We start from the raw sequence: 230,686 nt of genomic DNA, 5'->3' as shown, positions 1-230,686 counted from the left end.
GGATCTGATAGAGAATGGATACAGGGTCTGCTGAAGGGAAAAATCGGGGGGAATTTGGATTAGATCGGGATTTACCAGTTTAACTTGTGCTTTTATTAGTTTGTTATTATTAAGCGCAGCTACCTGTACCGGTTCGGCACAGGATGACGGGACAACCACCATACTGGACTTGATAGGTGAAAATGGAAATTTCACTATCATCTCAGGTTTCTTCAATAACAGCAGCCTCAATACTACCCTTGCCGGGGAAGAACCTTATACGGTGTTTGTTCCGACGGACGCCGCTTTTGAGAATGTGTCGAAAACCACACTTGAGGGCCTAAAAGAAGACCCTGACGCCCTTGAAAAGGTGCTTCTTTATCACGTCACAAACGGGACTCTGATGGCAGAAGACCTGGTTAACGTAAGCAACGTCACAACCCTTCAGGGAAGCGACCTACCTGTCAATGCAACTGAAGAAGGGGTATTCGTAGGAGATGCACAGGTCATAGTTCCGGAAATTAATGCCAGCAACGGAGTAGTTCATGCAATAGATGCAGTACTTATCCCGCCTGAAGAAAAGGAACAAAACCTGACAGTAATCTATAATGATACTGTAAACCTGACTGAAAGAAATGTCGTGTTCAGGCCGGATACTGTCAATAATTATACAATAGACAATCTCACAGACTTCGGAGCTCTATATGCAACGGGACTCAACTTTAACGCTGCCTTAGCACAGAACATGACCGGAAATGTGACTAACATGACCAACGTGTCATTTGTGCTTAAGAGCATGGAGGGGGTCGAGAACAACAACACTACCGGAGAGAGGTGGTTTATCTACATCAACGGCGAACCGGCTGAAGAAAACTTAGGACTGAACCCTGTAAGTGCCGGGGATAAACTCAGCTTCTGGTATACAACAGAAGATGGTGGAGAAGCCAGTGCAACCTATGTAGCTAACATTACCATCGCTGTAGACGAAGGGATGGGACCTGAGCCGGAACAAAACTTTACAGTACTCTATAATGATACCGTGAACCTGGCCGAAGGAAACTTCACCTTCATGCCGGCAAATGCCACTCAGTCCTATACAATAGGCAACCTCACGGACTTCGGAGCTCTATATGCAACGGGACTCGATTTGAACGTGTCTTTAATGCAGAACATGGCCGACGGAAATGCAACCGAAAACATGACTGATGGAAACATGACCGGAAATGCAACCGAAAACATGACTGATGGAAACATGACCGGAAATGTAACCGAAAACATGACTGAAAACATGACTAACGTGTCATTTGTGCTTGAGGGCATAGAGGGAATCGAGAACAATAATACTACCGGAGAGATGTGGTTCCTCTGCATCAACGGAGAGCCGGCTGAAGCAGACTTCGGAATGAACCCTGTAAGTGCCGGGGACAATCTCAGCTTCTGGTACACAACAGAAGAAGGTGGAGAAGCCGCAATCGAGAATGCAACCTACGTGGTTAACATCACTGTTAACGAAATGATGGCAAGAGAAACCATCATCCAGGCAGCACAGAACCAGACGGGATTAACGACGTTTGTAAACGCAACGAAGGCTGCAAACCTGACGCAGGCCCTTAACGAAACAGGTCCGTTTACTGTCTTTGTTCCGAGCAACGAAGCCTTCGATCAGCTGCCTGCACAAACACGTGATCAGCTTATGAACAATACCACCCTGCTAAGGAAAGTTCTTTCCTATCACGTGGCCAGGGGGAAGTATACCCGCGAACAGCTTGCCAGCATGAATGCCGTTGATAATATTCAAGGCGACACGCTCGACATCAAGATGGTAGGGGACAATATCACAATACAAAACGCAACTGTCACGCAGCTAATCATTGTGAACAATGGAGTTATCTGCATAATCGATAAAGTGCTCATCCCTCCGGATATCGGGATTCCTTCCGATGGAAACCAGACTGATGGAAATCAGACTGACGGAAATCAGACTGACGGAAATCAGACTGACGGAAATCAGACTGACGGAAATCAGACTGAAGACCTGGGAGGAGACTGGTACTTCTTCTCGATTCCCTTCGAAGCCAACAATACAAGCGTTGATTATCTGCTTTCGGATGTGAACTATAGCTCACTGATTTACTACAACGCTTCAACCAAACTCTTCGAAGACGTCTCAAACATTGAACCTCTGAAGGGCTACTGGATTAATATCCCCAACGGAACCGAGTTCAATGCTGAAGAGCAGTTTGCTTCCGTTGAAAAGAAGCTGGTTACCGTTCCGCCGAGCCTGCAGGCCTATCCGGGCTGGAACGCGCTGGGTTCACCTGTAAACGAGACTGTCTCTGCACAAACTGCGTTTGCATCCATTAACGACACGTATGCAAAAGTTGTCGGGCCCTGGGTGCCGGGCAATAACACTACGGGTTACCACCAGTATGTCGGTTACAACAGCCTTAACGGGACCCTGGAAGAAAACCAGTTAGGTGCGGACGAATTTGAAGTCGAACCCTATCGGGGTTACTGGGTTTTTGTGAAAGAGGAAAGCCTGTATGCCTGAGGGAGTAACCTGAAATAAGTGTACGAGAAACTTAAAATATCCGTAAAAACCACGAAAAAAGAGTGAAAATTAGTAAAAACCGGAGAATACAAGAAAGCCAAAAAAACAGGAAAAAATCTTTAGGAAAAAAGTCCTTACAAGAGAAAAAGGAAGCTTCCATTTATGGAACTTCTTTTTTACTCAAATCTCTTTTTACTCAAATTTACTTCTTATTTTAATTATTTTTCCCTTGTCCAGCTGACTTTTTATTCGTTCCTGAGACTTCAATTCACTTTTAGATAACTTTCTTTGAACTTCTTTAATTACTTAGTTTTTAAAATCAATATTTATATAAAGCTTCCTGCCAATGGTTGAGCGCATGCCAACCCTGGATACTTTGAACAATACTTCGAATACAACTCTTGGAGCAAACCTTTCTAACTTTGACAGATTATTAGGTGATACAGTCACCTGGTTCTCGAATAACCTCGGTACATTGATATTTATAGTGTTCATAGGCATGGGAACCATCCTTGTCGCAAGGACTGTAAACCACCTTATGGAAAGTTACTTCAAAAGGGCAAGCAGCAAGTTGCGGATGGATATAACTGCTTTCCGGATGTTCAGACACATCACGGTTGCAGCGATCTACTTTATCGGGCTGGTTGTTATAATATTTGTCATTCCTGGCCTGCACACTCTTTCTGTAGCTCTCTTTTCCGGAGCAGGGCTTGCTGCTATAGTTATCGGTTTTGCAGCCCAGAGCACGCTGAGCAACATTATTGCAGGCATTTCTCTTACCCTTTTTCAACCTTTCAGGGTTGGAGACCGGCTGAACATTATGAATGAATACGGAAAGGTTACGGATCTTAACCTCAGACATACAGTAATCATAACCTGGGATAACAGGCGTCTTATTATCCCGAACTCGGTAATCAGCAACGAGGCGATCATTAACTGGACCATAGAAGACCCTGCCATTATCTGGCCTATAGATATCGGAATAAGCTATGACTCCGATATCAGCCTGGCAAGAAAAATCATGATTGAAGAGGCCCGAAAGCATCCCCTGGTAATGCCTCCACAGACCCTCGAGTACAGCATTGTAAAGCCCAGTTTCCTGAAACCCGAGACTCTTGCAAACGGGCTTATGGATCTGTCCATACTTCATACCGTAGACCCGGATTTCAAGGAAAGAGGGGAGGTTAAGGTACAACTCACAGAGCTTGGGGATTTTGCCGTAAATCTCCGCCTCTATGTCTGGTTTAAGGACAGAGGCGATGCATACAGCTCGGGCTGTGAATTAAGGGAAGCAATTAAAAGGCGCTTTGACAGCGAAGGCATCGAAATTCCATTCCCCTACAGGACTATCGTGTACAAGACCGATATCGAGAAAGAGAAGGCTTCAGGAAGAGCTGCTACGGCGGGAGATAGTAAAGTTTCATATGCTCAACGAAGCAGGTTAACTGATATTGGTGATAAATTCGAAAATGAAAATGGTCAATAAGACCGAACCGGTCCAATAAAACTGAAACAGATCCGGGGCCAGTATCACAGAGTAGAGATAGGATTAAAAAGGCAGCGGCAGGGTAAAAAAGAGGTCTGTCAAAAGCCGATCAAAGGTTGATTTAAGGAAATTAAGTGATGAAAGGGTTTAAAGTTCCCTTTCATCGATCACCCTTTTTGTCTTTTTCATGCTTCGTGGAAGTTCCCCGATTTTTACGCCCGCAATATCCACAGTTACCCCGATAAAGTCCTTGAAGGCTTTTCCCAGAGCTTTTTCGGTTTTTGCTTTTATTGCCAGGTCTTCAGCTCCTTCGATTTCAACCCTGAAGGTCATGCTGTCCCTGCCATCTTTGCGGGTAAGGAGAATCTGGTACTCACTGCTGACACCGGGGACCCTGTGGGTGATGTCCTCGATCTGGCCGGGATAGATATTTACGGCCTTGAACTTAATACGGTCGTCCGATCGTCCTAAAATCCGGTCAATTCTCGGGAAGGGGCAGCCGCATTTGCAGAGCCCGGGAATTATTCTGGTCAGGTCTCTTGTCCTGTAGCGGATCAGGGGAGCTCCTTCCTTTGTGAGGGTGGTAATTACAAGCTCGCCCAGGGTGCCGTCAGGAAGCTGCTCGCCGGTGATTGGGTCGATGATCTCAAAAAGCAGGTAGTCGGACCAGTAATGCATCCCTTCGTGATAGGAGCAGTCAAGAGCAATTCCGGGCCCGTAAATTTCGGTCAGCCCGTAGATGTCAAAGGTTTCGATCCCGAGTTCGGTCTCGATCCGGCTGCGCATCTTTTCGCTCCAGCGCTCGGAACCGATAATCCCTACCTTGAGGTGGATTTTGTCCTTTAAGCCTCTTTTTTCGATCTCTTCGGCAAGTAAAAGCGCGTATGAAGAGGTGCTTGCAAGGGCTGTGGACTTGATGTCGACAAACATTTCAAGTTGTTTTTCGGTATTTCCGGGACCTGTAGGGATTGCCATTGCTCCTAGGCGCTCGGCTCCGAGCTGGAACCCTATTCCTGCGGTCCAGAGTCCGTATCCGGGAGTTATCTGGATCCTGTCCTGGTTGGTAAGCCCCGCCAGCATGTAGCAGCGCATCATCTGCTCGGCCCAGGCATCAACGTCTTTCCTGGTATAGGGAATAATGACAGGCTTGCCGGTTGTCCCCGAAGACGAGTGGATTCTTACGACTTCGGAATCCTGTACTGCCTGAAGTCCGAGGGGATAGGCGTCTCTCAGTTCCTCTTTGTGGGTGAAAGGCAGGAGTTTGAGATCCTCAAGGGACAGGATTTTCTCGATGTCCACTTTTGCTTCTTTGAACTTCTTCCGGTAAAAGGGACTGCCTTCAACCGCTCGTTTAAGCAGGTTCTTCAGTTTTGCAAGGGTATCTTCTTCAGAGATTTTGGGGTGGTAGAGCTGGACTTCCGGGTCGAGCTCAGCCTCCAAAGATGCTTCATACATTTTATTTCACCTTCTGTTCCCTGTCAGGGTGACTGGCTTAATTTCTTTGATTGCACCTTCAAACGCAGCCCTGTTTACAGCCCTGTGTTTTTCAGGAATTTCGGTTTCAATTACTGAAAGAATGGTTTCCTTTGAAAAAGGCAGCATTTCCGCACCTGCAGCCGCTCCCAGCATTGCAACATTGGCTGCCCTGTACGTTCCTGCCTCTTCTGCAAGTCGGGTAAAATCAAGGCAGAGAATATCAGGAAAGCGGGCTTTCAGAAAGGTCAGCAAAGCTCCGGGGGTATATTCGGGACTTCCCGGAGGCTTTGATGCAGGAGCTATGGCATGAGAGTTCAGCAGGATTTTTCCGCCTTTTTTCAGGAAAGGCAGGTTTCTTACGGTTTCTGCAGGTTCGAACCCTATGAGAAGGTCGGCCTGCCCTGCAGGTATAAGGGAGCCCGATATCTCATCTCCGATTCTTATATGGCTGCTTACCGATCCCTCCCTCTGGGACATGCCTATGGTTTCGGCAGTGCTCACCCGGAACCCGGCTTTCATTGCAGCAAGTGCGAGCATGCGGGAAGCAAGCACAACACCCTGCCCTCCGACACCCGCAACCAGAACATCATATTTCATTTCTTCACACCACCTTCGCTTATGGCTCCCGAAGGACAGATCTGTGAACAGAGCCCGCAGCCGCTGCAGCTGTCCAGAATTACGGGTTTTTCGTCTCCCGAAGGGAGGAATATTGCAGGGCAGCCAAGCTGCTTTACGCAGAACCCGCAGCCTGTGCAGCTTTCAGGATCGATTGTAAGTTTTATCCCGGATTTTGTAATCCCGACACAGTTACCTTTAAACACGATTGCAGAAGGTCCTTTGAATTCCATGGCTTCCTTTGCTGCCTCGATGCAGCCTTCAAGACTGACTGTTTCCACAGTCCTTACAGAGTCAACCCCACAGCTCCTGATCACACCGGCAATATCGATGGCTTTAGAAGGGTTCCCGAGGACAGTAACCCCTATTCCGGGATGGGGCTGGTGTCCTGTCATGGCAGTCGTGCGGTTGTCAAGGACTGCAAGGGTTACATCGGCTCCGTTGTATACCGCATTTACCACAGCCGGGATACCTGAGTGGAAAAAGGTTGAGTCCCCGATAAAAGCCACCTGCTTAACCTCCGGGTTCGTGCGGGAAAGCCCGCCGGCAATGCTCATCCCTGCCCCCATGCAGAGGCAGGTCTCAACCATGTTGAGAGGAAAAGCATTTCCAAGGGTATAACAGCCGATATCCCCGGAAAAAATAGTTTCGATCTGAGAGTCTTTTTTAAGCTGCTTTGCAGCCTGCTTGAAAGCGTAAAAAACAGTCCTGTGCATGCAACCCGCACAGAGGGTCGGAGCCCGAACCGGCAGGGGTGGAAGCTCTTCCCTTAAAACGGAAGGAGAAGCATGGGAAAGGCTGGAAGGCTCTCCGAGCTCGGCAAGCACTTTATTAACGCCATCAATAACAATATCCACATTGTATTCCCCGCTCACCGGGAAAAATCCGTTCTTTTTCCCGTAAACATCAACTGGCAGATGAGCCTTTCCTATAAGCTGGAGGGCCTGTTCTTCAAGGTAAGGATCAAGTTCTTCGACCACGATCAGTTTTTCGACCCCTTTTAAGAAGGAAAGAGCTACCTGTTCGGGAAACGGATGCACCGTCCCGACCCGGAAGAGAGTGAAAAGCCCGTCAGAACCCTTTACAGCCTCCTTTACATAGAGGGCTGAAACCCCCGAGGCTATAATCCCGATTTTTCCGCTTCCTGAAACGGAATTGTACGGAAGCTCCGAAAAACGCCCGGAAAGCTGTACCTGCACATTTTCAAGCCAGGGATGCCTCTCCGCAGTAAGTCTCGGGAAAATTGTCCAGCGCCTGTCCTTTACAAAGCCCTCGCATGAAGCTTCAACCCGGGCAGGTTCCGGGACTGCAAGCTCAACATCTCCACAACTGTGTGAGACCCTTGTGGTGGTCCTGAGGATGACAGGAACTTCGAATTCATGCGAAAGCTCAAAAGCCAGCTTTGTAAGCTCATACGCTTCCTGCGGGTTTGCAGGGTCAAGGACAGGGATGTTTGCAAAATGCCCGAAAACTCTTGTATCCTGCTCGGTCTGCGAGGAATGAGGCCCCGGATCGTCTGCAACAAGCAGGACAAGAGCCCCCTTTACCCCGATGTAGCTCAGGCTCATCAGGGGGTCGGATGCGACATTTAGCCCGACCTGCTTCATAGTCACAAGCGCCTTTGCCCCGGAATAAGCCGCTCCCACAGCCGTTTCAAGCGCAACCTTTTCGTTGTTCGACCACTCGGTATAAATCCCGCACCTGTCCGCATACCGGACAACCGTCTCCAGAGCTTCGGTCGAAGGCGTCCCCGGATACCCCGTAACCACCTGTACGCTGGCTTCTATCGCTCCAAGTGCAATGGCTTCATTACCCATTAACAGTCTTTTCTCAGTCAAATAAACTCATCTCGGATAGCGGGTAATACATTATTAATCAACTGGATAAAGTTTGACAAGCCTCAACAGAAATAAAATGAGGTTGAAAACGAACCTGAATTCCCAAAGAATCTTACAAAATCATTGAGAATCAGAGAAAACACATCAGGATATTTCGCCGCATTTTTACGTTATTGATATGCGACGCACATCTATGTACAATGTTGCCCGGAAGAAGAACGTAAAATTTGAATATAAAGTTTTTGTTTTTGGGGAGTGCGTGTAGAATTAAGGGAACTTGTAGATTAAGGAAACTTGATCTATAAAAAGACAAAGATTAATGCAAAATTCGAACCTGAAGATCACACACTAAAAAGAACCCTGAATTGCAATTCTCAGAGAGTTCTGGGGAAGTTACGAAGATAGTGTCGTAAAAGCACATGACTGTTAAGTTTATAATAAAATGTTGCAGATTTCGTTTAGGAATACTCTGAATATAACTTCAAGTTTTCACTTGGGGGAATGGCTCTATAATTCCATTTCCCCAAATAATCATCAAAGACAATTTTCATGTTTTGCTTGAAGTTTTCACTTACTTTTCTTCCTGTGGCATAAACTTTATTTTTGATAGTTGAAAACACTTTCAGTCCTTTTGATGTAGAAGTCTTATCAATAAGACTCTTAACCACATCAAGACTGGTAAAAACAGCACCTTTGCAGGCACTTGTAACATGGCAGAATAATCTGTATTCTATTGGATTGTATTTCGAAGTATATGGTGGATAGTGAGCCATTCTGATTTCAATCCCAATTTCATTAACCAGTTTTTGTAAGTCTTGCTTGAAAATATAATGCCTACTTGAGTTACTTCCGCCACCATCAGCTAATATTAAGATGCTATATGCCTTGCGGTAATCTTTTTACCGTAGTTTTCCCACAAGTATTTAATGCAGTCACAACAAAACTCGCTTGTATATCCTTACTGGTTCCCAGGGTGATGTACCCTTTTTTACGTTTGAGGTCGTATATCCCATGTGGAATTACAATACCATCTGAAAACGTATTGAAATCGTGATCATAAACCTTTAACGTCTCCGTACAATAAATTATCCCATCCCTGTAGAAATTGCCTAAGAATTCCTTTTTTCACATCTATACTGATAATCGGATTTTCGCTTTCAGAGTACTCTTCTTTCAACTCTTTAATTCTCTCAAATTGCTCGTTTCTGTCTTTGCAGTCTTTCATAGTTACTGTTTTTTGCATTTTTCTCTTTACAAAACCATGTTTCTCCAAAAGCTGCTTTACTACATAGGGAGATATATTCATACCTCTGGAGTTAAAAGCCTTTGAAATTTCGGTACGATTCAGGTTTGTCCATTTTATTCCTTCATCCATAGGCTGGAAGCCCTATGGCCTTTTAAGATCTCAAAGAAAACTTCATCAATATTATCAACCATATCGATGATTTTCTTCTTACCCCCCTCCAGGCTTTCGAATCCGACCTTCAGGTGTTTCGGTACCATTAGTAATTTCATGAATTCCAGCCATAACAGTTTGAAAATGACAGCCCAGAACATCACTTATGTATTTTTGTCCCCCATAACCTAATTTAATTGCTTCTATTGCTGCATATCTTCTTCTGTTTTTCTCATTCAAAGAAGCATAAAATGCTTTCATTTGCTTTTCAATTTCTTCTGAATATTTTTTGCATGCCATTAAATTCAGTTCCGTTTTTGTCCTTAATTGCACATTTCGGACCCCTGCCATTATAGGCAAATAATGCATGATTTCAGGTTATTTTGTTGACTTTATGTCAGCAAAATAATCCTTTTATACAGTAACTTAACACAAGAGTGCCAGGGTTCGAAATGTGCATTTAATCGAATATTATCGGAATTATAGATTGAGAACAGAAATACTTGAAGTTATATATTTATTATTCCTAAACTTTGAATTGTATTGAGAAAACAGAAGCATAAAGCCCATTTAAACATTATACAATGTGTGCTTCTGTCAAATATGGGGTTCCAGCAAAAAAATTGTGAAAAATCGATTTCAGAAGTGATTAAGATTCCCCCAAATGAGAATAAATTTAAAATTATATAAAGTTAAGTCAATGATTTAAGGACACTACCCACAAACGAAGCCAGAAGATAACGGAAAATCACTCATCTTTGAAAGGTGAGTCAAAATATACAATCCCTTATTTATTGAATTTACGTATATAACTCAACTGGTATTCGATATATGTTAAACAAAATAAATAAAAAATATAGAAGTATAACAGTGGCATTTATTTCGTTGAACATTCTACCTTTTTGATTCTTTAAATCAATGATAGATCCAGAAAGAACGAATAAAGAAATATAGCCAAAACTTTGGAACCGCGAAGCAAAAGCTACACTTTCGGTCCTAAGCACCATTCCTTTCAATGATAGAATTGACATTATACCCATTAATGCGGCCCAAAAGATAAGTGTCAAATTGATTCTCATCCTATTATTGCACAAAGTGATTGAATAAATTGAAAAAAATGCAAAAGCAGATGCAAAAATATATTCTCCATTTACAAGTACAATGAATTTAAGGTTATTTGGGACGATCATTCCATGACCTGGATCAAGATATGCACTTTCTTCAAAAGCGTAAGCAATTATATTCAATGGGGAATATCTCAAATAGATCCAATATCCTATTACTAAAACAAGAATATAAGCAAGAATATTAAATCCTCTACTATCAGGGATGAAATACAATTTTTCTGGAGCTATTGTTTCGAGTATTTTACATACACTATTAACCAATATATGTAAAAATACAAACAAAAAAATAAGGAATGAGGTAAGATGATGAGACAAAGTTATCATTACTATGAATAATAGTGCAAGTATGGTAAATAATACACTAGGTTTTTTTTCTTTAAAATAAACATATAAAAATGCGACGAAAAAAATAAACGCAATACTTTCTCTTATTGGCAATGTATGAAACATCATAGATTGATATAACATAGATGCACCAAATACTGACAGTAGAGACGATTTATCAGAATTAAACAAATGATTTGAGAACAAATAGATGAATAATAGTGATGAGGTGTTATATAATAATGGAAACCAACGAGCCACAGAAAATACACTCGTGCCTAAAACTTGAGAACCCATTATAATTAATTCATATAGGATCGGGTAACTATATTGATATCTATAACTTGAGAAAATGTCCGAGTCCAAATCCCAACCATTATTAAGAATGACATTTACAACTTCCATCTCTTTATAAGGATCGTGACCAAAAAACCCTGTATTTGGAATAAAAATTGTGCGCATTATCCATGAAAAAACGATTATCTGAAATAGAATCATATATTTATTCGAATTGCGGTTGAACGATGTGATTTGTATACAAATTATACAGGTAATTGCAACTACTAAGATCCAAAATACACAGATAGGCGAATGAATATTAAACCTCTGGCTTAAAAGGAATATAATCAAAATTACTGTCAGTTGTACATACAATAAATACATAATTTTATTCGACATTGATCTATGAAACAATCTATCAACTCATAGAGTATATTTGAATCATTTTTGAAATAATTGTACGTACATCAAATTTGAGAGTAAGTTACCTTTATTTAATGGAGCTCATCCCAAAACCCAGTTTTAATCCCAATTATCAGAATTATTCAGGATTGTTTGCATAATTAAAGGCTCGATTTGCCACCCAAATATGAGATCCAAAGAAACAAATTTTGAGCTTTGGGATCAGCTCACGGATAAAAATTACTTAGATCTAGACCAGTAGCTAAAGTTACAATTTTATCATTTGTATGAGGATAAAACAGGTTGATAAAACAGGTTATATGTTTTGTTCACATCTTCATTTATTGCAATAATGTAATCTGTTTTTTAAACAAGATGATTCTATTTTCCTGTAGATAAAATTAATGGTCGTGTCCTCAAATTATTGAACATGAACTCTAAAATTGAATTAAAGTCAAAACACTGTATTGATTTGGTATTACAACCTCTCACATCTCATGTAACTATCAATATCAATGGTTCACTTACAAATGAAGACATAATTCGTACTGTTGTTAGTTTGGCAGTCGATAAGAATTCCGTCCATTCTGTCACAAAACAGTATTCTGCTGTTGCTTGTGAAACTTCTCTACGCTACCATCTTAAGAAACTAAACATGGACGAATTGATCCTATCCAATGAAAATATTCTCCTTCAAGAGCCTCTAAAAACGCTAAAAGCCGGTAAGTACTACGAATTCGCTGTTGATCTTACCAACGATCCTTATTATGGAAAAACAGATCTGTCTAACGAGAAATATGTAATCCGTAGCCAGGCAAAAAAATCAACAAACTCTTTTTACTCATACATTTCCCTTTACATCACTAACAAGAATGAACGGTTTACTGTGTCTGTTCTTCCTGTAGAAAAAGACAAAACAATGGTTGAATACCTCTCCTATTTTGTTGATCTCATCAAGAGACTGAATTTTAAAATCAAGGTTCTCTGCCTTGATAGAGAGTTTTATTCCATAGACGTGTTTGAGTTCCTGCAAAATAATGGTATTCCTCACATAGTTCCCGTTGTTAAGAAGGGAGAGAAGATGAAGCAGATTCTGAAGGGGAATAAGGCCCGGAGTGCGCAATATGTCATGAAGAACTCTACGAAAAAGATTCTTCTGGACATTATCATTGATGTCAAGTATCTGAAAGGAAAAAGAGATAAAAAGGGATGTGAAATACAGGATGGGGAATGTGGTGAAACCAAAGACATCATCTAAAAACACAACGATCAGGTACTTTTATGCACTTATATCTTTCCTGCTAAAAAATATTTGGTTATACATTCAGAAAAAACATTTTACAATCGTTAAGAGAGGACCTCAAGTTATAGACGAGGATAAGTTCAGATTTGAAATATTTGTACTTCTAATTGAGGAATGGATGAGACAAAAGTTAAGAGTTAGGACAGTAGTTGAGTGTCTGAAATAAATGAAAGGAGAGTAAAAGGGGAGGAAAGATTTTAGCGAACTACTGAATTTAACAGAACTCTAAAATGTGATGTTGGTGTCCAATAATCAGAAATTTTGAACGAGGGTCAGGAGTGCGAAATCAGAGATATTTTCATGCCAAATTACATAGAAGTTACACCGGCCAATGTCAAGAAAAACAGCACTTAAAAAGGGCATCTGTTCATTTGCTTTGTTTCTTTGGTCATTAGAATGAAGCTGATGAAGGAAATGAAAGAGGCAAAACTCAACAAGAAGTTCTCTGTTGAAAGCTTGATCGTGCAACTTGAAAAGAACAAAATTCTCCTTCTGTCAGAAGGAGAACAAATTGTCATGGAAAGGACAAAAAAGCAAAAAGAAATATTAGATGCGCTTGGAATATGTGCCTAACTCAATGGGGAGTCAGGTTTTCAATCATTTTTCAATCATTTCTTAATCATATTTTTATCACTTATTTGTTCTCTTCAATTTTCTTCGACCTCTTTCAGAATCCCTTCTGCAGCCATGATCCCGGTTGCAGCGGCATTGACTATGTCCCTTGATAGCCCTGCTCCGTCTCCTGCTGCAAAGAGGTTTTTGATACTGGTTTCCATCTGGCGGTTGACTTTCAGGTGCATGGCGTAGAATTTGACTTCAGGGGCGTAAAGCAGGGTTGAGTCCGAGGCAACACCCGGAACTATCTCGTTTAAGGTCTCAAGGCCTTCTATTATGTCCATAACAATCCTGTGCGGGAGAGCCATCGAGATATCGCCGGGGGTGACGTCTTTTAAGGTGTTTATGACCAGATTTTTGGCAAGGCGCTCTTTTGTAGAGCGTCTTCCGCGCCTGAGGTCGCCCATGCGCTGGAGGACAGGCTTTCCTCCGCCGATTGTTGTTGCAAGTTTTGCTATTGAGCGGGCATATTTGGTTGTGTTTTCCATGGGTTCGGTCAATTCGATATGGACAAGAAAAGCAAAATTGGTGTTTTCGGACTCTTTATTTGTCATTGAATGCCCATTAGTTGCAATAAAGTCATTATATTCTTCCTTTACGACAAAACCGCGCCGGTTAGTACAGAAAGTCCTGACAAAGTCATCATAGCGGCTACTCTGGATATGGAACTTGGGATCGCGGTTAATTTTCGTTACAGGGTCCATAATGATTGCAGGGACTTCCACCCTGACTCCTATGTCAATTCCTCCGTAACGGGCTTCTATGTCATGCTTTTCAATCATTTCCGAGACCCAATTACAGCCCCTTCTTCCCGGAGACAGGACCACGTAACGTGCACGGATAACCTTTCCTCCCGAGAGTATGACCCCTTTACACGTCTCTTCCTCGATAAGCAGCTCACGGACCTCGGTCTCTATCAGGAAGTATACACCTTTATCAACAAGATCCTGTTTGAAGTGTCCGATGACCGATGGGGCGTTGTCCGAACCTATATGCCTCTGCTTGATTTCGATAAACCGGGCTCCGACCGAAGCTGCCCTGCGTTTTAGATCCTCTATCTCCGGGCCTTCGGTCAGAAGAGCTCCCTGAGGCGCCCCGTATTTAAGGAAAACTTTATCAACCCTGTCCACCAGCTCCCAGGCCTCGGTCTGGTCTCCGGTCAAGGCTGCAAGGTCTCCTCCGATGTCAGGCCGAAGGTTAAGGGTCCCGTCCGAAAAAGTCCCGCAGCCCCCTACCCCGCACATGATCTCACAGGGAGTACAGTGTGTGCAGTAGCTCTGGTTTTTCATAGGGCAGAGGCGTTTGTCAATGTCCCTGCCCATATCAATAACTAGAATTTTCAGCTTCCTGGCTGCAAGCTCGTAAGCTGCAAACATCCCCGCAGGCCCTGCCCCTACAATTATTACATCATATGCAGAGCCTATCTTTTCTTCCCCGTCAGTCTGGTTTCCTTTACCTATGAGCAATTCCCCCGGAATTTTCAACGTTAAGCACCAAATAACCTGTGAATTTCTTTAAGCCATCAAGGTGAACTTTTTGATACTCTTTGAGAAATCTCTACAGTCCCTGACATATTATTACCCTGCTTATATTTACAACCACCTCAATGCTGCCCCTGCATTCGCGGGATCTGATATATCCGGCAAAAAAACCTTCACTCAGGAATGGAAATATATACAAAAAGTCAATAAATTTCTAAAATTTCCTGGGAAGACGCCACATATCCAAAGAAATTTTAGAATACTGTCCCTATCCCCAAAAACAAAACAAAATTCAATGTTTACATCATTTATTTTGTTCAAGATATCGGGATTTGGCTTCCTTGAGCATATCGATTGCTGCTTCGAGGCCTTCCCAACCAATAACCATCACGTGTTTGCCCTCTAAGTTTTTATAAGTTTCAAAGAAGTGGATGATTTCCTTTAACAGGTGAGGAGGAACCTGTTCAAGTGTTTCGATATAATTCCACAATGGGTCGGTCTCCGGAACACAGAGTATCTTTTCATCTCTTCCCTTATCATCTTTCATATCAAGCAATGCAACAGGATGTACGTCTATAACACAACCCGGAAATGTAGGTTCCCATGTTAAAACCATGGCGTCCAGAGGATCACCGTCGAGGGCTAAGGTATCGGGAAAAAAACCATAATCACAGGGATATACCATTGAAGAAAAAAGCATTCTATCGAATTTGATAACTTTCTTTTCCTTATCGTATTCGTATTTGTTTCGACTACCTTTCGGAATTTCGATAAGCACACTTTCAACCTGTCTTTCAGTCATATCAACACTTCCTGTTTGTCGGGCTTCCCCAAAACCTGTTTAATTCATTATTCCTGCTAACATCAACTTTCAGGCATGATATTCTTTGATTTCATAGCGCGAGAATAAATTCATGCACTAATCTGTCAGCTAAAGACCCTTTAATTCAAAAGTTCATTAAAGGTTCCCTGATTAAAGATTCTCTGATAAATACCTGCTCACCCAGCTAAAGACAGAACTGTTAACTGTTGGCTTGGAGCCGGGGTGACGGAGAATACCTCTCCATGCACCCCCTGCTATAGCTACATGGAAAGACACGGTCCTAGATTTATAATTTAATTATAATATCAGTTTCTATATGTGCTTAAAAATATAAAAATGCTGGCTTGAAATTCGGAGGTTTGAGACCTGTAAAACCGGAAATCAGCTCTGGATTTAAGAAGTATTATTTAGGGGCCGGGCAGAGTTATTTCCGCATAGTATCTGACTACAGGGAAAGCAGAGGCCCGCGCGGCACAAGACGAGAAAGCGGGAAATTCACTAAGGGGTATTTTTGGATACCTTGTCTATTTTGAATGATATATCGGTTAAACAGGAAGCCTGCCAAAACTGCAAATCCGAATATTATTTCCCTTCGTCAGCTCATTTTTCGAATAACCAGTTTTCTCACAGCCTTTTTCGGTTCACCCGGATCAAGCCCGTTTTCCGTGCTTTCGAAAAGTTCGGTCCAGGCCTTGAAGTGGTAATCACTGCCTGCCCCAAGGTCCCGGATCCGGATCTCAACGGGCTTTTCTCTCGTAGCTTCCTTTTTTCCTGCAAATTTCTGGTGGAATGTCTTTGATGCAGCTTTTTCCGGAGAAAGAGCCGAGACGACTCCGATCATTCCCCCGTTTTCATCCGTGGCAATGAAGGTCTTTTCCTTTTTCTCCTGCTTAGCCTGAGCTTCCTGTTTTATGGTCTCCCGCCTGAGCTGCCTCCTGACCCTGTCAAGGGCGTCTCCGGTATCCTGTTTTTGCGAGCTCTGCTTCAGGGCTCTGGCTTCGGAAAGATGCTTTTCTTTTTTCTCGGGCGGGATGTAGGGAGCTTTTCCCAGGAGTTCGTGCAGGAGCATGATTGCCGCATGTTTGTCGAGGGGCTCGTTGTTGTTCCCGCACTTGGGGGACTGGATACAGCCAGGACAGCCGCTTTCGCAGGGGCAGCTCTCAATAGCTTTTAAGGTGCCATCAAGGACCTCCTCGATCAGGTCGTAGCCTTTTTCGGCATACCCGACTCCTCCCCTGTGCCCGTCGTAGATGAAAATTCCGCTCTTACCTCCGAGGTCGGGATGGGAAAGAGTTGAAACCCCTCCAACATCGCTCCGGTCCACAAGCAGGTGCAAAGGGTACATGGAAATCATCGCATGTTCAACGGCATGGATTCCTCCCGCAAAGTCAAGTTTATGCGCTTCAATCAGTTCCTGCAGCCTGTTAGGGAGCTTAAGCCAGAGGGCAACTGTCTGAAGGGTTATCGGAGGCATCTCAAGGTCATGGGCACTCATGGTCTCGTCACTGCGGGTCCGGATTTTCCTGTACCCTATGATCGTGTCCGTGACCTCCACGTCCCCAAGCCCCACTTCCACGTCTGGGGCGTGCTCTAGAGGCTTTACTGCATAGGTCTCCCGCACCAGGACCGAGGAATCTATCATGGGTTTCGTATAGTAGCTGTCGTGCGTTTTTACGGCATGTATTTCCTTTTTTTCGTGGTCGATCCTATTTATATAGAAGGGCTCTCCCCTGTGCATATAGACCGCACCCGGATGGCATTCCCGGAAAGCCAGGGTCTCTTCAATGTTTTTTTCGAGAGGAAAGCTCCTTTCCCCTTCAAAGGCGAGCAGAGAGTAGGTATTATTATCTATCCCCCGGAGGGAGACGTGTTTGTAAGGAAAAGAGTCGACGGAATACTTCAGGTCGCTCCCTGCAAGCAGCCCTTCGGCTTCCAGAAGCTCAACAACTCTTGAATACCCTTTGCCGAAGTACTTTTCATCGGATGCCCTGAGCGGAATTTCCTTTGCTGCACAGAGCAGGTGCCCTGCCAGGATATAGGGGTTTTTAGGGTTGAGCACGGCATTTTCACTGCTTCTTGTAAAAAAGTCGTTCGGGTTTCTCATATAATACTGGTCAAGGGCATTTGTGCCGGCTACCATAAGGACAAGGCTTTCGTTCCCGCTCCTGCCTGCTCTCCCCGCCTGTTGTCTTGCACTCATGACCGTGCCGGGATAGCCGTCAAGAATACAGGCATCAAGCCCACCTATATCAATCCCGAGTTCGAGGGCGTTTGTGGAAATGACACCTCTGAGTTCTCCGGAATTCATTTTCTTTTCGATCTCTTCCCTTTCCCGGTCAAAATAACCGCTCCTGTAAGAGCAGATCGCAGAAGAGAGCTTGCATTCCCTCAAAAGTTCCCTGCAGCTCTTGTACATGCGCTCCACTCCCTGCCTGGACCGCGTAAAGGCAAGGGTCTGAAGTCCTGCCCGGACTGCCCGGGTAAAAAGGGTCGAGCTTTCGGAAAAGCTGCTTCTTCGGATTGTGAACCCCTTTCCGTTCAGGTAAAGCGGAGGGTTCCAGAACACAAATTTCTGGGCTCCATGTGAAGAGCCGTTATTCTCAACCACCTCAGCTTTCCTTCCCAGCAGGGTTTCAGTATGTTCTTTCGGGTTTCCTATGGTTGCCGAACAGCAGATAAACTGAGGCGATGCACCATAATACTCCGCAACCCGCAGGAGCCTTCTGAGCACGTTTGCCATATTGCTCCCTATAACTCCCCGGTAGTAATGGCTCTCGTCAACAACAATGAATTTGAGGTTTGAGAAAAAGCGCCTCCAGAGATGATGCCAGGCAAGGAAACTCATGTGCACCATCTCAGGGTTTGTAAATACAACATTTGCCTGCCCTTCCCTGATTTCCCTCTTCTGGGCTGCGTTCAGGGCGCCGGTATAACGGGCTATGCCTGCTCCGGACCCCAGTGCCCCTTCAAATTCCAGGAAAGCCTTTAGCTGGTCGTTTACAAGGGCATTTAGAGGAGAAATATAAAGAGCGGTAGCTTCAGGGTCCTTCAGGATAGCTTCAAAAATAGGGATCATGTAAGTAAGGGACTTCCCGCTTGCCGTGCTTGTGCAGAGCACAAGGTCTTTTCCTTCCCTGATCTTTTCGACTGCTTCCGCCTGATGAGAATATAAGGATTCGATTCCGATGCCTGCAAGAGCAGCTTTTACCTTTGCTTCCAGCTCAAGAGGGGTATAAATGGCATCTTTTGCCGGGATCTCCTCTACATGGACTATCTGGTTTTCATAGCGGCTGGAAGCTCTTATTTCATTCAGCAGGCGGGAAATTTCCATTTTTGGCGCTCCGTTTTATTTTGTTCAGATCCCAGGTCCGGTCGTCCCCTCGATGGACGTGAGGTTTTGATACCTCTTTTTTCCAGGTGCGAATGAAGCTTACGCTTCATTCTGCGGGTCTCGCAGGCTCAAAGGGGGCGGCAAAGAACAGAAGAGGTGAAGGTTCACATTCAGCTTGCTGTGGAATAATATTAATCTATTGACTGGTTACAACCCACACTCTTAAGATTCTTTTTTCTTCTTTATCCAAACTTTTGAATAAGAAGCTGACAGATTAAAATACGAGAAGTTGAGAAGAAAAAATGAAAAAAAATGTACGCAAAAACTGAAAATTGATAACTGGTTCAGTAACTTGAACCGGTGTAAGTTATCAGAATTCAACCTTCGGGACTTCCCTTTCGGCCTGTGCAGCTTCAAACAACTCTTTTTTCCGGAATCCCAGCATGGATGCGACAATATTTTTAGGGATTGTCTGGACGCTGATATTGTATTTCATTACGGTATCGTTATAAAACTGCCTTGAGTAAGCGATTTTATTTTCGGTCTCCATGAGGTCTTTCTGGAGCTGCATAAAGTTCTGGTTGGCTTTAAGGTCGGGATAGTTTTCTGCAACTGCGAAAAGGGATTTCAGGGTCGAGGAGAGGTAATTGGATGCTTCTGCCGTTTCATTTACCGTATTTGCAAACATTACCGCAGCCCTGGCTTTAGTAATATTTTCAAAAAGGGTTTTTTCGTGGGCTGCATACCCTTTCACGGTTTCTATCAGGTTGGGGATAAGATCATAACGCCGTTTAAGCTGGACTTCGATCTGAGCCCAGGCATTTTCCACCCTGTTTCGCTGCTTTATAAGATCATTATAAATTATAACTAAGAGTAAACCCAGAACCATTAGCAATATTATCAGAATTTCGACTACCAAGATAGATCACCATCCATTGTATCAAAAGTGCCTGATCTTACTTTCCCGACATTACCTGGCTCCTCCGCCGCCTCCGCCTAAGCCTCCACCCACGCCTCCTATACCCCCGCCTCCGACACCACCGCTGGATGAAGGCGCAGATGCCGCATAGGCTCTCCCGAAACCGGCACCGAACCGGGAGTAGCTGTGGTGCACATAGTAGAAGTGGCTGTATTTCAGCTGTTCGTCGGGAACTACTAAAGCCATGTTCTTGAGGACTTCTTCTGCCACCCCAAGAGCGGTTGCATACACAAGATACGAGTCCCAGATCTTTATTGATTCCGGAGGGTGCTCTTTAAGCGCGGAAAAGTCTGTTAGATATTTTTTGAAGTTGTTCCAGCGTTTATAGTAGACTCTTCCCTCGGGAGTCCAGCGGCCCAGGGCCTTTTCGAACGTACCTGAAAATATGAGCATAATTATCCCGAATGCTACGAAAAAAATCGCAAGCCATCTAACTTTCGATGCCATGGGAAATGTATCGGAAGGGAAAGTTAGGAATACTCCATATAAAAAAACAACTGCCGCGATCATAGTTGCCACACTGAAAATAACTACATATTTGTTCCCTGTGGAGCGAAAAAGTTTCTCAACTACTATATTGCGTTCAACCTTTTTATTCCAGTCAAGCACAAAATGATAGAACTCGGTCCCTTTTCCAAGTTCTTTTTTGAGCTGCTCCCAGGAGATTTTATCATCAGTAGAGTGCTTTTTTAATAAGTCAAAGACGTCTTTTTCGAAATCTGCAAGCTCCGGGAGTACTCCATCCTTCACCCCCTGTGGATCTGCGAATTTAATAAAAATATCTTCAGACTCATTTTTGAAGAGGCCGAATACTCTGCTCTCTTCTTCTTTTATGGCATGAAGAGAGATATAACCAAGGTTAGCAAGGTTCATAACCGTGGCCGTAAACCCGTCCATTGTAGGGGTTCCAATCCGCCCCTGCATAATGGCATTGACCACGGCCGGTTTTGAATCGGTAGGAGGCTCTCTTTCGTAGATTGCCTCATAATCTATTTTCGGCTCTCTCCCGTACCTGAGATAAATAATGAAGGGGAATGCAAGGAGAAAAACCGCAAATACAATTTCCAGATTATAGAGAACCTTTAAGATCCAGCCTTTCATTTCGTATTCGTTTTCAATTGACTTTATTTGCTCCAGCCCCTCCTCGCTGTCTATCTGGACAATGCTGGAATTGCGAGATTCGATTTTCGGGAAAACAACCCGGACTTCATACCACTGATTAGCGGGTATTTCGGTTGTTTTCAAATTGAGTACGTTTTGTTCCACACTTGCTGTCTGTGTATACCCGGTAGGATGAATCCAGTACTGGATTTCACTTTCGTTTTCCACAGGTAGCGTGATGCTCCCTTTCAGGTTTCCGAGAGGTTTTTCCCATTCCTCTCCCCAGAGCTTATAATGAAATTCGGAAACGTCGCTGTGGACCTTGACCGCACCATAATGGTCATATGAAATAAAAAAAGTCACTTCTTCCGGAGTCGGGGTCGGAAGCCCGCCTACCACCTCATACCCTCTGCCGGTAGGTCTTACACTGAAGGTACAGGCTTCATCCGAACAATAGCCCTGGATATTCTGTATGGATTCTCCCGAACCCGCTTCGAGGTCCCTGAAAACCTCAAAGTAAGTGCCTTCGAATGTATAGGATATCGATTCGTCAACATGGACAAGGCCGTTTGGGTCGATAGTTATATTCTTTGTAGCCTCTTCCAGCGTGTAGTCTCTGGCACTGGCTAAAGGTGTAAGAAAGAGAAGGATCAGCAGAACAACAGTTAATATAGCTATTTTCAAGTCTGCAGAATTAGTACCCGCTTTTCTGACAGGTTTAACAGAACCCCTTGTAAACCTCAAACAGACTCCTCCAACTCCATCCCATTGACTCTATCCAATTTTTTATACTTCAACTCTACATTAAGTTAAAATTATTAATATTTTCCTAATGTCGTTCCAAGATCCAGGTTCTACAAAGCTTTTGGAATTCAATGGTTAATGAAGAATCATTGTGTTCAGACTGGCTACCCGAGATCAATGCATTTTCAACCTTATTTTAAAGTCGGGGAAAATAGATGAAAAATGGTATTCGAAATTCCGGAGTTGATATTATTGGAGATGGGCCCTGGGGAACACTTTTCTGTCAATTTTACCGTACTAAAGAAGATTTGCTGGATAGAAGATTTGCTGGATATATCTATTCCCTATTTAAAAGCAGGTCTGGAAAATAACGAGTTTTGCTTATGGATTGTATCAGAACCTCTAAACATGGAGAAAGTAAAAGAAGCCCTGCAAAAAATCGAAAAAAATCCGCATAAAAGAAATTCACCACCGGATTAGGAATAACCTGCAGGTGATCTCCTCCTTATTCGACCTTCAGGCCGAAACTTTTTACAGAAATAAGGTTTGTAAAACTCCGGAAGTTGTCGAAGCTTTTATGGAAAGCCAGAGCCGCGTAATTTCCATGGCTCTCATTCATGAAGAGTTGTATGAGGGAGATATAATAGATACCCTTGATTTTACCCTTGATTTTTCAGCTTATCTCAGGAAGCTGACTGCAGACATTTTCAGGCCATACAAACCCGAAAATACAGAGATTAGTTTCAAGCCGAACCTTAAACAGGTTTTTCTTGGTATGGATACCGCAACAAAGAGCTTCAGTTAAAAGACAGAGAATGAACTTGCCCTGATTGTAAAACAAAACATGATAGAGACATAAATGCCGCTATAAATATCAAGAAATTCGCTCTCATAGATCAAAATCTAATTGGATTGTAACACCTACGGAACGTGGGGAAGAGCTTGGGGACTTGCCCCCAATAGAGGGGGGATGAACCAAGAGCCACTCAGTCTTTAACTGAGTGCCAGTTCACACCCCTACATCAAAACCTACCATTTCCCTGCTCATGTTTATTTCTTCTTTACTCTTATTTAACGAATCAAATACCTGATCAAGGTTCGAACCCATTGGTTCCTGATCGGAATTGATGACGTCAAGAGTAGAGTTTACAGCCTCAATCTCAAAACCTATCATCTGCTTGCTCATGTTTATTTCTTCTTTACTCTGGTTTATCGAATCAAATACATAGCCCAGATTCCCACTTGAGTTTGCCAATTCCGTGTTTGAATCAACAAGCCCGAGGGCCTGTTCTAAAGATTCCAGCATGGAACTCGCAAGATCCAGTAATCCGACTGCCCACTGCAAAAAATTGTTAAAAGAACTAAGAACCACATTTATTACTTCGAAAAGAGAGTTTATACTATCTGCAAGTGATTCCGGCATGTCTGATATGGATAGGTTTTCTTCTGTTTCCCATCCAGCGTCCGTTTCAGCCATCACGGGTTGAGCGGTCAGGAAGGCCGAGATAAAGAGAAAAATTATGACCCGATGTAAAATTCCTTTTTTCATAAACATCCTCACTGAAAACCAGAATTACCGATGTGAAAATTGCATACAGTGTATGAGAAATCCAACACAGTCTATAGAAATTATATACGGTATACGAAGATCACATACAGCATATGAAAATTACATAACCGTAATAGTGCCAATTATTTCCGAAATGAAGTAATTATTTCCGAAATGAAGTTTGCTGCAGCCCCCAATTAATATTACAACAAACGGTTTAATTTAAATCACTAAAATATATAAAGATTTTCACACTGAGGGTCCTCCAGATTTCAGGTAATTTGTTCTTCAGGCAAAGCTTTAAATCAGATGATTCAGTTGTATCGCATGTTTCATTTTCGGGATTAGGTCCCGTTGGAATGTGGCCCTGCAGGCAGGGCTGAACCGTGAAACAAAAGTGAAACTTGGTGTTTAAATTGGTAAAATCTTTTTACGGATACGTACGTGATGCATGGAAAAACCCTGATGAGACTTACGTGAACGAGCTCCGCTGGGAGCGTCTTCAGGTCTGGAGAAAGCAGGGTTCCGTGACCAGAATTGAAAGGCCCACTAGAATCGACAGAGCACGCTCCCTTGGATACAAAGCCAAGCAGGGTATTGTTGTCGTCAGGGTAAATGTACGCCGCGGAGGGCTTGGTCATGTAAGGCCCAACCGTGGAAGAAGGACCCAGAAGCTGGGGAAGAACAAGGTCTCAGGTGGAATGAGCATCCAGAGAATCGCTGAAGCCCGTGCTGACCGCAGATACCCGAACCTTGAGGTCCTAAACTCCTACTGGGTAGGGGAAGACGGAAAACACAAGTGGTTTGAAGTCATCCTTGTAGACCCGCACCACCCTGTAATAAAGAGCGATAAGAACCTGAACTGGGTCTGCGACCCTTCCAGCAGGGGCAGAGCCACGAGGGGAAAGACCAGTGCAGGTCGGAAAGGCAGAGGCATGGCTACACGCGGCAAGGGAACTGAAAAGACCAGGCCGAGCATCCGTGCATATAAGAGTCGAGGCAAGTGATTCATCACATAACGATGCGTGTGATCGCCCACGCAACCGAAGACGTATCCAGAGTCCGCGAGGCTCTGGACTTTTTTTTATCCGGTGCCGGTGTAAAGGAAGCAGCTGAGCTTGTAGAAGAGCTTCAAGCTGAAGGGCACCATGGAAATCCGATTACTATCCTTAGCGTGCAGCTTAAAAAAAAGGCGGAATGCCTGAACTTTGCCCGTTTTGTCCGGGAAAACTTTTCGGAAGAAGACGTGGATATGCTCAGGGAAGAGATGCCTGAAAGGCTGGACGATGATCTGGTGTTTCACCTCCGCTTTGACAAGCAGGCTGCGTACCTGCAGCAGGTAAAACTGACTAACTCTTCTGACGCCATTATTGCAAAGGTCAAGATCGAGACATATCCGAAAAACAGGGAGAAAGCCGGAGCCATAGTGGAGGAGTTGTTTGGGTAAGCCTAAATATTATGATTTTTGCGTTCATGCAGTTCCTGACGGAGATAGTACTGCCCAGGAACTGGTGTCCCTTGCCCGGCATTTCGGGTTCAGCGGGATTGCCCTTTCCAACCATTCTGACAGACCCCCTGACAGGAAACAGGTACTGCCTTCAGTTGAGGGTTTTGAAGTCTTCAGGGGAATTGAGCTTGTGGAAGAAAAAACCTCAAAACTGCACAGTTTGATCGGAAAATTCAGGAATTTAACGGATGTCCTGATTGTGCACGGAGGGTCCGAAGCCGTCAACAGGGCTGCGCTTGAAAACCCCAGAGTAGACATCCTGAACCACCCCGCTTTTGACCGGAGCAGCGGCTTAAACCAGGTACTGGCGAAAGCAGCAGCAGAAAACGGAGTGGCAATAGGCATAACCCTAAGACCCCTGCTTCATTCCCGTGGCTCAAGACGCATCCGCCTGCTCTCCGACCTCAAATCAAACCTTGACCTCGCAAGGAAATACGATGTATCCCTTGTCCTTTGCAGTGATGCCATGTCCTGCTTTGACCTGCGCTCCCCGATGGAAATGCTTGCCCTTGCAGAAGTCTGTGGGCTTGAAGAGGACGAGGCTCTTGAGGCCATAAGTACTGTTCCTGAAAAAATCATCGCAAAGAATCGCCCGGGTCCTGGATATATAAAGAAAGGGATTGAAGTGCTTGAAGGAGAGGATCTCTTTTGAAACGTCTGCTGCCTTCACTCCGCGCTAAAAAACGATATCTTGCTTTTGAGCTGATTTCAGAGGAAACTGCAAGCAGAGGGGATATTGTAAAAGAAGTAATTTCCTCGGCTTCCTCGCTGCTCGGAGATGTTACAACCAGCGACTGTGATATCAGGGTACTGGGATTTGAAGCCGGAAAGGGGATCATCCAGTGTTCACATACAAAAGTAAAGGAGACAAGAGCAGCCATGGCAACTCTGACTCGGATCAATGGAAAAAGGGCAACTCTGCATGTGCTGGGAGCTTCAGGCACCGTTAAAAGAGCCATGGAAAAGTTTCTGCAGGATTATAAGGTCTTTAAGTCTGAAGCACAGGAGAAAAAAGATTCGAAACAGACCCCAGGCAAAGTAAATTAAACTCTTTAAGCTGGAAAGATTTCTGAAAATCCCACTATCTATTTTGCTTCCCGAATTACACCCCGGGGCAAAAAAAGGAATTAAGAACGGACATATCATTCCTGACAAGGGGCTACATAGCCGGAAGATTCCGTATGCAAAGTCTCTGGAATAATACAAACCAATAATCGATCAGAAATCACTCAATTATTCGAAAATAAGTGATTGGAAAATTAAGTTTTCAGAGAAACTCAAGGCACAGACATACGTAATATTCTCTTGCAACCTTTTTTAGCCAGTTTGGGACTACGCAGTATCTGTCAACAACAAGCTCGTTCAGGTAGTAGAGGGATTCTTCGGTTTTTGATTCGCTGAGCTTCTTTACAGCGGTCCTTCTCGACCAAGCAGATCGCTCTTCATCAAGGGCTTCTAGATAAAGCTGGTATTCTTTGCTATCGTCCATTATAATAAAATTATCTACCAAAGAATATAAATATTTGTATCCGGTGTCAGAAACAGTGATGTCAAGAAGCTTTGCAAGAGATTTTCTCGGGCTCGGATGCATCTTTTGATAGAGGAATATTTTTCAGACTTATTGAGGACTATCCGGAAAATCGGTGTTGAAACCTGAGAAAGAAGAGAATAAAACGTAAGAATTTCTGATTTAAGGGATAAAGGACCGGGAATCCTTGATAAAATGCTAACTTTGTGCTACAGGTTAGAACACAAATTACATAGCATAAATTCAATTTCAGAAAATCGATTCCAAAAAAAGTGGATTCAGATAAGGAAAAAATAGGAAAAAGAATTCCCATGCAGTGATCAGTTGCTGAGAATTCGTGCACAAGGTCTTTTCGTTCGCTATTGTTCGCTATGCTTACGAAGTAAGTAATCATTCGTCAAAAAAGATATATAATTACCGGGATTGAAATTTTAATCCGGCTGACATATTGTCTCGCGTTGAAATGTTTAACGCAAACAATTATTTTAAGGCAACCACTAATTTTTTTGCTTTCAAAAATTATTTTGAATGAGGAGTTAGAAGAGCTAAAAAATCGGACACGAATTACTAAATTAGCAGCTTTTTCCCCATATATGGAAAATACATATTCAACTATTCCTATGTGCTCCGTTATACCGAACTGCGTTCATTTATACTTATATATTCCTTACTTTACATGAGTTTCCATTTTGTACTTAGATCTTACCGGCACTCTTTATTTCACCTTAGTTTTATTTCATGTCCATCCATCCCATTGTTCCACCTGAGGCCGGAAGATAAGGCTTTTTTCCTGCAGGTTATATCTCTTTTTATCCCTTCGAACATCCAGATCAGCGATCCGGAAGTTTCACCTTGTGCTTATTGATTTTACAGGATCCAACTTTGCCGCCTGCCGAGCAGGATAAACCCCGGTAATCAGGTTCAACAGAAAAACGGCTGCAATAATCAAAATAATGTCCTGGAAGCGGACAGCAATAGGGATAAAGGAAATCCCGCCGTAGACATCCGAAGAAGCTGCCGGGATTTCATACCCGCCTATAGCCAGGGATATAAGGACTCCTGCAAAGGTACCGAAAAGGGCACCCAGCAGGCCCAGAATCCCACTCTGGAGGATGAAAATCTTCTGGATACTTGAGACAGGGGCCCCCATAGCACGGAGCATGCCTATCTGACCCGTTGCCCCGATAACCGAAAGGTTCAGGGTACTGACCACTCCAAAAGAGGCGATGACAATAATAAGCCCGTAGACGACATTATTTGAAGTGCTTTCGATAGCAATGGTGCGGAGGATTGCAGGGTTTGTCTCAGTCCAGCCTTTTGCCTCATAACCGGTTTTTCCGATCTCAGCTGCAACTTCCCGATCCATGTTAAAATCCTGGAGCCGGATTGAAATGCCATTAACCACATCCGGAACATCGTAAAATTCCTGAGCAGTATCCAGAGATGTGTAAGCAAGGGATTCATCCAGAGGAGAGCCCGTATGGAAGATCCCTACAACTCTAAGCGAAAGGGAATTTGCATTCGGAAAAGACACATCTATGGAGTCCCCAATGTTGACTTCAAGTTTTTCCGCCAGCTTTGAGCCGATAACCACCGTATTTCCAGAAAATTCGAGCTCACGGAAATTACCTTCAACCATATCTTCTTCAATCGAACTGATTTCATCTTCCTTTAAAGGGATCACACCTTTGAGCTCGGCATTGAGGGAATTATCCTTGAACCTGAAAGAAGCTTGCCCGGTAAGGAAAGGAGAAACTGCAGTAACCCCATCGATAGAACTTATCTCTTCCATGAGTGTCCCGTAGAGATAGATGTAATCCTCACCTTCCTGCGGAGAGACCGAGACTTGAGGGAGTTTGTCAACGGTAGTGTCGTAAAGCTCCTCGGTAAAGCCCACCATTAGCGCCTGGGAAATCGTGAGTACCATCACAGCAAGGGCTATTGCACCTACCGAAAGAAGAGTCTGGAATTTTCTTGATCGGATTTGCCTGAAGGCAATAAAGAGTTCATAACGCATGGAGCCCACGGCTTTTGAACTTTACACGGATTGTTTCCTGTACGGATTGTTTTTCTGTCCAGATTGTTTCTTTATCTATGTATCTATGTATCTATGTTTCCACACAAAAGGATTTAATGCAGCTTTTTGAAAAGGGCTAAAGCCACTGCAAGCCCTGCAACTCCGAAAGCAACCGAAAAGCCAGGAATTCCGTTTTCATCATTTTTTCCTGAGCTTTCATTTCCTGAACCAGGAACTGCTTCACTTGCATTGGGTGCGGAAAGGTCGGATTCAATAATAGTTTCCCTGCGTTCGATAACATCTCCGTTATTTCCTACAAGTTCGATTTCAAGCCTGTAGACTCCTGCCGTAAGTCTTTCTGTCCAGGCAACCTCAACCGTCTCGTCATCATCAGTCAGCAGTACGGGAACTTTTTCCCGGACGGACTCGACAAACACGGAACTGCCATTCCCTGAGTTTTCCTGCAGTTCATATGCGGAAAAAACCAGATTTCCTTCAAAAGGCACCTGGGAACGCCCTAAAACCGTTGCACTTGCTCCGGTTTCATCTTCATAGATGTCAGTTATCTCTGCATCGTCTACGGCCGTGAAGTTCTCTGCTGATGCAATAAAGCCTCTGTCGGGAGAATAGACCTGAATCTTCACTCTTCCTGTATACTCTTTATTGTTTTCGAGGAGAGTTCCCCAGGAGACAGAAAAGGCTTCCGGAACACTTGTAAGGGATCCCTTTTCGGTTTTTGTGCTGTAAAGCACATCATGTCCGTCTACAAGCATGTATTCGATATCAAAAAGTGAAGCCTGATTGGGGGAAAGCGCAACAGTGATGCCTTCGGAATTGGGGACAAGATCATCGACCTGAAGTCTGGAAGCGGAGTTGCTGCCGTAAACAAAATCATATTCCGATTCCGAAAGTACTTTTTTCTGATCAAGAAGCCTTGCCCTTAAAGTGTAAGCCCCGCGTTCGGCATTCCTGATATTCCAGAAGCCGACTTTCATGACCCTCGTGTTCGCAGGAAAACTTCCGGTTGGAAATGTCTGTGTAGCAATGACCTCTTCATTTCCCCTGTCAGGCCTAACCAGAGATACCTCAAGGGTCAGGTCCTCTTCCGGCTGGTTTGAGTAGAGTGTCACATCATAGGACTCAAGGTCGCTGTAGAGTTCGGCTATTCGGACCTGGCGTGTTTCGTCGACCTGAGAGGTATCTGCTGCATAGGCCGGGAATACTGATACAAGAAATAAAACAAGTATGAAAAACAAGGCTTTCATGGTCTTTTTTCCCCGATTCGTTAACAAAAAGATTGTTCTGATCTTATTTAAAAGAAGTGCAGTAGGAAAAACAGTTTATTTCCTCATTCCCGACTGCAGTCAATTTCGGACAAATTGGTCAATCAACTCCGGCATCCAAATATGAAAGTTTTCAGTAATCCCTCCCGTACCACATCGGGTTTTAGCAGGCCAGCCATTCAGACATACTTTGCTTAACCCCGATGTTTTTAAATTCACAGTTAAATATGAACATCTCCACCAGCCTTTCAATGCATCTGCTACATATTGTTTTCTTGGTCCTATTATAAAGTCAATTATTAACCTGGATTCCAATTCAAAGCTTACCCACATCCATGAACCTTCATCTTCATTTTCTGTTCTCGAAGCAACTTTTTTTCAATTATTACCCATAGTTCATCCATTTCAACCGAATACTACGGGAGTACCTTTCCTTTAAGTTTTTCTGGAAAATACTGCTTTCCTGCGTTGAGAATCTAATAATTATTAAATTCCAACAAAGGTTGAGAAGATAAGGTTGAGAAGAGAAACTACTGGAGGAAATAAAGAATTTTTTGAATAAAATAAACAAAACCTGCAGTGAATCCGAAAGTATTTAACCTATAGTTGAAGTATAAGATGGCAATTATTAAATATAAACAAGTTTACTTGATTTTCCGCTCTGAGAACAAAAACCTCAGGACCGTTATCACTGAAATTTTTAGCTTTACCTCAAAACTTTCCCTGAAATATAAAAATACGTGTTCGAGCAGAAGGTATGGTAAAAATGGAGAAGAAAAGCATCTTAATCCTGGGAACCGCCTCTCATGTAGGAAAAAGTTCAGTCGTGACTGCCATATGTAGGATCCTGTCCAGAAACTACAGGGTTGCCCCCTTCAAGGCCCAGAACATGAGCCTGAATTCCTGGATCACAAAAGATGGAAAGGAAATAGGGATTGCACAGGCGATCCAGGCAAAAGCCGCAGGTACCGAGCCCACTGCAGATATGAACCCTGTCCTCCTCAAGCCCAAAGGGGACTGTGTTTCCCAGGTAATCCTGCTGGGTGAACCCTATGCTGATAAGAGTGCAGGACAGTATTACGATTCCATTGAAGAGATGCAGGCAGTCCTCAAAGGGGCTCTGGAAAGGCTCTGGAAAGAACACGACATCATTGTAATGGAAGGCGCTGGGGGAGCTGCAGAGATCAATCTCTATGAAAGGGATATCGTAAATATAGGAACTGCAAGGCTGACCCAGGCTCCCATAATTCTTGTAGGAGATATTGAAAGGGGAGGCGTGTTTGCAAGCCTTTACGGCACTATTGCCCTTCTGCCCGATGATGTAAGGAAAAATGTCAAAGGGTTTATAATCAACAAATTCAGAGGTGACCCTGAAATCCTGAAACCTGGACTCAAGCAGCTTGAGGAAAAAACCGGAATCCCTGTACTAGGAGTCCTCCCTCATTTCAAGCTCCGCATCCCTTCCGAAGATTCGGTCTCCCTTGGGGATAAAGAAGGGGCAAAGAACGAAAAAGAAATTGAAATCGCGGTAATTCGCCTGCCCAGAATCTCAAACTTTACGGATTTCGAACCCCTTGAGGGACTTGTAAAGGTTCACTATGTGGACATTGACGAAGATCTCGGAAACCCTGATGCTATCATGATTCCCGGCACGAAGAACACGATCAACGACCTTCTTGACCTCAGGGCCAGTGGGATGGACAGAAAAATCCAGGCTTTCAAAGGAAAAATCCCGATTTTCGGGATATGTGGTGGCTACCAGATGCTTGGCCGGACTATCTTTGACTCCGGTGTGGAAAACGGCGTCGAAGCCGAGTTTGAAGGCCTGGGGCTCCTGGATATAGGGACAAAGTTCGGGGAGTATAAAAAGAGGACGATCCAGGTTACAAAGAAAGTAAACGGCTACGGGCCTATTCTGGAATCCATAGACGGAGAAGAGATAAAAGGTTATGAGATTCACATGGGAGTTACGGATTCGAATAGGACTGTTTTCGGAGATGATGGCGCCATTGGTGAAGAAGGACTGGTAATCGGCACATATCTTCACGGGCTCTTTGATAACGAAAATATAAGAAATGCTCTTGTTCGGTACCTCTGTGAGAAAAAGGGACTTGAATATAAGCCTGAAGAGGTCGTAAGCGAAAACGATGCCTATGAGGAACTTGCAAATACGTTTGAGCAAAACATTGACATGGAAAAGCTCTACGAGATTGCAGAGATCTGAAAAAGAGGTTGTTAAGCGGTTATGGGGAGAGAATATGGGGAGTATTTGGGAAAGAAAATTTATACCATTTGGGGGCTAGGTATGTTTGCTCGTAGAGGGCGAATAAATCCCAGAAGGTTAACCGCTCAACATTACCTATTTTTGCTACATAGTATTTATGCCTTCTGAATTGATCTTACTGATCTAAAATCTCAAAACTCAAACTTCAAAAGTTTCTAAAATCTATATATAACTTTCATTTTCGTTGTAAAAGTATACATTTAAAAATTATGAAATGTGAATCTCAGAGGAAGCCCCTCTTTATAATAATTCTGAGCTGACAGAGACGCCTATTTTTAGCTGGAATTAAAAATTGGTATTCATAAATTAAAAGAAATATTCTCCTGAACAAAGGGGACATTTCCTCAGAATATTTTGTCTCTCTCATTCAGATATCACTTTGTACGTCACAGTAGAAGTGGAAATGGTAAAGAGATTTCAGAACATCCGTACCTGTCTGCCAAACCCTTCCCGTACAGCCCTCTCATAAATCATATGCGCGGTTGCTACATCCTGAATAGCAAGCCCTGTGGAGTCGAAGATAGTAATTTCCTCTTCGCTTGTCCTACCGGGCTTGAGGCCGACTATAACTTCTCCGAACTGGGCGTGAATGTCATTTTCCGAGATATAGTGCTTGGAGAGGGGTACGTTTACCTCCCCGGAATGGAGCGCCTGTACCACGTCGTCGACAATGATCTTGGAGCGGAGGAGGAGTTCGGGGTCAAGTTCTTCTTTTCCCACAGCATCTGCCCCTATTGCATTTATATGAGTCCCTTCCTTGACCCAGCTGGCTTTTACGATCGGTTTTCTGGTGGGGGTTGTCGTGACGAGGATATCGCAGTTGCAGACCTTTTCAATGCTTTCCTCATAAAGGATTTCACAGGGCACGATGTCGGACATTTCCTTGATGAATTGGTCACAGCTTTCCTTTGTTCTTGAAGTGATTCTCACAATTTCTGGCTCAAAAACCTCACAGAGGGCTTCAAGCTGGGTTCTTGCCTGATTTCCTGCACCTACAAGCCCGATAACTTTTGAGTCTTTTCTTGCAAGGTATTTTGCAGCGATCCCTCCGGCAGCTCCTGTCCGGATGTCGGTCAGATAAGTTCCGTCCATAATTGCAACAGGAGCTCCGGTTTCAGGAGATAGAAGGACAATCAGCGCCATTACTGTAGGGAGGTTGCGCATGGGGTTTCCGGGGTGGACGTTTACGATTTTTACGCCTGTAATGTCCTCTTCTTCAAGATATGCGGGCATCGTCCTCAGGTCGCCGTTGTAAGCCGTATAGTAAAGATAGGACTTGGGAGGCATCTGCACCTTGCCAAGCCCATGCTGCCTGAAAGCTCTTTCCACTACCTGCATATCAGAATGCATATCAACAACGCTCTTTACCTCCTCCTGAGCAAGCCACAACACTTCCATACTAGAATCCTCCACCGGAACCATAGACCTCTTCCTCACAGCCAAAACATAAGCTGGCTTTCAGCTGAAAACCAGGGTTAGATCGAATAAAACCGAAATAAAAACCGGCAAACAAACAGTCACATCGACTGCCGGACAGCACAAATTGCCATTTTTATTCGCGCAAATAGGTATATATAACATATATCTTCACTCATTTAAAGAACTTCCTTCCAGAAAGGGGAAATTATGCAAGAGAGGTCTCCCGCTTTTTCCGAGCCAGCCCTGAAAGAAAGATTACTGAAGCCCGCAAGAGACATCAGAAGCATTCTGCGCTGGGGCTATCCCAAGTTTGCAACCATCCGCTTTGTAGCTGACCATTCCCAGCTCAGTGTCGAAGAACGGCATATTCTCACAAGGGTAATCATGCCCCCGGATAAAGTAGTGTCAAGAGTCAAGAAAAAAATCGCCTGCGACAGCATAAGAGATAGGGACCTTCTCCTTGACGGGTACAATGTCCTCCTCAGCGTGGACAGCCTGCTGAAAAACAAGCCCATGTGGTTCTGCGACGACGGGTATATCCGGGATACCCGCTACTACTTCAGCAAAGCGAAGCAGGCTGAAGATATCGGGGAAGCTCTGGACCTGGTTCTTGAATTTTTCTCCGAAGCTCGCCCGAAGTCGGTAACCTTCCTGCTTGATACCCAGATCAGCCGGAGCGGAGAACTTGCCGGCTTCATCCGCCGCAAGCTTAAAGAGCAGGAAATCCAGGGAGATGCCCATACCTCAAAAACTGCGGACTTTGACCTGAAAACCGAAGGAGGAAAACCCGAAAAGCAGCTTGTTGTCGCAACCTCCGATGGGATTGTAATCGATTCGGTCCTTCAGGTCCTGGATATTCCGGCCTGCCTCATGGAAAAAAGAGGAGTTAAACCCGTGAGGCTGTTCTGAATCGGGCCTCTGATGACCTGAAACCGTATAAATCGGTTTCATACAGGCCCGTGGATTTACCTGAACGAACAGTAAACTCATTAGTTTATTATCAAAAATAATTTATTACCAGGCATGCCGCCTGGAGAATTCGGCCTGTCTGTAGATTTCTTCGGCTTCCGCGTACTGCCCTTTCTCTTTCAGCAGATCCCCGTATCCGCGAAGGCTCCCGAAATGCCCGGGATCGAGTTCAAGAGCTTTTTTGTACTGGACTTCAGCTTCGTGCCTGTGCCCGAACCTGGCAAGCAGCCCTGCATATTCGCAGTGGGCTTCAACATCCCCGGGATCAATTTTAAGGGCATACCTGTAGTGCACCCTTGCCCCGTGGACGATCCCGTGTTCTGCAAGCAAACGGGCATAGTACAGGTGGAGTTTGGGGTTTTCCGGATCAGCTTTAAGGGCCACTATGTAGTAGGTTTCAGCTTCGAGGGGTTCTCCCAGTTTTACAAGGAGGCGAGCATAGCGGAAATTGGACTCCACATGTTCGGGGTCAAGTTCAAGCGCCCGAGAATAATGGTATCTGGCATCATTTACTTGTCCGCGCTTGTAAAGCAAAATCCCGTACCCGCAGTGAGCTCCCACATGCCTCGAGTCAAGGAGAAGAGCTTTTTTATACGCTTCTTCGGCACCGTCCGTGTCCCTGAGCCTGTAAAGCAGGCACCCGTAATTGCATAGCGTATCAATGTGGTAAGGATGGATTTCAAGGGCTCTTTCATACTGGGCTCTTGCAGCCTCAAATTTCCCGAGCCTGGCGAGCATGACTCCGTACCTGCAGAGAGCTTCTATATTTTCCGGGTTTTCCTCGAGTACCTCTTCAAATTCCCTGGCCGCAAGATCCCCGAGCCCCAGCAGAGAAGCTGTTTTCCCTGCCTCCATATGGGCATCTTCCCGCATTTTTCCGGAGAAAAGAAAGGCACTTGCCCTTGCAAATACGTATTTTTCCCTGTACATCTTATCTTTGCCGAAAATAAAGGAAAGTTTCAGCAGGGTTTCCGGCGAAAGCGAGTGTTCATGGGAAAAAGAAATGACAAACTCAACGACTTCATCGAGGAGACATTCATCTTCTGCAACCTTTTCGATTACATGAAAAACCAGCTTGTCCACGGCATCTATCTCCATGCCCAAAAACCTCCTAAATTTTACCTTTACAGTGAATTTATTTGACAGGCTATAAATAAATATCCTTTTATATTCGCTCGGTTATTAATATTGAAGTTGTTCTTTTTTGGTTAAAAACATTATTATATTTATGAGAATACAGTATAAATAAATGTAGTCTTAATCTTTCGATCTCAAAAAGAGTAGGTTCAGGATTTTAAGATCTCTTATTTGTTCAGCATCAATTTGAACAATACATCCCATTTTGCAGCTGCTGCATAGCACACACAGCACCACCCATAATTTCACCTGTATATGATTTTTCCGCATCGTATGGCTTTTCAAGACTACACAAATTCCGCAAGTAAAGCATCAGGATTAATTAAGACATACTCATTTGCAAAAAACAATAGGTTGTGAATCAGGCAGCCGCCTCTTAAAACAGGCGACGTATCATATTAATAGTACGTTCCTTCTCCTGTAAAAAGTTGACCATTTACTGTTGTCCATCCATCCTGAGGTCCGGACAACACAATACTCATATTTTCCCAATAACTGTTATACAGCCATCCCCCGATCCACCATCCATTACTTCCGTGCAGGTAAATGGAAATGCTGACGTTTGCATTCGAGGAGGTATCATAGTGGGCATACATCTTGCTTTCATAATCAAATATCTCAGATGCCGGTGGATAAGGCCTTCTGGTGACATTCTGCGTGAGATTGTATTTGGGCATAAGAACCATTTCATTGCCCAGCGGGTTCATTGTATCTATGGTCTGGTTAGTGAATAAGGCCATACTAAAAATACTTGGATGCAGAATCTGCTTTGAATCTCTACTTCTGGTAGCGTATTTTGGCTCTATTTTCTCATTATTTATAGAAAGCATTAGTCCGTGCTCCGTATCCACAAGAGCATATTTCCACGAACGATCATAGTCATTGAAATGATTCTCTACGATATCTGCGCCTACGGATGATGTGTTGTTTATCACCGGGAGCGGAAAGTAAAGAGTAACATTGCTCAGAGTCGAATCCGTAGTCAACTCGACACGGTAATTATAACTACTCATGTGATTCCTTTCATATATCCTCTCCTTCTGCTCTTGCCACCAGATAGACAGCAACACGGCAGAAATGACCAGTAACAGTACAATTATTTTGTAACGGATCTTCATATCTCGCCACTTAATTAATCAGCAGAGTAATAATTTATATGATAATACTCATTATTCATTTTTATAAATTCAGTCCTGTTATCCCACATGATGTTAGCAAACTCCGTCATATTTTCATTATGATCAAAAGGGAGCTTAATATCTTTTCCTGGATTACTTATCGCTTCTTCGGCATAGGGGTATTTCTCGAGATCTACTAAACTGAATTCCACGTATTTTTCTGGCGTATCCTGAAGTTTATCCGCACGAACATACATGCCTGCTCCAGGATGATAAATCATCAAAAAGAAAATAAGGCATATTGCCAGAACCGCAAAAGAAATAGCTGCTAAAGTTTTTGTCCTTGCTTTCATTAAATGAGCTCTCCAAGCATACTATGAAATGAAGTGCAGGATTTAATCCTGCCTAAAATAATTTAAAAATGATTTCTGTTAGTTTCGATATTATGGTCACAGATTGTACACCAGTAATCTTCATCCATACCAGTAATCTTCATCCATCATACAGCTGCAAGTCATTATACAGGTAGGGCCAATATATTCATAATCTTGCAGGTAGGGCCAATATATTCATGATCTGGACAATCATAATTATGTAAACCCTTAATCTTAGAATCCAAATCCTGCATTACTTTTTCCTTAACTTCCATCCACCGCAAAGGCAGACAAAGCTCCCCAGCAATCCGAAGCCTGGAATAGAGTTGTTTTTATTCGATTCATTTCCACCTGAGCTACTACCGCTGCCAGAGTCGGAATTATTATTTTTTGAATTATTGAGTTCGACAACAAGTGTTTCTTTAGAGACTGATAAATTAGTTTCTTCAACTCCTATATCTTCAGTTGTTGTGGGCATTACTGTTGAGTTACATGGTGATGATACCACTTTTGAACTGGTGTTTAGTTTGTTACTTAGTTTTTTTATATTTTCTTCAGTAATTGGCGCACTGATATCAATTTCTGTATTATTTACTTCTTGTTCTAATTTTTTAGTAAACTCTTCACTCTTTTGCCAGTCTTTTAAATTCTCGTCTATTTTATCCTTTGACACCTGTTCATACATCGACCAAACTCCAAGTTCGGTTTCAGTCGCAGGTTTGTCTTGCACATCTTCAAGGGTGTATGCATCTACAAATATCCGATGTTCAACTCCAGTAGTCTGATCTTTTACTATGGTCATTGCCCCTACACTAGGATAGTCATATACAACCATATTCGTTGACACGATTTTTCCAGTTGGGTATTTTGTTCTGGCGGTTTCTATTGACTTCTCCATGACTTCAACCACGTTATAGGGTTTAGGATTAATTTTGATGAGTCGGAGTGCACTCCCCAGAGTTTTATTAGCACCGATGTCGATTCTACTTATCAGAGTACTTTCATTATATACTGAAAATTCATAATACAATTTTTGACCGTTTATATCATAAAGCTCCAATGGTTCGGGATCAATAGATGCCCCTTCCCATTTTTCAGAGTCGCTTTCGGTTGCTATTAACGTCATCATCCGCATATTTGCATGTTTAAAGGCTTCCTTAGCAGTTACAGAATAATTATCCTCTTTCTGTGCACTTACGGCCGGTATCAACGCCATACCAACCAGTATTACCAGAAAAAGTATTCCTATTCCCATTTTATTCCTAATCATTCGTTTAACTCCTAAGTTATTTATTCCTTAGGGAGCAGAATCAGGCAAGCTTAAATAGAGGCAAAGCTAACATAATTCATACCTCTTAGGGCATCTGTTATGGATTTCATGTGAACCTGGAAAGTACTTTTGAACTCCATAAATTCCTCTTATCCAATTCCTTATAAGTTTTCAGACCATACCGTCTAACAATCTACCTTTTATACCCATTTTGAGTCTGCAATTTTTCCCTGAACGTTGATTGTTAAAGACCGTGGTCAGAAACATACATATCTGAGAATCTCTCTTTTCGCATTCAAGCAATTATATAATAAAGAGAATAACACGACATTGATTCATCCTTGCTTTCCCCTATGGGCCTATAATTCACTCCACTTTACACAGTTCACAGGGCTGGCTCAAAAACAGCCCGGACTTCGTCACTTCGGATATTTTCTCTTTGTCACTTTGAGAATTATTGTACGAACTACTCTGTTTTTGACAAAGTGACGGCAAAAACGTAAACATCTTACAGAAATTAGCGAATATAAAGCAGGAAATCAGCCGACCTTATTTTTCATAAGACCGGCTGAATTCCAACCTTTGATAAAAAAGATTGTGTTTTCTATAGCACATTTTACAACAGTGATCACAAAAATCGCAAAACAATACATCTTTATACCGTTCAGAATCGACTATTTTCAAAAGACCCCCTTTTTCCCAATTTCTTCAATATACGCATGTGCATGTATAATACCGGACCGAGATAAAAGCCGCAACGAGAGAGGTATGATTTAAAAAGTACGAATATGACTGTGTGGTTATGACTGTGTGGTTTATAAACTATCCTTATTTTTCATTGACAGGCCCTTACAGATAATTATTTATATGATAGGAGGAGAACAATGTCAAAAGTATTTGACATCATAAAAAAGATAATTCATGAAATAGCTCTGATTTGGCAGTGCAATTGCATAGTATTGTTTTTAGCTATCTAAGGAGGCATATTTATGAGTAAACCGGATGAAATGGAAATGGCTATCAATTTAAAGGCGGTTAAATGGGCATGGTTTTATACTGTCTTGTTTTTATTCACATGGACAATTCATGACTATGTTAAACAAGGAACATTAAATGCCGCATTTTTCTTGCTTATTTCTCAAAATATCATTTACTTGGCAATCAGTCAGTTCCTTAAATGGAAATGGGGCAAAGATGAAAAATAATATCAAAGAACTTCGCAAGCAAATGGGATTGCGCCAAGAAGATATAGCAAAAGAGTTAGACGTTACTCGTCAAACCATTAACGCAATTGAAAATAACAAGTACAATCCAACTCTGGAATTAGCAATGAAACTTGCTAAACTATTTAAAAAGCCTGTCGAGGAAATCTTTGAACTTGAGATCTGACTACCGAAACACCCTTATATAAATCAGATTGCGTGCAGCCGCCTCGCCCAAAAGGATGGAGTGTGCTTCAGGCTGTCCGCCCGGTTACTCGGAAAGATTCACAGTGTTCTTTAACAATGTTTCCTTGATCCAAGTTATTGACACTCTGCTATCGAGCCTCTGTCCGATTTCCGATCATTTTACAAAGAAGCAACGACTAAAGCATTTAAATCGAGAACAAAAAGAGGCGAGGGATCACTTCATCCCCTACCCGAAAGGAGGGGTATTCGTTACCCTCCGCGCTCCCATCGTAATAAAAACGCAGGAATAAAAGTAATTGTAACGTACGGATATAAACAAAATGTAAATCAAATAACAGATGAAATATCCGAGTAACAATATTCGAGAAATCTGTTAAACTCTGCTCACATGTAAACTATACCTTGTTTCCACATCATACATGCCCTCAAGCTCCTCTTCTGTCAGGAAACCTTTCTCTATAAGTGTGCTGAGCGTCTTCCTGTCAACCGATTCAACCATATCCCAGAGTTCATGCTCCATGAGATAAGTCTTTAGCTTTCTGACGTGCCATAGTTTCCAGTCCACCCTGTGCCGTTTGAGCTCCACATGCCCTACCCTCAGTACATCAATTTCTTTTTCCGCAAAAGTATTCATAATGCGTGTCCTGAGTTCTTCTCGCCTCTTTTCAAGAATAGATATTGCAGAGACAAGCTCTTCATACTCAAGTGCAACATCGGCAAGATCCATCTCTTCAGGGTCCTGCTCGCTGATATCAAGTTCCATATTCCCGTACCCCCATTCAGATCCTCAAGCTTTGCATATCCAACCTATCTCACTCTTTATTCATTAACCGCTTTTTCCTGCTTTCAGTCTTTTCTTCTGAACTGACTTTTTCGCTTAAAATGTTTTCCAGTTTCAGTATATGCAGATAATAATGTTTATAGCTGCACATTCATGCAAGACTTATTTTCAAATGAAAACCGCAGACTGGCTTTTAAGTAGTTGAACTGGGCTCAGAAATGCTTATCGAGTAAAACTTCTTCTTAGTTTAGAGAAAACTTCTTTATAGAAAAACATCCAGCAGGAAGGCTTTGAAACCTCCGTACAGTCTTTGAAGCCTCTGCAGACTTTATTCAGGGAATATATAGGAGGTGGTTCCGTAACATCAGCAAATGAACTTGAGAAAGCAAAAACAAAGAAAGAACTTGACCTTCTTCTCCCGGAGATAAATGAAGTACTTGAATCCGAACCTGCCGTGCTCCGGATTGAGCCGGAGCCTACGGAGTCGATTATGCTTATTGGGGATATCCACGGAGACCTTGATGCCCTTGACTTTGTAATGGGAATGAGAGAAGAACTGGGCTGCAAACAAATGCTTTTTCTGGGAGACTATGTGGACCGCGGGGTGCAGGGGACAGAAGTCCTGATAAAGCTTTTCCGGCTGAAACTTGAAGAGCCTCAAAACATTTTCCTGCTCAGAGGAAACCACGAAACCGTGGATATGAACCTCTATTATGGCTTTTTTGAGGAAATTGACTTTGACCAGGGGGTTCTCCTGAATATCAGCAGGACATACGACAGGCTGCCGGTAGCAGCGGTGATCTCGGGACAGATCTTCTGCGTGCACGGGGGGATCAATGGTATAGAAAGTATCGATACCATTACAAAAGAAGGGGCTTTTCCCTATCTATGGAATGACCCCTCAAAACGTCCGGGGATGAGCTCTTCATCAAGAGGTTCTACTGTAAAAGAATTCGGGCCGGATATTGTTGACGGCTTTTTGGAAACAAATGATTTGAAAAGGATTGTAAGAGGACACACTGCTCTCAGGACCGGATATGAATGGTGGTTCGACGGTAAACTGCTTTCCCTATTTTCCTGTCCGGATTATGTGGGGCTCGGAAATGCTGCTGCTTTCGCCGTTATCGAGAAAGGAGAAATAAAAATTATTACCTTTATAAACCGGGACCGGTAAGACAGAGATTTCGGCCAGGAAAGAATTTCAGCAAGAAAAGGGAAAGACACAACATGATTAAAGCAAAAAAGTTGGGAAAAAGAAAAATTGCTCCAGCTGAGTCACTACTTCAAACTGGAGTCTTATATATGCCGGATTGTTATTTGTTTATTATCTGGATAATAAGAGAAGAAGTTGTAAGGTCTTCTTCATAAAAATATCCTGTTAAGTTGAAACATTTTCTTGACTGCCCTTAGTCAAGGATTATCCAGGTCTCGGTCATTTTGCTTCCAATATCCGGGTCAAGCTGCATTGCTTTTGTATACTGCACCTTGGCCTCGTCAAAGCGCCTCATTTTTCTCATGAGCAGACCGTAGTTGTAGTGGAGAGGGGGATAATAAGGGTTGAGATCAAGGGCTTTTTTGTATTCGTCCTCTGCTTCGGGGAAGCGCTCCATTTCCGAGAGAAGGTTGCCGTAGCTGTAATGTCCTTCAGCACTTTCAGGATCAAGACTGAGAGCTTTTTTGTATTCCAGTTCAGCCTCGTACCTTCTTCCGAAACGGGACAGAAGATTTGCATAATTGGAATGGACTTTTGCATCGTTCTGGTCAAGGGCAAGGGCTTCCATATATTGTTCTTCAGCTTCCGAGACTCTGCCTTCCCTTGCGAGGAGATTCCCATAGTTGAAAAGAGTTCTCCTGTGCCTGGGGTTAAGGGAAAGAACCTTCCTATACTCGACCTCGGCTTCCGAAGAGCGCCCGAGGAAAGAGAGTAAAACACCGAAGTTGTGGTGGAGGCTGGGGTCTTCGGGGTCAAGCTTCATGGCAAGCCTGTACTCTTTTTCGGCGTCTCTGAGCCTTCCAAGCTCAAAGAGCAGGTTTGCATACCCACCCCTGGCAGGGACATAGTCCGGGTTACCGGCAAGGGCTCTTAAGTAACACTCTTCTGCTTCAGTCCCATACCCGTATTCGGTAAGGAGGTAAGCGTACCCTGCGTTTGCTTTCACATTTTCAGGAGAGGCTTCAAGTACGGTTTTATACTCATTTTCTGCATCCTGAATCCTTCCGAGCTCTAAAAGAAGTTCAGCGTAAGCGCATCTTACATCGGCATTTCCGGGATTTTCGCTCAGAACTTCACAGTATCTTGCTTCGGCTTCAGGGGAAAAGCCAAGTACATGTGCTGCAGTGCCAAGCGCATAGCAGGAATCTTCACGGAGCTTCCCGGAAGCCTGCATTAAGCAAGCCTTTGCTAAAACGTATTCTTCCAAATGCATTTTTTGCTGCCTGCGTGCCCTGGAGAGGTCAAGTAAGAGTTTTGGGGAAAAAACTTTCTCTTTTGAGCTTTCCAGAGCAAAATCGACTGCATAGGGGAGATTCTTCTGATCGGATCCGATTATTCCAATTACTTCGTATACGAAATCGTCAATTGCTTCAAAGTCCATTATCCGGCACCTCAGAAAACTGAGTGTTAATTGATTTAGGGGGGTTGTCAGTGTAACATCCGGAGTATAGTTATACAATTAATTGAATATATTAGTGAGTGAGTAGTGCGTAAGACTATTTGACATAATATTAGTGTTTTAATAGTGTATATGAGAGCCAGTATAATATTACAATAATCATATAACATCTTATCCCTTTGTAACCCAAAATAAAACAGCTAATTGCATTGAACGACAGCGTTTTCCTAAAAAAATAGATTTCGCATGATAAAAAACAAGGATGCAGGACAGAGGAAAATATAAAAATACATCAAGATATATAAAAACATAAAAAGTACTACGATAAACAAAATTGAAAAATTGAAAAAGAAATAAATAAAAATACGAATGGAAAAGAAAAGCATATCAAATGATAGTATTCTCCCGAGGAAAAGGTATTTAAAAAATTTCGAATAAAGCATAAATCAAACATTGAAAAATTACTGTTTCGTATTAAACTAGAGATAGAATTCACTTTATATTCAGGTTACATTGTAAGTTGCATTGCAGGTTATATTGCAAGTTACATTGCGGATCAAAAAATCTCGAAGCTTACAGGATTAAGCTCCAAAAACAATTGGAGTTCCAAAAAAACAATATATGAGAACTATACTCTCCTTATTGCTTAGAAATTAAAAATGAAATGCTCAGTACTGAAAAAAACAAATAACCGCTTAATAACCATTTAAGGATCTCTGAAACTGACCACCATGTTTCTCAAACTCTTTTCCCTTTTTCTGATTATTCCCCTTGTGGAGATTTACCTCCTGGTCAAGATAGGCGGTATAATCGGAGCTTTTAACACCGTGCTTGTTATTTTGATTACTGCAAGCCTTGGGGCTTACCTGACCAAAATTCAGGGCTTTCGGGTATTCCGCCAGATCCAGGATGCAACAAGACAAGGGTATATGCCGGGAAACGAACTCCTGCACGGGCTTTTTGTCCTGATCGGGGGTTTTGCTCTCCTGACCCCTGGTTTTCTGACCGATGCCATAGGCTTTTCCATGTTAATTCCCCAGATCAGGGAAATCTATGTGGGAATTGCAAAAGGAATCATCAGAAAAAAGATCGAACAGGGAAACTTCCAGATGCGGATGTACACGGATTTCAGGTGACCGAGAACTGCGGGATGAAATTTTTGGTATTGTTAATTAAATAGAGGTAACTCTTTATTTCTGTGTTTCATCAATAGAAGAACAGAGTACTTTAGCATTTCAAGACTCTTCGTATAACACTTTGTCTTTCGTCTCAACCTTGCCAGAAAGTGCCTCAATATGCCATTATATCCTTCAACTGTATACGTTTCTGCTTTGGATTGAGTATGAATGGTTTCAGGAATAAACTCTGCATATGCCCTCCAGTGATCAGTCATCACTTCTCCAATCTCTTTCTTCTTTAATTTTTCCCAGAGTAGTTGTCCAGTTTTCGTTCCTCTGCTACCAAAAGAGCAGTTGATGAACTTTTTCCCAACTCTATCAACAGCAATCCAGATCCAGCAATATTTTTTTTGTTACCGATGTAAGTGTGCATCTCATCCAGTTCAACAATAGATATCTCATTTTCGCTTTTTAGCTCCTCTATCTCCTGACCAAATTTCTTTATCCATTTTTGGACAGAAACATGACTTACCCCTAAAAATCGTCCTATTGAGCGAAATCCTAATCCCTCAAGATAAAGTTGCAAAGCCTGTCTCTTAACTAGAGGAGAACTAGCAGTTGATTTTAGCTCGACTGAATAGTTATATCCACAATCGTGGCATTTGTAGCGTTGACGTCCACAAACTATACCGTTTTTTGTGTGATTGGAACTTTTGCATCTTGGGCAGTTCATGCAGAAATATAGGTTTTCATAATATATAACTATAATTAACTACCAATGCCTTAATTTTTTCCTTTCACACAGCCTTTGAACTTGTGAAACAACGTCGGGTCAGCTTTGTGAAAGACCGGGACAAAACATAATTACAAGACTTAAAATAGAATCAGGCTAAAAACTTAGGAAACAGACCGAAAGCAGCATTAGAAAAACTCTTTTATCCCGGAACTGTCTCATAACTTAAACCATCTTGTAACTTAAATAATCTCATAACCGGAAATATCTCATAACTATTGCAAAACCGGGAGGCTTGAACCTGAAAGAAACTCTTCTCGAGGTAAAATCGGAATTTACGAACTACTTCAAAGAACGCGAAGCCGAAATAAACGGTTCCCTCCTTGCTGTCCTTTCAGGCGAAAACCTGCTCTTTCTGGGCCCCCCCGGCACGGCTAAGACCCAGCTTGCCAGAGGCATCTGCCAGACAATTGAGGGCGGGAACTTTTTTAATTACCTTTTAACAAGCTTTTCAACCCCTGAAGAGATCTTCGGGCCTCTTTCTTTAAAAGCCCTTGAAGCAGACGAGTTCAGGAGAAACATCAACGGCTGCCTCCCGACAGCCCATGTTGCTTTGCTTGACGAGATCTTTAAGGCAAGCAGTGCCATCCTCAACAGCCTTCTCACCATACTGAACGAGAGAAAATACCATAACGGAAGAGAGATAGCTGATGTCCCTCTGCTCTCGGTATTCGGGGCATCTAACGAGCTTCCCGAGGAGGACGAAAGCCTGGAAGCGCTTTATGACCGTTTCCTGTTCAGGTACAGGCTCTCATATATTCAGGACGATGAAAACTTCAAAAACCTCCTTTTCAGGGAACCTGACGACTTTAAGCCTGCTGCAAGCATTCAGGTCTCAGAAATCGAAAAGCTCCGCAAGAGCTCAAACTCCCTGCCTGTCGATCCTGATGTTGAGGTAATAATCACGGAACTCCGGAAAAACCTCCAGCTCCAGGAAATTGAAATTTCGGACCGGCGCTGGAAAAGAATTGTGCAGGTCCTGAAGGTTGCAGCCTGCAGCAGCGGCTGTCCGGCTGTTGACAGGACAATGATCCTTTTGCTCCAGCACATGCTCTGGAACCTGCCTGAAGAGCGGGAAACCATCAGAAAAACAGTCTTTAAACTCGTTGTTTCCGGCGGGGTGAATACCGAAAAACTCCGCCTGGACGCAGAAGACCTGAAGACAGCCCTTAATATTGACCTGAAAAACGAGCTTCCCGTTGGAGTAATCTGCGACAGCTGCGGAGAAGAATTCCAGCTTAGAGAGAAACTGGAGCTCCATCATACTGCCTGCCCGAACCACAGCTACAAGCTGAAGCAGGAGGGAAACTCGAGGATCCATCCTTATAAGAACCTTGTAAGGGAAATCGATTATCTCCACGAACGTTCAGGAAAGAAAAATACCCTGTCTCAAGGCCAGAGAGAGGTTTTTGAAAAAGAATTCGAAACCCTGGTTGGCAGAGTAAATCGAGTAAAACAGCGGCTTGAGGAAGAAAAGGAACTGCTTAGAAACCTGATGGATGCAAATATCTGGCTTTCAACCCCTGACAGAAACGAAGCCCTGCTCCTGCATGACGCAGGAAGCACACAGCTTTCCGGAACCGAAGCCCTGATAGGTGAAATCGAAACCCTGCTAGGTTTGCAGCACAAAAAATCCAGGTCTGAAGAGTTCAGGGCTGCAAAATCAGGATACACCGATCCTTCCGATTCCCATACCTCAAAAATTGGAGCAAATGTTCAGGTACCCGATTCGGGTAACAGTGCAGGCGGTTTTATGAAAGGGATCGGATCCAGGTTCAAGCTCAGATGAGCAAATGAGGTGTTGATACGGAAGATTCGACCGGTTTTCTGACCAACCCTGACAGAGTCTCTTCCGAGTCATACTCTTTTTTTTCCAGAAACAGGCTCTGGCACGAGGCCCTCTCCGTCCAGAAACAGACGGCTTCCCTACTGGAAGGAGAACTGAGAAGCACCATTGCTTACCCCCACACGATTCCCCGCCCTCTGCGTGAGAAAATAGCCGAAGTGATAACCCTTGAAATCCTTTTCGAGCAGCCGTATGAGATAAAAGATGCTGAAAGGTTCATAGGAATTTTCGGGGCATTTTACCCGATCTTTCTTACCCTTAGAAATTCAAGGCCGTGGCCAGGGCTTCAGAAGATTGCAAAAAGAAGCAGAGGAGCAGGAATCGCATGCCTGAAACTGCTTCTGCCTCTGATCTATACCCTGATGGAACGCATTTCAGCAGCCAGAGATAGGGGCTCGGAATCGAAAAAAGACTTATTCACGGAGCTTGATGCCGAAACCGAAGCCATCCTCAGAGAGTTTGAACAAATCCTTAAACAAACCCTTCTCCTCTGGGCAGGCGGGAATCACGAGGATTCGGCAGCCCTGAATGTTCAGCGATCTGAGCAGGTTTCCGGAAAGTCCGACATTTATGAAGCTGTCCTCAATTTCATGCAAAAGGATGGGTGCCAGGATTTTCTTGACGGGATGCTGGAAGGACTCTACTCCAGAATACAGGAGTTTATCTCCGAAATGGAAGAAAACCTGGACCTTTTCGATACTCTTGCCCTTCTTTTCCCCGGAAGGAGCTGGAGTTATTCCGTAAAGGAGCTTAAAAAAGAGCCTTTTTATGTCCAGTTTAAGATGCTGAAAAATTACTCGGCTTTTTTTGAAAAAAACCCTGACCTGAGAAGAATCGTGAACTTTATAGGCAGGCGGGAATTTGACCCACCTTCCGACCGGATACGCTATTCTCCTTTCGGGAAAAACAGAATTCAGACCGTGCGCTTTTCGGACTCGATAAATAATCTCCTGCCCATGGAAGTCGCAAAGCTCCTCAACCCGGCTCTGAAGCGGAAGTTCTATGCGGATATGCTTGAAGGAAAACTCCTGAGCTACCAGCTACTCGGTAAACACTATACAGGTCCCCCCAGGATAAAACCGCGAGGACCCATGATTGTGCTGGTCGATACCTCGGGTTCCATGCACGGGACTCCCCAGACTCTTGCCAAGTCTGCCGTACTTGCCATGGCAAAGCTGATGCTCGCCCAGCAGCGGGACATGAAAGTAATTCTTTTTGCCTCCGTCAGCCAGCACCTGGAAATAGAACTCAGCCGCAGGAAAAGGATGTCTGAAAGGTTCCTGAACTTTCTGCTCTATACCTTCGGCGGCGGGACGGATTTCAATACCGCGCTTGCTTCAGGCCTCAAATCCCTCAAGGAAAAGGACTTTCAGGGTGCAGACCTGCTTTTCATTACCGACGGGAAGTCCGAAATCTCTGACGAGCTGGTCCTTGCCCGCTGGGAAGAGGCAAAAAAGAAGTATAACGCAAAGGTCTATTCTCTGATTGTTGGAGGAAGCGGAGTCGGCGGGCTTGCGGAAATCTCGGATTACACATATACCGTGGAGATGGAGCAGGATTATGAGGGCGCTGGCGGGAGAGTAAAACTGATAAAATGTGAGACAAGGGAAGCTGAGACTAACAAAACGCAAGGCAAGGTAACTGAAAAATATAAAATCTGAAACATAAAATCTGAAACCAGGAAAACTGAGAATTATAAAATAAGAAATCAGGGAAATTGAAAATTATAAAATCTGAAATCAGGGAAACTAAGTAAAAATGCAGTGATTTTCCCGCAAAGCTAATAGATTAAAATGGAAAACGCGAAGAAGTATACCTGCCTTTTTACGTGAACGGGTTTGGAGTATACTTAAAAATAATGATCAAAATCAATAAGGAAATGAGAATGGATATAGCCGCACAGATAATTTTTTTTATGTCCATTTTATTGCTCCACTGAGATTTTAAGGGCTGTAACCTATAAAAAACGTTTCATTTTATATGAGAACGTTTTGCATGTGAGATAAAATGAAACGAAGAAAGGTCATTTAAGATTCGGAAAGCTTAGAGTTCCGTTGCCCGTATTTCCTAAATTACAGGATTGAAATTCTGCTTTAGGTCCCTCCGCGGTTCCAGAACATGGTTATTAAGACAGTGAAGTCGATTTTATGTAAGGGCCCAGAATCATATCTTTATAAGAGCCCTCTGCAGGAACCTTCGGATACAGAACCTCTTCTCTGTCCGTGCAGGCTTCCAGAAAGCAGGGCCCGTCTGCATTCATAAATGCTTCCATTTTCTCTTTCAAATCGTTTCTGCTACTTACCCTCTCTGCATAACTTAAGCCAAATGACCTTGCAATCTCTGCAAAGTTCACATCTTTTGGTCTTTGTGTTCCTATGCGTATTCCTTCATAAGCTGCGTCCTGCAGGTTCTGGACCATACCATCGCTTCTGTTGTTCAGCATGAGTATCTTGATTGGAAGGTCCAGCGATGCGATGGTATGCAGTTCTCCCAGATTCATCCTCAGACTGCCGTCACCATCGATTGCTATGACTTTCGAATGCGGGTTAGCATAATGAACACCGATTGCTGTAGGCATGGAAAAGCCCATAGTTCCGAAGGAGCCGGAAGTCATGAAAGATTTTGGGCAGTTCATTGGCAGGTACTGTGCTGCGAGCATCTGGTGGTTGCCTACACCAGTGGTTATCTTTGTGTTTTCGTCAACGTGGTTTGCAAGCATTGAAATGACTTCGGCAGCCTGTATGTATTCGGATGTCCTTTTGTAATTCAGAGGCCACGACCTTTTCAGGTCTCTTGCACGCATCTGCCATTCCCGGATATCCAGACAGATATTATGTTTCCTGGCATAGTTCAGCAGGTCGCGAAGCGCTGTGGCAGCATCTCCTATGAATGTAAATTTCGGATTACGCTCGATTTTTATCTGGTGCATTTTCCTGGGATTGATATCAATGTAAGCTATGTCGGTACCTATTGCAAACCCGACCTTTTCCGCAACCCGATCATCCCATCTTACCCCGATAGCAAAGAAGAAGTCGTTCTCCTGTATGAGCATGTTGGCATACGGTGTACCGAACATTCCCAGCATTCCCAAGTTCAGGTCATCCCTTTCGTCAACGACACCTTTTGCCATGAGTGTATTGACAGAGGGTATTCCGAAAAGCTCATTGAATTCCCTGACGGCCTGACTTCCTGACTCCGAGTTAAGACCGCCTCCGAGATAGAGCAGAGGCCTTCTGGAGTTGAGCAACAGTTTAAAAAAGGCTTTGCATTGTTCTTCAGACAGGTGTTTATCATCGTGATAACTTCCCTCGAACCTTATAATGTCCATACAATGATACTCATGGTTTTTCAGCTGTTTGTCGAGAGGGAAATCTATGACTACAGGCCCGGGTTTTCCTGATTTTGCAAAGTAATAGGCATCCTTGATTATGGTTTCCATGTCATCAGCATTGGAGAGCTGGATGACTTTTTTGGCCGCATCCCTGAAAATACCTTTGACGTTAATATGCTGGAAGGAATCGGTGCCTATCTTATGCTCAGGGACCTGTCCTGCAAATACAAGCAGGGGTATGCTGTCCCCATAAGCATCGGCAACGCTGGTGAGCGTGTTAGTTATGGCAGGTCTGGACGTGACTATGGCTACACCTACCCTGTTGCTTGACCGTGAATAACCTGCTGCGCTGAATGTTGCCGATTGCTCATTGGAATTAACTATGATCTCAATATCACTATGCCTGAGGGCGTGGAATACCGGAAGTATTGCTGCTCCGGTATAGCCAAAAATGTGTTTGACACCAAGGTCCTCCAGACACTTAATCAGGACTTCTGCTCCGCTCATTTCTTTCATCTTAAAACTCCCGGAAAGAAACAAAACTGGCACAGGACGCACTATTCAGTATAATAAGCAAAAACAGCACACTTGAGCCAGAATGTTTTCTTTTTCTTGCTCAAGCGAGTACTACCACTACTACAACTACTACGGATACAGGTAAATTGAACTCCGTGTGGTTTGTGGTAGAACTTAACATTACCGAAAAAAAGGGAGAATATTATACTTAAGGGTTGTCATGGGTTTTTCTGCCAATTCAACCACGGATCGTTGGGGGCACGGAATCAAAAAAACAGTTGCAGAAGAATTATTAATTTGACTTTCCTCAGATATACACAACAATACCACCTATTTTCTCAGCAGGGCAGTAACTTAAAAGCTCATCTTGCTTTAAACGAATAAAATTGAGCAAATAGGCAAATAAATTACACATTTATGTACATCTGCAGAATGTCGGTTTAACGGCTTAATGATACCATTCTTCAGTTCAAGTGTGTAAGTTCCGTCCCAAATGCAGACTCAAATTTAATTTTAAGACATGATCTTGGATTTCTCAATTCTGGACATTCTCAATTCCGGACACATTCAAGCATATTGGTACCTGGATTTAGTCCACATGTATGAAATAGGGATTTTGTGCAGGCTTGTCTCAATGATAAAGATTCCCATATGAATCATTTTTGTTTTTTCAGCAGCTGTAGGAGATGCATAACTGAAAGTATGCCAGCGTTCTATGAACTCATCATGTGGAATATACCCTCTGTTGCCAAGTATCCATGGGTCTTCAAAGTACACATTTTTGCTGTCTATGTCTATGACTACCATGTAGTGACTGCTCGCATCCATTTCCCAGGATTGATCCGCATTCTTCCAGGCCTGGAGTCTAACTATTACCGGAATGCCTTTATTAATGGAGTCTCTCAAATCGTCCAGTGTCAGGTTCTCCCTAATCTCGGCTCTAAGCCCCATTTTTTCTACCCCTTCTACGATGCCGCTGGGGGTGGTGCCCTTGCGGTCAGTCTTTCCGAGAGTAGTGTTGACGAGCTCAATAAACTGGCCTTCTCCCATATCTTTACCTCCCAGTAGCTTACTACAGCCTGAAAGCATGAAGTTCCACACGAGTAGTTGGCGGATTGGCGCACATCAGGCACCTGTAATAACATAGTTGTGTTATTCTCAGGAACTACACTTTTAACTTCGACCTCACTGGCGCCTGCAGGCATTCCTATAGCTATTAATATTACCAAACCATCAACGCTTAGAAAAAATGCTGCTTTTCTTATATTCAAACTCTTATTATCTATTTTCATAGACGTATCCCCACAAAATTCAAATTAGGAGAAGAGACCAGGTTTTTGCTAAAGAGTATAAGCAGACCTCTTCAATTAAAGAGTCGTAGCTAAATAGCTCGAACGACTATTATTGTGATTAATATTTATTCATTTATTTATTTAGTTAGATATTATATTAAAATATAATAATTGTATTTATGAGAAACAGATTTAGAAACAAAATAGCTGATTAGATGCACAAGATAATAAAAAACTATGAAAACTGTCAAAGAAACAAAAATCTCATCCTTTTAAATTCCGTTGTGAGATCAAGTTGAATTTTAAGACACGCTCTTAGTAATTTTATATCTATTAAGCGGAAAAGATAATCCAATTTCCTGCGCATTTCTTTGTCACTGAAATTTGAAGAGGATATAGTTTCATCTTATCTGACATTGTTTTACATGTAATATTTTAAATAAAAATGAAGAGTTATCAGTTTAGTAAATTTTATAGGATTTTTCACAAACTATCTCTTTCAGGTGAATAGTATGGGAAGCCAGAAACTCATCAATGACCCCCAGCAAATCGAAGCCATCCTTTCAACCGCCAGGTTCCTCCGTCTCGCCCTTTCCGATACCGAAACCCCATACATAGTCCCCATGTCCTTCGGCTATAAGGAAAACGCTATCTACCTCCACAGCTCCCAAAAAGGCAGGAAAATAGAGATCCTTAAAAAGAACCCCAGGGTCTGTTTTGAAGCAGCTGTCGAAACCGAGCTCATCACCGCTGATGACCCCTGCAATTATAACGTCCGCTACAGGAGCGTTATCGGACACGGTCAGGCAAAGTTTCTGGAGGATTACAATGAAAAAGTCGAGGGACTTACCGTGCTTTCCGAACATTACGGAAAAAAGGGGCCTTTTGAGTTTGAGGAGTGGAAGGTTAACAGGCTGTGCGTGATTAAGATTGAGATTGAAAAGATGACCGGGAAAGAAAGTGGTTTTTAATCTGCTTTTCTCTTAAATTGTTAAAGCCTTCAATGAGGAGTTTACTGTAAAGTACTGTAAACTTGGAAATTTAACAGTGGGTCTCATGTTATTGAATTTACTGTAAAGTACTGTAAAGGCTAAAATTTAACAGTAAAACCAAGATTATAGTTTACTGTTAATTATTGGAGAGATTGAAGCTTAACAGTAATCTTCCTGTTGCCTTATTGGAGAAAATTTCCAAAATTTTTGAGTCATCATAGGTAGCTGGATTTGATTAGCGGTATATTAAATCCGGAAATAGTTTTATAATTCAGAGAGATATAAGAGGGCCTCCGCCAGCTTGTCTGGCGGCCCTACCCAAAACACAGAAAGAAAATTGAGACTAAAGAATGATTTGAAAACCAGTATTTTTAGAAAGTTTAAGTTCTATTTATATCAGGATAGATTTACATCCTGCAGGGAATTCGGCTATTTTCACTCTCATTTTTGTTTCTTCAATTTTTTGAGACGACCGCTCTCCTGCGTCGAGCGGGAAAAGAAAGGTTCTGTATAGTGAATACGGTTGTCAGGGTCAAAACTAATTCAAAATCACTTACAACCCAACGACCGGTAGCCCCGCAGGCGTAAGCGCATCAAGCACCAGATGCGAAGCATACCCGGCCCCTGCAAAAAAGATTCCGATCGTAACTTCATCTACCGTCCCGGCAGTTAGCAGACTTAAACAGGTCTGATTAAGATACAGCAGTAAAAGTGCGAGGCAAAGAAGCGAATGGAAAAACTTTCGATGGCGCCGGTTTCTGGGAGGCTCGATCAGGTCAGGCAGCACGGCTCCAAGGGCAGAGGACACTAAAGCTATCGGAAGAAGCACTGAGCTGAGAACAAGACCTTTCGGAACCATATACCAGATCAGGATAAAGGAGACTAAAACTCCTGCTGTCATGTGTGTTTTTCGACCTGTCACAATATCCCCCCTTGCTGTTCAGGAAAATCTTCTTCTTTTTTTACACTTTCTTTTTTATTTTCTTTTGTATTTCTATTTTCTGGTATATTTGGACTATAATTTTACATTTGATCGGTTTATACATTGAACATGAGAAGATAGTAAAGAGAGTATTAGGGGAATCAGTGGGGATAGTAGGAAATCATAGGAAAATCATTGGAAGAAAATATGCTTCACATCACCTGATTCTGGACACAAGCGCATAAGCAAAACCACTTAAAAGCAGCCTGATTGAAGAAAACACAACCGAAACCATTGCAAACGCCAGCATGTAGACGTTTAAGGTAAGGATTTCATTAAAAAAGTCGGAAAAGTCAGCATTGAGAAGCAGGGCAAATGTATTGGCCAGTAAAATGAAAAAGAAAATTGTAAACAGACCCCTTGCTGCTCCTTTGAGGTCTTCTTTGCTCAGGGCTATGTGAGAGGAAATCGCTATTGCAAAAGCCAAATAGACCCAGAAACCGGCTGAAGTCAGGTTTTCTGCCGAAAAAAGGCTTTTAAAAAGCTGGGCTGTCAGCACTAAAATACTAGCTAACGTCTGAGAGTCAGGCTGCCCGGCATCAAGGGCCAGATAGTTTGAAAAGGTGGCAAAAGAATCAGGCAGGAAGAGAGACATCCCGAGGATCAGGGCGAAGGTTCCGCTGAATATGGGGCCCATGCCTATGAAAAAGTTCCCTATGTTCTGGTAAAGGCTTTTCTGGTTCCAGCTGTGGTTGACGTAGCCAAGAACTCCGTCTTTAGGCCTCAGGGTAAAAAGCTTGAATTCGTTTACTTTGTGCTTGAAGAGATAACACATAAGCAGGTGGCCGGATTCGTGGATCGGGGTGCCTATCCAGGCTGTCGCCATAATTCCTTTCATGCCGAAAACACTCTGGACATAAAAATTAGCCCGATGCTCAAGTACTCCGAGAATCATGCCAGTGAGGATAAGAGCGCCTGTAACGCAGAGGGTTTCGAATAGGCTCAACCGAAAAATAGTGAGAAGTGTATCTTCCATTTTTAACCCCTGACGCAAACTTATGCTTAAAGTCTTTTAACCTTTTGTATCCGAACAGCCTCTGCAACTATAAACATTTTAAGTTTCTTCCTTCTTCCTTCCGTTAGATTGATACACATTCATTGGTTAATCTTTTCTTCGCAGAGTTCTTTCCCCTGTTTTGCAGCTTCGATTCCGGGGCTTAGTTTAAGGGCTCTCACATAGCACTTGAAAGCCTCTTTGTATTCTGAAAATTCACAGAGCAGGGCTCCTCCGCACAGGAGGGAGTTCAGGTGGTCAGGGTCGCTTTCCAGAGCCATTTTGTAGGAATTCAGGGCTTTTTCTTTTTCTCCCAGTTCCATAAACACGTTGCCTTTCCAGTGCCAGACCTCAGCATTATCAGGTCTCATGATGGGAGCTTTGTTTCGGGAAAAGAAGCTGAATCTGGGAAGTTTGCATGCCCAGTCAGATGCCTTTTTGGGTTCGGCTTCAAGGGCTTTGTCAAAGGTTTCCAGGGCTTTTTCGAGGAGCCCCATCCTGAAATAGACAACCCCTTTGTTGGTCATGATTTTGGGGGATTCGGGGTCCAGGGAAAGGGCTTTATCAAAGGCTTCAAGTGCCTCTTCATTCCTGCCCATCGCCGAAAGCACAAAACCCCGGTTGGACCACTCTGTGGAGCTTTCGGGTTTTAGTTCCAGGGCTTTGTCAACGACTTCCAGGGCTTCTTCGTACTTTCCAAGCTTGAAAAAAGCCATCCCGCAGCGGGACTCTGCTTCGAAGACCTTTCCCAGGAAGATGTTTCCACTCTCCTCTTTCCCATTTTCAAAAAGGAGGTCTGCCATTTCTTTCCAAGTCTCGGCGGCTTCCCCGTAAGCCTGCAGGGCTTCTTCATATTTGCCCATATCGAAAAAGACCCTGCCTTTACCGGTACTCTCCTCTGCGGCTTTTTCAAGGGTTTTGAGCGTTTTTGCCATTTTTGCCATTTTTTTGCCTCATATCCACGAATATAGATATTGCCGGTGTTACCGGAATTGTCGGTATTGCCATATTGCCGGAATTAACGGTATTACCGGAATCAATGTAATTATCAGAATTTGTATCGGATTTAAAACCAGTTTAGTAAACCTGTTAATTATCCAGATAAATATCTGGAGTTTTATAATATATACTATTCTGAGATTTAATAAGATTCATGGGTCCTGACTTTAATTTCCATCCCGCTTCTACAAAATATGGAGTTCATTTTCCGGCTCAGGAGGATTCCTGTCATATTGCTTGAAATATTGTTTGAAATGAATCTGATTTTTGTAAGAGGGTTTACTGCTGATTCAAATCTGGTAGTTTCCTTCCTCGTATTGATAACAGGGGGGCCTCACCATCCGCAAAGCGGGCGGCCTTTTCCGAAATTGCTGAAAAAAAGAGTTTGCAGAATAAATTGCCCTTGTCAGTTTCTACTTTTATTCGAACACTTCACATCAATATCTTGACTTTACATTTAATTCCCGACTTTATCTTTAACTTCTATAGTTTTGAAATATCTTTAATTGGTTGAGGACTTTTAAATAGCCCCAGTACTTCGCTAATTTTCATTTCCTCATAAAAACGGTTTTCCAATACCCTTATATATGATTAAAATGCCCCTCCTATGTCTCTTTTATCATATAAGCCCGGAAATAATCCTAAACTTGAATTAAAAGCAAAAGGATGTATTGATACCGTATTAAGACTTCTCACTGACCATGTGACAATCAAGATCAACGGTTCTCTTACAAGTGAAGATGTTTTTCGTACCGTTTTGAGTATGTCAGTCAACAGGAATTCTGTTCATTCTGTTGCAACACAGTATCAGAATGTTGCTTGCGAAACATCTCTACGATACCATCTTAAAAAACTAAACATGGAGAACTGATCAAATCGAATGAAAAGATTATCCTTCAAGAACTAATAAAGACCCTGAAAACAGGCAAAAGCTATGAATTAGCTGCTGATTATACCAATGATACTTATAAAAGGGATTTGATGCTTTTAATTTGATTTTAAAGTAGTAATAGTGAAATTGGCAAAGTCTCAAGTCATTAAAAACGATATTCTAAGACCTAACTGCAGAACTCCTAGTTAGATTAAAACCTGTGTGATTCCTATAATTCCTACCTCTTTTATAAATTTATCATATGTCATTCTATCACATTTTTAAAAAAATAATGACAAAAAGTAGATTTGTTGCAATTGTACAGAATCCCATATTTAAATTTCGTTCTTTTTTATTTTTAAAAAATAGTCATTAAAACTTTAAGAACATTTACACATGCATTCCCATTCCCAAAAACATTTCCTTTTACTTTAGCCCCTTCAAAATTTAAAATTGCATCCATGATTTTCTCATAATCCGCACCAACAAGTGCATTCTCTCCGTCCTCTACAGTTTCCATCCACTCAGTATTTTCCCTCATGGTTATGCAGGGCACCTCAAGTATGTATGCTTCCTTCTGAATCCCTCCGGAGTCCGTAAGGATCTTCTTTGAGTGAGCATGAGTTTTAACATCTCCAGATATCCAAGAGGAGGAATGACCTTTACTTTTTCACATAATTTGTCCCAGAGTCCATAATGTTTCAAGTATTTCTCAGTTCTTGGGTGTACCGGGAATATGATAGGAATATCAACATCACAGAAGGCATTAACTATAGATGAAAGATTCTTGAGGCTGTCAGTATTTGAAGCCCGATGGACAGTTGCAACTAAATATTCTTTTGAACTGAGTCCCATATCTTCTAGGGTCGTAGCTTTTCGTTCTGCAACTTTTATATTATATTTTAAAGAATCCAGCATCACATCTCCAACATTATAAACTCCTCTTGTAATCCCTTCTTTTTTAAGGTTTAAAACTGCAGTTTCTGTGGGACAAAAAAGAAGGTCTGAAACATGATCTGTGAGCACTCTGTTTATTTCCTCTGGCATGGTTCTGTCATAAGAGCGAAGACCTGCCTCTACATGCGCAACTTTGAGGTGTAGTTTTGAGGCTGTAAGTGCTCCTGCCAGAGTGGAATTAGTGTCTCCGTATACCAGGACAAGATCCGGTTTCTCTTTGAGAAAGATCTTTTCGATTTCAATAAGCATCTTTCCTGTTTGTTCGCCGTGGATGCTTGAACCGACACCAAGATTGTAATCAGGTTCAGGGATTTGTAATTCATTAAAAAATATGTAGGACATTTCAGGATCATAGTGCTGGCCTGTGTGCACAAGGATTTCCTCGTGCTCTTTGCGAATTGCACGGAAAAGAGGAGCACATTTTATGAATTGTGGGCGAGCGCCGATTATTGATAGAATTTTCATATTAATTCTTTTGTTATGTTGGATCTGCTGTTTTACTGATTACATAAATGATCAAAAATATTTGAAAGCCTCTTAGTTAGATTTTCTCGATTAAATTCAGACATGAATTCCGTGCGTGTAGAGTGTATCTTAAAAAGACCATTTTTCCAAGAGTTATAATATTTCTCAATAAAAAATGCAATTCTATCTTCACTTTCTGGAGTAGTACAAGAGTAAATAGAATATTTTCTTATCAATTTAGAGGCTTCTCCTTCAGGAATTATTGCTAAAATTGGTCTGTCCGATGACAGGTATTCAAATAATTTAGTAGGGGTTGCACTTGAAGGCTCTATAAATAAAAGCAAATGTGACTTGGCTAGTATTAAATAGACTTCTTTATTTTTAATAAATGGATGGCTAAATACGTATCTACTAAGGTTGTATTTATTTACAAGTTCCTCTACTAATCTACTAGAATTACCATAAAAATGTATTTCAATATCATTTGGCTTATTAGATTCTACAAATCTTTTAAGTCCTTTTAAAAAGGAATCTGGTTTTCTGATGCCATAAAAGCTCCCTGTGTATGTTATTATAAATTTATCATTTTCTGGTTCGATTAACTGTAGATCTAAAGAATCAAAACCGTTTGGTATAGTATGAATTTTATTACTTACAGTTTCCCCATATTTATCTATGTATTTATTTTCAATTACATCTGCAACCATAATAATACTATCACAATTATTAAAAACAAATCGTTCTAGCATCTCATCAAACTTACGATGTAATATAGTTGGGTAATATTCATAAGGATTAAGTGTCCAAGCATCACGTAAATCAACAACAAGTGGCTTGTTAATTATTTTTTTTGTAAGAACTCCTGATATAGCAAAACTGTATGGTGAGCATGAACAATATAATAAATCGATCTGTTCACGCCGACTTATATTGAGAACTTTTAAGAAGGTCGGTATTATAGTGTATATATGTATATCTGGCAAAAATATATATCTATAGCTCTTTAAATAACGGTCAGAAAGGATACCTATATATTCAAAAAGTTTAGATCGGAGACTACTATATCTCCTACAATTGAACATAATATCGGGACTATTAGATAAAAATTTTAATATATTTCTATTTTTTGCGTGAATTATTACTGGTATCCATTGATTTTGAGGCAAATATTTACAAAATTTTAAAGTTCTTAAAATACCAGTCCCACCTGTTGGAGAGAAATCATAACACAATACTAATACTTTATTCATATTATCACTTAAAACTAATAGATATACGTATTTTATGAGATATACAATAAATTTATAATAAATATAAAAATTAAAAACGTTAAACTTTTATAATTGGTCTTTTTTCTAGCCGAAGTATATCACATTATTTAATCTGACGACTATAAATATTGCGCACGTATTTTTTAAATTTAAGACTAGATATCATCTCAAGGGTTAAAGACAAAAAAATAAAGTTTGATATGTATAATATGTAATCCAACTTTTTAGATTTTAAAGTAGATATTGGACTTTGGTCATATTTGTTGAATTTCTCATAATATTCTTTAAAAAATGAATCACCTGTTATTTCGTACAATTGTAACATCTGGTTTATGTGTACTTTATTATAAGATATACCTGCCTTGTTACCTATTGCATCATAATGTGTCCAATCTCCTGAATCATACTTGTATAAGTTATTCTTTAAAGAAATGATCCCCTGATCAAACAAAAACTTCGCATCTTCATCCCCTGTAATTCTGTAGTATTCATAGATTCCAAATAATGAGAAGATCATTCCGTTAAGAACTCTTGGTTGCACGTCTGTACCAGTTACGTATTCTTCATACCACCAACCATTTCGATCTTTATAAGTAACGCCTCCATTCTCAACATCAATATAAAACGAATTAAGAGCCAAACGTGCAGAATTTAAATATTTATCCTCACCAGTCATATTATAAGCTTTAATTAATGCCTGTACACCTTGCCCTTGTGCCATTGCAGATACCCATGGACTTGTCAAATTATATGGTGGCCAAGGGAAATTATATTGCCATAGTGTATAATTATTATACTGAACTGCACTTTCAACTAAGTAGTTTGCATTGTTCAAAAATAATTTTTTACAACTTTCATTCCCTCTTTGGTATTCATATTCATAATAAAGAGCTTGTTGGCTGATTAGAACAGGATTAATTTGTTTACCAACATAGATTTCGTTTGAGTACCCATAATCTATCATTGGGATACCAGATTCGTTGATCACTACATTGGAAACACTGTTTCCCATAATCGGATAATAAATATTCCTAAACATTTGCTTCTCAGATTCGATAGCAACATTATAGACTAAACTTGTAAATATCAACGAAAAAAGAACTATAATGAGATGCTTATTTGATATATATTTCATAAACTGCCTCTCTGAAATAGCAAATTTTCTTTTAGATATATGTTACTTGTTTTTAAATAATGAATTTTTAATTACAATTCAAAGAGTTTATCAGGTCAATAACTTTTCTATTTTCTTGCATGGATATACCCACAAACTGCACTATTATCGTATATTTGTATAAATCCAGAACTTTTATTATCAAGAAGCATTAAGTTAGAATCTAATTGTCCTGTTAATCCTTCCGTTTTCTGATCTAAACCTTCTTTTTTAATAAGAAAGAATCCGTCTGTTTCTAGGAGTTTTTCTTTGTTTATGATAGGTTCTATTCTAGAAGAATTCATTTTAAATTTTGTATTTAGAGGTTTATATAGAAGTAAATCAGCGTAAATTGAAGTGTTTACATACGATGAAGTGAAATAAACAGAATTTAGCTCTCCTTCAGAGGATGCTGAAGGTGAAATTGTGTTTTCAAAGATTACTGGATTATCAGTATTTGCAGAAGGATTTAATATGTTTAATAAAACTATTATAAGTATAAATAGAAAATATAAAGTTTGTTTCAATTTGTTTGAAGGATTAGAAATTAGTATAAACAGTCCTGCCCCAGCGGCAAGGCTTAAAGCTATTTGAGAGATATATAGCCAACGTTCTCCCAATAAACCACCTAGTTCAGTTTGTGATAATGTCAGAGGAACTAATAAAATACAAAAACCACACAAAGTTATTGCAAAAAATTTTGGATTAGATTTTTTGGAAATAGAATATAAAAAACCAATAGTAGATAGTCCAAAGTATGCTAAAAAAGGAACCAGTTTTAAAACATATTCCTTTAAATTAAACTTATGGGGAACTGTTATTATTTGATTAGAAGGAGATACGTCAAAATGTAGTGCAGTATCCACTAAGTGAAAAAATTGAAAAAAATGGCCTGAGATATACATCCACCAAGAAAACATCAAAATAAGATATAACAATAAAAAATGTGTTCCAGTTTTTTCGCTAATCTCTATGGAGTATATATGGCTATAAATAAATTTTCCAATTAGAAAAGTGGCTAATAAAATGGTTATTGAAAGTCCTACTTGCATATGAGTAATTATTATTGAATAAGCAAGGATTAGTCTCAGAATTACATTTGTAACTTGATTACTTTTATCTCTAATTAATAAGAATATTAAAATTATAGAAATAATTAAACCAAATGTTGTGGGATGTATCCAAAATCCAAGTGAAATTAAAGTCGGTGATGTAGACAATAAGACAGCTCCAAAGAACCCGATTTTAGAATTTAAAATATACCTTCCCATAAGATATATTAATGAAAAACTAATAACTTGTAATAAAGTAATTGACGCAATTGCTGCAGATTTATAGGGAAGTGCTGTCACAATAGAAGTCATGCCGATAATAAGATGAAATGCAGGCATTCCTGAGTAATTATTCCCACTCTCTATATGGCCAAAATTGATTAAATAATTAGTATATTCTCTATGAATCCAAGGATCTATTCCTACTAGATCTGGGTACATTAGCTGAGGAGTCAATCTTAAGCTAAAATTAATAAAAACAATAGATAAAAGCGTTAACACATTATATTTATGGGAATTTGGAATGAATAACACATTCACTAAAATTAAAGATATGGAAAATGCACTAAGTAAAAAATAAGCAATGGGCCTCATATATAGAGATGACCTTACAGAAAAAAGAATTAAGCTTAATGAGATCAATAAAAACACTAACGAATAAGAAATCATTAGAACTTGGTTATCCCTTGAATATATAGTAACCATATTACTTAAAGAATCATGCTTATATAGATATAAAGTACAAAATAAAGCTAAAGTGAAAGAAACAAGAAATAGTTGTAAATTTGACTTCATTATAACCGCTAAGATACTAAATAGAAATATTCCTATTATTGAAAATTTGATATCTAAAGCCTTTAAGTCTATTTCCATGATTATTATGCTCCATTATGAAATTAACGCCAGTCTTACTAAAAATATATATGGAAGCAAACAAAGGAATCCCAGTGATCTAACAATGATTATAGATAATACTCTAATACTTTAGATATACTTTCGGACATTTTTTTTATCTCAAAATTTTCAGTAACGAATTGATTTCTATGTTCAAAAAATACCTTGTTTTTACCTTTACTTTTACACATATGTATTAGATCTCTAGCAAAAGAGTTCTCATCTTTATGTGATATTTTCCCTAAAGAGTCATTGCAGATTATAGATGAAACATCTCCTACATCAGTTGAAACAACAGGAATTCCACAGGCTAATGCCTCTTTTACTACGTTAGGGCTAGCTTCAGATTCTGAGCATAATGCAAGTACACTAGCTAAATTGTATATCTCCGGCATTTTCTCTGAAGGTTGAGATCCCATAAAGAATATTTTCGATCCTAAATGAGTAGAAATATTTTTTAAATTAGATTCTTCAACACCGTTTCCTACAATTAATAATTTAGAATTAGATACTTGTTGAGATAAAATAGTGAAAGATCTTATCAAAAAATCAATGTTTTTTATTTTTTCTAATCTCCCTACGAACATAACGATAAGGTCGTCTTCTCCAAATCCATATAGCTTCCTGATTTTATGTTTGTCCATTGGTTTATATGTAGTCAAATCTACACCTGTTGGGATAATCTCAATTCTGTTCATCATCCAAGGGTATCTGTTTTCAAAAAAGTGCTTTACATTATTGCTAACTGCAATATAAACGTCGATATTGGATAAACATAGTCTTTCAATAAAACGGAAGACAGGTTCAATTATTGGATAAAGGTAAGCATACGAAGATACCCTTATAATTTCTAAAGTAATTCCATGAAGGGTAACAATTTTTAAGTTGTTTTGCCTAAATAAAATAAACGGAAGTAAAAAGTATGAACGATGTGAGTGAATAACTGAATTTATAGGCAACTTTAAGAAAGGTGTTTTTACAAATAGAAATAGTAAATAAAGATATGAAGCATCTGATTTTTCAGTAATTGGTACAAATTTAAATCCTAAACTTTGATACTCATCAATCGTTTTGTCACTCAGTTTTACCCCTAAAAGTGTGACTTTTTTACCTTCCTTCAGCAATCCCATAATTAAATTATCAACATATCTTATTCCTCCACCCGGGTTCTTGTGTAAAGGATCATATGGATAAACCATGATAATTTCTGGAAAATCCATACTTTTATGAAAAATATCTTGGAAGAAAAAATACTCAGTATAATTTTTAACTATGTAGTTATCTGGGTCATATAATATTATTGGTGTCTCTTCTGAATTTATTTTTGAGAGACCTGAGACGTCATCAAGTATGTAAATGTCCAGTGGGAACCTATATATAAGTGCTAATAATCTTTCATGCCAAATGAATAAGAAGCATTTCAATGCGTTATTTAATCCAGATTTACGTATTATCCTTATATCTAAGTCTGATGAGTCTGTGAGTCTGTTTCTTGATAAACTACCAAAAATTACTGCTAAATAAAAAAAATTTGTTTTTTCGATCCTTCTTTTAAGAGCACTTGAATAAATAAAAAATTTGTCTTTATCAGTATTTACCCATCCAATATTCTTTAATAGTACAAAAATTTGCCCATTAAATATCCAGTTTAATGTATGTGCAATCGAAAATGAAATTATTATTGAAGTTAACTCTGAATAATAATTTTGAAATAAAAAAAATAGTATGAAAGTTGGAATTAATGTTACTAAGACTTTTAGTGTTCTTTCAGTCCTGTCCATATATAGAACACTCTGAAATACCCAGTTCATCAAAATCAACATTAATTTTCTGATTTCTTGTGGTAAAAGTTTAAAATTTAATATTCTATAGTGAATACTAGATTTATGCATAATATAACTCCAACCTTTTCAAAATTGCAGTATTTACATCTTTAACAGTCGAATTAACTGAATTGCGATTTACATTATAAATAATAGGAATACTAAATAACCTGGAGAATTTTGCATACAGTTCGTAACGTTCATCAAAAGTTGAGTCATCTTTCAACTCAGCTCTTCTTGAAAAAATAATAAGTTTATCAACACTTAACATTATAAAGTGTGCATTTTTTGGAATCAATTTAAGAAATAACCTGCCTACCGCTTTTTTATGTATTTCGTGATTTTTGGTTGCTACAGCCACATCTATCAATGTATCATATATAAAACGGTCACAAACAACACTTGTTCCAAAAAATATTGGAACATATACTTTTATAGTTGTGAATATAAAAGTATCAAAAAGCAAAATCCAGGGATATATTATCGAAATAAGTCTGGAATTATAGAACTCGTGATAGGAACATTTTTGTGAGCTTCCCAGAGTAGAGAGACGGGTATATCCTGCAATTCTACAATAAGCAAGTAGTGGATATGAGAGCAAATGATGAAAACGAAGCCATTTGTATTGGCACTTGATACCTTTTTCATGCAAATGTTCTAGGATTAAATTGACATGAGTTGTTTTTCCCACTCCATCAATCCCTGTGATACATATGAACAATGGTTTTTGGCTCACAGATTCACCTCACTTTGGGATCTTTTATCAAAGATTTTTGTAACTTCAGATAGAGCAAGTTCTGAGACTTCACTCCACTTTGGATGTGTTTGCATATGAGATGCAGCTTTCTCACCCATATTTTTTATAATATCTTGATTTTTTATAGAGAAAAAGATTTTTTCCACAAGATCTTCCTCTTTGTTTGGTTGGACAACAAAACCTCTCCCATCTTCGAGTAACTCAGGTATACCGTCGATATCTGTGGAAACAACAACTTTTCCCATAGCCATTGATTCAAGAACACTTGTCGGCACGTCAGAAGGCACTATTTTAAAAGGTAAGACTATTAAGTCGGAAAAACCGATAAATTTCTTCACCTCATCTTTGTCTAGAAAGCCGGAAATTATGTGAACGTTTTTTTCAATATCAAGCTTTAGAATTAAGTTTTGAAGATTAATCTCTTCATTATTTAATTCGTTATTTCTACGCCTAGAGAGGATTAGAAGTTTAACACAAGGATATACAGATCTAACTTTTGAAATTGATTTGATAAGATGATCTATACCTCTAATAGAAAGAGGAGATCCAAAGTAAAGAATATTAAATGATTTCTCATCAAGATGATATCTACTAATAATTGAACTGTAATCTTCATACATTTCAAACTCGTATTCATCTATACCTGCGGGAATGTGAACTACTTTTTCCCTGTTTCCACCTATTTCTATAATAATTTCTTTATTTTTACGACTCATGACAAAGATCTTATTGCAATATGGAGAGTTCACTAAATTACGAATAAAAAAAGGTGGAAGAGAAGCATAAATAACATGTGTTGACAAAAATTTTATGTTCTTGATTATTACATAAGTTCCAATTCTTGTTATGTCTGAAAGCTTGTAAATTGGACCTGTAAACATTCCAATTATAGGTATATTTATTTGTTTGAACATATTCAAATAAAGGTAATCAAGAGCTGTAACTGACCATAAAATTACATCTGGCTTTTCAGATTGAATTACAGAAATTAATTCTCTATTAAATTGAAATGGCAATTTCCTGAGCCTTTTGATATTTATTATTGGAATATGTTGGAAAATCTCTCTCTCCAAAGAGCCATCGGTAATTATTGTAACGTCAATATTTTTTTGATAAATTCCACTTGCAATTTCAGAAATGTATCTCCATGGTTGAAGTCGGATATTATACTCTCTTAGTCCATAGCATACTATACACACTTTCACCAAAACCGACTCCTTATAAAACTGAACTATAATAGCTTAAAATTCTATTTGAGACGACATCCCATGTAAATTTGTCTTCAATTGTTTTTCTTGCATTTTTACCTAGTATCTCTCTTTTACTTGAGTCATCAAGTAAATCCATAATTGCTTTAGAAATTGCAGATGAATCTTTTGGAGAAATCAAAATACCATTTCTATTATGTTCAATAAGCTCCATATTTCCAGGGACTTTAGTAGCAACAATAGGAAGCTTGCAAGCCATTGCTTCTAGAAGCGAACCGGGAAGACCTTCGTAATAAGATGGGAAAGCAAAAATTGTTGCATTTTGATACAGATCTATAATTGTGTTCCTATTTACTCGTCCTAAAAATTTGACTCGATTCTGAAGATTCATATATATGATTTTCTTCTTCAAATTAGGAAGAAGAGGGCCATCTCCAGCTAAAATAAAATTAACATCTTCTCGAATTTTGCAAACTTCTTTTGCACAATCAATTAGTTCAATTAAACCTTTTCCATAACTTATTCTTCCAGTATAAAGAATATATTTCTCTTCAGGTTTTGTGACAGATGGGAAGAAAATATTTTGATCTACTCCATTATAAATCAATTTAATATCTTCAGCTTTAAGCCCATAATCCTCTAGATTTTTTGAAACGGTACTTGAAACTGCAGTAACCGCCGAGGAATTCTTCATCAATTTTTTTTCAAGAGGATAACTGATATACTTTGCTTGAAACTTTGTAGCAAGAGAAAATAAATCTGTAATCTTTAAAACACTTGCACCACTTTTCATTGGAGAATGAATTGTAAGTAACACGGGAAGTCGAGATTTAACTAAAGGAGGCAATGGGCTGTGTACATGAATAACATCAAAATTATCTTCTATAGACTTAAAAAATTTATTTACAAAAATTCCATGAAGATGTACATGAAAGGGATATAAGAAGATAAAAGGAACTCTGTATATTTTAATCCCATCATAATTTTCTAAATTTGTTTTTTGAAAATTCCCACGAGTAATGACCGTAACAGCATGTCCTTTCTTAATAAATTCTTTGGACATATTATAGATGTAATTTCCAATGCCTTCTTCAGGTGGGAATTTTGCAGATGTAATAACGCATATCCTCATAAGCATCAAACATTTTTAAATTAGGATAAAGATAAAATGTATTTTTTTAACTGGACCTTAAGCCTATCGTCAACAAAGTCTTCAATGAAATAGAAATCAGACTTTAAACAATCATCTAGAGAATCAATATCATGAATAACTGTAACATTTCTATTTTCAGACATTGCCTTTGCAATTTCCAATTGATGGTCATTCATGTGTTCATTATATCTCTTAAGTCTGGGAACCACTATTACAGGATTTTTTTCTTTAAGTGCAGTAACGATGGAACCGGCTCCGGCATGACTTACTACAACTCGAGCTTCCCGGTTCAATCTCAGTATTTCTTCAAAGCCTTCTAAGAAACTGAAGTATTCGGCATTTACAGGTTTATAAGTTGTGTACCCGATTTGCATTATTACCGTTTCATCAGTTTTTCCTGCAATTTCATCCATTTTCTTTATTAGCCTATCAAAACCCTGATAATGGCTACCAACTGTTACAAATATCAAAGCACATTCCCCCAATATTGTGCTTTTTTTCCAAACTTAGAGAGCAACTCTTTCCACTGGACCAAAAAAACATCGGATATCGGATATACTATTTTTCCAGTAATAGAAGGCTCTTCTACTCTGCACAGGCTTTCGATGAACATGGTTTTTATCCGGAGGACTTTCGCGGCATAAAAAACAGGGATTGCAATCTCAGAACCTGTTGAAATGATAATATCAGGTTTCTCACACAGGAGAATGCCAAATACTTTTGGTACACTGAGCAGAAATCTTAAAGGCTTTTTACCCAGATTTTTCATAGTATATTTCTTTGTGAGTTCGCTGGACCTGGCTCCTTCATAGGTTATAAAAAAGATATCATTACCTTCGAATGCGTCCATAAGTTGCAGGATTTCAGTAAGATGACCACCGTGCGAGCAGGTAAGGCAGATCTTCATTTTTTCACCAGTCCAGTATTTTTAAGTAATGGAATTGATACTGTATTTAATAATTCATATTGTTTTGTTTGTTTTGGATTAGACTATTCTGCTTATCAGTTTCATATGAAATGCATAAAAAGAGTTGAAAACGATATCAACTGTTTTACTAATCATAGGGAATTTAATGACCTGTTCAAAAGGGATTTTCCAATCCAAAAATCCAAAAAACTCTCTGTCAGTAGTTGTTTTTTTACAAATAGTTTCGTGTCTTTTTGTCAAAATTTCTTTAATATTTTTTATAACCCATAAATAAGCCTGCAATTTACTGTAAATGTATCTCGGACCGTTTAAAACAGCATGACCCATTGTAACAATTTCAGTCACTATGAGTGCAGGCAATAATAATAACAATGTTCTTGAACTAAAGTTTTTCAATAAAATTAAGTAACGATTTCTTTCCAGGTAAAATTCTTTCCAGGGGGATATTGACAGTTTATACTTGTGATATATTATGGACTCAGGAACATACATTATCCTACCTCCCGCAAAACGTATTCTCCAGGAAAGATCCGCATCTTCCTGATAAAGGAAAAAATCCGAGTCAAAACCATTAAGATTTTTTAGTATATCGCGCCTTATTGCAAATGAACATCCTGAGACCGATCCTACTTCCTGGTAGCTATCAAACTCACGTGAAGGCTTATTGAAGCCCCTGCAGAAGGTAAGTCCAGTATAGTGGTTTGTATTTGCACACGTGTTTATTATTTCATTTTGGGAATATATCAAAATCTTTGAAGTCGTGGCCGCAATTTCAGGATCACTGTCAAAAGGGTTTATTAGCTTGGAAAGCCAGTTGGAGTCTACAACAGTATCTGGATTTATAACTACTATATATTCTCCTTCCGCGACCTCAAATCCGGCATTATTCCCTGCTGCATACCCGAGGTTTTTTCCTGTCTGAACTACCTTTATCTCAGGATAGTTAGTTCTCACGAATTCCTCACTACCGTCCCTAGATGCGTTATCTACTACAATTATTTCGAAACCTGGATATGTTTGAGACATTAGAGAGGGAATACACTCCATAAGATCTTCCTTGCTGTTATATGAGAGAATAACAACACTTGCAAATTTCTCTCTACCATACATCTTTTCCCTCAAACAATATCAAATAATCAAAACCCCAGTCATGCTATCATTTTAGACCTTCTATTAAAGGAAGAAAATAATATCAAGTACTGCAGAATGATAAATAGGAGAAAAATCTCGTAACTCCCAGTTTAAGTCACCTTAGCTTCCCTCATAATTGCCGACACCGAATGCAGCATTATCCCTGTCAATGCCATGAAGGTCCCTATAACAATAAACAGAACCATAAGCATGGTAGGCCCGAAAGATAAGCCTCCTCCCATAGTGAAGTTTTGCAGAAAATGGGCACCCATGTAGAGTCCTCCAACCCCAAGAGATAGTCCCGGGACCGTGAAGTAATAAAGAGGCTTGTTGAACTCGATATCTTTCAAGACCATGACAAGGACGCCTAAACCATGTTGGACCGGGCTTATGGTTGAACAGTCCACATCATACCTTACCCCGATTTCGACTTCCTTGATCCGCAGTCCGGACCTGCCTGCATCGGCAAGCATTTCGCTTTCTATTGCCATGCCCTGTGTACCGAAGCGGAACACGTTTTTAGTAGAAGCGGCAAAAGCGCGGAAACCGCTTTGTGAATCGGTGATCTTGAGACCGGAGTTCATATTTGTAGCCGTATCAAGTATTGTCTGGCCGACACGGCGGTAGATAGGAGTGTTTTTGTCTTTGTGGGAAAGGTAACGACTCCCATTGACCATTTCAGCGTAGCCGTCAATAATAGGGGTTACAAGTTTGGGAATTTCAGCGGGATTATGCTGACCGTCCGAGTCCATTGTCACTATTATATCGGCACCCAGATTGGCTGCGGCTTCAAAACCGGTTTTGAGGGCTGCTCCCTTGCCTTTATTGGCCTCATGCACAATCACGTGAGCTCCTGCTTTCCCGGAAATTTCGGCAGTGCGGTCAGAGCTTCCGTCATCGACTACGATTACGTTGTCAGAATAGAATTTAGTAAGAAGGACTATGCTGCCGATGGAGACTTCCTCGTTAAAAGCTGGAAGAATGACAGTTATATTTTGAGATGATACCTCCCTGAAATGTGGGTTCTCTATATGGACCTGGTACTGAGTATTATTACCCACAATCAGTTCGTTACTCAATTTTAAACTCCTTTTAAATTTATAATATTAAATTGAAACAATTGAAGTGGCTCAAAAGTCAATCACAAGTATTGGAGTACAACTGTTGAACCTTTGAACACATTTTAAATTTTCATAATGTATTTCATAATGACAGTATATAAATTTATTGATAGATTTTTTGAAATAAATAAAAAGTGTACAATAACATGAGCAGTAACGCTTTAGTTCGATCGATATAACATTATAGGATTGAGATACTGGCTCGCAAAAACATATGAAATACAAGAGTGAAAAAATATATGAACTCAAGATAATAAAATGAATCCGAGAAAAACGATATCATAAGAGCACAAAATATTCACAGTTACACGCCGCAGGTTCTTCCGAAGTTTAAGAAATTTATTTCAATCAGCCAGGAACTTTAAAGAAAAATTTAACTCAATATGTTATATACCGCATCTGTAGAAAAGAGAAAAATTCGAAATGGATGCTTTAGTGCCGAAGACGCTCTGGACATAAAAATTAGCCCGATGCTCAAGTACTCCGAGGGTCATTCCAGTGGGGATGAAACAGCCCTGCAGCTATAAGTTTTACTTGCTGGATTGTTTCGGACTTTTTCTCGGGCGCTTTTTCTCAGCTCTGATATTAAGATCAGGGGAATTTCCACTCAGGGTTATTACTAAAAAGCAGGGACATGTTTCCGGAACCTATTTAATTCTCTATCCCCGATACAATACAGGGTGAGATGATTAAAGATCTAAAAATTCTTGGAGTTGGAGGAAGCCCCCGGAAAAATGGGAATACTGACGTGCTGCTTGAGAGCTTTTTGAAAGGGGCGGAATCGGCAGGAGCTAAAACCGGAAAAGTCCTTTTAAGGGATTATTCGATCGAGCCCTGTATCGGCTGCGAAAGGTGTCGGAAAACCGGGACTTGCACCAGGTTCCATGATGGAATGAGCCTGCTTTATCCCGAGATCGAGGATGCAAAAGGGCTTATCCTCGGTTCTCCCACCTACAACTACAATGTAACTGCCCAGATGAAAGCCTTAATTGACCGGCTCTACCCTTACTACAATTTCACGAACGACCGCCCCAGGCGTTATTCGAGCAGGCTAGCAGGGCAGGGGAGAAAAGCAATTGTTTTTTCGGTCTGCGAACAGCTGGAAATCGAAGAAATGGGTTTTACACTCGGAGCGCTCGGAATGCCCTTTGAAGCCCTGGGCTATGAGATCGTGGAAAAGTTTCCGGTAACAGGATATTTTGAAAGGGGAGCGGTTTCAAGGGATGAAGAACTTCTGAGGAAAACGTTTGAAGCAGGCAGAAAAATGGCAGAAATTCTTCGTTGAGCCAGAAAGGAGAATTCATTTTCTCCCGCAAAACTCGTTCCTTGCTTCCACCAGGGCTTTCAAATTCCGGAGGGGAGTTTCGGGTGCAAGCCCGCAACCCGGAGCAAGGAAGTCCACTCCGCTTTCCATACAGGTGAAAGCCTCCTTTTTCACATCTTCAGGGCCGCCCCTGAAAAGGGTCCTGGAGGTTGATACGCTGCCGATTACAGCTGTGCCGGCTTCATGAGCGGTATTAACAGCGCTTTTCAGGTCTTTTATGCCTTCCTCAAGACTGAGCCCGTCAAACCCGCACTCTGTCATGTCTGTAATTATAGGATCCGCAGCCCCACAGATGTGGAGCACGCTTTTACCTCCCCCGAGAGCTTTAGGAATCCTTGCCATGCCGGGTTTTATCAAAGTCCTGAAGGCTTCCGGAGAAATCATATCAGGAGAAGAAACCGCATCTGCAATAACGACAACGTCAGCTCCACTTTTCAGGCATTCCCTGGCATACATTATACATGCGTCGGTGCAAAGATCGATGAGCCTTGTTATGATATGGGGCCTTTTGATTGTCCATTTAAGGAAGCGAGTGATTCCGCAGAGGGAGCTTGCAAGGTCAGCCGGACCTTCCATTCCCACAATTAAGGGTAGGTTCGATCCGGCTTTTTCCCGGAGGATTTCCGTGGCTTTCAGGACAGCGGGGATTCTGCCCCTTTCAAGGAGGTCTTCAGGGAGTTTGGGGACTACAGGCGAAAGTTCCATTGGACCATTCAGCACAGCAGGAGTCTTTGCTTTCGTACCCGGATCAACTCTACAGCCAAGAGCTTCCACGAGCACCACCATGTCAAAGGGATACCTGAGGGTTTCAAAAGAGGCATTTACATACTGGGAAAAAGCAAGTAATGCCATTTTTTCAGGCTGGCTGTCAGCCTCGGGTCTGGCTGCTCCGCTCAGGTCCATGAGTTCGAGCACAGGCGCGGTTGTGAAAGTGCCGACCGGTATCTGAGCGGGAGTTTTTCCTTCGAGGGTTCTGAGGATTTCTGTCCTGAAGTTCGGTTTTTCCATAAAAATAACCCCTAATTTTTTTCTGTTTTTGCTGGAGCTATTAGCTGTACTACTATTATACTGTACTACTGTATCATATTAAGTGGTTATACCTATTTACGGATGCATCCGATGATCAGGTTACTCCCGTACCTGATATTAAATCAAAGCAAAACGTGGAAACTCCTGTAAACAATACAACCTGAGCAGCCACATTAGCAGATTTCAACGCTTCTCATTATAGCCAGAACCATCATAACCCCACTGTTATGTTTTCCTTTGAAAAACCTTCATATTTCTATGTGGCTCGTTTCAATTCAACCTTTATTTCTGAAAATAATTAGTCAAAAATAACTATGGAAAGTTAAATATGTTAAATGTTGTTAATGAAGTATACATTAATATTCATAGAAGATTATATTAGAACTAAAGGGGGGAAGGAAATAAGGAATAGAACAATTTTTTTAAGAATTTTGCTTTTCATTTTTATAATATCTATTTCAGCTACTGCATCAGCAAGGGAAATTACAGTAGATGATGATTCTGGAGCTGATTTCAGATCAATTCAGGAAGCTGTGAATAATTCTGTTCCAGGGGACATAATAATCGTGAGGCCTGGAACTTATACTGAAAACGTTCTTGTCAATATAACAGGTCTAACTATCAGGTCAGAATCAAACAATGGCAATGCGCAGGTAAAACCGCTGAACGAAAGTAAAAGTACCTTTCTGATAAAAGCTGATAGTATAACGATTAGCGGTTTAAATATAACAGGGGCCAATAAGGATTATAAAAAAGGTGCAATCATTCTTTATAGCGATATGAATAATGTGACAGGTAATACCATTGAAAATGGTTATATTCTTCTGGGGCCCGAAAGGTCAGGCAATTTAATAGCCGAAAATAAAGTTTTAAACGGTGGACGTATACATATTTCCTGCTGTGGAAGAAATAACACAGTATCAGGTAATACGGTCTCAAATTCTTCCACTGGCATCTATGAATGGGACCAGGGAGCAGATATTCGTAATAACAGGATTACTGACTGTGATTATGGGATTGAGCTTGGTTTTTCAAGTTCAGGAAGAATTGACAATAATACAATATTAAACTGTGATGTAGGGATTCTTTTAGGAGAAGCTTGTGATGTTGATATAATCAACAATACAATAATGTCCTGTGCAGAATGCGGAATTTTTGATACGGAAAATAATGGCCGTAGAAGAATCTACAATAATTATTTTATGAGCCTATCCCAAAAGCTCATTTAATCTAATTATTGCTGCTACCATTACAACTCCTAAATATGATGTCTCTTTAATTTCATATCTTGGAAATACTTTCTTGCATGACTCTATCCAGCTAAAGAACCTTTCTACTATGCTTTTCTTTTTGTATTCTTCCTGATCTACCTTTATTGGTCTTCCTATCTTCTTTTTCTTCCGATTTCTTTTATTTACTGGTATATTGGACTTTATTCCTCTTCTCCTGTTATATTTTCTAATTTTAGCTGTATCATACATTGCATCAGCTGTTACTTTGGAAGGCCTGTTAACAGGCCTTCCTATAGGTCTCTTTATATTGAAATTTTTAAGTGTCGGTATATAAAGTGTAGAATCATTCTTATTTGCAGGAACAATAATAATCGAAAGAGGTAGACCTTGTAAATCTACTAAAACGCTTATTTTTATTCCTTTTATTTTTTTGTGACCATCGTAGCCGATATTCCCCCTTTTTTAGCCGGAACATCCTTTGTATCAGTAAAGCATTGAGAAAGATCTATTTTATTCAAATCGTAACCTTTGTTCAAAAGTTCATTGAAAATCTTCTGATAGATACCATGTTCACACAGATATAGATGAAATCTATGAACTGTTGACTTTGATCCATATCTCTTGGGAACGTCTTTCCACGTACAACCGGTCATAACAACGTAAAAAATACCATTCATTAACTTCCTCATATTTGCACGCGGCCTTCCTGTAAGTGGTTTCTGTGGAGGAAGATAAGGTTCTATGGAGTTCCATAGAACATCATCGATTTCACGAAATGACATAAAAGTAAATTTATAATTTCAACATAATATTACTTTTGGGATAGGCTCTAACAATAGTCTAAATGTAAGGTTTGAACCTGGCGATGGGGGAAATAACTGGAACACTTCACTTGCTTCAGGCAGTAATATTGTCTGTGGCCCTTACATTGGAGGAAACTTCTGGGCAAAGCCAGATGGGACCGGATTCTCCCAGATCTGCGTGGATCTGGATAGGAATGGGATCGGAGACCTGCCTTATATGTACATTCTGCAGAGTTTTTCCACACTCTGGATTTTTCAGAATACGATAGTTACCTCTCCTACCGAAATCGAATAGACTCGCATAGAAGAGGAGCCGAAGCTCTCCATGATCCAGAAATATTTTTTCCTGACATAAGTCAGGTAATCTTCCGGAACTGCTCTGTCGGCAAAATGCACTCCATTATATCCCCATCACACAGTGGTATTTGCTTGAATACCAAGTTTCCGTACTGTCCATTCAGTTCGGAAAACACCGGTTTGCCAACAAAGAAAGTATAAATTTCATTGGCTTTGGTTTCCGGGTCGATATCTTCAAAACGGGCCGGATAAAGTGCTTTTCCTACAAAATAAGCGTTTGCAAGCACCGATTCAAAGTTGATGCTGTAATAGTTGTAACCTTACTTCCGGCTTTTTAGGCGCATAAATTTAATTTTTCCATGATCTCTCTTTGCTTCCTTGTTAGTTCTGTAACTATTGACTCTCCATTTTCAAGCTCTATCTTTTTGATTTTTTCAAGTTCTAAGAGTAAACTCTCTACTGTATAGTCCTTGAGGATCCCCTTTTCCTTCATTATATTCAGGAGCCTCATTCTAATTATGAGTCCAATGAAACAGACAAATAAGAAGCCTTTTGTTGTCGAATCCTTCTTTGTATTGAGTGGAAGTGACTGAATGTCATTTTTCATTGTTTTGAATCCTTTTTCAACAACATCTCTTTCTCTGTATACCGTAAGGCATTCCATCCAGCCGCGTTCCCCATTGTAAAAGAGAAAAAACTTTCCCATCCTGTTTATTCTCTGCGAAACCGCATTCTTCTTGATTGTGATCTTGAAATGATCATCAATTTGTTTCCATGAATAGAAACTTGCCATATACCCTGCTCTTTCTTTGAAGACTTCTCCTGCTTTTCTCCATCCCGGAATTGCTGTTTCTTCTATTTTTTCCTTCACATCATAAATCCTTGAGTAAAATGCATTCTTCTCTTCTATTTCTCTTTTTGGATCATAGAAACAATATCCATTTATCTTGAACTCCTTTTCTTCAAGAGTCACCGGTTTTACAAATATCGGTTTCTTGTTGTACTTATGAAGGTATTCCGGACTTTCAATGTCTTTTTGTACCGAACTCATGAGCTGCTTGACACTTTTAAGTGTCATAGCAGCCGGCATAATAAACGGAACTTCTTCATGGAGCAACTCCTCAATGTTGCCTTTACTGAAAAATCCCCTGTCCATTACCAGTGTGTAATCTTCCACTCCGTAAGCTTTTATCTTCTTGATTGTGTTTTTAAGGGTTGTAACATCAACAATACTTCCAGGATAGATATCATACATCACGGGAATGCCTTTTTCTTTATCCACTATCATGGAGAGATTTATTTGAGGAAGATCTAAACCGTCTCTATTGTATCCGTATTCAAGTAAATTCATCATTTGGGAATAGCTCGAGAAACTGGTAAGGTCGTAAATTAATGTGCTTTTTGTCCCGAGATTTCTGAACATTTTACCCATAAATGTGGAAGGAATGTCGCTATCCCCTACTTTAGAAAGCAAGTTACTGATATTTTGGCTTTTCAAAGGTAACTCAGGCCACTTAAGGGAAAGAGCAGAACTCTCATACCAGGTTTTAAGGTTATACATGGCTGTAGGACGAGCTATACGGTTGAAAACCATTGAAAGAATCATATTCCTTTCTTTTCCGTTGAACAGATCTCCAAGATACTCTCCAATCTTAAGTTCATCTGTTATCCACTGTAAGGGGAGAAGCTCACCATAGTTGTAGGCTTTCAAGGGCTTGGAAACTGGGCATATGTTTTCACTGGAGTTTAAAGCATCCCGAACTCTAACAGGTTCGCCATTAACGTTTCTTCCCAGGTATTTGGATTTATGACGAATCTGTTTCTTTTCTTTATCATAGTAGGGAATGTCTTCATACCAGTATTCAATTCCATTGATCTTCTTGATACGGCGTGTGGGCATCATATGCGCTTATAATATAAGCGCATAAATACATTTAAAACTTTCGGGTTGTGTCAAAAAAGAGGGCAAACTCATGTGCATGTGCGCATGAATTGAGCGGGTCGAAGAAATAAAATTAAGATTATGCGCTTAAAATTTGGGAACTAAGGTTACACAGTCCACTTGGTCACTGTAGCCTACTTAAGGTGATGAAGACTTTACAAAACAGTATATTTGTTTCCTCATTGTGAAATTTACTTTCCAGTGATTGCCGAAGCATATGTTTTTTATATAAAATTTTATAAAAGAATTTGGCGTACTCCAAATTTTTTAGAGATATGTAAAGAATCAATGACTTTACCCTTTTTATTACCGATTTGCTTCAATATTTTTTGTTAAGAGTGCACGTCAATGGCTCTCTAATTGGGAAGCTATATTACTCACGAGAGTCTTTTTCTCTTATATGTATGCTGAGGAATGGCAGAAAATAAAAACAAAAGTACCTTTGGACCTATGGAGAAAAGTAGAGGTCCTGGGCTTTGACAGTTCTGAAAAAGCAGTTATTAATGCACTAGAAAAACTTGTAGCTGATCCAGAACTGAATATTTATGGAAAAGAACAAAAAATTAGGATACAAGAATTGAAAAATGAACTTGAAAATGAACAAAGGCATAATAAGGAATCACAGAGTAAGATTCAGGAATCACAGAGTAAGATTCAGGAATCACAGAGTAAGATATTGGAATTAGAAACGTTACTTGTGGACGAAAAAAGGTATAATCAGGAATCACAGAGTAAGATATTGGAATTAGAAACGCTACTTGAAAATGAACAAAGGCATAATCAGGAATTACAAAGAGAACTTGAAATAAGGTTGGAAGAATCACTGAAGCAAGCCAAAGACTTGCAAAAAGAGCTTGAAAAAGCGGAGAGAAGGGAATTATACTTTGAAGAAATGCATAATAATTACATGATGCAAATGCAAACTTTGATTAATCAAAGGCAGATTGCTGCACCTGGAGCAAAGAAACCATGGTGGAGATTCTGGTAATATCGAATTTTAAGGATATTATAGCTTCTTAATCAACAAATTACATTTTCTATTATTTTGTTTATTCGTTCAAGTTAAATGATTTTATCATCTTAAATCTGGGGCAACATGGAAAATTTTCTCCTATACAGTATTTAGATTTATCTTCCTTAGTTGGTTCAAAATTACAGGGTTTAATTTCACATCTATATGTTTCAGTGTCTCCTGTGCCAGTTTTATTTAAAAAGTTACATTGCATAATGTCACCTAATAAGATTGTAATATATCTATATGATTTGTTAATAAATAAATATTTTTGTAACTAATTATTTTCCTTCAAAACAGGTTATTTATTTTTCAAACTTTTCATTTATACTGCAAACTGTTTTTCTTTCAGTACAACTTTCCTGAAGATCTGGAGGAAGGCTGGAAAGAACAGATTAATCCTTTTAAGTTCTTCCTTGCAGGGTTCCAGATCGCAAAAGAGGAGAGAAATAAAAGGAAAAATATTCGAAAGGTTGTTTTCGATTGTTTTCGATTAAATGATGTTCTGCACCTTGATTATGAAGGGGCTCTTATGCCAGGTATATCTTAAAGAGTACTCTTTAGTATACTATTTAGAATATTTGCAAAAATTATATAATGAGCCTATCCCAAAAGTAATATTATGTTGAAATTATAAATTTACTTTTATGTCATTTCGTGAAATCGATGATGTTCTATGGAACTCCATAGAACCTTATCTTCCTCCACAGAAACCACTTACAGGAAGGCCGCGTGCAAATATGAGGAAGTTAATGAATGGTATTTTTTACGTTGTTATGACCGGTTGTACGTGGAAAGACGTTCCCAAGAGATATGGATCAAAGTCAACAGTTCATAGATTTCATCTATATCTGTGTGAACATGGTATCTATCAGAAGATTTTCAATGAACTTTTGAACAAAGGTTACGATTTGAATAAAATAGATCTTTCTCAATGCTTTACTGATACAAAGGATGTTCCGGCTAAAAAAGGGGGAATATCGGCCACGATGGTCACAAAAAAATAAAAGGAATAAAAATAAGCGTTTTAGTAGATTTACAAGGTCTACCTCTTTCGATTATTATTGTTCCTGCAAATAAGAATGATTCTACACTTTATATACCGACACTTAAAAATTTCAATATAAAGAGACCTATAGGAAGGCCTGTTAACAGGCCTTCCAAAGTAACAGCTGATGCAATGTATGATACAGCTAAAATTAGAAAATATAACAGGAGAAGAGGAATAAAGTCCAATGTACCAGTAAATAAAAGAAATCGGAAGAAAAAGAAGATAGGAAGACCAATAAAGGTAGATCAGGAAGAATACAAAAAGAAAAGCATAGTAGAAAGGTTCTTTAGCTGGATAGAGTCATGCAAGAAAGTATTTCCAAGATATGAAATTAAAGAGACATCATATTTAGGAATTGTAATGGTAGCAGCAATAATTAGATTAAATGAGCTTTTGGGATAGGCTCAATTATATATTGTAGGTATCGGTCAACTTCTGCTGCTTTACTATGAAAATGAATTAAGCGGCCTGGTGCATTATAAATGTTATTGGGATATTAAATTAGGAGAGCATTTAAATAAGAAGCTGTAAAGTGATTGAATCCAGAAAAAAGAGGATGGTGAGTAAATTCGATCAATACTCTTTTTTATTCAGTTACGCAATGCTTTGATATGAACATGTTAATTGCTTTTCTCACAGCTCCCTTCAAACTACCGTGGTTTCCAGCAGTCGCCAGGAGACAGATATTCTCAGTCAAGTCTTCAAATTCTGATTTCTCGAACGTACTCCACTTATCAAGAAGTTTTTTCAGTTCGGGTGATGCCGGGGCACCACCATACAGACAGTGATGAATGTCATCGTGTAGATCAAGAAGCAGTTTAATCGATTCGTTTGCACTCAATTCATCACCGAGAGATTCCAGTCGATCCGTGTTATCATCACTTACAAGTATCGATTTCATTCGCTGGCCTCCATTTTTACCCAACAAGGCATCACTTTCTCTGGTTGCTCTGTTTCGATGGCATACTTCCATATTTGTAAGCCATCGGTTAGTTTTCTTCCCAATACTTCATGAAGTCTTGTTCCATTTCGTGACACGGATTATCAGTTTCATTCTGCATTCGCCAACCTCGTTCCGTTATCCATACATTCGCACTCTATTTTCTTTTTACACTATCATAGACTTCAACGTATCAACAAACTATATAACCCACACCGAACTTTCTTCTTTTTTGCATACCATCAACAATTTTAGTGTACTCCAATCGGTGCAGGTAATCCTGGTCACATTCCTGACACAATTTTTTAAAATTTCCTTTTCTATCAAGCCTTCCTTGCTGTCTAAGCTTTGGTTTTTTGAATTTTCACTCGCCTACTATCTACATATCCTTTAGTAGTGTCGGTATGATCCAATCGTTATCGGATCTATTTAAAGGTAGTGTAATTTAAAGGTAATACATAGAAAATCAATACATACATAGATAATGCTCTAGTATATGTATATTTTTCTTATTTATCCATTTTAGTGGAACTTATGTTGGAGTGGAAATAAAGGAATAGATCCCTGACAAAATATTAAGATTAAAATTAATATTATCAGGCTATCTCATAACCATTTTACTATCTCATAACCATTTTAAATTGTACAATTGGGTAATACCCATTTCAATTTTTATTTCATTTCAACAATGAGAGATAATTTTCATAGGTCAACATAGCGTATTTGCTATTCTAGCTTTGTTATTCTAGCTCGAATTCCCACTTTATTCCAGCCTTTACCTCCTCCACAAACTATCATTTTCAGCATACTTTTCAGGTTTTTCCCTTCTCTTTTTATGAAGTCTGTTATTTTCTTTATATTGTGTACAATACACATCATAACAAATTCAATTCCTGTTTTCCTTTTTTTCCGTACCTTTTTCTGTGTTCAGTTTAGCCCCCATATCCTCCATTAAATGTTCTCGAGGATCTCTTGTACAAGAGATAGAGATTACGGGTTTCTGACTCAAATGTACGATCGGGTATAGTTTTGAGACAGCCTGTCAAGGGTAATATTACAGTTTATTTGTGAAGTTAGCAGAGAAATTGAAGTTTAAGGACAGGAAAAAAATGAGAAATCACTAAATTATGGAATTGTGTCCTTTTCCCTGCAATATCAAACATTTCCAACAGAATGTAACCTATCAACATGAACTATAATTTTTTGTTTGTTATTTCAATGAAGATTAGTATCTTTTTACAATTAATAGTTCATATTATTAAAGACAAAAGTATTACATATTCGTAAATAAACATATTTTCAGTTGAGTTATTTTTCCTGTTTTCATTGTTACTGAAGTAAAAAATCCGAGATAAAATATCAGGAATTGAAATCGTTATGATAAGCATAATTTCATAAAATTTGGAACGAATACACTACTGAAATACACATTATTTAACGTGCCAATATCTGAAATCTGGTACGCTCATAAATCATTTAGAAAAATTGATATATCTGAAAAGTTATGAATAATATATGTATCTGTATTAAATATTAAGAAAATATTGGTGAAAAAGTTTTGAGGAAACGAAACTTTAGATATGTATGTAAAAATGTCTCATCTCAAAGGTAGGGATTAACTGCCATGAAATAGGTGCATGAGATATTTTTCACAAAGAATAGTGACAATTTGTTTATTCTGATTTTCTGGCAACATTTTTGATTCCTGTCGTCTCATTGTCAGGAACTTCTTTACACAGAACTCAGGAATTTTGTCTCGAACCAGGTACAGGAGGAATATTTATGCCCAGAAAACTAATTTTTATATTGTTAACACTGATGCTGAGCAGCGGAGTCTGCCTTGCTGATAATTACGTAGGTGGAATCCCTCTCACCTCTGTTCAGAATGGAACAGTAGACGGTGGTGTCTATGTTGACAGCTACTACGGAACGGCAAATCAGGGAATAAACGATGAAAAAACAATAGGTCATACATTTACCCTTCCGGATAACGCCGAAATCGAATGGGCAATGCTGCTCACTACCGTATATTGCGGTCACATGCAAAACAATTATGAAGGAACAGCAAACGTTAGCTTCAACGGTGTGACTCTCGGAAACGAAACCCTGAATGTTCCTTTTAACTTCATTGCAAACGGGGGTAATGACGGGGAAGCATATGTCCAGGTAAATGACCACGTAAACAAGGTGACAAGTGACTATATGATGTATTACGACGTCACGAGCCTTGTAGAAGCCGGGGAAAACACAGCTGTAGTAAACACGGCACCTCTCGATGGCTCCTTTGACGGGCGGATGAAACTGATAACCCTTGTTGTGGCTTACAATGACGGCATTGGGGACAAGATCCGATATCAGATCAACCGCGGACATGACGCAGATACTTATTATGTTGAAGATTATCAGGGTGAAACTTACGTGGGAAGCACAGATTTTGAGGCAGATTTGCCGGAAGGTTCTTCCCTGGTTGATGCAGAACTCACAGTTGTGCACATGGCAAGCACGGATGGAACATACACTTTTAATGGTAACAACCTCATCTCAGGCACTCCACAGGGAACTTACTGCGGGTCCGATACATGGGATGTTAAAGACGATCTGAAACCCACTGGCAAAAATACCTTAACCTATGACCGGAATGCTGGATTCTATAAATGTGCCCTAGCCATTCTGACAACCGAATATACGACATCATCTTCTGACGACACCGGTGATGATACCGGTGACGATCCCTCTGGTAACACCAGCGAAGAAACGTCTTCATCTGACCTGGGTGTACAGACGGTGAAAGTCTCGCACAATGGGTTAGCCAAAGCCTGGGACAACCTGAACAACACCGTAAGCGTTACTGTAATAAACAACGGGCCAGAGGATGCAGGCAGTTTTGTTCTCGAACTTTATTCTGATGACGTCCCTGTCGAAAGCAGGCAGGTTACCGGACTTGCAAATGGGACTACTGAAACGGTTGATTTTTCCTGGAAGCCGGAAGAAATAAAGGATTATACTCTCAAGGCAGTTGTTGTCCCGGGTTCTATCATAAGCGATGCGGACACGACAAATAATGAACTGAGCAAGACTCAGGAGGTGCTGCATAACGGTTACGCTGGGGATAATCCTCTTGAAAGCTATGCCCACGGTACAGTAAAAGGAAACATTATTTATGATTATGGGAACAGCAGCTACAGTAATAAGGTATTTTCCGGTGATACGTACAGCGTAAGCCACTCCCTGGAGCTTCCTGAAGGAGCAACTGTGAAGTTTGCCCGCCTCTATAACTTCTGGACATGGAGTGCGACAGCCACTGTCGGAGTTATTCCTTCCATGAGCCTGCAGTTTGAAGGTAACGCTCTGACCCCTGAAGCCGAATACGACGATCAGAAAGGCTGGGGCTCAGTATATGACTACCCAACAGGGACCTGGGCTTATGATATAACAGGGCTTGTGACAGGAAGCGGAACTTATACTACAGTGGTCACAAATACTCACAGTGATACCGGAAACTTTGTCTGTTTTGACGGGATTGCCCTGCTTGTGGTATATGAAGACTCCTCTGGAAAGGAAATCGAATACTGGATCAATGAAGGCTGCGATATGGTAAGTACGATGAGTACTTCGGGTAGTCTGACTCCGGAGGAAGCTACCGTAGAAATTCCGTTCGAAGGGTCCATAGATCTCAGCAATGTAGATGAGGCTCACCTCTGGACTACAGTACAGTCCGGGGGGCATGATGGTATATGTCTGGAGTTCAATGAAATGAACACTTCAGGGATTTATGACTCGACACCTTATTCTGATCTGGATATCGATGAAGCAAGGTCTGTAGGAACCTATCTGCTGACCGAAAACAACAGGGCAAGGATAATACCTCCCTTGGTTACGGACAACAGTGGCGACTATATGGTTCCTTCAAATTCAATCCTTGTTGTCAGCTATAAGGATGGAACGTCTGCCACCCCTGCCCTTTCTCTCTCTGCAAGCACCCTTAATGTGACTGTGGGGAAGGAGACTGAGGTTGTGTATAGCGTAACAGGTGACGATTCTCCCGTTGAAGGGGCACTTGTTAACCTGAGCGGTTGTGCTACGGGTTCTGGAACTACCGATGCAAACGGAACGGTTGCACTTGCCGTAAATGCAAGCTGTGAAGGGGCCATTACTGCAACGGCTAGCAAAGACGGCTATAAAGGTACAGAGCTTACCCAGCAGGCGAGAGAAGCCTCCTCTTCGGGGTCCGATCCTGATGCAGAAGCATCCCTCAATGTGACGCTCATTCCTGCAGTTTCCCTGACTCTCTCTCCTAATTCTCTCGATTTCGGAACAGTCTCCCTGGGGACACCGAGTGAGACCCTGAACTTTACTCTCCAGAATAACGGAGACACCAGTATAAAAGTAACCGCTGAAGTGGTTGACCAGGAGGACGGTCCGTTTATAACGGGACTTCTGCTTGATCAGAGCATCTGGTCCAGCTACAGTAAGGCCATAGCTGCAGAAAGTTCGGAAACCTCAGAAGCTCAGCTTGACCTTCCGGCAAACTATCCGTCTACAGGGGAATTTCAGGGACGCCTTCTTTTCTGGGCAGAAGCAGCCTGATAAGGCTGTTTTTCTGTATTTTCCCATTTGAAATCCCGTGAAATTCAGAAAAAAGTTAAAATCCTGGCCAGGAAAAGCTTTGTTCTTTTTTTGGGTCTTCCATTTTTCTTGCGGATTTTCATTGTTAACCCTCAGGAAAAGCTTGGAAAACAGATACTGGTAACCTCTATTGACATTAAGTTCGTCTGGAAAATTTAGGCTCATGTCCCTCATCTGGATAAGTTTGGGGATCATTATTTCCTCGATTTACCACAACTGGCTTCCGGGCCAAAATTTGATTGAACCTTAAAAGGTCAAAAATACTTACAATTACTAGGGAAAATCAAAAAAATCCTCGGCAAACACCCTGGCCTATCTGAAGCATTATAGGGCAACTTTGGAAAATGAAACAAATATGACAGGTAATTTTCATGCTCATATCCAAAGGGAACAGAGCTTCTTAAGAAAATTCAGAAAATAAAAATTGTGAGGAATTCTCATTCTTAAGAAAATGTTTAATTCTTTCTTGTCTTATCAGGAGTTGTTATCCTTAGAACCCAAAAGATTCTCGATTGAATTCCATGTTATTTATGATTTATTTTCTGATAGTAATCTCTTTTAATTGAATTATATTAATTATTTTATTGTTAAATTTTGTTATTTTAATAAAATATATTAATAATTGTTAAGCAAATAATTTGATAATTGGTTTGATAAATAACCATATTAGCTACTAAATACATAAGATTCATGTTTTTTCCAATTTTTTCGCAGTAATAGGGTTGAAAATGGGCTATTGCATTTAAAAATGTGAGTATTTCTCCTGCCAGACCAATTATCCAAAAAAGATATGCTTAAAATGATCAATTCAGTAATTTCAAAGCTTTGAACACTGAGAAATTGCTACATAATCTCCATGATGAATAATTTTATATTCCTTAAAAAAGCATTTAGAAAGATTAATATATAACAAAATATGTTAATAAAATGATTATTAGTATTAATAATTAGACATAAATTGGGAAGAAGTTAGGGAGAAAATAGTTTTAGATCTAATCTGTAAAAGAGAATCCTATCAGAAAAGGGGATAATTCAGCGTTACCTGGATTAAAAATTAACTATGAGCATTTTTCCAACTCACAACAACAATAATTTGCTTTTATTTTTTTCTGAAATCAATTGGATTTCTGTTACCTCCTCTGGTGGGAGCTGATTGTACACATAGCTCTGGAATTTTTTTCTCCAACTCGTACAGGAGGAAAAGTTACGAACAGAAAATTAATTTTTATATTGTTAACGCTGATTCTGTGCAGCGGAGTAGGCCTTACTTTATTTACAGGCGCCGCAGCTGCAGATGAATGGGTTGGAGGCTTGCCGCTGACAACCGTACAGACCGGGACAGTGACCGGCGACCTCTGGTTCGATGCAACCCCAGCGCCTGACTGGGGAGAACAGGTCGTGACCAAGACTTTTACGCTGCCTGAGGCCGCAGTAGCCGAACCCGGACGGATTGCGTGGGCCAGGCTTTATATCTCTGCTTACTGCGGGCACATGCAAAGCGATTATGAGTTTTCCATCACCAACAGCTGGGATGGGGACAATGACGGCGTTTACGAGCAGGTTTGGCCCGAAACTGAGCATGGAGCATTCCAGTATTTTGTTGATGCTGATCGGAATCCGATTGGAAATGACAACAGCGAATTTACCGGGCACGGGGAACATGAACCCTATCTTATGCTCAATGACCATGAGAACCGGGTGACTAGCGACTACTTCATGTGGTATGATGTAAAGGACCTGATCTCCGATCAGACTATCAATGTCAATGTCAACACCACCGGCTCTTACGACGGGAGAATCAAAGTCATCACTCTCGTAGTCGCATACAACGACCCCTCCTCCACCACGCAGACCACTTACTGGGTGAACGAGGGGCATGACGTTTGTTCTTATTACACTGAGGACAATTTTGGAGAAACTGCTGTCGGAAGCACAAGCTTTGGCACAACTGGCCTTTCTGAGGTCACTTCAGCTACCCTGACAGTTGACTATATGGCAAGTAATAATGGGTGCTACGGGTTCCCGACCGCGGATAATAACTTTGAGTACACTGGTGGGACTCCCCCGGTTGAGGGAACGTTCACCAACCTTCAGCTAGACCGGGACCCTGATGCACAGGGTGCTTATTCAGGTATAGATTCCTGGGACGTGATTTCCTCAGTTACAGGTGGCAGTGATACCACACTCGGCTATGCCCGTTACTTCTCGGGTACCGGAACCGCAGCATTTTACAAGATCCCCCTCGCGTTCCTTGTGGTAAAAAGCCCGGGGGAAACGAGTTCCCAGCCGCCTGTGGCAAACTTTTCGGCAGATATAACGAGCGGGAATGCTCCCCTTGAGGTACAGTTTACAGATGCATCAACAGGGACGGTTTCATCCTACGCATGGGACTTTAATAATGACGGAACTATCGACAGTGAGGAAAAGAACCCATCGTATACCTACGAAACTGTGGGCACCTACACGGTCAACCTCACAGTCACGAATGAAGATGGAAGCGATTCCGAGCTGAAGACAGATTACATAACCGTAACTCAAGCGGGTCAAGTGGCAACGAACGACCTCAGCATTTCAGGAATTGTCAATGTCGTTCCGGCTTCTGCTGTCTTTGCCAGGGAAACAAATACTGTGAAAGTTCTCAATGTCCAGAACACAGGGACTGATACTCTTACCAACATTTCGATAGCCGTTTATGCAAGCGACGTTTCCAGTGGAACAGTCCCAATAAACACGACAACGATTGCTTCCCTTGCTGGCGATGCAAAGACCACCGTAACCCTGATCGACCCCACTATCCGTGACCTTGAAGGCGGCACCGTGACCTACACTGCCGTTGTTGACCCGGACAACCTTATCGCTGAAACGGACGAGACCAACAACAACAAGAGCAGTGTGGCCAAAAATGTCAGGTACAACGGGTATAAGGGCAAAGGCATCTACTGGGAAGGCGGAAGCAATATCACTACCAGGCATACCTTTGATCTCCAGGGGGACCTTCTGTATTCCACTCAGCCTGATTCTGCTTACAAGAGTGTTGGAGCATGGGGTTCCGGCAGGACCGAAACCTGGACTGCAAGCGACCTTCCGGTCCCGAGCGGTTCCACAATAGAAGAGGTTTTCCTTTATTTCGCCTACAACTGGGACCAGACGGCTGGCGGATATCCGTGGTTGAACCTCAGCTTCAACGGGAACATAATAGAGAACGGAAACCTCTCAACCGGAAACGGAAACCTCTACAGGGACTGGAGCAATTTTGGCGCCTATGCTGATTATGAATACGGGCTCTGTGTCTACAATGTAACTGACAGGTTTAGCTCTGCAGGGAACAGCTTTGTCACAACCCCCTATGATGGTGATAATAACCTCTACGGCAAAGTCGCTCTGTACCCCAGCACCCTTGTTGTGGTCTACAGGAACGCTAATGAAACCCGGAAGCAGATCTTCATCAATGAGGAATGCGACGAGCTTGGTTTATCTGCATCCAGTTACGGGACCACTCCAGAAGAGGCTACGGCATATGCTCCTTTCACCGGCATGTCAATTGACGTGGAAAAGGTCACAAACGCTATGCTTTACAGTTTCGCCGGAAGTGCGGGGCCCGATGAAGGAAACCTGCTTTTCAACGGAAACATAGTGGCAACCAATGCATGGCAGGGAAGTTCAAATTCAGGGAGTCCCTTAGTCTTTGATGCTACAAACTACATCAATGCAACAGGAAACGAGGCGGGTATACAGAGTACGACAAGCGGAGGTATGGACGCACTCCAGCAGATCCTTGTTGTCGAATATGAGGAATCGGCACCTGCTGCGCCAGTAGCCGACTTTACGGCAACCCCGAAATCTGGAGATGCACCGCTGGCAGTAAACTTTACCGATACATCAACCGGTACTATCTCTTCCTATGCCTGGGACTTTAATGATGACGGCACTATCGATAGCGAGGAAAAGAACCCATCGTATACCTACGAAACTGCAGGTAATTACTCTGTCAACCTCACTGTGGGCGGATCTGAAGGTAGTGATTCAGAGGTAAAAACCGAGTATATTGTTGTTAAGAATGGAACTTCTGTCACTCCTGCGCTTTCTCTCTCCGCAAGCCCCCTTAATGTGACCGAAGGAGAGGAAACCGATGTTACGTACACCGTAACAGGTGACGATTCCCCTGTTGAAGGAGCACTTGTTAACCTGAGCGGCTGTGCTACGGGTTCAGGAACTACCGATGAGAACGGAACTGTTGTAATTGCCGTAAATGCAAGCTGTGAAGGAACCATTACCGCAACAGCTAGCAAAGAAGGCTATACAGGTGCAGAGCTTACCCAGCAGGCGGTATCTGAAAGCGAATCCCCTGTCACTCCTGCGCTTTCTCTCTCTGCAAGCCCCCTTAATGTGACCGAAGGAGAGGAAACCGATGTTACGTATACCGTAACAGGTGACGATTCCCCTGTTGAAGGAGCACTTGTTAACCTGAGCGGTTGTGCTACGGGTTCAGGAACTACCGATGCAAACGGAACGGCTGTAATTGCCGTAAATGCAAGCTGTGAAGGAACCATTACCGCAACAGCCAGCAAAGAAGGCTATACAGGTGCAGAGCTTACCCAGCAGGCGATAGAAGCTTCCTCTTCGGAGCCCGGTTCTTCTTCAACGGTATCGCTCGAAGTGGATATCATTCCTGCAATTTCCCTGACCGTCTCTCCGAATTATCTCGATTTCGGAGAAGTCACCCCCGGAACACCAAGTGAGTCCTTGCCCCTGTCCCTTCAGAACAAAGGAGGTGCCAGTATAAAAGTGACCGCTGAAGTGGATGACCAGGAAAACGGTCCGTTTATAACGGGACTTCTGCTTGATCAGAGCATCTGGTCCAGCTACTGCAGGATCATAGCTGCAGAAAGTTCGGAAACCTCCGAAGCTCAGCTTGACCTCCCGTTAAACTACTCGTCGACAGGGCAATTCCAGGGATGCCTTATTTTCTGGGCAGAAGCAGCCTGATAAGGCTGTTTCTTTCTTTTTTATATAAAATCTATAAGCATGTTGAGGGCATTTGTCTCTTCCAATTTTTCCCCAGTACTGTTCAACAATTGACAGGCCTGGAAAGTTCAAGGGGACCAACAGTTACCCTCGAGATATCATTACATGTCGAGTGTCATAAATGCGGAATGTCAAAAAAGTTAAGTAATAAGTAGAATACCAGAATTTTTCTGTTTTTTCCTCGCACCTGGGGCTCCCCACCTGTCCGCATATCACAGGTGAGGAATTCCAAGCATTGCAGGTGCCATCCACAAATTTTGTAGATCTTTTCACTTATCCATATCTGTTCTATAGACATATGGAATTATAATAAACTTCTATTTAATACTTTTTGTTTATTTCATATTATATTATGTTATGAAAATTAATTTCAGTGCTATCAACATACTGAAAAATATATATACATATATATTTTCCAGGAATTCAGGTTGTAATCGATATTGTAGAATACTAAAAGATTCTCGATTGAGTTAACGGTTACTCACAGTTAATTTTTCAATATGAACAGCTCTTGATCCGGGTTTGACAACCATATTATTATTAAAAATTGTTATTAAAAAATCAAATATTAATAATAATTAGATAAATATGTGAATAATTTGATTATCAAATAAGTTAATCAAGAAATAAATATTAAAAATAAAAACTTTTCCAAATATTCAAAATAATCAGGTTAAAACATAAGAGTATGTTTTTGAAAAATATATTTATTAACCTGATATGTCAATTTAATTATTTTTATATTTATGTATTACAAGCAGGCATTTAATGGTGTTTTTTCTTAGAAATAAAGAATTGCTAATAAGATATGTACTTAAATAATCCGCGTTTGTTTCAAAACTTTTCATTCCTTGAAATTGTTATTTGTTATTCATAATTATATATAAATATACATATCCTAGAAACGTTTAGAAAGATTAATATATAACAAAATTTGTTAATAAAATGATTATTAGTATTAATAATTAGACATAAATTGGGAAGAAGTTGTGGAGAAAATAATTCCAGATCTGATCTGTAAAAGAGAATCCTATCAGAAAAGAGAATATTCAAAATTACTTAAGTAAAAATTAAATATAGTTTTTCCAGCTCACAACAACAATAATTTGCTTTTATTTTTTCTGAGATCAATTGGATTTCTGTTACTTCCTCTGGTGGGAGCTGATTGTGCACATGGCTCTGGGATTCATTTTCCAACTCATACAGGAGGAAAAGTTACGAACAGAAAATTAATTTTTATATTGTTAACTATGATTCTGTGCGGCGGAGTAGGCCTTACTTTATTTACAGGCGCCGCAGCTGCAGATGAATGGGTTGGAGGCTTGCCGCTGACAACCGTACAGACCGGGACAGTGACCGGCGACCTCTGGTTCGATGCAACCCCAGCGCCTGACTGGGGAGAACAGGTCGTGACCAAGACTTTTACGCTGCCTGAGGCCGCAGTAGCCGAACCCGGACGGATTGCCTGGGCCAGGCTTTATATCTCTGCTTACTGCGGGCACATGCAAAACGATTATGCTTTTTCCATCACCAACAGCTGGGATGGGGACAATGACGGCGTTTACGAGCAGGTTTGGCCCGAAACTGAGCATGGAGCATTCCAGTATATTATAGACCCGAATACATGGGAGACTTTGGGAAATGACAACAGCGAATTTGCCGGGCACGGGGAACATGAACCCTATCTTATGCTCAATGACCATGAGAACCGGGTGACTAGCGACTACTTCATGTGGTATGATGTAAAGGACCTGATCTCCGATCAGACTATCAATGTCAATGTCAACACCACCGGCTCTTACGACGGGAGAATCAAAGTCATCACTCTCGTAGTCGCATACAACGACCCCTCCTCCACCACGCAGACCACTTACTGGGTGAACGAGGGGCATGATATTTGTTCTTATTACACTGAGGACAATTTTGGAGAACCTGCTGTTGGGAACACAAGCTTTGGCACAACTGACCTTTCTGAGGTCACTTCAGCTACCCTGACAGTTGACTATATGGCAAGTAATAATGGGTGCTACGGGTTCCCGACCGCGGATAATAACTTTGAGTACACTGGTGGGACTCCCCCGGTTGAGGGAACGTTCACCAACCTTCAGCTAGACCGGGACCCTGATGCACAGGGTGCTTATTCAGGTATAGATTCCTGGGACGTGACTTCCTCAGTTACAGGTGGCAGTGATACCACACTCGGCTATGCCCGTTACTTCTCGGGTACCGGGACCGCAGCATTTTACAAGATCCCCCTCGCGTTCCTTGTGGTAAAAAGCCCGGGGGAAACGAGTTCCCAGCCGCCTGTGGCAAACTTTTCGGCAGATATAACGAGCGGGGATGCTCCCCTTGAGGTACAGTTTACCGATGAATCAACAGGAACTGTTTCATCCTATGCCTGGGACTTTAATAATGACGGCACTATCGACAGTGAGGAAAAGAACCCATCGTATACCTATTCCACTGAAGGAACCTATTCTGTCAACCTCACAGTCACGAATGAAGATGGAAGCGATTCCGAACTGAAGACAGATTACATAACCGTAACTCAAGCGGGTCAAGTGGCAACGAACGACCTTAGCATTTCAGGAATTGTCAATACAGTTCCGGCTTCTGCGGTCTTTGCCAGGGAAACAAATACTGTGAAAGTTCTCAATGTCAAGAACACCGGAACTGCCACTCTTAGCAACATTTCGATAGCCGTTTATGCAAGCGACGTTTCCAGTGGAACAGTGCCCGTAGACACAACAACGATTGCGTCCCTTGCTGGCGATGCAAAGACTACGGTAACCCTGATCGATCCGACTATCCGTGACCTTGAAGGCGGCACCGTGACCTACACTGCCGTTGTCGACCCGGACAACCTTATCGCTGAAACGGACGAGACCAACAACGACAAGAGCAGTACAGCCAAAAATGTCAGATACAACGGGTATAAGGGCAAAGGCATCTACTGGGAAGGCGGAAGCAATATTACTACCAGGCATACCTTTGATCTCCAGGGGGACCTTCTGTATTCCACTCAGCCTGATTCTGCTTACGAGAGTGTTGGAGCATGGGGTTCCGGCAGGACCGAAACCTGGACTGCAAGCGACCTTCCGGTCCCGAGCGGTTCCACAATAGAAAAGGTCTTCCTTTATTTCGCCTACAACTGGGACCAGACGGCTGGCGGATATCCGTGGTTGAACCTCAGCTTCAACGGGAATATAATAGAGAACGGAAACCTCTCAACAGGAAACGGAAACCTCTACAGGGACTGGAGCAATTTTGGCGCCTATGCTGATTATGAATATGGGCTGTGTGTCTACAATGTAACTGACAGGTTTAGCTCTGCAGGAAACAGCCTTGTCACAAACCCCTATGATGGTGATAATAACCTCTACGGCAAAGTTGCACTGTATCCAAGCACCCTCGTTGTGGTCTACAGGAACGCTAATGAAACCAGGAAGCAGATCTTCATTAATGAGGAATGCGACGAGCTTGGTTTATCTGCATCCAGTTACGGGACCACGTCTGAAGAGGCTACTGCATACGCTCCTTTCACCGGCATGTCCATTGACGTGGAAAAGGTCACAAACGCTACGCTGTACAGCTTCGCGGGAAGTGCGGGGCCCGATGAAGGAAACCTGCTCTTCAACGGAAACATAGTGGCAACCAATGCATGGCAGGGAAGTTCCAGCACCGCAAGTCCACTGGTCTTTAATGCGACGAACTACATAAGCGAAACAGGAAACGAAGCAGGCGTCCAGGCCACGACAAGCGGAGGTATGGACGCACTCCAGCAGATCCTTGTTGTCGAATATGAGGAATCGGCACCTGCTGCTCCAGTGGCCGACTTTACGGCAACCCCGACATCCGGTGATATCCCTCTGACCGTCCAGTTCACGGATGAATCTACCGGGTCTCCGACATCCTGGTCATGGGACTTCGGGGATGGATATACTTCAACTGAGCAGAATGCTTCACACACTTACACCTCAGCCGGCAGCTATAATGTGACCCTCACAGTTTCTAATGCAGGTGGTAGTGATGAAGAGCTCAAGACTGATTATGTCAAAGTAACTGAACCTTCGGTTTCAGAGCCTGATCTCTTTGTTTCTGCTCTCACTCTTAACGCCGGGGAATGCTTTGCAAACGAAGAAAATACCGTCTCGGCAAAGGTCGAAAATATTGGTACTGCAGCTGCAGGATCTTTTACGGTCAGATTTGATGTAAATGATACCTCCACAAATGTCACAGTTGACGGACTTGCAGCAGGGGCTAACACCACACTTTCAATAATCGACCCTTCCATCCGGGCTTATGGGGACAATGTTGAGATCACCGCCACCGCAGACACAGAAAACAGCATAATTGAGTCCAACGAAACTAACAATGCCCTTTCCATTACAAAAACAGTAGTCTACAACGGATACAAGGGCAAACGCTGGACCGGGGGGGACGACATTAACACGCGGGCAACGTTTGAGGGTAAATATGATGTCATCTACTCCAGTGGGGACTCTGCCTACACATCCTCAAAATGGGTATCCTTTACGGACACATGGACATCTTCCGACCTGGCCATCCCGGCCGACGCAAGTGTCGTGAGCGCCAGGCTCTATCAGCCCTACTCTTATAACAAGATGGGTGTTGATCCTTCATTCACGGCAGTCTTCAACGGTGCCACAATATCAACCGATGCAGCCTACAAGGATATCAAAGGTTTTGGCAGCTACAATTTCCCGTATGGTCTCTATGTCTACAATGTAACCGATCAGTTCAACACTGCAGGGAATACGCTCGTCCTGACCCCTGAAGGAACCGCAGGCACGACCAACGATTATGCCCTCTGGGGAGCTTACCTCATCGTTGTCTATAGTGACCAGGAAACAACCGAGAAGCAGATTATCATCAACGATGAGTTCGACATGCTGTACTCCAAGAGCAGCTATTCGGTGACCAGTGATGAGGCAACCGCCTATGCGAACTTTTCCGGGGTTGATACAGAGGATATCGGGAGTGCAGAGGTAGTTTCTATCCTTGCCAGCGCAGGTGACTCCGGGAAGAGTAAGTTCTTCTTCAACGGCGAAGAGTACCCCGGCTTCTGGGCAGATTACCATGACGATTCAAAGATAGGTTTCTCTGTCTATAATGTAACGGACGGGCTCGCAAGCGGTGCCAATGAAGCCAGGTTCCAGAGCTATGACGCGGGCACCGGCGGCGACAATATGTATGCCATGAATACCATTCTCGTAGTTGAATACTCAGAATCTGCACCGATGGCCGATTTCATGGCAAATACAACCAGTGGTACTGCCCCTCTCTCAGTCCAGTTTACCGATCTTTCTGAAAACGCAACTGAATGGTCCTGGGACTTCGGGGATGGAGCTAATTCAACTGAGCAGAACCCCTCTCATACGTACACATCAGCCGGAAATTACACTGTCAACCTTACGGTTGCCAATGCAGGTGGAAGCGATTCAGAGGTGAAGACCGATTATATCACTGTATCCGAATCATCCACACCTGCAGAACCGGTTGCTGCTTTCACTGCTGACGTAACTGGCGGGACTGTTCCTCTCAATGTGAATTTCACGGACCAGTCCGCAGGTTCCCCCACTTCATGGAACTGGGACTTCGGAGACGGAGCCAATTCAACTGAGCAAAACCCCTCGCATACGTACACATCAGCCGGAAATTACACTGTAAATCTGACTGTGGAAAATGCTGCCGGAACTGACTTTGAGTTAAAAACGGATTACATAGAAGTTTCCGAAGCTTCCGGGTCAACTGTTACTCTCTATTTCGACCCTGAAAATTCCTCAGTTTCAGAAAACGAATCCACTGAAATAAATCTCGTTGCCAGCAATTTCCCTGCAGGCCTTTCAGGCTACAACCTGACCGTTGCTCTCGACGACCCGACTGTTGCCGAGATAGTCGATATAGAGTACCCTTCCTGGGCTTTGATTACTGAAAACTCTTCCCTGCCAGCGACTTCTATCTACCTGAAAGCTGTTGACGGAGAAGATGCCGTTAAGGAAGGAGCAGCAGGTGTTGTGCTTGCAACTCTTAAGGTTTCTGGGAAGGAGAAAGGATCTACGAACATTTCCATAGGAGTTGACCGTCTGGATGACGACTCAGGAAACGTCATCGAGCCGACATTTTTTACAGGAAAAATTGAGGTGACCCTTCTTTCTCCCCTGCCGGATCAGGAATATGCTCCAAAAGATCTTGACGGAGACGGGCTCTATGAAGACCTCACCGGAAACGGGGAGTTCAGCTTCGTAGATGTAGTGGCATACTTCCACAACATGGACTGGATAGAGGAAAACATGCCGGTGGAGTATTTCGACTTCAACGGGAACGGAAGGATAGACTTCGATGATATCGTGGATATGTTTGCAATGATATGATTGGGAGAAAAAAGAATGAAAAAACAAAGGGGAATTGAGAAAAACTTTCTCATATTTCCCACAATTTTTTCCTTTCATTTATTTGAAAAACCCTTTTAATGAGGTGATTCTTTGCAAAAAAGGCCCGGAGTTTTAATTTCAATAGTTTTAGCTTTTGCGATTCTTCTTTCTATCCTGATCTGTACCGGACTTGCAGAAGCTTCTCCTTCTCTTATAATAGAGCCATCGAAGGAAATTTCCCTGGGGGCCGGAGAGATCTATGAGCTGTCTCTGAGTGCGGATAGCCTGCCTGAAGGACTTTCTGGTTATAATCTGACCGTGGAACTGAACGATCCGGATGTCGCTGAAATACAAGCCGTTAACTTTCCCGAGTGGGCGAGTTTGACTGATGTGTCCGAGCTTCCTGCTTCCTCCGTGAAGTTAAAAGCAGCCGACCTCCAGGAAGCCGTAGATGAAGAGGCTGAAGATGTAGAACTTGCAGTCCTTACCTTAAAAGGGCTCGAAGGCGGATCTACCGGAATCACCGTCACAGTAGACAGAATGGATGACGATTCTGAAAATACGATCATCCTCGAAGGAGCGGAATATCCGAAAGAAGATGACGGAGATTCGGAAGAAGATGATGGAGATTCGGAAGAAAATACATCTGCTGATGACAATGTCAAAACTTCAGATAGTGTCAAAACTTCAGACCCCCTGAGTCAATCGGACAGTAGCTCCACGTCAGTAATACAGGAAGATCCTAATGAAACCGCGGAGGAAAGGAAAAACTCCAATGATGAAAACTCCTCCTTAAAAAGGAGGTAGAAATCTCAAGTTCCGAAACTTCCGATAAACAGGATAATCTCATAAACTCTGATGAGGAGGCTGATGAAAGTAAAAATGATACAGGGAACAGTACAGGAACAGGGAACAGTACAGGAAACAGTACCCTTCCCGGGTTCGGATTCATTTATTCGATATCAGTTTTCGTTGTTTTTGTGGTAATTCACTCAAGATCAAAAAAATGAGAAGATTAAAGGCATTTTATGGGAAGATTTAACATGAAACTAACAAGAAAAAAGATTACAGGAAACTTACTGAGAAGTCTTGCAGTCCTTCTGTTGTTCAGCCTTGGGGCGTGTACGGCTGCCGGTGAAGAACTCTATTTTGAGCCCCAGGAGGCTGTTTTTTCAGATACCGTCTCCGTAGCAAATCTGAGTTTCTATCTTGATCAAGCACCTTCCGGGCTTTCGGGGTACAACCTGACTCTCAGCATAAGTGACCCTTCAGTTGCCAGGATAACGGGAGTGGAGTTTCCTTCCTGGGTAAGCTTGAATAACAGTTCGAGTCTTCCGGCGGATTCGGTCCAGATCAAAGCTGTTGATCTGACAGAAAAGATAAATGCAGGAGATTCAAATGTCTCTTTAGGTACGGTAACTGTAGAATCCCTTGCTTCCGGGGAAGCAAATCTCACTGTATCCGTTAACCGGTTGGATGATGATTCCGAAAATACGATCTCTGTCACCGTCCGGGAAGCAAAACTGACTTCCGGAACGACTTCCAAGAACCCGATTGTTTCGATTATTCCGGCGGAATCCACTCTTTCTTCGGGCGAATCCCAGGTCTTCGAGATCAGGGCGGATAATTTCCCAGACGGTCTTTCTGGCTATGACTTTAACCTCACCCTCGAGAATCCGGCTGTTGGAAATTTCACGGATGTGGAATATCCTTCCTGGGTTGGCCTTTCGGAAAACTCCAGTATGCCCAATACTTCGATAAAAGTAAAAGCGGTGGATACTACCGACGTTGTTAAGGCTGGTGATGAAAACGTTCTCCTGGCAAGTGCCACCTTTGTGGCCGAAACTCCGGGAGAAAGTGAAATATCTCTTACTTTCAACCGTCTGGATGACGATTCAGGCAGTAACATAAATGCCGTCACCGAAGCATCAAGTGTTAAAGTCCAGGGTTCTTCAACTCTGCCTGTCGCCAACTTCAGTGCGACTCCCACTTCCGGAGATTCACCCCTGACTGTCCAGTTCACTGATGAGTCTGCCGGCTCGCCTACTGCCTGGGCATGGGACTTTGACAACGACGACACAGTAGACAGCACTGAGCAGAGTCCTTCGCACACATATACTTCAGCAGGTAATTACACCGTGAATCTTACAGTTACGAATGAAGATGGAAGCGATTCCGAACTGAAGACAGATTACATAACCGTAACTCAAGCGGGTCAAGTGGCAACGAACGACCTCAGCATTTCAGGAATTGTCAATGTCGTTCCGGCTTCTGCTGTCTTTGCCAGGGAAACAAATACTGTGAAAGTTCTTAATGTCCAGAACACAGGAACTGCTACCCTTACAAACATTTCGATAGCCGTTTATGCAAGCGACGTTTCCAGTGGAACAGTCCCAATAAACACGACAACGATTGCGTCCCTTGCTGGCGATGCAAAGACCATCGTAACCCTGATCGACCCCACTATCCGTGACCTTGAAGGCGGCACCGTGACCTACACTGCCGTTGTTGACCCGGACAACCTTATCTCTGAAACGGACGAGACCAACAACAACAAGAGCAGTTCGGCTAAACCTCTCAGGTACAATGGATATAAGGGCAAAGGTATCTACTGGGAAGGCGGAAGCAATATTACTACCAGGCATACCTTTGATCTCCAGGGGGACCTTCTGTATTCCACTCAGCCTGATTCTGCTTACGAGAGTGTTGGAGCATGGGGTTCCGGCAGGACCGAAACCTGGACTGCAAGCGACCTTCCGGTCCCGAGTGGTTCCACAATAGAAGAGGTTTTCCTTTATTTCGCCTACAACTGGGACCAGACGGCTGGTGGATATCCGTGGTTGAACCTCAGCTTCAACGGGAACATAATAGAGAACGGAAACCTCTCAACAGGAAACGGAAACCTCTATAGGGACTGGAGCAATTTTGGCGCCTATGCTGATTATGAATACGGGCTCTGTGTCTACAATGTAACCGACAGGTTTAGCTCTGCAGGAAACAGCCTTGTCACAAACCCCTATGATGGTGATAATAACCTCTACGGCAAAGTCGCCCTGTATCCAAGTACCCTCGTTGTGGTCTACAAAAATTCTAACGAAACCCGGAAACAAATCTTCATTAATGAAGAATGCGACGAGCTTGGTTTATCTGCATCCAGTTACGGGACCACGTCTGAAGAGGCTACTGCATACGCTCCTTTCACTGGCATGTCCATTGACGTGGAGAAGGTCACAAACGCTATGCTGTACAGCTTCGCGGGAAGTGCGGGGCCCGATGAAGGAAACCTGCTTTTCAACGGAAACATAGTGGCAACCAATGCATGGCAGGGAAGTTCAAATTCAGGGAGTCCCCTGGTCTTTGATGCTACAAACTACATCAATGCAACAGGAAACGAGGCGGGTATACAGAGTACGACAAGCGGAGGTATGGACGCACTCCAGCAGATCCTTGTTGTCGAATATGAGGAATCGGCACCTGCTGCACCAGTAGCAGACTTTACGGCAGCCCCGACATCCGGAGATGCACCGCTGGAAGTAAACTTTACCGATATATCAACCGGCACTGTCTCTTCCTATGCCTGGGACTTTAATAATGACGGCACTATCGACAGCGAGGAAAAGAACCCATCGTATATCTATACTTCAGCCGGCAATTACACTGTCAACCTCACGGTTGCCAATGCAGAGGGAAACGATTCAGAGGTGAAGACTGACTATATTACTGTATCCGAATCTTCTACACCTACAGAACCCGTTGCTGCTTTCACTGCTGATGTAACTAACGGCACTGTACCACTCACTGTCAACTTCACAGATCAATCCACAGGTTCCCCAAGCTCCTGGACCTGGGACTTTGGAGATAACACCAGTGCAACAGAGCAAAACCCCTCGCACACATATACTTCAGCAGGTACCTACACTGTCAACCTCACGGTCATAAGTGAAAGTGGGAATAGTTCTGAGGTGAAAGCCGATTATATAACGGTATCCGAATCTTCCACACCTGTAGAACCTGAACCTGTTGCCGTTTTCACTGCGGATGTAACGAGCGGTACTGCTCCTCTAACCGTTAATTTCACGGACCAGTCTACAGGTACGCTTGCTTCATGGGCCTGGGACTTTGACAACGACGGAAACGTGGATTCCACTGAGCAAAACCCGAGCTACACTTACACTGCCGAAGGAAAGTATACTGTCAACCTAACAGTATCCAGTGCAGAAGGAAGCGACTCGGAAGTAAAGGCCGAATATATCACGGTAACCGACTCGTCGACTCCGGGGGATCAGCCTGATCTCATTGTTTCATCCATCATCCCGCCGTCCGGTATTACTGCAAATACCTCATGGAACATCGGCGCCACCATCAGCAACACGGGCGAAAGTGATGCCGGAGCCTTTAACGCGACCCTTTCCGTAAACGGCGAGGTTGTGGATACCAGCACCGTATCAGGGATTGGATCGGGTAGTAGCGCTAATGTTAATTTCTCATGGAAGCCGGTTGCTGCCGGGTATTACAGCGTTAAGGTAAGTGCAGATGCGGAGGATGCAATAGACGAATCGGACGAGACAAACAATGAGCTTGAGGATTGTATCAAGGTTGAGGAGGCTTCTTCTGGAAGCCAGAACGGTTCCTCAAGTGTGTCCCTGAATGTAACCATTGTCCCGGTGATTTCCCTTGAGGTCTCCCCTTCAGCCCTGGATTTCGGGGAACTGTACCCTGGAAAAACCAGTGAGCTCCAGTACCTAACTCTCAAAAACAGAGGAAGCTGCGACGTAAATGTTACAGCCGTAGTCTGCGACTCCTCTGATGGAGATTCGCTTTTCAGCCAGGGCTTGCTGCTGGACTCTCAGCTATGGAATAATTACTGGAAAGTAGTAGGAGGGGACAGTCAGGAAAACACTTCAGTAGCTCTAAAGGTCCCGGCTGATTATGCCGGTTCAGGGAACAAAAAAGGAACGATAACTTTCTGGGCGGAGGCAGCCGAATAAGGCTAATCTCCTTCCCTTTTTTGTGAATAAATATTTAATATTTATTCAATTTATTCTCTTTTATATATAACGGACCCTTTGTCAAATCTACTAACCCTTAAAATCCAAAACAATAGAGATATTCAGGCAACATGAAGAAAAGATTGCTATATGATTATTGAAATGGGGATACGACTTTTTACTTGCTTTGCCCTTGCATCCTGGATTCCCCACCTGCCTACTTTACAGGTGAGGGATTCCTGGAGTTGTATGCTATGCACAAATTTAGGAGGCGTGTCTATTTAGATGTTTTTTAAGTAGACATATGTATGTATGCTGAACATCTATTTAATATTTACTTTAATGAATGTATGATTAAATATTATTATATTTAAAGTTTGTATTACGTACCTATAGAAGATATGGCCATTTAGGAAAAAATCATAGATATTTATGTTGAGCTTAATCAACATCGATATCCTTTGTGAATTGCTATTTTTTGCAGTTCTAAAACCCGACTATTTGCTCATCTGTAAGATGTAAAGATGAGCAAATGTTCTTTATAGCTCCTGAAAAAACGATAATTAGATGATAATCTGCAGTTTTATTCCCAGTCCCTGTTTGCTCACATCAATTTACTAATGAGCTGATCCCAAAATTCGAAATTACTTCTCAAAATCCATACTTCTAACAATTAATCAAGTTTCTAAGCATGGAACAAGATTCCAGAAACTTTACTAATTTAAAAAAATATTATTTTTTGGATGAACTTATAAGAAATGTTGATATATAGTGTTATTAATAATCAGTAAAGTAATATATTACAATTAAATATTACTATGATTTACTGAGTTATTATGTATTAAAGAAATATAATATTGCTTGGTGATACGATGGAAGCAGAATTAATGAGAATAGGCGTTTCCATTCCTGATGCCCTTCTGAACCAATTTGATGAAATTATCAAAAAAAGAGATTCCTCCTCTCGTTCGGAAGCGATAAGAGATGCCCTCATCAGTTATATTACTTATTACGAATGGATGGAGGACATAAAAGGTCGCCGTGTAGGGACAATTGCAGTTATTTACGACCACAAAAAAAGTGGGCTTTCAAATGCTATTATTAATGTCCAGCACCATTACTCTCATCTGATAAAGTATTCCGTACATATGTACCTTGATACCGATGATTGTTTTGAATTAATAGTACTGGACGGAAGCGGCCAGGAAATTACAGATCTTGCCGGATCTATAATATCTCTCAAAGGCGTAAAATTCTCAAAACTCACAACAGTAGACCCAAATAAAAAGATCTGACTTTTTCATGAACTCAAAAATACAAAATGATTCCAAAAGAACTAACATTTTTTTACCAGACGTACCAGGGAAGATTTAATCAAGCAAAAGCTCAGGATTTTACCGGTTCTTCTCCTGTTTTGGTTCTCCTCCTTTTTTTGGACAGCTGTAGGGTCCGAGTTGCAACTGAAACTCACGCATGTATCCTTTTTTCCAAAATGAGGAAGCTTTTGGCATATAAATGCCAATAATCTCAGGAATGATCTATTCGTATTAAAAAGAAATTAGCAAGATGAGTGTTACAAATGAATTTGTTTTTGTTACATAACACATATATAAACTGCTACTATTCTTATTTTTTAGATTAATTTATATACATAGTAACCTTTTTTCATACCAAATTAACCAAGTTATGAAAACTGATCCTCTCCAGAAGATTCAGAATCCAAATTCGGATCAACTCCATAACATTGGATCAAATACTGGAAGTCTGAGAGAAGGCAGCAATACTTGAAAAGTTTCGTTCTTGACTGCATAAGTGATAACTAAATTTTACAGAGTTATTTAAATTAAATAAATTAGTCTGGTCTGAAAAACACAGTATAACGCAGATCCAGGTTTTTATTATACACAGTAAATTTTTTTATTTTTCACTATTGGGAGATTTCCCCTCAGACTAAAAGAGCTACAAAATAATTGTGATTCAACCCCGAAAACCCCCCCTCAGATCCTGCTGAAAAAGTCCACGATCACAGGATCTTCGGGTGGGAATTTTAGAAATGTGGAGTGAGTGAAAGATGAAACGAATATTTCTTATTCTCTGTATCGCTGCACTTCTGTGCATGACCGGCCTAGCGTCCGCTGCGGTGGAAACAGTTGGACCAATCGCAAACTTTACTGCTAACACCACCAGTGGCCCTGCACCCCTGACCGTGCAATTCACCGACATATCTACCAACGCAACCAGTTGGGCGTGGGACTTCGAGAATGACGGCACCATTGACAGTACCGACCAGAACCCGGTGCATACCTACTCAACTGAAGGAATTTACACGGTTAACTTTACTGTTGGCAATGCAGGTGGAAACGCTTCAGAAGTAAAGACAGGGTATATATCTGTAAGTGAACCACTGCCTTCAGCCCCTGTTGCCAACTTCTATGCAGACATTACTTCAGGAATCGGACCTTTGACCGTGCATTTCACGGACAGCTCAAGCGGATCTCCGGATACCTGGGAATGGGACTTTGACAATGACGGGGACGTGGATTCCACGGAGCAGAACCCCCAATTTATCTATACTGATGAAGGCACATACTCTGTGAAACTTACGGTTACCAGCTCAGCAGGAAACGATTCCGAGATGAAAATTGACTATATCACTGTAGTCTACCCGTCTCCGGATTTCACAGCAAATGTGACCGAAGGTACCGTTCCTCTCACCGTGGAGTTCACAGGAAACATTTCTGGTCTGGCTCCCGGCTACTGGAACATGTGGGCCTGGGATGTGGATGGTGACGGAACATACGATTACTCCCCGAATTTCAACATCACCCATACCTACACCGAACCCGGCACTTACGATGTGATTGTAAAATATGATAGCTGGACACCAAAAAAGAAAGCTGGTTACATAACAGTGTTTTCATCAATACCTGTCGCCAACTTCTCTGCAGACATTACTTCAGGCAATGCTCCGTTGACAGTCAACTTCACCGACCAATCAACAGGTACTGTTTCGTCTTATTCGTGGGACTTTGAGAACGATGGAGTGGTTGACAGTACTGAGCAGAACCCCTCTTACATCTACGCCTCAGCCGGTACATACACAGTCAACCTCACTGTCACAAACGCCGCTGGTAGCGACTCCAAAGTGAAGATAAACTATATCACCGTTGAAGGAACAGGAACCGGAGGACTTGCAAATACGCCATGGCCGAAGTTCGGGTATGATCTCAACAACACCGGACAGTCCCCCTATCTTGGCCCGCAGACCGGGAATGTAGTGTGGACATACGCAACTACGGGCTCTTTCCGGTATAACAACCCGGTTCTGGGAAGTGATGGGACCGTCTATATAGGCAGTTATGATGACAATGTACTGTATGCATTCAACCCTGATGGGACACTTAAATGGAGTTATGCCACAGATAGCGTTCGCAGCTCCCCTGCGATCGCTTCGGACGGAACCATTTACGTGGGGAGCCTTGACAAAAATCTCTATGCGCTCAACCCCAACGGCACCCTCAAATGGACATACGCTACCGGTGGGCGCATTTATGGTTCCCCTGCAATCGCTTCGGACGGGACCGTGTACATAGGAAATTATGATAATAATCTCTATGCGCTCAACGCCAACGGTACCCTCAAATGGACGTACGCTACCGGCGGCCGTATCTACTATGGTTCCCCTGCGATCGGGTCAGATGGGACCGTGTACGTGGGGAGTTACGATAACAGCGTCTATGCGCTCAACGCCAACGGCACCCTCAAATGGAGTTACGCTACCAGCGGACGCATTTATAGCTCCCCTGCGATCGGATCCGACGGAACCGTGTACGCCGGGAGTTACGATAACAGTGTCTATGCGCTCAACGCCAACGGCACCCTCAAATGGACGTACGCTACCGGTGGACGCATTTATAGCTCCCCTGCGATCGCTTCGGACGGGACCGTGTACGCTGGGAGTTTAGATGGCAGTCTCTATGCGCTCAACGCCGACGGCACCCTCAAATGGACGTACGCTACCGGGGCTCTTCGTTATGGCTCCCCTGTGATCGGGTCCGACGGGCTCGTGTACATTGGGAGTTACGATAAAAACCTCTATGCGATAAACCCTGACGGGACGCTCGCATGGACATACGCAACCGGCAACTACGCCTACTACGACACTCCAGCAATAGGTTCGGACGGCACCCTTTATTACGGGGGGTACGATAATAAACTCTATGCTTTCAGGGACGTTGCACCGGCTGCAGAATTCTCAGGCACTCCTACGGTCGGCAACACACCCTTAACCATCCGGTTCACGGATGAATCGGCCAACATCCCGACATCATGGGCATGGGACTTCGGCGACGGTAACAGCACCAATGCGATCGTCCAGAACCCGATCCATACCTACACCGCAGCCGGCACCTATAACGTAACCCTCACCTCGACAAACTGTGCCGGCAGTGATATGGAATCGAAGACCGGCTACATCACGGTATCCCCGGCCGGCGCGACGGTTGCCCAGTTCTCCGGAACTCCGACAACCGGCTTCGTACCCATGGCGGTCCAGTTCACGGATGCGTCGACCAACACCCCTACCTCCTGGGCATGGGACTTCGACAATGACGGTACCATCGACAGCACAGACCAGAACCCGAGTTATACCTACAACACGTCAGGAACGTATACGGTGAAGCTGACCGCCTCCGGGTCGGGAGGCAGCGATAATGAGATCAAGACGGATTATATCACCGTGGATCCTGCGAATTCGCTTGCCGAGACGGCATGGCCGAAGTTCCACTACGATCTCAAAAACACCGGACAATCTCCGTATAACGGTTCTCAGAACAATAATATTGTCTGGGAGTACACCGCCGACGGTTCGCTGGACTTCAATTCAGCGGTAATAGGAACGGACGGGACCATTTATATCGGGTGTTCCGGTACCAATAAATTCTACGCGCTAAACCCGGATGGAACTCTCAAATGGACGTTCAGCGTCGGCTATAGCAGTCAGAAATTTGAAGATTCACCGGCTCTCGGGATGGATGGGACCATCTATACCGGAAACCGTAACGGCAATCTATATGCGATCAACCCTGACGGCACCCTCAAATGGAGCTATGCCACCGGCTCTGACATTTACCACGCGCCGACGATCGGACCCGACGGGACGGTCTATGTTGCCAGCTTTGACCGGTACCTCTATGCAATCGACCAGGAAGGTTCACTCAAATGGAAGGCCCAATGGCAGGCTACGAGTAATACGAATTTTGCCTTCGGCTCCCCCGCTATCGGGTCCGACGGGACAATTTATGTCGGGAGTACCGATGGCGTAGTCTATGCGTTCAACCTCGACGGGACAGAAAAATGGAACTACACTACCGGGAGCACAATTTACGGTTCCTCTGCGATCGGATCAGACGGTACGGTCTATGTCGGCGACGATAGCGGCATAGTATCTGCTCTCAACGCCAACGGCACCCTCAAGTGGAATTGTTCCGTGGGTTATTACTATATCGGCGGGTTCGTAAACGAGCCGATTCGTAGCACACCTGCGATCGGATCAGACGGGACCGTGTACGTCGGTGCCCTGTATGGACACCTCTATGCGCTCGACCCCAACGGCACCATCCAATGGAGTTACGCTACCGGCAATTACCTTCATGGTTCGCCGACGATCGGGGCGGACGGGACCGTTTACGTTGTAAACAGTGCGGGTAAAGTCTGTGCGATAAATCCCGACGGCACTCTCGAATGGGATTCCACTCTCGGCGGCTCTATTGATTCTAATTCGCCTGCGATCGGATCTGATTCGACCCTCTATGTCACCGCGGGCAGTAAGATCTATGCCATCAGACCGGAGGCGCCTGTCGCAGAATTCAGTGCCGAGCCGACCTCCGGCGACGAACCCCTGACCGTCCGGTTCACCGATGAATCCACCAAGGCCCCGACATCGTGGTTATGGGACTTCGGTGACGGAGACGATACCAATGCAACGATGCAGAACCCGGTGCACACCTACAATACAGCCGGCACCTACACCGTGACCCTCACAGCGACGAACATTGCGGGCAACGGCACGGAGTCGAAGACCGGCTACATCACGGTTTTGGAGGCTGTTACACCCGTAGCGAACTTCAGTGCCGAGCCGACCTCCGGCGACGTTCCCCTAACAGTCCGGTTCACCGATGAATCCGCCAACAACCCGACATCGTGGTTATGGTACTTCGGTGACGGAGACGATACCAATGCAACGATGCAGAACCCGGTACACACCTACAATGCAGCCGGCACCTACACCGTGACCCTCACAGCGACGAACATTGCGGGCGACGGCACGGCGTCGAAGACCGGCTACGTCACCGTTGTAGACGCTGTTACGCCCATTGCGAACTTCAGTGCCGAGCCGACCTCCGGCGAAGTCCCCCTGACCGTCAATTTCACCGACGGATCAGCCAACAACCCGACATCGTGGTTATGGAATTTCGGCGACGGCTCGACCTCGGACCAACAGAACCCGAGTCATCGGTACATCTTCACCGGGAATTATACCGTTACGCTGACGGCCACGAATGCCGGCGGCTCCGGCAACGAGACGAAGACGGATTACATCACCGTAACTGCGGGAGAAACACTAGAACTGGCGGACTCGGCGTGGCCGAAGTATGGTTATGATCTCAACAACACCGGACAGTCCCCCTATACCGGCCCGCAGAGCAACAACACCGTGTGGACGTACACGGCCGGGGGTACATTCTTTATAGGCAGTTCGTCGATAGGGCCGGACGGCACGATTTACATAGGCAACGGCGACAACAATCTGTATGCGTTCTACCCGAACGGGACCCTGAAATGGACCTACTGTGCAGGCGGGAGCTTCGCTTACAGCACTCCTGCGATCGATTCGAACGGAACGGTATACATAGGGAATGACGGCGATAGTAAATTGTATGCCATCAATCCCGACGGCACCCTCAAATGGACATACTCGGCCGGTAATGGTGTCAGAGGATCGCCGACAATCGGACCCGACGGGAGAATCTATGTGGGAAGTAGAGATGGTAGTCTGCATGCATTGTATCCAGACGGTACCGTTATGTGGACCTACGCCGGCGGGAGTTATTTCTTCTACGGCTCTCCGGCTATCGGCCCGGACGGGACAATCTATGCAGGAAATTATGATCAAAAATTGTATGCAGTACACCCCAACGGGACCCTGAAATGGTCGTATGAAACCGGCGATGTAATCTATAACGCACCGGCGATCGCAACGGACGGCACCGTCTACATCGGAAGCTATGACCATAACCTGTATGCAATCAACCCCGACGGAACGCTCAGGTGGAACTACACGACCGGCGCACAAATTTATGGAGCACCGTCGATCGGAGCGGACGACACAGTCTACATCGGAAGCTATGACAAGAACCTGTATGCGATCAACCCCGATGGAACGCTCAAGTGGACCTACGAGGCCGATAACGGTTTCCGGGATTCCCAGCCGGTCATCGGAGCGGACGGCACCGTCTATATTGGGGATGAGATGGGTAAATGCTATGCAATCAGCCCCGAAGGGACGCTTAAATGGGATTATGCCATCGGCGGACGGATTTATGGTCCGGCATCGATCGGATCGGACGGAACCCTGTACGTTGGAGGTTATGACAATATCCTGTATGCATTCAGGGACGTCGCAGAGTTCAATGCCGGACCGAAAGGCGGCGGGGCCCCCCTGACCGTGCGGTTCACCGACCTCTCCACCGGAGATCCGACCTCGTGGGCATGGGACTTCGGCGACGGAGACGACACGAATGCCACCGTCCAGAACCCCGTCCACGTCTACACGGAGCCCGGGATCTATAACGTGACCCTTACGGTCGCTGATGCCTATCACAGCTATTCGACGGAAAAGATCGGCTACATCAACGTTACAAACGATAGTTCGGGCGTGACCGCACCTATCCCGAGCTTTACGACAGATGCCTCTTCAGGCCGGGTACCCTTTACCGTGCAGTTCACCGACACCACGACCGGCAACGTGAGCACCTGGTCCTGGGACTTCGGCGACGGCGAAACCTCTGACGAGCAGAACCCTGTTCACACCTATGTCACCGAAGGGACCCACACCGTCACCCTGACGACCACCGGACCGGGCGGGACCGATACTGCGACTTCCACGATGAAGGTGGCCGCACCGCTCAACACGGGTAGTTATGACGGAGGATCACCGCTGCTCACCGTGCAGGAGGGCAATGTCTCCGGCGGGCTGTGGCACGGTTCATGGCCGGGATTCTCGGGATATGGTGAACAAACATTCACACTACCTCCCCACACGGAGATCAAATGGGCGAGGCTGTATGCCGACGTCTACTGCGGGCTCATGACGGACATAAAGTCCTTTTCGATGACGATAGACATCGACGGCGACGGTGACGGGATCTATGAACTGCAAAAACACGATGCTGCAAGCATCGACTACACTAACACTCCGGCATGGGTGAACGACCACGTGGTTAGGGTGACGAGCGACTACTTCATGTGGTACGACCTGACCGACAACATAACAGGAAATGAAGTGAATATCAGGGCTACAGGTGGAGGTTCTGACGGCAGGATCAAACATGTAACCCTTGTCGTTGCATACGATGACGGGGATGACGACAAGATCCATTACTGGGTGAACCAGGGCCACGACACTGCCAACACCGGCAGTTATACGGGTTCAACCGTATTCGGCACGTCCGCACTCTCCGATCCCGATGCTGTGAACCTCTCCTCTATATACTGTGCAAGCGTCAACGGTGCATCTACGTACAACGGAGAGTCGCTCTCATCTGGAGGACCGCAGGGCGAATACTTCGGATACAACGATTGGAATGTAACTGAGTACTTCAATTCAGGAGAGGACAGCACACTTACGTATGCTCCTACCGGTTCTTATTACAAGATCCAGATTGCACTTCTGACCGCATCCGGTGCAGGTTCATCCGGCGGTGACGCCCCTGGAGCAGACTTCACCGCGAACGTTACCTCCGGTGTCATCCCCCTTACGGTCTCGTTCACCGATGAGTCGACCGGTTCACCCTCTTCGTGGCTCTGGGATTTCGGGGACGGCAACAACTCTATGGAACAGAATCCAGTATATACCTATTCCACTGAAGGAACTTATTCTATCAACCTCACAGTCACGAATGAAGATGGAAGCGATTCCGAGCTGAAAACGGATTACATAACCGTAACTCAAGCGGGTCAAGTGGCAACGAACGATCTTAGCATCTCAGGGCTTGTCAATACCGTTCCGGCTTCTGCGGTCTTTGCCAGGGAAACAAATACTGTGAAAGTTCTCAATGTCCAAAACACAGGAACTGCTACCCTTAGCAACATTTCGATAGCTGTGTATGTAAGCGACGTTTCCAGTGGAACAGTTCCCGTAAACACGACAACAATTGCGTCCCTTGCTGGCAATGCAAAGACCACCGTAACCCTGATCGACCCCACTATCCGTGACATTGAAGGCGGCACCGTGACCTACACTGCCGTTGTCGACCCGGACAACCTTATCGCTGAAACGGACGAGACCAACAACAACAAGAGCAGTGCGGCCAAAAATGTCAGATACAACGGGTATAAGGGCAAAGGCATCTACTGGGAAGGCGGAAGCAATATCACTACCAGGCATACCTTTGATCTCCAGGGGAACCTTTTGTATTCCACGCAGCCTGACTCTGCCTACCAACCTGTCGGATGGGAGAGCAGGACCGAAACCTGGAATGCAGGCGACCTTCCGGTTCCGGACGGCTCCACCATAGAAAAGGCATTCCTCTATGTCGCCTACAACTGGGACCAAACACCAGGGGGATATCCGTGGTTGAATATTAACTTCAACGGAAACACCCTTGATAACGGAAACATCTCAACAGGAAACGGAACTCTCTACAGGGACTGGAGCAATTTTGGAGCATATGCTGATTATGAATACGGGCTCTGTGTCTACGATGTAACCGACAAGTTTAGTTCTGCAGGAAACAGCCTTGTCATGACGCCTGTTGGTGAAAACAAAAACGCACTGTACCCCAGCACCCTTGTTGTGATCTACGGAAACGATAATGAAACCCGAAAGCAGATCTTTATCAACGAGGAGTGCGACGAGCTTGCTTACTCCGAAACCAGTTACGGAACCACTCCTGAAGAAGCTACTGCGTATGCTCCTTTCACAGGTATTTCAATTAACGTTAGCAATGTCCAGAACGCTACACTGCACAGTTTCGCAGGAAGTGCGGGGCCTGATGAAGGAAACCTGCTTTTCAACGGGAACATAGTGGCAAGCAATGCATGGCAGGGAAGTTCAAATTCAGGAAGCTCTCTGGTCTTTGATGCTACAAATTACATCAATGCAAGCGGAAATGAAGCGGGTATACAGAGTACGACAAGTGGAGGTATGAACGCACTCCAGCAGATCCTTGTTGTTGAATATGAGAAAGCTGCCCCTGCTGCACCAGTGGCTGACTTCTCGGCAGCTCCATCATCTGGTGATATCCCTCTGAATGTTCAGTTCACGGATGAATCCACCGGGTTTCCGACTTCATGGTTCTGGAACTTCGGGGATGGAGCAAATTCTACTGAGCAGAACCCCTCGCACACCTATACTGCAGAAGGTAACTACACCGTAAATCTGACTGTAGAAAATGCTGCTGGTTCTGACTTTGAGTCAAAATCGGAGTACATAGAAGTTTCCGAAGCTTCCGGGTCAACTGTTACTCTTTATTTCGACCCTGCAAGTTCCTCAGTTTCAGAAAACGAATCTACTGAAATAAGTATTGTTGCCAGTAATTTCCCTGCAGGTTTTTCAGGCTACAACCTGACCGTTGCTTTCGACGACCCTACTGTTGCCGAGATAGTCGATATCGAGTATCCTTCCTGGGCTCTTATTACTGAGAACTCTACCCTGCCAGGGACTTCGATCTACATGAAGACCGTTGACCTGGAAGATGCCGTTAAGGCAGATGCAGCAGATGTTGTGCTTGCTACTCTTACGGTTTCCGGAAAGGAGAAAGGATCCGCAAACCTTTCGATAGGGGTTAAACGTCTGGAAGAAGACTTCGGAAACTCTATCGAACCAGCTCTCCTGGCAGGGACAATTAAAGTGACCCTTCTGTCCCCCCTGCCAGATCAGGAATATGCACCTAAGGACCTTGACGGAGACGGGCTCTATGAAGACCTCACCGGAAACGGGGAGTTCAGTTTTGTGGATATAGTGGCTTACTTCCACAACATGGACTGGATAGAGGAAAACATGCCAGTGGAGTACTTCGACTTCAACGGGAATGGGAGGATAGACTTTGATGATGTTGTGGATATGTTTGCAATGATATGATTGAGGAGAATAAAAGAGAATGATAAAATATGAGAAAAAATGATAAAATGAACGGAAATTGAGATAAATTTTCTCAAATTTCCGCAACTTTTTCTTTTATTTTCAAATATGGTTATACGGGTCAGAGCCCAGGGAGTTTGAATCCAGGTTGTTTTTCTCAAAAAACAGCAGATGAAATTCTCCGAATTATACTTTTGGATACTATCCACAAATAGATACGGATTTCTTCTCTACCTGAAACTCCTCACCTGCATACATTTACAGGCGAGGAATTCTCAGAGTCGAATGCATCGCAGACATTTAGGAGGCGTGTCTGTTTCGGTGTCTTTTGGACATTTTTGGACAAAACTATGTATGTTAATTTGGTATTTAATACTTTTGATAATATTCATAATATTTAATGTTATCATTTTTAAAATTTGTACTACTTAGCCACAAGAAATAATTGTCCCATAAATGTGGAATTCAAATAATTTTTGAAACTATGATAAGTGTATACGAAAGTCAAGCGCTGGGCTCACATGTAAATAACAGAGAAAAGTTCAAAGAATAATAATTTGAATAAAAAATTAAACTCCCCGCCTACCTGCGCTTACAGGTGAGGAATTACAGTATTGTGTGTTCTGTTTATTGATTCAGGAGTTGTTCATGTTTTCATCCATTTGAAGGTATAATACTATGTGAAGTACTTATATTTATTATTTTTCTTTTAATTATGCCATATTAAATGTTATGATAATTAGAAATCATAATATTATATATGTAATTAGACCTGAAAAGATGCATCCACATTTTTCAGGCCCGAATTAAACGGATGTTTTTGGACTACATAGGAACAACCACAGCCAAGTCAAAGCAATCTGAATACGGATACTCCCATTCTCGTCCTTTTTTGAAATACAACGACAGGTTTAACTGAAGTTTCAAAGAAACGTGATTTTAACCTCACTTTTCTCTAAAAAACAGTATCAGCTGACCTTTTGCAAATTTTTTATTTGTAGATCCTAAGTTTTAAATTCACTTTAAAAAGTCTATTAGTATTGTTTATTTCAAAAATTTATTTATATAGGTAGATCATAATTAATACTATGGTATTTTTAAGAAAGAAACTCGTCAATGGGAAACCTTACTGGTATATAGTAGAATCTGCCAGAGTTGATGGAAAGGTAAAAACCATTTTTCAGGTTTATCTGGGTAGCGCAGAAAAAATACTTGAGATGAAAAGGCAATGTGAATCATTGCCCTATGATAAACTTAGATCCTTTGATTACGGCAAGCTTGCCGCACTTCTTCATGTGAATGAAGAACTTGGATTCATTGACATAGTTAACAAGCATACTGACAAAAAATTAATAGATGGATTGAGTGTTGGAGAATACCTCTTACTTGATGTAATCGGAAAAAGTCACGGCGTTTTAAGTGAAAACGGGATTGAAGAGTGGTTCAAAAAATCCCCTTTAGCTTTCATGTGGAAATTCCCGCACAAGTTAAATTGTCAGAATTTTCTGAACCAAATGAATTATGTCGACTTGGATACTATGAAAAAGATTGAAGACGATCTTTGCAGAGTTCTTGTAGGAAAGGGATTTACTCCATCAATAATGTTTGTGGATGAATCAAACTGGTTTACGTATGCTAACAATTATGATGACGAGAGCGAACTGCTTCATAAAGGATATAACAAAAAGCATAGGAAAGACAAAAATCAAATATGTGTTTCGCTAGCTGTAAACGAGGATAACATACCTTTTATTCATGAAACATATCCTGGAAATGTTCATGACTCTGAAGAATTTTCAGGCATAGTAGATAAAATCATAAACAGACTGACTGAATTAAATATCTGTTCTGAAGATCTTGTTCTTGTTTTCGATAAGGGTAACAACTCAAAAGATAACATTGAAAAGGTAACCTCAAAAATGAGTTTTGTAGGATCTGCAAAAACAAATCAAGCCGAGGAGCTTCTCGATGTTCCGCTTTCCAAATATGAGTGTTTATACAAGAATTCGAAAGGTAACAAAATTTTTGGATACAGAACAAAACACCAGTTTTACGGAGCAGAATATACAACCGTAATAACCTACAACGAAGGAACTTACAAGCTTCAAAAGAGCACTTATGAAACAAACAAATCAAGAATAATTGATAGTTTGGAGGATCTCCAGAGAAGATTAGAAAGCAGTAAAGGAAAAGAAAGAAACAGGAGCAGCGTAGAACGTGAGGTTGCAGGAATTATTCTGAAAAAATACAATAGCGTTATAAAATATGAAATAATTGATGCTCTGGAAGGGAAGAAAAAGCCTCAGTTAAAGTTCTGGATTGATGAAGAAAACGAAAAAAAGTGCGAAAAGACGTTTGGGAAGAACGTCCTATTTACGGATAAGCAAAAATGGCAAACTAAAAAGATAGTGAAAACATATAACAGTAAGAATCTTGTTGAAGATGATTTTAAACTGTTGAATGATCACTTGCTTGTTCCTGTAGGACCAGTATATCATCACAAGGATGAAAACATTAGAGTTCATGTGTTTTTGGCTATGGCTGGCCTACTTTTCTACAGATACCTGGCATGGGAGACCAAAATGTACGGTTTCTCTTTGAAAAAGCTCATTGAAAAACTGTCTGAGATCAAGATTGCGGTAGTTCAGGAAAAAGAGTCCAAAAAAAGCAAAATTATTGTGGAAGAAATGGACACAAAACAAGCATCGTTATTTTCTTTTCTAAACATGGAAAAATACCTGCCATATTAACAAAATCGTTATTGTCAGGATTATTCTTTTATTAGGCATACACAAACAAAGCCAGAGGATAACGGAAAATCACTCATCTTTGAAAGGTGAGTTTAAATTCGGATTCGTTGGTCACTGGTTAAGGAATTTTTCTTCCTGAAAGCTATCTATTTTGTACCCAAAGCCTATCTTAAATTTTGGCCTTATTACATAAGGTCTATGTCCTGTTCCAGTCTACAACGCGATACTCTTCAGATTCAATACAGGACCCAGACTCGAACTGAAAAAATGAAACCTTCTTTGCAAATTTTCTTTTATAAAATGAATAGGATTTTTATCGAAAGTAAGGATATGGCTAAAATACATTACCGGCAAACATATTATTACAAATCAATTCATTTTTGTTACTTAATACATATATAAGTGATTACTATTCTTATTTTTTAGATTAATTTATATACATAGTAACCTTTTTTCATACTAAATCTCCCAATTTCTGAAAACCGATCCTCTCCAGAAGATTCAGAATCCAAATTCGGATCAACTCCATTACATTGAATCAAATATTGGGAGACTGGAAGAAGGCAACAGTAATTGAAAAAACGCCATACAACGCAGATTCAAGTTTTTGAATACATATAGCAAATTTTTTTGTTTTTTATTATTGGGAGATTTCCTCTCAGGTTAGAAGAGCTACAAAATAATCGTGGTTCAATCCCGAACAACCCCCCAGATCCTGCTGAAAAAGGCCACAATCACAGGATTTGTGGATGAAAATTTTAGAAATGTGGAGTGAATGAAAGATGAAACGAATATTTCTGGTTTTATATATAGCTGCACTGATGTGCATGAGCGCGCCTTTCACCCAAACCGTTGAAGGTGCAGGAAAGCCCCTTCAGGCGGTGTGGTCCTGATGAAACAGATAAATTTGCTGAAAAAAGCTACGTTTTTGGGCTCCCGGCCCTTCTGGCTGGGCTTGCTGGTATGCATGTTCCTGATTGCCGCCCTTCCTGCCGCGGTCTGTGCGGACGAGTGGGTCGGAGGCAAAACCCTCACGACCGTCCAGACCGGGACGGTGACCGGCGATCTGTGGTTCGACGCCGATCCCGCACCGAACTGGGGGGACAATGTCGTGACCAAGACGTTTTACCTGCCGGAGACGGCGGTCGGGAATATCACATGGGCACGGTTGTATGTCTCGGCGTACTGCGGGCACATGCAAGACGATAAAGCGTTCACCGTCACCAACAAGTTCGACGGGAACGGCGACGGGATATATGAGACGACGTGGACAGAGCCTGATCACGCCGCGTTTCAGTATGTCCTGGACCCAGACACCTGGGAGGCGCTTGGCAATGACAACACCGCACTGGGCGGCGGCGAACATGACCCGTACAAGATGATCAACGACCACGAGAACCGGGTCACGAGCGACTACTTCATGTGGTACGACGTGACGGGCATGATCTCTGACGAGACGGTCAACGTCAACGTCAACACCACCGGTTCGTTCGATGGGAGGATCAAGGTCATCACGCTCGTCGTCGCCTACGACGATCCCGCCTCGATGGAGCAGACGACGTACTTCGTGAACGAGGGGCACGATGTCTGCTCGTACTATGTCGAGGATAATTACGGAGAGGCCGCAGTCGGGACTACCACGTTTGCCACAACCGGTCTATCGGGTATCACCTCCGCCACACTCACCGCCGACTACCTGGCAAGCAACAACGGGAACTATGGGTTCCCGACGGCGGACAACACCTTCTCCTACACTGGGGGGACTCCTCCCGTCGAGGGAACGTTTACAAACCTCGAACTTGACCGCGTCCCTGATGTTCAGGGCGCATATTCCGGTGTCGACTCCTGGGACGTGACTGCCTCGGTCACTGGCACAGATGATACCACCTTTGCATACTCGCGATACTTTTCAGGCACAGGTACCGCAGCGTTCTATAAGATCCCGCTCGCGTTCCTCGTCGTGAAGAGCCCGTTGCCGGCCGTCGCACCAGTCGCCGGCTTCTCTGCCGACGTAACGACCGGTACCGCCCCGCTGACCGTCACGTTCACCGATGAGTCCACCAACGACCCGACCGAATGGGTCTGGGACTTCGGCGACGGCGGCACCAACGACCAGCAGAACCCGGTCCATGAATACACTGCGGCTGGAACCTACACCATCACCCTGACCGCGACGAACTCGGCCGGGAGTGACGATGAGGTCAAGACCGGCTACGTCACGGTGACCGCTGGAGGGAACACCACCGGTCTCGCGGATACGCCCTGGCCGAAGTTCCAGTATGATCTTGCCAACACCGGCCAGTCGCCCTACAACGGGCCGCAGACCAACACCGTCCTCTGGACGTCCTCCGTCGGCGGCATGAACTATGCCGGCCAGGCAATCGCCGAAGACGGAACCATCTACACCGGGGGCGGCAGCACGTTCTATGCACTGTATCCCAACGGCACCACCAGGTGGAGTTACGGCGTGGGCAACAGCATCTACAGCACACCGGCAATTGCAGAAGACGGGACCATCTACATCGGGTGCATGGACTCCAAGGTCTATGCCTTCAACGCTGACGGCACCCTCAAGTGGAGCTACACCACCGGCAACAAACTCCAGAATTCACCTGCGATCGATGCAGACGGGACCGTCTACATCGGCAGCTACGACAAGGTGTTCTACGCGATCAACCCCGACGGCAGCCTGAAGTGGACCTACGACGGCGCCACCGGCTATTACTACTACAGCTCGGCGGCAATCGCCGACGACGGTACCATCTACGTCGGCGATTACAAGGGTGTGCTGCATGCACTGTATCCGAACGGCACCGCCCGGTGGACTTCCCAGATAGGAATGATCTTTGCCTCGCCTATAATCGGTGAAGATGGAACGATCTACCTCACGCATGGCTCCTATCTGTCCGCGGTCAATCCCGACGGTACCGTGGACTGGTCATACACTGTGGGAGGATACGGTTACGGGTCGCCGGCTGTAGGGTCCGACGGCACCGTCTACGTGGGAAGCTACGCCGGTGAAGTCTTTGCAATCAACGCCAACGGTACCCAGAAATGGTCATATCCGCTCTCATCCTCGAGCAGGTTCTACGCTGCACCTGCGATCGGTGCAGACGGCAGCGTGTATCTCGGTTCGACCGACTCCAACGTATACGCGTTCAACACCGACGGTACCCTGAAATGGAGTTATACAACCGATGGAGCCATTCGAAACGGTCCGACAATCGGTGATGACGGCACACTCTACATCGGGAACCAGGCCGGCACACTCTATGCGTTCAAGGACCCGGAAGTCACCACACAGATCGACCTGACGATCTCCGGGGTCGTGAACACGGTGCCGGGGAGTGCGGCCTTTGCGAGGGAACCGAACGCCGTCAGGGTCATGAATGTGAAGAACCAAGGTACTGATACCGCCACCAACATTTCGGTCGCCGTGTATGCCGACGATGTCAGCAGCACGGTTCCGGTCGCGACCACGATTATAGAATCGATTGTGGCCGGCGCAACGACCACTGTAACGCTCACCGACCCGACCATAAGGGACCTTGCGGGCGGCACGGTTACCTACTCCGCAGTCGTCGACCCGGACGACCTGATCGTCGAAACGGACGAGGTCAACAACAACAAAACCAGTTCTGCAAAGTCCGTGGTCTACAACGGGTACAAGGGCAAGGGCATCTACTGGGAAGGCGGCAGCAACATCACGACAAAGCATACCTTCGACCTGAATGGAAACGTCGTGTACTACACCCAGCCCGATTCGTTTTACCGGTCGGTAGACTGGACCGACCGGACCGAGACCTGGACGGCTGCTGACCTCCCGGTCCCGTCCGGTGCAACCATCGAGAAGGCATTCCTCTACATCAGCTACAACTGGGACCAGACTCCTGCCGGCGTCCCGGACATGAACGCGGTCTTCAACGGCAACAACCTGACGCTCGGCACGCCGTACATGGACTGGAGCAACTTCGGGGCCTATGCCTACTACGAGTACGGTCTCTACCCGGCGATCGACGTGACCAGCCTCTTCAACAACGGCGGCGACAACACGCTCGTCATGACTTCGAACACAGGCAACAGGGAGGCGCTGTACCCGAGCACGCTCGTGGTGATTTACTCCGACCCGGCCGAGACCCGGAAACAGATCTTCATCAACGAGGAGTGCGACGAACTTGCCGTCTCGGCCTCAAGCTACGGAACCACACTTGAGGAGGCGACCGCGTACGCCGAGTTCTCGGGCATGACCATCGACACCTCAAATGTCCAGAGCGCGACTCTGCACAGCTTTGCCGGCAGCGCAGGGCCTGATGAAGGCAACCTGATCTTCAACGGAGTCACCGTCGCTACCGGGGCATGGCAGGGGACCGCCGACACCGCATCCGCACAGTCCTTTGACGTGAAGTATTACCTTGAAGCGACCGGCAACGAAGCAGGCATCCAGGCAACCACCAGCGGAGGAATGGACGCCCTCCAGCAGATCCTAGTAGTCGAGTATGCCGCGGGAACAGCGTCGGTTGCCGGGTTCACCGCCGATCCGACTTCCGGTGATGCACCGCTGAACGTGACGTTCACCGACGCTTCCATCGGCGAGATTACATCCTATGCATGGGACTTCGAGACCGACGGCACGGTCGACAGCTACGACCAGAACCCGAGTCATGAGTACACCGATGCCGGGACATATACCGTAACGCTTACGGTCACCGGGCCGGGCGGTTCGGATGACGAGACCAGGACGGACTACATCACGGTGACAGACGGATCAGGACCGGGACCCGTGGGACTCGCAGATACAGCATGGCCGAAATACCAGTGTGATACCCGCAACACCGGCCAGTCATCAGTCAACGGGCCGCAGACAAATAACGTCCTCTGGACCGCCGCAATAGGTGGCTATATATATGGTTCAGAAGCGATCGGTGCAGACGGCACCATCTATGTCGGAAGCGCAACCGGCAATCTCTATGCCCTGAACCCTGACGGCACCGTGAAATGGTCATTTACGACCGGTGGGGCGATATATGGTACACCGGCGATCAGTGCAGACGGCACCATCTACTTTGGAAGCCGTGACAACAGGATCTACGCATTAAATCCCGACGGCACCGTGAAATGGTCATACACCACTGGATACATGGTCGACAGTTCGCCGACAATCGGATCGGACGGGACAATCTACATCGGAAGCCTTGACTGCAAACTCTATGCACTGAACCCCGATGGCACAGTAAAATGGACCTACGACACTAATTATAAAATAGGCAGTGTTGCACCTGCTATCGGCGCAGACGGTACCATCTACGTTGCAGACGATTGGGGAAGTTTCTATGCACTGAATCCTGACGGGACCCTGAAATGGTCATACGACCTTGGCAGGCGCACCTATAGAGCCGCAATTGGAGCAGACAGCACTATCTATCTCGTCGGACAGAGCGACGGTACGATGTATGCACTCAATGCCGATGGGACCCTGAAATGGTCCTATAACGCTGGCGTTAGGCTCTTCTGGTCACCGGCAATTGCATCAGACGGCACCATCTATGTCGGAAGCACTTGGGGTGGCAATAAACTGTTTGCGATAAATCCTGACGGGACCCTGAAATGGTCATATACCACCGGAGGTGGCGGTGTCCAGCGCTCAGCCGCAATCGGGGCTGACGGAACGGTCTATTTCGGAAGTAGTGATGGTAATGCATATGCCCTCAATCCCAACGGAACATTGAAATGGAAGTATGCAACAGGAGAGATTGTAAGTACTCCATCTATCGGATCCGATGGAACGCTCTACATTGGTAACAATCAGGGCATAGTGTATGCATTTAAAGATGTTGCTCCGGTCGCGAACTTCTCGGCCGACGTAACAAGCGGCGATGCCCCGCTGAACGTGACGTTCACCGACCAGTCCACGGGTTCGCCGACCTCGTGGTCCTGGGACTTCGGCGACGGAGAGACCTCCGACGAGCAGAACCCGACCCACATCTACTCCACGCCTGAGACCAATTATACCGTTACATTGACTGTCGAAAATGCGCTTGGAAACGACACGGAGACAAAAATTGATTATATCCGCGTGGGAGTGGTCACTCCCGCACCTGTCGCTGACTTCACAGCAGAAGTCACGAGCGGGGACGTCCCATTGAGAGTCCAGTTCACCGACCTGTCGACCGCTGCAACCGGATGGGCCTGGGACTTCGACAACGACGGAACAGTTGACAGCACCGAGCAGAACCCGGTGCATACTTATGGTGATGCTGGCATCTACTCGGTCAACCTCACGGTCATAAACGCTGGAGGAAGCAATTCCGAGGTGAAGATTGATTACATCACTGTATCTTCTACACCTACAGAACCTGAACCCGTTGCTGCTTTCACTGCTGATGTAACTGATGGAACTGCTCCTCTCACAGTTAATTTCACGGATCAATCCGCAGGCACACCTACCTCGTGGCTCTGGGACTTCGGGGACGGAGCTAATTCAACTGCGCAGAACCCTGTGCATGCTTATTCTGCAGCAGGCAACTACACCGTAAATCTAACCGTAGAAAATGCTGCTGGTTCTGACTTTGAGTTAAAATCGGATTACATAAAAGTTTCCGAGATTTCCGGATCAACCGTTACTCTCTATTTTGACCCTGCAAGTTCCTCGGTTTCAGAAAACGAATCTACTGAAATAAATCTCGTTGCAAGCAACTTCCCTGCAGGTCTTTCAGGCTACAACCTGACCGTTGTTATCGACGACCCGGATGTTGCCGAAATAGTCGACATAGAGTACCCGACCTGGGCTCTTATTACTGAGAACTCTACCCTGCCAGGTTCTTCCATCTACATGAAGACCGTTGACCTGGAAGATTCCGTTCAAGAAGGGGCAGCAGATGTTGTGCTTGCTACTCTCACGGTTTCCGGAAAGGAGAAAGGATCTGCGAACCTTTCCATAGGGGTTAAACGTCTGGAGGAAGATTCCGGAGACTCTATCGAACCAGCTCTTCTGGCAGGGACAATTGAAGTAACCCTTCTTTCTCCTCTTCCTGATCAGGAATATGCACCTAAGGACCTTGACGGAGACGGACTCTATGAAGACCTCACCGGAAACGGGGAGTTCAGTTTCGTGGATATAGTGGCATACTTCCATAACATGGACTGGATAGAGGAAAACATGCAGGTGGAGTATTTCGACTTCAACGGAAACGGAAGGATAGACTTTGATGATGTAGTGCGGATGTTTGCAATGATATGATTGGAGGAAAACAAAAGAGAATGAAAAAACAAAAAGGGGAATTGAGAGAAACTTTCTCAAATTTCCCACAACTTTTTTCATTTCATTTATTTGAAAAACATTTTTAATGAGGTGGTTCTCTGCAAATTGTCTGCAATGATTAAGATGTTTCAAAAATAGACAATTTATCAGCTCCAATGTGAGAACTTGGAGGCTTAAAGACGCTGCTTCGGTAGATTCGATACTGTATTTACAGTTTTTTCCGGTGAGATTTGAAGTTTGCATTTCATACAATAGGAGTATTAATTATTGATTTTGAAATCTCTACTTTTTAATCTCTACTTTTTAATAACTTAATCATAATAAATATTAGATATTTTAAATAAAATAGCAACAATTAGAAAAATTTATATAGATATAACATATAAAGTGTGATAAATATTAAAAATAGTAGGAAAAAATAACTTGATTGAGATATCCCTGAAACGGGGCAGAAAATATTTCTATAAACCAGTATCCTGCATTGTTGTATCTAACAGGAACTTAAATAACTAACACTAAAAGGGGCTGGAGAATGACATGTCGTCAGAAAGCAGGAATTTGAACAGGTTTTTCCTGTACTTTGCAGGGCTACTTATCTTTTTTATTTATATTACTCCATGCCTCGCAACTTACAATTTCGAAGGCACACCTGAACAGGATGAACTGATTGAAATTACCTCGGGCACTGTAAAAGGCGGGCTTTATGTCGATGGGGGGGAAGGGCTTAAGAAAACCCCTTATGTGCAGGAGTTCAATGTGCCTGGAGATGCCGTAACCTGGGCCCGGGTCTATGTAGGGGTGTGGGGAGGCACAGAACAAAAAACAGGTACTCTTGACCTTACTATTAACGGGGAGGAGTTCGAAAGCCTGGATCTGGAGGGTAAAAACGATAAGGGGGATGAGGAGGGTCAGAACCCCACTATCTACTGCACGGGACATGGAGTCTACTGGATTGCCTATGATGTGGGCACGAATATAAGTACCGGGCCCGTAACTGTGGAAGCCCAGACTGAAGGAGACATTGATGGTAGGGTTTACGGCATAATCCTGGCCGCAGTGTATGAAGATAAAGAGGGACAGAGCACAAGATATTGGGTTGAAGAAGGAAACATAAACCTGCACGGGAAAGGCTGGAGCGAAACTCTGGCATCAACTCATGATGAAGCGTATGCGGACTTCTCGGGCAAGGTGGATATGGACAAGTATAACACTGCAAACCTGGCCGTGGTGTATCTCTGCGGGACTCCGGGGCTTGATGATTCTCTTTATTTTAACGAAGAACAGCTCTCTGACGGGGAGAACAGTAACGACATTGCAAATTCAAAAAGTTATTTTGACTTCAAATTCTTCGATGTACTGGATTTGCTTGAAGAAGACGACAACGAACTCAAATTCCAAAGAGACGAGGAAGATTACGTGCATCCCGTACTGGCTGCTCTGAGTTTGGGAACGGGAGAAGAAGGAACTTCTGACCTTATCGTCTCCAGGCTTACCGTTCCTTTACTTTATGCAGGGAAAGACAACACCATAAAAGCAAGCATCAAAAATATTGGTAAGGATTCTGCATATGGTTTTCAGGCAGCTCTTTATGCCGATGGAGAAATTGTTTCTACTGCTCCCGTATCTTCCCTTTCTAGCGGAAAGAGTAAAACAATTGAGTTCAACTGGAAACCCGCTTGGGATGGGGAACAGGCACTGAAAGTTTATGTTGACTACACGAACAATAAAAAAGAAACCTGTGAAGTAAACAACTGGAATACTCCTTTTCTTGCTAAGATAGTGGACCTAACCCCTCCAGAACTTGAAATTGATTATCCGGAAGATGGGGCTCGGGTAGATGGCGGCTACCTTACAGTCAGCGGGACAGTTGAAGATACAAGCCAAAATCTCACAGTTGATGTTAACGGGCAAAAAGCCCTGATTTCAGGCGAGAGCTGGAGTGCCAGCGTGCCTGTAGTTTCGGGTTCCAATACAATAGTCGTATCTGCGGTAGATGGGCAAAACAACACCGGAAAGGAGCTCATTGTTGTAGAGGGAAAAGTATCTTCTCAATCCGATCTTAAAATCTCTTCAGGGCCAGATAACGAAACGAAATCTCTCGATAATGAAACGGAAACTGTTAATCAGTCTGTTTTAGCTCCCCAGTTAAGAGGATATGAAAAAAAGGCGGTTATCTCCCCAATTTACGGAGTATTCGGGTTTATTTCTGCAGTTTTATTCATAAAATATCGAAGTTGGGGGAAAAGGCTATGAACAAAAAGTTAAGCCAAAAAAGGAGCGGAAAATATCATTTCTGTGCGGTTTTAGCTCTTTTCACTGCCCTGTTTCTACTCTCAAGCTCTCTACCTGCATCGGCAAATGAAGATGACTGGGACAACCTGACCGTTACCCTGGGACTTGAAAACTCTCTCGTTTCCAAAGACGGGTACACCCTGGAAGCACTAAAATTTGACGGATACGGTATGGTCTGGATTCGGGTGTCGAAAAATGACACAATCCTTGAGGATGCGGTTCTGGAAAATAACAGCTCTGGCTGGTGCTATATGGATAACAAGAATCTAAGGCTGAAGGCATTTAATGTAACTGACCAGAGAAACCTTCCGATGTTTGGCAGCCTTTTTTCCCCAAAAGCCGAGCTCCTTTTTGAAACAAAAAAAGATATTGAAGAAAATGTGATTCTGGAACTTGATCTCGAAGAGGACAAAGATGAATACCTGCTTAATGATGAGGTAATCGTTGATATGGAACTTCGAAACACAGGGCAGGTAAAAGCCGAAAAGATAGGCCTAGATTTGGATTCGGACGGGCTCCTTGTCAGAGAGGGATGTCCGGAAAAAGTGACACTTGATAAGGGCTCGAAAAAGAAATGTGAACTGAGGTTTAAGTTTCCAGAAAAGGTAAAAGAAAATTATAACATTACTGTAAACGTGAACTGGGAAGATGGTTCCGGTGAGCATTTCTTTTCCGATGATGTAGAAATTGAGGTTGCCGAACCTCTGAATATCTACAAAAACGCGGGTTCAGAAGGTTTCCCGGGAAGTCCTGTGTATGTTACAGTGTCAGTAAAGAATATCCAGGAAAGAACAGTGAATGTCCGGCTTTTTGACCTACTGCCGGCCACTTTCACGGTAATTAATATCTCTTCTTTAGAGGATGACAGTCTGAGTTCGGACAGTTCTTCTTATTTAAACTGGGAGTTTGTGCTGGATCCGGAAGAACAAAAGACTTTTTCTTACAGTATCAGCTCCGAGCAGCTTGGAGCCCATCGGGTGCCGCAAGCCCATGCATATTCAGATTTATGCGGACAGCTCTACACCGAAAGTTCCGATTCCGAGAATATCATCACCTTATACAAAAATATTTCATACATGCCGTATAACAACAAAAACCTAACACAAGTGACCCTATCTTCAGGAGCCGACCTCTCATCTTATCTGGACAAAAATGGCTATGCTCTGCTGGATATCACGGTGGAAAACGAAGCTCTTGATGCTTTTGTATTCATTCCAAAAGGTACAAAGTTGAGTGATAACCAGAATGAACCCCTTAAAGCAATAACAATAACACAGGCAGATGAACTGGCTCTTCCAGGCTCTTTATATCTGGCAGGGAAATGTTATTGTAAACTCGGGCCTGATGGAGCGGAGTTCGATCCTTTTGTCCGGCTCGACCTGGGTCTCAACAACTCAATAGAGGGCAACTTACCATCCATCTACTGCTATGATGAGACTAATTCCACATGGACGTTGATTGACAGTACTCTCAATGAAAACAGAATTTCAGCCGAACTCACTCATTTCTCTGTGTATGCAGCTCTTGCAGAACCTCCGACAGAAGCCGAATTGCTTGTTAAACTGGTTAATTAATAAAATTAGTCATGTGAGGTTTTGCCATTTTTCACATACGCCCTTTATTGCAATGGGAGCGCTGAGGGTCACGAATACCCCGACCTTTTGAGGCTGTCCGACAATTATTGATAGTAATAAAAAAGTGTAAAAAGAAAGCAAATAAGCCCTTTAAATCAAAAAAAAGGAATTCATTTATTACTAGTGGTAATTCACGTACAGCCTGTCTAAGTTGGGGATGAAGTGAACCCTCGCCTCTTTGTTTTTCTCATTAAATATCTAAATCATCACTTTTTTTGTGAGTCTTTTTAATTTTTTCTGGTTTTTCTTCAATCTCAAGACAACCACAAAATTTTATCCCAATTTGAGCAAATCAATTCACTCATTTAAAAATGTTGATTCATTCACACAAGCATCCACCAAAATTTTCCAAATTGTGGAACTATTTTTGTGGGAATTTCCGACAGCTACAGCTATAAGCCATCAAGTTTAAGAACTAATTATTCTCCAATTCTAGCATTATCCATATTGGAATCTTGCTCTCATTAAAGGTGAGAAACCTTTCCATTTTCCAGTGCTGAAACACCGTTTGTTGAAAAAAGTAAATAGATTGTAACAAAAATTAGTTAGTCCATTATCGGTTTTGAATGACCTCGCTTTGTCTACTATATCACATATCAAAGAAAATATCTGTTCCATTGTATTATCTGTCTCAGGTGTAAAACCTTTTTTCAAGAAGCTCACATTCTTGCTGAAAATCTCTTCGGCATAAGAAATCGCTTTATGAGACGCTTCAGAAAGTTCAAGATCAGAGTTAAATTCTCGTATCTTCTGAATATGCGCAACAGCACTGATAACCGTATCAGAAAGTATCAATTGAGATATCTCATTGTAGGTAATCTTATCATTATCTGGAATCTCTTCAATAGAACTGAATTCCTCATAATACCTCTTACTAACGTTTTTTAATTGATGAAACACACAAAAAGAATGAGTCACTTCAGGAAAGACCATTTTTACGGCTCCAATGATCGCTTTATCCTCATCAGAAACAATCTTTTTGATTTTATCTTCAGGAAATCGGTTCTTTATTCGTATAAAAAGAGGCATCAGAGCCTCAATTGTTGGTAACCTCTCAGTTACTTCAAAATCTAAAATGACCTTCTCTTTGGTAGCAACAACGTAAACAGATTTATATCGCATTTTTTTCCATTCTTTCTTTGTGAGTTTCGTTCCAATAAATTCTTCAAGCTTTTTTTTCCATCCATTCTTGATCCAATTCCCATCAACATACAATGTTTCTTCAAAGCTAACTCCTTGGTTCAAAAGTTCTTGCTTTGAAAGTTTTGCTAGTTTCTGTTCATATAACCACAATGAAGTGGGACAAGGAGCTCTTCCACAGACATTAATTACTCCTTCTGTATATGTTTCCCCAATTCGCCGAGAATTGTGCAGACTGCATCGTCCATCGTATCTGACATTTATTTGTGTATCATAATATTCAGAACTGTAATTTGCAGAACCCTGAACACCAATAACCTGATCATGATAATGTTTCTTACAAGTGGGACAAAGCCAGTATGTAACATTGAGAGATATAGTGCCGTAACGTGATATAATAAAACGAGTGTGATGAGAGTTAACATGTAATTTACTTCCACAACTATCACACTGAGTAGGGGAGAATATAGAGAACATAGGATAGTATCGATTTTCAACCAAAACTTTTGGCAAAGGAATTATTATTTTGCCGTCAACTATTGTTTTTATCATTGATTTATCTATTGCAATGTTTCCTTTTCCCATAAATAGAAAAAATATATCAATATAATTAAAATTTTATTGTTTTGCACGATATAGAGGGAAAACGAAAAACCAGAAAATAATAAAAAGTCTCTTTTTTGTAAATGAGCTTTTTTTGGCATCATGGCCATAGGTGGTGCCAGCCACCTATAGCCTGGATGTGATGTTCATTGGAATTGAACAGTATTAGCCATGGCTATGGCCAGATTACCTACTATTTTGTTTTGGTGCCAAAGTATCGATACAATATATTCTACAATAAGCGAATTAAAAAGGATTGCGAGTTGATCTTCAACAATATTTGCAGCGGAGTGCGCCAGCACAATTTTGATTATCATACTCCATTATTTTGTATTCTCAGTTAAACGGAATTAAAAAAAGGCATAAGGTATGCTTCCATTCTATTTGATATTTTCGTTTATTTTTTAGTATTAAATATAAATAAAACTGATAATAATATAATTAAATATTATTAATTATAATATACATATAATCAAATATGAATATATATTTATTTACTGTTATAAACTCTCCTGATCTTCGGAATATAACCGCAAACAGTCGGTACGCCCTAACTTAATTATTATATTTATTATGAAATAATAAAATGCGACTTCCATAATTAACATTGTAGTAAACATTACAATGAAAACCCTGTAATGATATTCGGGAAAATCAATGCCGGAAACAGGATACTTTTGACATAGAGATGTAGACATGAGGCTTAAGTTAACGAAACACTGCCAACCAATATCGAATAAAAACAAAATAAATTTAAAACTTTTGATACTTTTTTATATACATTTGTAAGAAATTAGTTAAAATATTTATTATATAATATGAAAAAATTATACAAAAATACGTTAAATCTATGAAATAACTTTATATAAATGGCAAAAAATTACTACTATGTCGAAGGGAAGTGGAGTCCAAAATTTACGACAGGTAAAAAAATTCGGAACCTGACCTGCAAAGTCCACTGGCCAGTATCAGGTAAACCAGGATATAGAGAGATCTCCGACGATCAGTCATCTGAGGTATCCAGAAAAGGTGATTGAATTATTGGACAGAAAGAGTCTGGATAGAATAAGGACCGATCCAGACTCTTGCACATTACCGCCCGACAGTTCCCACTATAAAACCGTCGAGGATGACCTGGAGAAAGATGAAAATAATCCATTTCCAGGCTATTTTGTATTATTTCAGGATATCCATATAAAACTTACTGGACAGTACCTTTCAGAGAACTTCCAAAATAAAAATCAAATGATGGACCGGAAATGAAGCAACTCCACAAAAACAGAAAGGAGCTGATAGTAGTAAAACCTGCTGCCCAATTTCTGAAAAGTACCACTCCAATCTTACTTGAGCAGCAGGGCATGAAAGAAAACCAACCAAAAATTCACTCAAAATGAGAATTTTAACTAAACAAAACTCAAAAATTAACAAAATTTGGAGAAAATACTTATGTTTAAAAAAGAAAATTCAATAAAAATAGGCGCCACGATGCCGATCGCTCCCCCGCTCCTCTTAGGTGCACTGGTGCTTTTATTTGCAATCGCCTCTCCTGCCGCAGCAGACCCGTACCTCGGAGGAGTTCCCCTTACCACAGAGAACGGTACATACGGTACAGTAACCGGAGACCTGTGGTTTGATGCTTATCCCGGGTTTGATCAAGCATATAATCCAGACCTTGTGTGGAACTCCTCCACCTTACCGTGTGACCCAGATGATGTCACATGGGCAAGGCTCTATATAGACTCCTATATCGGAAATATGCAAGCAAATTATTCCCAGAAAGTCACTACGGAGTTTTACAATGGCTCCGGCTACGAAACTCTGGGCTCTGAGATCATGAACACAACCTACACGTTCCCAGCTGATGGGGGCAGTGGTCCGGTCTGGATAAATGACCACTGTAACCGTGTAACGAGCGATTTCCTGATATGGTATGACGTGACTGACATCATCAACTCATCAACTGCCTCAACAATTGTGAACGTGAGCAAGCCGGATGGCAGTGCTCCATGGGACGGCCGGGTGAAAGCGATCGTCCTGGTGGTGGCATACAACAATCAGTCCTGTAATGTAACTCATTACTGGGTGAACCAGGGCCATGATACGGACTCATATTTGACAGATTACTATCAGAGTTACACCGGGAATACTACCTTCAATACGTCAGCCGTTTATACTCCCGGGGAAGCTAACCTTACTGTCCTCCCCCTTGCGAGTTTCAACGGAAACTACACCTTCAACAATGATGATCAGTTGACCTGGGCCAACCCTCACCAGGGATCATATTTCCAATGGCAGAGCTGGAACGTCACAAGCTTAATTTCCAGTGGAATTGACAGCTATATGACATACGGCCGAAACGAAGAAGATGACAGGCCGCAATACAGCGGCTACTTCAAGATCCCGCTTGCTCTGCTGACCGTAGAGGACGAATCCCTTATCTACGACTTCAGCAATGAAACGCTGGGGAGGGCAGGGATATGTTTGTTTGCGTACAAATCTCAGACTCCTTTAAAAGCACCGAGTGCTAACGATGTTCCAAATACCGAATTTGTATATACAACGGATCCAACAGATAGTGATGAGTACCAGAAGATCAAATATGACGATGGTCAGTTCCAGGACAATCAAGCTGCTAATAATAACTATGCAGCACACCGGTTTGTGTTCAACGTTAGTTGTTGTTCCAATGCCTCCTATTTCGATGCAATCAACGTAACCTGGAATGGCAAAGGCTTGAATGATGATGGAAATGGCGTTACTCTCTACATCTGGAACTATAATACTGGTGCTTATGAACAACTGGACATCTGTTCTGATGCAGCCGAGCAGACCCTGACCGGAGAAAAAATAGCTAACCTTGGCGACTACATCAGCAATGACAAGTTAATAACTTTACTGGCGGAACAGAACAGTAAAACTGACAGATACGACAGCGAAATTTATACCGACTATGTAAAATTGGTTCTTAAACAATAAACAAAAGACTGTAGAAAAAACACACATCGGATATTGTTCCTGGATAAAGTGATACATAAAATAAGAGGTTTTGATAAGTCTCTCTTTTGTATGTAATGGCTAATGTACTTGATGTACAAGATCAAGTGCAAAAGCCTAAATTTTTTGGTGTATCACAATCGATTGAGGATTCAAGCAAACATAAAGAATACAAATTTTTTCGGGATAATACGATGAGATGGAATTATTAATGTGCATTATATAACATAATCTAATATATTTTTAATATTTGTTATGCATATAAATTATTATATTTGCATTAATTAAGAATATTTAAATAATAGTTATTACGAAATCTAATTCTTAATCATTATTTTATGAAAATTGTTAAAAAAATGTTAACTTCATTCATTGATCAAGTAGTTAGATTCCATATATTTACGGCTTCTATAGAGTAAAAGGAGAGAAGTCAATAGACATGCAGAGACTGAATTATTGAAAAAAAGACCTGCATATAACATGAATTAAATTATGAAAATCAATGCTATATCTAAAATTATCTTTTAGGTGAATATATTTTGATTTATAGGAGATAGTTTTATATGAATAAAAGAATATTTATAATTCTGTTTTCCCTTCTTTGCACGGTGTTAATAACACCTGCAGAAGCAAATACCTGGTACGTCGATGATGATGGCGGAGCAGATTTCACCAGTATCCAGTCGGCCGTCAACGCCGCTTCGTCTGGCGATACGATTTATATCAGGGCCGGAACGTATGAAGCATTTGAGGTCAGTATCCCATTCCTAAGTATCATCGGGGAAGGATCTGATCTAGTAACCGTTAATGATAGAATAGATATTCCGCAAACTGCGACTTCTGCAAATGCAACCGGAACTGTCCTTGAGGGAATGAAAATAACGACGGAACCAAACATTCGATCAGATACTGGTACGGCTTCGGATGTAATTATCAGAGATTGCTTGTTTGATGGACTAACCAGTAGTACAGGAATAAAAATGCAGGTTGAAAATCCAACGTTCGAACACAACATTGTTTCGAATAGTACTGGTAAATATGCTGCTATGTCAATAAAATCAAGCAACAATACAATAATTAGTAATAATACATTCACAGCCAACATTGGCGCAGCGTTTACTTTATACGATACTGGTAGAAACACTATCGTGACGAGAAATAATATTATTTCCAATGCTTATGCCGGCATTGAATTCTATGCAAACGCTGCCATTGGAGTAAATACGATATACCTCAACAATTTCATCGATAATGGAGTTATTGCGACAACTTCCGGAACCACCGCACCTTCATTGACATACTGGAACTCCACCGAACCTATAGCGTATACCTACAACGGTCAGACTTACACCGGTTACATGGGCAACTACTATTCTGACTACAACGGCACCGACGAAAACAACGACGGAATCGGCGATATCCCCTATGTCCTCCCTGACAGCCTAGGAACCGACAACTATCCCCTGATGCAGTCCTATGAAAACTACAACTTTGGCGGTAGCGGCCCTGTTATCCCCGTTTCTGCATTCACAGCATCACCGACATCTGGAGATGCACCTTTGACGGTCCAGTTTACCGATGAGTCTACTGGCTCTCCTACATCCTGGGCCTGGGACTTCGAAAACGATGGAATCATTGACAGTACCAACCAGAATCCTTCTTTTACATACACCTCAGCCGGGAACTACACCGTGAACCTCACAGTTGCCAATGCAGGCGGAAGTGATTCCGAGGTAAAGACTGATTACATTGTTGTCAATGAACCACTCCCGGAGCCGCCGGTAGCAGACTTTACGGCAACCCCGACATCCGGAGATGCACCGCTGACGGTCAACTTCACCGACGCATCAAACGGTACTGTCTCTTCCTATGCATGGGACTTTGACAACGATGGAAACGTTGACAGCGAAGATGAGAACCCATCGTATACCTACGAAACTGAAGGAACCTATTCTGTCAACCTCACAGTTACGAATGAAGATGGAAGCGATTCCGAGCTGAAGACAGATTACATAACCGTAACTCAAGCGGGTCAAGTGGCGACGAACGATCTTAGTATCTCAGGAATTGTCAACACCGTTCCGGCTTCTGCGGTCTTTGCCAGGGAAACAAATACTGTGAAAGTTCTCAATGTCAAAAACACAGGAACTGCTACCCTTACCAACATTTCGATAGCTGTGTATGCAAGCGACGTTTCCAGTGGAACAGTTCCCGTAGACACGACAACGATTGCGTCCCTTGCTGGCGATTCAAAGACCACCGTAACCCTGATCGACCCGACTATCCGTGACCTTGAAGGCGGCACCGTGACCTACACTGCCGTTGTCGACCCGGACAACCTTATCGCTGAAACGGACGAGACAAACAACAACAAGAGCAGTTCGGCTAAACCTCTAAGGTACAATGGGTATAAGGGCAAAGGCATCTACTGGGAAGGCGGAAGCAATATCACTACTAAGCATACCTTTGATCTTCAGGGGAACCTTCTGTATTCCACTCAGCCTGATTCTGCTTACAAGAGTGTTGGAGCATGGGGTTCCGGCAGGACCGAAACCTGGACTGCAAGCGACCTTCCGGTCCCGAGTGGTTCCACAATAGAAAAGGTCTTCCTTTATTTCGCCTACAACTGGGACCAGACCGCTGGCGGATATCCGTGGTTGAACCTCAGCTTCAACGGGAACATAATAGAGAACGGAAACCTCTCAACCGGGAACGGAAACCTCTACAGGGACTGGAGCAATTTTGGCGCCTATGCTGATTATGAATATGGGCTCTGTGTCTATGATGTAACTGACAGGTTTAGCTCGTCGGGTAACAGCTTTGTTACAACCCCCTATGATGGTGATAATACCCTCTACGGCAAAGTCGCACTGTATCCAAGCACCCTCGTTGTGGTCTACAGGAACGCTAATGAAACCAGGAAGCAGATCTTCATTAATGAGGAATGCGACGAGCTTGGTTTATCTGCATCCAGTTACGGGACCACGTCTGAAGAGGCTACTGCATACGCTCCTTTCACCGGCATGTCAATTGACGTGGAAAAGGTCACAAACGCTATGCTGTACAGCTTCGCCGGAAGTGCGGGGCCCGATGAAGGAAACCTGCTTTTCAACGGAAACATAGTGGCAACCAATGCATGGCAGGGAAGTTCCAACACTGCAAGTCCCCTGGTCTTTGATGCTACAAACTACATCAACGCAACCGGAAATGAAGCAGGTATACAGAGCACAACAAGCGGAGGTATGGATGCACTCCAGCAGATCCTTGTTATCGAATATGAGGAATCGGCACCTGCTGAGCCAGTAGCCGACTTTACGGCAACCCCGACGTCTGGAGATACACCACTGGCAGTCAACTTTACCGATACATCAACCGGGTCTCCGACTTCATGGTTCTGGGACTTCGGGGATGGAGCAAACTCAACTGAGCAGAACCCTTCCCACACGTACACATCAGCAGGTAACTACACCGTAAATCTGACTGTAGAAAATGAAGCTGGTTCTGACTTTGAGTTAAAATCGAGTTACATAGAAGTTTCCGAAGCTTCCGGGTCAACTGTTACTTTATACTTCGACCCAGAAAGTTCCTCAGTTCCGGAAAACGAATCTACTGAAATAAATCTCGTTGCCAGCAATTTCCCTGCAGGTCTTTCAGGCTACAACCTGACCGTTACTCTTGACGACCCGAATGTTGCCGAGATCGTGGACATCGAGTACCCTTCCTGGGCACTTATTACTGAGAACTCTACCCTTCCCGGAACTTCTATCTACATGAAGACTGTTGACCTGGAAGATTCCGTTAAGGAAGGGGCAGCAGATGTTGTGCTTGCTACTCTCAAAGTTTCTGGAAAGGAAAAAGGATCTGCGAACCTTTCGATCGGGGTTAAACGTCTGGAGGAAGATTCCGGAGATTCTATCGAACCAGCTCTCCTGGCAGGGACAATTGAAGTAACTCTTCTTTCTCCCCTGCCGGATCAGGAATATGCCCCTAGAGACCTTGACGGAGACGGGCTCTATGAAGACCTTACCGGAAATGGAGAGTTCAGTTTCGTGGATATTGTGGCATACTTCCACAACATGGACTGGATAGAGGAAAACATGCCGGTGGAGTATTTCGACTTCAACGGAAACGGAAGGATAGACTTTGATGATGTAGTGGATATGTTTGCAATGATATGATTGAAGAAAACAAAAAAGAATGAAAAAACAAAAAGGGGAATAGAGAAAAATTTTCTCAAATTTCCCATAACTTTTTTTCTTTCATTTATTTGAAAATACTTTTAATGATGGGACTTACGCGGTTGAAGCGTTTTCTCCGACTTTCCGCAGATGTTCTCAAAAAAATAACATTTTTCCTGCTATCGTTTTTGGAGAATCAGTCGAAAATTTGCAGTTATTATCTCAACTGAAGCTTAGGAAAATGGCTGCTGGAAGTTTTCAATGAAGGTAAAAATGTTGAAAATAGTCGGACATTTCAAAAATATTTCTTTGAACATCATGTACAGTATCCAGAAAAACGATAGCGGAAAAAATTGTGAAAATTATAAGGACATCTGCGGAAAGTGAGTTTTCTGTAAATCAGGCAAAAATATTTCGGCTCTTCGCTGTTTTATGTGGGTTGAAAATAATTGCTCAGTTAAAAAGTAGCTATGCCAAAAAGAGAAACAGCAAGCTTGAATGTGATTTTCAACCAGAAGTATTTCTAAATTTGTACGTGCTACTTCGACATTTTATAGATGAATGTAAGTTACCCACTCGAAATAGCGAAGAGCCAATATTTCTTCTATTATTAGGACTTATGAATTTGGGGTTTAAAATCAAAGGCATTAGACTTTCTTAGGGGAGCATAGTTTAGACAGTTGAAGATTTAATGCAGTTGATTTTCAGTTCAACCATTCAATTCATAATTAGCAAGGCGAGTGTTACAAATCAATTTATTTTTGTTACTTAATACATATATAAATAGATACTATTCTTATTTTTTAGATTAATTTATATACATCGTAACCATTTTTCATACTAAATTATCCAAGTTCTGAAAACTGAGCCTCTCCAGAAGATTCAGAATCCAAATTCGGATCAACTCCACAACATTGAATCGAATGTTGGAAGGATGAGAGAAGGCCGAGATACTTGAAAAGTTTGTTCTTGACTTCCGAAATGAGAAATAAATTATGTACAGTGACTTAAACTCAATAATTTGGGCTGATCTGAAAAACACAATTAACGCAGATCCAGGTTTTTTATATACGCCGCAAATTTTTTTGTTTTTTATTATTGGGAGATCCCCCCTTCAGACTAAGTGCCTATCCGAAAAGTCGGTAATGCGATCGAAAAGTTACAGCAGGTCTATAATAGCAGGGTGTCCTCTTCGGTTTTGCATATTGCTAATGGTTAGGTTACAGTAGGTCACAACACTTTTCGGATAAGCTCTAAAAGAGCTACAAAATAATTGTGATTCAATCCCGAACATCCCCTCAGATCCTGCTGAAAAGGGCTACAATCACAGGAGTTTCGGGCTAAAATTTCAGAAATGAGGAGTGAATGATAGATGAATAAAAGAATATTTATAATTCTCTTTGCGCTTATCTGCATGGTATTAACAGGACCTGCAGAAGCAAGGACATGGTATGTAGACGATAGTGGTGGAGTAGATTTTACAAGTATACGGGATGCTATCAACAGCGCTTCTTCCGGAGATACTATTTACGTTTATAATGGGACATATAGTGGTTTCTATGTAAATAAGCCATACCTGACAATTATTGGAGAGGGTAATGATCTCGTAACAGTCACTCCCAACGACGTAGGCCAATACAACGAAATAAGGCTTCCATATGGTACAGGTGATAATGCTACCGGGACTGTCCTTGAAGGAATGAACATAAGTATACAACTTCCATACTTTGGTACTTTTGGTACAGCTTCCGATGTTATTATAAAAAATTGCATATTTAATAGAGTTTTTTCTCGCATTTATATGGAGGGAGATAAATATACATTTGAAAATAATATTGTTTCAAATGCCAGTAGTTCTCAATCTATAGGTATAGATGCCACAGGTGCATCATACATAATAAGAAATAATTATTTTAATAATAATTACAATAGCTATGGTCATCTTTACATTCGAAGTGCTTGTACAGGTTCAATTATTGATGGTAATATTTTTTCAAATTCAGGTACGACCAGAAACCTCGTCTTGTCTGCTTCCGAATGCATTGTTTCCAATAATACCTTCATAAATAATACCGGAATAGGTATCCGTATATCTAATAACAATAATACCATTACCCGTAATACATTTATCAAGAACAATGAAGCGATTCAGATTTCTTCTGGAGAAAATAACAGAATTTATCTTAATACATTTAATGATACACAAGAAATCACTTATAAGACGGTTCCTTCCATCACCTACTGGTCTTCTCCAGATCAAATCACATATACCTATAACGGCACGACCTACGCCAGCTACATGGGCAATTACTGGCCCAACTACAACGGTACAGACACCAACGGTGATGGAATAGGGGACGATCCGTACGTCTTACCTGACAGCCTAGGAACCGACAACTATCCCCTGATGCAATCCTATGAAAACTACAACTTTGTTGGTAGCGGTCCTGTCGCTCTCGTTGCTGCATTCACAGCATCACCGACATCTGGAGATGCGCCTTTGACGGTCCAGTTTACCGATGAGTCTACTGGCTCCCCTACATCCTGGGCCTGGGACTTCGAAAACGATGGAATCATTGACAGTACCAACCAGAATCCTTCTTTCACATACACCTCAGCCGGGAATTACACCGTGAACCTCACGGTTGCCAATGCAGACGGAAGTGATTCCGAGGTAAAGACTGATTGCATTGTTGTCAATGAACCACTCCCTGAGCCGCCGGTAGCAGACTTTACGGCAACCCCGACATCCGGAGATGCACCGCTGATGGTCAACTTCACCGACTCATCAAACGGTACTGTCTCTTCCTATGCATGGGACTTTGACAACGATGGAAATGTTGACAGCGAAGAAGAGAACCCATCGTATACCTACGAAACTGTGGGTACCTACACTGTCAACCTCACGGTTGCCAATGCAGACGGAAGCGATTCGGAAGTAAAGACAAACTACATAACCGTAACTCAAGCGGCTCAAGAGGCGACGAACGACCTCAGCATATCCACAGTTCTTATTTCACCAAGCAATGTTGTCTTTGCCAGGGAAGCCAATAACATTGAGGTTTACGGCATCACTAACTCCGGAACAGAAACCCTTACTAATATTACTGTAGCCTTGTATGCGAGCGACGTATCCGATACAGTTCCTGTAAGCACGGCAACGATTTCTTCCCTTGCGGGTGGAGGGACAACAACTAAATTCATTACCGATCCCACCATTCGAGACCTCCAGGGAAGCACCGTAACCTACACTGCAGTTGTTGACCCGGATAATCTGATTCCTGAGACCAATGAGGCCAACAACAACAAGAGCAGGGCTGGACCGGTCAAATACAACGGGTACAAAGGAAAAGGTCTCTACTGGGAAGGCGGAAGCAATATCACTACCAGGCATACCTTTGACCTCCAGGGGAACCTTTTGTGCTCCACGATGCCTACAACTGCTTACAAGAGTGTTGGAACATGGGGTTCCGCCAGGACCGAAACCTGGACTGCAAGCGACCTTCCGGTACCGAGCGGTTCCACAATAGAAAAGGTCTTCCTTTATTTCGCCTACAACTGGGACCAGACGGCTGGCGGATATCCGTGGTTGAACCTCAGCTTCAACGGGAACATAATAGAGAACGGAAACCTCTCAACAGGAAACGGAACTCTCTATAGGGACTGGAGCAATTTTGGCGCGTATGCTGATTATGAATATGGGCTCTGTGTCTATGATGTAACTGACAGGTTTAGCTCGTCGGGTAACAGCTTTGTCACAAATCCCTATGATGGTGATAATAACCTCTACGGCAAAGTCGCACTGTACCCCAGCACCCTTGTTGTGGTCTACAAAAATTCTAACGAAACCCGGAAGCAGATCTTCATTAATGAAGAATGCGACGAGCTTGGTGTATCAGCATCCAGTTACGGGACCACTCTTGAAGAAGCGACTGCATATGCTCCTTTCACCGGGATGTCTATTGAAACAGGTAAGGTCCAGAACGCTACACTATACAGTTTCGCAGGAAGTGCGGGACCCGATGAAGGAAACCTGCTTTTCAACGGAAACATAGTGGCAACCAATGCATGGCAGGGTGATTCGAAAACCAGTAATGCACAGGTCTTTGACGTGAAGAGCTATCTCAATGAAACTGGTAACGAGGCTGGAATCCAGGGAACTACAAGCGGAGGTATGGACGCTCTTCAGCAGATCCTTGTTGTCGAATATCCGAAAGAAACTGTAGCTGGACCAATCGCAAACTTCAGTGCAAATGTAACTGAAGGTGATGCTCCTCTGACTGTTCAGTTCAGTGATGAGTCTACTGGATCTCCAACATCTTGGTTCTGGGACTTCGGGGACGGAGCCAATGCTTCCGAGCAGAACCCCTCGCATACTTATTCTGCAGAAGGTAGCTACACTGTAAATCTGACTGTAGAAAATGCTGCTGGTTCTGACTTTGAATTAAAAACGGATTACATCGAAGTTTCCGAAGCTTCCGGGTCAACTGTTACTCTCTATTTTGACCCTGAAAGTTCCTCTGTGGCAGAAAACGAATCTACTGAAATAAATCTCGTTGCCAGCAATTTCCCTGCAGGTCTTGCAGGCTACAACCTGACCGTTGCTATCGACGATCCGTCCATTGCCGAGATCGTGGACATCGAGTACCCTTCCTGGGCACTGATTACTGAGAACTCTTCCCTGCCCGGGACTTCTATCTACCTGAAGACTGTTGATGGGAACGATACTGTTAAAGCAGATGCAGAAAATGTTGTGCTTGCCATCCTCACTGTTTCTGGAAAGGAGAAAGGGTCAGCGAATCTTTCGATAGGGGTTGATAGAATGGATGACGATTCAGGAAATGCCATCGAGCCAACTTGTTTAACAGGAAAAATTGAAGTGCCCCTTCTGTCCCCACTGCCGGATCAGGAATATGCCCCTAGAGACCTTGACGGAGACGGGCTCTATGAAGACCTTACCGGAAACGGAGAGTTCAGTTTTGTGGATATAGTGGCTTATTTCCATAACATGGACTGGATAGAAACAAATATGCCGGTGGAGTACTTTGACTTCAACGGGAACGGAAGGATAGACTTTGATGATGTTGTGGATATGTTTGCAATGATATGAGTGAAGAGAATAAAAGAGAATGAAAAAACAAAAAGGGGAATAGAGAAAAATTTTCTCAAATTTCCCATAACTTTTTTTCTTTCATTTAATTGAAAAACCTATTTGATGATTTATTCGTTACCAGAAAATTACAATTTATCTCGAAGGGACGAAATAACTCTTAAACCAACCCTTAAACCGATAACAACTTTTTCCTATTCCTTGTAGTAATTTCAGATATAGGACTTACACACCTGTGGTTTAAAATCAAGAGCAATATGCATTTCTGAAAAACATATAGTTTAGGTAGTTGGAGGTTTAACGCAATTGGTTTTTAGTTCAACCATGCAATTCATAATTATCAAAATAAGTATTACAAATGAATATTTTTTTGTTACATAACACATATATAAATTACTACCGTTCTTATTTTTTAGATTAATTTATATACATAATAACCTTTTTTCATACTAAATTAACCAAGTTCTGAAAACTGATCCTCTCCAGAAGATTCAGAATCCAAATTCGGATCAAATCTCGAAGGTACTGCAACGAAATAACCTGCGAATTACTCCAATTGTACATGGTGATTTTCAGGCTCATTTGAGCCGATAGGAATTTCCAGAAAATGAGCTACAGGTTATTTCGTTACTGGCTCAAATAATGAAAAAAGCAGTAAGTCATCGAAAAATCCCCAATACCCTGGAAAGTTTCGTTCTTGACTTCATAAAAGACAACTAAATTTTACAGAATATGTGAATTTTAAAAAGTTGAATCTGACCTGAAAACCATTTGTGATGAACAGATTCAAATTTCAAATTTACGGCAAAACATTTTCAATTTTTTTGTTTTTTGGGAATTTCCCTCTCCAAACGTGAAAAGTTACACAAAAACATGGTTCTGCCTGAACAAACTCTCTTAAACCCTGTAAAATCGTGATGTAATGACAGAGTTTCGGGTGATAACATCAAAAGAAGGTGCATATAAAGATGAAAAAAATATTTCTAATTCTCTGTATCGGTGCACTTATGTGCATGAGCACGCTTTTCGTCCCTACCCCTGAAGGCATCGGAAAATCCCTTCAGAAGGGGTGGTCCTGATGAAGCAGATAAATTTGCTGAAAAGGTCCATCCCCCTGAACACTCTGACCTTTATGCTGGGCCTGCTGTTATCCCTGGCTCTGATCGCGGTGCCCGCTTCGGCAGCAACACTGACCGTGGCAGCGGACGGGAGCGGGGATTATACATCCCTGTTATCAGCGGTCGATGCCGCATCCGATGGGGATACGATCTATATCAAGGTTGGGACTTACACAGAAAGTACAGCACACATAAATGTCGATCAACCGAATGTCACCATTATGGGAGAAGATAGAGATAAGGTCATTATAAATCTAGTTGGACATAACATCAAACTTTATAGCTCTGGGGATCATATTGAAAATCTAACTCTTAAAGGTTCAACCGCCATTTCTATTAAAGCATCAAATTGTGTTATCAGGAACAATATATTGGATTTTTCTTATTGTAGTGTTTCATCATCAGCGGATCGAACCACTGTCTCAAATAACTTTATTCTTAATCCAACTGCAGCTATGGGGGGTGTCCAAATGTATAGTGATTATAATATTGTTAACGATAATATAATGTCCGGGGCAACGGGTACATATGCTGCGTTTTCTTTTATTGGCGATTCAAATGTTTTTGAAAATAATACTGCCATAAACAGTGCAGGGGCAGGGGTTTCCATTGATGGTGAAAATTGCACTGTGGCATATAATTCATTCATCAATGGTGATTATGCAGGAATCGAACTTTATAATGAGGGTAACATCGATAACAATAAAATTTATCTCAATTCTGTAATAGGGAATTCTGCAACGGCAACCACGTCAGGAACAACTGCCCCAACCATCATTTCATGGGTCACACCGGCCGATGTTAGTTATACATACAACGGAACGGCGTACTCAGGTATTCTTGGCAACTACTGGGACAGCGATTACACTGGCAGTGACACAGATGGCGACGGTATAGGGGATACTGCATATACCGTCCCCGACAGCCTTGGAAGCGACACCAGTCCGCTTATGGGTATATGGCAGGACGGGACGATCACCGGCGGGCCGGACGCCATAGCACCCCAGGGAGTATTTACCATGAACTTAGTTTCGGGTCAGACTCCCCTGACTGTTCAGTTCTATGGATATATTTCGGGCCCTGGAACGGTTGAGTCCTATGCTTGGGATTTCGACAACGATGGTGAGATCGACAGTACCGACCAGAATCCGTCTTATGAGTACACAGGCGACGGAACCTACACGGTCAACTTTACCGTCATTGGTCCTGGCGGGTCTACCAGCGAAATAAAGAAGGATCTCATCTCGGTTACAGAAGCCGCTATTGATCTCAGTATCATTTCCGTAAGCAATCCGGGCCCCAGATCGGCCAGCACGATTACTGCAACTATTGCAAATACCGGTACTGGAGATGCCGGAACATTTAACGCCACTTTTGAACTGAATGGCACAACCACCGAATTCCAGATATCCGGTCTTGCCGCCGGAAACAGCACGACCATAAGTGTGGAGGACCCGGTAACGACCCGCAAGTACGGCGACACCATCCCGGTCACAATCGTTTTAGATACAGAAGGCGACGTTGCCGAGAGTGATGAGGACAACAACGAGTACAACACGCCGTTAACAGTCGCACCAACCGAGAATTATTATTACGGCGGCAGGTTCTATACCGGTTATGACCTTGAGACCGGCTATTACGCCGAGGGTAATGTTTCGGTGGTAAACTCGCTTGGGAATTCCGGTTACCAGACCGGCGGCGGATGGTATTCCACAACTGTCAACTGGACAGAGAGCGATCTGCCGATACCTACCGGTGCGACTGTAAAGACTGTACGCCTCTACCAGTCCTATACCTGGAACGACCTGTCTACCGATCCCGGCTTCACTGTAACCTTCAATGGAAACGAAGTAACCCAGGAAGCATTCTACGGGGACGGAATCGACAACTACAACGGTCAGGTGGTCTACGATGTCACTTCCTACTTCAATACCAGCGGAAACACGGCAGTAATAGATGCAGCCAGACCGGACGGCGGATTATATGGTGCTGTACTTGTTGTTGTCTATGAAGATCCGGACGAACCCTACAGACAGATTTGGCTCGACGAAGGCTGCGATTCGCTATACAACAACGGAATGGGAACATATCCCGACATGTATATCGGCTATGCCATTTTCGATAATGTAAGTACGGAGACCTTTGGGGCGGCGAAGATCACTACGGTCCTGCCGTCAGGCAACGATAACGCCCAGGCCACAATTTTCTTCAACAACGACAGCGTCCCGATCTCCGGCAGTGACGACAGTAACGATCCCGCATTCAAGTGCTATGATGTCACCGACGCATTACAGGACGGCACCAATGAGCTTGGTGTCCAATGCGATGGTTACATGAACCTCGCGGTTGTCATTCTTGAAGTAACCGAACTGACCGCATCCGAGGCTGACTTTACCGCGGATCAGACCTCAGGTATTGCCCCCATGACAGTACAATTCACCGACACTTCGAGCGGTACCCCTGCCTCCTGGGCATGGGACTTCGGCGACGGCGGCAACTCAACTGATCGAAACCCATCTCACACGTATAACGCAACGGGTAATTACACCGTAAGCCTCACCGTTACAAACATCCTTGGAAGCGACACCGAGACAAAGACAGAATACATCAATGTCACCGGTACATCTGTATCGTTTACGTCTGATACGACAAGCGGCACCTTCCCGCTGACCATTCAGTTCACCGACCAGTCTACAGGGTCTCCCACTGCCTGGCACTGGGACTTCGGCGACGGCGAGACGTCCACCAACCAGAACCCGTCGCATACATACCTGAGTGCAGGAAAGTATGACGTCAACCTGACCGTGACAGGGTCTGAAGGAACCGATTCTCTTGTAAAGGAAGATTATATCTCAGTCGAGGCGATCACCGACTCCTCCCTTCCGCTGACGACCGAAAAGACCGGAACCGTGAGCGGAGATCTGTATGTCGGAAGTTTCCAGCCTGTTCCCTTTGCGAGCCAGCCGACAAGCGGAGTTACCGAGAGAGACTTCAGCCAGTCGTTTGAGATACCTGCCTATACTGACATCCAGTGGGCGGCTGTCTATGTGAATATCTACTCGGGTTCAGGTTCGGCCAACTGGCCGCTGCTTGCAACGACCACCCTTGATGGCGATGGTGACGGGTCTTATGAGACCACGCTTGGCGTCGAGAACATGGACATGGAGTACTATTCAGCCGACGGTACGGTATACTGGCTCAACAACCACACGAGCAGGGTATACTCCGATTACGAGGTCGAGTATAATGTTACGGACCAGATAATGTCCACGAACACGTCGGTCAATGTGAAGATCGAAAAAACGGGAACGAATTTCGACGGCCGGCTGAAGGCACTCACACTGGTTGTTGCATACAACGACGGCGACTCGGACGAGGTGAAGTACTGGGTCAACCACGGCCACGACTGGATCAATGCGGGCAGTTCCTCGACCGCGTTCGCGACCTCCGGTCTCACCACCGGCTTCACTGACGCCACGCTTTCCAACGTCGCCCTCTCCAGCTACGATGGCATCTACACGTTCAACGGCGTGACCCAGGAGAGCGCCGACCCGGTTGCGCCGATCAACTACTACGAGAACCATACCTGGTCGGTCACCGATGCGGTCACCGCCGGCTCGGACAGCACGTTCATGTATGCCCTCGGATCCGGCCCGTCGTTCAAGACCACGCTCGCAACCCTCGCGGTGAAGTACACCGGCACCGCCGTTGATGCCCCGGTCGCCTCGTTCACCGCCGACGTGACCTCCGGGACTGTTCCGCTGACCGTCAACTTCGCCGACCAATCAACCAACGGCCCAACCGAATGGCTCTGGGACTTTGGGGATGGAGCAAACTCAACTGAGCAGAACCCCTCGCACACTTATTCTGTAGCAGGTAACTATACCGTAAATCTGACTGTAGAAAATACTGCTGGTTCTGACTTTGAGTTGAAGTCGGATTACATAGAAGTTTCCGAGATTTCCGGGTCAACCGTTACTCTTTATTTCGATCCGGCAAGTTCCTCGGTTTCAGAAAACGAATCCACTGAAATAAGTGTTCTTGCCAGTAATTTCCCTGCAGGTCTTTCAGGCTACAACCTGACCGTTGCTATTGACTACCCGGCTGTTGCCGAGATAGTTGATATAGAGTACCCTTCCTGGGCTTTGATTACTGAGAACTCTACCCTGCCAGCGACTTCGATCTACATGAAGACTGTTGACCTGGAAGATTCCGTTAAGGAAGGAGCAGCAGATGTTGTGCTTGCCACTCTCACGGTTTCTGGTAAAGTATCGGGGTCAACGAACCTTTCGATAGGAGTTAAACGTCTGGAGGAAGATTCCGGAGACTCTATCGAACCAGCTCTCCTAACAGGGACAATTGAAGTAACCCTTCTGTCCCCACTGCCGGACCAGGAGTATGCTCCAAAGGATCTTGACGGAGATGGACTCTATGAAGATCTTACCGGAAACGGGGAGTTCAGTTTCGTAGATATAGTGGCTTACTTCCACAACATGGACTGGATAGAGGAAAACATGCCGGTGGAGTACTTTGACTTCAACGGAAACGGAAGGATAGACTTTGATGATGTTGTGGATATGTTTGCAATGATCTAAGAACAGGAAAAAATGAAAAAATATGGTTAAAAATGATAAAATGAAAGGGAATTGAGATAAATTTTTCTCAAATTTCCCACAACTTTTGGTACGCTGCCATAACATTTTCTTCAATTATTTTCAATATGGGTCAGAACCTATGGAGTTTGAGTCCAGGTTTTTTCTCAAAAAACGCAGATAAAATTCTCTGAATTTATACATTCGGACACTATTCACAAATATATACGGATATTTTTCTCTACCTGAAACCCCTCACCTGCATAATTTACAGGCGAGGAATTCTCAGAGTCGAATGCATCGCAGACATTTAGGAGGCGTGTCTGTTCTGTTGTCTTTCGGATATTTTTGGCAAGAACTATGTATGTTGAGCAGATATTTAATATTTTTGATAATTTTCATAATATTTAATGTTATCATATTCAAAATTTGTATTACTTAACCGCAAGAAATAATTGCCTCATGGATGTGGAATTCAAATAATTTTTGAAGCTGAGTTTTTGTCACTTTCATTAAAAGTACTTATCTTTCAATAATATCCATTAATGACCTTTATTTTGTTGAAAAAGTAATTTTAGAGAACTTTTAATTGATTTAATATGATATTATTCAATTTTTTCTAGTTTAATTCATTTTAATCCTTTTTTATTAGTGAATGGTAGGTTATAGATTTTTTAATATTTGCTGATAAATAATTCACTGATCGATTTGTAAGTTAAACTTAGAATTTTCTCATAAATAATTTATTTTCTCATAAATATTTTATTGAATCTCATATTTATTAGATCCTTAACTCTCCATCGCTTAGGGAACAAACCAATTAGATGATTTTGTCTTTTGATGCTGTTTTTCTAACAGAGTTACGCATTTTTCTTCTCTCTGTTACTTTCAATTTCACCAGAAATTTTTTATACATTTAGTATTGTCTAGTCTTTAGATGCCGAAAAATTTGTCTGACACAAACTAGGAGATCTGGAGAAAAGTTAGTCCCTCTAGGGAATAAGTTTGAGTAATTTTTACGTGTTTGCTTATTTTAAATTCTATGTCATTAGGCTCAAACATCAATGGCTCAAACATCAATTTGTCATCTCTAGCTTTTGAGGAAAATGTCTAAAAAACTTCATATTCATCTCCGAAAATTCGGAGTGAAACATGATCAAGAGCATTGTTATCGGAAAAAGTTATTCTTTAAAAGTTATTCTTTATTTGTGGCAGAGTTAGGTTTAGATATTTTAGCGTAGCTGTGCATAATAATTCATGGAGTAGTCTTTCTAAAGGTTCTTAAAGTAAATAATAAGCTAAATAAGCGTGTATAGATCTATTCTTAGCTTTTAAATCATTCTTAAAGTCTTTGAAGCCTCATATTTTATAAAATTCAGACAGTGATTTTTCCATCCTTTAGTCTTATCACCCTGTCCGCAATCCTGGCCATTTCAGGATCATGAGTAGTAACAAGAAAACTTACGCCCTGTTCTCTATTGATTTTTCTCATAAGATCCGTGATTTTGTTCCCGGTATCCGAATCAAGGTTTCCTGTAGGTTCGTCTGCCAGAATAAGTTTTGGGCTGTTTGCAAGCGCTCTTGCTACAGCAACTCTTTGCTGTTCCCCACCCGATAACTCGGAAGGCAAGTGGTGCATCCGATCTCCAAGCCCTACAAGGCCAAGAAGCTCGGTTGCCCTCTGTTTTTGCCTGGAGCGTGAGACTCCGCTAAAGTACAGGGGGTAGCAGACGTTCTCCATGGCATTCATTGTGGAGATGAGGTTAAAAGCCTGGAAAACAAACCCTATTGTCTGCCTGTGCAGGCGGACAAGACTGGAAGAATTCCTGTAGTCAACTTCGTTACCCTCGATAAAAACATCACCTGATGTCGGCTGGTCCAGACAGCCAACAATGTTAAGCAGGGTGGACTTTCCCGAACCCGAGGGACCCATAAAGGACACAAAATCCCCTTCTTCAATCTTCACATTTATTCCCCTGAGGGCTTCAACGCGCAGCCCTGAATCGAATGTGTAATACTTGGATAAGTTCCTGGTTTCAACTATATTCATTCCGTATCCCCTCCGCAAAAAGTCAGCTTTCCTCCTCCGGGGTTTCAGGCTCTTTGAATTCAAGCGCCAGTATTGCATTCGTTGCCAGAAGGTAATCTCCGTTATCCTGGATGCTGACAAAGTTTTCTACAGGTTCCAGATAAGTAACTACCTGCCTTTCGTCCAGAGCAACCTGGACAGTTTCGTTTGTCTGGTATATGTTCTTCCAGCTTTTTCCTCCACCGAACAGGATCTGTATAATATCGCCAATAACCGGAATACTCCCGGTTTTCTCGTTAAAGTAAAGCCTGTTCCGGGCTCCTGTGCCTGAACTGTAGCCACCGGAAGGAGAAACTGTTATCAAGCGTGCGGTTGCAATATTTTCGGAGTTGATATCACCCTCAAAATAAGCTGTCGTAGTGGCCATTTCGGGGTCTATCCCGTATTCTGCATACAGCATATCACAGCCTTCATTGATCCAGTACTCGATCACAGGTAGCTCCGAACCTTCATAGACAAGCAGAAGCCCTATTCCCTGCACGCAAAAGGTGCTTCCGTCTTCGGCTGAATTTACAAGTGAGATGGAGTAAGTACCGGGTTCGGAAATTTCCTCGCTCAGGTCAAAAGCGTGAGCGCCTGAAAAAAAGTCGTACCTGGATACAAAACCCTTTGTATCAGTATACATTTGCCCTCCCTGAAGAGGCAAGACCGTGCCCGAATGTACAAGAGAAGCATTAAATTTCGGATAGATGCCTTCAAGTCCTTTTTTGCTCCAGACCCAGTAAACGTAAGCCTTTGCAACCCTTACGGAACTCCCGGCCGGGGGTTCGATATCAAAGTTCACCTGATAACTTTTATTGTGTTCAAGCTCTCCGCTGTACCTGCTGTCCCCTAGAGAAAATTCAAGAGCTCCCTGGTGTTTGTCATGGAGGACCGTCTGCAGGGGTTTATCGCCCGCATATGACGCCGAAACCGGGGTAATGAGCAGCAGGAAGTTAATTAAAATAGCAGCTTTCCTCAAATCCATTGTTATCCTCGTCCGACTCAACTATGTCATTATGCTCATCTACCTTCACGCTAAGGGTATGCTCACCCTTAAGGGTCCGAACCCTGATCTGGTCCTCCATTGAAGTCTGGCCTTCAAGTTCCGGGATCTTCAGGACAGTAACACTTTCCCCATCAAGATAGAGGTTTACATCAAAATCCAGGGCTGAAGCTTCTCCACTATTTGTAATCTTTAGCGGGATAGAGTAGGTAGTTTTTTCTACTGTCTGTGTTTCATCGACACAGCCGCTAAAAGCAGCTATTATGAATACTGCAATTAAAAGCAGGAAAAGAGGTTTTTTTCTCCGGGCCCCGAAAAGAGAGAGGACAGAGAAAAAGAGCAATGACGCTGATGAAGTCTCTTCCTGAGCCTCAATTTTCAAGGGTTCTTCCAGAGAAACCGAAAGGTCGGGTTTTGATTTGACGCTGACATTTAATGCACAGACATTATTTTCCTCGTCTGACTCTTGTATTTTTGCTTCTGGGTCAACGGCAAGCTCAATCAGGTGTTCCCCTTCGACTGCCGGCCATGAAAATGAAGACTTGTATACTCCGGAAGCCTCCATCAGGGCAGAGGAAGTTAAAACCTCAGTTCCGTCAACCCTGAAGCTAACCGTACAGTTCTCTTCGCAGATCCCTCCCGGATTGTTTATTGTAAAGGAAATTTCTGCCGATTTTTCATCTACCAGTTCCTGTTCCGGGACTTCCATCTCGGGGTAGAGGTCAGGAAGCACGGAAGCGGTACTCCCGGAACTCAGGACAAGGGCTGCCAGGACCGGGTGCAGGTAATCTTCTCCTTCCTGGAGTCCGATTTCCCCATCCCCGTCCAGGTCAAGGCCTCTTACAAAAGAAACGGTATTATCGGTTTGTAAGTAATTGAGTACGTCAAAATGCTCTATATCAAAGTAACTGGAAGAAAAGCCCTTTTCTCCCGAGGCATCAAAGCTAACCTCATTGGCAATATCCATTGCCTTTCCGCCATAGCTCTCGGCCAGGTACGCAGGGGAAATACCAAGCATTTCTCCGTTGAATTCCAGATAATCAGGCAAACCTCTTGACCCTGTAAGGTATACTACAGAAAGGGTAGCAGCTTCCGGGCTGCCCGGTATCTGCGAGGAAATAAAATTGACGTCTGTCTGGTCGTTTACATTTGCGAGAGTCCCGCTCCAGCCTTTCCCATGAAGGTTTACGTTCCCGCTCAGGAGCTGGTAGGATACGAGGGGCGCTTTTGAGTCTTCACAGGCTGCGGCAAGTACTGCCCCATAGACTCTCCCGTCCAGTTTGTTCCCGGGCTCACCGCTGCTTGTAAGAACCTCTACAGTATTATTCCCGTTTTTCGTGATGTTGCTGACGTCATAGGAAACCCAGTAAACCCCATGACCTGCACAGTATACATTTTCGTTCTTATCCTCGACCCCGGCAAGCTGCAACTGTTCAAGCCGTTGCCCGTTGAACTCGGGTAGGACCCAGCCTTTATAGTTCTCCGTACCTCCCCATACACCTACATACAGGCGAGCCCAGCGGAGAGTGCCATCCGGTACGTCAAATTCCTGAGAGTATGGGGGAAATGAAAGCCCGTGTCCTCCATCTATGTAGATCTCTCCCCTGAATGTGCCCTGAGCGTCCGAGGCAAGGGGTATGCCATCATAAGAGTATACGGCTCCTGCAGGAAGGGCTGAGAGTAGAAATGAGAGCAGGAGTATACATCGTAAGGTTGTCTTTACAGGATCTGTATTCATTGCCGTTCACTTTCTTACAGAGTGAAATTTGAACCTCGGGAGAGATTCAGACTGCCTCTGTTTTTATCTTATTATAAATTCCTATTTCTGAGGCGTTATCATTGTAACAAATATCTTACCATCGGATAATTACTGTGAAGTAAAGGTTATTAAATATTACTATTTTTCTTTTTTGTATGAAATATTAAAAATCTCATTTGAACAATACCAAAGACCAAAATTTACTCCGGGACATTTCCCGGAAGGCTGCAGGGAATTTAACTGAAATAAGGCCTGAGACATTGCCCTAAAGCTCTCAGACCTCTTAACGTCCCAGCTTATTCGATCTTTCTTGAAGCTTTCTTGAGACTTTTTTCAGGTTATTCAATTATGGGATTATTTAGTTGTATCCGGGATATATAGATTGAACTAAGTGAACATAAAGGGGAAAATAGTAACAAAATATGTTATTATGTATTTACAAATACTTATTTTTTAAAAGAATTTATATATCCAGTGTACATTATTGTTTACTAATTCCAATTGTTATAAAAGAACCTCAATATCTTAGTTATTTGCTATTTTAAATTGTTACCAAAGATCTGAATTTCCAAAAGAATATCAGTAATTTTTCAGGAGGGAAGAGTAATGCAAGCGGGAAAAGTAATGCAGGATGGTAGTATAAAGCGTAAAGGGAACCGAAGGCTTCCCTGCAGAATCAGGAAGAATCCAATAATAAATGCAGGATGTAAAGCAAAAAACAGGCATTTTGACAGAACGGAAAAAAACAGGTGCAAAAACAGGTGTAGAGACAGGAAGGAAAAGTTCGGCAAGGTAGTGAATATACTACCTCTAACTGCCGGAATATGTCTTTTGATTACATTATTCTGCGGGTTGATGATTCCTCCTGCCCTGGCCCAGTCTCCTGAGAACAACGGATATGTGGCAGACAAACCTCTTGAAGTATACAGCCATGATACGGTTCAGGGAGACCTTATTTATACGGTAGGGGATAGTTATTACAGTGGGAAAGTCTATCCCGGAGATGTGTATTCTGTAATACATAATGTTAACTTGCCTGAGGGGGCGACTGTGAAATTTGCAAGGCTCTATGTCTACTGGACCTGGAGTGCCGAAGGAATCACGGGGAGGTATCCTGAGATGAACCTGAGCTTTAACGGGGAAAGCCTTGAACCTGAGAGGGAATACAGTGACAGGAAAGGCTGGGGCATTTATGATTATCCCACGGGTACCTGGGCTTATGATGTGAGTACGTACGTTCCCGGTTCTGGAACCTTTAAAACAGATATTGAAAACATAGGCTCAGGTACTCCTTATGTCTGCTTTGATGGGGTGGGGTTGCTTATAGTTTATACGGACCCGAACGGAAAGTATATGGAATACTGGATAGGAGAAGGGGCTGAAGAACTCAATTCCCAGATGGATGAAAACGGAAATCCGCTTTACTATGCCAGCCCAAACCAGACAATATGTGAAATGCTCAGGCCCACTCTGCAGTTTCCTGTCCGCAGTGCGACGCTCTGGACGATCATTCAGTCCGGGAACTGGGAAGATAATATCCTTCTGGTTAATGGGAACGAATTCCCCGGAATCTGCAATGGTAAGCCTTACCCTGACCTGGATATTGACACAAGAGAAGTAAAGGACTACCTGAAATCCGGAGAAAATTCCATCCTTTTCCAGGCTGTAGGGGACTATGCGGTGCCTTCAGGGTCCTTTCTGGTGGTTGAAAAAGACTCTCTGACAGAAGAAGCACAGGTAGATTCACAGGCAGAAGATGTGCAGGCCTCTTTAGAGGAAACCTCTGAAAACCCGGGAACTTCCGACATAGAAAATTCAGGAGATGAAACTTCAGGAGATAAAACCGAAAATACTCCGGGATTCGAATTCATTTCTACTCTTGTCATCATAACGGGCGGAAAACTGGCTGCAGGTCACCGAAAGCAAAAAACCCGAAAATGAAGAACCCCTTTTTTGGAACTGCTTTTTCCGGAGGGCATTTCAGGTCAGACCGGGACTGTCCCTCCGAACCCCGAATAACTCAGGTAAAGCCCAGCTGCCGTAATAAGGATTGTGTATGCAAGAAAAAGGTAATCATTGCTTTTCAGCCTGAGCTCGTTTACATAGGTCCTGTTCCTGTTTGCCCGAAAACCCCGGGTGTCAGCTGCGACTGCGAGTTTTCGCCCTGCCCGGAGTATATTGACCACGAGAGGGACAAGGATGTATTTCAGAGCTTTTGCTTTCGTACGGACCCCGCCTTTTAACTCAAGCCCTCTTGCCTGCATCGCATTGAGGATTATCCCGCTTTCTTCAAGCAGCGTAGGAGCGAAGCTAACTGCGGAAGATAGCATGAATGCAATTTCGTAGGGAAGGCCTACCCTGTAATTATTTCCTCCTATTCTTATTTCGAAAAATCTGACTAGCCCGGAGATAAGCCCCGAGGGGTGACTTGTTGCCAACACCAGCATTGCAGCGCTCAGAGATGTCATAAAACGGAAAGACTGGTACAGCCCGTAAACGGCCCCGTCAGCATAGAAATAGATCCCTCCCGTAAGGGGACCCAGCAAAGGAAAAGAAGAAGGGATGAGGGTAAACAGCGGGTCTTTTGCCCAGTAATAGAAAAGGGCCTGTGAGAGAATAAAACCCAGCCCGATACTCCCAAAGACGATGAGCATTGCCTTTACCTTGCTTTTTGAGGGCCTCAGGATGAACCAGAAAGGCAGGGTTGAAGCGAAAAGGGCCACCAGCGAATAGGGAGTCCCGAGGACAACACTCAGTACTGAGACCCCGAAAAGCCAGAGAAGTTTCACTCTCGGGTCCAGCCTGTGCAGCAGGCTGTCTTTTTGTTCATAACGAAAGAGCCACTTCAAGGCACAATTCCTCCATCGGGGAAGTTCATACAAAATTGAATAACAATAAAACTATTTCTTACTTTTCATAAGGATTTTAAACTCCAAGGTGTAAAAAGCTGAATGATAGTATGGAACCCTCGAAAGCAACCTCTCCGCAAATCAGACTTGAAAAAATTACATACAACTATCCATATTCGGATTCCGCTGCTCTTTCGGATGTGGATCTTGAGCTTAAAAAAGGGGAGTTCGTGCTCCTTGCAGGCCCCAGCGGCTGTGGAAAAAGTACTCTGGTACGCTGCCTTAACAGGCTGGTACCTGAGGTTTCGGGGGGAAGCTTTTCAGGGAGCGTCCTGCTCCGGGGAAAAGACCTGAAACATGAAAAAGTCCACAGCCTGGCCCTTGAAGTAGGGATGGTTTTCCAGAACCCTGAAACTCAGCTGTTCTCCCTGACCGTGGCCGAAGATCTTGCTTTCGGGCCTGAAAATCTCGGGTTGCCCAGGGAAGAAATCCGAACCCGTGTGAAAAAAGCGCTGAAAGAAGTAGGGCTGGAAGGTCTGGAAGACCACTTTATCTTCACACTTTCGGGAGGGGAAAAACAGAGGACCGCAATCGGAGGAAACCTGGCAATGCAGCCTGAAATCCTGGTCCTTGACGAACCAACCTCGGACCTGGACCCTGCAGGTACCGGAGAGGTGCTTGAACTGCTCAAACGTCTTAATGCGGAAAACAGAACCACTCTCATCCTGATAGAACATAAACTCGATGATGTTTTTGAAATGGCAGACCGCATGCTTGTTATGGATGAAGGAAAAGTCATTCTGGATGGAAAACCTTTTGAGATCCTGTGCCGCGAGGAAGAAAAACTCCGAAAGCTCGGGATTCATCCTCCCCAGCTCACGGAAATTGCCCGCTTCCTGGGTTTTTCCCCGGAGAACTCAAGTATTCCTGCTTATATTCCTGATTATGACACTCTCCTGAAACGACTGAAAGAACTTCTTCAGGCATCTGAGGTAGAAATCCATCCAGAAGGTCATGAGAAAAGATTATCTGAAGTTCCGGATCCCGCACCGCAACCCCGAAATAGCCATTCTCATGTCCTGATTGAGCAGCTTTGCTATAGGCATGAGGACGGTTCGGAAACTTTTGAAAACCTCAACTTTGAAATAAAACGTGGGGAATTTCTTGCTCTGCTCGGGCACAATGGGGCAGGAAAGACAACCCTTGCAGGCCATCTTATAGGATTTTACAGGCCTTCCTCAGGAAGAATCCTCCTCGATGGAAAAGACATAAGAGGGTATTCCACTGCCCGGCTCTCAAAGAAAGTAGGTTACCTTTTCCAGAACCCGGACTCGCAGATCTTTACCAACAGCGTTTTTGAAGAAGTCTGTTTCGGGCTTGAGAACCTGGGAATACCTGAAGAGAAAATCAAAAAACTGGCGGGTTCTGCCCTGGAAATGATGGAACTTTCGGCTTACAGGAACAGACATCCTCACGCACTCTCAAGAGGGCAGCGCCAGCGCCTGGCAGTAGCTTCCATTCTTGCCCTTGAACCGGACCTGCTGGTCCTGGACGAACCTACAACAGGGCAGGACAGAGGGCATATCCGTAAGTTCTTGGATAAAATAAGGGAACTTAACAGGCTCGGTAAAACCGTGATTCTCATAACCCATGATATGGAGCTTGCAGCGGAGTATGCGGAAAGGGTTGTTGTGATGAAACAGGGAAAAATCCTTCTTGACGGCCCGACAGCCGAGGTATTTTCAAGCCCCGAAGAACTGGGGGCAGCCGGGCTTCTCCCTCCCCTTCCTGCAAGGCTGGCCCTTGACCTCAGGAAACAGGGAATAGACATTCCCCGGATTCTTACAGTTTCCGACCTGAAAAGATTCCTTAAGGCCCGCTGTCCTGAACTTTCGGCTTGCAGGCCCATGGAAATCGAAAAAATAGTTGAAGAAAACGATGGCGGAGAAGAAGTAAGCTTACTTTAAAGCCTTGCCCCGCTCATTTTTACCGCCGTATCGTAACCGAGCAATCCCCCAATTAACCCCCCTGCACATGCAAGTGCGAGCTGAAGCCCTATATACCAGGGCGCATAGGAGATTTTCCACTCAACAGGTGCATAGAGCAGATAAAAAACAAGGGTTGAGACCGCACCTCTTGATATGCCATAGATTACGGCGGTCAGGCGCCTGTCAGCATAGTCCATCCCGAACAGGATGACCAGGAGGTCGACGACTACCCCTTCGGCAATGTAAAAGCCCAGCCACATAATATGAGAACCCCAGACAACCATGCTTATGAGCAGGACACAGGTAAAGAGCAGGGTTGCAGTCCCGGGCTTTCGGACCAGCTGCAGGGCAACTATCATCAGGATAACGGTGGGAATTGCAATGACCAGCCCGTCAAACCACCCCAGGTTAATGAGCTTGCTCAGGTAGCGGAACACAACGGCAATAACGGCTGCAAGAAGAGCGATGGTTATCAGGTCGACAGTTGAAAAGAGGTCAAGGACTCCGGAGCGTTTAAATGCAGCCAGAATGCCTGCAAAAAGCAGGAGGCTTGCCAGGATAGTAAAATAAGTAAGCCAGGAGGGTGGGGGTATGAGGCTGACTGTGTGCTTGCTTTGCTGCTCCCCTCCGGAGTAGACTGTCTTAATCGTGAATGTGGCCTCTTTTTTGAACTCAACGGAAGCAGGAGGCTTTATGTCCAGAAGGAGACTTGCACTTTGTCCGGGATCCAATTCCCCGATTTCCGCCGTAATTTGCTGCCCTTCTGTTTTTATCAGATACGGCTGGGAAGGAATGCTGATTTCCAGACCTTCCGGAACTTCGATGAATACGGTTATGTTATGCAGGGTTTCAATGCCTGGATTCTCAAGGTTTAACCGGGCCCTTTCCCAGGAATGTCCAGCTACAAGGACATCGGGAGCCTGATCTTTGTCAAGGGGGATTTCCAGGCCTAACCCGAGAGAGGAGGAAGCTGAGCCTGAAACTTCATCTGATGCAGAAACTTCATCTGATGCAGAAACTCCGGGAACCAAGGAAGCTGCCAGGATAAGTGCAAGCATTAATGTGAGAATCCTTCCGTATTTCATATTTTACCTCTTTTCGTCTATCGCTTTTGAATTCAGGTCAGATACCCAGGTTCTCAAAACATCATTTCTTCCTGAACCTCAGGACAAGCGCCAGGCAGGCTAGAATGGATACGACGATTACAGAATACGGGATCTGTCCTCCTGTTGAGCTTTTCTGCTCATGAAGTTTGAGAAATTCACTGTCTGATTCCGATTCTGAAACAAGGACTGCAACACAGGGATGGAGATAGCCTTCCTCTCCCCTTTCGAAGCTCAGGATACTTTCCGTACTTTTCGGGGAAACCGAAGCCGAATACAGGTCAAAGTACTTTCCCTGCGAGGAGTTCCCCACATCGCTACCGATCTTTAAGGAATCGAAATAGAGATCATCCTTTTCTCCTTCGGTGCCTGCAACCAGCATAGCGTAAAGGCTTGCATTTTTCCCTGGAGATGTACCTTTAAAGGTGCTTGTTACTCTGTCCTGTTTATTTGTATAGGTAAGAGCATAGTTGCCTTCGTTAATCCAGAACCTGACAGGAGGCAGGGATTTGTTCTCGCAAACTGCAACCAGAGTGATGCCGTATGGGCCACCTCCCGGATTTTCGGATAGGACCGAGACTTCGTTTAATCCGGTGCCAAGGGAAGTACTGGTATCGAGGCAGTAAAGAGCTGTACCCCATGCCGAAACATAATCGGGCTCCTGTCTAACAGCAAGTTCATTTCCATTGACCGTCACCCGGATACTATCTCCACTGTCGTAGTTCCAGACAGGCACATAAAACCTTGCGTACTTTACCTCTCCCGGAGGCAGTTCGAAATACTGGAGATAAGGGTTTTCTCCGGTATAGCCATGCCCGCCGTCAACATATACCTCCCCCCTGACCGTTCCTTCTGCGATTGTATAAGGGGAAATGCCGTCTCCCTGCCATCCCCTGTCCCCCGAAAAGAAGATAATCAGGAACAGCAGTCCTGCTCCTAAAAGCCCTGCTATTAAAAATTTTTTCCCGGTATCCACGGCATTGTCTCCTGAAAAATTGTTCCTGTAATTGCTCCTGAAAAATTGCCTGTCCTTTTTCAAAGCTGCCTTAAAGCTCTTACAGGATCCAGTTTTGCGGCCCTCCAGGCAGGGTAGAGCCCTGAGATCACGGATACGAGTAAGGAGATCAGGATCCCGGCTGCAAGAATATTGAAGTTCAGGGCGGTCAGGTGTTCTATACCTCCGATTTCAAGCCTCGACATCAGGAGAGCTCTTCCTGCCCTATCTATGAGGGCCGCAAAAAGAACGCCAAAAAAGTCTCCTAAAAATCCTCCCAGGACTCCTATAAAGAGACATTCGGCTAAAAACATCCGCAGGATATCTGATTCCGAAGCTCCGAGAGCTTTTGAAATTCCTATTTCCCGGGTTCGTTCGTAGACTGAGACCACCATTGTATTGATAACCATCAACCCGCCTACGAGCAGGGAAATGCTTGAGAAAAAGGCAAGGACAAGAGTAACCCCGTTCATGATCCTGTTGACCGAGTCTATTTCATCCTGGGCACTTGAGGTGGAAAGCCCCAGTTTTTCTACCTGATCTCTTGTTTCGCGGACCAGGGAAGAACTTTCCACCTTTATAAGAATTCCGTCATAATACTCCTTTTCACTGAGTTCTTTTGCAGATTCAAGCTTCATGAAAGCTCCTGAGTCGATATCGTTTCCGGAGGGTTTCAGATAGCCCACAGGAATAAAAGTTACTTCCTTATCAAGAGGTTTTCCGTCTTCTCCGTAAAGGCGCAGCCTGGCTGTAATCGGGGTCCCGATTCTTGCTCCGTCTATTTTTTCCAGTTTTTCCCAGAGGTCACTTCCAAGGACGATCCGGTTCTCTTCGCTGGCTTCTTCGCTGTCAAACCAGTTCCCTCCGGCCAGTTCAAGCTCATTTGCAGACCTGTAAGCTTCCTGAACTCCGAACAGTTCAAAATAGGTCTCCGAAGGGCTGACATAGGCATCCTTTATATATGGGCAGACAAGCTCTGCGTGCTCCTTTATTTCCTCTACTTTCGAGTTACTTATAAGGACAAGTCCGTCTCCTCTGACCCCCGGAGAAACTTCAATTAGAGTCAGGTCCCGGGACTTCTGAATTTCTTCGACTGCATTGATACGAAGACCTTCCCCGAATGAAACGACAGCTACTACCGTTGCAACTCCTACCGCAATTCCGAGGAGAATAAGGAGGGTTCTTAATTTTTTAAGGCGCAACTGCCGTATTGCCATTGCTAACTCTTCAATCAAAACGTTCACCAATCCTTTTATGTTCCTGCCCTGGGAGCAGGTTCCAGATCATATATGATGTTAGTATTTATATGAAGTTAGTATTAAGTTACATAAGCGTAAAATATTTGGATGAAAAATATTGATATATTCATTATTTCATGATACAATATTTAAATTAATTAACATAAATTATGAATATATAACTTTTTTGATTTTTGACCAGAATTAATATTTAAACAACTCCGAGCCGGATGGCATATATATACAATTCAGACAATCCGTTATGTAATTATCAGACTTTTTCAAACTCTATATACTTGCTGAAGCTTCCACTATCTTCCAGGAATTTTAATCATGCAGAAGTAGATATCCCCAATAACTTCGAAATAATCATCAAATTATTAACATAAAATAAATTCGATGAGTATAATTAGTTTGACTATATATGTTTTGTATGTATGCAGATTGGAATTGTGATTCATAACCTCCAGCTTATGGATTCTCCCCAGACGGTAAAAGATATTCTTACCCTTCTTTCCAGGTATAATTGCATAAATGCCTGCTTGTGCGGTACTTTGGGGAAAGTTGCAGCGATTGATGCAGGTCTTGAAGATCTGATAGAAATAGAACAGTTCCTGAAACCCAGTGCCTGCATTGAAACTCTTTTCGGGTCAAATGACCTTGTGTGTCTTCTGAACCACGGCCGCGAACTTCAAACAGGCCGGACTTTCGGAAGTATTGTGGTTTCGAATATAAAAAATCCTGACGAGAAACCCCTGATCCAGATTGAAAGGCCAGGATGCTGTGATGGGGAACTTATACCCTGGAACCGGGCTGCGGGTCCCCATGCAAAAATACTTTCAGATCTTCTTAACCTTAAAATTTCCCCTCCCCCGCTTCCCCTCAACAATATAGAAATAAGCAATCAGGGAAAAAGAGTTCGGAGAAGAATCTCAACTTTTCCGGGGGCAAACATAATGGTCGAAGGGATTGTGGTTGGAAAAGCTACTTCACCGGAAGTCATCCTTGTAGCTGAGAATGGCTTTCTCACTTCAATTGAAGGGGGAACCATAAAGGAACAGGGAATTGAAATCCTTCATAAGCATGGAGAAAGAGTGCCCGTAGACCTGGTAAGAGCATGGGTAAAAACCTCAGCTTCCCGAAAAAGCCAGGATGTCTGCAAAAGCCCTCTTGAAAATAAAACCAGAGGGCTGGCGAAAAATCCTCCTCTGAAAAAGAGTTTTTTACAGGAACAAACCCCGGCGGGCGGTGTGAAGGTCATTCTTATAGATCACTGCGCAGAGCGTTCATTTGAGTTAATTGAAGCAGCAGGGCTTGCCATTACTATTGGGGATGACACAACGGAGCTTGCAGGAAATATCCTGTCCAGATTTGGAATTCCTGTTCTTGGGATTACGGATGGGGACTGTGATGAACTTGCAACTGCGGTGAACTATGCCCCAGGGTCTCTGGTCCTGCGTCTAAAGCCCCAAATGGACGACGAACTCGGGAGAAAGCTTCAGCATGAACTCTTTTCAGGAGAGTACACCGGGTTTTTTACAAATCTTGAGGATCTGAAGCGGAGGGTTATAACTCTTGCAGAAAATTCTCTGGAATCCATCTCAGAATACTGAATTTTTGATTTTGGGATGGGCAGGAACAAGATGACATTTCAGAAGGGTTTCAATTAATTATTAACAAATAATTAACACAAAATATGTGCTAAATAAATACTATGATGTTCTATTTTAGACAAAATAAAACAAAAACAAATAATTTTAATATAAGAATCTCAAGATAGGTAATATTTGTAAATAAATTATGGACTAAACATAAATTACAAAGTAACTGAACATACATTACAATCAACGGAAGTTCAATTTAAGATATAAATCCGGCAGAAAAAAATAATTTAGAATCCCAGTCCGATCGTGAAGAAATTCGATCATAACAGGAGCCCGGAAATCTTGAGGTTTATGAATGAGAATGAAAGTTGTGTTATTAATCATTGCTTTTATGGTCTCGATGCAGGTCGTTGCGACCGCTTCTGACATAGGAATCGGGGCAAGCCCCGGTAACATGAGTTACATGCTTGCTCCGGGAAGTTCGGCAGAGCAGTCGTTATATGTGATAAACACAGGGACTGAAACTGCAACATATAACGTTTTCATAGATGACAGCACTTACAGTGGCTGGTTTACATTTTCTGTCTCTTCTTTTGAGCTGAGTGCAGGGGAAAATAAAAAAGTTAAGGTAACGCTCAATGTTCCGGCTTCGGCTAAAGAGGATGTAGACTGCAAGATAAAAATCCCATGTACTGTACCCGGCGGAGATGTTGGAACAGGGATTATGATTCCTGTCCATATCGAGATTTCAAGCTCAGAGGATAGTTCCTCCAAGAAGAGCTCTTCCGGAGGCAGTTCTTCCGGAGGGGGAGGTGGATCTCCGGAACCCGCCAGCAACGTAGAAGCCAGAGAACTCTCACAGCAGTATATAACAAGTGGCAGTCGTGTCAGGTTTAATTTTACACAGGATGCCACCTGCGTAAAATATGTGGAATTTGATGCTAAAAAAACCCTCGGAAAGGTCACAACCATTATTGAGGTGTTGAAAGAGCGTTCTGCCCTTACTCCAGACACGCCTGATGGTGAAGTCTACAACTACCTGAATATCTGGGTCGGAAACGAAGGTGTTGCAACACCGGAAAATATCGAAAATGCAGTTATAGGTTTCAATGTGGACAAAACATGGGTCAGGGAAAAAGATATCGATGTAAATTCAATTGCTCTGGCATACTTTGACGGCGAGGAATGGAATCCTTTGCTTACGAAGAAAGTGAAGGAGGATGTAGAATATCTTTATCTGGAAGCTGAAACCACAAGTTTCTCTCACTTTGCCGTGACAGGTGAGAAAGCGAACGAAACTGAGAAGAACATGAGTGCGGCTCCAGTTACAAGAGCAAGGGAAAAATTGAAAGAATCTGCTGAAAACCTGGAGTCAACCGCAACCAAGAGTCTTGAGGGAAAAGAGCCTGGTTTTCTGGCAGAAATTGAAGGCTATGAAGAAAAACTTAGAGATTTTTATCTGTCTTTGATCCACTCCTTGCAGGAGAAAAGCTGGTATCCGGGGGCTGCTCATAAAAACGCGGGTACGGAAAACTAATTCCCGAAAAACTTTAGAGTTAGCAGGCAGCCTTCCGGTGTAAACTCGACAGCTTTCAGGCAAGAAAATTCCTTACCCGATGACCAATGAAAAATGAGGATAAATAAAGAGGTGAATAGAATACAGTAGTCATAGGGTAAGGATTTGTTTCCTTTCCTTCACTGAAAAAGGAAAACACAAAGCTGAAAACGAAAAGATAGGAATAAGTAGGGATAACAAAAAGCAACTAAAACTGAGAGCAATTGAGTGTAACTACCCCCCGTTCAAACCGAAGAACCTTAAAAACTCAGAATAACCACAGTTTTCAGGCGATAGCCAGAAAATACTTCAGAAAAGATTGTAGGAAATACTTGATATTGGGCAAAAGGACAATTTATCTGGCTTCGCCCTACACCGTCAGTTCCCTACCTGCTTTAAACTTCTTCTGCAGGCAGGAAACCTTCGGTATTAAACTGCTCATTATCTCAGAAGACGTTTCTATATTTTAGAAACGCTTCTGAAACTATATGTATTAATGCATTGTATTTAATATTTTCTATCAAGTTAATCCAATTAAATGTTATTTTTATTAATATTTTTGTTATTAGATAATAGGAAATAGTTATTATTTAATGCCCGTACCGTACTCAGCCAGAGAAAAAACAATTAATTGTATTATCCCTATTTAATGTGTCTTCCCTTTCCCGTATATGAAAATGAATCAATTTTATTCGATAACCTTCATTGATGCTTTTTTTCAATTTAAGGCGAGGCAGACGGATAAAAAAAGAAGTTTCCAGAACTGAGATTGATCAGCCCACTTCAGGAAGAATTATCGTTTCCGATTTGGATATTAGAAAGTTAGTAAGAGAATAAGCAATTAAGTGTGATTATTGTTTAAATCAATCATAATTAATGTGAATAAAATTAAAATTAAGCATAATTATTGATTATAATACTACTATATTTCACATATTATAGCAAAATATTAAATAAGATTAATACGCACATAATTTTAGAGTCTGTCCAAAAAGTGTTACGACCTGCTGCAACTTTTACAACATGTGTAACCGGAGCGGCCATTCGGATATTATAGATCTGTTGTAACTTTGCAACACTCCATTATTGACTTTGCGGATAGACTCTTTACAACCGGGGAATTTGTGGTAAAAAGGAATATTTATTCATACAGGTTTGGTTTTCAGAATGTGGGGTCATTACTTTTCCATTTTAAAGTAAGATTCTCGTTTTTGTACTGGATGGATATAAAATCAATATTGTGCTGATAGGTCGTAAAAAAGCCAGCGGACTAATATCGCAAAAAACACAACCTGAGTCTTTATTAGAGAAGCCGGGCCGGTGGGGAGATAACCGGTTATCGGTTAGCTGAAGGGGCTAATCGGAGAGCATGAAAAAAACCTGGAATTAAGGGTAAAAGAAGTTAAAGGAAACCCTGCCTCCAGGCTCTCCATTGTATTATTTCGTATGCCTTTACTGGACAGTATCTCTCGGCGAACCCCCTCATAAAATCGTCGAAGATGGGATAGTACAATGGAAGTTTGTGTAATGCGGGGACAATTTGCAATAGATGACCAAAAAAAGTAGATAAAAGGAGTAAGTAAAAATGAAAATGTCGAGAATGAAAAATAAAGCGGGTCTGTATTTAGGACTTGGGATCTTAATGTTTTGCATGCTCTGTATACCAGCAAGTGCAAATTACAGCTACGAAGGATATCCCCTGGAAACCGTAGACAATGGAACAGGTATAGTATTAGGTGAAGTTTACGTTAGCTGCGGAGACAATGCCGGGCTTCAAGGCACGTCATATCAATCCAACACTTTTGTCACCAACTTTTCGGATGTCCCGACCGATGGTATCGTGTGGGCTGAACTGAAGGTTGGAGTCTGGGGAGGAAAGGCAACCCGTGAAGGTTTTGCAAATGCTACATTGAGCAAGCTCGATGATAGTTCTCCACAAGCACTTGGAACTGTAAACCTTAATACAGCTAATCCCTCTTCTAACGTAGACTGTTGTGGAAATGGAGTATATTTGATCAAGTACGATTGCAAGGACGAACTCCTGAGCCTGAGCAACTCCGATATTAAAGCAACAATCAACGCCTGGCCGAACGATTCACTGGCATCAACTTACTGGCTTGACAGCCGTATATACGGAGCTGTTCTCATAGTTGTCTATGAAAATGGGAACTGTTATACTCAGTACTGGATCAACCAAGGTAACCTGAACCTTCATAAGAATGTAACTTCTGGAGGAACTTACTATCCAGATCTAGATGCCAACATCACTTGGTTCAACGGGACGGTCAATAATTCAGTAGGAGGAAATGCTACGCTGACAGTCGGGTATTTTGCTGGCGACGATGACCAGAATGACTACCTGTATTTCAATCCCCCCAAAGTAGCGGCTTCCCCCTACAACCTCAGCAACTTTAATTGGCCGATAGTAAGTTATACAGATTACCAGCTTGATTGCAACAACGTCGCTAACGAAACTTGTGATGAACTCAATTTCGCTACTAAAAACTTCGATTTGCACACATTTGATATAGATTTGGAGAATATTGAGCTGGATCCTTCAAGCAACTATGCTGTTTTCTGGAGGGGACATGGCAATGGCACTGCTGGCGAAACCGAGATCAATGATCCCAGCTGGCCCGGCGTCAATCCTAACACGGAATCTTACTTATCCCCATTCCTTGCAGTGTTACAGATAAAAGAGTAATAATTACTTTGAGAAAAATTGAGTAACGTGTTGTGGATAAAAATTGGAGGTGGTATTCTTTAATTAGTAATTGTGTGACTTTTTAATTTTATGTGTGGGGAAATATCTAACCCCACTCAACTTTTTGAATTTGTATCAAATTATCTTTTGTTTCAGAACAATTTAACTACCAATAATCGACATCAATGATTAGGAATTACGTTTTTTGTTAAAACTAGATGTGAATTTGAAAAAATACTATTATTTAGATCATTAGTGTTATTTGGCACATATATAAAGATATATTATTCTTATTTTTTAGATTAGTTTATATACATCGTAACCTTTTTTCATACTAAAAACCAAATTATGAGAACTGATCCTCTCCAGAAGATTCAGAATCCAAATTCAGATCAACTACATAATATTGAATAAAATGTTGGAAGGATGAGAGAAGGTAGCAATACTTGGAAAGTTTCGTTCTTGACTTCAGAAATGAGAAATAAATTATATACAGTGACTTAAACTCAATAATTTGAGCTGATCTGAAAAACACCATATAACGCAGATCCAGGTTTTTAATATACACAGTAAATTTTTTCATTTTTTTATTATTGGGAGATTCCCTCCTCAGACTAAAAAAGCTACAAAATAATTGTGATTCAACCCCGAACATTCCCCCCTCAGATCCTGCTGAAAAAGGCCACAAGCACAGGATCTTCGGGTGGGAATTTTAGAAATGTGGAGTGAGTGAAAGTGAAACGAATATTTCTTATTCTCTGTATCGCTGCACTGATGTGCATGACTGCTCTAGCGTCTGCTGCGGAGGAAACAGTTGAACCAGTCGCAAACTTTACTGTTAACACCACCAGCGGCCCTGCGCCCCTGACCATACAATTCACCGATATGTCTGCCAATGCAACCGGTTGGGCATGGGACTTCGACAACGACGGTACGGTGGACAGCACCGAGCAGAACCTGACGTTTACCTATAGCAAAGCCAGCACCTATTCGGTAAACCTCACCATCACAAACGCCGCTGGGAGCGACTCAGAAGTGAAGACAGATTATATCACCGTCGAAGAAACAAGAACATACGGACTCGCAGATACTCCATGGCCAAAATATCAGAGAGATCTCTGCAATACCGGACAATCACCATATAACGGACCACAGACCAACAATACCATCTGGATCTATACGACCGAGGGCGCTATTTATGGCTCACCAGTAATTGGATCAGACGGAACCATCTATGTGGGAAATAGCGGTGATAAGAAAGTATATGCCTTGAACTCAAATGGGACCCTCAGATGGACGTACTCGGTTGGAGGCACAGACGGGATATCTAGTACACCCGCAATTGGATCTGACGGAACCATCTATATTGGGTCTGGTAATTACGGTCTCTATGCATTAAACTCTGATGGAACCCTAAAATGGAAGTACACCACCGAAGGTGGACGTATAAAGAGTTCACCGACAATTGGATCTGACGGAACTATCTATTTCGGGAATTATGATGATTATAAAGTATACGCGTTAAACTCTAACGGAACCCAAAAATGGATGTATACGACCGGAAGACAGATCGAGAGTGCACCCACCATCGGATCTGATGGAACGATCTATATCGGAAGTAATGACAATAACCTATACGCATTGAACTCTGACGGAACACTAAAATGGACTTACACCGCCGGAAGTAAGATATACAGTTCACCAGCAATTGGATTTGACGGAACCATCTATGTCGGAAGTCGTGACAAAAAACTATACGCATTGAACTCTGATGGAACCCTAAAATGGACTTACACCACCGGAAAATACATCTACGGTTCACCTGTAATTGGATCTGACGGAACCGTCTATATTGGGAGTCGTGACAATAACCTATACGCATTAAACTCCAACGGAACCCTAAAATGGATGTATGAAACTGGCTCTATATATGGTGCACCTGCAATCGGAACCGATGGAACCCTCTATGTCGGGAATTGGGATGGTTATATTTACGCACTAAACTCCGATGGAACCCTAAAATGGACATATAAGACAGGGGGCTCTATATATGGTTCACCTGCAATCGGATCCGATGGAACCCTCTACATCGGAAGTTACGATAACAAACTCTATGCTTTTCATGATGCTACTGCCCCTGTTGCCAGTTTTACTGCTTTTTCCACATCTGGCGACGCACCCCTGACGGTGCAGTTCACCGATACATCCGTTAACTATCCGACCAGCTGGGCCTGGGACTTTGACAACGACGGAATGACAGACAGCACCGAACAGAACCCCTCGCATACATATGTCACACCTGGCACCTACACGATAAACCTCACTGTAACAAATGACGCCGGCGAAGACAGCGAAATATCGACAGATTATATCACCGTTACAGCACCTGCCGTCCCAGTTGCCAGGTTCAGCGCAAACGTCACATTGGGAGACGTTCCGCTCGCGGTCGCTTTTACGGATGAATCCACCGGGAATGCCACTTCATGGGCCTGGGACTTTGACAACGACGGAATGACAGACAGCACCGAACAGAACCCCTCGCATACATATGTCACACCTGGCACCTACACGGTAAATCTGACCGTAGCAAACGGAGCAGGCTCAGATGATGAGACCAATACTGACTACATAACGGTAGTTCTGCCTCCTTTGCCGGAAGCTGATTTCAGTATAAATGCAACGTATGGGGACGCCCCACTGACCGTTGCATTTTCCGATGCATCTACTAACTCTCCGACCAGCTGGACCTGGGACTTCGATAACGATGGTACTATTGATGCCACAACACAGAATCCGGCTTACACCTATGAACAGGCCGGCACATACACAGTAAACCTCACGGCATCCAATGCAGCAGGGTCGGATTCGGAAGTAAAGACCGATCTCATTACCGTGACAGGAAAAGTAGACCTCACGACTACTGCCTCCTTAGCAACTACGTATCCCATTTATAATAATACCATGCAAGCTACAATTCTCAACGAAGGTGCAGAAAATGCCGGAGCATTCAACTTGACATTCCGTGTCAATGGAATAAATAAAACTGTGAATGTAGCCGGACTTGACGCAGGAAACAACACCACCATCAGCATTACCGACATAAGACGGCATGCAGGCGACATTGTTTCTATGACTGTTACGGTTGACCCCGAGAATACCATCACCGAAATAAATGAAACAAACAACGAATACAGCACGACTGAGACCATATCCACGACCGGCCAGAAATATAACGGCGGCCGGTATTCCAATGGATATGATCTGGTAAACAACGTGTTCTATACGGAAGGCAATGTTGGGGTGGCTGTCGCCATATCAGGTAGTTATGTTTCAACCAACAAAAAAATCGTCACAACTAGAACTTTTTCCGCAGATGATCTTGATATCCCCGCCGGTGCGACCATAAAGTCGGCCCGGCTTTACCAGGGCTCGACGTGGTATGGAGATCCCGGGTTCAATCTCCAGTTCAACGGTCATGAGACCCAGGAAGCCGATGCAAAATACTGGGACTGCATCAATGGCCAGTATGCCTTCGATGTAACCACATACCTGAACACAACCGGCGACAATACGGCAGTTCTCACTTCCACGAACTCTTTAAATGATTATGCCTACTATGCCACGGCCCTTATTGTGGTCTACGAGGCCGACAGCGAACCTTATCGCCAGATCTGGGTGAACGAAGGCAGCGACTGTCTGCTCGCCGATTACGGTCCTGAATTGGCCTGGGGTTATACGATGTTTGACAACGTAAGCACCGACGATCTTTTCTCCGCCAGGGTCATCACTGTCCTAGAATCAGACGACGGCGACGTCAACTCCATAAACTTCAATGGTGAATCTCTTCCCAGAATTAAAACAGGCGGATCGGATCCGACTATCAAGTACTTCAGTGTCACAGACGCCCTTTCGAACGGGGAGAACGAACTTGGAGTCACTGGCCCCAGCTACTTTAACTTCGCCAATGCTGTTCTTGAAGTCACTAGAGAAACTGCCTCTGAAGCCAACTTCACAGCAAGTGTTACGAGCGGAAACGCTCCGTTAAACGTGGAGTTCACCGACACCTCTACCGGCACCCCAACCAGCTGGGCCTGGGACTTCGGAGACGGGAAAAACTCCACTGAGCAAAATCCGACCCACACCTACACTGCTGAAGGAACCTATACCGTAAAACTCACAGTCTCGAACTCCCTCGGAAGCGATTCTGAAGAGAAAACCGGATACATAACAGTGGGCTCAGTTGTTCTTGCCCCTGAAGCCAACTTCAGTGCAGATCCGACAACCGGAACAGCACCTCTCTCAGTCCAGTTTACGGACGAATCCACAAACACCCCAACCTCATGGACCTGGGACTTCGGAGAAGGAGATACCTCTACTGAGCAAAATCCAACCCACACATATGAAACCATAGGCACATATACTGTAAAACTCACTGCCACAAATTACGGCGGAAGCAATTCCACAATAAAAACCGATTACATCACTGTAACTTCTGATGTTTCAGCACCCATCGCAAGCTTCACTATGGATTCAAATTCAGGCAGGGTGCCGTTTACGGTTCAGTTCACTGATACTTCTAACGGTAGCGTGAGCAGCTGGAAGTGGGAATTCGGAGACGGTGGTATTTCTACCGAACAGAACCCGATCCATACCTATGTGACAGAAGGAAGTTACAATGTAACTCTAACCGCTACAGGGCCTGGAGGCAGTAACAAAATAACTTCTACCGAACCTGTTGTTGTCAGTGCACCACTAACTTCAGACAGCTACAACGGCGGAATTCCACTGACAAACGTACAAAACGGAACGGTTTCAGGTGGACTCTGGTACGATTCATATTACGCTATGGAGACGTCTGCTCAAAAAGCGTTTACTCTACCTTCTTATTCTGATATTAAGTGGGCCAGACTCTACATTGACGTCTATGACGGACACATGCAAAACAATTACAGAGGAAATGTTGAGATTGGCATCGATGCCGATGGCGATAGCACCTACGAACTCCGGAAGAACGAAACTTTCAACACCACATACTCGTTCCCCGGAGAAGGCGGAGCCGGCCCTGTATGGTTAAGCGACCACATGAACCGTGTAACAAGTGACTACCTGATGTGGTACGATCTCACTGACGCAATTGGAGGTCAGCAGGTGAATGTACAGGCCATAACCTCAAAGATCGACTCCAATTTTGACGGTCGTGTCAAGGCCATGACACTGGTTGTTGCCTACGATGACGGCGATTCCGATGAGGTGTATTACCGGGTCAACCAGGGCCATGATACGGTCAACCCGCTGGATACGGAATATACAGGTTCGACTGCATTTGACACTTCAACGCTTGCAAGCGACTGGAATTCTGCAAACCTCTCTGCAATCTACCTTGCCAGTGTGGACGGTATCTATACTTTCCAGGGTACAACCCTGACCTCAGGGACGCCGCAGGGTAGCTACTATGGAGACAATACCTGGGACGTGAGTTCCATGCTCACGGCCGGACAGGACAGTACTTTTACGTACAACAAACAGGACGAAAAGTACTACAAGATCCCGCTTGTCCTCATGAGCGTAAAATATGCAGGATCCGGGCCGGTGGCTCCAACTGCAGACTTCAGTGTAAATGTAACTGAAGGTGGGGTTCCTCTGGCTGTCCGGTTCTCCGACGAGTCAACAGGTTCCCCAACTGCCTGGGTATGGGACTTCGGAGATAACGAAACGTCATCGGAACAGAACCCGGTGCATACTTATTCTGCAGCAGGTAACTACACAGTGAACCTCACAGTTACAAGTGCAGAGGGTAGCGACTCCGAGGTGAAGACTGATTATATCATGGTATCAGAATCTTCTACGCCTGAAGAACCAGTTGCTGCTTTCACTGCAAATGTAACTAACGGTGATGTTCCTCTGACTGTTCAGTTCAGTGATGAATCTACTGGATCTCCAACCTCCTGGTTCTGGGACTTTGGGGATGGTGCAAACTCAACTGAGCAGAGTCCTATCCACACGTACACATCAGCCGAAACCTACACTGTAAATCTGACTGTGGAAAATGCCGCTGGTTCTGACTTTGAGTCAAAATCGGATTACATTGAAGTTTCCGAAGCTTCCGGGTCAACCGTTACTCTCTATTTCGACCCTGAAAGTTCCTCAGTTGCAGAAAACGAGTCTACTGAAATAAATATAGTTGCAAGCAATTTCCCTGAAGGCCTTTCGGGCTACAACCTAACAGTTTCTATTGACGATCCGGATGTTGCCGAGATCGTGGACATTGATTATCCTTCCTGGGCTCTTATTACTGAGAACTCTACCCTGCCCGGGACTTCGATCTACATGAAAACTGTTGACCTGGAAGATGCCGTTAAGGAAGGGGCAGCAGATGTTATGCTTGCCACTCTCACTGTTTCTGGAAAGGAAAAAGGATCTGCGAACCTCTCTATAGGGGTTAAACGTCTGGAGGAAGATTCAGGAGACTCTATCGAACCAGCTCTCCTGACAGGAAAAATTGAAGTGACCCTTCTTTCCCCTCTGCCTGACCAGGAATATGCTCCAAAAGATCTCAACGGAGACGGATTCTATGAAGACCTCACCGGAAACGGGGAGTTCAGTTTCGTAGATATAGTGGCATACTTCCATAACATGGACTGGATAGAGGAAAATATGCCGGTGGAGTACTTTGACTTCAACGGGAATGGGAGGATAGACTTTGATGATGTAGTGCGGATGTTTGCAATGATATGAGAAAAAGAAAATAATGAAGTAGAGATAAAGGAATTAAAGAAGACAAAATAGAGAAGAACTTTCTCATAACCAGCCGATTATGCTGGTTCCGGGAACAAAAAAGGGACAATGACCTTCTGGGAGGAGAAAGCCGAATAGAGCTGTTTCCTCCTCTTTTTTTGAATAAAAGGACTTTTTACAGGAAGGAAGAGCAACCTGACCGAGAACAGTTCAATTATTGTATAAATCAGACTATTGTGTACCAGGGACTTATGCAGGTGAACTGAAAGCCAGTGTCATAAAGTATTAACAATTTGTACCCACATAGATTTTTTATCCAACTTATTTTCTTTGTACACAATATCCATTAGTATTTTTTACGTATGTGATAATTCCAATATTTTGATCTGTTGCTGCCCCTGCTGATATAACACCTCCAGGATCGATGAAAAACTCCTGAAAAGTCAAGCTGAAATGAAAGAATAGCAGATAAAAAAAATCTGGAATAGCATCTGAAAAATTTCCTTCATTCCTTCAGGATCCTGAAGGAGCGTGTTACCCATAAGGGTAAGAATAATTAGCCAAAGATTTTTAATTGTAGAAGCTACAAATTCGTAGAGGCTACAAATATCAATCTGTTTAATTGTATCTAATTAGTTAAATCAAATATTTCTGAAAAACCTGGAACATTTAGACAAAATTGTTCCATACATTACAAATTTGTATCCAGCTGAAATACGAAAATTCCTTAATAATTTGGTTGGTCTGACGCTTCAAAAATGTCCGAAACCTGAATCGATAGCCCCACCATATACTAAATATGGTCCGATTCTTTCGCCCAGAACAACCGTCAACCCCATAAAAACATAGGAGGATCTCAAGAAAGAAACTAAAAGCACTTATTTTCTATATACACGGCTCTTGCTTGAAATTTGTTTTAACGAACTGAAAGTAAGGTATGCCCTTCACCAAAGATCTTGACAAGTATTGAAGCATTTTTGCCTAAAGGGCGAATTTTAATTTGAGCTGTGCTTTTCATATTCGGCATTTTTCCGGATTTTGAAATGCTATCATTATCTGTTAGGTCACCGGAACTTTCTACAGCTAAGTAGTTCAGAACCGGCTGTTTCCAGAATCCTCAGAATCAGTGAGAATAAAAAACAGAATAACAAAATTCAGTCATTTCCTGCTTTCTTCAAAGGTCCGAAAATCCTTGAACCAAAAACAATTTCCTGCCCGGGCAAACCGATTATCAAATCTTCTGGGGTCCGGACATTTCCGCGCAGGCAGGCTGAACCCCTATGAAAAATAGGAGAAACGAAAATATGAACAAAAATACATTGAAAATATTTCTGATTTGTGTAACATTGCTCCTGGTGGCGGCTGCTCAGCCGGTACTGGGTTCCGACTGGTTCACGTTCCAGAACGACAATTACAACTCCGGAATCACCGATGAGGCTGGCCCGATAGGCAATAACGGCGATTATGCCTTCGCTGTTCTTACAAGTTCTAGTGGGATGGCCGGTATCGACACCACGCCTGTGGTCGCCGGCGATGTCGTTTATACCGCCGCTATGGGCAAAGCTTTTGCTTTCAACAAGACCACCGGGGATGAAATATGGAATACCTCTCTATCTGGTGGGTTCGTTCTGTCCACGCCTGTGATCGCCGACGGCAAGATCTTCATCGGCACCAATAACGGCGTCATCGCCGCATACGACATCTCCAACGGCACAAGGGCCTGGATCAACTCCACCGGGCTGGGCGGCGATAAGGCGCAGGTGAACACCCCTATAGTCTATGACGAGGGTAATATCTACTTCGGAACCTGGTTTGCCAGCGGCACCGGCTCATACTACTGTGTGAATGCCACTAACGGTTCATTCGTGTGGGAGCTTGCCTGCACCAGCAGTGCGGGCTACTACTGGTCCGGCGCTTGTGTGGTGGGCGACTACCTCGTCTACGGTGGTGACGACGGCCACCTGGTCTCGGTTAACAAATACACCGGGGCGGCCGCGGAAGATGTGAGCACCAGCATGATCTTCGACTCCGGTACAGGCAATATCCGTTCCTCCCTGAGCTATGACCAATCAACCGGGAGGCTGTACTTCGCTGCCGGATCCACATGCTACTATGTAGGGTTCAACCCCGGCACCGGCGCCTTCGTGAAGACTGTTAAGGGCACCGGTACTATGACGGGCGACTCCACCTCCACCCCTGCCGTGTACAATGACCGTGTGTATGTGGGCTGCGGTGGTTCCCTGTACTGCCTTGATGCCGATTCCCTGCAAATAATCTGGTCCTATGCCGCAGGCGGCCAGGTGCAATCTTCTCCTGCCATCTCTACCTACTATGATGACGGCGACGGGGAGATTTACATATATTTCACAACAAACGATTACTCCAGCGGTATGTACTGTCTAAAGGACATGCCGGGCAACACCGAACCCATTGAGCAGTTCACGTTTTTCCCGCCCAGCAGTATGAAGCAGTATAGCCTGCAGGGTGCTGCAATCTCCGACGGCATGGTCTACTATGGCAATGACGCGGGTTACATGTTCGGTCTGGAGGATCCAGATATCTGCTTTGCTGCCAACACTACCTACGGCTCCGCACCGCTGACGGTGCAGTTCACCGACAAAAGCGCCGGGGCGACCGAATGGCAGTGGGACTTTGACAATGATGGGAATGTGGACAGCACGGAGCAGAACCCTGTATATACATACAATGTGACAGGTAACTACTCCGTCAATCTGACGATTACCAAGTCTACAGGCAGCGTCCAGGAACTCAAGACCGACTACATCACCGTGATTGATGCGACCCCTCTGGAAGATTATCTGCTATATACTAACAGTAGCACCTCGGTAACAATCACCGGCTACACCGGCCCTGCCGGCGATCTGGTCATACCAAGTGAGATAGATGGTCTTCCTGTCACTGCAATAGCCAAAAATGCGTTAAGTGGATCCCCATTGACCTCGGTGGTCATTCCTGACAGTGTCACCAGCATGGGAGCCGGTGCGTTCAATAACTGCGATGACCTGACCTCCATCGACATGGGCGGAATAACATATATTACAAATAACGGACTCCGGAACTGTCCCTCCTTAGAAACGCTAACTCTGGGCAGCGGGTTTAATATGATTTACGGCTATGGGATCCGTGACTGTCCCTCCCTGAATGCCATGATATTCGAGGGCAACGCACCGGGGCTTAGTGGGACGTGGAACTATAATGCTCCCAATATAGTGATGTACTACTATGAGAACGCTACCGGCTTCAGCACCCCTACGATGTCCGGCAAGCCGTGCTATCCGGTAGGCTCCCCGACCGCTGACTTCTCGACCCACGGCGTTTCCGGCGGCAGCGCCCCGCTCACGGTACAGTACACCTATACGGGCGTGGGCGCGAACGCGCTGTCCTGGTACTTCGACGACGACGCTACTGTGGACAGCACTGCGAGGAACCCCAGTTACACCTACGATACGCCGGGTACCTACGCAGTCAGCCTGTATGTCAGCAACCCCTGGGGCAGCGACAGTGTGCTCAGGACAGACTATATTACCGTGACCGAGGGCCGCGCAGACGGTTGGGCCTACACCAGCGACGGTACCTCGGTGACCATAACCGGCTACTCCGGACCGGACAGCAACATGACCATCCCCGGTGAGATTGATGGCCTGCCGGTGACAACCATCGGCGACAGCGCGTGCAAGGGCCTCACCAGCCTGACCTCGGTGGTTATTCCTGACAATGTCACCACCATTGACGACAGTGCGTTCTACGGATGTACTGCTCTGACCACCATGATATTCAACGGCAATGCACCGACGACGGTCGGCAGTAGCTGGGCATCAGGCACCAACCTGGTGGCGTACTACTACGAAGGCGCTACCGGCTTCACCACACCGACGTGGAACGGAGTCCCATGCTATCCAGTAGGCGTTCCAACTGCCGATTTCACCTCGAGCGCCGTCTATGGCACTGCACCGTTAACGTTAACGTTCACCTATACGAGCGTGGGAGCGAACGCACTGGCATGGGATTACAACAACAACGGCACGGTGGACAGCACGGAAAGGGAACCCAGTAACACCTACGATACGGTGGGTACCTACTCGGTCAGCCTGAATGTCAGCAATCCCTGGGGCAATGACAGTGAAGTTAAGACAGCCTATATCACCGTAGTCGAACCGGTCGGGAACTTTACCTACACCAGCGACGGTACCTCGGTGACCATAACCGGCTACTCCGGACCGGGCGGCGATGTCGTCATACCGGACACCATCGTGGGTCTGCCTGTCACCGTCATCGGTGGCAGTGTGTTCAAGAACGTCGCCCTGACCTCGGTGGTTATTCCTGACAGCGTCACCACTATCGGCGACAGTGCATTTTATGGATGTTCCGGCCTGACCTCTGTGCCCATAGGAAACAATGTCACCAGCATCGGTGGCAGTGCGTTCTATAAATGCAGCGGCCTGACCTCGGTGGTCATTCCTGACAGTGTTACAAGCATCGGTGGCAGTGCGTTCTATGAATGCAACGGCCTGACCTCGGTGGTCATTCCAAGCATCGGTGGCAGTGCGTTCTACCAATGCAGCGGCCTGACCTCTGTGACCATAGGAAACAATGTCACCAGCCTCGGTGAGCGTACGTTCTACCGATGCAGAGCCCTTACCTCGGTGACCATAGGAAACAGTGTCACCAGCATCGGCGATTATGCGTTCCAGAACGTCGCCTTTACCTCGGTGGTCATTCCTGATAGTGTTACCAGCATCGGTGTGCGTGCGTTCCGGGGCTGCAGCGGCCTGACCTCGGTGACCATAGGAAACAATCTCACCAGCATCGGCAACGTTGCGTTCGAGGGCTGCAGTGCCCTGACCTCGATGGTGTTCACGGGCAATGCACCGACGACGGTAAGCAGCAACTGGGCGAGTAACAGCCCCAACATAGTGGCGTATTACTACGAAGATGCTACCGGCTTCACCACGCCGACGTGGAAAAGCGTCGCCTGTTACCCGCTGACAGCGGCCCCGGTGGCGGACTTCGAGGCCAACGTGACATCAGGAATCAGACCTCTGATTGTGAATTTCACCGACCTGTCCACCAGATCTCCAGAGACCTGGGAATGGGACTTTAATAACGACGGAACTGTGGACTCAACTGAGCAGAACCCATCGTATACATATACTTCAGCCGGTACTTACACTGTCAACCTTACGGTTGCAAATGCAAACGGGACCGATTCCGAAGTAAAGATCGATTATATCACAGTATCCGAATCATCCACGCCTGAAGAACCCGTTTCTGCTTTCACTGCTGATGTAACTGGCGGGATTGCTCCTCTAACAGTTAACTTTACCGACCAGTCTACCGGATCGCCGACTTCCTGGGCCTGGGACTTTGAAAACGACGGAACCGTGGATTCAACTGAGCAGAACCCTGTACATACTTATTCTGCAGCAGGTAACTACACCGTAAATCTGACTGTGGAAAATGAAGCTGGTTCTGACTTTGAGTTAAAATCGGATTACATAGAAATTTCCGAAGCTTCCGGGTCAACAGTTACTCTCTATTTCGACCCTGCAAGTTCCTCAGTTTCAGAAAACGAATCCACTGAAATAAATCTCGTTGCAAGCAACTTCCCTGCAGGTCTTTCAGGCTACAACCTGACCGTTGCTATAGACGACCCGGCTGTTGCCGAGATAGTCAACATCGAGTACCCGACCTGGGCACTGATTACTGAGAACTCTACCCTGCCCGGGACTTCCATCTACATGAAGACTGTTGACCTGGAAGATGCCATTCAGGAAGGGGCAGCAAATGTTGTGCTTGCTACTCTCACGGTTTCCGGAAAGAAGAAAGGATCTGCGAACCTTTCGATAGGGGCTAAACGTCTGGAGGAAGATTCCGGTGACTCCATTGAACCAGCCCTCCTAACAGGGACGATTGAAGTGACCCTTCTGTCCCCCCTGCCGGATCAGGAATATGCCCCTAGAGACCTTGACGGAGACGGACTCTATGAAGACCTCACCGGAAACGGAGAGTTCAGTTTCGTGGATATAGTGGCTTACTTCCACAACATGGACTGGATAGAGGAAAACATGCCGGTGGAGTACTTCGACTTCAACGGAAACGGGAGGATAGACTTTGATGATGTAGTGGATATGTTTGCAATGATATGATTGAGGAGAACAAAAGAGAATGAAAAAACAAAAAGGGGAATTGAGAAAAATTTTCTTAAATTTCCCATAATTTTTTCTCGTAATTATGGCATTTGAGCCCATTTTTCTTTCATACAAAATTTCACATTAGAAGAGGACCAATCAGCGTTTAAAACATAAATTGAGATAAAATATTTATTTAAATGCAAAAAATTATTTTGCACATGTATTTTTCTCTGGGAAACAATAAAACAATAATTAATCTCAGAAATAAAGCTCATTAATCCTTAACAATCTTACCAATTTTTAAGGACCCTAAAACGATATTGTGCTGATAGGCCGAAAAAAGCCAGCAGACTAATATCACAAAAAACATAATCAGAGTCTTTATTAGAGAAACCGAACCAGTGGGAAGATAACCGGTTGTCGGTTAGTTGAGAGGTTAATCGGAGAGCATGAAAAAAACATATCCTCTTCAAATTAACTAAGAAACTACTGAAAACTTATAGGAAAGAAATCCGGTTTAAACTGGATAAAATATCTTGGTGTGGAGCAAAGAGAATTTAGGTAGTAAGAGGATTAAAATAGTTATATTAGTCTCGATGTTCTTGTTTATAACATTCAAAAATACCAGAGCGACTTAAAAGGATACTGATGGGACTGCTTATGAAAATATACCACAGGAACTCATTAGAATAAATCGGGGTATTTAATGAGCTCAATTAAAAAAATTTACCTGATTGCTTGTTTCTTCATTCTTCTGACCTGTAGTTTATATGCCAGTACAGGTTTTTTACATGTAGCAGGAGCAGTGGAGGACCAGAAGGATACTGTAGGAGATGCCGAGCCTGTTTCTCCTCCCTCACTTGAAGAGGTACTTGCGCAGCGTCCTGTTTCTGTAGAAGGCCTGATAAAGAACGGCAATAATCTCTATTCTCTTAAAGAATACGAGCTTTCTATGGAATGTTTTGACGACGCACTTGAAATGGATTCGAATTCTTCAATGGCATGGTATGGAAAGGGTTGTGCTCTGACATCGCTCGAAAGATACGAAGAAGCTATTGACTGCTATGATAGAGCTCTTGAAAACTTCCCGGCTTCTTCCTGGAGCTGGTATCAAAAAGGCGATGAATATCTTCAGACACAAAATTATGTAGAGGCTCTCAATTGTTATGAGAAAAGTTTCTCTATGGACAGCTATCTTTCCAGAGTCTGGTTCCAGAAAGCCCTTGCCTCTGAGAAACTCGGTCTGGAACAGGAGGCATTAGCTTCTTATGATAGTTCAATTGACCTGGGCTCCAACGTGTCCGAAACTCTGCAAATGAAGGGGAAAGCTTACACCGGGCTTGAAAACTACGAAGAAGCAATGAAGTGTTTTGACGAAGCACTTAATATTACTCCTGACGACTTTGAACTCTGGACTCAGAAAGGTATAATGTATGATATGTCCGGAGATTATGAAGCTGCAATACAATGTTACGACAAAGCAATTTCCCTCAATCCTGACCTTACGGAGGCCTGGTATAATAAAGGCGTAGACCTTGAGGGGATGGAGATGTATCAGGATGCCCTGACCTGTTACGAATTTGTCCTCCTTTCAGAGCCTGAAAACCTCAGTGCCTTGCAGAAGAAAGGTTTCTGTCTCGAGCAGCTTGGTAGAAACGAAGAGGCCCTGCAGTGCTATGAAGAGATTCTCATTTACAGTCCTGATAACGCTGATGCATGGTACAGTAAAGGTTCCGTGCTTAATGCGATGGGAGATTACGACGCTGCAATAACATGCTATGACAGAGCCCTTAATCCGGATGCAGGAATTGAGGTGGAGGAGGTTGGAGATGCTCTTCTCGAAGAGTTTAATGCTTATGATTCTTCACTTCCCGGGTATTCTGAAGTTCCCGAGTTTAAATCTTCTGCAGTTAAAATCTGGTACGACAAAGGACTGGCTTTTGATAAACTCGAAAACTACGAATCTGCTCTTGAATGTTATGATAGTGTACTGGAGACAGAATCAGGACACGCAATGGTCTGGTACAGGAAAGGCCAGGATCTTGACAGACTTAACAGGTATGAAGAAGCTGCTAACTGCTATGATAAAGCCCTGAAACTGGACTCCGGATATGCGAAAGTCTGGTACAGAAAAGGATACGATTTTTCAAAACTTGGGCAATACAAAGATGCCGCAAAAAATTTTGATAAAGCTGTAAACCTTGATGAAAACTATACACTTGCATGGTACGGCAAAGCTTTTGCCCTGGCAAAAACAGGAGACTATGAAGAGGCTCTTGTATGCTATGAAAAAGTTCTTGCCGCAGCCCCTGATAGTGCTGAAATCTGGTACAACAAGGGTCTTCTTCTTGACCAGCTCGAAAGGCACCAGGAAGCTTCAGACTGTTACAGTAAGGCTCTCCGGATAAATCAAGGGTATTCTGTTGCTCGATTCAGATTAAACAAGAATACGGAAGAACTGGATGGGGTTTTGACTCCCAATTCATCGGAAGGGAAAAAAATGGAGGTCAGTCCTAAAAGTGCAATTTCGGGAGGCTTCTGGTCTTACCTTCTGAGCTATAAATATACACTTACTGAGGAGAGCTCGGACATTTCAGAGAACTTTGATGACCTGAGCCCGGAATTCAGCTACGATGCAGCCTGGTACGGCAAAGCTTCAGCATACAGCAAACTTAACATGCATGAGGATGCCCTGTATGCTTACGATACGGCTCTTTCGATTAACCCCTTACGCACCGAAGCCTGGTATGAGAAAGGCTCTGCCCTTGACAAACTCGGAAGAAGCGAGGAAGCTCTGGAGTGTTACAAAAAAGCTCTCGATCTTGACCCTCAGTCGAGCAATGCCTTGTACGGCATGGCTTCCGTCTTGAACACCCTTGGGAAATCGGAAGAAGCGGTTGCTTACTACGACCAGTTACTTGCTACCAACACCAGTGACCCTGAAGCCCTGCAGGGAAAATCGCAGGCCCTTGTAAATCTTGGCAGGTACGAGGAAGCAGTTGAATGTTTCAACCCTCTTCTAGAACTTGAGCCGGAAAACATAGGGGCCCTGGATGGTCGGGCTTTTTCCCTGATAAAGTCCGGAAGGCAGGAAGAAGCCCTGGAGGACTACGACAGAATCTTGCAGCTTGACCCTTCCAATTCAAAGGCAATGACTGAGAAAGCTTCTTTGTTTGAAGAACTCGGGAGGTATGAAGAAGCTGCTTCAACCTATGGGGAGATTCTCCGGATTACACCTGAAAACAGAGAGATAATGTACCGCCAGGGTAAGACCCTTGAAGCGATGGGAGATTTCGAGACTGCAATAGCCTGTTATGACCGGATCCTTGCACTTGACCCGAAAAATATTGATGCAATAAATAACAAGGGTTTTGCTTACGCTAAAATGGAGAAATATCAGGAGGCAATTGCCAGCTATGACAAAGCCATTGAGTATGCCCCGAATAATGCCACTGCCTGGTACTTCAAAGGATGCGCTAATTTCGCAATAAGCAGCAACATTGCTGCCGTTGAAAGCTTTGATAAAGTGGTGACGCTAAAACCAGATTGTATAACGGCGTGGTACAATAGGGGGTATCTATACAATGTAATGGGAGATGTTAACGAGTCGATCAATTCATATAACGGTGCTCTTGCAATCAATCCTAATGAACCGTCTATCCTTTATAACAAGCGTTTTGCACACTACCGCATAAAGGAATACGAGGATGCTTCGGCATGTAAAACAAAACTTGATTCTATCGACCCCGGCTTTGTTACAGCTCTTCAGAACAGGGGAACCCGCATCTTTATCCCCGAAACATACAGAAGTGACCTTAACTACTCTCTGCCTGTAAGATGGTACAAAGGAGAAGGAAACTATTCTGACAATACCAGCATAAACATAACCGAAACTCCTCAGCAGGTAACCAATACCTCCTCCGGAGAGAGGCAGAAGGAACAACACTGACACGAAACTGGGGACAACCAGGAAAATAAAACAGACGTGGAAAACTGATATGTTCCGGAGCCAGAGGAGGTTTAAAAAGAGTTTGAGAACCAAAAAGAGTTTGAGAACCAAAAAGAAGAATTAATGCCGGTGGAGTACTTCGATTTCAACGGAAACGGGAGGATAGACTTTGATGATGTCGTGGACATGTTTGGAATGATATGATTGAGGAGAATAAAAGAGAATAAAAAAACAAAAAGGGGAATTGATGGAAACTTTCTCAAATTTCCCACAATTTCTTCCTTTCATTTATTTGAAAACACGTTCAATGATAGGACTCACGCGGTTGAAGCGTTTTTTGTAATCAGGTAGAAGTACTTCTTCCAGTATTAGGACTTACGCATTTGGGTTTCAAAATCAAATGCATTAGACTTTCTTAGAGACACATAGTGTAGACAGTTGAAGATTTAATGCAGTTGATTTTCAGTTCAACCTTTTCAGTTCAACCTTTTCAGTTCAACCTTTTCAGTTCAACCTTTTCAGTTCAACCTTTTCAGTTCAACCTTTTCAGTTCAACCTTTTTAGTTCAACTATGCAAAATATGTGTTACGAATTGATTTATTTTTATTACTCATCATATATATAAAAGGGCAACATTCTTATTTTTTAGATTGATTTATATACATCGTAATCATTTTTTCATACTAAATTATTCAAGTCTGAAATGTGATCCTCTCCAGAAGATTTAGAATCCAAATCATGATAAATCTCATAACATTGAACAAAATATTGGAATAATGGCAGAGGGCAGCATTAGTTGGAAAGTTTCGTTCTTGACTTCAGAAATGGGAACTAAATTATGTACAGTGATTTTAACTCAATAACTTGGGCTGATCTGAAAAACACGATATAGCGCAACTCCAGGTTTTTTATATGCACCGCAAATTTTTTTGTTTTTTATTATTGGGAGATTCCCCTTCAGACTAAAAGAGCTACAAAATAATTGTGATTCAATCCCGAACATCCTCCAAGATCCTGCTGAAAAAGACCACAATCACAGGAGTTTCAAACAAAAATTTCAGAATGAGGAGTGAATGACAGATGAATAAAGGAATGTTTCTAATTCTTTTTGCACTTATCTGTATGGTATTAATAGGACCTGCAGAAGCAAAGACCTGGTATGTAGACGATAGTGGTGGAGCAGATTTTATAGACATACAAACTGCTGTTGATAGCGCTTCTTCCGGAGATACTATTTACGTGTATGCAGGTGACTATCTCGGTTTCAATGTCAACAAGCCATACATAAGCATCATCGGAGAAGGTGATGATGTCGTAACAGTTAGCAGCAGTATTTACCTCCCTGAAGGATCAAGAGCTTCTGATAATGCAACTGGTACTGTTCTTAAAGGAATAAAAACATCGGCACAACCTCAAATTGCTATTGGTGAAGGCACTGTTTCTGATTTAATCATTAGTGATTGTGTATTTGATGGAATAAGTGCATCAACTCCGGTTCAATTGAGAGCAGATCGAACCGTATTCAAAAATAATGTTATTTCAAATTGTACAAAAAATTTTGCTTTATATATGAGTGCAAATTCATGTGTAATTTCCAATAATACAATTAAAAGCAATAAAAATGCAGCAGCTATCTTTTTTTATGCTAATGTTGTTAATAACACGGTTAAGAATAATCGCATCGAATCAAATAAGATTGGTTTTTGGTTCTATAATCCAGGAACTGATAATAAAATATATTTAAACAGTATATCTAATAATTCACAAATTACGATGGTTACAGGTACAGTTCCTTCCATTAGCTGGTCTTCTCCAGATCAAATCACATATACCTACAACGGCACAACCTACACCGGCTACATGGGCAACTACTGGTCCGACTACAACGGTACAGACACCAACGGTGATGGAATAGGGGACGAGCCGTACGTCTTACCTGACAGCCTGGGAGCCGATAACTATTCCCTGATGCAGCCTTTTGAAAACTACTTTGGCGGTAGCGGTCCTGTTATCCCCGTTGCTGCATTCACAGCATCACCGACATCTGGAGATGCGCCTTTAACAGTCAACTTCACGGATGAATCTACCGGGTCTCCGACCTCCTGGTCATGGGACTTCGGGGACGGAGATACTTCAACCGAGCAGAGCCCCTCGCATACTTATTCTAAAGCAGGTAACTATACCGTCAACCTGACTGTGGAAAATAATGCAGGTTCTGACTTTAAGTTGAAATCGGATTACATCGAAGTTTCCGAAGCTTCCGGGTCAACTGTTACTCTCTATTTCGACCCTGCAAGTTCCTCAGTTTCAGAAAACGAATCCACTGAAATAAGTATCATTGCCAGTAATTTCCCTGCAGGTTTTTCAGGCTACAACCTGACTGTTGCTCTCGACGACCCGGATGTTGCCGAGGTAGTTGATATTAAGTACCCTACCTGGGCATTGATTACTGAGAACTCTTCCTTGCCAGGGACTTCGATCTACCTGAAGACTGTTGACGGGGGAGACGTTGTTAAGGAAGGAGCAGCAGGTGTTGTGCTCGCCATCCTAGCTGTTTCTGGAAAGGAATACGGGTCTGTGAATCTTTCGATAGGGGTTGACCGTCTGGATGACGACTCCGGAAACGTTATCGAACCAGAGTTTTTAACCGGGACAATTGAAGTGACCTTCCTCAGTCCTCTGCCGGATCAGGAATATGCACCTAAGGACCTTGACGGAGACGGACTCTATGAAGACCTCACCGGAAACGGGGAGTTCAGTTTCGTAGACATAGTAGCTTACTTCCATAACATGGACTGGGTAGAGGAAAACATGCCTGTGGAGTATTTCGACTTCAATGGGAATGAGAGGATAGACTTTGATGATGTTGTGGATATGTTTGCAATGATCTGACGAGGAGAAAAATGAAAAACAAAAAGGGGAATTGAGAAAAACTTTCTCAAATTTCCCATAATTTTTCCTTTGCTTTCAGGCAAAAAAATCCTTATAAAATTTAAATAAACATGGTTTAAAATATTAATAAAGTTAGGCAAATAACTTCAAAAAAAATTAGTAAAAAATCTAGAAGTAGGGGTAGATTATGAAGGAAATATCGCCAAGAAATCTATTACTAACAGTTTTCATTGTTTTGCTAGTGGTTTTTCCAGCGGCTGCAGGAACTGTTACTACGATTGATTTTGAAGACTTATCTGAGGGAGATGGAATTGAGGATTTTGGAACACATTACTCTGGAGTAACGTTCTCAGGTGGTAATGATATAGGCATCGCTGTGGTACCAAAATATAATTATGGTGACTATCCTCCTCATTCTGGGACACATGTCGTTGCATTCCACTTTGGTGGTGAGTCCTACGTCCCAACAGAACTTAGAGCCTCGTTTGATCAACCGGTTAAAAGGGCTGGTTTATGGTATACTTGCGTTAGTAATGTTACCCTGGAAGCATACGACGAAAGCGGCCTAAAAATTGATAGCGTTAATGGTACTTCAAACCTCCATAAAACTACTTATCTTGAAGTGCAAGGATCAAATATAGCATACATAATTTTCCACGATAGTTCCAATTATTTAACCTGCGATGATTTGACATATGAAACAGAGGATGATGTAAATATCCCGGAGTTTCCAAGTATCGTGCTTCCAATAGGTGCAATAATGGGTTTAATGTTCGTGTTCCAGCGTAGAAAAGAGTGAAATACTTATAAGTGATTTAGGAAACACAACCTCATAATTTAGTGATTTCTTATTTGACATGAAAATGCTCTCAAGCATTTTCTTTTTTTATGCCTGTATCGAATATTTTGTTTGTTCTCTCTTCTACTCGGGGTCAGGCCTACGTTAACTTGATAATTATGTATTCCCATATACCCACCTCCACTGTAAGCAGAAATGAAAATGGTTTCCGGGTGGAGCGAAAGTGAAAAATACTCAAATCTCGTCAGGAGAGGTATGTTAATTACTACTTCTCGCAAACCTTCTGCAAAGACCCGGACACTTTGTAAACTTCTATCGCGTTTCATTACCGGTAAATGCATTACACGCGGCAAGATGGGTATGCAGCAACTTATGGAGTTTGCAGAGGGCGGGCCTTTAATAGTCGTGGGAGAGTACCACGGGAACCCCGGCGAACTCGGCTTTTACGACTATACAGGGAACCTTCTCTTTTCCCTCAGGTTTTCGGACTGGTATTCTGAGGACATAGGTTCTTACTGGTTTTCGGATCTTGAACCGTTGCTTGCAGGTCAGGGAGAGATTGCGGACGCATTTGAGTCTTTTTTCTATTTTAAGAGAGTCGAAAGTGAGGAAGTCGATCAGCTCCCTCTCCGTTCCACAGTGCTAGTAGCAGGGGAAAAAGAGATTGATTTCACGGACAGTGGGAAGTCCCTTTTTAAACTGAATGTCAAAGGTTTTAAAAAACACTGACCAAATACCCTCTTTCAACCCGTTTTTCTAAAGATGCTGGAATTTCATTTTGTTCGGAATGTTTGGAAATTTCAGGCAATTCAGGAATTTCCAGCCGATTTTGAGGACTGAATTCTAAAAGGAGGAATTTTTTGAAACTTTCCGCAGAGTTTACATTTGAAACCGAAACTGCCGAAAAGATCTATCAGGCTGTACTTCCGGAACTTAACGAGAACTTCTCTGAAAGGTCAAAAATAGGGCTGATCCTTGAAGGTTCTAACTGTCTTGTACTTACGGTTAAAGCCGACGATGCGGTTTCCCTACGTTCTGCCCTGAATACCTGGTTCAGGCTTATCCAGATCGCTCAGGAAGTCCTGGAAGTCGCAGCTGAAGCCTGAAAGGGCGCGCAGAAAGTAAAAACTGCGCCTGCCTGGGGCATATTTGTGATTTAATCCCTTTTGGGTATTCATTCTTATCTAACATGCACTTAACTTTAAGCTCTTTTTATGTAGTTGTTGCCGCAATAAGATTCACAATTACTTCGTAGCTCGCAAGTGGTTTCCTTCTCCAATTCATGGATATTTAAGAAAATAACCTGTGCTCTATTTAATTCCATTTGCTTGTATTCCACCATCTACATATGCTTTCAACTGCAAAAGATGCCGTATCATGATCCGTGCCAACATTTACCCATCCTTCATTATTGGCAATATCGTAGACTCCATAAGGATTTACTTTTCCCAGTTCTTTATCTTTAAAATCATATACATTAACGTTTATGGGATCTTTTTTGCCAGATTTAATCAATAACTCAAGGACACGGCTCATGGCATTCATCATGATTTATGCTTATAAAATACAGTTATATACTATATTGTTTTACTATTGCGTGTATACAATAAACTAATACTACATATTTAAGGCCGGGATATTATAGTTTTTTAATAGGGGTCTAAAAGTCCGAAATCCTGAGATGACCATCAATTATACGTCTATCATTGTAACTAAGTCCCGAAAGTAAAAAACACCAGAGAAACAAAATTCTCGATGTACTTCTACAGAAGTGAAAATTAGATGTTACTCAAAGAAAACAAAATAGTAGAAAAAATTTGTGAAATTCCGGTTACACTTGAAGATGTCTCCGAAAGCATTTTTGAAGGTGTAAGTACAAAAAACATTCTGATGCATAGGCTTCTCCTTCCCGAGGAAAGCGGTTCAGATTCATATTATCTTTGCGAAGGCTTGTGTAAACCTGTATTTTCAGAACCTGAAATTGTCTATCCGTATATATCAGGAACATTTTCCGAAAAATTTGCGTGCTCTTCACCTTACCGTTTTATGCTGCCGTATGAGCTTTCCGAGGGGGGTAAAAAGAAAGAATACAATGTAGTTCCCCCCGAAGAGCTGGAGGCAAGGTTCCCCATGGCTTACAGGAGAATTATGGAATTCAAAAAGCAGTTCCGTCACGACATTTCCCCTCTTAACTCCGCAGACTATAGTATAAAAGGAAAAAAGCTTCTGGAGTATTTTAACACTCCTAAGATTATTGCGACTGAAGGCTATCATCTGCAGGCTGCATATGATGCTGCTGGGAATTCTGTGTTTGGAGACGGCTGCGGGATTGTTCTCAAAGACCCGAGTAAGTATCCTTATGTTACTGCAGTTTTGAACAGTCCGATTGCCAGGCTCTTTCCTGCGGTATGTAAGTCTGAAATGATCTTCTCGGATTATACGGCTCCTACAGTCCTGAGACGTTTCCCAATCGTATTTCCGGATAACAGGCTAACTGAGAATCTCATAAATACTGTCTCCAGTTACCTTCTTTTCCTGAACAGGCAGAAATATGCAACACGTTACGGGGTCCCGGACTGGCTTAAGGAACTTGCAGGTTTTTACGAGCAGATTTCAAGCCTTCTGGTCCTGGATGCTCACTTCTTAAATGATATTGATCCACGGCTTCTGGACGCCCTTGAAGAAAATATCCATCCCTATGCCGGAGATATGGACTCTGAAGACAGTGACAGCCTTCTGAATGCACTGTATTATATAAAACAACAGATTCTTGAAACCTCAGGTTCCGGAAAATTCAAATTTAATGTGGGCTTGCCTGGAATGCTCAGTTTTTCCACAGAGCGGTGAAGAACTCTGAGAAATCCTTTTTGATTTTATCCCAGAAAGCCCAAGCTTTTAATTTTTACTTATTAGGACTTACTCACTTGAAATATAAAATCAAACGCAATAGACGTTTGGGTCAACTTTATTTTTTGGACAGTTAAAAGTCCAATGCTATTTATTTCTCAGTTCAACTGCGTAAGTTCTATATTGGAAAAAATGACGGAGAAATGAAAGGTGTTAACTAACGGATTAGTCGGAGTTAGATTTGATAAGGAACTTCATTTATGTTATCAGTCGCATGATTGTGGTCCTGAAGGATTAGGAACGGAAGTTGTATCATTTGTAAGGGGACTTCAGAGGGATTCTTTACGAATGAAGATCTTTAAGGAAAACATTAGAAAAGTTGAATGGGTTGATGAAATAGATAATCCGACTAAAGAGCAAGCTGAAAAATTAATCAGAGACCCAGAAATTTTAGAGTCTTTGAAGTATAACGAAGATTGGCATACTCAATTTTCATTTGATCCGATGGCATGTTTTGAGTACGTAATTCTTTTTGGACTGCCAATCATTCCAGAACATCGAGAATATTCATTAGAAAAACCTACTGACTTGATCGCATATGCGTATGTGATGGATTTAAATCGTGATGTCCTTGAATTATATCGTGGTGGGCACAGGATGGGTGAGTTCTCTTTTCAAGCACTTGTGGATCTGGTAAAAGCTGATTGGGGGAGAATGTCATCCACATGGGAAGATTATTGAAAAAGGAAAGTTATAATCTCTTAGTCGTAGATATCACTTAGAAGCCACGTACAAAGGCCAGGGGCTATCGCCCTTAAACAAACGGACCAAGTAGTCCCGGAAGGCTCCACAACGCAATTAAAACAGAAAGAAATTTTTTATTTCCTGCTACCACATTGAAGGATTAGAAAACAGAGTAATGAAGCAGGTTGGGTTGTGAATCAGTAAAAATGGGTAGAGGAATTTTAACAAAGAGAAGTAGAATGTTAGTTTATTTTTTTTCTTCTCCATTCCATTCCATTAAAGCTTTCTTAATAGATATCAACGTGAACATAGTAGTATTGAATATCTCGTCCGGGTGTTGCGACAGCCAACTGATTTCGTCGAGAACGTCTTTTGGGAGCCTAACAATGTCGTTCAGGTCTTCCCCTATCTTCATGAAATATTCAGTATACCGTAAACCATACCTACTGTTGTCACATGCAGTGATAGAAATATACTGAGTAAATGACCCGTCATTCAATATATCTCTTGAATACCTGTAATGAATTTCTTCAACACAATCCGAGTAATCGTTATTCAGTCTTCTGATGGTATCCGGAATCGATTCACCATCTTTCTGCAAAGCTTTCAGGTCTGACAATACACTGTTGGAAAGTCTGAAAGTTTTGTATTGCTTCATACCACTACTCGTACAGTTAAGATGTATAAATAGACTACTACACAAGTATAGTACTTCGCTGAAAATCTTCCCTCTTTTATCCTCTTCATTTACTTCAGGCAGCCCCTGGTTAATTAGTTTTTATTAGCCCTTGGTTAATTAGTTTTTATTATTCCTGAATCCCCGTTAATTGCATCTCGCGTTCTTTCTTTCCACGCACAGCGCTCCGCTTGAACCCACCTGCTTACAGCAGATAAAAATAAAATCATTAGCCGCGCTGGGAAGTCTGATCCAGGAATATCAACCATGTAGCTGACGGATGACCAGGGAATTAAGGGGTTCGAATCCCATCCCCGGTATATTTTGTTTGGGATGTGGGTAACTTAAAAAACGCAATGCTGCTTTGTAAGTTTTATGCAAAACTTTTTTTATGAAAGCTGTCTTAACAAAAAGATCAGTTTTTATATAAAGTTTAACCGGAAAAAGTCAAAATTTCTTTGGATTTGCGTAAGAATGATGCGAAAAGCATTTTTTCAAGGTAGCGTCGAGAGTTCTGTAAAATATAGTTGGTCCTTTCGTCCTTTTCCTTCATGGCAAAAAAACGGAATTCAGAGTCAATAGTTCTCAAAGTTTTTGCCTTTTGGTTGCTGTCATTCCTGGTCCTTCGGGTCCTGCGGTTCCGGTACTTCAAAGAGGGAAGGGTACTTCCCTTTTAACGATATGAAGAGTTCTTCTTCTAATTTTGCATTATAAAGTGTTTTCACTTTAGAAAGCTGATCCATTGTTAAATGGTGAGCTCCCTTAAGGTTAGCTCCCTGAAAGTCAACCTTTCCAAGGTCAGTTATCTTAAGGTGAGCCTTTTCAAGATCAACTCCCCGGAGATTAGCCCCTTGAAGATTAGCTGCATAAAGGTCAGCCCTTTGAAGGTCAGCTCCCTGAAGGTTGGCTCCTTGAAGATTGGCGCTTTCAAGATTCGCCTCTATAAGGTCAGCCCTTTCAAGTTTTGCTTCCTGAAGATTAGCCTCCTGAAGATTAGCCTCCTGAAGGTTAGCTTCATGAAAATCAACTCCTTGAAGATTAGCCCCTTGAAAGCGAATTCCTATAAGGTAAGCTCCTTCAAGTTTAGCTCCTCCAAGTTTAGCTCCCTGAAAGTTAGTCTTTTCAAGGTTAGCCTCTTGAAGGTTAGCCTCTTGAAGATCAGCCCCTTGAAGGTCGGCCCCCTGAAGGTTGACTCCGTAAAGGTCGGTTCCCTGAAGGTTAGCCAGATGAAGGTTAGCCAGATGAAGATCAGCCAGATGGAGGTTAGCTCCCTGGAGGTTAGCCAGGTGGAGGTTAGCTCCCTGGAGGTTAGTTCCTCCAAGTTCAGTTCCTTGAAGGTTAGCCAGATGAAGGTTAGCTCCGTATAGGTTAGCTGAATGAAGGTTAGCTCCCTGAAGGTTAGCCAGACGAAGATTGGCTTCATAAAAGTCAGCTCCCCGGAGGTCAGCCTTTTCAAAGTTAGCTTCCTGGAGGTTAGCTCCTCGAAAGTCTTTTTTCTCTGGAATATCCATCTACAATTAGTCGGTTTTTAACTAAAATAAGCATTACTATTTCAGGAAAATATTTTCTGCTCTTCAGAGTTTTGTTTTTAAAATTGAACAGATGATAATAATTCCTAAACTCTTGGACTTACTGCAGGTCCGGGAAGGGAAACTTATCATTGTGGTTCGTAAACGCCTCGAACCTGTATTTCAGGTGAAGAAATAAAAAATAGTCTTGAGACTCTATGGATTTGAAAATGCGAGATTCAAAGAAGCAATTTCAAGCCTTGGGACCTGCTCTCAAGGAACATATTTTTAGTGAACATACGGAAATTCTTGCCCCTCGCTACTTTACTTATATACTAACTTAATATGTAATTATTAAAATATTCCAAAGAAGATAAATTTTTATACAATAAACATAATTTACCAGCTCATCATATGGTTGAAACCACAAACTTTACTCTTCTTGCATTTTCCCGATTGATTTCCTCTTTATTTTTTTGGGGTGCTGCTCCGGTTTCACAGGTTTATTAACTATTTTGCAGGAGGAATGATTTTTCCAAGCTGAAAGTATTGAATGAGAACAGGATAAAAATTAGAAATGAGAGCAATGAAAGATTCGTTTACGACAGATCCGGTTCAACATATTTTAATTAGGAAATTATTTATTTTGCCGACTTAATACTTTCAATCCGCTATATCACTTTATTAATAAAAGGGCTCACTTTTTGTTATAATATGCTGAATATTCACACACCCAGACTCGAAGATCAGACTCCCATATATTAAATTCTCACCTTAAACATCCATACACTAAATTCTTACCTTAAAAATCTCAATAACCGATTCACCGAGACAAGAAAAACCTGAGAGAAGGAAAATGAAAAATATTATTATCAAAGGGGCGCGGGAACACAACCTGAAAAATATCACAGTTGAACTCCCGCGGGACAGGTTCATTGTAATTACAGGCGTCTCAGGCTCTGGGAAATCTACCCTGGCTTTTGATACTGTTTATGCCGAAGGACAGAGGCGTTATGTGGAATCCCTCTCAGCTTATGCAAGGCAGTTCCTCGGGCTTATGAACAAGCCGGATGTGGATAGTATTGAGGGGCTGTCTCCGGCAATTTCGATAGAGCAGAAAACAACTTCTAAAAACCCCAGGAGTACGGTGGGAACTGTCACTGAAATTTATGACTACCTCAGACTGCTTTTTGCAAGAGTTGGAACCCCTTACTGTCCAATTCATGATATCAAAATAGAGTCACAGTCCCCGGAAAGGATCGCAGACAGCCTCAGCAGGGAATGTGAGGGGATGGTTACAATCCTCGCGCCCATAATCCGCCAGAAGAAAGGGACTTACCAGCAGCTCTTCAGGGACCTGAACAGCGAAGGTTTCACCCGGGCCAGGGTAAACGGGGAGATTCACAGGACAGATGACGAAATCTCCCTTGACCGCTACAAAAAACACGACATCGAAGCGGTAATAGACCGCCTGGACCCTTCCGAAGACCGGTCAAGGCTTGTCGAAGCCTGTGAAAATGCCCTCAGAAAAGGCGAAGGGCTCCTGATCGCCGTGGATGCGGAAGGGAAAGATCACCTGTATTCTTCAAACATGGCCTGCCCTATATGCGGGATGGCTTTTGAGGAACTCCAGCCCAGGATGTTTTCTTTCAACAGTCCTTTCGGGGCCTGTGAAGCCTGTAACGGGCTCGGGATTAAAATGGAACTTGATCCGGACCTCATAATTCCGGACAAAAGCCTGTGCATTGCCGACGGAGCCGTTGCTCTTTACAGGAACTATCTTGACGGCTACCGAAGCCAGCACCTGGCAGCTGTTGCAAAGCATTTCGGTTTTGACATCTTTACCCCTATCGAATCCCTTTCAGAAAGGCAGTATAGCGCTCTCATGTACGGCTCGGAAGAAAGTATCCAGTTCAGCATGAGCATGAAAAACGGAGATGCCCATTGGTCCCACAAGGGCACCTGGGAAGGGCTTCTTCCGCAGTCCGAAAGGCTTTACAACCAGACCAAGTCCGAGTATAGGCGAAAAGAACTTGAGAAATTCATGCAGGTCCGCCCCTGCCCAAAGTGCGAAGGCAAACGCCTGAAAGAAAAAGTTCTGGCAGTAAAGCTCGGTGACAAATCCATTGTTGATGCAACTGACCTTTCCATTATCCAGTGTATCCAGTTTTTTGAAAACCTGAAACTCTCCGAAAAAGAGCAGGAAATCGCAAAACAGGTCTTAAAAGAAATTCGCTCCAGACTTGGCTTCCTTGAACATGTGGGGCTTGGGTACCTGACCCTTTCTCGCAGTGCAGGTACCCTCTCAGGCGGAGAAGCCCAGAGGATCAGACTTGCAACCCAGATCGGCTCAAACCTTATGGGGGTGCTCTATGTGCTCGACGAACCGTCCATAGGGCTGCACCAGAGGGATAACGAGCGGCTTATCCAGACCCTGCAGACCCTGCGTGACCTCGGGAACACCCTCATAGTGGTAGAACATGACGAGGACACCATCCGGGCAGCAGACTACGTGCTCGATATAGGACCTGGCGCCGGGATACACGGAGGGTTTGTGGTTGCAGAAGGGACGCCTGCAGAAATTGAGAAAAATCCGGAGTCTCTGACAGGCAAGTACCTCTCAGGAGAAAAGCAGATAAAGCCTCCCGCGCTCCGCCGACAGAGCGAGACCTTCATCCGGTTGAAAGGCTGCCGGGCAAATAACCTGAAGGATATAGATGTAAACATCCCAATCGGACTACTCACTGTAGTCACCGGGGTTTCGGGCTCCGGAAAGTCTACCCTTATCTATGATACCCTTTACAAAGCCCTGATGAAAAAGATCAACAAATCTAATGTAACACCCGGGGAATATGAAGAGCTGATTTTTGACTCCGAGATTGATAAAGTAATAGTTATCGACCAGAGCCCCATAGGCAGGACCCCTCGCTCGAACCCTGCGACTTATACCAAGGTTTTCGATGCTATCAGGCAGGCTTTTGCCGAGACCAAGGAAGCAAAAATCCGCGGGTACAAAAGCGGACGTTTCTCTTTCAACGTAAAGGGAGGACGCTGTGAGGCCTGTCAGGGAGACGGATTGATCAAGATCGAGATGAACTTCCTGCCTGATGTTTACATTGAGTGTGAAGAGTGCAAGGGTACACGCTATAACCGGGAGACCCTTGAGGTAAAGTATAAGGGCAAATCGATTTCCGAAGTCCTGAACATGACTGTGGAAGAGGCTGCAGAGCACTTTGAAAACGTCCCTTCAATCAAAGGCAAGCTCGATACTCTCACGCGCGTAGGGCTCGGGTACATCAAGCTCGGGCAAAGTTCCACGACCCTTTCCGGAGGGGAAGCCCAGAGGATAAAACTTACCCGCGAACTCTCAAAAAAGGGCACGGGAAAGACCATATATCTGCTTGACGAGCCCACAACCGGGCTGCATTTCCACGACGTCAAAAAATTGATTTCAGTTCTTAACGGGCTTGTTTCGAAAGGAAATACAGTGGTTGTAATCGAACACAACCTGGACGTCATCAAATCTGCAGACCATATAATCGATCTCGGTCCAGAAGGTGGGCATGCAGGAGGGGAGATTGTAGCCACAGGCACACCTGAAGAAATTGCCCTGATCCCGGAAAGCCATACAGGGCGTTTCCTCACTGCAAGGCTTCCAGTGAAAGAGAACTCTTATCTGGACTCGGGTCTACAGACGGTTGAGGCTGTTTTTGAGGACGGGGAAGATTTCGAGACAGGTCACGGGGAATTTGAAGGTGATTCCGGGGAAGAATTTGAAGAAGAACCTGAAGACTTCGACGAAGGACCGGATGAGGTATCTGAAGGCCAGGCACTTTGAGTGATTCCGGACACAAAAGCATCCTGATAAATTAAAATCTGAAAAAGAACTCCTGATTAGCAAGAACCCGGAAACCGGATTTGAGAAAAATAAATTTGAACGCAATGAGGCTAAAAATGATTGATCTGGAAGTCCTTCCACATCTTCCCGGCTGCTACCTTTTTAAGGATGAGGAAGGGATTGTGCTCTACGTGGGAAAGGCAAAAGACCTTAAAAAAAGGGTGAACAGTTATTTCCAGAAAAGGGACCATGACCCTAAAACAGCCAGCCTTGTTCAGGCTGCCAGGGGCCTTGACTTCATTGTTACAAATACCGAGGTAGAAGCCCTTCTCCTTGAGAATACCCTTATCAAGAAGCACTGGCCCAGGTACAATATCCTCCTCAAGGATTCAAAACGCTATGCCTGCATCCACCTTACCGGGGAAAAGTTTCCCAGGATCAGGATTGCCCGGAAAAATACCGGAGCCGGGGAGTTCTTCGGTCCTTTCGTTTCTGCAAAAGAAAGGGACTACATCTTCGAGGTCGTAAGAAAAACCTTCCAGCTCCGAACCTGTAAAAAAATGCCCTCACGTGCCTGCCTCCGCTATCATATCGGAGCCTGCAGCGGCCCCTGCATAGGCAGCATTTCCGAGGAAGAGTACGGAGAGAAAGTAAAAAGGGCCACTTCTGTCCTGAAAGGCAACATCAGAGAACTCATCGAGTCCATGGAAAAAGAGATGAAAGAGATGGCTGCAAAGCAGATGTTTGAGCAGGCCATGGCTCTCAGGGATGAGATTGCAGCCCTCGAATACCTGCAGGAAAAACAAAACATGGAGAGGCAGAAGAAACATGATGAGGATATCCTGAATTACATTGTCAGGGACAATACGGTCTATCTCATGCTCTTCAAGGTCTACAAAGGGACCCTGGAAGACAAGCAGGACTATGTTTTTGCTTTCGGGGAAGATTTCCTGCAAGAATTTCTGGTACAGTACTATTCCGAGAACGACCCTCCTGAGGAACTGATCGTTCCTCAAGTTCTTGAAGAGTCTCTTGTAGAGTTTCTGGCGCATGTGAAAGGAAAAAAAGTGAAGGTCACGGTTCCGAAGCAGGGGGAGAAAAAAGAACTTCTCGACCTGGTCCTGAAAAATGTCGAGATAGGATTTTTCGGGGATAGAAAGAAACTCGAAGCCCTGCAGAGCAAACTCTCTCTCCCCAAACTCCCGAACGTTATCGAGTGTTTCGATATATCCCATCTATCGGGCACCGCTACCGTAGGTTCGATGGTCCAGTTCAGAGGCGGTCGGCCTGACAAACACAACTACCGCCGCTTCAAAATCGAAAGTGTGAAAGGGATTGACGACTTTGCTTCCATTGCCGAAGTTGTGAGGAGGCGTTATTCCCGCCTGCTTGAAGATAAACACGAAATGCCGGACTTAATTATTATCGACGGGGGGAAAGGGCAGCTCTCTTCAGCTTTCCAGGAACTCCGTAAATTGAAAATAAGGATTCCGATTATTTCCATTGCCAAAAGAGAAGAGGAACTTTATGTTCCGGGGCTTAAATCCCCTCTTCCCGTCAAGAAAAATGAAAAGGCTTCTCTCTTTGTCCAGGAAATCAGGGACGAAGCCCACAGGTTTGCAATCACCTACAACCGCCTGTTAAGACAAAAATCGTTGATAAAGTAAATCGTAATGTACAGAAGTAGTGCACGGTAAATCGTAGCCTTCTGTCTTGTCGGTTTCCTCAATCATCGATGTCAATTAATTCCGTTTACTTAAGAAGGTCTTGATTCTATGAAAGTTTCCAGCCAGACATCCGGGGAGTCATCCAAAAAAAAGTTCGAACTACTGCACGATGCGCGGTACTGGGACAGCCCGCAGTTTAAACTGGTCTCCGGGTTTGAACCTAAAGGGTCCCAGCCCCAGGCGATCGAAAAACTTGTGGAAGGGCTGAGGAAAGGAGAGCAGTTCCAGACCCTGCTCGGGGTGACCGGATCCGGAAAGACCTACACGGTTGCAAATGTTATAAACCAGGTTCGAAAACCGACTCTTGTTATTGCCCACAACAAGACCCTGGCTGCCCAGCTTTATAACGAGTTCAGGGAGTTCTTCCCTGAAAACAGGGTTGAGTACTTTGTTTCATACTACGACTATTACCAGCCTGAATCCTATCTCCCTGCTAAGGACCAGTACATTGAAAAAGATGCCCAGATAAACCCGAAGATCGAACAGATGCGCCTTGCAGCCACAGCCTCCCTGATGTCGCGCCAGGACGTTATTGTGGTGGCTTCGGTGTCCTGCATCTACGGGCTTGGCAACCCTGAGAATTTCCAGAAGATGGGGTTTGAACTGAAGGTCGGAGATAAGGTCCAGAGAAAAGAAATCCTCGAGAAACTTATCGACATCCAGTTTGAAAGAAACGACATGGAACTCATGCCCGGACGTTTTCGCGTAAAAGGAGATACCATTGATATTATTCCCGGTTACTTCGATGACATCATCCGGGTCGAACTCTTCGGGGACGAGGTGGACCGGATTTCCGAAGTGGACAAGCAGACAGGCCAGCGAAAAGAAGACATGGACTACTTCTTCATCTACCCTGCGCGGCACTATGTTATTCCGGAAGAGGAGCAGAAAAGTGCAATCCGGTCCATTCTTGAAGAGCTTGAAGAACACCTCCCCACCCTCGGGCTGCTCGAATCCCACCGGCTAAAACAACGCACGCTCTACGACATGGAGATGATTGAGGAAACCGGCAACTGTAAGGGCATTGAGAATTACTCAAGGCACTTTGACCACAGGCAGCCCGGAGAGCAGCCTTTCTGTTTGCTTGACTATTTCCCTGACGATTTCCTCCTGGTCATTGACGAAAGCCACCAGACAATCCCTCAGCTTCACGGGATGTACAATGGGGACCGTTCTCGGAAAAAGAGCCTTATCGATTATGGTTTCAGGCTCCCCAGTGCCTATGACAACAGACCCCTGAAATTTGAAGAATTTGAAATATATATGAAAAACGTGATCTTCGTCTCGGCAACCCCTTCGGACTACGAACGGGAGCATTCTGCCAGGATTGTGGAACAGATCATCCGTCCGACAGGGCTCGTTGACCCTGAGGTTGAGATACGTCCCCTTGAAGGCCAGGTAAAGGATGTTATGCAGGAGATCCGGAAAATAGTGGAGAGGGGAGACCGCGCTCTTGTGACCACCCTTACCAAGAAGCTCGCAGAAGAACTGACCGAGTTCCTTGCCCGAAATGAGATTAAGGCCCGCTACCTGCACTCCGATATCAAGACCATAGAAAGGACGGAAATCATCCGCGAACTGCGCCTTGGCAAGTTCGACGTCCTTGTCGGGATCAACCTGCTCAGGGAAGGGCTTGATATTCCCGAAGTAGGTTTTATCGGAATCCTTGATGCGGATAAGGAAGGCTTTCTCCGGGACTCAAAGAGTCTTATCCAGATCATAGGCCGCGCAGCCCGGAACTCCAGTTCGAAGGTCGTCCTCTACGCCGACAACAGGACAGATTCCATCAAAAAAGCAGTAAATGAGACCGAACGCCGCCGTTCCATGCAGATCTCCTACAATGAAGAACACGGCATAATCCCGAAAACCATCCGGAAACCCATCAGGGAAAAGGTCGTGGATATTACCGACACAAAACACATCCCGAAGACCGATATCCCTAATGTAATTATCGAACTGGACGCCGAGATGAGGGAGGCTGCCGACAGGCTGGACTTCGAGCGCGCAATCCAGCTAAGGGAGCTCATAAAGAACCTGGAAAAAGAGATAAAAGCGGTGTGAAGTAGCTTGAAAAGACTGACTCTTGAATAAAATAGTCCATCATATCACTTCACAGGATAATGAATTTTCTTTTATCTCATTTATCTCATAAGCCGTTAAGGACAAAATTCAGGGTCTTGGGCTTAAAGCCTCTTTTCCTCCCAAAAACATTTCGGAATAGTCTGCTGATTTTCCACTGTCTCTGGGGCAGGTAAAGGTAAGGCCTTTTGATCCCAGCATGCAGGACATTGGTTTTGCGTTTTCGAAATCCATTTTGCCTTCCTCATCAAAGAATTTCTCATCTACTTCTAAATTAACAACTTTTCCTATGATGAGGGAGAAATTTTCTCTCAGGATTTCCTCCACAAGGGTACATTCGGCCCAGGCCAGGCATCCTTCAATACCGGGAGCCAGAATTTCCTCCGAGGGATGGGATTTTAGCCCGGCCATTTCGAATTCATCTACTTCCGGCGGATAATTTCGAGAACAGATCATGACTGCTTCTGCCATCTCAACTGGAGGTATATTGATGACAAATCCTCCTGTTTCCCGGATGTTTGCGAGGGTATCGCGCTTGAGCCAGGAAGCGAGCACCACTTCATCCAGGGGGCGGAGGATTGGAGTTACATTGGACCAGGGAGCCGCGTTTCGGATTCCTTCCTTGGAAACCGTGGAAATAAGGGCAACAGGCAGGGGAAAGATTTGCTCTCTTTTGCTTGGTTTTAATTTCATTTGTTTACCTCGATATTTTTTAAATCAAAATACAATTATTTTTGATCTATTTAATATTTTATGTTATGAACTTAAATTAATTTGTTACCTAAATACATGTAAATTGGAAATGAATGCTTTATATTCTTATCTGATTGATTATAGAATCAGGTGCCTGTGTTCCAGGATCAGATATTTCCAGAAATCATAAAATATCCATGAGTAGAAACAACACAAAATGTGCTTCGGAAAATATGACCAATGAAGAAGCTGGAAAAAAATATAAAAATAAGCTGAGAGTGATGTTAGTCCCTGAAGATAAAAATCATTTCCATCAGTTTCTTACTTTTTTGTAGTTCTTTTCTTTCTATTGCCCCGGGTTAAACATTCATCTATATTAGTCTTTTTATTTTTACATCAAATTTATTACATATTTTGCAGAGTTAGGCATTCCTGAAACTCAAACTTTTCTAAGTTTGGTGGGAACTCCAGGTCAGATATATAATTTGCTTCAATATTTACTTTTTTTGTAATTATATATGATTTCTTATATTAATTAGATCTCAAAAAATTCCATAATTTAATTTTTATGAAGATCTTTATTGATGCTGATTATATTATCAGTAATTCATGTACTGTATAAAATATATTTAACTAAATAAGTTTATCTATTTATGGATGTATAAAAAAACATTCAATTAATTTCTCTAAAGGAGGTTTGACGGGTGAAGTTAAAATATATTATTGGAGTTCTTGCACTTTTGTTGCTTATGGTTGGCACTGCAAGTGCGGAAACTTTTTATTTAACGAATACAAGCGAAAACGTTGATGGCATAAGTATTAAGGTGACATGCAATGGGACGCACATAATTATCACGGACGAAAGTACGGTTGTAAATGGTGAAAAGGCTGATATAAAAGGCATCAGGCTTTATCTTCGAAATGAGTATGTAAAAAGTGTCGCCGATCCTGATCATAGTGATAATGTATGGACACATACATCTGATTACAAAAGTAACTTTGCCGGGTTTGGCGAGTTCTTTACCCTCTGTGATAAATCTACCGATAAAACAAAATCACGAGGGCCGATTGTAATTGAGCTAAATCAGTCACTTGCTCAGCTTCCGGAAAATGCTCTAAAAAACAGTATTGTTGTACATCTTGGATTTGGTACTGATATATTGGATGTTTCAGGAAAAAATCAAGACAGCAGTTGGGTTACAGGGGGCGCCCATATTCCCGAATTCCCCACAATAGCCCTGCCCGTTGCGGCAATACTGGGAATAATGTTTATTTTCAGCCGCAGAAATCAAAAATAAGCGACTATTTTTAAGGCGCGAACCCCCCTAAAGATTAACCTTTTCTTTTTCTTTCTTTTGGCATGAAAGTCCGTGATGAAAAATATCATCACGTACTCTCCCCATCCTTTTTTCCCATCATTGCAATTATTCCACTAATTATTGTTATCCGTTCATCAACCGAGAATATCTCGGTCTCCACAATCTTCCTCTTTTTAACTTCCCCCTTTTCATACCCTGTTTCATCTTCGTACATCTCATCCTTTGTTATCAGATGCCATACTATCGTTGCAATTTTCCTTGCCAGGGCAATAATTGCCTTTGCATGTCCAATTGTCTTCTTTTTCCTGTTAAAAAACTCTTTTAACTTGCTGTTCTTCTTTCTTGCTGCTGCCTGAGCAATCTGAGTTAGAATCCACCTTGCTACTTTAGATCCTCTCTTAGTGATTCTTCCGTTATGGTATTTATCCGCAGATTGATAGACATTTGGAACCAGACCAAGCCATGAAGCAAGTTTATCTCCCGATAAAAAATCGCTGAAATTTCCTATCTCAGCAATTAGAGTTGCTGCCCCAATTTCTCCAATACCTGGAACTGAAAGTAAAATTTCCATTTCCCTTTTATGCTTTTGATAAGCATAATTGAAAATTTCCCTTTCCAGAACTTCAATTTCATCATCTAAATGTTTTATAAGGTCCAGGCATATTTGAAGCCTGATTGCGGCACTCTGGGATATTTCCCTGTCTAGAATTTCTCTTATCTGAACACCTTTTTTCCTTACATTTGGAGAAAGCGATTCTATAATCTGATCAACATTCTTGCCTGAAGAAATTCCTGCTAGAATTGCTCTGCCATTTTTTCCAAAAATGTCAGTAAGCACATCACCTAGATGCAACATTTCAGAAGAAAGAATAGCATGAGCTTCATTTTTTATATCTGTTCTTTTCCTTACAAGAGTTAACCTGAGCCTAACGTATGACCTGAATTCTCTATGCCTTTTCGGAAAAACTCTTGATGGTTGAACCATTTTATTCAATGCAAGTTGTGCAATTACTTCTGAATCTATTTTATCCGTTTTTTTATGTGTAAATGCCTTCATATCTCGAGCATTTCCAACTATAACAGGCAAATGATCTATCAATGCCTCATAAATCGGAACCCAGAAGTCACTTGTTGATTCACATGCAACAACATCACATTTCTCTGATGTTACCCAATTTTTAAGGGCTAAAATTCCATCATCATCTCTATCAAAACGCTGTAGCTGTTTTTCACCTGATCTACTCAGAATAGTAGCAATAACAAAACGTTTGTGAATGTCTAAACCACAAGATTTGTTTATTTCCCCTTCCAATTTACATTACTCCATTATTTCCAGGACAGTAGAATTGCCTCAAAGGCAATTTGGCATCCGTGATCAAAGTCACATCTGGGCCTTCGATGGCAATTCACAGTTAGTTTTTGTACGGCTTCGAAGAACCAAAAAGAAAACAACCTTCCTGTCCAAAGGGAATGATGGAGTTAATAATCAAAAAAGGCAAGGAAAAAAGACTTTCATATTTTGGGCATGTTATTCGAAGAATATCATGTGCGTTTTTGAGAATTTACTCAATCCTGGCTCTTATTCCCCATTATCAGAGTCATCTTCTTTGGATTGTTCTCTTTCGTCTCATTCTACTTTGCAGAGGCAAACATTGCTACCAGCACTATGACTGAAGCAAATAAAAAAACGAGCATTATATCCTTAGTTTGACATTTCTATAAAAATAAATACTCTTATTTTCGTTATTGATTTGATGAATCTAAAAACAAAAATAAGAGCATTCCCTACTATTCCTAACAAGAATATATGTGTTCCTATCGGCTCGATGCTTGCTGTTCAATACTTTTATGAAAAACTTAATTTCTCTGATGTTTTTGGTAAGCATAAAAGCCGAGGTTTAGATCTCAATAGTTTCAGTACTTCGCTAATTTTCATTTCCTCGTAAAAACGGTTTTCCGATACCCTTATATATGATTAAAATGCCCCTCCTATGTCTCTTTTATCATATAAGCCCGGAAATAATCCTAAACTTGAATTAAAGGCAAAAGAATGTATTGATGCCGTATTAAGGTCTCTCACTGATCATGTGACCATCAAGATCAATGGTTCTCTTACAAGTGAAGACGTTTTTCGTACCGTTGTGAGTATGTCAGTCAACAGGAATTCTGTTCATTCTGTTGCAACACAGTATCAGAATGTTGCTTGCGAAACATCTCTACGATGCCATCTTAAAAAACTAAACATGGAAGAACTGATCAAATCGAATGAAAAGATTCTCCTTCAAGAACTCATAAAAACCCTGAAAACAGGCAAAAGTTATAAATTCGCTGTTGATTATACCAATGATCCTTATTACGGAAAAAAAGATCCATCTAATGAAAAATATGTAATATGTGGGCAGGCTAAAAAGTCAACAAACTCCTTTTACTCATATGTCTCTCTTTATATCATTAACAAGAATGAGAGGTTTACCATATCTGTTCTTCCTGTCGAAAAGGATAAAACAAAAGTTGAATACCTCTCCCATTTTATCAGCCTCATCAAAAAACTGAACTTTAACATTAAAATTCTCTGCCTGGATAGAGAGTTTTATTCTATTGACGTGTTTAAATTTTTGCAAAGTAACCAGGTTCCACATATAGTTCCAGTTGTCAAGAAAGGAAAACGGATGAAACAGATCCTGAAAGGGAATAAGGCACGTAGCGAACAATATGTCATGAAAAACTCTAAGAAAAAGATTCTTCTAGACATTATTATTGATGTCAAGTATCTGAAAGGGAAAAGAGATAAAAAAGGATGTGAAAACCTTGGTTTTGTCGTTTTTGGAATCAAATGGTCTCCAAGAAAGGTCAGTACGGTTTACAGAAGAAGATTTGCTATTGAATCTTCATACAGGATGAGGAATGTGGTCAAACCAAAGACCTCATCTAAAAACGCAATTATCAGGTACTTTTATGCACTGATATCTTTCCTGTTAAAAAACATATGGTTATACCTTCAGAAAAAACATTTTACGATTGTTAAAAGAGGTCCTCAGGTAATAGATGAAGATAAGTTCAGATTTGAAATGTTTATACTACTCATTGAAGAATGGCTGAGACGAAAGTTGAAGGTTAGATTAGTAGTGGAGTGCCTGAGGTAAACGAATGGAGAGAAGACATGGAGAAGAGATTTTTAGCGAAGTACTGAGTTTATTAATAGGCTTGGTGAGCTACAAGCTCACCGAGAATTTTAGCATTAAAGAAGCTGGCAAATGGTTAAATCAGAAAGAAATTCTCGAGATTTTGAATCTCGAGAGTTTTCACGAAAAGGTTCTTTACAGAACACTTGAGATCCTGGGGCGCAACAAAGAGGAAATTCTTTCTGATATTTTAGGTAATCTATTTTCCGTTTATGATTTTGAAGAGACAGATATAAACCTTGACTGGACAAGTATAACTCTTTACGGCACAAAATCCAAGCTTGGAAAGTTTGGATATAGCAGAGATCATAGACCTGATAAGCTTCAGATAACAGTTGGAGTAAGTGAACTCAAAAAACCAATTAACATACCCATTGGAGTTACAGTAAACAAAGGAAATGTTCTTGATCTGAAACATTTTCCTGAGACGTATAACCAGGTAAAAAGTAAACTCAAAAAAGGATCTCTTATTGTTTTTGATAAAGGCGCTAATACAGTTGAAAACATTAAGCTGATACAGGAAGATAAGATGACATATCTTACTTCCATGAAACTGAATTCAAGTGACGATAAAATCATTGAGAAATTTGATGTAACTAAAGCAGAACAGATAGATTCTGAGAAAGGAATTTATGGGATAAAAATAGTCAAGCCAAATAGCATTAAGTATTTCTATTTTTCAGAATCATTACAAGAAAAACAGTTGGAAGCAAAGGCAAGAACTGTCCTGAAGAAGTTACAGGAAGCAAAAGAGATACAGGAGATAATTGTCAAAAATAAAAAGCTTCCCAAAAAATTCAGAATAAACAATGAGTTGATTGAGATTGACTATTCTTTTAAGACTAAGCTCGAAGAGCTTAGTGATGATGAAGCGATAGAACTACTAAAGAGTTCCATAATTAATGGAAGAGAAGGATTTTTCTGCCTTAAATCAGACAAGAATTTGACACTTGAAAAGGCATTGGAAATATATCGAGAAAAGGACTCTATAGAGAAAATATTCAACTCACTTAAAAACGAAATACAGATTAAGCCGTTAAGGGTTTGGTCAGAAAATAGCATTCATGGAGCTATTATACTGGGATTTATTGCTCAATTATTCATATCGCTGATGCGATATGAATTTGAGGAAATCAAGCACAAATCCACAAAATTCATCAAAAAAAGCTTGAAAAATTTGACACTTACAATAAAGTTCGTGAAAAATGGACTCAGAAATTATATTTTTGCTAATTTTGATAAGATCAATAGCTTAATTGTAACAAAAATGGGCACTATTCCATAGAATTTATTATAAAATTAGATAGATTCATAACCCTGTGTCAAATTAGTTTGAGCTAAGAATAGGATAGATTTTCAATATCAATTAGTGGATACTGTCAAATTAAGGTTATATTGAGCACGGAACCATAAACCTCGAACGAAATTTCAGGCTTAAGAGTCAAATAAAAAAGTGAAAAATGATTATCGTGCTCATCGTGAGTTCGATATTCATTACCAGTCACGGTTAATAAGTTGACGCGAGTTCTATCAGTCTGTCTCTCTAAATAATTGGGGAAAACTTTCTTTCCGGAGTTTATTTCCGGAAGTTTATTTCCGGAAGTTTATTTCCGGAAGTTTATTTCTGAAAAATTATTTCCGGAAGTTTATCCTCAAATCTTATTCAATAATATCCGCCGTACCTCTCATTGATTTCCCTGGCAGTATTGTAGGCATCATAGAGATTGTATATCCAGAACAGCGGATAAAGGATGTAACCGATTAAAACTACTGTCAGGAATCCGAAAATCGAGGCGAGGATAATAAAAATAATTCCCTTCATTATTTGCCCGTTATAGATCTGCCCGAGTCCCGGGATAAAGAAAGAAAGTACTGCAGCGAAGCCCGGGCTTTTATTTGGTTGAGACATTTTTTATTCTCCTTTCTGTTTTTGCTTCATTGTTCTTGTTTTTACCGGGTGGTTTTTTTGTGTGTTGTTAAGTTTATTTTTCGAACTTAAGTGAAGATTCGTCGTGTTAAGCTGAATTTAATTCAATTTGGCTATCAAATTTAGTTACTGTAAAACTGACTACACGTAATAAGCCACATAGAAGCGATAAGCAACCTTAACTTCGTCCATTTCCCCTGGCTTCAGGCCAAAATCAGGCTGGTCGGTTTTATAGACTTTTTCCCCGAAGTCTTTGAAAGTGGCTTCACATTTTATATTCTCGGGAAGCCGGGCTTCAAAGCTTTTGCATTTTCCGCAGACTTCGCGGACAAGAGCTTCTGTTTCTGCCGGGCTGAAGACCTTTTCATTTTCAGGCCTGTAGTTTACATCAACCGTCAGTTCTTCCTTGCTGAGCAGGTCGGCCCAGAAGCCAGAAAGTTCTGTTCCTTTTATCCTGTAGTCCTGAAGTTCAAAACTCCTTGTTATCGTGTTCTTAATCTTACCCTCTTCCATATGCTTAGTTTAGAAAGTGGATCTATATAAATCATCTCAATTCGCAAAAGAATGGATTAAATAAACCGAGCCTAAAGCTCATCATTTATGGGTTAACAATTTCTTTACAACTTTTTTCTGAACCTTATTCGTTAGCATATGACTGCATGAGCGGAATTTTTAAGAATTAAAAATAATCCTGAAGTTTCGGGTGGCTTAGACAAGGCTTTGACAAAAAAATCTTTACACAGAGCTAAATGAAAAACACTTATAATGAAAAATCAGAATCAATCATTACTGCAAGCTGAAAATCCCAGTCTCGGGTTTCCGAGAAAAATCTAGACTCTTGGTCACTATCAGCCATATCTTTAATTCTTCTTCCCTGAAGGTTTCAAAATAAATGTCAGATTTCAGTTTAATGAACACTGCCTCTGTTACTTGTTTTACAGAATCACCAGGTCCCGCTTAAGAAAAGAGATGATGGGCTTGAAATTTTTTACATCAAACTATTTTTTGCTTGAAAACAATTTTTCATATAATTTATTTAATATAACTTATGCTATTAATATATACTGGAGCTGGGGAACAGATAAGGAGGAAACTGAGAACTTAAAATAAGAGCCGTGAAAGAATCTCCTGGGGGTCGCTGATCCTCTCTTCAAATCAATTTGCCTGGGGGAGCATGATATTCGAAGAGGCTGTATTGGGGAATACAGCAGATACAGCGCCTCCGGGCTTCTTCTTGCACTGTCTTGGAATTATTTATCCAGTTGAAAAATAGAAAATCAGGAGTTTATCTATGAAACATCTAAAAATATGTCCAAAATGTAACTCTGAACTGAAATTGTGCTCCGATGGCGAGACTCAGTACTGTGATATTTGCAAGTACTGGACAAAGGTAGGTACCGTAAGGCTCGATTCAATAATGATTTATGCATGATAAGTCTGCATGAGAAACGCAGGGATTTTTCTTTAATCTCCTTTTTCTTAATCTCCTTTTTCTTAATCTCCTTTTTCTTTAATCTCCTTTTTCTTAATCTCCTTTTTCTTTAATCTCCTTTTTCTTAATCTCCTTTTTCTTTAATCTCCTGCTTTTAACCTCAAAAAAGAAAATTCAATATTAAAGAGCTTTAATTCAATATTAAAGCTCTTAAAAGGCTATAAAAAAATATTATGGTTAATTTACTGGGGTTTTTGCTCTACCCTGTGACCCTTCTCATTTTTTCTGGTTAATTTTCAAATTTTCTTGAGCATCAGAGACATTATACCCGGTCTGGAAGGCTTCATTGTCTGAGGCAAAAACATATCCATACCACCAGCAGATCCGAACATTTCCTGGTTTACCCGATCTGTAATTTCATCGAATATCATCTTATAGGCAACACAGTGAGGATCGACAGCTTTTATTTCCCCGTCGGTGGGAACTAAGGCATTGTAAGGGCATCCACCCCTGCAGTATTTGATATGAGAGCATTTGCTGCATGCAGAGTCCACAAACTCCTTGTATTTATGCATAAGCTTCCAGGCTTCTGATTGGGCAAGGTCTGCAATGGTAGGGCGGTCATAAACGTTTCCCATGACATATTCGGGCATGCCTACGAAGCGGTAACAGGGATATATGCCTCCGTCAGGGCCAACTGCAAAAGTATCTCCCATGCAGTCTACATAGGTACAGACAGTGCCTCTGCCTGTGAACACGCATTTGCACAGTTGGTCAATATTCATAACCTCGATTTTGCCCAGGTTTTCAAGGTACTTGTCCAGAAGATAAATTAAGAGTTCTCCGTATTTTTCAGGGTCAAGTGCCCATTTTTCCGGGTTGTCTCCTTTCAAAGAAGGCAGGCAGGGATGCAGCTTAAGAGTTAAACCTTTTTCCAGGTAGAAGTTGAAAATATCCTCCCTGAACTTTACCGAGTGGGAGGTAAAAGTAGTGATAAATCTCACAGTAAGTCCATGGTCCTTCGCAATCTCATAGCCTTTCATGGTTTTTTCGTAGTAGCCCTTTCCCCTCTGCAGGTCGTTAAGTTCCCGGGGGCCGTCCAGACTGGAACCAATGGGGACATTATACCTGGCAAAAATTTCGGCTATTTCCGGAGTAAGTTTCCAGAGGTTTGTCTGTATAGCAAAAGCGATATTCCTGGGGCTCAGACCCTCGGCCAGCAAAGGTAAGGCCTCCCGGTAAAAATCAGCCCCCGCAAGGAGAGGTTCTCCCCCGTGGAAGGTAAAGGTAACAGGGTCCTGCCTGAAAACTTTAAGCCATTCTACCACTTCTTTAATGGTCTCAATGCTCATTATCGGGGACTTTTCCTCAGAACTCCAGCAATAATTACAGTTGGAAGGACAGCCCAGGGTAGGGATCAGCATCACATGAAAAGGCATATTTAAAGCTCCTTATTTTTAAGCTTCTTTAAATTATTAGTAGCTTTCTAAAAGTATCTTTTCCCCGCAGAAAGGTTTTTCCGGCTTTATTTTTCTCATTTTTGACGTTTCCTCTCTACTAACCGATGAGTTCATTTGATGCAACAGGTAAATTTGATGCAGCAGGTAAATTATTTAAAACCTCAATTTTAGTTCCAATTTTAGTTTCCTACCCTTTTTTAGATAGATTATTCTTTAGTTAATGGAATCGAATCTCTTAAAGGGGCTTTCAAACCCACCCCGAAAATTTCCTTAATCATTGAAGTTTAAGTTTCAACCTTAACTCCCATTTTTTGTAGGGAATATGTTGAATTTGAGAGTTTTATCTAATTCTCTTACTTTCTTAGGAACTTCAGTAATGATACTTTTTTCACCAAAGTTTATACTTTTCACTTTTCTAAACTTCAATAGGATATCAATGGGTGAGACCTTGTCATTTATCTCTGCTTTTTTAATTGCCTTCAACAATTTACAGTACGCATATAATGAAAGAAATGCCACAAACACATGCCCATAAACGCTCTCATCATCATGAAGATACAATTTGTCAGCGTCTAATGTTGTTTTGTATGCATCAAACAACTTTTCAATCGAGTCTCTTTTTTTGTAGAGTTCATACATCTCCTTTTTTCCTATGTCGTAATTGGAGATAATCAAGAACTTCCCTGCTCTATTTTGTTTTAAAGAGTACTCTTCATCGCTGATCTTCCCTTCCTCTCTCTTTCTGAAGATCGTCTTCTGTTCTTCAAGTCTTAGATCCAGGTCTTCATATAAATATAGGAACCTATTTCCTAACTTTCTTTTACCACATTTGATGAGTCTATCATGATAGATGAATTCTTCATTAAGGTGTATTCTTGTGTCATAATAGTGGCTGTTCCTTTTTGTTGGTAACACAAATTTGATATGTTTTTCTTCTAAGCAGTTAAGGATGTTCTCTGAGAAAAAACCACGATCAAGAAGAAGTATCTTATCGCTGATATCCAACTCTTCTATTGTTTTGTATAATGTCTTTATGTCCTTCACACTGCCTGGAACTGATTTGATCATAGTAGGCATTTCACTATCAAGACCACAAAGAAAGGGCAAAGTTGATTTGGGGAACTTGAATACAGTCTTTGTTGTAGCCTTTTTCAGCCTGTAGAATATTCATAGATCGAGAGAAACAGGAACTTAAGTCATAGACGAGTTGAGTGTCTGCATTTTTGAGATGATTGAATAGCTCATTCTGCCCAAACCTATCACAGCCTACTTCCCTTAACACTTTTGAAAGATTGGATGGATTAAGATTTGGTTTTATACCTTCAAGATTATAGAGATCTTCCCAAGTATCTTTAATTCGTTTGAGGGGGACATATCCATTTACACGAACAATTGACATTGCATAGAGTTCTTCCCAATATTCCGGAAAATTTTTCATGAGAAAAGGTTTGAGCTCTCCCATCATATTATGTAAAATCATTGAATTTCCATAGTCAGTGACAGAGTGAGGCACAGGTATCACATTAGTTTTAGGTTTCTCACCTTTAGGTATAAAGCCGTAATCTTTGTCGAGTCTACCAATGTAAACTGAAACTTTACGACCTTTCTTAATTTTTTTGTCATATTTACTCGTAGAGCGATAAACATAATGACAAGCGCCTCGAACTTTGATTTCAAGACATTTTTCTCCAGCTTTACGCTGATCTTCAAGCCAGCATCTTGCCCAGGGTTCCATAATCCCTATTATGTAGGGAATATAGGCATATATAAGTTTCGATTTGAAATCGTTCTACTGATATTAAAAATGAGAAAAAATAAGCAAATTAGATGATATAGTCCCTATAAATAGGCAGAGTTAAGGTTTCAATGATTAAATAACAGATATACCGAAAAATGTTCTAAAAACGCATAGCTCATTTGAAACTGATTGCAATCACTAAAAGACCGAATCTCTGAATCGAGCGGACCAGTTGGTGGAATAGAATGTCTAAGTTCGAAGTTTATCTTGATGAAGACGGAAAATACCGTTTCAGGTTAAGAGCAAGAAATGGGCAGATTATAGCTGTAAGCCAGGGTTACAAAAGCGAAGAAGGTTGCATTAAAGGAATCCAGTCAGTAAAAGAAAACGCACAGAATGCACGAATAGTTGTACTTGAATAAGTACCCGATACAAAAAGTATGACTCAAAAGTCAGTTTAATTTCCGGGAATCAGTTTAGATTCTCGAATGTAATTCCTTCAAAACGGCATTTTGTGATCTTTCCATCCCGAAAAGCGTAGAGAAAGACTTTGAAAAGGGCATAAAGCCTGAAATAAAAAGCTAGCAGGACTGGTGAGCAAAAGCCACTGATATACACCAGTTTTTTATCATCCCTGATAGAATCATCAAGGAACTTTACCACTCCGTCGAAGCTCTCTCTTTCAAGTGTACTTCCTCTGGGCAGGCGGGGGCCGAGTACTACCACATCTTCTTCCATGCCGTCCGGACTTGTCGTACCCTCTATGAAACCATAATTAAAGATTGTAGGAAGGAGAGAAAAAAAGGCTCTTTCATAGCCATTTTCTGTTTTCCGGTATTTCGAAAAACTGTATTTGGGAGTTTCTATAACAATTTTCATCGGAAAGGATCCTGCCTGCGTTTTATGGAACTGGCTTTATTGGGGTTTCTTCTCAGTTTTTTCGAGTTTTTCCTCAGCTTTCTCATTTCTTGTCAGGTTTACTTCTTATTTGTTTTGCTTCTTGTATACCTTGTCTTATTTGCTTTAATCCTCCTGCTAATATTTCTATTGATCTCCGCTGTAGCTCCTGCCATCATACCGAAATTTAAAATAATTCTCAAGTTACGGCGAATACCCACAAGAAAAGGATCTGATACTGAACTAATCTGATATTGAATGAATCTGATAATGAATGAATCTGATAATGAATGAATCTGATGCTGGATGAATCTGATACTGGATGAATCTGATACTGGATTATAGAAAAAAACGGCAGGAAAATATGGTGAAAAAAAATAGCAGAAGAGATAATTCACCTCTTCTGAGAAGTAGTTTATTTACAGAGTATCTATTTGCCGGGATTATCTGTCTACCGGCTGTATATATGCCGGTCAGGAGATGACATTCCCATTGTCATCGATGCGTTTGCCTGCAAACCTCACCAGTAATGTGATGACAATAAGACCTGCAAACAGAGAGATCCAGGGAGAAATCCCGAGCCCTGCAGGAATGAAGCCGAAGACAATCGCAAGCGTCCCGGCTATTAACACGTAGGGGAGCTGGGTATTCACGTGGTCAATGTGGTCAGAGCCGGATGCCATTGAGGACAGGATGGTGGTGTCCGAAATCGGAGAGCAGTGATCTCCAAGCACCGCACCTGTCAGGACAGCTCCGATGGTTGTGACCATGAGGGGGGTTACTGCATCCGTTGCCCCGGAAATCGAAGCTGCGATCGGGACTACGATAGGCATGACTATGGAGTTCGTCCCCCAGGAAGTTCCTGTTGCAAAGGCGATGAATAAGGCGATGACGAAGGTCAGGGTGGGAAGAACAGCGCTTGAGAGAGAGCCTTCTGTAATTGCAACCAGCCATTCTGCCAGCTGCATCTCGGAAATCACGGATTTGAGGGCAAAGGCCAGGGCCAGGATGATCACTGCAATTATCATGGATCTGAGCCCGTCAACCCAGGCCTTGACCCCTTCATCCAGTGAAAACCGTTTCTTTGTCAGACCTATCGAGAGTGCGACGATGGAACTGAGAAAAGCAGCCCAGGTAAGGGCAACTGAAGCATCCGCATTCCCAAAAGCGTCCCTGATGCTCATCCCGGGTTCGTATCCGTTGTACCAGAGCCCTGCAGTTGCAACGATTACGAAGCTAAGAATCGGAATTGCTGCATCCCAGACCGAAGCCTCCAGCCCGTCGGGAGGAAGCAGATTCTGGTCTTCCACAAAGAGCGGGGTAGAGCCTTCGGCATAGACCTGTCCGGTCTTATGTGAACGGATTTCGGCTTCCAGCATTTTGCTAAAGTCCCTTCTCTGGGTAATAAGGGTGAACATAAGAAGAATGGCGAAAATTGAGTAGAAGCGGAAAGGCAGAGACTGGAAAAAGACGATTATCGGGTTTGCCTCTATATTGATGGAACTGAGAGCACCTCCAATCAGACCTATTTCCATTGCAATCCAGGTCGAAACCGGGGCCATTGAAGAAACCGCAGCAGCAGTTGTGTCCACGATATACGCAAGCTTCTCTCTCGAGATCCTCTGGGCATCCGTGATGGGTCTCATAGCGTTGCCCACTATCATGGAATTGGCGTAGTCATCAAAGAAGATTGCAATTCCCATAAATGCGGCTGCAAGCTGCGTGGACCTGTTGTCCTTTGCCTTTTTTACCAGGGAGGTGGCAATAGCTTTTGTGCCTCCCATCTTGGATATGACCCCTATCATCCCGCCTATGGCAAGACAGAAAACAAGAAGCCCGGCATTCCAGACGTCGGCAATGGCACTTCCCACAATGTAAGTGGAAAAAGTCTCCAGCAACCCTATGAGAGGGTTATACCCGTTAATGATGGTTGCACCGATCCAGATCCCTAACACCAGGGCAACAATGACCTGACGCTTCCAGATAGAAAGTACGATAGCAACAAGTGGAGGCAGCAGGGCAAGAGCCCCATAAGTTGTTTGTGCGTCCATTGATAATTCCTTTTTTATGTTTTTTATAATAAAATCTTAAAACTTTTTAAGTAAATTAAATGAAGTTATCAAAACTGAATAATAATAAATATTTTTTACAATGTATTTTTATTTTTATCAGTAAAAGTGAATATTCTATTACATAGTTTATACTTTAGATTTATGATATGTTTTTATTATTTTGTAAACTGAATATTTCTTTTTTTGAGAATCAATAGTTCTATAGACACTTTTTGTACAATATACGCTATAAAAATACTTCTATGGATAATTTTAATCATAATAAAAATTTTTATCCCTATTCTTGTTTTCCTACCCCGAATTTTGAACGGAAAATGCAAATTTTAGCAGTACTTGAAAAAGCAGGTATGAAATTTTGAGAAGTAGATATTCAAGGCTTACAAACATGCATGAAATTTTCATAGTCAGTTACGAAAAGCTTACAGGCAAGGATGAGAGGTTCGCAAGTATGAAAGGCTTATATATTGTAAGCAGAGGTATGCTGGTATGAGTTTTCGAGACAGGGTGACCCTCCGAGATGCTATGAGAGGAATAGTTGACCCCTCCCTGCTCCCCTTAGTCCCAAAACGCTTTGATTATGTAGGAGACATTGCAGTAATTTCCATTCCGGAGGGACTTGAAGTTTACAGGGACTCTATTGTTTCAAAGATCCTTTCGATGAGAGGCAATACCCGGGCTGTCCTGAATAAAGTCAGCAAGCTTGAAGGCGAACACAGAGTAGCCCGATTTGAACTTCTCTCCGGCAAATCCACAGAAACCTTTCACAGGGAAAACGGCTACACATACCGAATGGATGTGAGAAAGGTTTTTTTCAATCCCAGGCTCTACTGGGAAAGGGCACGTGTAGCCTCAAAAGTTATCCCCGGCGAGTCCGTTCTGATCCCTTTTGCAGGCGTGGGCCCTTTTGTGCTCCCTTCCGCAGGAAAAGGGGCAGCTGTCTGTGCAATCGAAATAAATCCTGAAGCCTTTGCTTCCCTGAAAGAAAATGTCCGGCTTAACAGGCTTGAAGGGCAGGTGACTGTTATCCAGGATGATGCCGAATCTATTCTTAGCCACCCGGGTTTTTTAAAAAGCGAAGGATTCCAGCTTCCGGAAAATGGCTTTGACAGGGCAATTGTGCCTACTCCTTACGATATGGATCGTTTCCTCGGGGAGGTTTCAGGACATGTCCGAAAAGGAGGAAAGATCCATTTTTACACTTTCAAAACGGATTCACAGATCCCGGGCTTGGTTGAAGAGTACGAAAAAATGGGTTTAAAGGTTGAATATTACAGGCGTTGCGGAAACATTGCTCCGGGTGTCAGCAGGTGGGTTTTTGATTTGATACGAAATGATTCCCCAAATTCAAAAAAGACAAAATAAGGTCGCCTCCGTTAGCTTTCCTGGCGGCCCTGCAAAAAAGAAAGAAAAAAGGTTTGATAAAGCGAATATGGTTGTACGGGCCAGATTGATCTACAATTTAGCCCCTGTAAGTAAAATTCTCATTTTTTATCGCCTATCAACGGTTTTTTCAACCTTCAAACAGACCTTTTCAGTCCTCAAGCCCGAGATGTTTCATTATATGGTGGTAGTGTTCAGGGGAAAACCTGGAGTGAAAGGCACGTTTGACCACTTCGCTGAGGGACGGGTGGATGTCCATACTGCGGATAATTGGCTTTTCACTTCTTGAGGGCGCGTACATAAGAGGAATTATCTGGTGGATAAGTATCGAGGCATGGGGTCCTATGATGTGGGCGCCAAGGATTGTCTCTTCCAGGCTGTCCAGGATCACTTTTACGAAGTAACCCCTGGCTTCCATAGCAGACCCCTTTGCCGTATCTTCAAAGAGCTTAAAGCCGATAACTACCCTGTTTTCCCCATACTCCTCAAGAGCTTCCTTTTCTGACATCCCGACTCCTGCAATTTCAGGGTAGGAAAAAACGGCGTGTGGTACGGCATGGTAGTCTGCCTTTACCTTTTCCTTCATGATCGCATTGAGGTAAACTATTCCCGATTCATAGTTTCCCACATGCTTGAGCAGGTATTTTCCGTTTGCGTCCCCGAAAGCCCAGATGTTTGGCTGGGAGGTTTCAAGATACCTGTCAACTATAATCCAGCCCTGGTGATCGGTCTCTATTCCTGCCTTTTCGGGATGGAGAATATCAGTATTCGAAGCCCGGCCCGTTGCAACCAGAATTTCGTCTGCGGTAACTTTTATTTCTTCTCCTGAGTTCCTGTCTTTTGCAATAACGGTTTTCTGCCCATTGCTTTCTTTTCTGACCTCTATGGCTTCGTGGTTTGTGATGATCTTCATATATTCCGACATCTTTATCCTGGCAAGTTCGGAAATTTCGGGTTCTTCCTGGGGGAGAAAGTGTGAGTTTCTTCCTATGACTGTGACTTCAGCTCCCATGGCTGAAAAAAAGTGCCCGTACTCGGCTCCTATGTAACTTCCTCCGAGAATGGCAAGGCTTTTCGGGCATTTCTCGAGTTCAAGAACGGTGTCGCTTGTAAGGCAGCCGGTTTCTTCAAGCCCTTTAACCGGCGGGATTGCGGGTCTTGAACCCGTGCACAGGAAAATCATTTCGGAGTGAAGGGTTTCTTCTCCAACCCTGAGGGTATACGGGGATATGAATTCGGCAGCTTCGTGATAATAGTCAAGGTAGGTGTTTTCGTTTAGACCATCCCTGATCATATCGATGTCCTTTCCTATCCTTCTGCGCATCCTTTCCATTATCATGCGGAAATCGATATCTTTTATCTCAAGCCTAATGCCGAAAAGTGGAGCTGTCTCAAGTTCCCTGGCAAGTTCCGCAGGATAGAGCAGAAGCTTTGAAGGAATACATCCCCTTGTCAGGCAGATCCCCCCGGGCTCGTCTTTATCTATTACGGCTATTTTCATTTCAGGATTCGAATCGATGATAGAGTTCACATAGTTCATCCCGGAACCCGTACCTATTACAATCAGGTCGTAATTTTTCATCCTTTTCCCCTCACAGCAAACTTAAAGAAAGATCTCAGCCAGTTACTGGATTTGTTAACTGCAATAATTATCTGTCTGTTTGCTAATTACCCTTATCCTTAAATAAATGATTCTTACAGCAGAAGAAGAGTGGAGTCACGGACAAAAAAGTTCCTTTGCTCCTTGAATAACCTCCAGAGATGGCGTGCAAATATCCCGGAGTGCAAGTAATAAAATACATAAATATTTCCTAATTTTGTTTCATTTTTAAGCGATTGTCAGAAGGAAAAACATGTTTTGTCCCGAAATTATCCAACTATAAGAGTCCACAGGGAAAACTCAAAATGAAAGAAATAACACATGACCCGGAACTATAGGCTAACATATGACACTAATTATTCCGATATGGATTACTACATAATGGCAGACAAAGATAACTGGAGTGACATCAGAAGCGAATTTGTAACAGAGATGAAAGAAGATAATAAAAAAATTGGACCCTATCCATACCTGCTCAATTTATGAAAAAAGAAGATTATTACGTTCTTCCGGTGGACATAATTCACCGGTTTAACGATATCTGGAAAATGCTTTTATTCCGGAAAGGTATAAAATGGAAGCTTTTCCTCGCCTTCGACCTTCCGGGTATCGTCACAAGTTTCATAGGATCATCTTTGTCTTTGAGAATCTCCCAGGAGATCCTTTCAAGAGCTTTAGGGTTGTTCCTCCTGGTTTATGTTCTTGTCATCACCTTCAACCAGACCTTCAAGCAGTATTCATACTTTTATTGGGCCTGAAGTTGGTGCTGTTTCCATAGTCTAATTGAATCTTTTGCTCTATAGCTTTCGTGTATGATATCCACGTTTTCGTCTTATATTAGGCGCTTTTTCATTTCTTCAAATTCTTCTTCAGTAATTTCGCCTTTAGCATACCTTTCCTTCGCAATATCCAGCGCAGACTTCTCTTCACCACCGCGGGTTTTGTTCTGTTCAACAAGCCATTTGATTAGCAGATAAGCTACTACAATTAAAAGAATCCAGAAAAGAAGCCCGAAAAACACACCTCCATACCCCATCATGCCGTAACCGTAATTGTCCATAAATCCGTCTATTTAAACCACTATCCGAATAGTCATTGGAAATATTATTTATGCATTTTTATATATAAACTTAGGCGCGCAAAGACCTACCGCTTAATTATCAATACGACAGAAGACCCAAAGCCAAACAGAAAAATATAGATCAACATAAAAAACTGGATCATAAGGGCTCGTACCCGACATCCCGGATTGCATCCCTTATTTTTCCGGAGTCTGTCCTGTCGTCCTCAAAGTCCACAATTGCTTCCTTTTTTTCCAGACTCACATCAACCTCCACTACCCCCTCCACGGAAGCAATAGCTCTCCCCACTCTCATTACACAATGATCGCATTCCATACCTTCAATTTTTATGGTTTCCTGTACCAGAGAAAACACCCCCTTCCCTGTATAGATCCCAATTTTGACTCGCCCGGTTTTACCGAAATTTATAGAGCAGAACCGATATAGCAATTATTATTCTGTACAGTATTATTTTAATTCCAGTTTATTAGAACTTTTGTATTGGAGAGTTAACTTTCCGCTTCATTCCCTGCGCATACTTCATTTTCTGCGCAATGAAATAATGAGAGCTATCAGGACCGCTCCCCCAAACCCAAAAAACCCTACCCAAAAAAAAGCATCGCCGTTTAACAGGATATATGTCGAGACAATGAGCAGAACAGCAAGGAAAAACTCCGTTGAGAAAATACTGCGCTTGCTTTCTTTTTGCTTCCCTTCGAGGAACCTGTCCCCTATGTCTTCCATTTTGTCAGCAACTTCCCTGATTGCAGCCCTCAATTCAGCTTTTTCATCTACGGGCTCAGTGGAAAATTCGATATGCAGAGCAGTTCCCCTGGAGGAATTGAGTTTCTTGTAGGCATCCATAAGGACAGGGATTGCGATGGTTTTAATGTTGTACCGGGGGTCAAGTTCAAGACAGACCCCTTCGATAAGCAGGATCGCACGCTGCAGGGTTGAAAATTCTCCGGGAAGCCGGATATCATACTTCAGGCCGAGTTTAGCGTAGTTGTCGCTCTGCCTGCCTTCAAGCCCATAGTTCTGATTTGCAATAAGGTCGTCCATATCCTTCCTGAGCCTGCGGACATCCACGTCCCTGGGGTCCGCATCCCCTATCCTGAGGAAACCCTGGGTTGCACCTTCAACATCCCTGTTATTGATAGCGTAGTAAAACTCAAGCATATTCTTTTTGAGCTCGTCGTCGATACTGTCTACAGCCCCGAAATCAATGAAGGCAATGGTGTCGTCCTCCTCAACCAGCATATTGCCGCCGTGAGGGTCTGCATGGTAAAAGCCATCGATATAGACCTGTTTAAGGTAGCTTTTGGTAATCGTGCGCGTATATTCCGATTTTTTGCTCTGGGGCACAGGCATGCCAATGATGTCCTTTATCTGGGTCCCCTGAATGAATTCCATTGTAAGGACGTTGGCTGAACAGTATTCGGGATAGATTTTCGGCACGGCAACATTTTTTACATTCTTAAAATTGTCCTCAAAACGCCTCATACTGACTGCTTCAATCCTTAGGTCAACTTCCCGGGTAAGCATCTCCCGGATTTCCCGTAAAAAAGCGTCAAAATCGAATTTATTACCTACCTTGAAAACCTTTTTAACCACAGGTTTGAAATCATCAAGGATCGAAAGGTCAATATTTATAATATCAATGAGGTTCGGACGAAGAATCTTGACAGCCACCGGCTTGCCTTCGCTGACGCCCCTGTAAACCTGTGCAATCGAACCGGAGGCAATAGGATTTGTATCAAAACTATCGAAAATTTCAATGAAAGCTTTAGCTCTTCTCTTCCTTGAAGCCTTCAGTTCCTCTTCAGTTTTTTTCCTGTTCCTGTCCTCGGGAGAGAGATACTCACAAATGCAGGCCAGGTCAAGAGATTCAGCCATTTCCTCAAAAGGCAAAGGCTTAACTTTGTCCTGGAGGTTTGCCATTTCAATGACAAAAGGCTGGGGCACGAGGTCAGGCCGCTTGCTCATGGTCTGCCCCATTTTGATAAAAGTAGGCCCTAGCTCTTCGAAAGCCTGCCTTAGTTTTACTGCTGTCTGCCTGTTTTCGAGATCAAAAGTACAGGTACATTCGGGATTCGAGATATAATCGGTACGCAGTTCCCGGTAGAGTTCCTGAATAAGGCCGTACTTCAAAATGACCCTTGTAACCTCAAAATAGCGCTTTATTTTCCCCAGCATTCCTTCAGGGATTAGCTACTATTATTTAATATAGTTTCTTGGGACAGACATTGAAATAGACATTGAAACATAATTTTGAGCATACTTTGAAGCATAATTTTGAGCATACTTTGAAGCATACCGTTCTTTGCTTTTGAAAACCCGGAAAAAATTAACTATCCTGTTTCATCTTGAAAAAGAAAATTATGAATTATATTAGATAAATTAATAAACTTTAGTCCTTCAATACCACTGAATGTTACCTGCCTCCCTCATACACTCGGCTGAGTACCTTTTAAAAACAGGTCCCTCAATAATCATTGGAGTTGTCCTTGCCGAACTTCTGGTAAGCCTCGGCTGGTTTTATAAATTTGATTTTCTGGTTAGACCGATTACAAATTACGCTCATCTCAGAAAAGAATGCGGAGTGGGTTTCCTTACGGCTTTTGCATCCACATCCTCAGCCAATGCTTCACTTAAAAGTATGTATGACGGAGGAATCATAAAGGAAGATGAACTGATCATAGCTTCTGTTTTGAACTCTTTTCCTGCAATTGTCATGCACTGGAAGACCCTGCTCCCTATACTCGTACCTCTGCTTGGGACAACGGGAATCATTTACGTGGGCCTGATAACCCTTGTAGGATTTATAAAAACCCTGATAGTCCTTATTGTCGGGCATTTCCTGCTTGAAGAAAAAGAAGTGCGTTTTGAAGACTTTGAAAAAAAAGAACCTCCGGTATTAAAAACAGCTTTAAAAGAAAGTCTCGGGACTTCGAAGAAAACCCTTATCAGGATTTTCAAAGTGATGATCCCGGTAACCGTCCTGGTTTTTATTCTGACGGACCTGGGAGTCTTTGATACTCTTGGCTCATATCTCGAACCGATCTCGGAATACCTCCCTGTACCTGTGGAAGGGCTCCCGGTAATTGCAGCCCTTTTTGCAAGCCACCTTGCAGCCTACACGCTTGCATCAAACCTCATGGAACAGGGAATCTTAAGCGGAATCGAAGTCATAATCGTCCTCTTAGTAGGCAATATCGTTACAAGCCTCGGGACACTGAGAATTTATATCCCGCATTACGTTGGGATTTTCGGGCCAAAAATAGGGATGAAAACGATTCTGATTTCCCAGACCCTCAGAATCTTTGTTATGCTGGGGATTACGGGAGTCATTTTGATGGTATTTTAAAATGAAAATCAGTTAATGAAGAGGAAACTGCCAGATGTTATCGCTCATTCCCATTTCATATCAAAAATTCCTTCGTTTGTGTTTGCCGAGTCCGAGGTTGTATATCTCCGGGCTAGAGGATTTAAAAAAGAAGATATAGCAGCAGGCTCATTGAAAGTATCGCCAGAAGGATTGCGGTTATGGTCCGGCAGGTCGGGTTAAAACAAAACGTGGCTTTCGTGGGCGGAGTTGCAAAAAACGCAGGCATCAAGGTATTTCTGGAAAAAGAACTTGGTATTTCGGATAGTTCCAACAGTATATACAGTTTTTACGAGTCAGGCGAGATAATTCAGCTATTCCTTCTGTCACTGATTCTTTGGTGGAAGTTCTGATATGCGAGAAATATAAATTAATATTTTTAATAATTACAATTATATATAAGACTTAAATAATAAGTAGTTGCAAATACTTTGATAATATAATCTGATACTTAGAGAGACGATCCCAAAACTCAAAATTACATCCCTAAACCTTGAACTTTGAATAATCAATCGAGGTTATGATCAGGAAAATAGTTCTGAAACTCTTATTGATATGGGAATAAAATTGGTTTTGGGATGAGCTAATATGAATATTAGAGATAAAACAAAGCTTGCAACTTTAGCTAAAGCACGAAAAGACAGGCTTTTTGCAATAATGTAATACAGTAGTTGCTACAAAATCAATAAATTAATTACCCAGGAGTAAACGAAAATTCTTCCATACAACTCGCTGGTCTGGTTGAAAAGAGATTATAGAATCTACTTTCCTTAAGGCAATTGAATATTGCTGTAAAAATCTTCTAGTGACCTGTAAAGAGCGGGATCCGGTCGATAGAAGTTAGGAAGTATGAAAAGATAGAACCGAACATCTGGAAGCAATGAGTTTTTGCCATCATATCCTCAAACCTGGAGAAATACGGAATGAGAGAAAAACTGAGAAATTCCGGTATTGATATTATTGGAGATGTACCCTGGGGAACACATTTCTGTCAATTTTATCACACACAAGAAGATGTGATGGACATAATGGTTCCTTACTTCAAAGCAGGGCTGGAAAATAACGAGCTTTGTGTGTGGATTATTTCACAACCTCTGGAAGTAAAAGAGGCAAAAGCAGCAATGAAAAGAGCTGTTCCTGATATCGATGTTTACCTGGAGAAAGGGCAAATCGAAATCGTCCCTTACACTCGTGGATATCTGAAGGAAGGTATTTTCAACCCGGAGAGAGTCGTAAACAGCTGGGTTGAAAAAATCGATCAGGCTCTGGCAAGGGGTTATGATGGACTGAGGGCTGCAGGGGACAATCGCTGGCTGGAAAAAGAAGGCTGGAACGGATTTATTGATTATGAAAATAAAGTGGACACTATTATCGACAAACGCCATGTGATAGCTCTGTGCCCGTATTATCTCGATATGTGCAGCACGGACGAGGTTATTGATGTAGTCTCAAACCATCAATTCGCTTTGATCAAAAGAGAAGGAAAATGGGAGCGGATAGAAAATTCCGGAAGGAAAAGGGCGGAAAAAGAAGCTATTCAAGCTGCAAAAAATTGGGAATATACCTTTGATGCCGTGCCGGACCTGATAGCCATAATCGACGAAAAATACAGAGTTATCCGTGCAAACAGAGCCATGAAGGCAAAATTGGGGGTGACATCGGAAGAATGCGCAGGGTTAACCTGCTATCGCGTTATTCACGGAACAGATGAGCCCCCCTCTTTTTGCCCGCACCGGCATTTGCTTAAGAACGGAGTTGAGCATACCGCAGAGGTTTGCGAGAATTGCCTTGGGGGTTATTTCGCGATAAGCGCCTCGCCACTACATGATTCTGAAGGAAAACTCATTGGAAGTATTTATGTTGCCCGTGATATCAACGAACGCAAAAAAGTTGAAGAGAGGCTTAAAGAGAGCGAAGAAAAATACCGCAATATCGTGGAAACCGCCAATGAAGGCATATTTATAATTGACTCTGAGGCCAGGATTGCCTACTCTAATAAGAAAACATCGGAGATGTTAGGATACAGTCTGGAAGAAATGATTGGCAGATCTTTATGGGATTTTGTCGATGAAGAAGGTAGGGCTATCCTCAACCTGAATATGGAAAAGAGGCGGCAGGGTATCAATGAAGTCTATGAACTTAAATTAATATGTAAGGATGGCTCGCCCGTATGGACACTTATAAATGCTAAAGCCCTTTTCAATAAGGTAGGCGAGTTTACAGGTTCCCTGGGCATGCTCACTGACATTACCGATCGCAAGAGGGCAGAGGAGGCTCTGCGTCAGAGTGAGCAGCGCGTCAGGCTAAAGTTGGAGAGCATTCTCTCTCCCTCTCGGGAGATTGGAAACCTGGAGCTGGCAGATATCATTGATACCCAGGCGATCCAGTCCCTTATGGATGATTTCTATACGCTTGCCCACATTCCCATGAGCCTGATCGATCTCAAAGGCAATGTTCTGGCGGGTGTAGGATGGCAGGATATCTGCACCGAATTCCACAGGGTTCACCTCGAAACCTGCAAGCACTGTGTAGAAAGCGACACGAAGCTATCAGGGGGTGTTTCCCCGGGAGAGTTTAAGCTGTACAGGTGCAAGAACAACATGTGGGACATTGCAACTCCTATCATGGTGGGCGGCCAGCACGTCGGCAATATCTTCTCAGGGCAGTTCTTTTTTGAAGACGAACCTCTGGACTACGAGCTTTTCCGGGCTCAGGCCAGAAAATACGGTTTCAATGAGGAAGAATACATAGCAGCACTTGAAAAAGTCCCGCGGTTGAGCAGGGAAGCTGTGGACACAGGCATGGCTTTTTTCATGAAGCTTGCCAACATGTTCTCAAAGCTAAGCTACAGCAATGCCAAGCTGGCCCGGTCGCTTGCGGAACGTGATACACTGGTGGACGCGCTGCGAGAGAGCGAGAAACGTGAGCAAGCTCGTTCGGATGAACTGGAAGCAGTATTAGATGCCGTGCCTGTTGCTGTGTTTATAACACACGACCCTCAGGTGCGTCAGATAACCGGTAACCGCCTATCCTATGAATGGCTACGGGTTCCAGTGGGTACAAACTTTTCCAAATCCGCTCCTGAAGGAGAGAGGCCCGAAATGTTTGAGTTATTCAAGGACGGAAGGGAGATCCCACCTGAAAATATGCCGTCGCAGATGGCGGCTGCAGGTAAAGAAGTAAACAACTGCGAGCTGGACATCGTATCTGCTGATGGCGAGATACGGCATGTTTTGGGCAATGCCAGACCTCTGCTTGACGAGCAGGGAAAGCCACGAGGATCAGTTTCTGCATTCATAGACATCACAGAGCGCAAAAAAGCAGAAAAAACTCTAAAAAAAGCACATGAAAATCTGGAGGAAAAAGTTAAGGAACGTACAGCTGAACTTGAAGAAGCTTATAATTCATTAATGGAAGAAGAGAGAAGACTCTCTGAAGCTCAAAAAATAGCTCACATTGGAAATTGGGAATGGGACATTGCGACCGATAAAGCATACTGGTCTGAGGAAATGAATCGTATTTTCGGACGCGGTCCTCAAGAATCAGCCCCACTTTACAGTGAATTTTTAAGTTATGTCCACCCCGAAGACCGAAGAGATATGGACAATGCCCATAAGAATGCTCTAAATGGTAAATCTTTCAACATCGAATTCAGGATTGTCTTGGCTAACGAGGAAGAACGCACAGTCCATATGCAGTCCAGATTTATCTTTAATGAGAAAAATATACCTGTTAGACTGAAGGGAATAGTTCAGGATATTACTGAACGTAAAGAAGCTGAAGAGAAAATTCGGATACTCGCGGATGTTGTAGAATCATCGAATGATGCTATTGTAACCGAATCTCTTGAAGGCATTATTACCAGCTGGAATAAGGGTGCAGAGCAGATTTATGGTTATCCAGCTGAAGAAATTCTGGGGAAAAATGTATCAATACTCGAAACGGATAACCTTAAAGGAGAAATAAACCAGTTTATTGGAGAGATCAAACAGGGAGAAAAGATCAAGAACTACGAAACATTACGGTTGAAAAAGGATGGATCAACGATAAATGTTTCATTAACTCTTTCTCCGGTTTTTGACTCATCTGGAAAACTTGTGGCTATCTCAGCGATTACCAGGAACATTACGGAAAGTAAACAGGCAGAAGAGGCGCTGCGGGAGAGCGAGGCACGCTTGCGCCGGTTTTACGAATCTAATATTCTCGGCGTGTTTTATTATAACCTGGACGGTTCGGTAATCGATGCCAACAACAAGTTACTGGAGATAGTCGGCTACACACGTGAGGACTTGCAGGCCGGATGGGTCAACTGGAACAAGATGACTCCACCGGAGTACCGTCACCTGGATGAGCACGCCGCCGCAGAACTGAAAGCCGCAGGCGTGAATACGCCCTATGAAAAGGAGTACATCCGAAAAGACGGCTCGCGTGTACCTGTCATTGTCGGGGTAGCTACCTTCGATGAGGCGTGCAATGAAGGCGTAGCTTTTGTTCTCGACATTACCGAGAGGAAAAAGGCAGAAGAAGCTCTGGCAAATATCGAGATTGCCCGTAAAAAGGAAATCCACCATCGGATAAAAAATAACCTGCAGGTTATTTCTTCCCTTCTTGACCTTCAGGCGGAAAAGTTCGGCAACAGAGAATTCGTAACGAATTCAGAAGTTATGGAAGCCTTCAGGGAAAGCCAGGACAGAGTAATATCCATGGCTCTTATCCATGAGGAACTGCATAAAAGTGAAGGGCTCGATACACTTAACTTTTCGCCGTATATTGAGGAACTTACTGAAAATCTTATCCAGACATACAGGCTCGGAAATGTAAATATCAGCTTAAATATGGGTCTGGAAGAAAACATTTTCCTTGATATGGATACCGCAGTCCCTCTGGGGATAATCATCAACGAACTTGTTTCCAATTCTCTCAAACATGCATTTATAGGGAGAGATAAAGGGGAAATTCGAATTAGACTCCTTAGAGAAAAAAATGATGAACACAAAAAAGAAGGCAATAGGAGTACCAGTTTTATCCTGACAGTTTCAGACAACGGTGGAGGCATTCCTGAAAACTTTGATATTGAAGATTTTGATAGCCTTGGGCTTCAGCTGGTAACTTACCTTGTAGACCAGTTAGATGGTGAACTTGAATTGAAAAGGGACAATGGGACGGAATTCACTATAAGATTCACTGTAACAGAATATGATCAAGCGTAAGCGTCAGCCCTACAACAATTAATTTGATAACGCTTAGAACTTGTTCAACCAGTTTGGTATGATGCAGAAGCCACTTATTGTTGAAGCTGGCTCAAATACGAGGCCGGGATAAAACCAAGAATAGATATTTTTTTGCCATAACCCCAGTGAAAATGCTGTGTCTGTGTCTAATGAAATAAGTTATACAACTAGATAGCAAACAAGACAATAACAAAAATCTTACGGTTTTGCCCGAAGCTTCCTGTAATATTGTTAAAAATCAGTTTTTAGCTTTTAACAGTAAAAATGATTTTTTAAAATACCCTCTATTGTTTCATATTACGCTATCTTTTGTCAAAAAATATATCGAATGGTTATTATAATTTAGATTTATAATTCACACTAATACTACAGGTTAGTCTAACAACTAAATGTAAGGTCAAAATTTTCACAGTTGGGGGAAATTATGAGTAAGACAATACTTATTACTGGTGCCGGGCACGGTTTTGGCAAAGGAACATCATTTGGTTTGGCGCGGGCAGGTCACAAAGTTATTGCGGCTGCACAGATCTGGCCTCAGGTCTGGGATTTACGAACCGAAGCAAAAGAGCAGGCTCTCGAGCTTGAAGTAATCAAACTCGACATCCGGGATGAAATAGACAGGCATCATGCTTTGACCTACGATATTGACATTCTGGTCAATAATGCAGGCGTTATGGAAAGCGGTGCGATGGCTGAGATACCCGTGGAGAGGGTACGTGAGTCCTTTGAGACAAACGTATTCGGTCATCTGGAGCTGACACAGGGATTTGTGCGCAAAATGATCAAGCAGGGCCATGGTAAAGTTGTGTGGATTTCGTCGATGGGCGGAATCTTAAAGGTTCCATTTCTGGGAGCTTATTGCGCTACCAAGCATGCTATCGAAGCCATCGCCTGGGTAATGAAAGAGGAGCTTGCACCTTATGGCGTGAAGGTTGCAACAATTAACCCGGGAGCCTACAGGACGGGTTTCAACGATACAGGAGCAGAAAGTGCGTATCAGTGGTATGATCCTGAAAAAGGTCTGACCAAACTTCCGGACTATAGAGACGCTTTATCCCAACAATATGATCCGCAAGAGATGATTGACGTTATGGTTGAGGTGATTCCATCTGACGATCATCTTTACCGCACTGTAAAACCGGAGACAACTGCGGATATTATGAAGCAGGTCCAGGCTAATGAATGGAAGGCTAAAGTTTAAGGAAATTGAGTATTTCACCAGCTAGGGTATTGACAACTCCGGAAGCTGTCTGTTCCGTTGCACCTGCTGAGGGCTCAGTTGCGTTGACGGTTGTTTTGGACGGAGTTTCTGATGTAATTTGCGGAAAATCATCAGGATTTCATGGAAAAGGCAAGGCATTTATTTCGACCAGATTCGTAAATCCCCGTCCGAATCAAGATTTTCTATTACTGTAAAATTTCTTCCACTTCCTGCGTATGCTCTACCGTAAAAATTTCTGGCTTCTCCGTTATGACAGTTAGTGCACGAATCAAGCCCTGTTTCTACAGTGTCATGGTGCTGATTGAGCGGTTCCAGATAGCCGGGCCTGGCTGATGCCATAGGGGTTCCCATCAAAGCTAACGCTGAAAGCAATAAAGGAATAATCAGTTTACTATTCATATTCCCACGAGTGCTTTCCAGATTCCCTTCTCAACTCTTTTCCCGACTCTTACTCCTATCAAAGAGTTGTTCACCAGATATTTATAATACTCTCAATAAGGCCATGTAGAAAATCCACTTTGAGTTTTTCACCACACGCAAGGTTATCAAGAAACAGACTTTATGTAAAAATTGAATAACCCAGGTACTTATTTTTATTTATTACGAAAAATGGTAAAAACTCGTGGTATTCATTTACCATACAGGAAACTCCCTGAAAACCGATTCATATTTAAGTGTTCGGAATAATACCACGCCACAGAGATTCATATCTTGCATTCCCGAAAAAGAAGATAAAACAGAGACTAAGATATTAAGATCAATAGAGATTAAGATCAATAGAGATCCCGAACAAGCTCACAGTATCATTTATCTCACAGAATCCTTTATTACATAAAGACTCTCACAATATTAGACTTACTTCACAATTATACTGAGGAAAACCGATGAGCAACATTTTACGCAGAGGAAGGCTGGAAGCAGCCCCGGACGAGGAAATTTTACGTTACACTTCTTCAATGGAGGCCGATAGGTGGATTTTTAGTGCTGACGTAGCAGTGGACCTTGCTCACACAGTAATGTTGAAAGAACAGGGCATTATAAGTGCGGAAGACTGCAGCAAAATCCTCGGAGGGCTTTTGAAAATCCGGGAAGAAGGAATGGAAAAACTCGACTTCAGCTATGAAGACATCCATATCTCCCTTGAATCCAGGCTCATCGACATGGTTGGAGAAGATGTGGGAGGCAGGATGCACTCCGGGCGCTCAAGAAACGATGAGGTTGCAACCTGCATCAGGCTGACCCTGAGAGAAGAACTTCTCGGCCTGCTCGAAGAGATCTTTGCCCTCAGAAAAACCCTTGTTTCTCTGGCAGAAAAACATACAGAAACCCTCATGCCCGGTTTTACCCACCTTCAGCACGCCCAGCCGACCACCCTCGCCCACCACCTCTGTGCCCACGAAGCGGCACTCGGCAGAGACTTTGATCGGGTGCAGGACGCCTTTTCCAGGGTTAACCTCTGCCCGCTCGGAGCTGCTGCATTTGCCTCTACCGGTTTTAACCTCAACAGGAAAAGGACCCAGGAACTTCTGGGCTTCGAAGGCTTGCTGGAAAATTCGATGGACGCGGTCAGCAACCGGGACTTCCTGATCGAATGTGCCTCGGTCTTTTCAAACCTCATGATAAACCTGAGCCGGATGGCTGAAGAACTTGTAATCTGGTCTTCATCCGAGTTCAATTTCATAGAACTGGACGACACGTACGCCTCCACCTCCTCGATTATGCCCCAGAAGAAAAACCCGGATACCGCTGAATTAATGCGCGGAAAAACCGGAGTTGCAGTGGGAGCCCTTATGTCCCTCCTTACGATCTGCAAGGGCCTGCCCCTGAGTTATAACCGCGACCTGCAGGAAGCAACACCCAATATCTGGCATTCGGTAGAAACCGTAAGGGCGTCGGTAAGAGTAATGGAAGGAATGGTAAGGACCATGAAAATCCATGCGGATGTGCTTTCAGCCCAGTCCGTAACAGGCTTTACAACGGCTACCGAGCTTGCGGACACCTTTGTCCGGGAGACAGGAATTCCCTTCAGAACTGCCCACCAGATTGTCGGGATGCTTGCAAAGGAAGGGGAAAAGCCCACAATAGAAAAAATTAACTCTGTGGCAGAAATCGTGCTCGGAGAATCGCTTTCAAGTAAGGGCCTGACGGAAAAGATGGTAAAGGAAGCTCTTAACCCGGTCTCCAACATAAAGAGGAGAAAGATTGAGGGAGGACCTGCTCCGGAAGAAATGCAGCACTACCTTGGAAGGCGGCAGACCGAACTTGAACTGAACGAGCAGGAGATTGCAACCATCAAAGATTCGATTGACTCTGCTTTTGAAGCCCTGCTTGAAGTAGTCGATGAATACAGGAAAGCCTGAGAACAGGCAAATTCAATAACACATTTAATTTAAGAACACATTTAATTTTAAAAACCCATTTAGTTTCAATAACGCATCGAACTTTAATATTATTCAGACCTCTTACTATCACGCAAATTATACGGCACCTCAAAAACCAGCGGAAAAGGGATTATTCATGGAATTCAAACAGGGCGATTGGGTACGCATCGAAAAGAACGGTACTGTCTATGAAGGCAAAGTGATGCCTTCCATGGAAGGATATATCACAATAAAAATGAAAAGCGGGTATAACGCCGGTTTTTCCATTGATAAGGTCGGGATAACCCTTCTTGAAAAGAACGGAGAAACTGCAAAAGGAGACAGAAAAGGCGGGAAAAGCTGTAAAACCGACGAAGAAAAACTTCCCGAATCCGGGAAAAAACTCCCGAAAATCTCAATTCTTTCCACGGGTGGAACGATTGCCAGCAAAATAGACTACCGTA

The 230,686-nt window shown here is 42.8% G+C and carries 140 protein-coding genes and 15 pseudogenes (1 of these 155 running past the window's edge); 78 read left to right on the top strand and 77 right to left on the bottom strand.

Annotated features, from left to right (window positions below; translation table 11 throughout):
• Positions 1–100: 100 nt before the first annotated feature.
• Together MSSIT_RS13180 and MSSIT_RS13175 are read left to right on the top strand one after the other, a co-directional pair.
• Entirely contained in the window at positions 101–2,530 is a 2,430-nt protein-coding gene (locus MSSIT_RS13180; protein WP_048172932.1) for a fasciclin domain-containing protein, read from the top strand.
• A gap of 346 nt (positions 2,531–2,876) precedes the next feature.
• Positions 2,877–4,016, top strand: a complete 1,140-nt coding sequence (locus MSSIT_RS13175; RefSeq protein ID WP_048172930.1) for a mechanosensitive ion channel family protein — start codon at positions 2,877–2,879, stop codon at positions 4,014–4,016.
• Positions 4,017–4,163: 147 nt separating this feature from the next.
• Here the strand turns inward: MSSIT_RS13175 and MSSIT_RS13170 are convergent, their stop codons facing one another.
• The 7 genes and pseudogenes from MSSIT_RS13170 to MSSIT_RS23440 form a co-directional block, all read right to left on the bottom strand.
• Entirely contained in the window at positions 4,164–5,471 is a 1,308-nt protein-coding gene (locus MSSIT_RS13170; protein WP_048172929.1) for a phenylacetate--CoA ligase family protein, read from the bottom strand.
• 6 nt (positions 5,472–5,477) lie between these two features.
• Positions 5,478–6,089, bottom strand: coding sequence for an indolepyruvate oxidoreductase subunit beta (locus MSSIT_RS13165; protein ID WP_048172927.1), 612 nt, complete (start codon positions 6,087–6,089; stop codon positions 5,478–5,480).
• Positions 6,086–7,945 (bottom strand): indolepyruvate ferredoxin oxidoreductase subunit alpha, encoded by a 1,860-nt coding sequence (iorA, locus tag MSSIT_RS13160; protein WP_048172925.1) that lies wholly within the window; start codon positions 7,943–7,945, stop codon positions 6,086–6,088. Before iorA ends, MSSIT_RS13165 begins: the two co-directional genes overlap by 4 nt.
• A gap of 458 nt (positions 7,946–8,403) precedes the next feature.
• Positions 8,404–8,829: pseudogene (locus tag MSSIT_RS25360) on the bottom strand (ISAzo13-like element transposase-related protein); the annotation flags it as partial.
• Positions 8,822–9,320 (bottom strand): annotated as a pseudogene (locus MSSIT_RS25730) (ISAzo13-like element transposase-related protein). The pseudogenes MSSIT_RS25360 and MSSIT_RS25730, both read right to left, overlap by 8 nt.
• 78 nt (positions 9,321–9,398) lie before the next feature.
• Positions 9,399–9,674 (bottom strand): hypothetical protein, encoded by a 276-nt coding sequence (locus MSSIT_RS24195; protein ID WP_197080274.1) that lies wholly within the window; start codon positions 9,672–9,674, stop codon positions 9,399–9,401.
• A 467-nt stretch (positions 9,675–10,141) separates the two neighbouring features.
• A complete protein-coding gene (locus MSSIT_RS23440) occupies positions 10,142–10,729 on the bottom strand; it encodes a hypothetical protein (protein ID WP_156157342.1) in 588 nt (195 codons plus the stop codon).
• 1,174 nt (positions 10,730–11,903) lie between these two features.
• Between MSSIT_RS23440 and MSSIT_RS13145 the strand changes: the two are divergent.
• Both MSSIT_RS13145 and MSSIT_RS23435 read left to right on the top strand, forming a co-directional pair.
• A pseudogene (locus tag MSSIT_RS13145) lies at positions 11,904–12,942 on the top strand (transposase).
• A gap of 131 nt (positions 12,943–13,073) precedes the next feature.
• Positions 13,074–13,349, top strand: a pseudogene (locus MSSIT_RS23435) (IS1634 family transposase); the annotation flags it as partial.
• Positions 13,350–13,423: 74 nt separating this feature from the next.
• Here the strand turns inward: MSSIT_RS23435 and MSSIT_RS13140 are convergent.
• The 5 genes from MSSIT_RS13140 to MSSIT_RS13120 form a co-directional block, all read right to left on the bottom strand.
• On the bottom strand, positions 13,424–14,875 hold the full coding sequence (locus MSSIT_RS13140) for an NAD(P)/FAD-dependent oxidoreductase (protein ID WP_082089001.1): 1,452 nt from the start codon (positions 14,873–14,875) through the stop codon (positions 13,424–13,426).
• A 301-nt stretch (positions 14,876–15,176) separates the two neighbouring features.
• Positions 15,177–15,674 (bottom strand): inorganic diphosphatase, encoded by a 498-nt coding sequence (locus MSSIT_RS13135; RefSeq protein WP_048172921.1) that lies wholly within the window; start codon positions 15,672–15,674, stop codon positions 15,177–15,179.
• Positions 15,675–16,290: 616 nt separating this feature from the next.
• Positions 16,291–19,026, bottom strand: a complete 2,736-nt coding sequence (locus tag MSSIT_RS13130; RefSeq protein WP_048172920.1) for a DEAD/DEAH box helicase — start codon at positions 19,024–19,026, stop codon at positions 16,291–16,293.
• 370 nt (positions 19,027–19,396) lie between these two features.
• A complete protein-coding gene (locus MSSIT_RS13125; protein WP_048172918.1) occupies positions 19,397–19,945 on the bottom strand; it encodes a LemA family protein in 549 nt (182 codons plus the stop codon).
• A gap of 51 nt (positions 19,946–19,996) precedes the next feature.
• Positions 19,997–21,850 (bottom strand): DUF2207 domain-containing protein, encoded by a 1,854-nt coding sequence (locus tag MSSIT_RS13120; RefSeq protein ID WP_048172917.1) that lies wholly within the window; start codon positions 21,848–21,850, stop codon positions 19,997–19,999.
• Between the two features lie 222 nt (positions 21,851–22,072).
• Between MSSIT_RS13120 and MSSIT_RS24945 the strand changes: the two genes are divergently transcribed.
• The 3 genes and pseudogenes from MSSIT_RS24945 to MSSIT_RS22370 form a co-directional block, all read left to right on the top strand.
• Positions 22,073–22,330 carry an MEDS domain-containing protein gene (locus MSSIT_RS24945; RefSeq protein WP_048172916.1) on the top strand — a complete coding sequence of 86 codons (258 nt, stop codon included), beginning with the start codon at positions 22,073–22,075 and terminating at the stop codon, positions 22,328–22,330.
• Between the two features lie 13 nt (positions 22,331–22,343).
• Positions 22,344–22,655: a histidine kinase dimerization/phosphoacceptor domain -containing protein gene (locus MSSIT_RS24940; RefSeq protein ID WP_048172915.1), complete on the top strand. Its 312-nt coding sequence runs from the start codon at positions 22,344–22,346 to the stop codon at positions 22,653–22,655.
• A pseudogene (locus MSSIT_RS22370) lies at positions 22,628–22,768 on the top strand (zinc ribbon domain-containing protein); the annotation flags it as partial. The gene MSSIT_RS24940 and the pseudogene MSSIT_RS22370, both read left to right, overlap by 28 nt.
• A 91-nt stretch (positions 22,769–22,859) precedes the next feature.
• Here the strand turns inward: MSSIT_RS22370 and MSSIT_RS13105 are convergent.
• A complete protein-coding gene (locus MSSIT_RS13105; RefSeq protein WP_048172914.1) occupies positions 22,860–23,399 on the bottom strand; it encodes a hypothetical protein in 540 nt (179 codons plus the stop codon).
• Between the two features lie 416 nt (positions 23,400–23,815).
• Here MSSIT_RS13105 and MSSIT_RS13100 point away from each other — a divergent pair, with 416 nt between their 5' ends.
• From MSSIT_RS13100 to MSSIT_RS13085, 4 genes are read left to right on the top strand one after another with little or no spacing between them, the layout of a single operon-like run.
• A complete protein-coding gene (locus tag MSSIT_RS13100) occupies positions 23,816–24,406 on the top strand; it encodes a 50S ribosomal protein L15e (RefSeq protein ID WP_048172913.1) in 591 nt (196 codons plus the stop codon).
• A gap of 14 nt (positions 24,407–24,420) precedes the next feature.
• On the top strand, positions 24,421–24,846 hold the full coding sequence (locus MSSIT_RS13095; protein WP_048172912.1) for an RNA-binding protein: 426 nt from the start codon (positions 24,421–24,423) through the stop codon (positions 24,844–24,846).
• On the top strand, positions 24,839–25,558 hold the full coding sequence (rnp3, locus tag MSSIT_RS13090; protein WP_048172910.1) for a ribonuclease P protein component 3: 720 nt from the start codon (positions 24,839–24,841) through the stop codon (positions 25,556–25,558). The genes MSSIT_RS13095 and rnp3 overlap by 8 nt, the downstream gene beginning before the upstream one ends.
• Positions 25,555–25,953: an Rpp14/Pop5 family protein gene (locus MSSIT_RS13085; RefSeq protein WP_048172908.1), complete on the top strand. Its 399-nt coding sequence runs from the start codon at positions 25,555–25,557 to the stop codon at positions 25,951–25,953. Before rnp3 ends, MSSIT_RS13085 begins: the two co-directional genes overlap by 4 nt.
• A 220-nt stretch (positions 25,954–26,173) precedes the next feature.
• On the opposite strand, the gene MSSIT_RS13080 is transcribed toward MSSIT_RS13085, so the two are convergent.
• The 4 genes and pseudogenes from MSSIT_RS13080 to MSSIT_RS24935 form a co-directional block, all read right to left on the bottom strand.
• Positions 26,174–26,395 carry a hypothetical protein gene (locus MSSIT_RS13080; RefSeq protein ID WP_231589817.1) on the bottom strand — a complete coding sequence of 74 codons (222 nt, stop codon included), beginning with the start codon at positions 26,393–26,395 and terminating at the stop codon, positions 26,174–26,176.
• Between the two features lie 886 nt (positions 26,396–27,281).
• Positions 27,282–28,451: an ABC transporter permease gene (locus MSSIT_RS13075; protein WP_048172907.1), complete on the bottom strand. Its 1,170-nt coding sequence runs from the start codon at positions 28,449–28,451 to the stop codon at positions 27,282–27,284.
• Positions 28,452–28,564: 113 nt separating this feature from the next.
• Positions 28,565–29,716, bottom strand: coding sequence for a hypothetical protein (locus MSSIT_RS13070; RefSeq protein ID WP_048172905.1), 1,152 nt, complete (start codon positions 29,714–29,716; stop codon positions 28,565–28,567).
• Between the two features lie 273 nt (positions 29,717–29,989).
• Positions 29,990–30,144 (bottom strand): annotated as a pseudogene (locus MSSIT_RS24935) (IS1-like element ISMac25 family transposase); the annotation flags it as partial.
• A gap of 356 nt (positions 30,145–30,500) precedes the next feature.
• Here MSSIT_RS24935 and MSSIT_RS13060 point away from each other — a divergent pair.
• Positions 30,501–31,958 carry a cobyric acid synthase gene (locus tag MSSIT_RS13060; protein ID WP_048174799.1) on the top strand — a complete coding sequence of 486 codons (1,458 nt, stop codon included), beginning with the start codon at positions 30,501–30,503 and terminating at the stop codon, positions 31,956–31,958.
• Between the two features lie 477 nt (positions 31,959–32,435).
• Here MSSIT_RS13060 and ala read toward each other — a convergent pair whose 3' ends face one another.
• Complete coding sequence (gene ala, locus MSSIT_RS13055) at positions 32,436–33,416, bottom strand: alanine dehydrogenase (protein ID WP_048174797.1); 981 nt, start codon at positions 33,414–33,416, stop codon at positions 32,436–32,438.
• Between the two features lie 228 nt (positions 33,417–33,644).
• Between ala and MSSIT_RS13050 the strand changes: the two genes are divergently transcribed.
• Complete coding sequence (locus MSSIT_RS13050) at positions 33,645–34,346, top strand: DUF434 domain-containing protein (protein ID WP_048172901.1); 702 nt, start codon at positions 33,645–33,647, stop codon at positions 34,344–34,346.
• Between the two features lie 105 nt (positions 34,347–34,451).
• Here MSSIT_RS13050 and MSSIT_RS13045 read toward each other — a convergent pair whose 3' ends face one another.
• The 4 genes from MSSIT_RS13045 to MSSIT_RS13030 form a co-directional block, all read right to left on the bottom strand.
• On the bottom strand, positions 34,452–35,504 hold the full coding sequence (locus MSSIT_RS13045) for a tetratricopeptide repeat protein (RefSeq protein WP_048172899.1): 1,053 nt from the start codon (positions 35,502–35,504) through the stop codon (positions 34,452–34,454).
• 437 nt (positions 35,505–35,941) lie between these two features.
• Complete coding sequence (locus MSSIT_RS13040) at positions 35,942–36,556, bottom strand: hypothetical protein (RefSeq protein WP_231589816.1); 615 nt, start codon at positions 36,554–36,556, stop codon at positions 35,942–35,944.
• A gap of 119 nt (positions 36,557–36,675) precedes the next feature.
• Positions 36,676–37,014 carry a hypothetical protein gene (locus MSSIT_RS13035; RefSeq protein ID WP_048172897.1) on the bottom strand — a complete coding sequence of 113 codons (339 nt, stop codon included), beginning with the start codon at positions 37,012–37,014 and terminating at the stop codon, positions 36,676–36,678.
• Positions 37,015–37,288: 274 nt separating this feature from the next.
• Positions 37,289–38,305, bottom strand: coding sequence for a GTPase - sulfate adenylate transferase subunit 1 (locus MSSIT_RS13030; RefSeq protein ID WP_156158859.1), 1,017 nt, complete (start codon positions 38,303–38,305; stop codon positions 37,289–37,291).
• Positions 38,306–39,294: 989 nt separating this feature from the next.
• Here MSSIT_RS13030 and MSSIT_RS13025 point away from each other — a divergent pair.
• Positions 39,295–39,510, top strand: a complete 216-nt coding sequence (locus MSSIT_RS13025) for a hypothetical protein (protein WP_048172895.1) — start codon at positions 39,295–39,297, stop codon at positions 39,508–39,510.
• Positions 39,500–39,694: a helix-turn-helix transcriptional regulator gene (locus tag MSSIT_RS13020; RefSeq protein WP_048172893.1), complete on the top strand. Its 195-nt coding sequence runs from the start codon at positions 39,500–39,502 to the stop codon at positions 39,692–39,694. Before MSSIT_RS13025 ends, MSSIT_RS13020 begins: the two co-directional genes overlap by 11 nt.
• 393 nt (positions 39,695–40,087) lie before the next feature.
• Here MSSIT_RS13020 and MSSIT_RS13015 read toward each other — a convergent pair whose 3' ends face one another.
• A complete protein-coding gene (locus MSSIT_RS13015; protein WP_231589815.1) occupies positions 40,088–40,477 on the bottom strand; it encodes a hypothetical protein in 390 nt (129 codons plus the stop codon).
• Positions 40,478–40,805: 328 nt separating this feature from the next.
• On the opposite strand from MSSIT_RS13015, the gene MSSIT_RS13010 reads away from it, so the two are divergent.
• On the top strand, positions 40,806–41,669 hold the full coding sequence (locus tag MSSIT_RS13010; RefSeq protein ID WP_231589814.1) for a metallophosphoesterase: 864 nt from the start codon (positions 40,806–40,808) through the stop codon (positions 41,667–41,669).
• 232 nt (positions 41,670–41,901) lie between these two features.
• Here MSSIT_RS13010 and MSSIT_RS13005 read toward each other — a convergent pair whose 3' ends face one another.
• Complete coding sequence (locus MSSIT_RS13005; protein WP_048172892.1) at positions 41,902–43,089, bottom strand: tetratricopeptide repeat protein; 1,188 nt, start codon at positions 43,087–43,089, stop codon at positions 41,902–41,904.
• Positions 43,090–43,838: 749 nt separating this feature from the next.
• Between MSSIT_RS13005 and MSSIT_RS13000 the strand changes: the two genes are divergently transcribed.
• Positions 43,839–44,243: an FxsA family protein gene (locus tag MSSIT_RS13000; protein WP_048172890.1), complete on the top strand. Its 405-nt coding sequence runs from the start codon at positions 43,839–43,841 to the stop codon at positions 44,241–44,243.
• A 32-nt stretch (positions 44,244–44,275) separates the two neighbouring features.
• On the opposite strand, the gene MSSIT_RS22365 is transcribed toward MSSIT_RS13000, so the two are convergent.
• Positions 44,276–44,958, bottom strand: a protein-coding gene (locus MSSIT_RS22365) for an IS1 family transposase (RefSeq protein ID WP_148705127.1) whose coding sequence is annotated in 2 segments (ribosomal slippage) — positions 44,276–44,635 and positions 44,638–44,958 — 681 coding nt in all. Because the reading frame shifts where the segments join, the coding sequence is not laid out codon by codon here.
• 301 nt (positions 44,959–45,259) lie between these two features.
• Here MSSIT_RS22365 and MSSIT_RS12985 point away from each other — a divergent pair.
• Positions 45,260–46,807 (top strand): AAA family ATPase, encoded by a 1,548-nt coding sequence (locus tag MSSIT_RS12985; RefSeq protein ID WP_394296915.1) that lies wholly within the window; start codon positions 45,260–45,262, stop codon positions 46,805–46,807.
• Here MSSIT_RS12985 and MSSIT_RS23425 read toward each other — a convergent pair.
• Entirely contained in the window at positions 46,800–46,973 is a 174-nt protein-coding gene (locus MSSIT_RS23425; protein WP_156157345.1) for a hypothetical protein, read from the bottom strand. The genes MSSIT_RS12985 and MSSIT_RS23425 overlap by 8 nt on opposite strands.
• 49 nt (positions 46,974–47,022) lie before the next feature.
• Between MSSIT_RS23425 and MSSIT_RS12980 the strand changes: the two genes are divergently transcribed.
• Positions 47,023–48,525: a vWA domain-containing protein gene (locus tag MSSIT_RS12980; protein WP_082088998.1), complete on the top strand. Its 1,503-nt coding sequence runs from the start codon at positions 47,023–47,025 to the stop codon at positions 48,523–48,525.
• 464 nt (positions 48,526–48,989) lie between these two features.
• Here the strand turns inward: MSSIT_RS12980 and MSSIT_RS12975 are convergent, their stop codons facing one another.
• From MSSIT_RS12975 to MSSIT_RS24925, 3 genes are all read right to left on the bottom strand, one after another.
• On the bottom strand, positions 48,990–50,711 hold the full coding sequence (locus MSSIT_RS12975) for a thiamine pyrophosphate-binding protein (RefSeq protein WP_048172882.1): 1,722 nt from the start codon (positions 50,709–50,711) through the stop codon (positions 48,990–48,992).
• Between the two features lie 567 nt (positions 50,712–51,278).
• A complete protein-coding gene (locus tag MSSIT_RS24930; protein WP_231589812.1) occupies positions 51,279–51,761 on the bottom strand; it encodes a C39 family peptidase in 483 nt (160 codons plus the stop codon).
• Positions 51,677–52,003 (bottom strand): hypothetical protein, encoded by a 327-nt coding sequence (locus MSSIT_RS24925; RefSeq protein ID WP_231589811.1) that lies wholly within the window; start codon positions 52,001–52,003, stop codon positions 51,677–51,679. Before MSSIT_RS24925 ends, MSSIT_RS24930 begins: the two co-directional genes overlap by 85 nt.
• A gap of 512 nt (positions 52,004–52,515) precedes the next feature.
• On the opposite strand from MSSIT_RS24925, the gene MSSIT_RS12965 reads away from it, so the two are divergent.
• Complete coding sequence (locus tag MSSIT_RS12965; protein WP_048172881.1) at positions 52,516–52,974, top strand: pyridoxamine 5'-phosphate oxidase family protein; 459 nt, start codon at positions 52,516–52,518, stop codon at positions 52,972–52,974.
• Positions 52,975–53,548: 574 nt separating this feature from the next.
• Here the strand turns inward: MSSIT_RS12965 and MSSIT_RS12960 are convergent.
• The 3 genes from MSSIT_RS12960 to MSSIT_RS12950 form a co-directional block, all read right to left on the bottom strand.
• The gene (locus MSSIT_RS12960; RefSeq protein ID WP_148705599.1) at positions 53,549–53,917 is read right to left on the bottom strand and encodes a metal-dependent hydrolase; all 369 of its coding nucleotides are present in this window, start codon (positions 53,915–53,917) and stop codon (positions 53,549–53,551) included.
• Positions 53,918–54,134: 217 nt separating this feature from the next.
• On the bottom strand, positions 54,135–54,953 hold the full coding sequence (locus MSSIT_RS12955) for a hypothetical protein (RefSeq protein WP_048172879.1): 819 nt from the start codon (positions 54,951–54,953) through the stop codon (positions 54,135–54,137).
• A 119-nt stretch (positions 54,954–55,072) separates the two neighbouring features.
• The gene (locus tag MSSIT_RS12950) at positions 55,073–55,915 is read right to left on the bottom strand and encodes a tetratricopeptide repeat protein (RefSeq protein WP_048172878.1); all 843 of its coding nucleotides are present in this window, start codon (positions 55,913–55,915) and stop codon (positions 55,073–55,075) included.
• 662 nt (positions 55,916–56,577) lie between these two features.
• Here MSSIT_RS12950 and MSSIT_RS25855 point away from each other — a divergent pair.
• Positions 56,578–56,939, top strand: a pseudogene (locus MSSIT_RS25855) (ISH3 family transposase); the annotation flags it as partial.
• Between the two features lie 260 nt (positions 56,940–57,199).
• On the opposite strand, the pseudogene wecB reads toward MSSIT_RS25855, so the two are convergent.
• From wecB to MSSIT_RS12890, 12 genes and pseudogenes are all read right to left on the bottom strand, one after another.
• Positions 57,200–58,263 (bottom strand): annotated as a pseudogene (wecB, locus tag MSSIT_RS12945) (non-hydrolyzing UDP-N-acetylglucosamine 2-epimerase).
• Between the two features lie 32 nt (positions 58,264–58,295).
• Positions 58,296–59,513 (bottom strand): glycosyltransferase, encoded by a 1,218-nt coding sequence (locus MSSIT_RS12940; RefSeq protein WP_082088997.1) that lies wholly within the window; start codon positions 59,511–59,513, stop codon positions 58,296–58,298.
• 124 nt (positions 59,514–59,637) lie between these two features.
• Positions 59,638–60,546 (bottom strand): D-glucuronyl C5-epimerase family protein, encoded by a 909-nt coding sequence (locus MSSIT_RS21350; RefSeq protein WP_197080272.1) that lies wholly within the window; start codon positions 60,544–60,546, stop codon positions 59,638–59,640.
• A gap of 230 nt (positions 60,547–60,776) precedes the next feature.
• Positions 60,777–62,612 (bottom strand): hypothetical protein, encoded by a 1,836-nt coding sequence (locus MSSIT_RS12930; RefSeq protein WP_048172875.1) that lies wholly within the window; start codon positions 62,610–62,612, stop codon positions 60,777–60,779.
• A gap of 89 nt (positions 62,613–62,701) precedes the next feature.
• Positions 62,702–64,414 carry a glycosyltransferase family 4 protein gene (locus tag MSSIT_RS12925; RefSeq protein ID WP_197080271.1) on the bottom strand — a complete coding sequence of 571 codons (1,713 nt, stop codon included), beginning with the start codon at positions 64,412–64,414 and terminating at the stop codon, positions 62,702–62,704.
• A gap of 103 nt (positions 64,415–64,517) precedes the next feature.
• The gene (locus MSSIT_RS12920) at positions 64,518–65,192 is read right to left on the bottom strand and encodes a hypothetical protein (protein ID WP_048172871.1); all 675 of its coding nucleotides are present in this window, start codon (positions 65,190–65,192) and stop codon (positions 64,518–64,520) included.
• Positions 65,189–66,418, bottom strand: coding sequence for a glycosyltransferase family 4 protein (locus MSSIT_RS12915; RefSeq protein WP_048172869.1), 1,230 nt, complete (start codon positions 66,416–66,418; stop codon positions 65,189–65,191). The genes MSSIT_RS12920 and MSSIT_RS12915 overlap by 4 nt, the downstream gene beginning before the upstream one ends.
• A 13-nt stretch (positions 66,419–66,431) precedes the next feature.
• Positions 66,432–67,559 (bottom strand): glycosyltransferase family 4 protein, encoded by a 1,128-nt coding sequence (locus MSSIT_RS12910; RefSeq protein WP_231590554.1) that lies wholly within the window; start codon positions 67,557–67,559, stop codon positions 66,432–66,434.
• Between the two features lie 14 nt (positions 67,560–67,573).
• Positions 67,574–68,044 carry a PssE/Cps14G family polysaccharide biosynthesis glycosyltransferase gene (gene pssE, locus MSSIT_RS12905; RefSeq protein WP_048172866.1) on the bottom strand — a complete coding sequence of 157 codons (471 nt, stop codon included), beginning with the start codon at positions 68,042–68,044 and terminating at the stop codon, positions 67,574–67,576.
• On the bottom strand, positions 68,041–68,481 hold the full coding sequence (pssD, locus tag MSSIT_RS12900) for a PssD/Cps14F family polysaccharide biosynthesis glycosyltransferase (RefSeq protein WP_048172864.1): 441 nt from the start codon (positions 68,479–68,481) through the stop codon (positions 68,041–68,043). Before pssD ends, pssE begins: the two co-directional genes overlap by 4 nt.
• A 78-nt stretch (positions 68,482–68,559) precedes the next feature.
• A complete protein-coding gene (locus MSSIT_RS12895) occupies positions 68,560–69,612 on the bottom strand; it encodes a glycosyltransferase family 2 protein (protein WP_048172862.1) in 1,053 nt (350 codons plus the stop codon).
• A gap of 131 nt (positions 69,613–69,743) precedes the next feature.
• Positions 69,744–70,712: a glycosyltransferase family 2 protein gene (locus MSSIT_RS12890; protein ID WP_048172717.1), complete on the bottom strand. Its 969-nt coding sequence runs from the start codon at positions 70,710–70,712 to the stop codon at positions 69,744–69,746.
• 425 nt (positions 70,713–71,137) lie between these two features.
• Between MSSIT_RS12890 and MSSIT_RS23420 the strand changes: the two genes are divergently transcribed.
• Together MSSIT_RS23420 and MSSIT_RS12880 are read left to right on the top strand one after the other, a co-directional pair.
• Positions 71,138–71,281, top strand: coding sequence for a hypothetical protein (locus MSSIT_RS23420; RefSeq protein WP_156158858.1), 144 nt, complete (start codon positions 71,138–71,140; stop codon positions 71,279–71,281).
• Positions 71,282–71,439: 158 nt separating this feature from the next.
• A complete protein-coding gene (locus MSSIT_RS12880) occupies positions 71,440–72,039 on the top strand; it encodes a flavodoxin family protein (RefSeq protein ID WP_048172861.1) in 600 nt (199 codons plus the stop codon).
• Positions 72,040–72,054: 15 nt separating this feature from the next.
• Here the strand turns inward: MSSIT_RS12880 and mtaA are convergent, their stop codons facing one another.
• A complete protein-coding gene (gene mtaA, locus MSSIT_RS12875) occupies positions 72,055–73,086 on the bottom strand; it encodes a methylcobamide:CoM methyltransferase MtaA (RefSeq protein WP_048172859.1) in 1,032 nt (343 codons plus the stop codon).
• A 365-nt stretch (positions 73,087–73,451) separates the two neighbouring features.
• Between mtaA and MSSIT_RS12870 the strand changes: the two genes are divergently transcribed.
• A complete protein-coding gene (locus tag MSSIT_RS12870) occupies positions 73,452–74,336 on the top strand; it encodes a right-handed parallel beta-helix repeat-containing protein (RefSeq protein ID WP_048172857.1) in 885 nt (294 codons plus the stop codon).
• Here MSSIT_RS12870 and MSSIT_RS12865 read toward each other — a convergent pair.
• A complete protein-coding gene (locus tag MSSIT_RS12865; RefSeq protein ID WP_048169740.1) occupies positions 74,316–74,750 on the bottom strand; it encodes an IS5/IS1182 family transposase in 435 nt (144 codons plus the stop codon). The two genes, MSSIT_RS12870 and MSSIT_RS12865, sit on opposite strands and share 21 nt — an antisense overlap.
• Positions 74,751–74,761: 11 nt before the next feature.
• On the bottom strand, positions 74,762–75,121 hold the full coding sequence (locus MSSIT_RS12860; RefSeq protein ID WP_052721650.1) for a transposase: 360 nt from the start codon (positions 75,119–75,121) through the stop codon (positions 74,762–74,764).
• A 28-nt stretch (positions 75,122–75,149) separates the two neighbouring features.
• Here MSSIT_RS12860 and MSSIT_RS22360 point away from each other — a divergent pair, with 28 nt between their 5' ends.
• Positions 75,150–75,437 carry a NosD domain-containing protein gene (locus MSSIT_RS22360; protein WP_082088996.1) on the top strand — a complete coding sequence of 96 codons (288 nt, stop codon included), beginning with the start codon at positions 75,150–75,152 and terminating at the stop codon, positions 75,435–75,437.
• Between the two features lie 61 nt (positions 75,438–75,498).
• On the opposite strand, the pseudogene MSSIT_RS24180 reads toward MSSIT_RS22360, so the two are convergent.
• Both MSSIT_RS24180 and MSSIT_RS12850 read right to left on the bottom strand, forming a co-directional pair.
• Positions 75,499–75,756 (bottom strand): annotated as a pseudogene (locus MSSIT_RS24180) (iron ABC transporter substrate-binding protein); the annotation flags it as partial.
• Between the two features lie 17 nt (positions 75,757–75,773).
• A complete protein-coding gene (locus MSSIT_RS12850) occupies positions 75,774–77,342 on the bottom strand; it encodes an IS1634 family transposase (RefSeq protein ID WP_048172854.1) in 1,569 nt (522 codons plus the stop codon).
• A gap of 439 nt (positions 77,343–77,781) precedes the next feature.
• On the opposite strand from MSSIT_RS12850, the gene MSSIT_RS12845 reads away from it, so the two are divergent.
• The 3 genes from MSSIT_RS12845 to MSSIT_RS12835 all read left to right on the top strand — a co-directional run bounded on the left by MSSIT_RS12845 (position 77,782) and on the right by MSSIT_RS12835 (position 79,846).
• Entirely contained in the window at positions 77,782–78,369 is a 588-nt protein-coding gene (locus MSSIT_RS12845; RefSeq protein ID WP_048172852.1) for a hypothetical protein, read from the top strand.
• 671 nt (positions 78,370–79,040) lie between these two features.
• Positions 79,041–79,400, top strand: coding sequence for a transposase (locus MSSIT_RS12840; protein WP_052721650.1), 360 nt, complete (start codon positions 79,041–79,043; stop codon positions 79,398–79,400).
• The gene (locus MSSIT_RS12835) at positions 79,373–79,846 is read left to right on the top strand and encodes a transposase (RefSeq protein ID WP_082088995.1); all 474 of its coding nucleotides are present in this window, start codon (positions 79,373–79,375) and stop codon (positions 79,844–79,846) included. Before MSSIT_RS12840 ends, MSSIT_RS12835 begins: the two co-directional genes overlap by 28 nt.
• Before the next feature lie 184 nt (positions 79,847–80,030).
• On the opposite strand, the gene MSSIT_RS12830 is transcribed toward MSSIT_RS12835, so the two are convergent.
• On the bottom strand, positions 80,031–80,345 hold the full coding sequence (locus MSSIT_RS12830) for a hypothetical protein (protein WP_048182305.1): 315 nt from the start codon (positions 80,343–80,345) through the stop codon (positions 80,031–80,033).
• Positions 80,346–81,110: 765 nt separating this feature from the next.
• Positions 81,111–81,360 (bottom strand): annotated as a pseudogene (locus tag MSSIT_RS23410) (IS5/IS1182 family transposase); the annotation flags it as partial.
• Between the two features lie 806 nt (positions 81,361–82,166).
• On the opposite strand from MSSIT_RS23410, the gene MSSIT_RS12825 reads away from it, so the two are divergent.
• The 8 genes from MSSIT_RS12825 (at position 82,167) to MSSIT_RS12790 (ending at position 115,530) form a co-directional block, all read left to right on the top strand.
• A complete protein-coding gene (locus MSSIT_RS12825) occupies positions 82,167–84,971 on the top strand; it encodes a DUF3344 domain-containing protein (RefSeq protein WP_048172847.1) in 2,805 nt (934 codons plus the stop codon).
• Positions 84,972–86,240: 1,269 nt separating this feature from the next.
• A complete protein-coding gene (locus MSSIT_RS24920; protein WP_231589810.1) occupies positions 86,241–89,996 on the top strand; it encodes a DUF3344 domain-containing protein in 3,756 nt (1,251 codons plus the stop codon).
• A 1,115-nt stretch (positions 89,997–91,111) separates the two neighbouring features.
• Entirely contained in the window at positions 91,112–96,430 is a 5,319-nt protein-coding gene (locus tag MSSIT_RS24915) for a DUF3344 domain-containing protein (protein WP_449288712.1), read from the top strand.
• Positions 96,431–96,541: 111 nt separating this feature from the next.
• The gene (locus MSSIT_RS12810; protein ID WP_048172845.1) at positions 96,542–97,237 is read left to right on the top strand and encodes a hypothetical protein; all 696 of its coding nucleotides are present in this window, start codon (positions 96,542–96,544) and stop codon (positions 97,235–97,237) included.
• Between the two features lie 236 nt (positions 97,238–97,473).
• A complete protein-coding gene (locus MSSIT_RS24910; RefSeq protein ID WP_052721648.1) occupies positions 97,474–101,418 on the top strand; it encodes a DUF3344 domain-containing protein in 3,945 nt (1,314 codons plus the stop codon).
• A gap of 872 nt (positions 101,419–102,290) precedes the next feature.
• The gene (gene nikR / locus MSSIT_RS12800; RefSeq protein WP_048172843.1) at positions 102,291–102,713 is read left to right on the top strand and encodes a nickel-responsive transcriptional regulator NikR; all 423 of its coding nucleotides are present in this window, start codon (positions 102,291–102,293) and stop codon (positions 102,711–102,713) included.
• 776 nt (positions 102,714–103,489) lie between these two features.
• The gene (locus tag MSSIT_RS24905; protein WP_048172841.1) at positions 103,490–112,780 is read left to right on the top strand and encodes a PKD domain-containing protein; all 9,291 of its coding nucleotides are present in this window, start codon (positions 103,490–103,492) and stop codon (positions 112,778–112,780) included.
• A gap of 1,088 nt (positions 112,781–113,868) precedes the next feature.
• The gene (locus MSSIT_RS12790) at positions 113,869–115,530 is read left to right on the top strand and encodes an IS1634 family transposase (protein ID WP_048169656.1); all 1,662 of its coding nucleotides are present in this window, start codon (positions 113,869–113,871) and stop codon (positions 115,528–115,530) included.
• 840 nt (positions 115,531–116,370) lie between these two features.
• Here the strand turns inward: MSSIT_RS12790 and MSSIT_RS24900 are convergent.
• On the bottom strand, positions 116,371–116,565 hold the full coding sequence (locus tag MSSIT_RS24900; protein WP_231590576.1) for a hypothetical protein: 195 nt from the start codon (positions 116,563–116,565) through the stop codon (positions 116,371–116,373).
• On the opposite strand from MSSIT_RS24900, the pseudogene MSSIT_RS22295 reads away from it, so the two are divergent.
• The 4 genes and pseudogenes from MSSIT_RS22295 to MSSIT_RS12775 form a co-directional block, all read left to right on the top strand.
• Positions 116,498–117,742: pseudogene (locus MSSIT_RS22295) on the top strand (DUF3344 domain-containing protein); the annotation flags it as partial. The gene MSSIT_RS24900 and the pseudogene MSSIT_RS22295 overlap by 68 nt on opposite strands.
• A gap of 9 nt (positions 117,743–117,751) precedes the next feature.
• Entirely contained in the window at positions 117,752–122,767 is a 5,016-nt protein-coding gene (locus MSSIT_RS24895; protein ID WP_331456194.1) for a DUF3344 domain-containing protein, read from the top strand.
• A gap of 558 nt (positions 122,768–123,325) precedes the next feature.
• On the top strand, positions 123,326–125,041 hold the full coding sequence (locus tag MSSIT_RS12780; protein ID WP_048172837.1) for a DUF3344 domain-containing protein: 1,716 nt from the start codon (positions 123,326–123,328) through the stop codon (positions 125,039–125,041).
• The gene (locus MSSIT_RS12775) at positions 125,038–126,654 is read left to right on the top strand and encodes a COG1361 family protein (protein WP_231589809.1); all 1,617 of its coding nucleotides are present in this window, start codon (positions 125,038–125,040) and stop codon (positions 126,652–126,654) included. Before MSSIT_RS12780 ends, MSSIT_RS12775 begins: the two co-directional genes overlap by 4 nt.
• Positions 126,655–127,152: 498 nt before the next feature.
• Here the strand turns inward: MSSIT_RS12775 and MSSIT_RS12770 are convergent, their stop codons facing one another.
• A complete protein-coding gene (locus MSSIT_RS12770; RefSeq protein WP_011021898.1) occupies positions 127,153–128,439 on the bottom strand; it encodes a transposase in 1,287 nt (428 codons plus the stop codon).
• A 167-nt stretch (positions 128,440–128,606) separates the two neighbouring features.
• Between MSSIT_RS12770 and MSSIT_RS22275 the strand changes: the two are divergent.
• The 6 genes and pseudogenes from MSSIT_RS22275 to MSSIT_RS24890 form a co-directional block, all read left to right on the top strand.
• Positions 128,607–128,786 (top strand): annotated as a pseudogene (locus tag MSSIT_RS22275) (IS200/IS605 family transposase); the annotation flags it as partial.
• A 712-nt stretch (positions 128,787–129,498) separates the two neighbouring features.
• A complete protein-coding gene (locus MSSIT_RS12765; protein WP_048172835.1) occupies positions 129,499–129,720 on the top strand; it encodes a hypothetical protein in 222 nt (73 codons plus the stop codon).
• A 183-nt stretch (positions 129,721–129,903) separates the two neighbouring features.
• Entirely contained in the window at positions 129,904–131,433 is a 1,530-nt protein-coding gene (locus tag MSSIT_RS12760) for a DUF3344 domain-containing protein (RefSeq protein WP_048172834.1), read from the top strand.
• A gap of 581 nt (positions 131,434–132,014) precedes the next feature.
• Positions 132,015–135,629 carry a DUF3344 domain-containing protein gene (locus MSSIT_RS12755; protein ID WP_082088993.1) on the top strand — a complete coding sequence of 1,205 codons (3,615 nt, stop codon included), beginning with the start codon at positions 132,015–132,017 and terminating at the stop codon, positions 135,627–135,629.
• A 1,372-nt stretch (positions 135,630–137,001) separates the two neighbouring features.
• Positions 137,002–140,739 carry a DUF3344 domain-containing protein gene (locus tag MSSIT_RS12750; RefSeq protein ID WP_082088992.1) on the top strand — a complete coding sequence of 1,246 codons (3,738 nt, stop codon included), beginning with the start codon at positions 137,002–137,004 and terminating at the stop codon, positions 140,737–140,739.
• Positions 140,740–141,817: 1,078 nt separating this feature from the next.
• Positions 141,818–146,452: a DUF3344 domain-containing protein gene (locus MSSIT_RS24890; RefSeq protein ID WP_052721647.1), complete on the top strand. Its 4,635-nt coding sequence runs from the start codon at positions 141,818–141,820 to the stop codon at positions 146,450–146,452.
• Between the two features lie 1,372 nt (positions 146,453–147,824).
• Here MSSIT_RS24890 and MSSIT_RS12740 read toward each other — a convergent pair.
• From MSSIT_RS12740 to MSSIT_RS12730, 3 genes are read right to left on the bottom strand one after another with little or no spacing between them, the layout of a single operon-like run.
• Entirely contained in the window at positions 147,825–148,499 is a 675-nt protein-coding gene (locus MSSIT_RS12740; RefSeq protein ID WP_048172832.1) for an ABC transporter ATP-binding protein, read from the bottom strand.
• A gap of 22 nt (positions 148,500–148,521) precedes the next feature.
• Positions 148,522–149,505 carry a DUF3344 domain-containing protein gene (locus MSSIT_RS12735; protein ID WP_048172830.1) on the bottom strand — a complete coding sequence of 328 codons (984 nt, stop codon included), beginning with the start codon at positions 149,503–149,505 and terminating at the stop codon, positions 148,522–148,524.
• Entirely contained in the window at positions 149,474–151,261 is a 1,788-nt protein-coding gene (locus MSSIT_RS12730; RefSeq protein ID WP_048172829.1) for a CARDB domain-containing protein, read from the bottom strand. The genes MSSIT_RS12735 and MSSIT_RS12730 overlap by 32 nt, the downstream gene beginning before the upstream one ends.
• 627 nt (positions 151,262–151,888) lie before the next feature.
• Here MSSIT_RS12730 and MSSIT_RS12725 point away from each other — a divergent pair.
• Positions 151,889–153,223, top strand: coding sequence for a DUF3344 domain-containing protein (locus MSSIT_RS12725; protein WP_148705545.1), 1,335 nt, complete (start codon positions 151,889–151,891; stop codon positions 153,221–153,223).
• Between the two features lie 44 nt (positions 153,224–153,267).
• Here the strand turns inward: MSSIT_RS12725 and MSSIT_RS12720 are convergent, their stop codons facing one another.
• On the bottom strand, positions 153,268–154,131 hold the full coding sequence (locus MSSIT_RS12720; RefSeq protein WP_048172827.1) for an energy-coupling factor transporter transmembrane component T family protein: 864 nt from the start codon (positions 154,129–154,131) through the stop codon (positions 153,268–153,270).
• A gap of 110 nt (positions 154,132–154,241) precedes the next feature.
• Between MSSIT_RS12720 and MSSIT_RS12715 the strand changes: the two genes are divergently transcribed.
• The gene (locus tag MSSIT_RS12715; protein ID WP_048172826.1) at positions 154,242–156,098 is read left to right on the top strand and encodes an ABC transporter ATP-binding protein; all 1,857 of its coding nucleotides are present in this window, start codon (positions 154,242–154,244) and stop codon (positions 156,096–156,098) included.
• Here MSSIT_RS12715 and MSSIT_RS12710 read toward each other — a convergent pair.
• The 3 genes from MSSIT_RS12710 to MSSIT_RS12700 all read right to left on the bottom strand — a co-directional run bounded on the left by MSSIT_RS12710 (position 156,095) and on the right by MSSIT_RS12700 (position 159,460).
• Positions 156,095–157,204: a hypothetical protein gene (locus tag MSSIT_RS12710; RefSeq protein WP_048172824.1), complete on the bottom strand. Its 1,110-nt coding sequence runs from the start codon at positions 157,202–157,204 to the stop codon at positions 156,095–156,097. The two genes, MSSIT_RS12715 and MSSIT_RS12710, sit on opposite strands and share 4 nt — an antisense overlap.
• Positions 157,205–157,265: 61 nt before the next feature.
• On the bottom strand, positions 157,266–158,261 hold the full coding sequence (locus tag MSSIT_RS12705) for a DUF3344 domain-containing protein (RefSeq protein ID WP_231589808.1): 996 nt from the start codon (positions 158,259–158,261) through the stop codon (positions 157,266–157,268).
• Entirely contained in the window at positions 158,258–159,460 is a 1,203-nt protein-coding gene (locus MSSIT_RS12700) for an ABC transporter permease (protein ID WP_231589807.1), read from the bottom strand. Before MSSIT_RS12700 ends, MSSIT_RS12705 begins: the two co-directional genes overlap by 4 nt.
• Positions 159,461–159,891: 431 nt before the next feature.
• On the opposite strand from MSSIT_RS12700, the gene MSSIT_RS12695 reads away from it, so the two are divergent.
• From MSSIT_RS12695 to MSSIT_RS12645, 10 genes are all read left to right on the top strand, one after another.
• Positions 159,892–161,067, top strand: a complete 1,176-nt coding sequence (locus tag MSSIT_RS12695; protein WP_048172822.1) for a DUF2117 family protein — start codon at positions 159,892–159,894, stop codon at positions 161,065–161,067.
• A 346-nt stretch (positions 161,068–161,413) separates the two neighbouring features.
• Positions 161,414–162,595 (top strand): PGF-pre-PGF domain-containing protein, encoded by a 1,182-nt coding sequence (locus MSSIT_RS12690; protein ID WP_048172820.1) that lies wholly within the window; start codon positions 161,414–161,416, stop codon positions 162,593–162,595.
• Positions 162,596–164,264: 1,669 nt separating this feature from the next.
• A complete protein-coding gene (locus MSSIT_RS12685) occupies positions 164,265–165,317 on the top strand; it encodes a DUF3344 domain-containing protein (RefSeq protein ID WP_197080270.1) in 1,053 nt (350 codons plus the stop codon).
• Positions 165,318–166,052: 735 nt separating this feature from the next.
• Entirely contained in the window at positions 166,053–172,052 is a 6,000-nt protein-coding gene (locus MSSIT_RS24885; protein WP_231589806.1) for a PKD domain-containing protein, read from the top strand.
• A 1,304-nt stretch (positions 172,053–173,356) separates the two neighbouring features.
• The gene (locus MSSIT_RS12670; RefSeq protein ID WP_048174771.1) at positions 173,357–178,219 is read left to right on the top strand and encodes a leucine-rich repeat protein; all 4,863 of its coding nucleotides are present in this window, start codon (positions 173,357–173,359) and stop codon (positions 178,217–178,219) included.
• Positions 178,220–178,910: 691 nt separating this feature from the next.
• On the top strand, positions 178,911–182,153 hold the full coding sequence (locus MSSIT_RS12665) for a tetratricopeptide repeat protein (protein WP_231589805.1): 3,243 nt from the start codon (positions 178,911–178,913) through the stop codon (positions 182,151–182,153).
• 1,122 nt (positions 182,154–183,275) lie between these two features.
• On the top strand, positions 183,276–185,045 hold the full coding sequence (locus tag MSSIT_RS12660; RefSeq protein WP_231589804.1) for a NosD domain-containing protein: 1,770 nt from the start codon (positions 183,276–183,278) through the stop codon (positions 185,043–185,045).
• Between the two features lie 187 nt (positions 185,046–185,232).
• Entirely contained in the window at positions 185,233–185,844 is a 612-nt protein-coding gene (locus tag MSSIT_RS12655) for a PEF-CTERM sorting domain-containing protein (protein ID WP_048172815.1), read from the top strand.
• Between the two features lie 201 nt (positions 185,845–186,045).
• Complete coding sequence (locus MSSIT_RS12650; RefSeq protein ID WP_231589803.1) at positions 186,046–186,573, top strand: rRNA maturation protein; 528 nt, start codon at positions 186,046–186,048, stop codon at positions 186,571–186,573.
• 131 nt (positions 186,574–186,704) lie between these two features.
• Positions 186,705–186,950 (top strand): KEOPS complex subunit Pcc1, encoded by a 246-nt coding sequence (locus MSSIT_RS12645; protein WP_048172814.1) that lies wholly within the window; start codon positions 186,705–186,707, stop codon positions 186,948–186,950.
• A 109-nt stretch (positions 186,951–187,059) separates the two neighbouring features.
• On the opposite strand, the pseudogene MSSIT_RS25725 reads toward MSSIT_RS12645, so the two are convergent.
• Positions 187,060–187,338: pseudogene (locus MSSIT_RS25725) on the bottom strand (ISAzo13-like element transposase-related protein); the annotation flags it as partial.
• 288 nt (positions 187,339–187,626) lie between these two features.
• On the opposite strand from MSSIT_RS25725, the gene MSSIT_RS12635 reads away from it, so the two are divergent.
• Positions 187,627–188,691 carry a hypothetical protein gene (locus MSSIT_RS12635; protein ID WP_048172812.1) on the top strand — a complete coding sequence of 355 codons (1,065 nt, stop codon included), beginning with the start codon at positions 187,627–187,629 and terminating at the stop codon, positions 188,689–188,691.
• Between the two features lie 210 nt (positions 188,692–188,901).
• Positions 188,902–189,432 carry a hypothetical protein gene (locus tag MSSIT_RS12630; RefSeq protein ID WP_048172810.1) on the top strand — a complete coding sequence of 177 codons (531 nt, stop codon included), beginning with the start codon at positions 188,902–188,904 and terminating at the stop codon, positions 189,430–189,432.
• A gap of 250 nt (positions 189,433–189,682) precedes the next feature.
• Here MSSIT_RS12630 and MSSIT_RS12625 read toward each other — a convergent pair whose 3' ends face one another.
• Both MSSIT_RS12625 and MSSIT_RS12620 read right to left on the bottom strand, forming a co-directional pair.
• A complete protein-coding gene (locus tag MSSIT_RS12625; RefSeq protein WP_231589802.1) occupies positions 189,683–190,054 on the bottom strand; it encodes a hypothetical protein in 372 nt (123 codons plus the stop codon).
• Between the two features lie 668 nt (positions 190,055–190,722).
• Positions 190,723–191,622 (bottom strand): pentapeptide repeat-containing protein, encoded by a 900-nt coding sequence (locus tag MSSIT_RS12620; RefSeq protein ID WP_052721645.1) that lies wholly within the window; start codon positions 191,620–191,622, stop codon positions 190,723–190,725.
• A gap of 853 nt (positions 191,623–192,475) precedes the next feature.
• On the opposite strand from MSSIT_RS12620, the gene uvrA reads away from it, so the two are divergent.
• From uvrA to uvrB, 3 genes are all read left to right on the top strand, one after another.
• The gene (gene uvrA / locus MSSIT_RS12615) at positions 192,476–195,457 is read left to right on the top strand and encodes an excinuclease ABC subunit UvrA (RefSeq protein ID WP_048172807.1); all 2,982 of its coding nucleotides are present in this window, start codon (positions 192,476–192,478) and stop codon (positions 195,455–195,457) included.
• Between the two features lie 116 nt (positions 195,458–195,573).
• The gene (gene uvrC, locus MSSIT_RS12610; RefSeq protein WP_048174768.1) at positions 195,574–197,124 is read left to right on the top strand and encodes an excinuclease ABC subunit UvrC; all 1,551 of its coding nucleotides are present in this window, start codon (positions 195,574–195,576) and stop codon (positions 197,122–197,124) included.
• A gap of 108 nt (positions 197,125–197,232) precedes the next feature.
• Entirely contained in the window at positions 197,233–199,245 is a 2,013-nt protein-coding gene (gene uvrB, locus MSSIT_RS12605) for an excinuclease ABC subunit UvrB (RefSeq protein ID WP_048172805.1), read from the top strand.
• A 108-nt stretch (positions 199,246–199,353) separates the two neighbouring features.
• On the opposite strand, the gene MSSIT_RS12600 is transcribed toward uvrB, so the two are convergent.
• Positions 199,354–199,956, bottom strand: a complete 603-nt coding sequence (locus tag MSSIT_RS12600; RefSeq protein WP_048172804.1) for a flavin reductase family protein — start codon at positions 199,954–199,956, stop codon at positions 199,354–199,356.
• Between the two features lie 704 nt (positions 199,957–200,660).
• On the opposite strand from MSSIT_RS12600, the gene MSSIT_RS12595 reads away from it, so the two are divergent.
• Positions 200,661–201,254 (top strand): PEF-CTERM sorting domain-containing protein, encoded by a 594-nt coding sequence (locus tag MSSIT_RS12595; protein WP_048172802.1) that lies wholly within the window; start codon positions 200,661–200,663, stop codon positions 201,252–201,254.
• Positions 201,255–201,342: 88 nt separating this feature from the next.
• Here MSSIT_RS12595 and MSSIT_RS12590 read toward each other — a convergent pair whose 3' ends face one another.
• Entirely contained in the window at positions 201,343–202,587 is a 1,245-nt protein-coding gene (locus tag MSSIT_RS12590) for an IS110 family RNA-guided transposase (RefSeq protein WP_048172801.1), read from the bottom strand.
• 442 nt (positions 202,588–203,029) lie between these two features.
• On the opposite strand from MSSIT_RS12590, the pseudogene MSSIT_RS23330 reads away from it, so the two are divergent.
• The 3 genes and pseudogenes from MSSIT_RS23330 to MSSIT_RS12580 all read left to right on the top strand — a co-directional run.
• Positions 203,030–203,206, top strand: a pseudogene (locus MSSIT_RS23330) (IS1634 family transposase); the annotation flags it as partial.
• Between the two features lie 60 nt (positions 203,207–203,266).
• Positions 203,267–204,418 carry an ISH3 family transposase gene (locus MSSIT_RS12585; protein WP_048172799.1) on the top strand — a complete coding sequence of 384 codons (1,152 nt, stop codon included), beginning with the start codon at positions 203,267–203,269 and terminating at the stop codon, positions 204,416–204,418.
• A gap of 46 nt (positions 204,419–204,464) precedes the next feature.
• Positions 204,465–205,742, top strand: a pseudogene (locus tag MSSIT_RS12580) (IS1634-like element ISMac23 family transposase); the annotation flags it as partial.
• A 378-nt stretch (positions 205,743–206,120) separates the two neighbouring features.
• On the opposite strand, the gene MSSIT_RS12575 reads toward MSSIT_RS12580, so the two are convergent.
• The 5 genes from MSSIT_RS12575 to MSSIT_RS12555 form a co-directional block, all read right to left on the bottom strand.
• The gene (locus MSSIT_RS12575) at positions 206,121–206,366 is read right to left on the bottom strand and encodes a DUF5683 domain-containing protein (RefSeq protein WP_048172796.1); all 246 of its coding nucleotides are present in this window, start codon (positions 206,364–206,366) and stop codon (positions 206,121–206,123) included.
• A gap of 159 nt (positions 206,367–206,525) precedes the next feature.
• Positions 206,526–206,897, bottom strand: a complete 372-nt coding sequence (locus MSSIT_RS12570) for a hypothetical protein (RefSeq protein ID WP_048172794.1) — start codon at positions 206,895–206,897, stop codon at positions 206,526–206,528.
• 1,215 nt (positions 206,898–208,112) lie between these two features.
• The gene (locus MSSIT_RS12565) at positions 208,113–209,255 is read right to left on the bottom strand and encodes a TIGR04083 family peptide-modifying radical SAM enzyme (protein WP_048172792.1); all 1,143 of its coding nucleotides are present in this window, start codon (positions 209,253–209,255) and stop codon (positions 208,113–208,115) included.
• A gap of 318 nt (positions 209,256–209,573) precedes the next feature.
• Positions 209,574–210,353 carry a transposase gene (locus tag MSSIT_RS12560; protein WP_082088990.1) on the bottom strand — a complete coding sequence of 260 codons (780 nt, stop codon included), beginning with the start codon at positions 210,351–210,353 and terminating at the stop codon, positions 209,574–209,576.
• Positions 210,354–210,360: 7 nt separating this feature from the next.
• Positions 210,361–211,011 carry a hypothetical protein gene (locus tag MSSIT_RS12555; protein ID WP_048172789.1) on the bottom strand — a complete coding sequence of 217 codons (651 nt, stop codon included), beginning with the start codon at positions 211,009–211,011 and terminating at the stop codon, positions 210,361–210,363.
• A 248-nt stretch (positions 211,012–211,259) separates the two neighbouring features.
• Here MSSIT_RS12555 and MSSIT_RS22220 point away from each other — a divergent pair, with 248 nt between their 5' ends.
• A complete protein-coding gene (locus tag MSSIT_RS22220; RefSeq protein WP_082088989.1) occupies positions 211,260–211,436 on the top strand; it encodes a YegP family protein in 177 nt (58 codons plus the stop codon).
• Between the two features lie 49 nt (positions 211,437–211,485).
• Here the strand turns inward: MSSIT_RS22220 and MSSIT_RS12550 are convergent, their stop codons facing one another.
• Together MSSIT_RS12550 and MSSIT_RS12540 are read right to left on the bottom strand one after the other, a co-directional pair.
• Entirely contained in the window at positions 211,486–211,893 is a 408-nt protein-coding gene (locus MSSIT_RS12550) for an inorganic diphosphatase (RefSeq protein WP_048172787.1), read from the bottom strand.
• Positions 211,894–212,384: 491 nt separating this feature from the next.
• Positions 212,385–213,962 carry a Na+/H+ antiporter NhaC family protein gene (locus MSSIT_RS12540; RefSeq protein ID WP_048172784.1) on the bottom strand — a complete coding sequence of 526 codons (1,578 nt, stop codon included), beginning with the start codon at positions 213,960–213,962 and terminating at the stop codon, positions 212,385–212,387.
• Positions 213,963–214,338: 376 nt separating this feature from the next.
• Here MSSIT_RS12540 and MSSIT_RS25350 point away from each other — a divergent pair, with 376 nt between their 5' ends.
• The gene (locus tag MSSIT_RS25350) at positions 214,339–214,473 is read left to right on the top strand and encodes a hypothetical protein (RefSeq protein WP_269430788.1); all 135 of its coding nucleotides are present in this window, start codon (positions 214,339–214,341) and stop codon (positions 214,471–214,473) included.
• Positions 214,470–215,345 carry a class I SAM-dependent methyltransferase gene (locus tag MSSIT_RS12535; protein WP_048172782.1) on the top strand — a complete coding sequence of 292 codons (876 nt, stop codon included), beginning with the start codon at positions 214,470–214,472 and terminating at the stop codon, positions 215,343–215,345. The genes MSSIT_RS25350 and MSSIT_RS12535 overlap by 4 nt, the downstream gene beginning before the upstream one ends.
• A gap of 169 nt (positions 215,346–215,514) precedes the next feature.
• Here MSSIT_RS12535 and MSSIT_RS12530 read toward each other — a convergent pair whose 3' ends face one another.
• Complete coding sequence (locus MSSIT_RS12530; RefSeq protein ID WP_048172780.1) at positions 215,515–216,945, bottom strand: dihydrolipoyl dehydrogenase; 1,431 nt, start codon at positions 216,943–216,945, stop codon at positions 215,515–215,517.
• Positions 216,946–217,284: 339 nt separating this feature from the next.
• Here MSSIT_RS12530 and MSSIT_RS24155 point away from each other — a divergent pair, with 339 nt between their 5' ends.
• Both MSSIT_RS24155 and MSSIT_RS12525 read left to right on the top strand, forming a co-directional pair.
• Positions 217,285–217,449, top strand: coding sequence for a UPF0228 family protein (locus MSSIT_RS24155; RefSeq protein WP_231589801.1), 165 nt, complete (start codon positions 217,285–217,287; stop codon positions 217,447–217,449).
• Complete coding sequence (locus tag MSSIT_RS12525; protein WP_048172778.1) at positions 217,446–217,721, top strand: sulfite exporter TauE/SafE family protein; 276 nt, start codon at positions 217,446–217,448, stop codon at positions 217,719–217,721. The genes MSSIT_RS24155 and MSSIT_RS12525 overlap by 4 nt, the downstream gene beginning before the upstream one ends.
• Before the next feature lie 74 nt (positions 217,722–217,795).
• Here the strand turns inward: MSSIT_RS12525 and MSSIT_RS12520 are convergent, their stop codons facing one another.
• The 3 genes from MSSIT_RS12520 to MSSIT_RS12510 form a co-directional block, all read right to left on the bottom strand.
• Positions 217,796–218,023 (bottom strand): SHOCT domain-containing protein, encoded by a 228-nt coding sequence (locus tag MSSIT_RS12520; protein WP_048172776.1) that lies wholly within the window; start codon positions 218,021–218,023, stop codon positions 217,796–217,798.
• A gap of 160 nt (positions 218,024–218,183) precedes the next feature.
• Positions 218,184–218,399, bottom strand: a complete 216-nt coding sequence (locus MSSIT_RS12515) for a heavy-metal-associated domain-containing protein (protein WP_231589800.1) — start codon at positions 218,397–218,399, stop codon at positions 218,184–218,186.
• Positions 218,400–218,564: 165 nt separating this feature from the next.
• The gene (locus MSSIT_RS12510) at positions 218,565–220,220 is read right to left on the bottom strand and encodes an ABC1 kinase family protein (RefSeq protein ID WP_048172774.1); all 1,656 of its coding nucleotides are present in this window, start codon (positions 220,218–220,220) and stop codon (positions 218,565–218,567) included.
• 235 nt (positions 220,221–220,455) lie between these two features.
• Here MSSIT_RS12510 and MSSIT_RS12505 point away from each other — a divergent pair, with 235 nt between their 5' ends.
• The 4 genes from MSSIT_RS12505 to MSSIT_RS12490 all read left to right on the top strand — a co-directional run bounded on the left by MSSIT_RS12505 (position 220,456) and on the right by MSSIT_RS12490 (position 227,841).
• Complete coding sequence (locus tag MSSIT_RS12505) at positions 220,456–221,391, top strand: nucleoside recognition domain-containing protein (protein WP_048172772.1); 936 nt, start codon at positions 220,456–220,458, stop codon at positions 221,389–221,391.
• A gap of 179 nt (positions 221,392–221,570) precedes the next feature.
• Positions 221,571–221,762 carry a hypothetical protein gene (locus MSSIT_RS24875; RefSeq protein WP_048172771.1) on the top strand — a complete coding sequence of 64 codons (192 nt, stop codon included), beginning with the start codon at positions 221,571–221,573 and terminating at the stop codon, positions 221,760–221,762.
• A 570-nt stretch (positions 221,763–222,332) separates the two neighbouring features.
• Positions 222,333–226,619 carry a PAS domain S-box protein gene (locus tag MSSIT_RS12495; protein ID WP_082088988.1) on the top strand — a complete coding sequence of 1,429 codons (4,287 nt, stop codon included), beginning with the start codon at positions 222,333–222,335 and terminating at the stop codon, positions 226,617–226,619.
• Between the two features lie 445 nt (positions 226,620–227,064).
• On the top strand, positions 227,065–227,841 hold the full coding sequence (locus MSSIT_RS12490) for an SDR family oxidoreductase (RefSeq protein ID WP_048172769.1): 777 nt from the start codon (positions 227,065–227,067) through the stop codon (positions 227,839–227,841).
• Positions 227,842–228,000: 159 nt separating this feature from the next.
• On the opposite strand, the gene MSSIT_RS12485 is transcribed toward MSSIT_RS12490, so the two are convergent.
• Positions 228,001–228,261: a hypothetical protein gene (locus tag MSSIT_RS12485; RefSeq protein WP_148705559.1), complete on the bottom strand. Its 261-nt coding sequence runs from the start codon at positions 228,259–228,261 to the stop codon at positions 228,001–228,003.
• A 485-nt stretch (positions 228,262–228,746) separates the two neighbouring features.
• On the opposite strand from MSSIT_RS12485, the gene argH reads away from it, so the two are divergent.
• A complete protein-coding gene (gene argH / locus MSSIT_RS12480; protein ID WP_048172765.1) occupies positions 228,747–230,222 on the top strand; it encodes an argininosuccinate lyase in 1,476 nt (491 codons plus the stop codon).
• Between the two features lie 157 nt (positions 230,223–230,379).
• Positions 230,380–230,686: the 5' portion of a Glu-tRNA(Gln) amidotransferase subunit GatD gene (gatD, locus tag MSSIT_RS12475; protein ID WP_048172763.1), read on the top strand. 968 nt of this gene lie beyond the right edge of the window; 307 of the gene's 1,275 nt are visible here — the first part of the coding sequence; the start codon lies at positions 230,380–230,382; the stop codon falls past the right edge of the window.

The sequence above is a fragment of the Methanosarcina siciliae T4/M genome, assembly GCF_000970085.1.
Classification (GTDB): Archaea; Halobacteriota; Methanosarcinia; order Methanosarcinales; family Methanosarcinaceae; genus Methanosarcina; species Methanosarcina siciliae.
The sequence above is the reverse complement of the archived record's forward strand: the minus strand, read 5'-3'. Positions and strand labels throughout refer to the sequence as shown.

Excerpts from the sequence above, each read along its gene's own strand:
- MSSIT_RS13175 (WP_048172930.1), top strand. The coding sequence starts at position 2,877 with ATGGTTGAGCGCATGCCAACCCTGGATACTTTGAACAATACTTCGAAT.
- MSSIT_RS13170 (WP_048172929.1), bottom strand. The coding sequence starts at position 5,471 with ATGTATGAAGCATCTTTGGAGGCTGAGCTCGACCCGGAAGTCCAGCTC.
- MSSIT_RS13165 (WP_048172927.1), bottom strand. The coding sequence starts at position 6,089 with ATGAAATATGATGTTCTGGTTGCGGGTGTCGGAGGGCAGGGTGTTGTG.
- MSSIT_RS13135 (WP_048172921.1), bottom strand. The coding sequence starts at position 15,674 with ATGACTGAAAGACAGGTTGAAAGTGTGCTTATCGAAATTCCGAAAGGT.
- MSSIT_RS13130 (WP_048172920.1), bottom strand. The coding sequence starts at position 19,026 with ATGGAAATTTCCCGCCTGCTGAATGAAATAAGAGCTTCCAGCCGCTAT.
- MSSIT_RS24945 (WP_048172916.1), top strand. The coding sequence starts at position 22,073 with ATGGTATTCGAAATTCCGGAGTTGATATTATTGGAGATGGGCCCTGGG.
- MSSIT_RS13105 (WP_048172914.1), bottom strand. The coding sequence starts at position 23,399 with ATGAAAAAAGGAATTTTACATCGGGTCATAATTTTTCTCTTTATCTCG.
- MSSIT_RS13095 (WP_048172912.1), top strand. The coding sequence starts at position 24,421 with ATGCGTGTGATCGCCCACGCAACCGAAGACGTATCCAGAGTCCGCGAG.
- MSSIT_RS13080 (WP_231589817.1), bottom strand. The coding sequence starts at position 26,395 with ATGGACGATAGCAAAGAATACCAGCTTTATCTAGAAGCCCTTGATGAA.
- MSSIT_RS13075 (WP_048172907.1), bottom strand. The coding sequence starts at position 28,451 with ATGCGTTATGAACTCTTTATTGCCTTCAGGCAAATCCGATCAAGAAAA.
- MSSIT_RS13070 (WP_048172905.1), bottom strand. The coding sequence starts at position 29,716 with ATGAAAGCCTTGTTTTTCATACTTGTTTTATTTCTTGTATCAGTATTC.
- MSSIT_RS13060 (WP_048174799.1), top strand. The coding sequence starts at position 30,501 with ATGGAGAAGAAAAGCATCTTAATCCTGGGAACCGCCTCTCATGTAGGA.
- ala (WP_048174797.1), bottom strand. The coding sequence starts at position 33,416 with ATGGAAGTGTTGTGGCTTGCTCAGGAGGAGGTAAAGAGCGTTGTTGAT.
- MSSIT_RS13050 (WP_048172901.1), top strand. The coding sequence starts at position 33,645 with ATGCAAGAGAGGTCTCCCGCTTTTTCCGAGCCAGCCCTGAAAGAAAGA.
- MSSIT_RS13045 (WP_048172899.1), bottom strand. The coding sequence starts at position 35,504 with ATGGAGATAGATGCCGTGGACAAGCTGGTTTTTCATGTAATCGAAAAG.
- MSSIT_RS13040 (WP_231589816.1), bottom strand. The coding sequence starts at position 36,556 with ATGAGTAGTTATAATTACCGTGTCGAGTTGACTACGGATTCGACTCTG.
- MSSIT_RS13035 (WP_048172897.1), bottom strand. The coding sequence starts at position 37,014 with ATGAAAGCAAGGACAAAAACTTTAGCAGCTATTTCTTTTGCGGTTCTG.
- MSSIT_RS13030 (WP_156158859.1), bottom strand. The coding sequence starts at position 38,305 with ATGATTAGGAATAAAATGGGAATAGGAATACTTTTTCTGGTAATACTG.
- MSSIT_RS13025 (WP_048172895.1), top strand. The coding sequence starts at position 39,295 with ATGAGTAAACCGGATGAAATGGAAATGGCTATCAATTTAAAGGCGGTT.
- MSSIT_RS13020 (WP_048172893.1), top strand. The coding sequence starts at position 39,500 with ATGAAAAATAATATCAAAGAACTTCGCAAGCAAATGGGATTGCGCCAA.
- MSSIT_RS13015 (WP_231589815.1), bottom strand. The coding sequence starts at position 40,477 with ATGGAACTTGATATCAGCGAGCAGGACCCTGAAGAGATGGATCTTGCC.
- MSSIT_RS13005 (WP_048172892.1), bottom strand. The coding sequence starts at position 43,089 with ATGGACTTTGAAGCAATTGACGATTTCGTATACGAAGTAATTGGAATA.
- MSSIT_RS13000 (WP_048172890.1), top strand. The coding sequence starts at position 43,839 with ATGTTTCTCAAACTCTTTTCCCTTTTTCTGATTATTCCCCTTGTGGAG.
- MSSIT_RS23425 (WP_156157345.1), bottom strand. The coding sequence starts at position 46,973 with ATGGTGCTTCTCAGTTCTCCTTCCAGTAGGGAAGCCGTCTGTTTCTGG.
- MSSIT_RS12975 (WP_048172882.1), bottom strand. The coding sequence starts at position 50,711 with ATGAAAGAAATGAGCGGAGCAGAAGTCCTGATTAAGTGTCTGGAGGAC.
- MSSIT_RS24930 (WP_231589812.1), bottom strand. The coding sequence starts at position 51,761 with ATGGGAGAAGGCCAGTTTATTGAGCTCGTCAACACTACTCTCGGAAAG.
- MSSIT_RS24925 (WP_231589811.1), bottom strand. The coding sequence starts at position 52,003 with ATGAAAATAGATAATAAGAGTTTGAATATAAGAAAAGCAGCATTTTTT.
- MSSIT_RS12965 (WP_048172881.1), top strand. The coding sequence starts at position 52,516 with ATGGGAAGCCAGAAACTCATCAATGACCCCCAGCAAATCGAAGCCATC.
- MSSIT_RS12955 (WP_048172879.1), bottom strand. The coding sequence starts at position 54,953 with ATGGAAGATACACTTCTCACTATTTTTCGGTTGAGCCTATTCGAAACC.
- MSSIT_RS12950 (WP_048172878.1), bottom strand. The coding sequence starts at position 55,915 with ATGGCAAAAATGGCAAAAACGCTCAAAACCCTTGAAAAAGCCGCAGAG.
- MSSIT_RS12940 (WP_082088997.1), bottom strand. The coding sequence starts at position 59,513 with ATGAATAAAGTATTAGTATTGTGTTATGATTTCTCTCCAACAGGTGGG.
- MSSIT_RS21350 (WP_197080272.1), bottom strand. The coding sequence starts at position 60,546 with ATGGGAAACAGTGTTTCCAATGTAGTGATCAACGAATCTGGTATCCCA.
- MSSIT_RS12930 (WP_048172875.1), bottom strand. The coding sequence starts at position 62,612 with ATGGAAATAGACTTAAAGGCTTTAGATATCAAATTTTCAATAATAGGA.
- MSSIT_RS12925 (WP_197080271.1), bottom strand. The coding sequence starts at position 64,414 with ATGGACAGGACTGAAAGAACACTAAAAGTCTTAGTAACATTAATTCCA.
- MSSIT_RS12910 (WP_231590554.1), bottom strand. The coding sequence starts at position 67,559 with ATGCTTATGAGGATATGCGTTATTACATCTGCAAAATTCCCACCTGAA.
- pssD (WP_048172864.1), bottom strand. The coding sequence starts at position 68,481 with ATGAAGATCTGCCTTACCTGCTCGCACGGTGGTCATCTTACTGAAATC.
- MSSIT_RS12895 (WP_048172862.1), bottom strand. The coding sequence starts at position 69,612 with ATGTATGGTAGAGAGAAATTTGCAAGTGTTGTTATTCTCTCATATAAC.
- MSSIT_RS23420 (WP_156158858.1), top strand. The coding sequence starts at position 71,138 with ATGTTATATACCGCATCTGTAGAAAAGAGAAAAATTCGAAATGGATGC.
- MSSIT_RS12880 (WP_048172861.1), top strand. The coding sequence starts at position 71,440 with ATGATTAAAGATCTAAAAATTCTTGGAGTTGGAGGAAGCCCCCGGAAA.
- mtaA (WP_048172859.1), bottom strand. The coding sequence starts at position 73,086 with ATGGAAAAACCGAACTTCAGGACAGAAATCCTCAGAACCCTCGAAGGA.
- MSSIT_RS12870 (WP_048172857.1), top strand. The coding sequence starts at position 73,452 with ATGAAGTATACATTAATATTCATAGAAGATTATATTAGAACTAAAGGG.
- MSSIT_RS12860 (WP_052721650.1), bottom strand. The coding sequence starts at position 75,121 with ATGTCATTTCGTGAAATCGATGATGTTCTATGGAACTCCATAGAACCT.
- MSSIT_RS12850 (WP_048172854.1), bottom strand. The coding sequence starts at position 77,342 with ATGATGCCCACACGCCGTATCAAGAAGATCAATGGAATTGAATACTGG.
- MSSIT_RS12845 (WP_048172852.1), top strand. The coding sequence starts at position 77,782 with ATGTATGCTGAGGAATGGCAGAAAATAAAAACAAAAGTACCTTTGGAC.
- MSSIT_RS12840 (WP_052721650.1), top strand. The coding sequence starts at position 79,041 with ATGTCATTTCGTGAAATCGATGATGTTCTATGGAACTCCATAGAACCT.
- MSSIT_RS12830 (WP_048182305.1), bottom strand. The coding sequence starts at position 80,345 with ATGAAATCGATACTTGTAAGTGATGATAACACGGATCGACTGGAATCT.
- MSSIT_RS12825 (WP_048172847.1), top strand. The coding sequence starts at position 82,167 with ATGCCCAGAAAACTAATTTTTATATTGTTAACACTGATGCTGAGCAGC.
- MSSIT_RS24910 (WP_052721648.1), top strand. The coding sequence starts at position 97,474 with ATGAAACTAACAAGAAAAAAGATTACAGGAAACTTACTGAGAAGTCTT.
- nikR (WP_048172843.1), top strand. The coding sequence starts at position 102,291 with ATGGAAGCAGAATTAATGAGAATAGGCGTTTCCATTCCTGATGCCCTT.
- MSSIT_RS24905 (WP_048172841.1), top strand. The coding sequence starts at position 103,490 with ATGAAACGAATATTTCTTATTCTCTGTATCGCTGCACTTCTGTGCATG.
- MSSIT_RS12790 (WP_048169656.1), top strand. The coding sequence starts at position 113,869 with ATGGTATTTTTAAGAAAGAAACTCGTCAATGGGAAACCTTACTGGTAT.
- MSSIT_RS12780 (WP_048172837.1), top strand. The coding sequence starts at position 123,326 with ATGTCGTCAGAAAGCAGGAATTTGAACAGGTTTTTCCTGTACTTTGCA.
- MSSIT_RS12775 (WP_231589809.1), top strand. The coding sequence starts at position 125,038 with ATGAACAAAAAGTTAAGCCAAAAAAGGAGCGGAAAATATCATTTCTGT.
- MSSIT_RS12770 (WP_011021898.1), bottom strand. The coding sequence starts at position 128,439 with ATGGGAAAAGGAAACATTGCAATAGATAAATCAATGATAAAAACAATA.
- MSSIT_RS12760 (WP_048172834.1), top strand. The coding sequence starts at position 129,904 with ATGTTTAAAAAAGAAAATTCAATAAAAATAGGCGCCACGATGCCGATC.
- MSSIT_RS12755 (WP_082088993.1), top strand. The coding sequence starts at position 132,015 with ATGAATAAAAGAATATTTATAATTCTGTTTTCCCTTCTTTGCACGGTG.
- MSSIT_RS12750 (WP_082088992.1), top strand. The coding sequence starts at position 137,002 with ATGAATAAAAGAATATTTATAATTCTCTTTGCGCTTATCTGCATGGTA.
- MSSIT_RS24890 (WP_052721647.1), top strand. The coding sequence starts at position 141,818 with ATGAAGCAGATAAATTTGCTGAAAAGGTCCATCCCCCTGAACACTCTG.
- MSSIT_RS12740 (WP_048172832.1), bottom strand. The coding sequence starts at position 148,499 with ATGAATATAGTTGAAACCAGGAACTTATCCAAGTATTACACATTCGAT.
- MSSIT_RS12735 (WP_048172830.1), bottom strand. The coding sequence starts at position 149,505 with ATGGATTTGAGGAAAGCTGCTATTTTAATTAACTTCCTGCTGCTCATT.
- MSSIT_RS12730 (WP_048172829.1), bottom strand. The coding sequence starts at position 151,261 with ATGAATACAGATCCTGTAAAGACAACCTTACGATGTATACTCCTGCTC.
- MSSIT_RS12725 (WP_148705545.1), top strand. The coding sequence starts at position 151,889 with ATGCAAGCGGGAAAAGTAATGCAGGATGGTAGTATAAAGCGTAAAGGG.
- MSSIT_RS12715 (WP_048172826.1), top strand. The coding sequence starts at position 154,242 with ATGGAACCCTCGAAAGCAACCTCTCCGCAAATCAGACTTGAAAAAATT.
- MSSIT_RS12710 (WP_048172824.1), bottom strand. The coding sequence starts at position 157,204 with ATGAAATACGGAAGGATTCTCACATTAATGCTTGCACTTATCCTGGCA.
- MSSIT_RS12695 (WP_048172822.1), top strand. The coding sequence starts at position 159,892 with ATGCAGATTGGAATTGTGATTCATAACCTCCAGCTTATGGATTCTCCC.
- MSSIT_RS12690 (WP_048172820.1), top strand. The coding sequence starts at position 161,414 with ATGAGAATGAAAGTTGTGTTATTAATCATTGCTTTTATGGTCTCGATG.
- MSSIT_RS12685 (WP_197080270.1), top strand. The coding sequence starts at position 164,265 with ATGCTCTGTATACCAGCAAGTGCAAATTACAGCTACGAAGGATATCCC.
- MSSIT_RS12670 (WP_048174771.1), top strand. The coding sequence starts at position 173,357 with ATGAACAAAAATACATTGAAAATATTTCTGATTTGTGTAACATTGCTC.
- MSSIT_RS12665 (WP_231589805.1), top strand. The coding sequence starts at position 178,911 with ATGAGCTCAATTAAAAAAATTTACCTGATTGCTTGTTTCTTCATTCTT.
- MSSIT_RS12660 (WP_231589804.1), top strand. The coding sequence starts at position 183,276 with ATGGTATTAATAGGACCTGCAGAAGCAAAGACCTGGTATGTAGACGAT.
- MSSIT_RS12655 (WP_048172815.1), top strand. The coding sequence starts at position 185,233 with ATGAAGGAAATATCGCCAAGAAATCTATTACTAACAGTTTTCATTGTT.
- MSSIT_RS12650 (WP_231589803.1), top strand. The coding sequence starts at position 186,046 with ATGGTTTCCGGGTGGAGCGAAAGTGAAAAATACTCAAATCTCGTCAGG.
- MSSIT_RS12635 (WP_048172812.1), top strand. The coding sequence starts at position 187,627 with ATGTTACTCAAAGAAAACAAAATAGTAGAAAAAATTTGTGAAATTCCG.
- MSSIT_RS12620 (WP_052721645.1), bottom strand. The coding sequence starts at position 191,622 with ATGGATATTCCAGAGAAAAAAGACTTTCGAGGAGCTAACCTCCAGGAA.
- uvrA (WP_048172807.1), top strand. The coding sequence starts at position 192,476 with ATGAAAAATATTATTATCAAAGGGGCGCGGGAACACAACCTGAAAAAT.
- uvrC (WP_048174768.1), top strand. The coding sequence starts at position 195,574 with ATGATTGATCTGGAAGTCCTTCCACATCTTCCCGGCTGCTACCTTTTT.
- uvrB (WP_048172805.1), top strand. The coding sequence starts at position 197,233 with ATGAAAGTTTCCAGCCAGACATCCGGGGAGTCATCCAAAAAAAAGTTC.
- MSSIT_RS12600 (WP_048172804.1), bottom strand. The coding sequence starts at position 199,956 with ATGAAATTAAAACCAAGCAAAAGAGAGCAAATCTTTCCCCTGCCTGTT.
- MSSIT_RS12585 (WP_048172799.1), top strand. The coding sequence starts at position 203,267 with ATGTCTCTTTTATCATATAAGCCCGGAAATAATCCTAAACTTGAATTA.
- MSSIT_RS12575 (WP_048172796.1), bottom strand. The coding sequence starts at position 206,366 with ATGTCTCAACCAAATAAAAGCCCGGGCTTCGCTGCAGTACTTTCTTTC.
- MSSIT_RS12570 (WP_048172794.1), bottom strand. The coding sequence starts at position 206,897 with ATGGAAGAGGGTAAGATTAAGAACACGATAACAAGGAGTTTTGAACTT.
- MSSIT_RS12565 (WP_048172792.1), bottom strand. The coding sequence starts at position 209,255 with ATGCCTTTTCATGTGATGCTGATCCCTACCCTGGGCTGTCCTTCCAAC.
- MSSIT_RS12560 (WP_082088990.1), bottom strand. The coding sequence starts at position 210,353 with ATGCCTACTATGATCAAATCAGTTCCAGGCAGTGTGAAGGACATAAAG.
- MSSIT_RS12555 (WP_048172789.1), bottom strand. The coding sequence starts at position 211,011 with ATGGAACCCTGGGCAAGATGCTGGCTTGAAGATCAGCGTAAAGCTGGA.
- MSSIT_RS22220 (WP_082088989.1), top strand. The coding sequence starts at position 211,260 with ATGTCTAAGTTCGAAGTTTATCTTGATGAAGACGGAAAATACCGTTTC.
- MSSIT_RS12550 (WP_048172787.1), bottom strand. The coding sequence starts at position 211,893 with ATGAAAATTGTTATAGAAACTCCCAAATACAGTTTTTCGAAATACCGG.
- MSSIT_RS12540 (WP_048172784.1), bottom strand. The coding sequence starts at position 213,962 with ATGGACGCACAAACAACTTATGGGGCTCTTGCCCTGCTGCCTCCACTT.
- MSSIT_RS12535 (WP_048172782.1), top strand. The coding sequence starts at position 214,470 with ATGAGTTTTCGAGACAGGGTGACCCTCCGAGATGCTATGAGAGGAATA.
- MSSIT_RS12530 (WP_048172780.1), bottom strand. The coding sequence starts at position 216,945 with ATGAAAAATTACGACCTGATTGTAATAGGTACGGGTTCCGGGATGAAC.
- MSSIT_RS24155 (WP_231589801.1), top strand. The coding sequence starts at position 217,285 with ATGACCCGGAACTATAGGCTAACATATGACACTAATTATTCCGATATG.
- MSSIT_RS12525 (WP_048172778.1), top strand. The coding sequence starts at position 217,446 with ATGAAAAAAGAAGATTATTACGTTCTTCCGGTGGACATAATTCACCGG.
- MSSIT_RS12520 (WP_048172776.1), bottom strand. The coding sequence starts at position 218,023 with ATGGACAATTACGGTTACGGCATGATGGGGTATGGAGGTGTGTTTTTC.
- MSSIT_RS12510 (WP_048172774.1), bottom strand. The coding sequence starts at position 220,220 with ATGCTGGGGAAAATAAAGCGCTATTTTGAGGTTACAAGGGTCATTTTG.
- MSSIT_RS12505 (WP_048172772.1), top strand. The coding sequence starts at position 220,456 with ATGTTACCTGCCTCCCTCATACACTCGGCTGAGTACCTTTTAAAAACA.
- MSSIT_RS24875 (WP_048172771.1), top strand. The coding sequence starts at position 221,571 with ATGGTCCGGCAGGTCGGGTTAAAACAAAACGTGGCTTTCGTGGGCGGA.
- MSSIT_RS12495 (WP_082088988.1), top strand. The coding sequence starts at position 222,333 with ATGAGAGAAAAACTGAGAAATTCCGGTATTGATATTATTGGAGATGTA.
- MSSIT_RS12490 (WP_048172769.1), top strand. The coding sequence starts at position 227,065 with ATGAGTAAGACAATACTTATTACTGGTGCCGGGCACGGTTTTGGCAAA.
- MSSIT_RS12485 (WP_148705559.1), bottom strand. The coding sequence starts at position 228,261 with ATGAATAGTAAACTGATTATTCCTTTATTGCTTTCAGCGTTAGCTTTG.
- argH (WP_048172765.1), top strand. The coding sequence starts at position 228,747 with ATGAGCAACATTTTACGCAGAGGAAGGCTGGAAGCAGCCCCGGACGAG.